Below are 181762 nucleotides of genomic sequence, written 5' to 3' on the forward strand. Positions count from 1 at the left end.
GGGGGGGGGGTCCTTTCCCGGGCCGGGCGTCCGATCGGGCGCCCGGCCCTTTCGCGTCCGGCCTCACCCGTGGTACGGCCGCCGGGCGTCGCCGACTCGGTCACCACCCGGGCCGAGCGGTAACCGAAGGGGTGAAGCCGGTTTCGCGTCATGCCTCACCCACGCCCATCCGACAAAGACGGTTCCACGATCAATTGTCGAAAACGTATTGAATGGTCAAGCGCCCTCGGCGCGCTCCGCACCGTCGGCGCGCCTCCTGTTACGGTGATCGCGATATGGCTGGCCGGCTCGGCGAACGAACACGGCACAGGACGCTCGTATCCGTCGAGTCGAGTGGTGCACGGCGTGACCGAAATGAGCGAAGCGATATGCGTGACAATGTCAAGCCACCCAAAAACGACCTCGTTCCCGGCCCTGACCCGGCGCGGGATCTGAAGGCGGACGATTCCGAGCATCCGGGCTTCGTCGTGTTCGGAGAGGACGGCACGCCCGGCCACAAGGCCTACTACATCCACCTCGCGGCGAAGCCGGGCAAGGAGGGTGAGCTGAGGAAATTCCTGGAGGACATCAACGCCGGGGTCGACGACGAGCCGGGCACCGGACCGTGGTTCGCACTCCGTTTCTCGAAGACCGTGTTCGGCATTTTCGAGGCGTTTCCCGACACGGAGGCCCGCCACACCCACGACATGGGTCCCGGGGGCCGGAACTTCCTGCGCTCCGACCTCCTCGCGGACATGCTCGCCTATCCCGCACGCCTGTATCGTCTCGACGTCATGCACGGCAAGTACAACGTGGTGCTCGGCCATCAGGTCGTGTCGGCCTGACGGGCCGGCGCGAGCGTACGAGCCGCCGGAGAGCCCGCCCGGTGACCGCCGGTGACGATCGGCGCGTCCTCGCCGGGTGACCGGCCGGGCGGAGTGGGCATCCCCGTATGAATCCTCTTCTCGGCCCGGGTCCCGGTCGCCTGCCTGCGGACCGAGGCCGACCGGAGCGGCCACCCGCCGGTGGCGCGGGTCGGCGAGCTCGTGAGCGGAGCGGGCCAGCCAGACCATCATCAGGGCCTCCGTGGCCGTCAGGGCGTTGGCGTAGACGTTCCCCTCGCCGCGAACGCCCAGCCCATCGACCCGAACCCCGCCAGGGAGGCGACGCCGCACAGGACGGTGGCCCGCCGCCAGCGGCCGTCCCGCCACCGCGCCCGCAGGACCAGCACCGTCCAGACCAGGCCCGCCAGGCCGCAGACCAGGGCCACTCCGTCGGGCACGGGCAGGCCGAGGACGTCCAGCACCCCGGCGACGGCGGCGCCCCCGTACGCCAGCACACCCGCGCCCCGCGCGTGGTCGGCATACTCCAGGCCGCGTCCCAGCACCGGCCGGAACCGCACCACGGCCACCAGCATCACCACGGCGCCGAGCGCCGTCACCCACCAGGGCCACGACGGCAGGAGGAAGTAGAACAGCCAGAACGCCAGCGCGGCGTACAGCGCCACCCGCAGCCGTCGCACGTCCCGGCCCGGCTCGGGCGACGGCCCCGCCAACGGCCCGCGCAGGCTCTGCCACAGCGCCCAGGCCCACACCGTGGCGGCCAGGACCAGGACGAGCGCGTTCGGCCACGTCACCGCGACGCCCTCGTCCATCTCCCTGAACAGCGTCAACCGCCACAGCGCGCCGAGGTCGCCGGAGACCGGCGCGGTCACGGCGGCGACCGCCACCGCGACGACGTGCACACTCGTGGCGAGCAGGGCGGGAACGCCGAAACGATGGCGACGCGGCACGTGCCACTTCCTGGGGCGAATGTGAGCGAAAGGCTCACCCTGGCGAGCGGTCGCCACAAAATCGATCAAGCGTCCCGACGGCCAGAACCTTGATCGAACGAAGCCTCCTCCACCGAGGGAGGTTTCCGCTTGTCCAGGAAAGGGCGGCGTGGAAGGGATCTCCGGTCGGCCGGGTAGTGGTGGTCGGTTCGTGGGGTCCGCAGGAGTGTCCTGTGCCGCGCCTGGGAGAGCCGGTACGTGGGTGACCCCGGTTCCTCCCGGCCGGGGCCATGAGGGAGATCGTGACGAACACGTCCTCATGATCTCGCCCCCTCCCGTCCCGCCCGGTGATGGTATGGGAGATCATGGGTGTTCCCCCGTCCGGTTGCCGTACCGAGTGGTCTCATGGCGAACGAGCCGGGACCGGGGGCCCTCGTCGGCCGGGCCGGCCGCCACGCACCGGAGGTTGATCTTGCAGGGAGCACTCGGCGACATCGTCGTCCTCGATCTCTCTCGCGCGCTCGCGGGCCCGCACGCCGCGCAGATGCTCGGTGACCTGGGTGCCCGGGTGATCAAGGTGGAGCATCCCGCGGGGGGTGACGAGTCGCGGGGCTGGGGCCCGCCGTTCGTGGGTCCCGACCATGACATCTCCACGTATTTCCTGGCGGCCAACCGCAACAAGCAGTCGATCGCCGTCGACCTCAAGTCCGCCGGGGGCAGGTCGCTCGTCGAGCGCCTGGTGCGGCAGAGCGACGTGCTGGTGGAGAACTTCCGCACCGGTGTCATGGACCGGCTGGGCTTCTCCGTCGAACGGCTGCACGAGCTCAACCCCCGCCTGGTCATCCTGTCGATCACCGGTTTCGGCCACGACGGCCCGGAGGGCGGCAGGCCCGGTTACGACCAGATCGCGCAGGGCGAGGCGGGGCTGATGAGCCTGACCGGCCCGTCGCCCGAGGAGCCGTACCGGGTGGGCGCCTCGGTCGCCGACCTGCTCGGCGGCATCCACGGCGCGTACGGTGTGGTCGCCGCGCTCTACGAGCGGGAGCGGACCGGGCGGGGCAAGGTCGTGCGGACCTCGTTGCTGGCCGCGGTGACCGGGGTGCACTCCTACCACGGTACGGCCTGGACGGTCGGCGGCCAGGTGTCCCGGGCGGGCGGCAACCACCACGCCTCCATCGCCCCGTACGGCGCCTTCCGCTGTGCCGACGGCATGATCCAGATCGCGGCGGCGAACGACACGCAGTGGCGCAAGGTCGCCGCCCTGCTGGGGCTGGACGCCGACCCGTACGTCGCCAGGTACGCGACCAACAGGGAGAGGTTCACGCATCGGGACGAGCTGATCGCCGACATGGAGCGGACGCTCACCAAGCACGACAGGGCGCACTGGCTCGCCGCGCTCGGCGAGGCCGGGGTGCCCGCCGGGGCCATCAGGTCCCTCGACGAGGTCTACGCCTGGGACCAGACCCGTTCCCAGGGCCTGGTCGTCGAGGTGGACCATCCCGTGCTCGGCACCATCGAGCTGCCGGGGCCGCCGCTCCGCTTCGACGGCGACCCTCCCGCGCGCCATACCGCCCCGCCCGCGCTCGGCGAGCACGACGACGAGGTCCTCGCCTGGCTGGAGGCGCGCGAGCGATGACAGGCACCCCCTCCTTACCCGGCCGGACGCCGCCCGGGGGACTCCACGGCCGGACGGCGTTCCTGGGATTCCACGGTCGGCGGCCGTCCCGGGGACTCCGTGGCTGGACGCCGTTCCTGAAATTCCACGGCCGGATGCCGTCCCGCGGATTTCACGGCCGGACGCCGTTCCAGGGTTTTCACGGCCGGACGCCGTCCCGGGGAGCGCGGGTATGACCCCGGCGCGGCCCGACGCGCGCACGCTGATCGACACCTTCCTCGACCCGGGAACGTGGCGGTCGTGGGACGAGCCGCCCGCCGACCCCGCCGCGCCCGGTTCGGGGTACGCCGAGGAGCTGGCCGCAGTCCGGGCCAAGACGGGGTACGACGAGTCGGTCCTCTCCGGGGAGGGCCTGCTGGACGGGCGCCGGGTGGCGGTAGTCGTGTGCGAGTTCTCCTTCCTGGCCGGTTCGATCGGGGTGGCCGCCGCCGAGCGGCTCACCGCCGCGGTCGAGCGGGCCACCGCCGAGGGGCTCCCGCTGCTCGCCGCCCCCGCCTCGGGCGGGACCCGGATGCAGGAGGGCGCGGTGGCCTTCGTCCAGATGGTGAAGATCACCGCCGCCGTGGCCGCGCACCGAGCCGCGGGCCTGCCGTACGTCGTCTACCTGCGCCACCCCACCACCGGCGGGGTCTTCGCCTCCTGGGGGTCGCTCGGGCACGTCACCGCCGCCGAGCCGGGCGCGCTGATCGGGTTCCTCGGGCCGAGGGTGTTCGAGTCGCTGCACGGCTACCCGTTCCCCGAGGGCGTCCAGGTCTCCGAGAACCTCTTCGCCCACGGCCTGGTCGACGCCGTCGTGTCGGCGGAGGACGCCAGGCGGGTCGCCATCCGGGCGCTCGCCGTGCTGTGCGCCCCCCGCCGGGACCTGGATCCGGGGCCCGAGCCGGACGAGCGGGTCCCGACGGTCCAGGCGTGGGACGCGATCAGCCGCTCCCGCCGCGACGACCGTCCCGGGGTGCGGGCGCTGCTCAAGCTCGGCGCCTCCGACGTCACCCCGCTCAACGGCACCGGCGTGGGCGAGAACGACCCCGGGCTGGTCCTCGCCCTGGCCAGGTTCGGCGCGGCTCCCGCGATCGTGCTCGGCCAGGACCGGCGGCACCAGCGGATCGACGCCCCGCTCGGCCCGGCCGGGCTCAGGGTCGCCAGGCGGGGCATGCGCCTCGCCTCCGAGCTGGGGCTGCCGCTGGTCACCGTGATCGACACCGCCGGGGCCGCGCTGTCCAAGGCGGCCGAGGAGGGCGGCCTGGCGGCGGAGATCGCCCGTTCGGTGGCCGACCTGGTGATGCTCGACGCCCCGACCGTGTGCCTGCTGCTGGGGGAGGGCGCGGGCGGCGCCGCGCTCGCGCTGCTCCCCGCCGACCGGGTGCTGTGCGCCCAGCACGGCTGGCTGTCGCCGCTGTCTCCCGAGGGGGCATCCGCGCTGCTGTACCGGAGTGTCGACTTCGCCCCGGAGATCGCCGCCGCGCAGGGGGTGAGGTCCACCGACCTGCGCAGGGACGGCCTCGTCGACCGGATCATCCCGGAGTTCCCCGACGCCGCCTACGAGCCGGAGGCGTTCTGCGCCCGGGTCGCGCGCACCCTGGAGCACGAGATCGCGGGACTGCTGGGCCAGGCCCCCGCCGGTCGCCTCGCCGCCCGGCTGGCCCGTTACCGGCGGCTCGGCGTGAGCTGAGGGGGTACGGGCCTCCGTGGCCTGTCGGCGGACACCCGGCCCCGGTGTGACCGCCGGTGGACGCCTCGGGGTCTCCGCCGGTCCGGTGGCGACGCCCGGCCCCGGTGTGGCCGCCGGTGGACGCCTCGGGGTCTCCGTGGCCCGTCGGCGGACTCCCGGCCCCCGCGTGGCCGCCGGTGGACGACTCCGGGTCTCCGCGACCCGCCGGTGGACGTCCCCGGGCCCCGCGTGGCCGCCGGCTGTTGACCTGAACTTTGGTTGAGGTCTCATCCTGATGGCCATGACCAATCCGACCGCACCGGTTCTGGCGGGAAGACGGGAGTGGGCCGGCCTCGCCGTGCTGGCGCTGCCCGCCCTCCTCGCCTCCCTCGAACTGACCGTCACGAACCTCGCGCTCCCCGCCATCGGCAGGGACCTGGCGGCGAGCGGCACCCAGCTGCTGTGGATCGTGGACGTCTACGCCTTCCTGCTGGCCGGGTCGCTCATCACCATGGGCGCGCTGGGCGACCGGATCGGCCGCCGCCGGTTGCTGCTGATCGGGGCGGTGGCGTACGGCCTGGCCTCGGTCCTCGCCGCCTACGCGCCCGACGCCGGGAGCCTGATCGTCGCCCGGGGACTGATGGGGGTCGCCGGATCGACGCTGATGCCCTCCACGCTCTCCCTGGCCACGTCCATGTTCGCCGATCCGCGGCAGCGGGCGACGGCCATCGGGATCATCGTCGCCAGCGTCTCGGGAGGTACCGCGATCGGCCCGCTGGTGGGGGGATGGCTGCTCGAACGCTTCTGGTGGGGGTCGGCCTTCCTGCTGGCCGTACCCTTCATGGCGGTGCTGCTGGTCGCGGGCCCGTTGCTGCTGCCGGAGCGCGGGGACTTCACGGCGGGGCGGCTGGACGTCACCGGCGCGCTGCTGTCACTGGGCGCGGTGCTGCCGGTGGTCTACGGGCTCAAGCGGATCGCGGCCGACGGCCCGGAGATGACGTCCGCGGTCGCGGTCGTGACCGGGCTCGCGCTGGCGGCGGCGTTCGTCCGCAGGCAGCGTACGCTGGCCGACCCCCTCGTCGACCTGCGGTTGTTCGCGGGACGGACGTTCAGTGCCGCGGCCGCCACGCTGGCGCTCGGCATCTTCGTGCTGTGGGGGTCCAACTACGCCGTCGCGCAGTACCTGCAGCTGGTGCACGGCCTGTCGCCCCTGGAGGCGGGGCTGTGGACGGCTCCCTCGGCGGCGGGGGTCATCGCGGGCTCCCTCCTGGCCCCCCGGGTCGCGCGGAGGATCTCGCCCTCCACCGTGATCGCCACGGGACTGGCCGTGTCCGCGATCGGCTGTCTCGTGCTCACCCGGACGCGGGGCACGGGCGGGCTCGCCGTCCTCGTGTCCGGGGCCGTCGTCGTCTCCGCGGGTCTGGGGCCGATGATGGCGCTCGCCACCGACCTGGTCGTCGGCTCCGCGCCGCCGCGCCGGGCCGGTGCCGCGGCGGCGATCGCCTCGGTGGCACCCCAGTTCGGCGGCGCGCTCGGCATCGCGGTCCTCGGCAGCGTCATCACCGCCGTCTACCGGAGCCGGATCTCGTCGGCTGAGGTCCCCGAGGCCGCCCGCGACAACCTCAACGCCGCGGTGACGGTCGCGGGGGACCTTCCCGGACGGCTCGCGTCCGGACTCCTCGACACGGCGCGCGCAGCGTTCGTCCAGGGCTTCCACCTGACCTCGGCGATCAGCGCCGTCCTGATGGCGGGTGTCGCCCTGCTGGTGGTGGTCCTGCTCCGGGGGAACGCCAGGCGATGAGGCGTCCCCCGTCGACCGGCGGGCGGGCCCGGATCGGGACTCCCGGCCGGTCGGCGGGTGGGCCTGCCCCGGGGCTCCCGGTCGTTCGGTGGGTCCGCCCCGCGGCTTCCGGGCGGGCCCGGGGGCTCGCCCCGCGAGGGCCGGAGTCACGGCGGGCGTTACGGCTCGGCGCCCTCCGGGGCGAGCGGGACGGGCAGGCGCTCGATCCTGATGGAGAAGACCTCGTCGCGGGGGACGACGACCTCGTAGGCCCCGTGGTCGACCATCCAGTAGCCCAGGGCCTCGGCCTTCATCCCGCTGTGCCCGGTGTAGGCGATGTGCAGGCTCTCCTCGCCGTTCTCCTCGGAGACGTCGAGGACCAGGCACGGCTCCCCGCCGAACGCGCCGACCGTGCGGACCAGCACCAGCCAGTCGAGGTCCTCGCGGGCGACGACGAGCCGCCAGTAGCCGGCGGCCGCCTCGAAGCCCTTCTGGGCCTCCTCGTTGAACAGCACCACCTCGGCGCCGCCGGGCCCGAGGGCGGCGGCGTACGTACGGCCCAGGTAGCGGGCGGCGAATCCCGAGGCCACCGGCTCGATCTCGGCGCTCATGAGGCGGGCCGCCAGCTCAGGCCGTCGTAGAGGCCGAAGAGACGCTCGTCGCCGGGGACCACGTGGATGATCTCGGCTCCTGCGGGGATCGGCATGGGCGTGGTGTGGAACTGAGGCACGACGTGCTCCCGCGAGGTGGTGAAGCCGTTTCCGGTGAAGGGTGGTGAATCGTTCCAGTCACCACCCATGTGCGGGCCGTACGGCACGACGTAGGCGTCCATGTCGCGGGCGAACCAGCGCATCAGGTATATCTCCGGGACCGTCTCCGCCAGCTCCGACCCCTCGAACCCCAGGTCGAGACCGGCGAACAGCTGCGCGGGGGTGGTCAGCCGCGCGCAGTCCTGAACCCGGTAGACGTACCCGGAGATCACGGTGCGTCTGCCGGCCAGATAGGGCACGAGCAGCCGAGGCGGTATGACCTTCTGCATCTGCGTTCTACGCCCAGGTGGCTCACTCACGGTCGGCATTTTACGATCCGCCGACCTGGAGCCGCCGGTGTTCGAGGCATGGCAGGGCATTCCGGGTAGCAATCGTGATCTGCGAGTCGATTTCGCACATCTGTACGGCGGCTATAGGCCCCATATCGGTGCGTACCACCCCCATCGGATCGACCAGCATGCTCCGTCCGATCCCGAAGCCGTCGCGGGCCTCCGGGTTCGGGGCCTGGCCGACGGCCGCGACCCAGGTGGTGTTCTCGATCGCGCGGGCCTTGACGAGAGTGGTCCAGTGTTCCTCCTTCATCGGCCCGGAACCCCACGCGGCGATCACCGCGAACATCTCGGCCCCCAGGTCGACCAGGGCCCGGGTGAGCTCGGGGAAGCGGATGTCGTAGCAGGTGACCAGGCCCACCCGGATCCCGGCCAGCTCCACCACGACCGGGGTGTCGCCCGGCGCGACCAGCTCGGACTCGCGGGCGCCGAAGGAGTCGAACAGGTGGATCTTCCGGTAGGCCGCCTCGATCGAGCCCGAGGGGCCGATGGCGACCGCGGTGTTGCGGACCCGGCCCTCGCCGGGCTCGAAGACGCCCGCGATCACCGACAGGCCGTGCTCCCGCGCCGCCGAGGCCAGCCCGGTGACGAACGGCCCGTCCAGCGGCTGGGCGAGGTCGGTGACGCGTCTGCCGTATCGGGTGAGGGCGGCCTCCGGGAATATCGCCAGCTCGGCGCCGTCCTCGGCGGCCTCGGAGAGGGCGTCGAGGGCACGGCTCAGGTTGGCGGCGGGGTCTTCGGCCACCGGGATCTGGCAGAGGGCGATGCGTGTCACGGGTGTGACCCTATCCGTCTGTTCGGCACTCGTTCCATCCACGTGAGGCTCCGCCACGCCCATTCCAGCGGCCCGTACCTGAACCTGGCGAGCCACGCGCGGCTGAACAGCACCTGGAGCACCAGGGTGGCGGCGGAGAGCGCCACACCGGCGAGCCGGGTCGTGTCCGCGACGAGCAGGGGGACGAAGAGCAGGATGACCGGGGTGCTCACCAGATAGTTCGTCAGCGCCATCCGGCCGAGCGGGGCCAGGACCGCCAGCAGCGGGTCGCGCAGCCGGGTCCGCAGCAGGAGCAGCAGCCCGGTGCAGTAGGCCGTGGCGGCGGCGAGCCCGGCGGCCGGGTAGACGGACGCGTGGAAGAGGACGGGATCCTTGGCGACGCGGACCCAGAGCCAGGTGAGCGTCACGCCCAGCACCGCGCTCGCCACGAACGCCGGTGGCAGCAGCCACTCCGGCGGCGGGCTCTCCATCAGCGCCATGCCCAGCAGGAACAGGCCGGGAACGAGAATGATCCCGCCGCCCTGGTACACCGCCCACGCGGTGAGGGCGACGCCCAGCACCGCCACCGCGGGCCGGGGGAAGAACCAGGCGGGCAGCAGGACCAGCGCCCCGAAGATCGCGTACGGCAGCAGCACCTCGCCCGGGTTGAGGATCTGGTGGACCGCGCCGAGCGCCGCGAGCACCGCCAGCCTGCGCAGCAGCACGGCCCAGGGGTGCCCGGTCCGCGCGGTCGCCGACCTCAGGAAGAGGACGAAGCTCAGCCCGAACAGGAACGAGAAGATCGGGTAGAACCTGCTCTGCAGCAGGTTGTCGACCGCCCAGTCGACCGCGTTGCGATCGGACTCCCTCAGGTGCTCGCGCGTGTGCTGCCAGGTGTTGACCACCATGATCCCGCACACCGCGAAGCCGCGGAGCGCGTCGAGCGCGTGGAGCCGGGCCGCTCCGGCCGGTCGAGCCGGATCGGCCGGATCGATCGGGTCGGCCGGTCGAACCGCTCCGGTCGGCCGAGCCGGTCCGGCCGGATCAGTCGGCCCGGTTGGCCCGGTCGGCTGGGTCGCTCCGGCCGATCCGGCTGGTCCGGTCGGATCGGCGGGTCCGGCCGGATCGGTTGGATCGGTCGGCTGGGTCGGTCGGGTCACAGGAAATAGACGTACCACCCCATAATCCCCTACGCATAGACGACCCCATCGATAAGTCCTGCCAAGTCCCCGAGGTGGGGGCCGCGCCGGTGTCCGGCGCGCCTATGACGGCGATCCGTCGCGGGTGAGGGCCGCGGCGAGCGCGCGACGGTCTCCGTCACCTTTGGCGGTACGCGGGAAGTGGTCAAGGAAGAAGATCTTCTTGGGGATCTCGAAGGCCGTGAGCCGGGTCCGGCAATGCCGTTGCAGGTCGGCCTCGGTGGCGTGCCGGCCGGGCCGGAGGATGACGGCGGAGTTGATCTCTTCGCCATATTTGGCATCGGGTACGGCAAATGTCAGTACGTCCTGGACGGCGGGGTGGGAGAGCAGGGCCGCCTCGACGGCGCGCGGCGAGATCTTCTCGCCCCCACGGTTGATCTGGTCCTTTATCCGCCCGCTGAGGAACAGGTAGCCGTCGGAGTCCAGATGGCCTAGGTCGCCGGTGCGGAACCACCCGTCGGTGGTGAAGGCCGCCGCGGTGGCCCCGTGCCCGTGGAACAGCGGCATGACCAGCAGCGTCGCGTCGTCGGGTCCGAGATGGTACGTGGACAGGATGCCGGTGACGGACGCGGCAGGTTGGCGTGGGTGAGCGGCACGACCTTGGACGCGCCGGTGCTTCCCGTGGTCCGGCGGCCGGGTCGATGACGGCGTTGACGAGCGCCGGGCCACCGGCCCTCAGCGCGGCGGACAGCGCGTGGCCGAGCTCGTCCGGGGTGTCGGCCTGGTAGCCGGTGCCGCCGAACGCGGCGATGAGCCTGTCGTAGCGGCTGGAGCGCAGCAGGCTCGTCGGCGCGGGGTCGGCGGAGTGGGTGTTCACCTCGTCGCCCTTGTAGACGCCGCCGTTGTTGAAGACGACCGTGACGACCGGCAACCGGTAGCGGCAGACGGTCTCGATCTCCATGCCGCTGAACCCGAACGCGCTGTCGCCCTCGATCGCCACCACCGGCCTGCCCGACTCGACGGCCGCGGCGATGGCGTACCCCATGCCGACGCCTATGACCCCCCAGGTGCCGGAGTCGAGCCGGTGCCTCGGCAGGTACATCGGCACGATGTCCCGGCCGGAGTCGAGCGTGTTGGCCCCCTCGTTGACCAGGTAGACGTCACGGTGGTCGTCCAGCACGTCGCGGATCGCGCGCAGCGCGGTCGAGAAGTCCATCGGAACGGCGTCGGCGGTGAGCCTGGCACGCATCTTCGCCACGTTCCGCTCGGTCCGGTCCTCGATCGCGTCCTTCCAGGGGGCCGGTACGGTGATCCGGCCCGGCCGCAGGGCCTCGTTGAACGCGGCCATCGTCGAGGCGATGTCGCCGACCATCGGGGCCTCGATCGGCCGGTTGCTGTCGATCTCCATCGGGTCGACGCCGACCTGGACGAACCTGGCCGTCGCCGACCAGCGCGGCGGCCGCCCGCGCGCGAGCAGCCAGTTCAGCCGGGCGCCGACGAGCATCACCACGTCGGCCTGCCCGAGTGCCAGGGACCTGGCCGCGGCCGCCGACTGGGGATGGTCGTCGGGCAGCAGGCCCTTGGCCATCGACATCGGCGGGTACGGGATGCCGGTGGTCTCGACGAACGACCGGATCGCCTGGTCGGCCCGCGCGTAGGCGGCCCCCTTGCCGAGGACGATCAGCGGGCGCTCCGCGTGCGAGAGCAGGTCCAGGGCCCGCGCGACGGACTCGGGCGCGGGAATCCGCGCGGGCGCCGGATCGACCACCCGTACCATTGATCTGGATCATCGGGAAGCAGTTCGTGGTGGCGTTGGCCAGCGCCACCAGGCCGTTGAGGAAGCCGGGCGCCGACACCGTCAGGCAGATGCCGGGGCGGCCGGTCAGGAACCCGGCCGCCGCCGCGGCGTGGCCGGCGGCCTTTTCCGCTCCCAGAGAGCCTCGGATCAGCGGGATCTCCAGCCGGGCCCGGCCAGGCGATCGGGTCGATCTCGACGGGGCCGCCGTTGCCGGGAGCCGATGTGCGCGGGTCCTGTGCGCCTTGGGCGTTCGCCCTGAGCGCTTGCCTTGAGCGGGCGTCGGCCGGCTGACAGCGCGTCCGGATCGGCGATCCAACGCGTCCGGATCGGCGATCCGTCCGGTGACGGAGAGATCGCCCAACCTCGGGTTCTCTGTCATGTCAAGAGGAACGTCGTGGCGTCATGTCGAGTCACCCCGGCACCGGCCACGTTATACGGGCCCCTGGACGACCCGAGACCGGCCCGGCGCAGGCCTGGCGCGGGTCCGGTGCGGGTTCGGCACAGGTCCGGCGCCGCGCCCGGTTCGCGTGCCATCCGGTTCGCCGGTCCCGTTGATAGGTCCGACCTATCTGGAGGATCCGAACCGGTGCGCCGCGCTCGCCCGGAGGGGAATCCCGCGTCCGGGAACGTTGCAATGAGGTGGCCGGGCGGTGTCTTATCCGAAAAGGTCAGTAATACCTCCTATCTATGACTTGACGTGATTTATCCACCGCTCTAACCTCGCGTTGGTTAATTCAAGTACTGAACTATAACGAGGGGCGTCCGTAACCCGGCCGTCTCACGAGTTCGGTTCGCGGCAGCACCGGTTCGCAGGAGAATCCATGAGACGACGCGGTTTTTCCCGCCTGTTCGCCGTGGCCCTCGTGGCCGTCCTGGCGGCGAGCACGGCCGGTATGACCACCGGTTCGGCCGCCGCGGCGGCCGCCTGGACCGGCACCTGGGCGGTCTCCCCACAGAGCAGCGGCACCACTTTCAACCAGCAGACCATCCGCCAGATCGTGCGTACCAGCATCGGCGGCACGGCGGCGCGGGTCCAGCTGTCGAACGCGTTCGGCAACCAGCCGGTGACCATCGACAACGTGCACGTGGCCCGGCGCACCTCCGACTCCGGCGTCGACCTCGCCACCGACCGGGTGGTGACCTTCGGCGGCCAGCGCTCCGTCACCATCCCCGCCGGGGGGCTGGCGGTCAGCGACTCCATCGCCTTCACCGTCGCCGCCCAGTCGGACATCGCGGTCAGCATCTACCTGCCGCAGCCGACCGGTCCCGCGACCTACCACCAGATGTCGTCCCAGACCAACTACGTCGCCTCGGGCAACGTCGCCGGGAACGCGAGCCTCGCGAACGCCCAGCAGGTCGGCAGCTACTACTTCCTGGCCAACCTGGACGTGCAGAACGCCGCCTCGCAGGGCGCCGTCGTCACGCTGGGCGCCTCGATCACCGACGGCTACGGCTCCAGCTTCAACGCCAACCGGCGCTGGCCCAACCGGCTCGCCTCCCGTCTGATCGACTCCGGCCGCGTGGTCGGGGTGCTCAACCAGGGCATCAGCGGCAACCGGCTGCTGGCCGACGGCGCCGGGCAGAGCGCGATCAACCGCTTCGAGCGCGACGTGCTCTCCCAGCCGGACGTCCGGTGGGTGATCTTCTCCGACGACCCGATCAACGACCTGACGTCGACCTCACCGCCGACCCGCGCGGCGCAGCTCATCGACGGCCTCAAGCAGCTCATCGCCCGCGCCCACCAGCGGAACGTCAAGTTCTTCTGCTCCACGCTGACCCCGTACCGCGGCTGGTCGGCCTGGTCGCAGGACGCGGAGAACCAGCGCGTCGCCTACAACGCGTTCGTCCGCGGCACGGGCAGCGGCTGCGACGGCGTGCTCGACCAGGACGCGGCGCTCAGGGACCCGGCCAACCCCACGATGTTCCTGCCCGCCTACGACACCGGCGACCACCTGCACCCCAACGACGCGGGCCTGCAGGCCGCCGCCAACGCGGTCAACCTCACCTGGTTCGGGACGCCGGGCACGCCGGTCCCGTCGGTGATCGGCCTGCGGGCCAAGGCCAACGGCCGCTACGTCACCGCGGCCAACGGCTCACCGCTGATCGCGAACGGGACGTCCGTCGGGACCGCGCAGCAGTTCGAGCGCGTCGACCTGGGCAACGGCAACGTTGGGCTGCGCGCGAAGCTCAACAACCAGTTCGTGTCCGCCGAGGGGGCCGGGGCACAGGCGCTGATCGCCAACCGCCCCTCGGCCGGTGCCTGGGAGACCTTCCAGATCACCAGCAACCCGGACGGCTCGGTCAGCCTCCGGGCCCAGGTCAACGGTAAGTACGTGTGCGCCGAGGGCGGGGGCGCGCAGCCGCTGATCGCCAACCGCGACGCGGTCGGCCCCTGGGAGCAGTTCGAGATCGTCACCGGCTGACCGCCGGGATCTCGTACCGTCGTCGGCCGATCGCCGATGACCCGGACCGGCGGGGCGACCCGCCGGTCCGAACTTTTCCGCCCCTCCCCGGGTCTCCGGATCCTCGAGTCCCCGGGGCCCTTTGTTCCCGGTTGGTCCCGGGTTCTCCTGGTCTCCCGGTCCCCGCCCGTGAGACCGGGCCCGTCTTCCTACGAAAGTCCATCGCCCCCCGCGAGGGCGCTGTCGTCCTTGGGGTGGGGGTCGGGTTCTTCCGTGGAAGTGTCACCGTCCCGCGCGAAGGCCAGGTAGGCGGGGCGGAGCAGGTCCGGGATCGGGACGCGCCGCGCCGTGAGCGGAGGCGGTTCGAGGGCGCGCAGCAGCAGGTCGGGCGGGCCGGTGGGCGGCGCCGCCCGGTCCCGCAGCCGGGCGGGGGAGGTGCCGGGCTCGTAGAAATCCGCCAGCCGGTCGGCGAACGGCACGTCGGTCACGTCGAGCGGACCCGGCCCCGACCCCGGCCCCGGCCCCGGACCCGCCGCGTCGTCCCCGGCCGCCGGGTCGCCGCCCGTCTGGCGGAGGGCGTCGAGCAGGGCGTCCCTCGCCATGCCCCGCCAGGCGAGGACCAGGAACGGGTCGTCGTCGAACGCCTCGGCCAGCACGTACAGGACGGCCGACAGGTGCTTGCAGGGGAAACCCCAGTCGGGACACGAGCAGTCCATGTCCAGGTCGCGCTGATCGGGGAAGAGTGGCAGCCCGCACTCGCGGAAGACGTCCTCGATCTCCGGAGGCATCTCCCCGGCGAGCAGCTTCGCGCGGTGGAGAGCTTGGGCGGCCAGCGCTCCGGTGAGTGTCCGCCACTGGTCGGCGTCGTAGGCCGTGATCTCGATGCCGACCCGGTAGGGGGTCGTTCTCGACCCCTGGACCCGCGCCGCGACCAGCCCGGGGCCGAGCTCCAGGTCGAGGACCTGGCCCGAGCGCGCGTACGAGCGCCCCCGGCCGAGCCTGCCGCTGTCGCAGACGCGTTCGAGGATGTCGATGAACCGCCGCGACCACCACCGCTCGCCGATCGAGCCCCGCCTGCTGCGCACCCGCATGCCGCCCTCGACCCGGATCGGCCCGGAGGGGTCGTACCACTTTCTCCTGCCCATCGAGCCTCCCTCACCGCCGGTTCGCTCGGCGCTCGCGTTCACGAGACCGCTTCCGCGTTCACTGGACCGCTTCCGCGTTCACTGGACCGCTTCCGCGTTCACGGGACAGACTCCGGGTTCACGAGACGGCCTCCGAACCGAGCCGGAACAGTTCGCGCAGCTGGTCGGTGGACAGGTCGGTGATCCAGTCCTCGCCGGTGCCGACCACGCTCTGGGCCAGGGCCTTCTTGCGCTCGATCATCTCGTCGATCCGCTCCTCCAGCGTGTCAAGGCAGATGAACTTTCTGACCTGGACGTTTCTGGTCTGGCCGATCCGGAAAGCCCGGTCGGTCGCCTGGTCCTCCACCGCCGGGTTCCACCAGCGGTCGAGGTGAATCACGTGGGTGGCGGCGGTCAGGTTCAGGCCGACCCCGGCCGCCTTGAGCGAGAGCAGGAACACCATCGGCTCGTCATCGCCCTGGAAGCGCTCGACCAGCTCGTCGCGCCTGCGTTTGGGCAGCCCGCCGTGCAGCCACAACACCGGCCGGTCCAGATGGGCGGCCAGATACGGCCGCAACAGGGCGCCGAACGCGGCGTACTGGGTGAAGACCAGCGCCTTGTCACCCTCCTCGACGATCTCCTCGGCCAGCTCCTCCAGCCGGGCCAGCTTGCCCGACCGGCCCGCCAGCCGCGAACCGTCCTTCAGCAGCTGAGCCGGGTGGTTACAGACCTGCTTGAGCTTCGTCATGGTCGCCAGCACGTTGCCACGCCGCTCGACGCCCTCGCTGTCGGCGATCTTGGCCATCATGTCCTCGACCACGGCCTGGTAGAGGGTGGCCTGCTCAGGGGTGAGGTTGCACCAGATCTTCATCTCCATCTTGTCCGGCAGGTCGGAGATGATCGAGCGGTCGGTCTTGAGCCTCCGCAGCACGAACGGGCCGGTGGCGCGTCTGAGCGCGGCCGTCGCCACGGTGTCGCCGTCGCGCTCGATCGGCTCCTGGTAGCGCTTCCTGAACCGCCTGGCCGGGCCGAGCAGGCCGGGGTTGCAGAACTCCATGATCGACCAGAGCTCCGCCAGATGGTTCTCCACCGGCGTGCCCGTCAGCGCGAACCTGCTCCTCGCCGGGATCGACCGTACGGCCCGCGCCTGCCCGGCGGCACTGTTCTTGATGGCCTGCGCCTCGTCGCAGACGACCCTCGACCAGGCCAGCTCCGCCAGGGCCTCCCGATCCCGCAGGGCGGTGCCGTACGTGGTGAGCACGAGATCCGCCTCCTCCACCCGCCGGGCCAGCTCCTCCCCGCGCAGCCGGGCGGCGCCGTGGTGCGAGTAGAGGTCCAGGGACGGGGCGAACCTGGCGGCCTCCTTCTGCCAGTTGCCGAGCAGCGACATCGGGCAGACCAGCAGCGTCGCCCCCGGACGCTCTCCCCGTTTCGTCTCGCGCTCGTTGAGCAGCAGGGACAGGGTCTGCGGGGTCTTGCCCAGTCCCATGTCGTCCGCGAGGACACCGCCGAGCCCCACGTCCGACATGAAGGCGAGCCAGGACAGCCCTCGCTCCTGGTACGGCCGGAGCTCGCCGTGGAAACCGGCCGGGGTCGGGATCGGTTCGAGGCGGCGGCCGGCCTCGCCGGACAGCAGGTCGCCGAGCGGGCCGTCGGCGTCCACCGCGACGATCGGCAACTCGTCGTCACCACCGTGGACGACCTCCTGGATCACCTCGCCGACCGTCATCTCGCCCGCCCGGCGCCTCTCGAACGCCTCCAGCGCCGCGCCCAGCTGCCGGTCGTCCAGCTCGACCCACCGGCCCCGTACCCGGACCAGCGGCACCTTGAGCCTGGCCAGCTCGGCCAGCTCCTCCTCGCCGACCGTCTCGTCGCCGATGGCCAGGTCCATCCGGAAGTCCACGAGCTGCCGCATCCCGAACCCCTGATCGGAGGCCGCTCCCGGGCCTGTCTTCCGTGTCTTCCGCGTCTTCCGCGAGCGGGCCGTGAGCTTGAGCCCCAGCTTCGTCGTTCCGGCCCAGGCGGGGAGTTGCACGCCGAACCCGGCCGACCGCAGGAGCGGGGCGGCGTGGCGCAGGAACGCGAACGCGCCCGCCGTGTCGAGGACGAGCTCCGACGGCCGGGGACCGCGCAGCGCCTCCTCCACCTCCGGGTAGAGCCGCGCCGACCGGCCGAGCCCCGCGAGCAGCGTCTCCTCGGGGCGGGCGGGCAGGCCGGGAGCGGTCTCACCGGCCCAGATGAGCGGCGCGGGCAGATACAGGCTCGGGTCCTCCGCCGACTGGACGGCGAACTCCACCCGCCAGGGGGAGCCGTCCTCCCGCCGGCCGGAGACGGGACCGGGGCCGGTTTCCGGTGCGCCCTCGGTGTCGGTGTCGGTGAATGAGTCGGTGCGGGCGTCGGGTTCGGGTTCGGGTTCGGGTTCGGGTTCGGTCAGACGGAAACAGACCCTCACCGGAGCGTCGAGCAGGTGTGCCGACCTGAACCACTCCTGGAGCGGCTCGGCCAGCTCGCTCGCCGTGGCTCGGGTCAGGCCGGGGAGGGTGGCGTCCTCTCCCGTGAGGGCGACCAGCCAGCGGTCCGTGAGGGGTCCGCGGGTCCCCGGCCGGCGCCCGCCGAGCAGGGGTTCGGGGAGCGCTCGCCGTACCGCCGCGTCGGCCAGGCAGGACAGGGCCTCGCCCAGCACCCGGGCGGAGGGCCGCTCCTCGGCGACCGACCGGCAGACGGGGGGCATCGCGGTGGCGAGTTCGCGGAAGCGGGCGGCGTGCGGGCCGGTCGGCACCGGACGCCACCGCGCCGCGTGGCCGTCGCCCTCGGCGACGAGCTGGGGCAGCACCCCGCCACCGCGGACCAGGTCGCGTGCGTACGCCGCGACGGCGGCGAGGTACCGCAGGGAGGCTCCCGGGATCGGCACCCGCCGGGCGTTCCCGGGAAACTCCCCGGAGCGCTCGCGCGGCCGGTGTGCCTCCCCGGGTTCGTACGTCTCCACCGGAGACTCGTCGAGTCCGTGTGTCTCCCCGGGCATCTCGTCGGGTTCGTACGCCTCCGCGGGTAGGTGTGTCATCTCGTCGACGCGGTCGAGCAGGTCCAGGGCCGCGCCGGGCTCGACCAGCAGGGCGGGCACCCGCCAGGAACCGATCCCCGGCTGCCGCGCGGTGACCTCCGCCCCGGACTCGGGGGAGGGCAGCGGGCTCCGTGCCGAGCTCGGCAGGAGCAGGACGAGCTCGTCCGCGACCGCCTTGCCCGCCGCCGACGCGGCGCCGTCTCCCCAGAGCGCCAGACCGTCGAGGACGACCGCGTCCCCGGCCGCGAACGGATGCGGGCGGACTCTCGCCCGCGAGGTGCCGGGAACGGGGTCGGCCGGGTCCTCCGCCCAGAGCGCGAGCCTGCCGTCCACCCAGGCCCCGTGAACCACCAGCACCCTCACGCCCTCCTCGCGTTCAAAGAACCGTAACAGCCGGGGCGCCTCGGGCCGAGGGCCTCGCGCCCGGCCGGGTCAGCCCCCGGCCAGCGCTTTTCTCAGCTTGGGGGCGAGACCCGCCGTGAACGTCCTCGCGTCCTCGCAGCCCTTCCGCCCGAGCGACCAGCAGCCGAGCAGCTCGTGGACCTCCGTGCGGAAGACCCGGCTGAACTGGCTGTAGTACGGGGAGGGCGGGCGCGTCCTGGCCTGCGTCAGCGCGCGCAGCAGCGTGTCGGGCCGCACGCCCTCGGACTCGGGCTCGGCGGTGGGGGAGGGAGTGGATCCGGACCCGGGCTCGGGTTCGGTGGGTCCGGGAGGGGGAGCGGCGGGCGACGGGCCGTCGCAGCCGGGCTCCGCCTTCGCGTAGAGGGCGGAGACCCTGGCCGGGGCGAACCCGCCGCAGTGGTAGAGCAGCCTGGCCGCCTCCTCGCCGGTCAGCGCCGCCACCAGCCGCTGCGCGGCGTCGCGCCGGACGGTGTGCCTGGAGACGGCGAGGTACTGGCCGCCGAGGACGCTCTGCCAGGGCAGCGGTGCCGCGCGGAAGGCGACCCCCTTCGACTTCGACTCCCCGGAGAGCACCTCGTGGGCGTAGGGCCAGTGCCGCAGGAACAGCGCGTGCCGCTCGCGGAAGGCGGTCAGTGACTCCGCCTCCGTGCTGCCGAGGGTCTCCCCGGAGATCACATCGGCCCGCACCGTCTCGATGAGCCGCCCGACGGCCTCCACGCTCCTCTTCTGGTCGATCACCACCTGGCCGTTCGCGTCGACCACGTCCCCGCCGTTGGCCCAGATCGCCTCCAGGGCGTTGACCGTGAGCCCCTCGTACGAGGCGAACTGCCCGGCGAGCCCGAGGACGGCGGGGCCGGGCCCGGCGCGGCGCGCCGTCGCGAGGGCGGTCATGTCCCGCCAGTCCTTCGGCTCCGGCAGGTCGTCGCGGTAGTAGAGGAGCCCCACGTCGGTGTTGAACGGCACCGCGTACTGGACGCCGTTCCAGGCGCCCGCGGACCAGATCTGGGAGAGGAAGTCGTTGGTCCCGCCGTGCGCGGCGGTGTCGATCGGGCGCAGGTAGCCGCCCTCGGCGAACTCGGGGATCCACTGGATGTCGAGGTTGTACACGTCGTAGTGCCCTGCCTTCGACTGGGCGGCCGAGATCATCGCGCTGCGCTGCTCGTCCGCGACCGAGGAGATCGCCACGAAGCACGCCCGGGGCCTGCCCTTGACGCCGTTCCAGACCGCTTCGAGTGCCCGTTCGCGGGTCCCTCCCGAGACGTCGGCGCCGCTGGCGATGCGCAGGACGCAGTCGTCCCTGGGCGGCCCGGGAGGCGGGGTGGGCGTGGCGCTCGCGGTCAGGGAGGGAAGGCAGGCCAGCAGCAACAGGAGAAGGATCACCCCGTGGCCGACCGGCTCCGTCCCGGAGGGCGCGCCCCGCCCGCCCGTCCCACCTGAGCCTGAGCCTGAGCCTGAGGCGGACGGGGAGGACGGGGAGGGGCGGCTCATCGGATACCTCCGGGGTGGAGACCTCGGGCTTCGGGTTCGGGCTTCGGCTTCGGTTCGGGATCGGGCTTTGGATCGGGTTCGAGTTCGGGCTTGGCTCGGCTTTGGGCTCGGGCTCGGGTTCGGGTTCGGGTTCGGGTTCGGGCTTGGCTTCGGGAGAGTGCGGGGGAGAACGTCAGTCGGTGACCGTCCGGAGTTCGGTGAACGCGTCGTCCAGCTTCTGGTCGGGGTCGGTGCTCGCGTCGTAGCAGGACATCAGGCCCCCGTCCCGGAGCTTCGGCAGCGGGGACGTGCCGCAGCCGTGCAGGTCGAAGGAGAGCATCAGCAGGCGGACGTCGCCGTGTTTCCTGAGGTCCTCGGCGGTCAGCCCGCGAGGGTTCCCTCCGTCGGTGAGCAGGAGCACGGCCCTGCGCTCCTCGGGATCACCGGTCTCCGCCATCTGGCCGAGTGCCTTCATGACGACGGGACGCATCAGGGGGTCGGGGCGCGAACCGTCCCGGTAGGCCTTCCGGATGGCGGTGAGCCTGTCGGCGAGGGCCTTTCCCTCGTCGCCGACGGGCCCGGGGGGGACACCGCGGTCGTCGCCGGGGAAGAACGTCATGATTCCCGTGGTCCGCTCACCGCGTTTGGACGTGACGGCGACCTGGGCCACCTGGATCGCCGCCTCCAGCCGCGACCTGCCGTCGTTCACCTTGTTGCGCGCCATCGACCCGGAGACGTCGACCACGACGAGGACGTGGTCGGCGAGCGGGGTCGCCAGCTTGTACAGCAGCTTGGAGACGTCCGGCTTCCAGCCCGCCGCCACCGGCGCGGCGGCCCTCAGCCAGGGCGCCTTCGCCGGCAGCCTCGCGACGTTCAGCCGGCCCTCGGCGTCGCGGAACCCGTAGCGGGGGAGGGCCTCCCGCAGGAAGCCGCAGAACTCCTCGACCGTCCGCTCGACGGCGGGGGGCCGCCTCAGGTCCGGCCACCGCCTGGAGACGCAGGCGTACCGCATGGCGTGGCCGCCCCTCGGGTAGACGGCGGTCAGCTGTGGAGGCCTCTCCCCGGCACTCCCCGGTGCGGCACCCGGCGGGCTCGCACCCGGGACGGCGCAGCCGCCCGACGCGGGGAGCGCGGGGTCGGTGCCCGACAGGGAGACGTTGAGCTCGTGGAACTGCTGCTCGGTCAGGACCATCGCGGACGTGTCGAGGGAGCCCGCGTACCGGCACATCACGTCGCGGACGCTGTCGCCCGGCCGCACCTTCGCGGACAGCCCCTCGGCGGGGCCGGGGGCGGCGGCCGTGGCCATCAGGCCGACGTTGGAGGCGAGCGGATGGGTGCGCACGACCTGCTGCCGGGCGCCCGGCCTGCCGCGCAGCAGGTCGGCCCAGTCGCGGTCTCCCGGTTTCCTGTTGGCCTCGGTGAGCTCCTCGGCGAGCTTCTCCGGCGCGGCGATGACCAGGGGTGAGGTCGCGACGACCGTCCGCTCGCCGAACGCCGGCACGCCGTCCGCGCTCCTGTCCAGGTAGTCGATCTCCTGGAGGGAGTCGGCGATCCACCCGTCGGGCCGGGCGCCCGGGGGCCCGCCGGCCGTCCGGTCCGACGCCCGCCCGGTCGCCGGCTGGACGGGGAACGCCCAGTCGCCCAGCCGGTCGCGCACCTCGTCGGCGCGCAGCCCGCTGACGTTGATGTTCGTCTGCCGGCAGCCCCACCAGTCGACCTTCCCCGCCATGAACTCCCCGGCCGCCCGCTGGATGGCCGGGGAGGTCTCGGCGGACGCCAGGAACGTGATCTCGTCGGGGATCCGGCAGGTGCCCCACGGCTCGTCCTTGGGAACGACGGCCACGACGGCGACGACGGTGACCAGGACACCGGCGGAGAGCAGCCACCAGACGTCCCGGCGCACCCACTGGGAGAACATCCCGAGAAGGCCGTACATTCGCTCAGGAACCGCGCGGCGCAGCCAGGCGGTGCTTTTCAGCAGGTGGCCGGGGAAAATGGTCAGCGCCGTCAGCGCGAGAATCCCGCAGACCAGCGCCACTTTCGAGACCGTGGAAATGGAGAGGGCGAGAAGCACCAGCAGCGTCTGGACGAGGGCGTTGGAGAAAGCGGTCACCATCTGCCACGCGCGCTCCGCCGAACCGGTGGCGTCCGCCGAGGGCGAGGTCTCCGCGGTCTTCTCGCTATCGGCCATCTGTCAGTCGTCTCCGCCGGTGGTCTCCCGAGCTTCGCGTTCACCCTACGTCCGGCCATCACCACCGAGAGAGCGTTTCGGTGATCCACGGGACGGGGTCCCGCCGCCGTGGTGTTTACGGCCGTCCGCATTCACCGAGCCGCGGATGACCGGGGGTGACCGGGGGTGATTCGTCAAACAAATGCGGGTCCGGGTTTTTCGTTCAATGACGTGACGGCACGGGCGACGACCGGATGACGGCTCGCCGTTCGTCTCCGGTGCCTCGATTCACCGGGCGCGTTCCCGGCCGTTTTCCGGACGCCTTCCGGTCGCGTTCCCGCCGGTTTTCCGAGCACCCCGGTGAACGCCTCCCGCGGCCCCCGCCGAGGCGGCGTCCACGACGTGATCCGTGGAGAACGGATGCTTTCGGGAAGAGGCGCCGCGAGGGAGCGGGACTACGCTGGGACGCGTGAGTGATCCTCTGGTGGCGCGGATGCGCGAGTTCGGCACGACCATCTTCGCCGAGATGTCGGCGCTCGCCCTGCGGACCGGCTCGATCAACCTCGGGCAGGGCTTCCCCGACACCGACGGGCCCGCCGCGATGCTGGAGCGCGCGGTGTCGGCGATCCGCGAGGGCTCCAACCAGTACCCGCCGGGGCCGGGGGTGCCCGAGCTGCGCCGGGCCGTCTCCGAGCACCGCAAGGATCACTACGGGCTCGACTACGACCCCGACGGCGAGGTCCTCGTCACCGTCGGCGCGACCGAGGCGATCGCCGCGACGATCCTCGCGCTGTGCGAGCCCGGCGACGAGGTGATCGCCTTCGAGCCGTACTACGACTCCTACGCCGCGGCCGTCGCCCTCGCCGGGGCCGTGCTCCGGCCGGTCACCCTGCGCCCGGTCGAGGACCGCTTCACCTTCGACCCCGCCGAGCTGCGCGCCGCCGCCGGACCGCGCACCCGGGCCGTCCTGGTCAACTCCCCGCACAATCCCACCGGTACCGTCTTCACCCGCGCCGAACTGGACGAGATCGCCCGGCTGTGCCTGGAGCGCGACCTGGTGGCCGTCACCGACGAGGTCTACGAGCACCTCACCTTCGACGGCGTCGAGCACGTGCCGATGGCGACCCTGCCGGGCATGCGCGAGCGCACCGTGATGATCTCCTCCGCGGGCAAGACCTTCTCGGTCACCGGCTGGAAGACGGGCTGGATCTGCGCGCCGCCCGAGCTCGTCAGGGCCGCGCAGACCGTCAAGCAGTTCATCACCTTCACCGCCGCCGCGCCCTGGCAGCTCGCCGTCGCCCACGGCCTGCGCCACGAGCTCGACTGGGTCTCCGCCCTGCGGGCGGACCTGGAGTCCAAGCGTGACCGCCTGACGGCGGGGTTGTCCGCGGCGGGCTTCGAGGTCTACCGCCCCGCGGGCACCTACTTCGTGCAGACCGACATCCGTCCCCTGGGCTTCACCGACGGCCTCGCCCTCACCCGCGAGCTGCCCTCGCTGGCGGGTGTGGTCGCCATCCCGACCCAGGTCTTCTACGCCCGCCCCGAGCGCGGCGGCCACTTCGTCCGCTTCGCCTTCTGCAAGCGGGACGAGGTCATCGACGAGGCCGTGAGCCGCCTGGCCGGTCTCGGCGCGACCGGGGGCGCCGCCTCCTGAGGAACCACGTCCCGGGCCCCTCCCGCCGAGCCGGACGCGCACGAAGGCGTACGCGACGGGAAACACGACCCGCACGCGACGGGAAGCACAGCCCGTACGGAACGGGAGGCGAAGGTCGTACGGGCGCGTCGGCGGGGGTGGTTCGACCGGGCGGGGGGTGATCGGGCATCCTGGGATGGACGCGACTGGCGGCTAGGGGATGGCATCAACCATCGGGGAGCTCGTCGTGGGAGTCGACCGCCTGGGCGCCCACGCCGAGAGGACGCGCATGTCCCAGCCCACACCGAACGGCTCCGGGTCCGAGAACGCCCGGCCCACACCGGACGGTTCCGAGTCCGAGAGCACACCGTCCGCCAGGCTTCTCCCGGGTGGCCCGGTGGCCGAGAGGATTCTCGCCGAGGTGGCCGAACGGGTGGCCGCCCTGACCCGCCGGGGCGTCACCCCGAGCCTGGCGACGGTCCTGGTCGGTGACGACGACGCCAGCGCCGGATACATCCGCATCAAGCAGCGGCAGGCCGCCGAGCTCGGCTTCGCCTCACCGCACGAGCACCTGCCCGCGAGCGCCGGCCAGGCGGACCTGCACGCGGTCATCACCGCCTTCAACGACGACCCGGCGGTGCACGGGCTGCTCGTGCAGCACCCCGTCCCCAAGCACCTCGACTACGACCGGGCCCTGCAGGTCATGGATCCGGACAAGGACGTCGACGGCATGCACCCGCTCAACATCGGGCGGCTGGCGCTGGAGCTCCCCGGCCCGCTGCCGTGCACGCCCGCCGGGATCGAGGCGCTGCTCGCGTTCCACGACATCCCGGTGGCGGGCCGGGAGGTGGTCGTCCTCGGGCGCGGTGCCACCCTGGGCCGTCCCCTGTCGATCCTCCTCGCGCAGAAGCGCCCGACGGCGAACGCCGCCGTCACCGTCGTCCACACCGGGGTGGCCGACTGGCCCCGCTACACGCGGCGCGCCGACGTCCTCGTGGCCGCCGCCGGGGTGCCGGGGATCGTCCAGCCCGAGCACGTCAAGCCCGGCGCGGTCGTCATCGGCGGCGGGGTGCGCTACGAGGGCAGGCGCCTGCTGCCCGACGTCGACGAGTCCTGCGCCCGGGTGGCCGGGGCCATCACCCCCAGGGTCGGCGGGGTCGGGCCGACCACGGTCGCGATGCTGTTCCGCAACGCGATCACGGCGGCCGAGCGCGCCACGGGCTCCCTCGCGGGGGAGGGGCCCCGGTAGCCGCCGGGCCGGACACCCGGAGGAAGCCCGAAGGACGCCTGGAGGAAGCCCGGAGGAAGCCCGTAGGAGGCCCGGGGGACACCCCGCCACGCGAAACGCCGGTCGCCGTGTCGCCGTGTCGCCGACCCGGAATCGATCTCGCTGCGTGTACCTTCTGCTGCGGAGAGTGATGGCCGGGCGTGCTCGCGGGAGCGGTACGCGCGGTGCGGGGTGGATCGGGCCGGGCGAATTCCTCCCGGTGGCGTGCGCCGCTCTCCACCGCCGTGATTCGCAGGAAGGAGAGCATCGACGATGCGACGGAGATTCAGGGTGCTGGCGTCGGCCGCGGCGATCGCGCTCGGTTGCGCGGGGTTCGTCCCCGGCGCGGCGGCCGCCTCGGGTTCGGAGTCCGCGGCCTGGGGCCCCATTCGCAGCCACCAGAACTGGCGCTGTCTGGACGCCGACCTCGGCACCATCGGCCCGAACGGGACGAAGGTACAACTGTGGGGCTGCAACGGCTGGGACAACCAGTCGTGGAGCTACGACGTGTCCAGTCACACGATCCACAGCAAGGAGAACGGCCGCTGTCTGGACGCCGATCTCGGGACCATCAACGCGAACGGGACCAAGGTGCAGCTCTGGGACTGCAACGGCTGGGCCAACCAGAAATGGATCTACGACGCGACGAGCCGCACGATCTACAGCATGTACAACGGGCGCTGCCTGGACGCGGACCTGGGGACCATCAACGCGAACGGGACCAAAGTACAGCTGTGGAACTGCAACGGCTGGGCCAACCAGAAGTGGACGCTCTGACGGCCGCCACTCGCGGGCGGCGGTACGGGCCGTGCCCGCCGTTTCCCCGCGCCGTGGTCTGACCCCGGACGGGGAAGGGGGGCGATCCTCGCGGCACCGCCGCAAGGATCCGCCGAAAGGATCTGCCGGGGCCGTAAGGATCCGCCGGGAGGATCGCCCCCGCCCGGGGCGGGCGGCTCGCGCGAGGCGGGCGTGGCGGGCGGGCGTAAAAGGGCCCGGGGCCGGCCGGAGAGCGGGCCGGCCCCGGGCGGCGCGGGGGTGTTACGGCCTTCCCACGCCGACCGGCGGGGTGGCCGGATCGGTCGTGCCGGCCGGCGGGATGATCGTGCCGGGCGGGGTGGCAGAGCTGGCCGTGACGACGACGGCGTCGGCCGCGGCGACCGGCGGGAGGGCCGGGTCGGCGGTGGCCGCCGGGGTGGCGGACCGCGCCGAGCGCAGGGGGATCTCCTTGATCATCAGGACGGCCACCGAGGCCAGGACGGCGATCGGGACGCCCACCACGAAGACCGCGCCCATCGCCCGGGTGAAGGCCTCCAGGATGATCTCCAGGACCGGCGCGGGGAGGTCGTGGATCGCCTCGGGGGAGCCGAGGCTGGGGACCGCGCCACCGCTCAGCGGCAGGTGCGCCGCCTTCGCCAGGGAGACCAGTTCCGCGGTGAGCCGGTTGGTCAGGATCGCGCCGAAGGCCGCGACGCCCACCGCGCCGCCGAGGGAGCGGAAGAACGACACCCCGGAGGTCGCCGAGGCGAGGTTCGCGCGGGTCACCGCGTTCTGGGCGGCCAGGATCAGGATCTGCATGGAGGCGCCGAGCCCGATGCCGAGCACCGCGTTGTCGAAGCCGACCAGCACCAGCGAACTGTCGACGTGCAGGCGGGAGAGCAGGAACAGTCCGGTCGCGACCAGCAGCATGCCCACGACGGGGAAGATCTTCCACCGCCCCGTACGGCTGACGAACCGGCCGGTCAGGATCGAGGAGGTGAGCAGGCCGAGCACCAGGGGCAGGGTCATCAGGCCCGAACCGGTGGGGCTCATGCCCTTGACGATCTGCAGATACTGCGGCAGGAACATCAGCGCGCCGAACATCGCCGCGCCGACCAGCAGGGAGGCGACGGAGGTGAGCACGAAGGTGCGGTTGCGGAACAGGTGCGGAGGCAGGATCGGATCGGCGGCCTTGCGCTCGGCGACGACCGTGAGGCCGAACAGCGCCAGGCTGAGCGCGCCCAGGCCGTAGGTCCACGCGGAGTTCCACTCGAACTCCTTGCCCCCGAGGGAGAGCAGCAGCATCAGCGCGGTGGTGCCGCCGGTGATGAAGGTCGCCCCCCACCAGTCGACCTTCGTGTCGCGGCGGACGAGCGGCAGTTTCAGCACCTTCTGGATGACGACGAACGCGACCACGGCCAGCGGCACGCAGAACCAGAAGGTCCAGCGCCAGGACATGTTGTCCACGATGAACCCGCCGAGCAGCGGGCCGGCCACCGTCGAGACGCCGAAGACCGCGCCGATGTAACCGGAGTAGCGCCCGCGCTCGCGAGGCTCGACCACGTCGCCGAGGATGATCTGCGGCAGCGCGGCGAGACCGCCGGCGCCGATGCCCTGCAGCGCCCTGGCCGCGATGAGCTGGCCCATGTCCTGGGAGAACCCGGCGGCGATGGAGGACAGCACGAAGACGACCAGCGCGACCTGGAACATGAGCTTGCGGCCGTAGAGGTCGGAGAGCTTGCCCCAGATCGGGGTGGAGGCGGTCATGGTCAGCAGGGTCGCGCTCGCCACCCAGGCGAGCTGCTCCTGACCGCCGAGCGTGCCGACGATGGTCGGCAGCGCGGTCCCCACCACGGACGTCGAGATCATCGACGTCAGCATGGCGAGCATCAGTCCGGCCAGGATCTCCAGCACCTGTCTGTGGGTGAAACCCGGTGCGGCCTCGGCCTGGATCTGTTGTTCGGTCAGCATGACCTTCCCCCAATGCGTGTACAGTACATATGAAGTTAGTAGACGCTTGTTTACTCGTCAAATCTGGAAGGATCCCGTAGGTGGATGAGATACGGCAGCGCGACAGGGAGGGCACCAGGCGGCGCATCCTCGACGCCGCCCGCCGGCTGTTCGCCGACCTCGGGTACGACCAGGTGACGATGCGGACGATCGCCGCGGAGGCGGACGCCAACATCGCGCTGATCAACCGTTACTTCGGCAGCAAGCGGGAGCTGTTCGCCGAGGTGCTCGCGATGCAGGGACGCTTCCCCGGCGTTCTGGAGGGCCCCGAGGAGGAGCTGCCCCGCCGCCTGGCCGAGTACGTCGCCGACCGGCTCCGCTCCGACCAGGGGAGCGTGGTGCTGGCCGCGCTCATCCGGTCCTCCAGCGCCCCGGAGATCCACGAGATCATCCGCGACCGGGTCAGCTCGGCGATCCTGGAGCCCCTCTCGGCGCGGCTCTCCGGCCCCGACGCGGCCTTCCGCGCGACGGTCGCCACCGCGCTCGTCACCGGCACCGGCACGATGCGCCAGCTCTACGGCCCCGACGCCGCCGACGTCCCCGACCACGAGGCCGTGGTCGCCCGCCTCACCGCCGTCTTCGAGGCCTGCCTCGGCGCGTGAGGCACCGCGCCCGCCCCCGCGCATGGTGCGGTACGTCAGGGACGGCTGCCCCAACCTCCCCCGCCCGATGCCCGGACGCCCCTCGCGGCCGTGACCGCGGTCGTGGTCGCGGTCGTGGTCGTGGCTATGGTCGGGAGACGGTCGGGAGACGGCCGGCCCCGGCTCCGGGGCCTTCCGTGATCCCTCCACGATCCCTCCGCGATCACCCGGTCGCCCGCGGCGTGGGAACATGGTCACATGAGCTGGCTGCGCTGCGCCTTTCCCCGTCCGGGGGCGACCACGAGGCTGTTCTGTTTCACGCACGCGGGAGGGTCGGCCACCGCCTACCGCGCGTGGTCCGAGCTGCTGCCCGCGTCCGTCGAGCTGCACGCGACGCAGCTGCCCGGCAGGGCCGACCGGTTCAACGAGCCGCTGCCCGACGACATGGACACGCTGGCCGACGAGGTGACCGGTTCGATGCTGCCGCTGCTGGACCGGCGTTTCGCGCTGTTCGGGCACAGCATGGGGGCGACGCTCGCCTACGAGGTCACGCGCCGCCTGGAGGCCAGGGGGATCGCCCCGGCGCGGCTGTTCGTGTCCGGCGCGAGAGCACCGCACGACCCGCGCGACAGGCCCTCGATCTCGGAGTACGACGACGACCGCTTCGTGGCCGAGATAGCGAAACTCGGCGGCACCGAGGTGGAGATCCTGTCCCACCGGGCGATGCGCGAGATCATCCTGCCCTACGTCCGCGCGGACTTCCGCCTGGTCGAGGCCTACCGCCACCGTCCCGGGCCCCCGCTGCACACCCCGATCTCCGCCTTCGTCAGCGACGCCGACCCGGTGGTCACCCCCGTCCAGGCCAAGTCGTGGGAGGCCCGTACGAGCTCCGACTTCGCCCTGACGGTCTTCCCCGGCGACCACTTCTACCTGCAGCCGCAGCGCGCGGCGGTGGTCGAGGGGATGGCCAGGACGCTCGTGGGCTGAACGGGCAGAGGCCGCTCGCCGCGGCTCCCGGAACGAGGGCAGGGCAAGGAAGAGCACTCTCGCGCTCCCAGGTCCGAGGGGGTGAGGCGGCCGGGGCGTGCACGGCCCGGTCCGCTCGCGACGGGGAGGCGAGGCGGCCGGGGCAGAGGCGGCCGGGGCGGTGGGCATGGGAACGTCCCGATACGGGCTCCGGACGGTAGGAGCCGTACCGCCCCGGGTCATGTCCGCCCCCGCGAGGCTCGCCGAAGCCGGCCGGTTGGCTGGATATGTCGAAGGAAGGGTGCTCCTTGGGCAATGAGTGCCCATGAGGTGGGGCGAGGAGGCCGTTAGCGTCGGCCTGTGGGTGAACGAGTACTGATCGCGCTCGGCGGCAACGCGATGACCGGGCCCGACGGCGGCGCCTCGCCGGGCGACCAGCACCGCGCGGTCGAGCAGGCCATGCGCCACGTCGTCGCGCTCATCGCGGACGGCCACCAGGTCACCCTCACCCACGGCAACGGCCCCCAGGTCGGCAACCTGATCCTGAAGAACCAGCTCGCCGCCCACGTCGTGCCCCCGGTGCCGCTCGACTGGTGCGGGGCGCAGACGCAGGCCACCATCGGCACCCTCATCCTCAACGCGCTCGACGGCCGCGCCGCGGTCGTGGTCACCCGTACGCTCGTCGACCCCGCCGACCCGGCCTTCCACGACCCGGTCAAGCCGATCGGCCGCTACTTCAGCGAGGTGGAGGCGCGCCGCTTCGAGGAGCTCGGCCAGACCTGGCGCCGCTTCGAACGGGGCTGGCGCCGCGTGGTGGCCTCCCCGGAGCCGCTGGAGATCCTCGACGCGCCCGCGGTGGCCGCGCTGGTGGCCGCGGGGTTCACCGTCGTGGCCGCGGGCGGTGGCGGCGTGCCCGTGACCCGCGACGACGAGGGACGGCTGTCCGGGGTCGAGGCCGTGATCGACAAGGACCTGGCCGCCGCCGTGCTCGCCCGTGCCGTACGGGCCACGGTCCTGGTCATCGCGACCGACGTCCCCCAGGCCGTCGTCGGGTTCGGCACGCCCCGGGCCCGGCCCCTGGGCCACGTCACCGCGGCGGAGCTGCGCGTGTTGCACGCCGCCGGGCACTTCGCCGGAGGCAGCATGGGCCCGAAGGTCGAGGCCGCGCTGCGCTTCGTCGAGCAGGGCGGAGACCGGTCGGTGATCACCTCCCTTGAGGACATGGGAGCGGCGCTCACCGGGGAGACCGGCACCGTGGTGCGAAAGTGAACATGACGCGATCGAAAGGTGGCAGGGATGCCCGAACCCATTGAAGTGCGCAAGGTACCCATCGAGAGCGTGACCGACGCCTCAGGGCTGGCGCGGCTCATCGACGACGGGGTGATCGAGGCGCACCGGGTGCTCGCGGTGATCGGCAAGACCGAGGGCAACGGCGGGGTGAACGACTACACCCGCATCCTGGCCGACACCGCCTTCCGCGGGGTGCTCGCGGCCAAGGGACACCCGTCCCCCGAGAGCGTGCCGCTGGTGTGGTCGGGCGGGACCGACGGAGTGCTCAGCCCGCACGCCACGATCTTCGCCACCACCGCGAACGCCGAGCCCGGCGACGAGCCGAGGGTGAGCGTCGGCATCGCGATGAGCGACGTGATCCTGCCCGAGGACATCGGCCGCCCCGCGATGGTGGAGAAGGTCGCCGCCGGAGTCCGCGAGGCGATGAAGCTCGCCGGGATCGACGACCCCGCCGACGTCCACTACGTCCAGACCAAGACCCCGCTGCTCACCCTGTCCACGATCAACGACGCCAAGTCGCGCGGCAAGGACGTGGTCATCGAGGACACCGGCCCGTCGATGGACATCTCCAACTCCACCACCGCGCTCGGCATCGCGGTCGCCCTCGGCGAGATCGAGATGCCCGCCGCCGACCAGATCCACCGCGACCTGTCGCTCTACTCCTCCGTAGCGTCGTGCTCCTCGGGCGTCGAGCTGGACCGGGCCCAGATCGTGGTCGTCGGCAACGTACGGGGCATCGGCGGCCGGTACCGGATCGGCCACTCGGTCATGAAGGACGCGCTGGACGCCGACGGCATCTGGGAGGCGATCCGCTCCAGCGGCATCGAGCTGCCCGAGCGTCCCCACCCGTCCGACCTGGGCGACCGGCTCGTCAACGTCTTCATGAAGTGCGAGGCCGACCCGTCGGGCAGCGTGCGGGGCCGCCGCAACATCATGCTCGACGACTCCGACGTGCACTGGCACCGCCAGATCAAGGCCACCGTGGGCGGCGTCGCGGCCAGCGTCACCGGGGATCCGGCCGTGTTCGTCTCGGTCGCGGCGGTCCACCAGGGACCGAGCGGCGGCGGCCCGGTGGCCGCCATCGCCGACCTCGGCTGACGGGCGGCACCCGCTCCCGGCGCGCCGTCGCGGCATGCCCCGGCCCGGCATGCCCCCGCCCGGCATGCCCGGCCCGGCATGCCCCGCCCGGCACGCCGCGCCGCTGGACGTGACGCGTACGCCCGGACGGGACACGCCAGGCGTACACGTGCCCGGCCCTGCCCCGGCCGCACCCCGACCGCGCCCGGCCGTGTCCCGGCTCGTGCGGTGCGTCCGCGCGAACCGGGGGCCGGGGGCCGCGCCGGGCGGGGCGGTCGTCCCCCCGTCCCGGCCGCGGGTAGGCTCCCGGTTCGTGCCGAGCATTCCGCAGCCCCTGGTCCCCGGCGACGACGGCGCCGCCGACGTCGCCGTGACATCCGCGCTCGCGGCCTTCGCCGAGGGAAGGGCGCAGGCCGGTGAGGTCGTCGCCGCGCTGAGCGGGGCCCGGCTGCTCGTGCCCGTCGTCGCCCTGCTCAAGGAGTCGGAGATCGGCGAGCACGGGCTGCGGCAGGAGAAGGAGAGCGAGATGGCCCTCCCGAAGCTCGTCGGCGCGGACGGCCGCGAGGCGGTGCTCGCCTTCACCGGGACGGAACCGCTGCGGCGCTGGCGCCCCGACGCCAGGCCCATCCAGGCCACGATCCTCCAGGTCTGCCAGGCGGCGGTGCACGAGGACACCGCGGCCGTGGTGCTGGACGTCGCGGGACCGGTGCCCTTCGTGATCGAGGGGGGTCTCCTGCGGGCGCTCGCCGCGGTCGAGTCCGGCACCGTCGACCGGCTGGGGGCCGAGACCCCCGGCGTCACCGTGGCGCGGATGGAAGAGATCGCCGAGCCCCCCAGGCGTCGGCGGTTCGGTTGGCCGCCGCGTGGACGAGGTTGACCGTCAGGATCGCCGGGGCGATCACGGCGACGAACCCGCCGAAGTCGCGCTCGAAGACCAGGGCGAGGATCACCGCCGTCACCCCGTTCTGCTGGGCCAGCCCCAGGTGCACCCGGTCGATCGTCGGCAGGCCGTGGGTGAGCACCAGCGCGGCGACCATCTGCGCGGCGTACGCGGCCAGCCCGAGCAGCACGCCCATGCCCATGTTCGTCCCGCCGACGAGCAGCAGGCCCATCAGGAACGCCGACAGCGCGAACGCCGCGCTCACCGCCCGCCCCAGCCAGCGCGCGTCGGGCAGGCGCAGATAGAGCCCGGCGGTCGCCAGGCCGAGCATGAGCGAGGTCCACGCGGCCGACACGACCGCCCCGGCCGCCGTCACGTAGGTCAGCACCGGCGGGGCGTTCCTGACCAGCCGCCACAGCAGGTAGACGGCGCCCGCGAACAGCACGTTCAACCCCAGGTCGGCGAAGTACGAGGCCGAGAGCCCGCCGCCCCCCGAGCCGCTCACCAGCGCCGCCGCGTACACGGCGAGGATGATCGTCACCGGGTCGTCGAAGGAGGACCACGCCCCGAGGATCGTCTTCGCCCGGTTCGAGAGCCGGCCGTCCCGCATCACCCCGGCGACCGAGAGCGGGTCGATCTGGGCGACGACCACCGCCATGATCAGCGCCCGGGGGTCGCCGGAGACGAGGTAGACGACCCCGGCGATGAACGCGGTCTTGAGCAGCACCCCGACGGTGACGGCGAGCACGATCAGCCGGGAGTGCTCCCTCGCCTCGGCGCGGTCGATCCCGTGCGTGCTGCCGTACAGTCCGATCGCGAGCAGCAGGCTGCTGAACAGCACGTACGCGCTTGAGTGTTCCAGGTTGTTCATACCGCCCAGGTCGGCGGAGAGCCAGCCGAGACCGACGACGACGATCAAGAGCCCGATTCGGGCCACCGTTCACTCCTTGGAATGGATCGCAGGTGTCCCTGGGGTTTGGTGGTGCGTTCCCGCTGGTTGATCGGGGGAAGGGTGAAGTGCCCGCGGATCGTGTCCACGAGATCGGCCATCTTGTCGTCGGAGACGTCGACCTTGCGCTGGTCCAGGGTCACCCCGATGAGATAGCGGGTCTCGTCGATCCAGTAGAAGAACATGGCCCCGCGTTCCACGTCGAGGACCGTGCGGATGAGGACGCCGCCCTCCAGCCTGCGCAACTGCCGGTTGAGCCGCTGGGTGAGCCAGTTGAGCTGGTTGCCCGCCTTGAGATAGATCTTCCTGCGCTCCTCCTGGTCTGTCTCGTGGAAGAAGTGGGCCAGGTCGCCGTCATCCAGCACGTCGGTGTAGAAACGGCACTTCTGGTCGCCGAAGAAGGCCACGAAGTGCAGGTCGTCCTGGTCGACCATGGCGACGCAGCTGGCCAGCGCCTTCTCCACCGAGGGGCCGATGTTCGGCATGGTGCGGATCAGGATCTCCGACTCGCCGAGCACCCTGCGCTTGGTGACGGTGGGCAGCGGGCCCATCCCGGCCTCCAGGTACGGGAGGTAGAGGCCCCGGTGATACTGGACGAGCAGGTAGACGCCGGTGGCGACGGCGAAGGCGCTCACCCCCGCGGTGACCAGCCCGTGCAGCTCGCCGGGCACCCCGCCCCGCCAGAGCACCGGCCCGAACGCCGCCACGAACCCCAGCACCGCCTCGCCCGCCGCGGTGACCGTCAGCGCGACCACCAGCAGCACCGGCAGCCGCGCCCTGATCCGGCCCAGCACGGTGGCGATGAGCGCGAGCCCCACGATCACCAGGACCACGGTGACCGCGCGGGCCACGTCGTACTCCTCGCCCTCGATGTACCACGCGAGGAGTTCGAGCAGCACCGGCAGGAGGACGAGTGACGCGATGACCGCGGGAAGCTTGCTGAAGCGATCCGTGTCCACGCGGTCCGGCCCTCCGGGGGTAGGAATGCCTCCAGCCTCTGTGATCATCGCGGCTCCCGTCAATGACCTACGAGGTCACTTCGGCGCACCTGCCGGAGTGACCGGATCCCCGGCGCGGCGGGGGTTCGCGGATTATGGTCGGCTCCATGAGCCCCCCGGTGACCCTCCTGGTCCTCCCCGCGCTGGCGGCCCTGGCGGGGCTGGCCATCGGTTTCTGGACGCGGCGCGTCGTCGCCCGCCACTCGTGGGCCGAAGGAGCCGAGGTGACCGAGAGGGCAGAGGGGGGCGAAGGGACCGAAGCCGAGGGAGGCGAGGGAGGCGAGGGAATCGACAGAGTCGACAAGGCCGAGAAGGCCGAGAGGGCCGAGGAGACTGAGGGGACCGAGAGGGCAGAAGAGGCCGAGAGGGGCGACGGGACCGGGGGCGAGCGGCGCGGCCCCTGGCCCCCGGCCGGGGCGGTGGAGGGGGTCACCGCGGTGGTGCTCGCCGCTCTCGCGCTGCGGGCGCTGTGGCCGGACGCGGCGGGAGTGCCGGAGACGGGGATCACGCCGGTCGGCAGGGCGGGGGAGTTGCTCGCCTTCGGCTGGCTGGCGGTGGTCGCCGTCGCCCTGTCCTTCGTCGACGCCGCCGTCCACCGGCTGCCCGACAGGCTCACCCTCGCCGCCTACCTGGGAACCGCCGCCCCGCTGGCCGTACCGGCCCTCGCCGACGGCCGCCTCGGGGACCTGCTCGGCGCCGGGCTGGGCGGCCTCGCCCTGGCGGGCTTCTACCTGGTGCTCTTCCTGGTCAACCCGGCGGGCATGGGACTGGGCGACGTCAAGTTCGCGGCGAGCCTGGGCACCGCCCTCGGCTGGCTGGGCTGGGACACCCTGGTCGCCGGGGCCTTCCTCGGACTGCTGGCCGGCGGGCTCTACGGGGCCGTCCTGATGCTCGCGCGCCGCGCGGGCCGCAAGAGCGAGATCCCCTTCGGGCCCTTCATGGCCGTCGGCGCCCTGGCCGCCGTCCTCGCCGGTACCGGCCTCTGACCGGACCGCTCCCCTGAGCGTCCGCCCCCGCCCGGGTTCCGGCCTCCGGTGTGACGTTCACCGCCGGATGTCTCAACCAGTGAACGAAGGCCATTCCAGTGGGCGACACGTGGAAGACTTGTCACCATGTTGCGCTGGTTGACCGCCGGAGAGTCCCACGGCCCCGAGCTCGTCGCGATCCTGGAAGGGCTGCCCGCCGGGGTGGAGGTGACCACGGCACAGCTGGACGAGGCGCTGCGCCGTCGCCGCCTCGGCTACGGCCGCGGGGCGCGGATGAAGTTCGAGCAGGACGTCGTGACCATCGCGGGCGGGGTCCGCCACGGCCGGACGCTCGGCAGCCCGGTGGCCATCCGGGTGGGCAACACCGAGTGGCCCAAGTGGGAGACGGTGATGGCCGCCGACCCCGTCGACCCGGCCGTGCTGGAGGGCCAGGCGCGCAACGCGCCGCGCTCCCGCCCCCGCCCCGGCCACGCCGACCTCGCCGGGATGCAGAAGTACGGCTTCGACGACGCCCGCCCGGTGCTCGACCGGGCCAGCGCCCGCGAGACCGCCGCCCGCGTCGCGCTCGGCCAGGTGGCGCGGAGCTTCCTCAAGCAGGCCCTCGGCGTCGACATCGTCAGCCACGTCGTCTCGATCGGCGGAGCCGTCACCACCCAGGGCGTCGTCCCCGGGCCCGGCGACCTGGAGGCGGTCGACGCCGACCCGGTGCGCTGCGCCGACCCCGAGGGCAGCGCGGCCATGGTCGCCGAGATCGACAAGGCGCACAAGGACGGCGACACCCTGGGCGGCGTCGTCGAGGTGATCGCCTACGGCCTGCCGCCGGGCCTGGGCAGCTACACCCACTGGGACCGCCGCCTCGACGCCCGCCTCGCGGCCGGCCTGATGGGCATCCAGGCGATCAAGGGCGTCGGCGTCGGCGACGGGTTCGAGACGGCCCGCCGCCCCGGTTCCCTCGCCCACGACGAGATCGAGAACACCGCCGACGGCGTACGCCGGATGACCAACCGGGCCGGCGGCGTCGAGGGGGGCATGACCAACGGCGAGCCGCTGCGCGTCAGCGCGGCGATGAAGCCGATCTCCACCATTCCCCGGGCGCTCGCCACCATCGACGTGCTGACCGGCGAGGCCGCCAAGGCCCACCACGAGCGCTCCGACGTGTGCGCGGTCCCGGCGGCCGCGATCGTCGCCGAGGCGATGGTCGCGCTGATCCTGGCCGACGCGGCGATCGAGAAGTTCGGCGGCGACTCCGTCGAGGAGGTCGCCCGCAACCTGTCCGGCTACCTCTCCTCGTTGGTGATCAAGTGAGCGGGCGTCCCGGCGAGGGCGCTCCCGGTTCCCCGGTGATCAGGCCGGCGTCGAAGGAGATCGGATGAGTCCCCGAGCAGTGCTGATCGGTCCCCCCGGATCGGGCAAGTCGACCGTCGGGCAGCTCCTGGCCGCGCGGCTCGGGGTCGCCTTCCGCGACACCGACGCCGACGTGGAGCGCACGGCGGGCAAGCCGGTGAGCGACGTCTTCATCGAGGACGGCGAGGAGCTCTTCCGCGAGCTGGAGGCCGACGCCGTGCGGCGGGCGCTGGCCGAGCACGACGGCGTCCTCTCCCTGGGCGGCGGCGCGATCCTCGCCGAGGCCACCCGCGAGCTGCTGGCCGGACAGCCCGTGGTCTACCTGGAGGTCGGTCTCTCCAACGCCGTCCAGCGGGTCGGCCTCGCGTCGGCGCGACCGCTCCTCGTCCTGAACCCGCGCAGCCAGCTGAAGAAGCTGATGGACGCCCGGCGCCCCGTCTACGAGGGGCTGGCCACGATCGTCGTGAAGACCGACGAGCGCGATCCGGGCCAGATCGTCGACGAGATCGTGGAGGGCCTGAAGCCGTGACGATCTCCAGGATCGAGGTCCCCGGCGAGAGCCCGTACGACGTGGTGGTCGGCACCGGGGTGCTCGGCGAGCTGCCGGGCCTGCTCGGCGCGGGGGTGAGCACCGTCGCGGTGATCCACCCGGAGAGCCTGCCGGAGATCGCCCGCCCGGTCTGCGGCGCGATCGAGGCGGCCGGGTACGAGGTCGTCGCGCTGCCGGTGCCCGACGCCGAGCGCGCCAAGACGGTCGAGGTGGCCGCGGAGCTGTGGTCCGCCTTCGGCCGCGCGGGCCTCACCCGCTCCGACGCCGTGGTCGGCGTCGGCGGGGGAGCAACCACCGACCTGGCGGGGTTCGCCGCCGCCACCTGGCTGCGCGGCGTCAAGGTCGTGCAGGTGCCGACGACCCTGCTCGGCATGGTCGACGCGGCGGTGGGCGGCAAGACCGGCATCAACACCCCCGAGGGCAAGAACCTGGTCGGCTCCTTCCACCCTCCCGCCGGGGTGCTGTGCGACCTGGCGACGCTGGTCTCGGTGCCCCGCGACGACTACGTGGGCGGCCTCGCGGAGATCATCAAGGGCGGTTTCATCGCCGACCCGGAGATTCTCACGCTCATCGAGGACGACCCGGAGGGCGCCAGGCTCCCCGAGGGGCGGCACACCCGGGAGCTGATCGAGCGGAAGATCCAGATCAAGGCCACCGTCGTCGGCGCCGACCTGCGCGAGGGCGGCCTGCGGGAGATCCTCAACTACGGCCACACGCTCGCGCACGCCATCGAGCGCGTCGAGGAGTACCGCATGCGCCACGGCGAGGCCGTCGCGATCGGCATGGTCTACGCGGCCGAGCTGTCCCGCCTGGACGGCAGGATCGGCGCCGACGTCGTGGAGCGGACCAGGTCCATCCTGACCTCGGTCGGGCTGCCGACCGCCTACCGCCGCGAGGCCTGGCCCGAGCTGCGCGACCACATGCGCCTCGACAAGAAGAGCCGCGGCGCCAAGCTGCGCTTCGTCCTCCTGGACGACCTGGCGAAGGTGTCCCCGCTGGTCGACCCGCCGGAGGAGCTCCTGGAGGCCGCCTACCGCGAGGTCGCCCGGTGATTCTCGCGTTCCCGGGCCCGTACGCCTCGGGAAGGGCGGGCCCGCCCGCAGGGTGGGAGCCGGGTCCGGGGCCGGGAATGCCCGCGGTCCGGGAACCGGGTCCGGGTCCGGAGATGCCCGCGGTCCGGAAACCGGGGCGGGGGATGCCCGCGGTCCGAGAACCGGGTCCGGGGCCGGAGATGTCCGCGGTCCGGGAACCGGGGTCGGAAGTGTGCGCGGGACGGAGACCGGGTCCGCGGCCGAAGCCTCGGCGGGGAGCGGTGGGGCGGTGCCGGGTGGCGCGCCGCATGAGTGACGTCGGCCGCGCGGCAGGCGCGCGGTCATCGAGGAGCGGTGAGTGACCCGATGAGACCCGTCTACGTGCTCAACGGCCCCAACCTGGGGCGGCTCGGCACCCGCGAGCCGGATGTCTACGGCGCGGAGACCTTCGCGGACCTGGCCGCGCTCTGCCGGGACACCGGCAGGGAGCTCGGCCTGTCGGTCGACGTGCGGCAGACCGACGACGAGGCCGAGATGCTGGGCTGGCTGCACGAGGCGGCCGACGGCCGGATCCCCGTGGTGCTGAACCCGGCGGCGTTCACCCATTACTCCTACGCGCTGCGCGACGCCATCGCCCAGCGCACCGCGCCCCTGGTCGAGGTGCACATCAGCAACCCGGCCGCCCGCGAGGAGTTCCGGCACACCTCGGTGGTCGCCGCCGTGGCGACCGGCACCATCGCGGGCTTCGGCCTGGGGTCGTACGTGCTGGCCCTGCGGGCCATCGCCGAGACCGCCTCCTGAGCCCGGCACCCGAAACCCGGGCCCGCGTCTTCGAGACCAGGGCACACGCCCCGGGACCGGACTCGCGTTTCCGCGACGGGACCGAGCTCGCGTTTCCGCGACGGGACCGAGCTCGCGTTTCCGCGACGGGACCGAGCTCGCGTTTCCGCGACGGGACCGGATTCGCGTTTCCGCGACCCGATCCGGGCGGGCTCTCGCCCACGGACCCGCGCGGGACATCCCGGCACCGGCATCGGATGTGTCCCGCGCGTGATCGTCGGCCGCCCGGCCGGTGGTCTCAGGAGTCGCTGAGGCGCTTGAGGGCGCTGCGGACCTTCGCCGGGTCGTCGGTGGGCCAGAAGGGCGGCAGGGAGTCGCGCAGGAACCCGGCGTAGCGGGCCGTCGCCAGCCGGGGGTCGAGCACCGCGACCACGCCCTTGTCGTGCTGGCTGCGCAGCAGGCGGCCCGCGCCCTGGGCGAGGAGCAGCGCGGCGTGGGTCGCGGCGACCGACATGAACCCGTTGCCGCCCTTGGCCGCGACGTGGCGCTGCCGGGCGGAGCTGAGCGGGTCGTCGGGGCGCGGGAAGGGGATGCGGTCGATGATGACCAGCCGCAGTGACGGGCCGGGGACGTCGACCCCCTGCCAGAGAGACAGCGTGCCGAACAGGCAGGTCGGCTCGTCCTCGGCGAACTGCTTGACCAGCAGCATCGTGGAGTCGTCACCCTGGCAGAGCAGCGGCACGCTCAGCCGGTCGCGCAGCGCCTCGGTGGCGGCCTTGGCGGCGCGCATCGAGGAGAACAGGCCGAGCGTGCGGCCGCCCGCGGCCTCGATCAGCTCGGTGATCTCCTCAAGGTAGGCCTCGGGCAGGCCGTCGCGGCCCGGCTGGGGCAGGTGCTTGGCGACGTAGAGGATGCCGCTGCGCGGGTGGTCGAAGGGGGAGCCGACGTCGATGCCCTCCCACCCGGCCCCGGCCTTGCCGCCCTTGCGCCGCTTCTTCCCGTCCTTGTCCTCTCCGCCCCCGCCGCCCTCTCCGCTCTCCTTCTCCCGCGTCTCGTCTCCCGCCGCGTTCTTTCCGTTGCCCAGGCCCCACTGGCGGGCCAGGCCGTCGAAGGCGCCGCCCAGGGCGAGCGTGGCCGAGGTCAGGATGACCGTACGGTCGCCGAAGAGCTTGTCGCGGAGCATGCCCGCCACCGTCAGCGGCGCCACCCTCAGCAGGGGCGGGCGCCGGTCGGTGCCCGCCTCCAGCCAGACCACCTCGGCGCGGTCGACCTCCTCGGCGTGGCCGAAGGCGTCGAGCATGCGCTGCGCGGTGTCGTGGACCTCGTCGAGCGAGGTGAAGGCCGCCCTGCGCAGCCCCGCGCCCTCCGGGTCGTCCTTGTCGCCGTTGCGCGGGCCGAGGGCGGTGACGCACGCCCACGCCGCGTCGCGGACCAGGGCGAGCGTCATCCCGAGCACCTGGGGCAGGTCGTCGAGGCGCCCGGCGGGGGCGGCGGCCAGCAGGGCCTTGAGGTCCTCGCCGCTCTCCATGAGCCGGTCGGCGAGGTGCTGCTCGATGAGCTTGCCGACCCGGCGCGCGGCCACCGTGACCATCGTCTCCGACAGCTCGCCGCTGACCACGGAGGTGACGCGGTCGACCAGCTCGTGGGCCTCGTCGACGACGACCACCTCGTGCTCGGGCAGGAGCGGGAAGTCCTCCATCGCGTCGATCGCGAGCAGCGCGTGGTTGGTCACGACCACGTCGGACTCACCGGCGCGGGCGCGGGCCAGCTCGGCGAAGCACTCCATGCCGCTCGGGCAGCGCGTGGCGCCCAGGCACTCCCTGGCGCTGACCGAGAACTGCCGCCAGGCCTGCTCGTTGACGCCGGGGACGAGCTCGTCGCGGTCGCCGGTCTCGGTCTCGTTCGCCCACTCCTGGATGCGCTGGACCATCCGGCCCGTCGCGTTGACCTCCCGGGGGTCGAAGAGCTGGTCCTGCTCCTCGTCGGGCCACCCCGCGCTCGCCTTGTAGCGGCACAGGTAGTTGCGGCGGCCCTTGAGGATCGCGAACGCCGGCTCGTGCGGCAGCCGCGGGGCGAGCGCCTTGGCGAGGCGGGGCAGGTCGCGGTCGACGAGCTGGCGCTGGAGCGCGATGGTGGCCGTGGAGACGACCACGGCGCCCTTGGAGGTCATCGCGTGCCTGATCGAGGGGATCAGGTAGGCGAGCGACTTGCCGGTGCCCGTGCCCGCCTGCACGGCGAGGTGGTCGCCCGACTCGATCGCGTGCTGCACCGCCCTCACCATGGTGATCTGGCCGGGGCGCTCGACCCCGCCCACCGCCTCGACGGCGGTGCTCAGCAAATCCTCAACCGGGGGAATATCCACCTTTGAGGAGACGTCTTCGGATGGGGCGATGGAGTCGGTCGGCACGACAGCCAACCGTACCCGTTCGGCCCGACAGTCGCGGCTGCTCCGGCGAGTCGTGGGGTGGACGCATACCCGTATTCCGGGACCCGGGGTTCACGTCACATGGCAAACTGGCGGGATCACCCGGCTCACCAATCCTCGTAAGGTCAAGGGAAGGGCTACCGCTCTGGTACCGCTGAGGCGGAAGATGGGGACGGAAAGAACTGGTTCGGTAGGGTTTCCCGAGGTCGAGTGGACGAATAAAGGCTGGTTAAAGCAACATGTCTTCCATGTCGGAAGTTGTCCCGTTGCCGTCGTTCGGCGAGGTGTTCTTTGACGAGCGTGGCCAGGAGCGGGTGCTCCGGGTCACCTGGCACGAAGGCACGCTGGTGCTGAGCCTGTGGCGCGGCGAGATGTGCACCGCGAGTTTCCGCATGCCCATGAGCGACGTGGGGCGCCTGGTCGACACCCTTGACGAGGGCTTCGTCGAGGCCGGTGGGCAGTACCCCGACGAGGTGGGCGAGCCCGCGCGCGCCGAGCAGCCCCCGCAGGACGAGCCGCAGGCCTACGGCGAGTATCCGGCCACCGGCGAATACCCGGGCACCGGCCAGTACGCCCGGCCCCGGCCCGAGGACTACGCCCAGCCGCAGCAGTACCCCGACCCAGCGGGCCACGTCCCCTCGCCGCTGGACGAGCCCCGCCAGGTCGCCGCCCTCGGCCCGAACGACGTGCTCGTCGCGCGGGGCGTGACGCCCCCGCCCATGGACCGGTCCGACCGGTCCCAGGACCGGATGCCTCCCGGGTACGGCTCCTCCTCCGACGCCGTGCCGCGCGAGAACATGATCGTGAACGACTCACTGCCCTACGGGCAGCCGCAGCCCGTCGAGCCGCTCGGCACCGGCCCCGTCCCCGGCGAGCCCGCCTACCAGCTGCCCGGCGACCGCTACCCGCCCGCGCAGCCCCCGTACGGCGCCCAGCAGCCCGACCCGTACGCCGCGCCCGTCCAGCAGCCCGACCCCTATGCCGCCCCGCCCGTCTCGCAGCAGCCCGACCCGTACGCCGCCCCGCCCGCGCAGCAGCGGCCCGAGCCCTACGCCGGGCCCGCCGACCGGTTCGGCGGCCGGCTGTCCGACCAGTACGGCGTGCCGCCCCAGGCCCAGCCGCAGTCCCAGCCGCAGTCCCAGCCACAACCCCGGCCCGTCGACCCGTTCGCGCCCCCGGAGAGCCGGCAGAAGCCGGCCGCCCCGTTCACGCCGCGCCCCGACCAGTTCTTCGGCCGGTTCGCCGAGTCCGCCCCGCCCGCCCCGCGGCCGGAGCCCGACCCCTACGGGCAGGGACAGCAGAACTCGACCGACCCCTTCGGGTTCGCCGCCCAGCAGCAGGCCGCCTACGGCAACGCGCAGGCCGACCAGTACGGCGGCGGCTACCCGCCCCCCGCGCAGCCCGATCCCTACGCGTTCGGCGGCCGGCAGCCCCACCAGGCCGGTCACCCGGCCGACCTGCGCGACCTGTACGGCTCGCCGCCCGCGTACCCGCAGCAGGACGTCGACCCGTCCGACCCGCTGGGCCTGCTCGGCCAGGCGGCGCCCGTGGCGCCCGACCAGAGGCTGCCCCGCCCCTACGTCCAGGATCCGCCGCCGCACTCCACCGGCGAGAGGCTCCGCCCCGAGCAGCACTACGACGAGCGGTACGACGACCGCCGCCGCGACGACCGACAGTACGACGAAGGGCGCCAGTACGAGGGCGGGCGCCGCGAGGGCCGCCGCCGCGACGACAGGGGCGACCGCGACTGGTGAGATCCCCCTCAGCGGGGATCTCCGGGAGTTCAGGGATCTCCAGCGCCTCAGGGGTCCCCGGGACCTCAGGAGCTTCCGGGACTTTCCGGGGCTCGGCGCCGCCGTGCCCCGGTCGCGAGCTCGACGCCGGAGGGGATAGCGTGTGGCGTCCGCCGGATACGTGGTCCGGCGCCGTGTGGCGGTCTCGGCCGCCCCGGGCGGTTCGCGAGGCGCGCCGGGGCACGTAGGCTGATCGATCCCTATCGGGCGGGGTGGCGTGGACGAGTCGACGGTGCTGCAGATGCTGGCCGTTTCCGTCGTCGGGATCGCGGTGGCCGCGGTGGCCCGGCGCAGGGGGTGGCCGGCGCCGCTGCTGCTGGTGCTCGCCGGGGCGGCCCTGTCGCCGTTCGTTCCCGTGTACGAGCTCGACCCACAGCTGGTCCTGCTGGTCTTCCTGCCCCCGCTCCTCTACTCGGCGGCGATCGACAGCTCCTACCTGAGGCTCAAGGACTTCCGCAGGCCGGTCGCGCTGCTCTCGGTCGGCCTGGTGCTGTTCACCACGCTGGTCATCGGGTGGGTCACCCACCTGCTCCTGCCGGAGCTGCCGCTCGCCGCCGCGTTCGCGCTGGGCGCGATCGTGGCCCCGCCCGACGCGGTCGCCGCCGTCGCCGTGGCCCGCAGGCTCGGGCTGCCCCGCAAGGTGGTCACCATCCTGGTGGGGGAGAGCCTGTTCAACGACGCCACCGCGCTCACCGCCTACCGGGTGGCCATCGCGGCCGCGGTCGGGCAGGGCATCACCTGGCAGGACGCCGCCCTCGACTTCGCCCGCTCCGCGGCGGGCGGCGTGGTGATGGGCCTCGCGCTCGCCTGGGCGCTGGCCTGGGTGCTGGTCCGGCTGCGCGACGCGCTCGTCGAGAACACCGTCATGCTGCTCATCCCGTTCGCCGTCTACCTGGCGGCCGAGAGCGTGCACGTCTCCGGCGTGATCGTCGTGGTGATCGTCGGCCTCTACATCGGCCACCGCATGCCCAGGGCGGGCTTCGGCACCCGGCTGCTGTCCGACGCGGTCTGGCGGGTCCTCGACTTCTTCCTGGAGACGATCGTCTTCGCGCTGATCGGCCTGCAGATGTGGCCGATCATGCGGGGGCTGGAGTGGGGCGACGGGTGGAGGCTCGCCGGGATGGCGCTCGCGGTCTTCGCCGCCGCGGTGGTCGCCAGGGTGGTCTGGGTCGTGCCCAGCATCTATCTCCCCCGGATCCTGTCGAAGAAGGTCCGCAGGACCGAGACCCACGCGCCGACCTGGCAGAACGTGACCATCGTGAGCTGGGCGGGCATGCGCGGCGTGGTCTCCCTGGCCGCGGCCTTCGCCATCCCGCAGACCTTCCCCGGCCGCGACCTGCTCCTCTTCCTCACCTTCTCGGTGGTGATCGGCACCCTCCTCGTCCAGGGGCTGACGTTCCCGGCGCTGATCCGCAGGCTGAGGGTCTCCAACACGCAGGAGATCTACACCGACAACCTGGCGGAGGCGGCCGCGCAGCAGGCGGCGGCCTCGGCCTCGCTGGCCCGGCTGGACGAACTGGTGGCGGAGGGGGTCGACGAGGTCCACCGGGAGGTCGTCGACCAGCTCAGGTCCCGCGCCGAGCGCCGTACCCTCACCGCCTGGGAGCGCCTGGGCGGCGGCACGGGGCAGGAGGGGGCGGAGACGCCGGGCAACGTCTACCGGCGGCTCCGCCGGGAGATGCTGACGGTGGAGCGCGACGTGTTCGTCCGCCTCCGCGACGAGCGGCGCATCGACGACGAGGTGCTCCGCCGGGTCCTCCACGAGATCGACTTCGAAGAGGCCACCCTGGAGCGCGACTAGCCGATGACGTTGTCCACGTAGCACCAGCGCCAGTCCTCGCCCGGCTCGAACGAGGCGACGACCGGGTCGGAGGTCTGGTGGAAGTGGGCGGTGGCGTGCTTGCCGGGCGACGAGTCGCAGCAGCCGATGTGCCCGCAGGACAGGCACCTGCGCAGGTGGACCCAGCGGCCGCCGTCCGCCAGGCACTCCTCGCACCCCTCGGGCGTGCGCGGCGACGGGTCCTGGGCCTCCAGGATGTGCTCACAGGTCGTCATGGTCTCCCCCTCGTGTGACTACTGATGATCGTACGACCACCGGGGCGTGCCGGATTCCGTCACCCCTCCGCGTCCGCGTTCCGGCACCTCGCCGCGTTCCGGAGCGCGATCAAGTCGGTCGGTAACGAGCGGGTACGGCGGCGCCTGTCGTGGCGGCCCGTTGGGTAGGGTCGGGACATGCGACCCCTTCCGCGACGAATCCCCGTCCTCGCCGCCTCTGCGCTGGCCGCCGCCCTCATCACCACCGGCTGCTCCGAGATCCAGGAGGTGAGCCAGGGCATCGACAAGGCGCAGCAGTGCGTGCAGGCCGCGGGCATCGTCACCGAGACCGCCGCCAAGGTCTCCGGGCTGCTCAACGACCCCGCCGCGATGGAGCAGGCGCTGAACGACGGCGGCGCCAAGCTGGGCGACCTGGCCGACAAGGCGGCCAACACCTCGCTGAAGGAGGCCGCCGAGGGCGTCTCCGGCACCCTGGAGGGCTTCAACGTCACCGACGCCAACAGCGCCGTCGACGCCGCCCAGAAGGTGGCCACCGACTCGGTGCAGTGGGTCCAGCAGCTGACCAACGCCTGCGGCTAGTCCCTGCCGCCACACCGGGGCCGCCACGCTGCGGCCGCCCCGGTGCGGCGCGGTCACCGCGCCGGTCCCGGAGGTGCCCGGCGAGCGCCTCCGGAAATCCCGGGTTCTCTAGGGGAAAAGTGGTTGAAATACCGTTATTCCTATGAAGACCCAGGACAGTTCATGAACTCTCCGGACAACGAGCCAGACCCCCGGTTCACCCTCGCCAACGAACGCACGTACCTGACCTGGTTGAGCACGTCGCTCGCTCTGAGCGCGGGCGGCGTGGCCATGGCCGCCGTCTCCGCCGACGTCTTCGTCCCCTGGATGCGCACCGTGCTCGCGGTGGTCCTGGTGTCGCTGTCCGCCCTGGCGGCCGCGATGGCCTACCCCCGCTGGCGCCGCGTCCAGCGCGCCCTGCGCGACTCCACCCCGCTCCCGCCCCCCGCCCTCGCGCCCCTGTTCGGGTACGGCGTGGCGGCGGTCGCCGTGCTCGCCCTGATCCTCATCCTGCTGTCCCGGTGAGCTCCCGGTGAACAGGCTGTGGGACGCGGGCCTGCAGAGCGAGCGCACCCGCCTCGCCTGGGTCCGCACCACCACCGTATTGGCCGTCACCAGCCTGGCCGGCGCGGGGATCGCCCTGCGCGCCGGTACGCCCGCGCCGGCCGTCCTTCCCTTCGTCCCGGCCGTGTTCTGCGCCGTCCTGCTGCTGACCCAGACGGGCATCCGTTACCGGCGCGCCCAGGAGGCCCTGCACGGGAGCCGTCCCCTCGACAACCGGGCCGACGCCCTCATCGCCTGGCTCGGTACCCTCGCCGCCGTGGCCGGAGCCATCGCCTTCGTTCTGGGAAGGTTCGGAAGCTAAAAAATGCGGCAAGATATCGCAGCATGTCACGCTTCGATGATCTGCCCGGCTACGCGGCGTCGATCGCTCCGCTCATAGACGCGGTCAATCTTGGCGTTCACATCGCGAGCAGGCCCCTCGGCCGGGAGCTCACCGAGCGGTCCGGCCTCCAGACGGACCTGCTGGTCGACCTCCGATTCGTGCTCCCCGCCAGGCCGCTCACCGCAGGGGGGCTGGCCGCCCTCTACCGCTACAACCCCTTCGACCGGTCGGAGATCGACGTACAGATCACCCAGGGCACCCTCGTCGAGGACGGCGGCGCGCTGCGCGCCACCGCGACCGCGCTCTCCTTCATCTCCTCCCTGTACGAGGCGCACGCGGCGGTGACCGGCGAGCTGTGGGCCGCCCAGGCCGACCGGCTGCCCGAGCTGGCGGATCTCGCGGGCAGGCTGCTGGAGGCCGGTGCCGCCGCCGGGGGCGGCGCGGCCTTCGCCCAGGCGTCGCCGCCCCACGAGCCGGCGGGGACCCCGCCGGGCGTGCTGCTGTTCAACCGGCTGGCCGTGCTGCGCTACCACCGCGCCGACGCGCACGCCGGCGCCTGGTCGCGGGAGGGCCTCACCGCGGCCCAGATCATCGCGCTACCCCCGGGGCCCGCCCGCGACCGGATCGAGGTGGAGACGAACCGGCGCGCCGCGCGGCCGTACGAGAGCCTGACCACCCGTGACCGGCAGGCACTCCTGCTGGGCCTGAGCGCCCTCGACCTGCCCTGAGGTCTGCTCCCCGAGGACTGCTTCCTGGGGACTGCTTCCCGAGGTCTGCTTTTCGAGGCCCTGCCCGAGGCGGCCGGGCGGCTCCAGGCGGCTCCGGGCGTCCGGGCGTCCGGTGCCGAGGTGTGGTGCGGCCGGGGTGCCCGGGATGGGTGACGCCCGGGACCCTGGGGCCCCGGGCGTCAGGAGAGTGTTCCCTTCCCCTGGACACTCTCCGTGCGGGTCAGTACCAGTTGCTCGACCGGAAGTGACCCCACGCGCCGCACGGTGACCCGTAGCGGCTCTTGATGTAGTTCAGACCCCAGTGGATCTGCGTGATCGGGTTGTAGCGCCAGTCCCTGCCGCTGCCGCCCATCTTCGAGCCGGGCAGCGCCTGTGGGATGCCGTACGCACCCGATGAGTGGTTGTACGCGCGGTGGTTCCAGTTGCTCTCCCTGGTCCAGAGACTGTCCAGGCAGCGGAACTGGCTGTGCGGCCACGCTCGGCGGGACACGAGACGATAGGCGATCGTCTTGTTCCTGCCCTTGGCGGTCCTCGCGACCGCTTTCACCCTCGGCTTCACCTGGGTGGCCCAGGTGAGGCGGTACACCGTCCTCGCCGTCCCTTTCCTGGACGTCTCGGAGGCGCTGTCAGCCTGCCCCGTCGTCGGTGGACCGACCATCGCCGAGGCGGTGAGCACGGTCATGACGGTGTTGCGCAGAACGCGGTAGCTGTTCACATGGATCCTTGTCCTCGGGCCGCGTGCGGAAGGCGCGGGAGGGCACGTGGTGCCCTCCGGCGTCCGACGATCCGGCGTCCGTGGCTCGGACGGGGAACGTCCGCGTGGTCTCTCCGGCCTGTTTCCGGCATGAGACGCCGCGGCGATCTCTCTAGGCGGCTTTCTAGTACGCGAGAGCGCGCCGGACACCGGATGGGACACGTGAAGGAAAGGTGTTTGCCCGATCTTCGGGATCTACGGGTGATTCGACGAAGAGGTGGTTACGACCGGCGAATCACCCATGCTGGGAGACGGTATGAAAATCACCCTGCCATGGGGTTTCAGGCCACCGCCCGCCGATCAGTACCAGCCCCGCGCCGTGAAGTGCGTCCACGCCCGGCACGGCGAGCCGTAGCGCTGCTTGATGTAGCCGAGCCCCCACCTGATCTGTGTCCTGGGGTTGGTGCGCCAGTCGCGTCCGGCGCTGGCCATCTTGCCTCCGGGCAGCGCCTGCGGGATGCCGTACGCGCCCGACGAGCGGTTGTGGGCGCGGTGGTTCCAGTTGCTCTCCTTGGTCCAGAGCCTGATGAGACAGGTGAACTGGCTTCCGTTCCAGCCGTGCGCGGACACCAGGGGCTTGGCGAGGGCCTGGTTGCCCGGTCTTGCCGAGGACGCCTGGGCGACCGTGGTGGTGCCGAGGGCGAGCACCGAGGTGATCACCAGCACACCGGTACGGCGTAGCGTCGACATGGGACTCCCTGTGCTTCGGGTACGGGGGACGGCCGACACGATGCCCGGCGATTCGGCGGCGGGCCAGTCGACAGCGCCTGTCAGGAGTCCTGTCAAAGATCGGTAAGAGAATGATCAGAGCATTAGTGAGGCGGGCGCCGTCTCACCTGTGGCGTCAGTCACATTTCACTTTTTGGACGGCATAACTCTCAAATGTGACAGGGGGATTAGGGTGCGGCTCATGGGAATCCGTGATATCTCGCTCCACACCCTCTCCGACGCGCCCACCACCCTCGCCGAGCTCGCCGGGGACAAGGCCGTCCTCGTCGTCAACGTCGCTTCCAAATGCGGCCTCACCCCCCAGTACGCGGGTCTCGTCGACCTCCAGCGGACCTACGGCGACCGGGGCCTCACCGTCGTCGGCGTGCCGTGCAACCAGTTCTACGGCCAGGAGCCGGGCACCGCCGAGGAGATCCAGGAATTCTGCTCCACCACCTACGGCGTCGACTTCCCGCTGCTGGCCAAGACCGAGGTCAACGGCGACGACCGGCACCCCCTCTACGACGCGCTGACCGTCACCCCCGACGCCGAGGGTGAGGCCGGTGACGTCAAGTGGAACTTCGAGAAGTTCCTCGTCTCGAAGGACGGGGAGGTGCTGGGCAGGTTCCGGCCGAACGTCGAGCCCGGCGACCCCGCCCTCATCGCGGCGATCGAGAAGTCCCTCTAGCCGCGCAGCTGCCCCTGACGATCAGCTCGGTGGGCAGCAGCACGCCCCGCGGCCTCCTGGCGCCGCCGCGCAGCACCAGCTCGGCGGCGCGGTAGCCGATGTCCCTGGCCGGCTGGGCGATCACCGTCAGCGGCGGTGAGCACAGCTCGGCCCAGGGCACGTCGTCGAACATGATCAGGGACAGGTCCCTGGGGATGCGCAGGTCCAGCTCCCGCGCCGCCAGCACGGCCGCCTCGCCCAGCAGGTTGCCCCCGGCCAGCACGGCGGTCAGGTCCGGCCGGTGCTGGAAGAGCCCGGCGGCGGCGGCGTACGCGGAGTCGCGGCTGCCCCGGGCGACGACGATCAGCTCCTCGTCGACGAGGGGCCCCAGCGCCTGCCTGAAGACCGCCAGGCGCTGCGCCTGACCCGGGCCGCCCAGATAGGCGATGCGCCGGTGCCCCAGCCCCGTCAGATAGTCGACCGCGGTCCCGACCCCCGCGCGGTCGTCGGCCACCACCGCGGGGATGTCGTCGCGCCCGGCCGAGAGCCGGTACGCGAACACCGTGATCACCCCGGCCCGCAGGGTCGGCGCCCAGCTGTCGCCGTCGCCCGAGGGGATGGCGATCACCCGCTCCACGCCCTGCTCCAGCAGCATGCCGATCAGCTCGGCCTCGCGCTCGGGGTCGTCGCCGGTCGCGCCCACGATCACCGGCTCGCCCGCCGAGCGCGCGCAGGCGAGCACGCCGTCGGCCACCCGGCCGTAGAAGGTGTCGGTGATGTCGGGCAGCAGCAGCCCGATCCCGCCCGAGCGCCGCTGGCGCAGGTTGCGCCCGAGCGCGCTGGGCCGGTAGTCGAGCTGGGCGGCGACGGTCAGCACCCGCTCTCTGGTCTCCGGGCTGGCCGAGCCGCCCGACAGGACCCGGGACACCGTGGCGACCCCCACCCCGGCCGCCCCGGCGACGTCCTTGATCGTCGTGCGACGCATGTTCATGGAAACGATTCCATCATGGTTTCCGGGCCGAATCCAGTGCGAAGCGGTGATAACCGCCCTGCTGACAGGCCAGAACCGGGAAGACTCTTGACACGGATGTCCGTTTCCGATGAGATGCATGAAAACGTATCCAATATCGGGTGAACGCGGGGTTGGCCCGAGGCGACAAGGACTTCCATGGCATCCATTGTTCTCAGCAAAGTCGACAAGATCTACGCGGGCGGCGTCAAAGCCGTGAACGGCCTCGACCTTGAGATCAAGGACGGGGAGTTCATGGTGCTGGTCGGGCCGTCCGGGTGTGGCAAGTCCACCGCCCTGCGGATGATCGCCGGGCTTGAGGACATCAGCGGCGGCGAGATCTCCATCGGCGACCGGGTGGTCAACCACCTGCCCCCGAAGGACCGCGACATCGCCATGGTCTTCCAGAACTACGCGCTCTACCCGCACATGACCGTCGAGGAGAACCTCGCCTTCGGCCTGAAGCTCCGCAAGATGCCCAAGGCGGAGATCGCCAAGCGCGTCGGCGAGGCCGCCAAGATGCTCGGCCTCGACCAGTACCTCAAGCGCAAGCCCGCCGCCCTCTCCGGTGGCCAGCGCCAGCGTGTCGCCATGGGCCGCGCCATCGTGCGTGAGCCGCAGGCCTTCCTCATGGACGAGCCGCTGTCCAACCTGGACGCCAAGCTCCGCGTCTCCATGCGGGCCTCCCTCAACACCCTGCACGAGCGCCTGGGCGTGACGACCGTCTACGTCACCCACGACCAGGTCGAGGCCATGACCCTCGGCGACCGCGTCTGCGTGCTGCGCGACGGCCTGCTCCAGCAGGTCGACACCCCGCAGAACCTCTTCGACAAGCCGGTCAACCTGTTCGTCGCGGGCTTCATGGGCTCCCCGTCGATGAACTTCGTCAACGCCGAGCTGGTGCGCGGCGAGGGCGGCGCGGCCGTCGCGTTCGCGGGCTTCAAGCTCCCGGTGCCGACCGAGACCCTCGCCGAGAAGCGCGGCCTCGACCAGTACTTCGGCAAGAAGATCATCCTGGGCATCCGCCCCTCCGACTTCGACGACTCGATCGCCGCCAACGGCTCCTCCTCCGGCTGGGTCCGCCTGCCGGTCCGCGCGGAGGTCACCGAGGAGCTGGGCTCCGAGATCAACGTGTTGTTCCTGATCGACGCCCCGCCGGTCCAGCACCAGGACACCGTGGCCGCCGCCGCCGACGACGGCGAGGAGGACGCGACGCTGCCGCTGGTGGGCGACAAGTCGCTGTGGACCGCCCGGGTCAACTCCCGCAGCCACGTCCGTCCCGGCCAGAACATCGAGCTGATCGTCGACACCCACAACCTGCACTTCTTCGACCCGGTCTCGGGTCTGGCGATCGGTCACGAGGCCAACGCCCACGTCTGATCCACCGCGCTGGTCGCGAGGCTCGCCCCGACCACCACCGCAGGCCGGAAGGGCCCGCGCCACGACCCCCTCCCGTGGCGCGGGCCCTTCCGTCTTCTTCTTTTTCGTCTTCGCCGGCCGGTCTCTCTCGGGGCCTTTCTTCGGAGGCTTTCGCTCAGTGGCCTTTCCCTCAGCGGCCTTTCGCTCAGCGGCGGGCGAGGCGGCGCGAGAACTGGCCGATCAAACCGAGGGGGAGCAGCCTGCCGACCCTGACGATGACCTTGTAGCGCAGGTCGGGGATGCTCACCCGCACGCCCCGCGCCAGGTCGCGCATCGCCTCGCGGACGACGTTGTCGGCCGACAGCCAGAAGAACTCGGGGATGCCCGACTTGTCCATCGAGGCGCGCTCGTGGAACTCGGTGTGCACGAACCCCGGGCACAGGGCCATGACGCGCACGCGGGTCCCGGCCATCTCGATGGCCGTGGCCTGGCTGAAGCTCACCACCCAGGCCTTGGACGCGCTGTAGGAGCCCCGGGTGAAGAACGCCGCCACCGACGCGACATTGATCACCGCGCCCCGGTCACGGTCCCTCATCCCCGGCAGCGCGGCCAGTGTCAGCCGCAGCACCGCCTCGCAGTGCAGCTTGAGCATCCGCAGCTCCTCCTCCGCGGGCACGTCGAGGAAGTGACCCCGGTGGCCGAACCCCGCGTTGTTGACCAGCAGGTCGACCCCCTCGCCGAGCCGCCGCTCCACCGCCTCCAGACCCTCGTCGGTCACCAGGTCGGCGGTGAGCACCTCGCTGCTCACCCCGTACCGCAGGCGCAGTTCCTCGGCGACGGAGACGAGGCGTTTCTCGTCGCGGGCGACCAGGACGAGTGAGAATCCGTCGGCGGCGAGGCGGCGGGCGAAGGCGGCGCCGATGCCGGCCGTCGCCCCCGTGATCAGTGCGGTTGGCATGCCTGCAGTCTAGGGACGACGCGGCCGGGCCAGGGTCGGCGGGGCGGGCCCGCGGCAAACGGCGAACACTCCGGCGACGATGACGCCGCGGCCGGCACCGGTGCCCCCGATTCCGGAACCGTCGGCGCGGCACGATTCGCGGCCATGTCTCCGGCCGGCTCACGCGGGTCGCGTCCGAGGCACTTCACCGATCGTCTCACTGGTCGTCGAAGGAGAGCTCTTCGATCCTCAGGTCGAACAGCTTGGCGAGACGGAAGGCGACCGGCAGGCTCGGGTCGAACTTCCCCGTTTCGATCGCGTTGATCGCCTGTCTTGACACGCTGATGCGTAGAGCCAGGTCGGCCTGCGTCCAGGCGCGTTCGGTCCGGAGGTCCTTGATGAGGTTCTTCATCGATATCCGAGCCTGCCGACGACGACGGCGATCAAGTGGACGACTCCTGGGAGCGCGGGGAGGGCTGCGATGTCGACGTCGTAGGCGACGAGGTCGGCGGCGTCCGCGACGACGTGGGCGAAACCGCCGATCCACCCCACTCCGAGGGCGACCGTCAGCGCATCCTGCACGATCTTCCGCTGCACCTCGTCCTGTCCTCGGAGAAAGCGCGCGAAGGCGACGATCCATCCGATGCCGACGGCGAGGTTGACGGCGACCGCGGCCCAGCTCGCCACCGGTTGCCGCGAATCCCATAGGAGTCCGGGACCGAACTTGGCCAGGGCGAGGGTCGCCACCCAGGCGAATGTCCAGAGTACGAGTCGAACGGTCGTCTCGATCGAGACCCGATAGTCCCCGGTCTCGTTGTGTGCCTGCACGAGGTGCCCTTCCTTCGCCGAGAAGTCAAGTACACCTGACACGGCAGGAGGCGCCTGCCGTGGTGTCAAGTACACCTGACATCGACTGGGCTGGTCGGCCGGCCACCGCGTGCTCCGGATCGGTGTCCAACTCGTCCCGGTGAACAATCGTCGTCAACTCGTTCATGAGTTCCGCCCGAGTGTGACGGTGAGTCCTTCCTCGGCCGCCAGCACCTCACCACCGAACTCCTTCCGGGCGGCGGCCACGGAGGCGGCCCTGTCGTTGCCCGGCCAGAAGTGGGTGAGCATCAACCGGCGTGCGCACGCGCGGCGGGCCCAGTGACCGGCCTCCGTGGAGGTCAGCAGATTGCGGGTGGGGCGGTCGGCCTCGCCGTCGTGGTCGGTGGCCTCGACGATGAACAGGTCGGCGTCGCGCCCGAGTTCGGCGAGCGCGGGAGTCGGGCCGGTGTCGCCGGTGTAGGCCAGGGCGATCCCGTCGGCCTCTACGCGGATGCCGGCGTTGGGCACGTAGTGCGGCAGCGACAATCCGGTGAGGGCGAACGGCCCCACCTGGTGACCGCCGGGCAGCGGATGCACGTCGAAGACCGCGTGGAGGTCGACGTCGGGCTCCAGGCCGCCGATCCGGTCGAGCACGCCCGGCGGGCAGTACAACGGCAGCCGCGGGCCGCCGGGGTCGCCGTAGAACCGCGTCCGGAACAGTCCGTGCAGGTCGATGCAGTGGTCGGGGTGCTCGTGGGTGACGACGACGGCGTCCACCGCGCCGTCCGGCCAGTGCGCGAGCAGCCGCGGCAGCGTGGCGTAGCCCAGATCGAGGAGCAGGCGGTATCCGTCCCAGTCCACCGCGAACCCGCTGCAGGCACGGCCCGGCTCGGGAAACGCACCACAACTGCCGAGAACGGTCACCTGTCGCATCCACACAGGATGGCAGTCTCCAGACGGCCATGGAGGGCTCGGGCATGCGCCCCTCCGCTCCCGTCCGGCAAGCCAGGTGATCGCGACTCGCTCTTCGAGGACCGTCCCGCCGGAGTGGCTGGAGCAGGAGCAGGTGTGAGTCAACCGACCGCGTGGCTCGCGCGGTGGCGGCGGACCGCGTCGCGGTTGGCGCATCGCTGGGAGCAGTAGCGCTGCCGCCCGGTGCGGGAGGTGTCGGCGAAGATCGTGACGCATTCGGTCACGGCGCATCGCCGGAGCCGGTGCATGCCCCGTCCCGCCAGGTGCAGCGCGGTGCCCACGGAGAAAAGCGCGAACAGCACGGAGCCGAGAGGCTTCCGGTCGTCGCGGTAGTGCAGGTGCCAGCCGCCGCCCGCGTGGTCGGTCAGCCGCGGGTAGGCGGCGGACTCCGCCAGCATGCGGTTGACCAGCTCGGCGCGCTCGCGCTCGTCGGCGGCGTCGACGACCTTCTCCCACGCGTCCAGTACGGCGTGGGTGCGGTCCAGGTCCCGCGACGTGACCGGGCGTTCCAGCACGAGCCCGGCGGCGCGGCAGCGGTCCGCGAGCTCCCCGGCGGTCGCCGGGCGCCGGTTGGCCAGGTCCGCGGCCAGGTTCACCGCGTCCTCGCCGTAAGGGTTGAGGTGCATAAGACCATTACATCAGCCTTGTCCGTATGACACACCACACCGATGTACGGCAGGCGTCGGAGGACGACGTCGCGGAACTCGTACGACTGCGGGCGTTGCTGTTCGAGGACCTCGGCGGCGACTTCTTCAACCCCTCGTCGGCGGGCGACGGCTGGCGGGGGGCCCTCGCCGCGGTCCTGAAGGCGAAACTGGCGGAGGACGACGCGTGCGTCCTGGTCGTGGACGGCGACGACGGCCTCGCCGCCTGCGGCATCGGCACCGTCGAGCAGTGGTTTCCCGGCCCGCACTCACCGAACGGCCGCATCGGGCACGTGATCGGAGTGGTCACCGATCCGGCGTACCGGCGGCGTGGTCACAGCCGCGCGATCATGCGGGGCCTGCTCGGCTGGTTCCGGGAACGTGAGGCCGTTCGGGTGGACCTGTACGCCTCTCGTGAGGGCGAGCCGCTCTACCGGGAACTCGGCTTCTTCGACCACCCCGACCCCGCGCTGTGCTGGCGCCCGTGAAGAGTGCCCGGCCGTACCGGGTGATCGGCCGCGCGCCCGTGAAGAGTGCCCGGCCGTACCGGGCGGGCGGCCGCGCGCCCCTGACCGGCCCTGTGGCGCTCCATCCGGATCGGGGAGCCGGATGAGGGGTGGTGAGCCGGCGCGCCGCACGTGGCGGTACCGGTGGGTCGTCCTCGGTGTCGCCACCTTCACCCAGGCCGCCTCGGGCTTCTTCGTGCAGGGCATCGGGGCGATGGGCGTCCACCTGCAACGTGATCTGAGCCTGAACACGGCTCAGCTGGGTCTCCTGCTCTCGGCGGCCCAGCTGGTTCCCCTGGCCGGGTTACTGGTGGCCGGGGAGCTGCTGGACCGCTACGACGAGCGCTGGGTCGTCGGAGCAGGCGCCTGTGTCGTCGCCGTGAGCCTGGGGGCGGGAAGCCTGGCGTCGGGATACGTGTCCCTGCTCCTTGTCCTGCTGGTCGTCGGCGCGGGCTACAGCACCGTTCAGCCCGGTGGCAGCAAGTCGGTGGCGTCCTGGTTTGACGCGTCCCAGCGGGGGCTGGCGATGGGAATCCGCCAGGCGGGCCTGCCGCTGGGCGGCGTACTCGCCGCGGCCGTGCTCCCCGTCCTCGCCGCCGCTCTCGGCTGGCGGGTGACGCTCGTGGCCGGTGCGCTCGTCGCGCTGCTGGGAGCCGTCACCTTCGTGTGCCTCTACCGTCGGCCGCCCGCTCAAAGCCCTGCCCGGGACAGCGCTCCTCGGGACAGCCCTTCTCGGGACAGCGCTCCCCATGACCCGGAGCCGCGCGTCTCGCTCACGTCGTGGTTCGGTGCCCGGCTGCGGATGCTCCGTGAACCGTCCATGACGAAGATCATCTGGTCCGGGATGAGCCTGGTCTCGGTGCACAGCGGCATAGGCGTCCTGACCGTGCTGTATCTCCACGAGGTGACGGCCGTCGAGGCGGGTCCGGCGGCCCTCGTCCTGGTGGCGACCCAGGGGGCGGGTGTTGCCGGCCGCGTCTGTCTGGCGGCCTGGAGCGACCGCGGCGGGTCCGGGCGCTACGTCTGTGTCCTGGCCTGCATGGTCGCCGTGATCGCGGGAATGTCGGCCCTGATGACCCCGCTGGGGCGTTCGCCCGCGGCGGCCTGCCTGTTGTTCGTCTGGCTCGGGTTCTTCGGGATCGGCTGGTACGGCCCGTGGGTCGCCTACCTGGCCGAATCGGCGCCACGGGGCAGGACGGGATTCGCCCTCGGCCTGGCCATGGCCGTCAACCAGGTCGCCGTCGTCCTGGCGCCGCCCGCTCTCGGCCTGCTCAGGGATCTGACCGGCAGCTTCGTACCGGCCTGGGGCCTGCTCTCCGTGATCACCGCCGTCGCCCTGACGGTCACGGCCCGCGGGGGACGTCGGAGCCGCCGCCCGGTCGCTTGACGCGTCGGGGCCGGGCGACGGCGCTGACAAGCCGGGGAGAATGGCCGTACGCGGAAGGGGGAGGGCAGGGCGTACGGGAAACGCCCGGCGCGGCTGGAACCTTCGGGGTGCCGGGCGCGTACAGGTGATCATCTGATGCAGGCGACGAACAACAGGAGGCTGAGAACCGTGCCGATCTCCCCCCGGACAGGACGCCGGACAGGATGGGGCCTGGCCCTGCTGAGCGCGGCGCTGGTCGCCTGCTCCTCCACCGGGACCACCGGGACCACCGGGACCACCGGGTCCGCGTCCGTCCCTCCCTCGGTCTCGCCCACGGTCTCGCGGCCGGAACCCACCGGGGAGACGGGGACGGAGGCCGCCCCGAAGGTCCGCTTCGCCGAGTTCGCCCGGCTCGACATGCCGGTGGCGATGGCCGTGCGCAAGGACGATCCGACGCTCTACATCGCCGAGCAGACGGGACGGCTGCGCGCGGTGCGGGACGGGAAGGTCGCCGAGGCACCCGTCGTCGACCTCTCCAAGGAGATCAGCACGGGCAACGAGCAGGGGCTGCTCGGGGTGGCCTTCCACCCCGGCGGCGACTTCCTCTATCTCGACTGGACCGACCGCGAGGGGCACACCCACCTCACCGAATGGGCCTTCTCCGACGGAGAGGCGACCGGCCGCAGGGACGTGCTGACCCAGCGGCAGCCGTACGCCAACCACAACGGCGGGCAGCTCGCCTTCGGGCCCGACGGGCACCTCTACATCGCCCTCGGCGACGGCGGCAGTGGGGGAGACCCGCAGGGCAACGGCCAGAAGCTGGACACCTGGCTCGGCAAGATCCTCAGGATCGACCCGCGCGGCACCCCGTACGAGGTCCCCCGCGACAACCCGTTCGTCGGCAGGCGGGGCGCCAGGCCGGAGATCTGGTCGTACGGCCTGCGCAACCCCTGGCGGTTCACCTTCGACGCGAGGACCGGCGACATGTGGATCGGCGACGTCGGCCAGAACGCCTGGGAGGAGGTCGATTTCGAGCCGGAGGGCGAGGGCGGCCGCAACTACGGCTGGAACCTGAGGGAGGGCGCCCACCCCTTCGAGGGGGGCGACGGCGAGGGCACGGTCGACCCGGTCATCGAGTATCCGCTGGGCGAGGGCGGCAACTGCTCGGTCATCGCCGGATACGTCTACCGGGGTAAGAAGATCCCCGGCCTGGAGGGGCGGTTCGTCTACGGCGACTTCTGCGCGGGCTGGGTGAAGGCCGCGCCCCCCGGCGGGAAGGGGCGGGGCGACGACCTCGGCACGGTGGAGCGGCTGTCGTCCTTCGGCCAGGACCACGACGGCGAGTTGTACGCGCTCAGCCTGTCGGGTCCCGTCTATCGGGTCGAGGCAGCGCCGTGACCTCGTCCGACGCCGCCCGGCCCCGGCCGGAGCGCACCGTCTTGTCACCATAAACGATCAGAGAACAGTCGGCGATCATTCGGTAAGGAGCGTGAGCCGGGCGGACGGTTTTTCGGTTGGGCAAATATAACGGGTTTTGGAGCCATGTCGTTTGTGTTCAAAAGCGTCTGTTCCTGATCCGACATATGCGCCATGAGGAGCCCGAAATGGCCGGAAAATTCATCCTGTCCGTTCTTCTCGCGGTGGTGGCCGGGAGCAGCACGGCGATCGGAGCGGGCGGGGCGGCGACCGCTGAAGCCGGTTACCGGACATCGGCCGCCGCCCCGTACCCACCGTCCGTCGACTTCGCCTTCGCCGCCGCGCTCCTCGCCGCCGACGCCGAGGACATCCTCGCCGACGCCGAGGGCATCGCCGACGAGGCCGAGGCGGTCTCACGGGCGGCCGAGAACATCGCCACCGCCGTGGAGAACATCGCCGGCGTCGTCGGGGGAGCCAATTTCGGCCCGCAGCGGGCCTCCATCGCCTCGGCGAGGGCGGAGCTCCGCGCCGCGCGGGACGGAGACGCCGGTGCGGCGAGGGTCGCGCCCGCCGCGACGGGGGTCGCGCCCGTCGCCGCGAGGCTCGCCTCCGCGGCGCGGGAGGCCGCCGCCGGAGAGGTTCGCTCCGGTGCCGCGGGCGACGGCTCCTACGCCGCGTCGCTCGCCGCCCAGGCCGAGAAGATCGCCGCCAGGGCCAGGGACATCGCCAGGAGAGCCAGGGAGATCGCTTCCAGGGCCGGGGACATCGCCAGTGAGGCCGGGAGCCTCGCGGTTCTCGCGGCGCCGTTCGACCCCGCCGCCGCGGTGGTGGCCGCCGGCGCCGAGCGGGTGGCCGCCGAGGCCGAGGAGATCGCGAAGGCCGCCGCGAGGCTCGCCTCCGCCGCGGAGTCCCTCGCCATCGCCGCGGGGAGCCTCGCGCGCCTCATCGCCGACGCCGAGGACGACACGGGGGACGGCGACGGCTTCGGCGACGATGACGGTGACGGCTTCGGAGGGTGCGGTGACGGCTGCGGTGACGGCTGCGGGGAGGGCGCCGGGGGGTGCGTGCGCGAGGCCTCGCTGAAGACGGGCGACGGCGGCGGGCTGCCCTTCACCGGAGCGCCCCTGACGACCGTGGCCGCGGTGGGCGGTGGCCTGCTGGTCGTCGGAGCCGTGGGCATCCTGATCTCCGTGCGACGCCGCCGATCCTCCAGTGCCGCCGTCTAACTCGACGCCGCCCCGTCCGGTGCCCTCCGGCCCGGCGACGTCCGATCCGGTGCCCTCCGGCTCGGTGGCGTCGGGCCTGGCGCCGTCCGACCCGGTACCGCCCAGAAGGCGCCGGCGGGTTGTCACGACCTGCCTGCTCGCCGTCGCCGTACCGGCCGGAAGCTGGGCCGCCCACCTCGGGCTGAGCGTGCGCGACCACCTGGAGGCGACCGAGAGCGCGCTGCTCCGGCTGCGCGCGGTGGCGAGCGTGAGCGAGCCGGGCCTCATGGCGGGACCGCTCGCCGAGGCGCGGCGGCACGCGGCCGAGGCGCGGCGGCTCACCGCCGGCGCGGACTGGTCGCTGCTCACCCGGGTCCCGGTGCTGGGGGACGCCGCGACGACCGTCCGGGCGCTGGCCGGGGGGGTCGCGGAGCTGACCGACGTGCTGGACGGCGTCCAGCGGGCCGGTGCGGCGTTCGTCGCGGCGGGCACGTCCTCCCCGGGCGGCCCGGCGCGGCTGCTGGCCGCGGCCGAGAGGTCGGCGCCGGTCCTCGGCGACGCCGTGGCCCGGCTCGCGCGGGTGACCGCTGGCCTGGCGGCCGTCCCGGCGCACACCGGCGTGGACCGGCTGGACCGGGCGCGCGGCACGGCGCTGCGCGAGATCGACCGGCTGCGTGCCGGGCTGGGCGACGCGGCGACCGCCGCCGCGCTGCTCCCCCCGATGCTCGGCGGTGACGGCCCGCGCCGCTACTTCCTGGCCTTCCAGACCAACGCCGAGGCGCGCGGCACCGGCGGGCTGGTGGGAGCCTTCGGCATCCTGAGGGCCGACCGGGGCCGGATCGCCGTCGAGCGGCTGTCCGCCGACACCGGCCTGCTCACGAGTCCCGTGCCCGTCGCCGACCACGGCCGGGAGTTCCTGCGGCGCTACGGGCCGGGGGCGGCCAGGACACTGTCCGTCTCCAACCTCTCGCCGCACTTCCCGTACGCCGCCGCCACCTGGGCCGGGCTGTGGGAGAGGCGGGCCGGTACGCGGCTCGACGGCGCCGTGGCCGTCGACCCGGACGGGCTCGCCCACCTGCTCCGGCTGATCGGCCCGGTCACCCTGCCCGGCGGGGAGAAGGTGACCGGGGAGAACGTCGTCGACCTCACCGAGCGGGCGGCCTACGCCCGCTACACCGACCCGGTGGCGCGCAAACGCTTCCTCCTGGGGATCGCCGGCGCCGTCGGCGAGGCGCTGCCCGGGTCGTCGGCCGACCCCGCGGCGCTGCTGTCCGTGATGGGCCGCATGGCGGGCGAGCGGCGGATCCAGGTCTGGAGCCGCCACGCCGGGGAACAGCGGATCCTGGCCGGCACCCCGATCGGCGGCGTGCTGCCGTCACGGCCGGGACCGTTCGCGGGACTGGTGGTCAACAACTCCGCCGGCGGCAAGCTCGACTACTACCTGAACCGCTCCCTGGACTACGCGCTGGGTCCCTGCCGGGACGGCCTGCGCTCCTCGACCGTGCGGATCCGGCTGGGGAACGACACCCCCGAGGGCGGCCTGCCCTCCTACGTCACCGGGCGGCTCGACCGTTCCCGGCTGCCGCACGCTCCCGGCTCCAACCTGCTGTGGGTGTCGCTGTACGGCGGGGTCGGCGGCCGGATGACCGGGGTCAGGCTCGACGGCGAGCGGACGGCCGTCGTCAGGGGGACGGAGCGCTCCCACCCCGTCTACTCGACGATGCTGGAGCTCGCCCCCGGGCAGTCGAGGTCCCTGGAGTTCGACCTCACCGAGGTCGCCTCGCCGGAGCCGCCGCTGGTGCCCGTCCAGCCGCTCGTCCGGCCGCAGCGAACCCGTGTCACCGAGGACCCGCGAGGTTGCGGTCCCTGATGGGAACGAAGATCGTCCGCCGTACGGTCCGTCGCGCGCGCAGGTGTGAAGGGCGAACGGCGGTGCGCCGTGAGTGATGGTGCACGAGAGCCGATCCACCTTCTCGGCACGAGGGCCTCACCGGAGGACGCCGGGATCACGCGCGGCCTCACGACCGGGGAGGACGTCCTGCCCGGACACGAGGACTGCGGCCCGCGCTGCTGGAGGGACGCGGGGAAGGCGCCGGCGCCCCGGGAGAGTGTCCGCTTCCGTGTCCTGTTCGTGTGCACGGGCAACATCTGCCGTTCCCCGCTCGCCGAGCGGCTGACCCGTTCGGCGCTCGGGCCGTGCCCGGCGCTCCAGGTGATCAGCGCGGGCACCCACGCCCGGCCCGGCCTGGAGATGACGGCGCACGCCCGGCGGACGCTGGTACGGCTCGGCGGGGATCCCGAGGGCTTCGGCGCCCGTCTCCTCGTCCCCGGGCTGGTGGCCGACGCGGACCTGGTGCTCACGGCCACCGGCGGGCACCGCGCGCGGTCGGTGGCCCTGTACCGCGCGGCGGCCGCGCGGGCCTTCACCATCGCCGAGTTCGGCACGCTGGTGAGGGCCGTGCCGCCCGAGCGGATCGTCCGGCACCGCGATCCCGTGCGCAGGGCCCGCGCCCTGGTCGACGAGGCGCGGGCCCTGCGCGGGCTGGTGCGGGTGGACGAGCCCGACATCGCCGACCCCTACGGGAGGTCCCGGCTGGCCTACCGGGCGGCCGGACGGAGCATCGCGAGGGAACTCGCCGCCCCGTTGCGGCTGCTCACACGTTCACGGAATGCCTGACCCCGGACGTGACCGTGGGCGTGACCTCGGACCTCCCCCCGTAGCCATAGCCATAGCCGTAGCCGTAGCCGAGGTACGTGCTGTCCTTGGGCGGGACGAAGTTCAGGACGGTCCCCACCACCCGGGCGTTGACCGACGCCAGCAGTTCCGTGGCGCGGACCATGTGTTCCCGCCGCGTCCTGCCGTGACGGGTGACGAGAAGGGCGCCGTCGCAGAGCGCGCCGAGCGTCGCGGCGTCGGCCATCGGCAGCAGCGGCGGCGCGTCGATGATCACCATGTCGTACGTCTCGGTCAGCCTGGCCAGCACCTCGCGCATCCCGTCCGAGCCGAGCAGCTCGCTCGGGTTCGGCGGGATCTGCCCGCTCGGCAGGACCGACATGCCGGGCTCACCCCAGACCTGGATGACCTCGTTCAGCCGGACCTTGCCGATCAGCACGTCCGTCAGGCCCGTCGTCCCCTCGATGCCGAGGTAGTGGGGGATGGTCGGGTGACGCAGGTCGCCGTCCACCAGGATGACCCGCCATTCGGCCTGGGCCAGGGCTATCGCCAGGTTGGCGGAGACCGAGGACTTCCCCTCGCCCGGCAGGCAGCTGGTGACCACGAGCGACTTCGGCTGCCGGTCGACGCCGATGAACTGCAAATTGGTGCGGAGCGTGCGGAACGCCTCGGACCTGGACGACCGGCCCCGGTTGCGCACGATGAGGGGGTGGCGCCGCGCGTCCCGCTCGTATCCGATGATGCCCAGGACCGAGCTGCCCGACGCCTGCCGCAGTGTCTCCGTCGACTTGACGGTGGTGTCCAGGCGGTCACGGGCGACGATGAAGGCCGTCACCAGGACCAGGGCGATCAGCAGGGCCATCACCAGGTTGACCATCGGCCGGGGACTGACCGGCACCTCGGGGACCTCCGCCCGGTCCACCAGCGTGACCTTCACGATGGGACGGCTGGAGGGAGTGGGCCGCTCGATCTGGTCGATGAGCTCGGCGAAGCGCTCGCCCAGGGCGTTGGCCAGGGTGGCGGCCCGCCGGGGGTCGGGATCGCCGACCGTGGCGCGCAGCAGCACGGTGCCGGGGACGGCCTCCGCGGTGATGTTCTCCTGCAGGCGCTCCACGTCGTCCTTCCCGGTGATCTGGCCGACCACCCGCCGGCTGGAGAGAAGGGTCGCGTACGAGTGCACCCGCTGCGCCGACAGCATCCCCGCCTGGTAGGCGGTGGAGAGGCTTCCCTCCCTGTCGTGGCCCGAGACCAGCATGGAGATCGTCGCGACGTACCTCGGCGGCATGCCGGCCGTGACGGTGGTCGCCACGCCCGCCGCCAGGAACAGCGCCAGGAGGATGAGGGGCCAGTTCCTGCGCACGAACCGCGTGCAGTAGAGAAGTTCCATGTCAGGGCCGCCTTTCGCGGATTTTCTGGACGGGCGCGGGGGAGAGGGCGGGTGCGCCCACGCCTCGCAGCAGGAAGATGAGGACGGCGGCGATCGCGCAGGCCGTGGCCGTCGCGACGAACGGGGAGACGCGGCCCAGGGCCGTCGCCAGGCAGAGGACGCCGGAGAGCGCCGCGATCGCGCCGAGCGCCGCCGCGACCGCGCGGGCCCCCAGGCCGGTACGGCGCAGCCGGTGTGACACGTGGTCGGTGCCGCCCCGCAACGGCGAGTGGCCCGCCAGTACGCGGGAGGCGACGACCACGCAGGTGTCGACGGTCGCCAGGAAGGTCGGCAGGAACAGCCCGGCGACCGTCGCGTCCGGCGGGCGGCCGACGGTCAGGGCGACCGCCGAGCAGGCCAGCGTGAACCCGATGAACAGCGACCCCGAGTCGCCCATGAACACTCTCGCGGGCTCCCAGTTGTACGGCAGGAACCCCAGGCACGCGCAGGTGAGCGCGCACAGGAGCAGCGCGAGCTCCGGGTGGCCCCGCACCAGGGCCGTGACCGCCAGGAGGGCGGCGGTGACGGCGGTGACGGTGCCCAGCGCGCCGTCCATGTTGTCCAGCAGGTTGAAGGAGTTCGTCATCACGACGATCCACGCCACCGTGAGGACGCCGTCCAGCCACGTCCCGGTCACGGTCGCCTGGACACCGGAGAGCACCACCCCGACCGCGACCGTGGCCTCCACCGCCAGCCTGGTGACCGCCGTCAGGGGGGCGATGTCGTCGATCAGGCCGAGGACGGCCACCGCGGCCGCGGCGAGGAGGATCGCGGTGATCTGCGGGTCGGCGAGGCCGAGGACGGCCAGGGCGGGCACGGCGGTGCCCGCCACGATCGCGATGCCGCCGATGTACGGGGTCGGGCGGGCGTGTGCCTTGTGCCCGCCGGGGTCGTCGGTGAGGTCCCAGCGGATCGCGAGACGTCTCAGCGGGACGACGGCCGCGGCGCTGAGCGCGCAGGCCACTCCCGAGGCGAGGGCGATGGTCCCGCTCACGGGGTGAACGCCGCCGGCTCCCCGGAGGCCTCCCTGATGATCTCGGTGAGGATCTCGTCGAGGCTCCGCCGCGGGACCCAGCCGGTGAGCGCGCTGAGCTTCGTGGTGTCGGGGACCCTGCGGACCATGTCCTCGAACCCCCGCTCGTAGGCCTCGGAGTAGGGGATGAGGTCGATGCCCGAGGTTGATCCGGTGAACTCGATGATGAGCTTCGCCAGCTCCATGATGCTCACCTCGCCGCCGGAACCGATGTTGAAGGTCTCGCCGATCGCCGCGTCCTCGTCGAGCAACCTGAGCAGCGCGTCGACGACGTCCGCGACGTGCGCGAAGCAGCGGGTCTGGGTGCCGTCGCCGAACACGGTCAGCGGGACGGCCGAGAGCGCCTGCCGGACGAGGCTCGGGATGACCATGCCGTAGCTCGGGCTCTGCCGAGGGCCCACCGTGTTGAACAGGCGGACGATGATCGTCGGCAGGCCGCGCTCCTTGTGGTAGGCGTTGGCGAGGATCTCGTCGACGGCCTTCGAGGTGCTGTAGGCCCAGCGGACCACGGCGGGACTGCCGAGGACGCGGTCGGCGTCCTCGCGCAGCGCGCCCGAGGAGTTCTTCCCGTAGATCTCGCTCGTGCTGGTGATCAGGATCTTCTTCCGGTACCGGTGCGCGGCCTCGATGACGATCTCCGAACCCCGGATGTTGGTCGTCAGGGACCGCAGCGGCTGCTCGACGATCAGCTTGACGCCGACCGCGGCCGCCAGGTGGACGACGACGTCGCACCGGTGGACCAGCTCGTCGATCATGAGCTCGTCCAGGACCGAACCGTGCACGAAACGCAGGTTCGGGTGCGGCCGGAGGTTCTCCAGCCGTCCCGTCGAGAGATTGTCCAGGGCGACGACGAGGTCGCCGCGGGCGAGCAGGGCGTCGGCCAGGTGCGAGCCGATGAATCCGCTGCCGCCCGTTATCAGATAGCTGGTTGGTGGTGTCTCGCTCACGGGCTTCTCCTCATCGTGTGTTTGGAGAGATCTCTGTCGTCGGCGGGGGGCGGCCGTTCACGCCTGTACGCCGGCCCCCACCTCGACGCTCGCGGCCCGCGCCTCCTCGAACCAGGCCACCGTCGTGCGGAGCCCGTCCTCCAGGGAGACGGGGCGCGCCCCGGGGAACAGCTCGCGCAGCAGGCGGGTGGAGGCCCGGGACTCCCGGACGTCGCCCCTGCGCGGCGGCAGGGAGACCGGCTCCACCACCCGGCCGAGGATCTCGGAGAGGAGGTCCATCAGGTGCCGCAGGGAGACGCGGGTCCCGAAGGCCAGGTTCACCGGCCTGGTGCTCGTCACCCGCCGCGCCGCCGCGTCGGCGAGGACCTCGGTCACCGACCCCACGTAGGTGAAGTCCCGCGCCTGGCCGCCGTCGCCGTGCAGCGGGACCGGCTCGCCCCGCAGCACGGCGGAGACGAACACCGGGATCACGGCCGCGTACGCGTGCCCGGCGCTCTGCAGCGGGCCGTAGACGTTGAAGAAGCGGAACGGCAGCACCGGCAGGTCGTAGCTGTGCGCGTAGGCGAGGGCGTACGCCTCCGCGGCGAGCTTGCCGGCCCCGTACGGGCTGAGCGGCCTGGTGGGCAGGTCCTCGTGCTTGCGGGGTTCGCGATGGTCGCCGTACACCGAGGAGGACGAGGCGAGGATCAGGTGCGGCCTGCCGGCGCGGCAGGCCTCCAGCACGTACAGGGTGCCGGTCGCGTTGACGGCGTGCGAGGTCAGCGGGTCGGCCAGCGACCGGGGCACCGACGGCCGGGCGGCGAGGTGGATCACGTGCGTGACACCGGCCACCAGGTCCGTCAGCAGGTCCCGGTCCAGGACGCTGCCGACCACGACGTCGGCCTCGACGCCGTCGAGGTTGGCGAGGTCCCCGCTGCTCAGGTCGTCCAGCACCGTGATGTTCCCGACGTCGGGCCTGGCCGCCAGCGCCCGGCAGGTGTGCGCGCCGATGAACCCGGCGCCGCCCGTCACCAGCACTCTCATCGGCCGTTCCCCTGGGTGAGCAGGTGACGGCCGCGCGTCTCGCACAGCGCCCGGTAGAGGTTCTCGGTGTCGGCGACGAGGCGGTCGAGGGAGAACGCGTACGCCGTCCAGTCGCGGCCCGCGCCGCCCATCCGGCGGGCGAGGCCGGGATCGGACAGCAGGCGGACGGTGTGCGCCGCCAGTTCCTCCGGGTCGAGGCCCGACAGCAGGCCGGTGTGCCCGTCCCTGACCACCTCGGCGACGCTTCCCACCCGGGTGGAGACCACGGGGGTGCCCGCCATTCCCGCCTCGACGAGCGTGACCGGGGTGCCCTCGTTGTCCGAGGTCAGCAGGACCACGTCGGCGGCGGCGTAGACCGTCTCCACGTCCCCGCGCCAGCCGAGCAGGTGGAAGGAGTCGCGGATGGTCTCGGCGTCCCGCTCGACCTGCCGCCCGAGCTCGCCGCCGCCGCACACGACGAAGTGGCAGCCCGGGATGCGGCCGAGCACGGCGTGCGCCACGGCGACGAACCGGTCCGGCCGCTTCACCTGGGTGAGACGGCCCACGTACGCCACCACGGGCGCGTCCTGCGGGATTCCCAGCGCCGCGCGGGCCGCGCCGCGCTCGGGGACCCGTCTCTGCCGCACGCCGGGCGGGATGACGACGTACTGCCCGGGACGGCCGATCCCCGCCTGGAGCAACTCGTCCCTGACCTGGGCACCCACCGTCACCAGCCGGTCCGACATGGAGGCCAGGACCCGTTCCGAGCCCACGTACAGGCCGCGTCTGACCGGGGAGAAGTAACCGCGCAGGAGGTGACCGTGGAAGACGTGCACCCGGGCCGAGCCGACGCGGGACAGCCGGGCGGCGATCCGCCCCAGCGCGCCGGCCTTGGCCGTGCGGGTGTGGACGATGTCGGGGCGGAACTCCCGCATCGCGCCGACCAGCCAGAGCAGGGCGCGGTAGTCGTCGCCGGGGTTGACGGGGCGGCCGAGACCGGGGACCCGGTGCACCGGTTCCCGCACGTCGTGCAGCAGCAGGTGGTCGCCCTCGTGGCCGTCGACGTGGCCGGTGTAGAGGCGGTGGTCGAACTCCTCGCGGTTCAGCCGCTCGTGGAGTCCCGAGACCTGGGTCGCGGGCCCGCCGACGTTCATCCGCGCGATGATCTCCATGACACGAATCCGGCCGTCTGGCTTCATAGAGGCTCCTTGGGGACAGGCCTGGCTCACGTCGGAGAAACTAGTTCTCCGCCAGATCCGTCCGCCGACACCATCACGAGGATGGCGCGATGTTTTCCCTACTCCCTACCTAAACGTGATCCAGCCGGGACACCTGGGTCTTACCAGCTCTTTCTCCTTTGCCCGCGGATACCTCGAAATTCCCCGGACGGCCCGGTGCGGGGCACGGCCCGCGCGGGGTGGCCCGCGCGGGAGAACGCCGAGATCACCGAACGCAGGTCGGAGAGCCGCGGCAGCAGCTCCGGCACCCCCGTCGCGGTCCTCCTGGCGAACCAGGTGATCTCGGCCGCCGCCATCGCGGCGCAGGAGGCGCTCGCGGCCAGGGCGGCGCCCGCGGCCCCCCAGCGTGGGATGAGGAGGGCGTTCAGCGCCAGGTTCGCCAGGAGGGCGGCGACGGCGACGGCGGTCATGGTCATCGGGCGGCCCAGCCGCACCAGATACTGCTCGACCGGCCGGAGCAGCGACAGGGCGACCACGCCGGGGGCCAGCAGGAGTATCGGCGTCACGCTGCCGGCGAACGCGGTGCCGTAGAGCAGGGGGACGAGCACGGGCGAGGCGGCCGCCAGCGCGCAGGCGGAGACGGCCGACAGCAGCAGGCTGAGCCGCAGGACGCGGACGCTGACGTCCCTCGCGTCGCGCTCGTCCTCGACCGCCTGGCGGGGGAGCGCGACCTGGGCCACAGCGTCGGCGGGCACCCGCGAGAAGGTCAGGAACGCTCCTCCGACGGTGTACAGGCCCACCTCGGCGGGCGAGACGAGGGCGCCCAGCAGGAAGACGTCGGCCGTCAGCAGGAGGTGGAACGCCGCCAGCCCGATGTGGTATCGCGACGACAGGGCGAGCTGGCGGCGGGCGAGTGCCGGTTCCACGCGCATGGAGCGGAGGCCGAGCGGCCGCAGGAGCAGCCAGAAGGGCGCGCTCACGGCGGCCGTCCAGCAGACGACCACCGCCGTGACGGTGAGGTTCCCCGTCGCCGCGAGCGCCAGGATCGGCAGGTTCAGGACGAGCGCGGACGCGACGACCCCCCGGTTGACCAGGTCGTTGCGGGACCGCAGCTGCGCGATCCCGTTGAGGTTGACCGCCGCGACGCCGAACGGCACCGCGAGCAGGGCGACGACGAGCAGATGGGGCGAGGGAAGGGGGACGAACGCGGGCACGACCGCCAGGGTGACCGCGGCGGAGGCGAGCCCGAGGAGCAGGCCGAGGAGCAGGCCGTTGCCCGCCAGGGCGCGGTGCCGGGAGGGGTCCCGCCACAGCGCGATCTGTGACCTGCCGATCGACAGGTTGCCCAGGACGACCGCGATCCCGCCGGTGGTCGCGAGCATCGCGTAGACGCCCCGGCCCTCGGGCTGGAGGGTGCGTGCCATCAGGACGCCCGTCAGCGCCGCCAGGGTCAGCCGCAGGACGTGGCTGGCCATCGTCTGGACGGTCTGGGTGAGGGCCGCGCTCCTGTCCGGGGCCCCGGCCGTCTCCTGGACCGTGGACGTCCTCAGGGTCTTGAGCGTCTTCGGGGTCCTGGCCGTCTTCGGGGGCCTGGGCATCCTCAGGGCCCCGGGCATCCGGCCCCCGCCATGACGGGGCCGTCCGGGACGGCGTGCGCCCGGTGCCAGAGCTCGAACTGCAGCAGCGCCCACAACCGGTCGCCGTGGTCGGCTCCCTCGGCGTGCCGCCGGAGCAGGTCCCGGACCACCTCCTGCCGGAACAGCCCCCTGCCGCGGGCGGCGCCGTCGGTGAGCACGTCGTGGGAGAGCTCCCGCAGCTCGCCCCGGAGCCAGGTGGCGAGCGGCACGCCGAACCCCTGCTTGGGGCGGTGCGTGAGCCGGCCGGGCAGCCAGGGGGCGACCGCCCGCCTGAGCAGCAGCTTGGTCCGCCGGTCGCGGACCTTCAGCGAGTCCGGGAGCCCCGCCGCCCACTCCATCAGGCGATGGTCCAGGAACGGTGAACGGGCCTCCATCGAGTTGGCCATCGTGGTGACGTCCACCTTGACCAGCAGGTCGTACGGGAGGTAGGTGGTCGTGTCGACGTCCAGGACACGGCCGAGGGCGGTCGCCGCGGACGAGTTCCTGAAGGCTCCCTCCAGCAGCCCGTGGCTGTCCACCCCCGCCAGCCGCTCGCGGAGCGCGGGACCGTAGAGCTCGGCCTTCTGACCGGCAGTGAAGCAGGACATCAGGCCGGCGTAGCGCCGCGACGGGGGCTCGGCGGCGAACCGCATGACGCGGCCGAGGTGCCTGCCCCGCGATCCGTACCCGCTCCGCTCGGTGATGAGCGTGCCGGCGCGGGCGGACAGCGCCGCCAGGGCACGGGGCATGACCGGGATCCTGGCCGCCTGGTTCATCAGGGCGTAGCGCCGGTAGCCGCCGAAACACTCGTCGCCGCCGTCGCCGTTGAGCACGACGGTGACGTGCGACCGGCTCAGCCGCGCCACGTAGAAGCCGGGGACGGCCGAGGAGTCGGCGAACGGCTCGTCGAAGTGCCAGGCGAGCAGGGGCAGGACGCCGAGGACGTCGGACGTCACGACGAGTTCGTGGTGGTCGGTGGAGTAGCGCTCGGCGACCAGCCGGGCCTCGGAACGCTCGTCGTAGCGGCTGTCCTCGAAGCCGACGCAGAACGTCTTGACCCGCTCGCGGCTCTGCATGGCCATGGCCGCCACCACGGCGGACGAGTCGACGCCCCCCGAGAGGAACGCCCCGATGGGGCGCTCGCTCACCATGCGGATCCGGGTCGCCTCCAGGATCAGCTCGCGCAGGCGCTCCTCCTCCTCGCGCTCGTCCGTCACCGCTCGCGGGGTGCGGTCCAGCTCCCAGTAGCGGTGCGTGGTGACCCGCCCCCGTTCCCAGACCAGCACGTGGCCCGGGGGAAGCTTGTGCACGCCCTGGTAGATCGACCATGGCGCGGGGACGTAGCGGTAGGTCAGGTAGTGGTGCAGCGCCACGGGGTCGATCTCGCGGCGCATGCCGGGATCCCGGGCCAGCGACTTCAGCTCCGAGCCGAACCAGATCGAGGCGTGGTCGGACCTCCAGTACAGCGGCTTCTTCCCGACCCGGTCGCGGGCCAGGACCAGCCGCCGCCGGTCGCGGTCCCAGACGGCGAAGGCGAACATGCCGCGCAGGTGGTGGACCATGTCGACGCCGTACTCCTCGTAGAGGTGGACGAGGCACTCCGAGTCGCCCGCCGAGCGCAGCCGGTGGCCCCGGCCCGCCAGGTCCCGCCGCAGTTCGGCGAAGTTGTAGATCTCGCCGTTGAAGACCGACACGACCCGGCCGCCCTCGCCGTGGACGGGCTGGTCGCCCGTCGCCACGTCGATGATCGCCAGCCTGCGCATGCCGAGCGCCGCGTACTCGTCCTCGTGGAAGCCTGAGCCGTCGGGGCCCCGGTGCGCGATCACCTCGCACATGTCGCGGACGAGTCCTGGGTCGGGGTGCGACATCGACGCCATCCCGGCTATCCCGCACATCGGGCCCTCCATTGCTCGCTGACACCGGCGGCTCATGGCGCACCGGCGGCACCGGCGGTCATCACCGCCCCACGCCTCGTGTCCTCGTGCGAGCCCGCGCGTCCGGCTCCCGGTCGTTACCGCGATCTCGCCGAGAGTAACCGACCCCGGCCGCTCACGGACGGTTCGCGCCGGGGGGCGTGTCGCGGCGAACTCCAATCTTGGGCAAGGATCACGAAGATCGTTGCTCGCGGGGGAGCGCCGGACGCCTCCCGGCGGCCACGACGTGCGAGCTTGTGAACGAACGTGGTGAACGGCACGACCCCGTGCTCGCCGCAGGCGACCGGCGCGCGTGCTCGTCCACCCGGCGGACGCCCGTGACGGGACGCCGGGAAACCGGCCGCGACGTCACGACCCCGCACTTTCTCTCGCTGAACGGGTGGTCGGATGACCTTTGCGGAAGACGTGACGGCCGACACGGGTACCGGTGACCTCCGGCATCCCGCGTTGCGCTGTCCCCGGTGCGGTGGTTCGCTCCGTGACGGCGACGGCGACGGTGCCGGTGCCGGGCCGCGCCGTGACGGCCCGCCTCCCGGCGGGGCCGGACCGCGTCGCGGTGGCACCCCTCCCGGCGGTGCCGGGCCGCGTCGCCCCGGTCTCCTCCCTGACGGGGCCGAGCTGCGCTGCGCCGGGTGCGGGACGGGCTATCCGGTCGACGACGGCATTCCCCGGTTCGTTCCCCGGGACAACTACGCGGAGGGGTTCGGGTTCCAGTGGAACCGGCATCGGCTGACGCAGCTCGACTCGTACGTCGGCATGCCGATCTCCCGTGACCGGCTGATGGCGGGGAGCGGCTGGTCCGCCGGCGAACTGCGGGGCCGGAGCGTGCTCGAATGCGGCAGCGGGGCGGGACGCTTCACCGAGGTGCTGTGCGAGACCGGTGCCCTCGTGACGTCCTTCGACATCTCCAGCGCGGTCCACGCCAACGCCGCCTCCAACGGCCGCTTCCCCGGCCTGAGACTCGTCCAGGCGAGCGTCTACGATCCGCCGTTCCCCGAGGAGTCCTTCGACTTCCTGCTCTGCCTCGGGGTCGTCCAGCACACCCCGGACCCGGAACGGACGTTCAAGACACTGCTCCGCTACCTGAGACCCGGCGGCCGTTTCTGCGTCGACGTCTACGCGGCGGTGATCGCCTACCCCCACCTGCGGCAGCTGCTCCGCCCCTTCACCCGGCGGATGCCTCCCGCGAGGCTCTACACCCTGGTCGAGAGGGCGGTGCCGCGCCTGCTGCCGCTGTCCATGGCGCTCAGCGCCGTCCCGGGCGTGGGACAGGGGCTCGCGCGGCTGGTGCCGGTGGCCAACCACAGGCACCTGGGGCTGGGGGACGAGGAGACGAGACGGAGCTGGTCGGTGCTGGACACGTTCGACTGGCTGGCCGCGCGGTACGAGAAACCCCAGACCCGGCGGCGGATCAGGGGCTGGACCGAGGATCTGGCCCTGCGCGACGTCTCGATCGGGAGACGGCGCGGGATGTACGTGATCCGCGGCGTCAAATGATCGACCGGCCGGGAGGCGGCGGTCTCCCGGGACCGCCCGGAGCGTCCTCCCACCCGTGTCCGGGGGGCTCCCGCGGGGCCCCGCCGGCACGCCGACCGCGTGGCGGGCCCACGGCGCACGACCTCGACGCGTCTCTGAGGTGATCTCGTTCATGGAGTTCTTCCTCGTCGTCTTCATGGCGACGTTCCTGGTCTTCCTCGCCTACGCCGGCCTGGGGATGGAGCAGGCGAACCGGGCGGTCCCGGTGCTGCTTCTCGCCTTCGCCGTCCGCCTGGTCGTGCACGTCCTGGTGATGCGGCCCGGTCTCATCGAGTACGGCGGCGACAACCGCGTCTATCTGGCCAGGGCCATGGAGGTCGCCGCGTACTGGAGGTACGGGGGTTCCGGGTTCGTCACCTCCGACCAGATCCCCTCCCTCTACTTCATGGAGGTTCCGTGCAACCTCTTCGGGATCGTCGTCTATCTGTGTGACGGGCCGGCCACGCTGGCCTGTACGGCGGTCCTGGCCACCCTGTCCGGCGTGCTGTGCATCGTCATGTACAGGTTCGCGCGGATTCTCGGGGCCGACGAGCGGGCGGCGTTCCGGCTGCTGGTCGTGGTCGCCTTCCTCCCCGCCCTCCTGCTCCACACGTCCGACACGTTCAAGGACGGCATCAACGCGTTCCTCGTCGTCGTCTGCCTGTGGCTCGTGGTCTCCAACGTGCGGCGCTTCGACGTGCGGAAGCTGGTCGCGGTGGTCCCGCTGCTGTGGGCGCTCTGGCACGTGCGGCCGTACATGGTGCTCATGTGCGCGCTGCCCCTGGTGTTCGGGCTCTCCCCGGTGAGGCGGAAGCTGTCCGTCGGCTCCCTGGTCGCGTCGACACTGGTACTGATCCCCATCCTGGTGCTCATCGCGCAGGCGGACGGCGGGGCGTCCTTCTCGGCGCTGCAGGAACAGCTGGACCAGGGCCAGTCGGAGCTGGTCCGCCTGTCCGGCGCGGAGGGCGGCTCCGGGGTGCTGTTCGAGGACGGCGGCGACGCGTGGGGCGCGCTCGTACCGAAGCTGCTCTACACGCTCCTGGCCCCGTTCCCGTGGACGGAGGGCAGCATGGCGCTGCAGCTCGGAAAGGTGGACACGCTCCTGTGGTACTACCTTCTCTACAGCGCGCTGCGTGGGGGCCGCCTGTTGTGGACGCGCAACCGGGCGCTGCTGTTCGTCCTCGTGCTGTTCGTCGTCCCGGGCACGATCGCCTACGCGACGACCATGTCGAACATCGGCCTGATCTTCCGCCAGCGGATGCCGATCATGTTGGTCGTCAGCGTGCTGGCCGCGGTCGCGTGGACCGGGACCGGGCACGTGAGGTCCCGGTCCACGCGACCGCCGGGCGCGCCACGTCCCGCGATCCCGCCACGACACACCGCGGACTCCCGGGTGACGCGGTGACCCCGCCGCCCCGGACGGAGGGGACGCGATGAGGGATCTCCGCGTGTGCGAGGTCGTCAAGACCCTCGACGCGGGGGGCGTCGAGGTGCTCCTCGTCGAGCGGCTGCGGCGTGCTCCCAGGCTGAACAAGGAGTACACGGTCGTGTGCCTCCGCGCGTCGACCGGCGAGCTCGTGGAGCGGCTGCGGGCCTCGGGGATCACGGTCGTCGACCTCAGCCGGAACGCGCTCCCGCTGGCCTACGCCCGCCTCGTCGTAACGGTTCACCGGCTCGCTCCCGACGTGCTCAACGCGCACTCGCCGACCCCCGCCGCGGTGCTCTGGCCGTTCGCCCGGATCACCCGGCGGCGACCGGCCCTGGTGTCGACGGTCCACTACTGCCGCCGGCCGGCCACCGTCCGGTTCGGCCGCCTGACGGCGGCGGCCAGCCTGCTCCTCGACCGGCTCGTCCGGAGGCTCGACGACCGGACGGTCGCGGTCTCGTCGCAGGTGGCGTGCTCCCCCTCCGTCCGGGGAGCACGCCACCTGCTGACCCGGGTGCACGGCGTGGACGTCGTCGAGCAGCGCTCCTGGGCGATGCGCGCGAGTACCGTCAGACGCCAGTTCGACGTGCCGGAAGGGGCGTTCCTGCTGGCCTGCGTCGCCAACTTCCGGCCGGAGAAGAACCACGCGCTGCTGGTCAGGGCCGCCGCCGAGGTCCTCCGCGCACGACCGGACGCGCTCTTCCTCCTGGCCGGGGACGGACCGCTGAGGGAAGAGACCGCCCGGGAGACGGAACGGCTCGGGCTGCGGGACCGGATACGCGTCCTGGGGCCGGTGAGGCAGGCGAGGAGACTGGCGGCGGCGGCCGACCTGCTGGTGCTGAGCTCGCACTACGAGGGGCTTCCCGTGGTCGTCATGGAGGCGCTCGCGGCCGGGGTGCCGGTGGTCTCCACCGAGGTCGGGGGGATACCGGAGCTGGTCTCCCCGGGCTGGAACGGGATCCTGACCGAGCCGGGGTCACCGGAGGCCCTGGCCTCGGGGATCCTCAAGGCGATGGAGCCGGCCACGCATCGCCGGCTGCGGTCCGGGGCCGCCGCCGGCTCCGAGGCCGTCGAGATGGCGGGGACGGCCGAATGGTTCGAGCACCTCTACGAGGAACTGGCGGGGTCGCGCCGCGCCTGAGGTCCGCGTCCGGTGTCCGTGCCCGGTGTCCGCGTCCCGTGCCCGAGGCGCACGCCCGAGGTTCACGGCACCCGTCCCGCGGGCGTCGGGGGACGCGCTCCCCGGACGCCCGGCCGCGAGGTCAGACGCGGTACCCGAAGCCGCGCAGGTGCCCGCCGAGGGAACGGTCGAGCAGCGCGAGCTGCGGCGTGGTGAGGTCGTGCCGGAAGGCCTCGCGCCGGGCGGAGGAGAAGGCGTGACGCGCGAAGCTCCGCTCGAATCCGGGTGTCCAGGCGAGCCCGAGGAAGCCGAGGATCACGTCTGTCTGCTTGCGCGGGTCGGCGAGCAGGTCCTCGTAGCGCACCTGCAGCCACTGGTCCGGCGGAACGGCGGCGCGCGCCAGCTCCGTGGCGTCCATCAGCAGCTTCCAGCCTATTCCCGCGAGATGGACCTGTGAGCGTCCCGCCTCGTCCCACTCCCCGGAGTAGGCCTCGGGCAGGGGGCCGAAGTGCCATCCCGGCGCGCCGAGGTGCCCGCGCCACCACGGCGTCTGCAGCCACGAGCTGGCCACGGCGCGCCCGTCGCGCACGATGTGCACGAAGCGCGCCTCGGGGAACACCTCGTGCAGGAACGCCGCGCGGGGCCACCCCGTGAACTTGTGGACGTAGTGCCCGACCCGTTGCGCGGCCGCCCGGCTCCCGAAGAAGGCCCTCAGCCGTCGTTCCAGCCAGGGGGTGACGTCGGTGGCCGAGAGGTCCCGGAAGGAGTCGACGATCAGTGGCGAGACCTCGCGCCTCAGCGCGCGGTGGGCCTCGCAGGGGCGCAGCCGTTTCTCCGGGAAACGCGCCGGCGCCCATCGGTAGATCCTCCCGCTGATCCGCCTCGCCGAATCCGGGACCCTGGAGAACCGATCGTCCAGGTTGGTCACGAACCCCACGTCGGGATGGCCGGTGAGCACCTCGTGAAGGAGTGTGGAGCCACAACGACCGCTGCCGACGAGAAAGTCGAGCATATTAATTCCCTGTCCAGAGTGGTGCCGGAAACAGCGACTCAGTCCATTGGAACGGGGTGGAGTCTTCGATGTCAACATGCCCGCCGGAGTTGTCGGTTGATGTCGTCTTCGCACGTCGGTGACGTGTGACGCGACCGTCGAAACAAATGTCGAAAACGCTCGTGGTTCAGGTTTGACCGATTATCGGTAATGGCTGAGAACTCCTTCGCGCCGACCTGCCGAATCCACCCAACACAAAACGTCGGCAAAACATCGTGGAATGTGGACGTCCGGGGCCGGCGGCGGTGCTCGCGTTGCCAGACTTGCGCGCATGGCCAGAACGGTGTCCGGCGGCGGTTCCCTCCTGAGCCCGGTCGAGGCGGACGGGGAGCCGCCGGAGACCCGGCGGTCCACGCGAACGTGGAGGACGCCGCCCGCCCTCGCCCGGAGATGGTCACCGGCGGTGTCCGCGATCGCCGTCGTCGTGGCCGTGACCACCTACTACGGGGTGCCGGTCGTGGACACGGCGTTCTTCGGCCTCTACGTCGCGCTGGGTCTGGCGCTTCCCGGCCTGTTGCTGGTCAGGGCCCTCCACCGCGGAACGCGCGGGCTCGCGCTCGCGGAGGAGATCGCGCTGGGTCTGGCGCTCGGCTACGCCGTGGAGGTGCTCGTCTACGTCGCCGCCCGCGCGGCCGGGTGGCCGTCGCTCGTCGTGGCGTGGCCGGTCGCCACCTGTCTGGTCTTCGCCGCCGTTCCCCGGCTGCGCCGGCACTGGAGGGGCGTCCCCCGCCCGGCGCCCGCCTGGTACTCGTGGTCCCTCGCCCTGCTCGTCGCGTACGTGGCCGCCTGGAGCTCCTTCACCTTCTTCAGGACGACCCCCCTCACCTGGCCGGGAGCCGGGGCGTCCCTGTTCGACATGCCGTACCACCTGGCCCTGGTCGGGGAGCTGAGGCACCACGTGCCGCCCACCGTGCCCGTGGTCGCCGGCGAGCCCCTCCTGTACCACTGGTTCGTCTACGCGCACCTCGCGGCGGCGAGCTGGATCACCGGGGTGGAGCCGCTGGTCCTGCTGTTCCGGCTGGGGATGACGCCCGTGCTGGTGGCGTTCGTCGTCCTGGTGGGGGCGATCGGGCATCGCGTCACCGGTTCCCGGGCGGGCGCGCTGCTGGCCGTCGGCGGCGCGGTCCTCGTGGCGGTCCCGAGTCTCTACGCGAACGCGAACGGGCTGTTCACCTGGACGGGCGTCCAGCACTCCGCGTGGGAGAGCCCCACCCAGACGTTCGGGGCCCTGCTGTTCGCCCCCGTCGTGCTGCTCCTCCTCGACCTCCTCGAACGGCGGCGGCGGAGAGCCGGGCACTGGCCGCTGCTGGGCGTCCTCCTCGTGGCGGTGGCGGGGGCCAAGGCCACGTACCTGCCCATGCTCGTCGCCGGGCTGGTCGCGGTGGCCGTGGTCGAGGCGGGGGTACGACGCCGGTCGCCCCGGCCCGCGCTCGCCGCGCTCGCGATGGCGGCCGGGTGCCTGGTCTACGCGCAGTTCGTGCTGTTCGGCGGCGCGAGGCAGGCGACGATCCTCGATCCTCTGTCGCTCATGCGCAGAACCTGGGGGGAGCTGACCGGCCTGGGGGAGAACGCCGTGCCGCCTCCCGCCTCGCTGGTGGGGATCACGCTGCTGTACGCGCTGTGCTGGGCCGTCACGTGGTGCGGGATCGCCGGCCTGCTCCGCCGACGGCGGCTGCTCCTGCGGCCGGGGGTGGTCCTCCTCCTGGGGATCGGCGCGGCGGGCGTCGGCGCGGTGGTCCTGCTCGGGGGTCCCGCGATGAACCAGGGCTACTTCCTGCAGGGGGCCTACCCCTACCTGGCGGTCGCCGCGGCCTACGGCTTCCTCGTCGTCGCGCGCGGGGAACGGGCGTCGGTCCTGGCGGCGGCGTGCGCGGCGGGTGCGGGGGTGGCCGTCGCCCACCTGGTCCGCACGCTGTCCGGTGTCGAGGTCCCGCTGCTCCCGGGGGAGCCGGAGAGCGCCCTGTACCGTCCGTACCTCGTCCTGCTGGTCCTCGCCGCGGCGGTGACCGTCGTGCTGGTCGCGGCGAGGCGCCGCTTTCGCCACTGGGCCCTCGTCATCGCCCTGGTCGCGGGCGTCGGCCCCCTCTCCGCCTGGCACGCCCGCGCCCTGCTGATCGTACGCGGCGGCGGCGAGGGCGGCGTCTACCAGGTGAGCCGCCCGGCGGCGCGGGAGGTCCCGCCCGGCGCGCTCGACGCGGGGCGGTGGCTGCGCGACCACTCGGACCCCGGCGACCTGGTCGCCACGAACGCGCACTGCGCCTGGGGGCGCCGGGAGCCGTGCGACAGCCGTCACTTCTGGCTGTCGGCACTGTCGGAGCGGCGCGTACTCGTCGAGGGATGGGCGTACACCGCGGCGAACCTGGACCGCTGGAGCCCGGGAGAGCCGATGACGGGGCTTCCCTTCTGGGACGGGGAGCGGATCCGGCTGAACGACACGGTCTTCCGGGACCCCTCGGCGGCCTCGGTACGACTTCTCCGGGAACGGTACGGGGTGCGCTGGCTCATCGCCGAGGAGGCCGGGCCGTACCCGGAGCCGGGGCCCGGTGACACCGGGCGCCCCGAAGACACCGAAGAGACCGAAGACACCGAAGAGACCGAAGACACCGGAGGCGCCGGAGGCGCCGGGAACAGCGGATTCGCCGGAGACATCGGGGCTATCGGGGACTTCGCCGATCTCCGGTTCCGTTCCGGGGCCTACGCCGTCTACCGGGTGCCGGACGCCTCGCGGGCACCCTGACACCTTGCCGCCCGCGCGTGCGGCGCGTGGGCGGCGGCCCTCCAGGAAGGAACCTCGGGGGACACCTCGCCCGTGCGGGCGCGGTCCCGGTCACCGCCGCGACCACCCGGATGACCGGAGGACACCCCCGGCACCCTCACGCCGGGCCGTCCGGCAGGCGGTAGACGGCGTAGGCCCCGGAACGGAAGCGCGGCGTCGCGAAGGCCGCGAGCCCGGGAACCGGGCCCCCGCGGTGCTCGTCGGCGAGGAGCCACCTCACGCCGTACCGCTCGCGCAGATCCCGCACGGCCTCGCCGGTGGGCGTCGCGAAGACGGCGTCGTTCAGCGCGATGAGCCGTTCGTCCCAGAACGGGAGCTCCAGCGTGGGCAGCTCCGGACGCCACCGGGCCGTGTTCCTTGAGGTGTAGGTCCATCCCTCGACGAGCACGCGCCGCTCCGACAGCGCGGCCACCCAGAAGTGCCTGCCGTCGCACGGATCCTCCATTCCCCAGCGGCAGTGCGCGTTCGTGGCGACCAGGTCGCCGGGGTCCGAGTGGTCGCGCAGCCAGCGCCCCGCGGCGAGGGCGCCCGCGGGTGGCGCCGCCACGGCCGCCGGCGACGGGACCCGCCCCTCACCGCCGCGCACGACCCACAGGACGCGCGCGTGCACGACGGCGGGCAGGCCGACGACCGCGAGCGCGGTGACGACGAGGGACCAGGCGCGCAGGCGCCCGCTCGTGAAGGTCAGGACGGCCGCCGCCGACAGGATCGCGGCCAGCAGCACGACGTACGGCAGGTAGAGGACGGTGTCGCTCGTCCCCGGCTCCAGGGGGATCCGGACGTCGCACAGCAGGGGGATCAGGTAGGCCGCCGCCAGCCCGGCCCCGGCCGCGCACAGCGTCGCCCGGCGCGACTGCCGGGCCCGCCGCGCCAGGGTGACGATCCCCAGGGCCGTGACGGCCGCCAGGCAGGGGTAGGCGCCGGTCAGGAAGAAGAGCTGGCTGCGGCCGGGATGCCCGAGCAGCAGGGCCGCGCCGGCCCCCGCCGCGCCGATGCCGAGCATGAGGGCAACGCCGGGGCGCACGAGCAGCCGCGGCCGGCTCAGCAGGCCGGAGATCCCGCACCACGTGACGGCCCAGCACAGCAGGAACACCGCCGCCATCCCCAGGGTCGACAGGAATGGGGGATCGATCCCGTCCGCCGCGCCGGTCATCTCCCGCCAGACCGTCCGCACCAGGGAGAAGGGGTCGAAGACGAGCGCCTGCCTCGCGCCGTCGAACAGCACGGACCGCGCGAGGAGGAAGCACGCCGCCGTCATCCCGAACGCGGCGAGCAGGGGCCCGGACGGCCCGCGCCGCCTGGCCGCCCCGGCCGCGGTCACGGCCAGCAGTCCCGCGCCCAGCAGCGGGAGGTACGTGGCCTTGGCCCCCGCCACCGCCAGGAGGAGGACGCCCAGCAGCGGCCAGTGCCCGGCTCTCCGCCGCTGCCGTTCGAGGAGGTCGAGGAGGAGCAGCACGACGGGGGCGAACAGCAGGGCCCCGAACGTCTGGGTGGGGCTCGCCCACGCGAGGTCGGGAACCCCTCCCCAGGTGAAGGCCCCGTTGCTGCCGAGGTAGAGACTCGGTGTCGCCACGAGCACCGTGCCGGCCGCGGTCAGGGCCGCTCCCGTCCAGGAGCCCGTGACCCGCCGCCCGGTCATCCCGGCCAGGACGACGAACGCGGCCAGCATGGGAAGCATGCCCAGCCGGAACAGCAGCACCAGCGGCTCCACCCCGGTCACCCAGCTCGCCGCCGCCAGGTGCGCGTAGACGAACCAGTGGTAGGAGAGGGGTTCGCCGGCGACCATGGGCACGGTGGGCGGCACGTGGTGCCTCAGCTCCCCGACCAGGGCCAGGTGGAAGGGCATGTCGGGGAAGGAGTACCCGAGGGCAGGCCAGGTCAGGGCGTTGAGCCTGAAGAACGACACGGCGCTCCAGGCGAGCAGGTAGGCCGTCAGCAGTGCCAGGAACCAGGACCACCAGGCGGGTGCCCGCTCCCGGCGGGACGGGGCGACCGTCCAGTGCCGGCGCAGCCGGGGGACGGTGAGGAAGAGCGCGCAGGCGCCGATCGGCCAGGCCAGGACGAGCAGCGGTACGCCGAGGGCGCGGGCGCCGATGTAGGCGAAGACCTCCACGGCGTGGCCGAGGGCCAGCCCGAGCGCCAGCTCCTCCGCGAGCGTGCGCCTGCCCCTGTACAGGAGCCGGAGCAGCAGCACGCCGGGAAGTCCCACACCCAGCACGACGTAGAGGCAGAAGAGGATCAGGTCCGGGGCGGAGACGCCGTACAGGGCCGTCACCGCCGCGGTGAGGACCGTCATCGTCGCGGCGGGCGCCCAGCCGCGGAGGCTCCCCGCCCCCCGGGGCGGGGCCGCGGGACCTCGTACGGACGGGAGCCCGCCCGTCTCGTCGTCCCCGGCGGTCATGAGCGGACCCGGCGCGGGAGACCGGTGGGGTGGGGTTTCTGTCATGCGCCCGAGCCTGGTGAAACGAAAGGCGCGGGCGGCACCCGGCGCTCACGCCCGTCGATGTCTTTTCCCGTCCTTGCCCGTGTTTTCACGACCGGCCGGGGCGGGACGCCGCCCCGGCGCCCTGGATCCCGGCCCCCGGTTCCCCGGCCCCCGGTTCCCCGGCCCCTGGCTTCCCGGCCCTCGGGCTCGGGCGCCGCCACGGGCGGGGCGTGCCCGGACGGCCGGAACGGGGTCAGGGGCGATGCGCCCGGACGACGAGGGAGACGCCGGGCAGTGAGCGGACGGGCAGGTATCGCTCGGCCACTATCACGGCGGTCAGGGCCGTGTTCACCAGACGCGGCGTCTCCGTGAGGTCCGAGCCGGAGATGTTCCTCCTGCGCAGGGCGACGACCGGCCGCAGCAGGACGTTCCAGCTCCACAGGCGGTCGACGACCAGGCCCGCGCCCGTCAGCAGGGCGTTCAGCTCCCGCCGCGTGTAGCGGCGGACGTGACCGGACGCCACGTCGTGCGCCGACCACAGCGCCATGTCGCAGGGAACGGTGACCAGCGCCGTTCCCCCCGGCCGGAGCACACGCACCAGCTCGCCCGCGGCCCTGCCGTCCTCCTCGATGTGCTCCAGCACGTCGAACGCCGTGACGAGGTCGAACTCCCCGTCCGGCAGGGGCAGCTCCCGCGCGTCGGCGTGGATCGCCCGCAGGCCGCGCTCCCTGGCGAGCTCCACCGCGGTCTCCGAGGAGTCCGCGACCAACGAGTCCCAGCCGTGCGCGACGAGCACGCGCGTGTTGCCGCCCCCGGCCGCCCCGATGTCGAGCGCCCTGCCGGGCGGGCCGAGCCGGCGCAGCTCGCGGAGCTCGCGGGCGAGGAGGGCGCGCCGCTCGCGGTACCACCAGTGGCGGTCCTCAACCTCGACGGTACGGAGAATTTCCGCGGCCTCCATGTGTCCTCCCAGACGTGTGTCTCGATGTCCTGCCCGTACGCGTCCGCGGGATCCGGGACGCCCGCCGACCGGCACCCACGGGGCCGCGCGGCCGGGCGGTGCGTTCCGGTGGTCAGCGGCCGGGCCGCCGGGCCGGGCGCCACCAGCTCTCGTGGTCGCGGTACCAGCGCACGACGCGCTCCAGCCCGTCGTCGAAGCCCACCCGGGGCTCGTACCCGATCGCCCGGATCTTGCCGCTGTCCACCGAGTAGCGACGGTCGTGCCCCGGCCTGTCCGGCACGGTCTCCACCATGTCCCAGCCCGCGCCGCAGGCCGCCAGCAGCCGCTCGGTGAGCTCCCGGTTGGTCAGCTCGGCCCCGCCGCCGATGTTGTAGACCTCGCCGGGCCGGCCCTTGTCCAGCACGAGCCGGATGCCCTCGCAGTGGTCGTCGACGTGCAGCCACTCGCGGACGTGCTCGCCGTCCCCGTACAGGGGGACGCGGCGCCCGTCGATCAGGTTGGTGACGAAGAGCGGGATGACCTTCTCGGGGTGCTGGTACGGGCCGTAGTTGTTGGCGCAGCGGGTGACCCGCACGTCGAGCCCGTAGGTCTGGTGGTAGGCCCGGCACAGCAGGTCGGCTCCGGCCTTGGCCGCCGAGTAGGGCGAGTTGGGCAGCAGCGGCCGCGACTCGTCCCACGAGCCCGCCGCGATGGACCCGTACACCTCGTCCGTCGACACCTGCACGACCGTGCGCACCCCGGCCTCAAGTGCCGCCTGGAGCAGGCACTGCGTGCCGTGCACGTTGGTGAGGACGAATTCCCCCGGGCCGGTGATCGAGCGGTCGACGTGCGTCTCGGCGGCGAAGTTCAGCACGACGTCCTGGCCGGGCATCAGGCCGGCGAGGAGCCGGGCGTCGGTGATGTCGCCCCTGACGAAGGTGTGCCGGGGATGGTCGGCGACCGGCCCGAGGTTCGCGAGGTTGCCCGCGTACGTGAGCTTGTCCAGCACCGTCACGCGAGCGTCCTCGTAGCCGGGGTGGAGTCCGGACAGCAGCGACCGCACGTAGTGGGAGCCGATGAACCCGGCGCCGCCGGCGACCAAAATCCTCATGCGCGCACCTGGACCCTGCTGTGGTCGCCGATCATGAGCTGGTGGGTGTTGGGTAGTCCCACGGCCCTCGTCACCTCCACGTTCCGGCCGATCAGAGAGTACGTGAGCCCCGAGACGCCCCTGATGACGGAGTCCCCGAGGACGATGCTGTACTCCACCCCGGCCTCCTCCAGCACGCACCCCTCGCCGATCGAGGTGTAGGGGCCGATGTACGAGCCGTCGATCCTGGTGCCGGCGCCGATGACGGCCGGGCCCCGGATCACCGACCGCTCGACGGTCGTGCCCGGCCCGATGTCGACGCGCCCGGTGATCTCGGAGTGCGTGTCCACTGTCCCCCTGACGTCCGGTTCGAGCGCCTCCAGGACCATGCGGTTGCACTCCAGCATGTCCTGCAGCCGCCCGGTGTCCCGCCAGTAGCCGGTGACGAGGTGCGAGTGCACCCGGTGGCCGTTGCGGATGAGCCAGGTGATCGCGTCGGTGATCTCCAGCTCGCCGCGGGCGGAGGGCATGATCGACCGGACCGCCTCGTGGACGACGGGGGAGAAGGTGTAGACGCCGACGATCGCGAGGTCGCTGCGCGGGTGCCGGGGCTTCTCCTCAAGCCCGACGATCTCCCCGTCGGGTCCCAGCTCGGCGACCCCGTAGAACTGGGGTTCGGCGACCTTCGTGAGCAGGAGCTGCGCGTCATGGCCGGCCTCGCGGAAGGCGTCCACCAGGTCGGCTATGCCGCCCAGCAGGAAGTTGTCGCCCAGATACATCACGAACGGCTCGTCGCCCAGGAACTCGCGGGCGATCAGCACGCAGTGGGCCAGGCCGAGCGGTGCCTCCTGCCGGATGTAGGTGACGTCGAGACCGAACCTCGAACCGTCGCCGACGGCCGCCCGGACCTCGGGGCCCGTGTCGCCGACGATGACGCCGACACTCGTGATCCCCGCGTCCCTGATCGCCTCCAGCCCGTAATAGAGGACCGGTTTGTTGGCGACGGGGACGAGCTGTTTCGCGGACGTGTGGGTGAGCGGACGCAGCCTCGTCCCTTTACCACCCGCCAGAACAAGTGCCTTCATCGCTCTATCCCTCCACGAGGAACGCGTGGTCACGGCGGCCGGTCGTCCGTTGAAAGCTATGGGGAGATCCGGCCGGTCGCCGTTCGCCGCCATCGTTTTTACGGAGAACTGCGAAAGACGTTACCGGGGCCGGACGTTCGCGTGTTCCCGGAACGTCCAGGCCCGGTGTATCGCGTAGCTGACCGCCGGGCTGACGGCCAGCAACAGCGCCTGGGCCGCCATGACGGGAAGGTGGAACAGCTCGACCAGCACCGGCAGCCCGGCGAGGGAGGTTCCGAGAAAACCGAGTCCGACCGCGTAGAAGCGCAGGTAGCCGGTGAGCCACGATCGCCCGTGCGCCCGGAAGACGACCAGCCTGTACCACGGATAGACGATCACCACGGTCGTCAGATGAGCCGCCATGACCAGGACAAGATACGGAACCGCATCATCGGCGGCGAGCAATCCCAGGCCCAGGAGAGAGCAATGGAGCAGGGCCGTCGTGGCGCTCGCCACCAGGTATGTGATGCGCTGTCCCCCAAGAGCGGGGATAAAACCTCGCCGCCGGTCATGTGCATGCTTTCCGTGATTAGCCGGATTTTTTACCTGCGCCATGTCATGGCCTTTTTGAGATTGTGTCGAGTAGCGATCAAATGGATTTTATCCTGCTGTAAGAAATAACCGGGGGATTAATGTCCGTGTCGGTGGTCATTCCGTGTTACCGCTCCGCGCGGACCCTGCCGGTGCTGGTGACCAGGCTCATGGCGGTCCTCCGCGAGCTGTCCGTCTCCCACGAGGTGATCCTCGTCGTCGACGGAAGCCCGGACGACACCTGGAGGACGGCCGCCGAGCTCGCGCGGCGCGTCGAGGGCGTGCGCGCGCTTCACCTGTCCCGCAACTACGGCCAGCACAACGCGCTGGTCGCCGGGATCAGGGAGGCGGAGTTCGAGGTCGTCGTGACCATGGACGACGACCTGCAGCACCCGCCGGAGCAGATTCCCCTCCTGCTGGCCGCCCTCGAAGGCGACAGCCTCGACCTCGTGTACGGCGTCCCGCGCCGTGAGGAGCACGGGCTGGTCCGCAGCCTGGCGTCCCGGTCGGTCAAGACCGCCATGGCGGGCGGGCTGGGCATCCGCACCGCCCGGATGATCAGTGCCTTCCGTGCCTTCCGTACGCGCCTGCGCGACGGGTTCGAGGAGCTGTCGGGGCCGCACGCCTCCGTCGACGTGGCCCTGTCGTGGGCCACCACCCGGGTGGGGTCGGTCCGGGTGGACATGAGCGAGCGCGGTCACGGCCGGTCCGGCTACACGCCGGCCCTGCTGCTGCGGCACGCGGTGAACATGCTCCTCGGCTACAGCACGGCTCCGCTCCGCGCCGCCAGCTACCTCGGGTTCCTGGCCGGCGTCGTCGGCCTGCTGCTGGGCGGCGTCGTCCTGTGGCACTTCGCCAACGGCGACACCACGGTGGCGGGGTTCACCACCATCGCGTCGATGGTCACCCTCTTCTCGTCCGCCCAGTTGATGTCCGTCGGTGTGCTCGGCGAGTACGTCGGGCGCATCCACGGGAACGGGATGGGGCGGCCGACCTACGTCGTGCGCGAGCGCGTCGGGACGCCGGAAGCCCTCGGCGTTCCCCGGCAGCCGGGCGGCACTACCGTCGCCGTCCACGCGGGAGTGGGCTCCGGATCAGGTGAACGGTGACGAAGGCCTGGACGGGCTCGAACCCGTACCGCGCCCACGCCCTCTGCCCCCCGGTGTTGTGCGCCTGGGTGGAGGTGACGAGCTCCCGCACGCCCCGGGCCAGGGCGTGCCTCTCGATCGCCGCCAGCAGGTGGGTGTAGAGGCCGTTCCCCCGCGCCCGGGGGGTCACCCCGGCGAGCACGATCTCCATCCGCGGGCCGTCGTACGAGAGCATGGCCAGCGCGAGAACCCCGTCCGGAGGCGCGCCCGGGTCCGGATCCCCGTCCGGAGGCGCGCCGGGATCGGCGTCCCCGTCCGGGCCTCGCCGTCGCATCGCCAGGCACGTTCCCTCGGCGGCCAGCCTCAACGCCCACTCCCGGTATCCCGCCAGCGTCCCGGCGGCGTCGAACAAGGGGTTGGCCAGGTAGTGGTTCCCGTAGGAGGCGAAGAAGTCGGAGATCGACTCCCGCACCACCGCCGGGGTGACCCGTTCCGTCACCTGGAGGTCCTCCGGCGGTTCCGGCGCGCGACCCCGTCCCGCGTGCAGGCGCCAGTACGTCAGCGAGTCCGCGAACACGGCGGTGCGGCCGAGCGCGGTCAGCTCGGCGAACCAGCCGACGTGCTCGGCCGGGTAGCGGAGCACGATGACGTCCGCACTCGACCCCAGCACGGCCTCGCGAACCTCGGTAAAGGGAGAGACGGCCCCCGAGGGAACGGTGAGGCGCTCCACCGCACGGCCGAACCTGGCCGAGTCGAGCGGGGACTCCGCGATGCGCGGGGCCCCGTCTCCCATCACGTCCCGCCAGGCCATCGGTTCACCTCGTGGCTCAGGACGGCGTCGATCACGCGCGTCACGCCGGACGCGCCCAGGTCGGCGAAGAGCGGCAGCCGCACCAGGCGGTCGGCGACGCTCTCGGTGACCGGGCACCCGCCCGGGGCCGTCCGGCCGTACCGCAGACCGGCGGGGGCGGTGTGCAGGGGCTGGTAGTGGAACGCCGCCTGCACGCCCCTGTCGCCGAGGTGGGTGATGAGGGCCCGGCGGCTCGCCAGGTCCGGGAGCAGCAGGTAGTACAGGTGCGCGGGGTGCGCGCACCCGTCGGGGACCGTCGGCAGGGAGACGCCGTTCGCGGCCGCCCACCCGGCCAGGCCCTCGTGGTAGCTCCGCCAGACGGCGAGGCGCCGGGACTGGGTCTCGGCGAACGACTCCAGCTGGGAGGTCAGCTGCGAGGCGAGGATGTCCGACAGCAGGTAGCTGGAGCCGATGTCGACCCACCGGTACTTGTCCACCTGGCCACGGAAGAAGCGGCTGCGGTCGGTGCCCTTCTCCCTGATGACCTCGGCGCGCGCCATCAGGGCGGCGTCGTTGAGCAGCAGCGCGCCGCCCTCCCCGCACTGCACGTTCTTGGTCTCGTGGAAGCTCTGCGCGGCCAGGCCGCCGAACGCGCCCAGCGGACGCCCCCGGTAGGAGCCGCCCAGGCCGTGGGCGTTGTCCTCGACGAGGGGGAGGTCGTACCGGTCGCAGATCTCGCCGATCTCCTCCATCGCGCACGCGACCCCGGCGTAGTGGACGACCACCACGGCCCGCGTGCGGTCGGTGATCGCGGCCTCGATCAGCCTCTCGTCCATGTTGAGGGTGTCGGGCCTGCAGTCGACGAAGACCGGCACCGCGCCGCGCAGGGCGTAGGCGTTCGCCGTCGAGACGAAGGTGAACGACGGCATGATCACCTCGTCGCCCGGCCGGAGGTCGAGCAGGATCGCCGACATCTCCAGGGCGTGCGTGCAGGAGGTGGTCAGCAGGACCTGCCCGGCCCCGGTCATCTCCTTCAGCAGCCCGGCCGCCCGCCTGGTGAACGGCCCGTCACCGGAGGTCGACCCCCGGCGCACGGCCTCCGCGAGGTAGTCGAGCTCGTTCGCGGACAGGTGCGTCCTGTTGAAGGGAATCCGCGCCGGGACGTCCAGGGCGTCCGGGGTGCTCAGGGCGTCCGGGGCGTCCGGGGCCTTCAGGGCGTCCGGGGCGGTGCCGGGAGGAGCCGGGGGCGGGGCGGGATGTCGCGGAAGGACGCGAGGACGCGTGCCGCCCGCCATCAACCGACCCTCTTATTTGATTCAGCGTCGATTTCGCACGTCGAATGCACGGGTGAATGTTACTGATGATCTTACTGATCGTGTGGACCGACATGCGGGCGGACGGGCCTTTTCCGCCGACGACCGGGTGGACTCTGTGGCAGTCCTGAGCTGGGATGATGATTTATGTATTAGGAATATAAGTTATCTGCGTCTTTGGTTGGAGGTGTCGCCGAATATTATGCCTTGGACGGCGCCGGTCGCGGGAGCCTTGTTTTGGTGGGGCCGGGTCGCGACACGCCCGGATTGTCGCTGAATCGGCCCGGCGATGATACCTGCTCCTAAAGTCGGATCGTATTCGCTTTTTTCCGAGGTGGTGGAGGTCCTGCCGTGGGAGAGAAACTGGTCGTGGTCGGTCAGGGGTACGTCGGCCTGCCCCTGGCGATGCGGGCCGTCGCGGCGGGGTTCGACGTGGTGGGCGTCGACGTCGACCGCCGGAGGATCAAGCGGCTCGACGCCGCCGAGTCCTACGTCGAGGACGTCGGCGACGAGACGCTGGCCGCCGCCCACCGCACCGGCCGCTACCTGGCCACCGCCGACTACGCCGCCGCCGAGGGCTTCGACGTCTGCGTGGTGACCGTGCCGACCCCGCTCCGCGAGGGCGTTCCCGATCTGCGCCACATCGGCGCGGCGGGGGAGTCGCTCGCTCCCATGCTGCGGCGCGGCGCCACGGTGGTGCTGGAGTCCACCACCTATCCGGGGACCACGGAGGAATACCTGCAGCCCCTGCTGGAGGAGGGGTCCGGGCTGTGCGCGCCGAGGGACTTCCACCTCGGCTACAGCCCGGAGCGGATCGACCCGGGCAACGAGCGCTGGCGCCTGGAGAACACCCCCAAGGTGGTCTCCGGCATCGACGGGGCGTCCCTGGAGCGGATCAGGGCCTTCTACGCGCGGATCGTGGACGAGGTCGTGCCGGTCTCCTCGCCGAGGGTGGCCGAGCTGTGCAAGCTCCTGGAGAACACCTTCAGGCACGTCAACATCGCCCTGGTGAACGAGCTGTCGATCTTCGCGCAGCAGCTCGGCATCGACGTCTGGGAGGCCGTCGACGCCGCCTCCACCAAGCCGTTCGGCTACATGCGCTTCACCCCGGGGCCCGGCGTCGGCGGGCACTGCCTGCCGATCGACCCGTCGTACCTGTCGTGGAAGGTCAAGCGCAGCCTGGGACACAACTTCCAGTTCGTGGAGCTGGCCAACGACATCAACGACCACATGCCGGACCACGTCGTGCACCGGGTCGGTCTCGCGCTGAACCGGTCGCGCAAGCCCGTCAACGGCAGCCGGGTGCTCGCGCTCGGCCTCGCGTACAAGAAGAACGCCGGAGACTGCCGCGAGTCACCCGCGCTGGACGTGGTCAGGGGCCTTCGCAAGCTGGGCGCGGACGTACGGGCCGCCGACCCGCACGTGGACTGCTTCCTGTTGCCGCAGGGCGTCGAGGTCGTCACCTTCTCGGAACGGGAACTGGCGGCGGCGGACGTGGTGGTGGTCCTCGCCGACCACGACTGCTTCGACTACGAGCTCGTCCAGCGGGCGAGCACCCTCGTCTTCGACACCAGGAACCGCTGCCGGGGCCCCAACGTCGAAAGGCTCTGACCTCTCACGCCGCGAGTGGCCGCCCGGTTCCGCCGGGACGCTCCACACCGCATGGCCGCGATCCGGGGAGGCACGCGACCGGCTGCGTACGCGGGACGTCACGGTCTCGAAGCCGGACGATCGGCCGGTTACGCCGGAGGTCAGGACCTCATGACGCGGGCGATCAGCTCCTCGACCTGGCCGTTGAGCCTGGCGCCCCGGGGCCATCCGGCGTATTGGGTGAGGAAGACGACGATCTCGCGGAGCTCGTCGGGGGTGAGGTCGCCGGTCCGCAGCGCCGCGTCCAGCTGGAGGCCGAGCTCCTCGTGCATGCCCTGTCCGACGAGCAGGCCGACCAGCAGCACGCGCCGGTCGCGGTTCGAGATCCCCTCCCTGGACCACACCTCGGCGAACAGGTTCTCGACGGTCGCCCCGAAGAGGTCCCCGGGCTCGTTCTCGCCCTGGTCCCAGCCGTAGACCCGTTTCATCGAACACCTCCGTGTGGAGCCCCCCGGCAGCCGTTCCCTGGCGGGGACGGCCAGTGGGGTCCCTACCCCGCCTGCCCCCGCCCCTTCCGGCGCCAGGGAAAGATCTTTTTTCCCTAAAGTCATGACATATAGATATATGTCGTACCAGAGATCATCCGACGTTACACGCGCGGGCCCCGATCGGCGGTGATCGGCGACGGACGACGGCGCCCTGCGACGGCGCCCTGCGACGGCGAGCGAGAGGCGGGGAGCGGCGGAGCTGGGGGGCGGGTAGCTGGGAGCGAGAGGTGGGGAGCGGCGGGCGGGAGGCGGGGAGCGGCGGGCGAACCGGAGGCGGGGAGCCGGGGGCGGGAAGCCACGATAATCGGGCTATGCGGTTCGACATCCTCGGTCCCACCCGGATCCGGCTCGACGGCGGGCGCGTGGTCGTCGTGGGCGGGCAGGGGATGCGCGCGCTGCTCGTGATGCTCCTCCTCGACGCGGGGAGGGTGGTGACCACCGAGCGGCTGATCGGCGGACTGTACGGCGACGATCCGCCCGCGAGCGCCGCCAACGCCCTGCAGTCCCAGGTCTCGCGGTTGCGCAGGGCGCTCGGCGTCCAGGAGATGATCGAGTTCCACCCGGCGGGATACCGGCTCGCGGCCGGTGCCGACGCCGTCGACGCCCACCGCTTCGAACGGCTCGCCGCCGAAGGCCGCCGGGCCCTCGCCTCCGGAGAGCACGGCCGGGCCGTCGAGCTGCTGGGCGAGGCCCTCTCCCTGTGGCGCGGGCCCGCGCTCGCCGACGTGGCGGAGTCGCCGTTCGCCCAGGCGCCCTCGGCCAGGCTGGAGAGGCTCAGGCTCGACTGCGTGGAGGACCGCGTCCAGGTGGAGCTGGAGCTGGGACGCCACCGCGAGCTGGTCGCCGAGCTGCAGGAGCTGACCGCGGCCCACCCCTTCAGGGAGCGGCTGTACGGGCAGCTGATGCGCGCCCTGTACGGCTCGGGCAGGCAGGCCGAGGCCCTGGAGGTGTACGAGGGAGCCAGGCGGATCCTCGGCGAGGAGTTCGGTGTGGACCCGTCGGCGGAACTGGCCGCCGTGCACCTGGCGGTGCTCAGGGCCGACCCCGCCCTCACCGGCGCCCCCGGCGGCGTCGTCGGCGTCGTGGCCGACGGTGCCACGCCCGTCAGGTCGGGGTTGTGGGCTCCGCTGACCAGCTTCGTCGGCAGGGAGAGCGAGATGTCCAGGCTCCGCGCGCTGCTCGGCGAGGCGAGGCTGGTCACCTTGGTCGGCCCCGGCGGCGCGGGCAAGACCCGGCTGGCCGGTGAGGTCGCCGCGGGGGAGCGGGGCGACGTGTGCTTCGTGGAACTGGCCCCCGTCCTCGGGGAGGGGGAGGCGGCCCAGGCGGTCCTCGGCGCGCTGGGCGTCCGTGACGCCGGTCTGCTTCCCGCCCCCGGCCGCCCGGTGCCCGCGCCGCTGGCCAGGCTGGTCGCGGTGCTGGCCGACCGTCCCGCGCTGCTCGTCCTGGACAACTGCGAGCACCTGGTCGCGGAGGTCGCCGAACTCGCCGACCGCCTGCTCGCCGCCTGTCCAGGACTGCGCGTCCTGGTCACCAGCAGGGAGGCGCTCGGCATCACCGGGGAGGTGCTCCATCCGGTCGCGCCGCTGCCGGTGCCGAGGTCGGGTACCGCCGCGGGAGAGTCCCTGACCTACCCGGCCGTGCGGCTCTTCGCCGACAGGGCGGCGGCCGTGCGCCCCGGTTTCCGCGTCGACGACGCCAACGTCGAGCAGGTGCTGGGCATCTGCCGGGCCCTGGACGGCCTGCCGCTCGCGCTGGAGCTGGCAGCCGCGCGCCTGCGATCCCTGCCGGTGGCCGAGGTGGCCTCCCGGCTGGACGACCGGTTCCGGCTGCTGTCGCGCGGCAGCCGCACCGCGCTGCCCCGGCACCAGACGCTGCGCGCCGTGGTCGCCTGGAGCTGGGACCTGCTCGACGACGACGAGCGGTCGCTGGCCGGGCGGCTCACCGTCTTCGTGGGCGGCGCGACGCTGGAGGCGGCCGTGCGGGTGTGCGGGCTGCGCGAGGACGAGGCCGTGGACCTGCTGAGCTCACTCGCGGAGAAGTCGCTCGTCGAGCGGGTGGGCGAGCGCTACCGGATGCTGGAGACCATCCGCGCGTACTGCGCGGAACGGCTGGCCGAGACCGGCGAGACCGAGGCGCGCCGCGAGGCGCACGCCGCGTACTACGCGGACCTGGCGGCCACGGCGGACTCCCACCTGCGCGACGCCGGGCAGCTGGAATGGTTGCGGCGGCTGGACGAGGAGCACGACGACCTGCACGCCGCGCTGCGCTGGGCCGTCGACACCGGCAGGACCGCGCGAGGGCTGCGCCTGCTCGCCGGGATCGCCATGTACTGGTGGCTGCGCGGCCGCCGCTCCGAGGGCGCGGCCCTCGCCACCGACCTGCTCGCCGCGATCGGACCCGTACCGGCGGGGAACGCGGCCGGCTCCGTGGAGGGGCCGGGACTCGCACCGGTCGAGGGACCGGCCGGGTTCGTGCCGGCGGGGAGCGCGGTCGGCTCCGTGGCGGGGCCGGGGCACTTCGAGAGGGTGAAGGGACTCGCGCCGGTCGAGGGAATGGAGGAGGAGTACGCCATATGTGTGCTCGTGTCCTCCTCCGGCGAGTCGCGGTCGCCCCGGCATCCCGCCCTGGTGGAGACCATCGTCTCGATCATCCCGCCGCTCGACCGGCCGTACCGGTGGCCGTTCCTGGCCATGCTGTGGCCGATGTTCACCGGCCCGCCCGACCTCCTGCCGGAACCGCCGGGACCCGTCGTCACCGACCCGTGGCTACGGGCGCTCTCCCGTTTCGGTTACGGCTACTTCTACCTGTACGGCGGCGACGCCGCGAGCGCCGAGCACGCCTTCGAGGAGGCGCTGGAGCTGTTCCGCTCCCTCGGGGAGCGCTGGGGGAGCGCGCTCACGCTGGCCGAGCTGGCCGGGCTCGCCGACCTGCGGCGGGACAGGGCCGCGTCGCGCGCGCTGGGTGGCGAGGCGCTTCGCCTGGCGGAGGAGCTCGGGTCGGACGAGGACATCGCGGAACTCGTCTGCCGCGAGGCCGCGGGGATCGTACGCGACGGCGATCTCGCGACCGCCCACGCCGAGTACCTCCGCGCGGCCGGTCACGCCCGCCGGGCGGGTGCCCCCGACGTGATGGCCAAGGTCCATCGCGGCCTCGCCGAGATCGCCAGGCTCCGCGGGGACCTGGACGAGGCGCGCACCATCGCCCTCAGAGCCCTGGAGCTGTGCACGCAGGGGTGGTACACCATCGAGGAGATCCGGTTGCGCATCATCGTCGAGCTCGCCCGGATCGCCGCGTCGGGCGGAGACAACGCCGAGGCGAGGACCTGTTACCTCAGGGCACTGGAACCGGCGCTGCAGCGTTACCCGCCGGTGGCGGGCTCGGTGATCGAGGGCCTGGCGGAGGTCACGCTGGCGGAGGGCGACGCCGAGGGCGCGGCCAGGCTGCTGGGCGCGGCCACGGCCACCACCCTCGGCGGCGCCGCGGCGGGCCCCGACGCCGGCGTCACGGCGGCCGTTCGTGCCCGGACCGGCGACGCCGCGTACGAAAGGGAGTGGCACGCGGGAACCCGGATGTCACGAGGCGAGCTGCTCACGATGCTCACCCCGTGACTGCGTGACCCCGTGACTGCGTGACCCCGTGACCCCGTGACCCCGTGACCCCGTGCCTCTGTGACTGCACGACCGCGTTCTGACGACCCGGCGGTTGGATGGCTCGGCGGTCCGGACGGCCCGAACAGCATCGAGGCCCGACGGCCTAACGCCTCGCCCCGCCTCGCCCTGCCCCGCCTCGACCCGAACCGGCCGGAGTGGAGGCGTGAAGGCGTGAAGGCGTGGAGACGCACGCCCTTGTCACGACGCACGCCCCTCCCGCTGGCGCACGCCCACGTCACGACGCGCGTCAGCGGGAGGTGCGCGGGCCGTCAGCGCCGCCGTTCACGATGACGGGCATGAACGATCATCCCCCGATCACGAGTCGCCGCAGGTGGGCGACCCTCGCCGTCGCCTGCCTGGCGGCGCTGCTCCTGTCCGTCGACGTCACCGTCCTGCACCTCGCCCTTCCCCGGCTGGTCGCGGACCTGGGGCCCTCGTCGACCCAGATCCTCTGGATCGGCGACGCGTACGGCTTCGCGCTCGCCGGGCTGCTGATCACGATGGGCAACGTCGGCGACCGGATCGGCCGCAAGCGGCTGCTCCTCATCGGCGCCGTGGCCTTCGGCGCGGCCTCGGCGGTGACCGCCTACGCCCCCACTCCCGAGCTGCTCATCGCCGCCCGCGCGCTGCTCGGTGTGGCGGGCGCCACGATCATGCCCTCGACGCTGTCGATCATCCGCAACGTCTTCACCGACCCGAAGGAGCGGACCACGGCGGTCGGCCTGTGGAGCGGGATGGGCGCGGCCGGGTTCGCGCTGGGGCCGGTCGTGGGCGGCCTGCTGCTCGACCACTTCTGGTGGGGCTCGGTCTTCCTGATCAACCTGCCGGTGATGCTGCTCATCCTGCTCGCGGGCCTCGTCGTGCTCCCGGAGTCGCGCAACCCCGCCGCCGGGCGAGTGGACCTCGTGAGCGTGCCGCTGTCCATGGCCGGCGTGATCGGTTTGATCTACGCTGTAAAGGAGGCTGCCGCGTACGGGCTCGCCACCAGCGGTGTTCTGGTGCCGGGGGCCATCGGGATCGTCGCGCTGGCGCTGTTCGCCCGGCGGCAGACCCGGCTCGCCGAGCCGCTGATCGACGTCCGCCTCTTCCGGCGCCGGGCCTTCACCGCGTCGGTCGGCGCCAACCTCGTCGCCATCTTCGGCATGTCCGCGCTTTCACTGATCTTCGCCTGGTACTTCCAGCTCGTGCTGGGCTGGTCGCCCCTGCGGGCCGGTCTCGCGGGACTGCCCGGGGGCATGTCGGCGGCGGTCGGCGGGGTCCTGGCGGCGGGGCTGATCACCCGCTGGGGCCGGGCCAGGGTGGTGGCGCTCGGCCTGGCGCTCGCCGCCGCGGCCTTCGCCTGCTACAGCCAGATCGCCCTTGACACCCCTTACCTTTACTTCCTCGCCCCGATGATCGTCTGCGGGGTGGGCATAGGGCTCACGTTCACGGTCACCAACGACACCGTGCTCGCGAGCGTGCCCAGAGAGCGGGCCGGCGCGGCCGCGGCGATCTCCGAGACCTCCTTCGAACTGGGCGGCGCGCTGGGCATCGCCGTCCTGGGCAGCGTCCTCACCGGCGTCTACCGGGGCGAGCTCAGGCTTCCCGCGGGGCTGCCCGGCGAGGTGGCCGTCCCGGTCGGGGAGTCGCTGCCCACCGCCCTGGAGGCGGCCGCGGCGCTCCCCGGCAGGCTGGGGGAGGCCGTCGCCGAGGCGGCGAGGACGGCGTTCGTCACCGGGGTCGAGGTGACCGCGATCACCGCCGCGGTGACGATCGCCGTACTCGCGGTGGTCTCGCTCGTCAGCCTCCGCGGCGTCCCCGACGTGATCCCCGAGGAGCTCCTCGCCGAGCCGCACCGGTGACCCGGTGACCCGTTTCCTGACCGCCGGTTGCCCGGCGTCGCCCCGCCCACCGAGGGGAAAGACTCGCTGAGAGCGCTCTCACTCAAATGTGGCGCCGACGGCGTGGATACGGAGATGTGCCTGGTGGAAGCGGCTGGCGTGCCATGATCCGCCCGCAGGGCTCGTATCCATCCGAGAGAGCGCTCTCGCGAGAGGATTGACTCGGTCGTGTCACAGCGTCAGGATCTGCGCAGTGCGGTCCCGGGAGCCCGCCATGCCCATCGCAGTACCCGACGAACGGATCCTCGATGATCAGACCCTTCGCCCGGCCGGGCGCCCGCCGGAGCGGACTCGCGGTGCTGGCGAGTCTCGCCGTCCTGTCAGCGGGTTCCGCCGGGATTCCGAGCGCGGGCGCCGAGACCTCGGCGGGCGGGCGGCAGCCGGTGGTCGGCAAGCCCGCCCTGGACTCCCGTGGCTGCGCCCGCGTCGAGAGGAAGCTGCCCACCCTCTCCGAGTGGCCCAGGGTCAAGAGCAGGATCGAGAAGGACCGGTCCTACGAGAAGCGGGTGGCGAAGATCCTCGCGGGCATGACGCTCGCCGAGAAGGTCGGTCAGATGACCCAGCCGGAGATCGCCGCGATCACCCCCGCCGAGGTCGGGCAGTACTTCATCGGCTCGGTGCTCAACGGCGGCGGCTCCTGGCCTGGCCGGGACAAGCACGCCACGCGGAAGGCCTGGCTCGACCTCGCCGACGCCTACTGGAACGCCTCCGTCGCCACCCGCGCGAAGATCCCCGTCATCTGGGGCATCGACGCCGTCCACGGCAACAACAACGTCTACGGCACGACGGTCTTCCCGCACAACATCGGGCTGGGCGCCGCGCAGGATCCGTGTCTCGTACGCGACATCGGGGCGGCGACCGCCCGGCAGATGCGCGCCACCGGCCAGGAATGGGCGTTCGCCCCCACCGTCGCCGTCCCCCTCGACGACCGGTGGGGCCGCACGTACGAGGGCTTCTCCGAGGATCCCCGGATCACCCGGGCGTACGGGTACGAGGCCGTCAAGGGACTGCAGGGCAGGCACCCGCGCGGCATCGGCCAGGACGGCGTCATCGCCACCGCGAAGCACTTCATCGGTGACGGCGGCACCATCAAGGGCGTGGACCAGGGCGTCAACCCCGCGTCCGAGGCCGAGATGATCAACGTGCACGGCCAGGGCTACTACGGCGCCCTCGCGGCCGGTGCCCAGAGCGTGATGGTCTCGTTCAACAGCTGGAAGAACGCAGACCTCGGCATCGACGAGGGCAAGCTGCACGGCAGCAAGCGCGCCGTCGACGACATCCTCAAGCGGAAGATGGGCTTCGACGGCATCGTCGTCTCCGACTGGAACGGCGTCGGCCAGGTCGCCGGGTGCACCAACGCGAGCTGCGCCCAGGCGGTCAACGCTGGTGTCGACGTGGTGATGGTGCCCAACGACTGGAAGGCGTTCATCACCAACACGATCGCCCAGGTCGAGAGCGGTGCGATCCCGGTGGCACGCGTCGACGACGCGGTGACGCGCATCCTGCGCGTGAAGCTGCGCGCCGGGGTGCTCGACGGGCCCAGGCCCTCCAGGCGCGCCTTCGCCGGGTCGGCCGGCGCGATGGAGTCGCGCAAGCTCGCCAGGGAGGCGGTGCGCAGGTCGCAGGTCCTGCTCAAGAACAACGGCGGGGTGCTGCCGCTCGCCGCCGACTCCAAGGTCCTCGTGGTCGGCAAGAGCGCCGACAGCCTGCAGAACCAGACCGGCGGGTGGACCCTCACCTGGCAGGGCACCGGCAACGTCAACGCCGACTTCCCCAACGGCACGACGATCCTCGGCGGCCTGCGCGAGACGCTCGGCGAGGCCGACGTCACCTTCAGCGAGACCGGTGACGGCGTCGACCCGTCGGCGTACGACGCGGTCGTCGCGGTGATCGGTGAGACGCCGTACGCCGAGGGCGTCGGCGACCTCGCGCGGCGCACGCTGGAGTCCGCCAGGATCTACCCCGGTGACCTCGCGGTGCTCGACAAGGTCACCGGCAGGGGCGCGCCCGTCGTCACCGTCTACGTCAGCGGCCGGCCCCTCTGGGTCAACAAGGAGCTCAACCGCTCCGACGCGTTCGTCGCCGCGTGGCTGCCCGGCACCGAGGGCGGCGGCGTCGCCGACCTGCTCGTCCGGGGCGAACACCGCGACGGCTACACGGGCAGGCTGCCGTACTCGTGGCCGAAGAGCGCCTGCCAGTCGCCGCTGAACGCGGGAGCCGAGGGCTACGACCCGCTGTTCCCGCTCGGGTACGGCCTGCGTGACGGCCAGAGCGGATCGGTCGGGACGCTCGACGAGACCGCGCCCCCGTTCGGCTGCGGCGAGCAGGGCGGCGGCGGTGAGGCGAGCGAGGAGCTGGAGATCTTCAACCGCACCGACATCGCGCCGTACCGGAGTCTCATCGGCTCCCCCGAGAACTGGGGCGGCACCGAGATCGGCCCCGACGGCCAGGCGGCGCACGCCGAGATCGGCGTGGTGCCGTCCGACGTCAACGTGCAGCAGGACGGCCTGAAGGCGACCTGGACCGGCACCGGTCCCGGTCAGCTCTACCTGCAGAACCCGGCGGGCGGCACGGACCTGCGGGGCTACCTCAACGCGAAGGGGGCGCTGGTCTTCGACACGATCGTCCACCGGCCCCCGGCCGCCAGGACCGTGCTCAGCGTGCACTGCGTCTATCCGTGCTTCTCCGAGGTGGTGGCGACCTCCCTCTTCCAGGGGCTCCCGGCCGGCACCAGGTCCACCGTCAAGATTCCCGTCGCCTGCTTCGCCGCGGGCGGCCTCGACCTGGAGGTGGTCAACACCCCGTTCCTCGTCTACACGGAGGGGGCCTTCTCCGCCTCGTTCGCGAACGTCCGCTGGGTGCCGCAGGCGGCCGACGACCCCGACGCGAAGCAGTGTGAGGACCTGACCTAGGAGTCCGAGGTCGCCGGCAACGCCGCCGTGATCGGCCGGGTTCGCGTGGACGACGGGGCGAATCGGGGGCGCGTGAGTTCGGGACGCTGACCGAACCAGCCCGGCGGGTCGTTTCTCAAGGCCGCCTCGGCGCGGCTGCCTGGATCGCCCCGGACACTCCATCCGCCGACAACGATCGGCTCCGGCTCACTCTTGACGATCGGTGACCTGGTGTAGCCGTTTCAGGGGATGCTGCGGGTGGAGTGTCCTTGATCGCGATCTGGTAACCGGCCGCGCACGGGAGCGACGGTGACGAGCGGCCGATCGTCGCGCGTTTTCAAGAGCGGTACGCACAGGTCCAGGAACCGCGCGCCCGGGGCGACTCGCTCGACTCCATCGGCCGTGACCTCGGCCTGGCCTTCCGGACAGTGCGTCGTTTCGCCTACGCCACGTCCGTCGATGATCTGCCAGCGCCACCACGATCATCAAGAGTGAGCCGGAGCCCATCGTCTCCGCGCGCAACACCGGTGAAGCGCGATCGGAGACGGGCGTTGCCCCATCGGAAGCGTTACCGAGGGCGCGGGTGTCGTCGCGGGAAGAAATACGTGAAAGAGGGCTCGTCGACCTCTGTTCTCCGGCGGAGGTCGAGCGTTCAATGGCATCGGGAATCCAACAGCGGCACTGTGTAACAAGTGAAGCCGGGTTCCCGGAAAGATTTGGTCAAGTTTTCTCAAATTGGGTGAGTCGGGAGAGGAGAGAGTCGCCTGGAAAACGGGCACAACCACCTCGTTAACCCGTAAAGCGGAGGTAAGCCCTGGTGAGAAGATCAAGGGCCGGGTTCGCCGTGGTAGCTGTGGCGGTCGTCTCCGCCATGGTCGGCGGGCTCACGGGATGTGCACGTGCCGAGTTCACCTACGTCCGCCACGACGACGGGCAGACGTACTTCAAGGTTCCGGCGGCCTGGCAGAAGGTCGACCAGGTGGCGCTGGACAAGGCGACCATCGGGGCCGACCCCGAATCGGCCACCGCGCGGCTGCGCAAGCAGCTCATCTGGTCGGCCGCCTACGACGCCCACGCCGAGCCGTCCGCCGACCACCTTCTCGGCTACGGCACCGGAGACGAGCCGTTCGTCTTCGCCCGCATCGCCAAACTCCTTCCCGACGAGCAGGACTCGTTGTCCCTGAACACCATGCGCAACTCCGTCCTGCCCGTCACCGACACGGTGCGCACGGAGTACGCGAAGATCCCCGGTTACCCGTTGCAGGACTTCGAGCTGCTCGCCGACGAGGTGCTCCAGCCGGGGGACGGCCTGCGCGGGGTGCACGTGCGGTTCAACTACGCGATCCAGGGGGCCGGAATCGAGACCTTCGACCTCACCTCCTACCTGGCCGAGGACGGCAAGCAGATCTCCACCCTGCTGATCCGCTGCTCGGCCGCCTGCTACCGGAAGCGCGCCGGGGAATTCGAGAAGATCGCGCAATCGTTCAAGGTCAAGCGGCTCACCGGGTGAGGAGAAGCCCGTCCATGAAGTCACCTCCACCGCCTCCCAACTTCGAAGGACTCCGGGCTCCCGGTTCCGGTCCGACAGATCCGCATCCCGACAAGCGTAAGAAAATGCCGTTCTGGGACCGGATCAAATTCCTGCTCATTCTTACGATCATCTATTTCATTCTGGTATGGAGTGAGATGGCCTCTTATGAGGGCATCATCACGTTCCAGGATGCGATGATCATCACCGCGATCGCGGCGCCGTGGATCTTCTGGCTCCTGGGGGCCGAGTTCCTGCGGCAACTCCACTTCTTCGTCAGCGAGCGTTCCGCCGGATACAACCGGTTCTGGACGCGAAGTGTTTTCGGCGGTTTCGAACGCTGGACCCATCGCCGCTTCTCCGACTGGAACCGTTTCAGGATGGCGCGCGCCATCAAGTGGGTGTTCTGGATCGCGGTGCTCGCCCTCATCCTCGGCGAGGTGCTGGACACCTCTCCGGCACTCGCGCTGTTCCAGGCGCCCGCGCTCCTCTGGCAGGCGCTGCCGTACGTGGCGCAGCTCGCCTTCGCGTTCTTCTTCATCGCCTTCCAGTTCATCGGCCTGTTCTGGCTGCTGTCGCGGGGCGGTGTGGAGACGTACTTCCCCGACGACATCAAGACCCGCTTCACCGACGTCTGGGGCCAGGACCACGTCGTCGAGCGGGTCAAGGAGAACATCGTCTTCCTGGAGAGGCCGGACGCGATCGAGGAGCGCGGCGGCTACGTGCCCAGCGGCCTGCTGCTGTGGGGCCCGCCGGGCACCGGCAAGACCCTGATGGCCGAGGCCGTGGCCGGGGAGACCGGCAAGCCGTACGTGTTCGTCGACCCCGGCGCGTTCGTCAACATGTTCATGGGCATCGGCATCCTGAAGGTGAAGTCGCTGTTCAGGAAGCTCCGCAAGCTCTCGCTGCGGTACGGCGGCGTGATCGTCTTCTTCGACGAGGCCGACTCCCTCGGCAAGCGCGGCTCGCTGGCGCAGCAGGGGCCCAGGGGCGGCCCCGGGTTCTCCCCGCACACCGCCGGATGCCACGGCTTCGGCTACCTCAGCGAGGACACCCGGTGGCTGCTGACCCGCCAGGGCGCGGCCGAGCAGAAGGAGCCCGACACCGGCCGCAGCCGCTTCATGATGGGCGGCATGGGCGGGGGCGGCGGCGACCCGGGCACGCTGCAGGCGCTGCTCACCGAGCTGTCCGGCCTGAAGAAGCCGAGGGGCATCGTCAACCGGCACGTGCGAAGGCTCTTCGGCATGCGGCCCAAGCCGCCGCCGAAGTATCGGATCCTGGTCATGATGGCCACCAACATGCCCAACTCGCTGGACGAGGCGCTGCTGCGGCCGGGCCGCATCGACCGCATCTACAAGGTGGGCTACCCGTCGAAGGCGGGCCGGGTCCGCACCTACCGCGGTTACTTCGACAAGGTCGACCACGAGCTGACCGAGGCGCAGCTGGACAAGCTGGCGACGATCACGCCCTACGCCACCGGCGCCACGATCAAGGACCTGGTGAACGAGTCGCTGATCACCGCGATCCGCGACGGCCGGGAGATCATCACCTGGTCGGACGTGACCCGCGCCAAGCGGCTCAAGCAGCTCGGGCCGCCCGAGGACGTGGAGTACATCGAGCGCGAGCGGCACGCGGTGGCCGTGCACGAGGCCTGCCACGCCGTGGCGGCGTACCGCACCCGCTACCACCTTGAGATCGACATCGCCACGATCGAGAAGGGCGCCGACTATCTCGGCATGGTCGCGAGCATCAAGCCCGAGGACCAGTTCACCCGCTGGAAGTCCGAGCACGAGGCCGACATCATGGTCTCGCTCGCCTCCCTGGCGGGGGAGCGGATGTTCTTCGGCGAGGACAACTCCTCGGGGGTCTCCGGCGACCTGTTCTCCGCGACGTACCTCACCGCGCTGATGGAGGCGCACTGGGGCATGGGCCGCGGGGTGACCTCGGTGCCCGCGCTGCAGGAGCTGGAGATCATGGGCGGCAAGTCGATGCCCAAGCCCGGCGGCGGGGGCATCGGGTTCACCAAAACGCCGGGCGGCGGTCAGCCGCTCGCGCCCGACGTGCTGGGCGAGCGCATCGAGTTCAACCTGGTGGGCCTGCTCGACCGGACCGAGGAGCTGCTGCGCGAGCACCGGCGGGACGTCCTGTGCCTGGCGCACGCGCTGGAGGCGCACAAGACGCTCAACGGCGACGACGTGGTCGCGATCCTGGAACGCAGGCGGGGGCCGCTGATCGACGGCTCCATCTACGTCTCGGACGACTTCTACACCGAGATCGAGGAGTATCACCTGGAGGCGGCGCGGGCGCACCGCGAGCACAGCCACGTGGCGCGCGCCCTGCCCGTCCCGCCGGCGCTGCCCCGGCTCGAACCCGCCGCCGCGGTCATCCACGGCGCGGTGCTCACGGGCAACGGCAACGGTTCCGCGGTGTCGAGTACGGTGCCGAGTACGATTCCGGCCGCTGTGTCCCCGGTGTCCCCGGTGGCCGGGAGCGAACCCGACTTCGTGCCCTGGGGCGACGAGGCCCCGGTGCGCCGCCTGTCACCGGCGCCGCCCCCGCCGCCCGCCGCCCCCGCGAGGCGCGGCGGGAAACTGCGGACGGTGCTGGTGATCGCGGCCAGCCTGGCCGCGCTGGCGGCCTTCACGGCGCTGGGCACCTACGTGCTCAACGGCGGGACGGTCGCGATGGGCCGGACGGGCCCACCGGACTCCGGCACGCTCGCGGTGGTGTTCGTCGCCGTACTGGCGGCGATCGTGGGGGCGGCCATCGTGGCGGCGGTCACCCGGGGGGCGCAGGCGGCCAAGGCCAGGGCCGAGGCCCAGCGGGACAGCGCCGTGGAACGGGCCCAGCTGCTCGCCGCGGCGATGGACCCCGAGGTCGCCATGCGGGTCCTCGGCTACAACGGCAACGACGAACGGCCCCCGCGCTGAGGTCTCCCGGCGAGCGCGGGGCGTCGGGAGACGAGGCGGCGAGGCAGTGACCGGCAACGAGTGAGGGGTGAAGGACGACGAGCACAGCCCGCCGGGCCGGGGCCGAGGGCGGGCTGTGGCCGGAGGTTCCGGGGAGACCGTGAGGCAGGGTCTCCCCGGAGGTCCGTCAGTCGAACTCGCCGTCCTTCACGCCGCCGACGAAGGCGTCCCACTCGCTCCGGGTGAACGCCAGCGACGGGCCGCCCGGATCCTTGGAGTCGCGGACGAGATACAGCTGGTCGGCGTCCGCCTTGTGCCTGGCGACCGCCTGGTCACCTGGGACGACCGCCACCTCCACGCAGTTGCCTCCGTTGGTGCTGCGGCCGCTCTTACGCCACTCGGCGCCTGACAGATCCATCGTGGACCCTCGCACTTTTTCTTCCTTCTACAGCTAGGGGGAGGAAAACCTTCTCGCCATCTGGGCGATGAAGGCTGCCGACGCCTCCTGACTGAGAGCCATCTCGCAGAGACTCTCGAACATGGAGGCGTAGCGGCGGACTTGCTCGGGATCGTCCGGTACGTTCCCGCTCGCGGCCTGCTCCAGGTAGAGCAGGTCGGGAGCCTCGGGTTCGGGGAAGCTGAGCAGGCAGAACTGGCCGTCCATCGCGGGGTGGGCCCCCGCGGAGAACGGGGCGACCCGTATCTCCACGTTGGGCAGCCCGCTGAGATGGACGAGATGCTCCAGCTGCTCCGACATGATGTCGCGACCGCCGATCCGGCGCCGGATCACCGCTTCGTCGAGCACGGCGACAAGGTGGATCGGGTCACCGGGTCCGTGCAGCAACCGCTGGCGCGAGATGCGCACGGAGACCGTCTCCTCGACCTTGGAGGGGGTCTGAGCTACTGAGGTCGCCTCGATCACCGCGCGTGCGTACGGTTCGGTCTGCATCAGGCCGGGGACGACCAGCGGCTCGTACGAGCGCACGAGCGACGCCTCCGCCTCAAGCCCGATGTAGGAGTCGAAGCCGGGTTTCAGGGCCTGACGGTGGGGGTGCCACCAGCCCCGTCTTCTGGCCTCGACGGCCATCTGGATCAGGGAGTCTCGAGCCTCCCCGGTCACGCCGTACACATCGGTGAGGGCCGACACGTCCGAGGGGCGAGGCCGGGACAGGCCCGTCTCGTATCTCCAGACGGTGGTGTCGGTGGAGCCGATCCGCTCGGCCACCTCCACCCTGGTCAGCCCGCTGTCCTTTCGCAGACGGCTCAGCTCAGCCATCAGACGGCGATGACGGGCCGTGGGGCTGCGTCGAGAAGCCACGCATCTACCTCCCTCCGTCCTTTGATAGCAAATCTGCGGAATCCCAACATGAGGTATTGCAGTCCTTGATAGAACAGTTCACCGTGAGTGAGTGTGCCATCTCAGAGGGCGATGTGCATGGAATATGCGTGTCGGAGAGTGAGGTCAACGATGACGACCGGACGGCGGGCCGTCTCACCTCGATCAACGGTGACCCTGAAAGGGGTCCCGGAGTCGGTGTCGATGGCGCGGAGCCGGGTCAGGGAGCTTCTCGGTGAGGGCCACCCCGCGTCCGACGACGTCGTCCTCCTGGTGAGCGAGGTGGTGACGAACTCGGTACTCCACTCCGGTTCCGGAGGGGGCGGCGAGGTCGCGATGACGGTGGCGGTGGGATCGGCCGCGGTGCTGGTCGAGGTCTGCGACGCCGGGTCCGGGGCGTCGGCGCCGCACGTGCGCAACGACCCGGAGGCGGAGGGCGGGCGGGGCATGTTCCTGGTGGACCTGCTCGCCGACGACTGGGGCATCCAGGACGACGTCCCCGAGGGATCCAGGACGCTCTGGTTCGAGGTCGGCTTCTGAATCCGGTCTCGTTCTCACCCCACTTCCGTACGGTCGCGAAACCCAGTTCCCCCAGCCCCCAAAATTTGGGCCTTTGCTAATCAACGCCGCTGTTTGACTCTCGGTGGAGGCACGCGACAAAACCCTAGAGTGCGTGCCTGAGGAGGACGCAGGTGAGACGCCGTCTGATCGTGGTGTTCGCCGCCCTGGCGCTGATGTGTCTCGGTGTGACCGGGGCGGGAGCCTCGGCCGAGCCACAACCGAACAGCCAGTACAAGGTCCAGGGCCCGAGCACCGCCCAGCAGCGAAGCGCGGTGGCCGCCACCGGTGCCGCGATCGACCAGGTCGACCCCGACTCGGTCGTGATCACCGCCAGCGCGGACGAGGTCGCCGAGATCAAGAAGCTCGGCTACGCCGTCACGAAGATCCCCAGGTCGTTATTCCCGACCGGGCCAGAGCAGCGCGCCGACTTCCCGTCGGCGGACTCCGGCTACCACAACTACGCCGAGATGACCGCCGCGGTGAACCAGATCGTCGCCGACCACCCGACGATCGCCCGCAAGATCAGCTACGGCACCTCGTACGAGGGGCGCGACCTGATCGCCGTCAAGATCAGTGACAACGTCGCCACGGACGAGAACGAACCCGAGGTGCTGTTCACCCACCACCAGCACGCCCGCGAGCACCTGACCGTCGAGATGGCGATCTACCTGCTCAACCAGTTCACCGACGGGTACGGCACCGACAGCCGCATAACCAACCTGGTCAACGGCCGCGAGATCTGGATCATGCCGGACCTCAACCCCGACGGCGGCGAGTACGACATCGCCACGGGCTCCTACCGCTCCTGGCGCAAGAACCGCCAGCCCAACTCCGGCTCCTCGGCCGTGGGCACCGACATGAACCGCAACTGGGGCTACAACTGGGGCTGCTGCGGCGGCTCCTCCGGCACCACCTCCAGCGAGACCTACCGGGGTTCGGCGGCCGAGTCGACCCCCGAGGTGAGGGCGGTGGCCAACTGGGTGCGCAGCCGGGTCGTCGGCGGCGTGCAGCAGATCAAGGCGCACATCGACTGGCACACCTACGGCGAGCTGATCCTGTGGCCGTACGGCTACACCTTCAACGACACCGGCCCCGGCCTGACCCAGGACGACCGCGACGCCCACGCGACCCTGGGCCAGAACATGGCCTCCACCAACAACTACACCCCCCAGCAGGCCAGTGACCTCTACATCACCGACGGCACGATCGACGACTGGCTGTGGGGCGTCTACAAGATCTTCAGCTACACCATCGAGATGTACCCGGTCAGCTCCTCGCCGGGCTTCTACCCCCCTGACGAGCAGATCGTCCCGCAGACCACCCGCAACCGGGAGGCCACGCTGCGCTTCCTGGAGTACTCCGACTGCGTCTACCGGATCATCGGCAAGGAGTCGCAGTACTGCGGCACCGGCACCCCGCCGGTGACGGTCTACTCCGACACCTTCGAGACGGCGACCGGCTGGACGGCCAACCCGTCCGGCACCGACACCGCCACGCTCGGCCTGTGGGAGCGCGGCGACCCCGAGGCCACCACCTCCAGCGGCGCCAAGCAGCTCGGCACCACCGTCAGCGGCACCAACGACCTGGTCACCGGCAGGCTCGCGGGCGCCGCCGCGGGCGACTACGACATCGACGGAGGCATCACCAGCATCCGGTCACCGGCCATCACCCTGCCGTCGACCGGGACGCTGAACCTGTCGCTGTCGTGGTATCTGGCGCACGGTTCCAACGCCTCCAACGCCGACTTCTTCCGGGTGAAGGTCGTCGGCTCCACCACCACCCAGGTGTTCCAGCAGCTCGGCGCGGCCTCCAACCGCAACGGTGCCTGGGCCACGGCCACGGCCAACCTCTCCGCCTTCGCGGGGCAGAGCGTCCGCATCCTGATCGAGGCCGGTGACGCCTCGGGCGCCTCCCTGGTCGAGGCCGGGGTCGACGACGTCAAGATCACCCAGCAACCCTGACCCTCCCTCGGGGCGTCTCCACCGGAGGCGCCCCGAGCCCTCCCCGTGTCCCTCCCCTTCGGAAACTCCGAGGTCCTGGGGTCCTGAGGTCCTGAGGGCGTCCGAGTTTCAGGCTCGGCAGATCAGCTCGCCGTGGAGCAGGGACAGCCAGCCGTCCGGCTCCCCGGCCCAGGCCAGCCAGCCCTCCGAGACGCGGCGCAGGTCCTCCTCGGTGGCGGCGCCCGAGGCGAGCGCCTGGCGGGCCAGGTCGGACTTCAGGATCCGCTCGGCCCACATGCCGCCCCACCACGCGCGGTCTTCGGGGGTGGCGAAGCACCAGGTCGAGGAGGTGGCCGAGACGTCGGTGAACCCCGCCGCGCGCGCCCACGACAGCAGCCGCCGTCCCGCGTCGGGCTCGCCGCCGTTGGCCCTCGCCACCCGCTGGTACAGGTCCATCCACTCGTCCAGCCCGGGCGTGCCGGGGAACCAGGTGAACGCGGCGTAGTCGCTGTCGCGCACCGCGACGATCCCGCCCGGCCTGCAGACCCGCCGCATCTCGCGCAGGACCCCGACCGGGTCGCCGACGTGCTGCAGCACCTGGTGGGCGTGAACGACGTCGAAGGTGTCGTCGGGAAACTCCAGCGCGTGCGCGTCCGCCACGGCGAACGCGATGTCGGAGCGCCCGCGCCGCGCCGCCTCCGCGCGGGCCGGCCCCAGCACCTCCTCGGTGATCTCGACCGCGGTGACCGCGCCGGGCGCGATCCGCTCCGCCAGGTCCGCGGTGATGGTGCCCGGCCCGCAGCCCACGTCAAGCAGTGTCATGCCCGGCCTCAGGTGCGGCAGGAGGTGGGCCGCCGAGTTCTCCGCCGTACGCCACCTGTGGGATGTGAGCACGGACTCGTGGTGCCCGTGCGTGTAGACGGCGTCCTTGCCGGTCATGAGGTCCTCCCCGTTCTCGTCACGCTGGTCGACCATAACACGTATCTCATATTTCAAGAAAAATAGTCTCACTATGTGGTCGTAACAGTTTTCGCACCATTACATCGCTTGTTGTGATGAGAGGTCAGGTTCACACTCAGGTCGGATATTCGCCGACACGATGGGGGTGGTCCTCGTGCACGAGGAGTTCAGTGCTCACGAGACCTGGCCGTTGGGATGCGCGCACTGCGGGCACCTGTGGCAGGAGGAATACCTCGTCCGCCACCTGACCGACGGGCACGGGCACGATGTCGTGCTCTGGCTGCGGTCCGGTGTCATGGTCCAGCCGCCCTGGTCGGGGACGAACTGCCCCGCCTGCGGCTGCGACGGCGTCCGCGTCTTCCCCCCGAGCGCGCGGCCCCGCCTCACCGCCGCACCGCTACCGGAGTTCCCCGGGGTGTCCCCGGTGACGGCCTCCGGCATCGGTGTCGGCTTCACACCCGTTCCCGCCGCGGAGTCCGGGTCCTCACCCGCCGGGTCCCGGCCGCGACGCCACACACCGCAGTCCGTCCTGCTGTACGCCCTCCTCGCGGTCGCGTTCGTGCTCTTCACGAGCTTCGAGGTCTTCGAGTACGTGGTGACGCACCACTGAACCGATGATCCCGTGAGGACGTCCGGCACAGACGGCTCCCGGGGGCGTGAGCTCCCGGGAGTCCGTTCCGGGGAGCACGGCCGCCCCGGACGCGATCGCCGGGTCTCCCGGTCGCGACCTCGGCGCCATGGACGTCATGAACGTCATGGACGCCATGGACCTCGGACACACCGGAAGCGTCTTGGGTGTCAGAGGCGTCTTGGGTGTCAGAGGCGTCTTGGGTGTCAGAGGCGGAAGTCCAGGTCGGGGACGATCTCGGCGACGTCCATCTGGGCCTTCTGGAGCCTGCCCGAGTGGTCCCAGTTCATCGCCTGCCAGCGGGTGAACTGGTCGAGGACCCACATCCCCGACTGGCGGCTGCCGTTGCCCGACTTGCCGTTGCCGCCGAAGGGCAGGTGGGCCTCCGCGCCGGAGGTGGAGTTGTTGACGCTGACCATGCCCGCGCCGATGCCCTCGCGGAAGCGGAAGACCGACGCCGGGTCGGTGGTGTAGATGGACGAGGAGAGCCCGTACCCGGGCAGGTTGGCCAGGTCGACGGCCTCGTCCAGCGTGCCGAAGGGCGTCACGCCGACGATGGGGCCGAAGGTCTCCTCCAGGAAGAGCCGGTCGCCGGGGCGGACGCCGTCCACGATCACCGGGTGATAGTAGAGGCCGCCCTCCCCGGTGAAGTCGCCGCGCGGGTTGTCCGGGGTGACGCGGCCGGTGGGACCGGAGACGACCGTGTGGTGCGGCTGGATCCAGCCCAGGTACTCCTCGTAGCGCGAGGCGAACTTCCGGTCGAGCAACGGCCCGCACAGCACGTCCCCCGCGGGGTCGCCGATCGCGGCCCCGGCCACGGCGCGTGCGTACCGGCTGAGGAACTCGTCGTGGACGCTCTCGTGCACGATCACCGTGCCGAGCGACGTGCACCGCTGCCCGGCGGTGCCGAAGCCCGCGAACAGCGCGCCCTCGACGGCGAGGTCGAGGTCGGCGTCGGGCATGACCACCATCGGGTTCTTGCCGCCCAGCTCCAGGCAGGGCGACTGCAGGTGCCGCCCGCACAGCTCGCCGACGCGGCGGCCCACCTCGGTGGACCCGGTGAACCCGACCTTGTGCACCGTGCCCTCGGCCAGCGCCGCCTCCAGCCCCTCGAACGTCGCGGCGCCGTCGGCGAGGACCAGGTTCAGCACCCCGTCGGGCAGCCCGGCCGCGACGAACAGCCGGTGGAGCGCGTGCGCGGAGGCCGCCGCGTACTCGGCGGGCTTCCACACCACCGCGTTGCCGCACAGCAGCGCCGGGACGAGGTACCACGACGGCACCGCGACCGGGAAGTTGCCCGCGGTGATCACCGCGGCCACCCCCACCGGGACCCGGAAGGTGAACAGGTTCTTGTCCGGCATCTCCGAGGGGACCGTCTGCCCGTACAGCCGCCTGCCCTCGCCGAGGAAGAAGTCGCAGGTGTCGACGATCTCGCGCACCTCGCCCAGCGCCTCGGCGTACGGCTTGCCGATCTCGCGGGTGACCAGGCGGGCCAGCTCCTCGGCGTTGGCCTCCACCAGGCGGCCGATCGAGGCGATCACCCGCCCCCGGACGGGCGCGGGGACCCGAGCCCACTCCCGCTGCGCGGTGGCGGCCGTGCGGCACGCGGAGGAGAACGTGCTCGCGTCCGCCAGCCGGACCCGCGCGACCACCTCGTCCACGCGAGCCGGGTTGACCGACTCGTAGGCCGCGCCGTTGGACGTTTCTTTTCCGCCGATGACGGAGACGATCTCGCTGGTCACCTTCGACCTCCCGGTGTGGACCTGTGTCCGCATTCTCCCCGCGCGGGGGGAGGTCGTCACATCGGTGTCACATCGGTGTCACATCGGCGGGGAGGGTGTTCGCGCTGTCCTCCCCGGCGGCCCGTCCGGCATGCCGTCCGTCAGACCATGCGGAAGTCGGCGAAGTCGAAACCGGGGGACACGACGCAGCTCACCAGCACGCCCTCGTCACCGGCGGGGCGGGCGGCCTGCCAGGTGCCGCCGGGCACCAGGGCCTGGAGGACCTGCCCCTCCTCCACCAGCGGTCCGAGGGTCACGGTGCCGGAGGGCTGGCCCTCGTGGCCGCCGAGGAGCAACGTCAGCGGTCCGCCCCGGTGCCAGAACCACACCTCGTCGGAGGTGACCACGTGCGGGCGCGACTCCTCGCCGGGCTCCAGCAGGAAGTGGATCCCGGTGGCGGTGGCCCGGGGGCCGTCGTACCCGGGCGGGGTGAGGTCGACGGATGTCCTCCAGGTCTCGCGGAACCAGCCGCCCTCGGGGTGGGGCAGCAGGTCAAGGGCCTCGGCGAGCGGAGGACGTGAAGGAGTCGTCATCGCACCGATTCTAGGGACCCGGCTCCGGGGGACGTACCGTGGGACGGCCGTTGCGGGCGGGCCCGGATTTGTCGGCGGGGTTGGCTAGGTTCGGGTCCGTGATCGAACGGTGGAACCGGGATCAGGTGCTCGCGCTCGCGCCCGACGCCTCGTCCCAGAAAGCGGCCCGGGGCATCTCCGCCCCCGGCAAGTGGTCGGGGGCCGGGGCCACCGCCGACGCGGTGTGGGGCGAGTGCGCGGGCAGCGGCTCCAAACCCTACCGGGCGTGTGTCGACCTGTCCGAGCCCGCCTACCGGTGCAGCTGCCCCAGCAGGAAGTTCCCCTGCAAACACGCCCTCGGCCTGCTGCTCCTGTGGTCGGCCGACGGTGTCCCCGCCGCCGAGGAGCCCGCCGACTGGGTGGGCGAGTGGCTCGACGGGCGGCGCGGCCGCGCGGCCAGGGCCGTGGAGGCGGGGGCGGCCCGCGCGGCTCGCGCGGCCGGAGCCGCCGAGCCCGGTGCCGCGGACGGACGCAGGGCCGCGCTGCGCGAGGGGCGGGTGACCGCGGGGCTGTCGGATCTGGAGCGCTGGCTCGCCGACCAGGTCAGGCAGGGCATCGCCGGGTCACGGCGCCACGACCAGTGGGACGAACTGGTCAAACGCCTGGTCGACGCCCAGGCGCCCGCCGTCGCGGGCTCGCTGTCCCGCCTCGGCTCCGTGCTGGACGGCGACGACTGGCCCGCCCGCCTGCTCGGCGAGTACGCGCTGCTGCACCTGCTCTGCGTGGCCCACCGGCGTCTTGCCGTCCCGGCCGGTGCCGGAGGTGGTGAGGGTGAGAGTGCCGGTGACTCCGCTGGGGACGCCGGTCACCCGGCGGGAGGCCGGGAGACGCCGGACGAGGGGGTGTTCCGGGACACGGCTCCCGCCGGGCTTCTCGAAAGGGTGCGCGACCGGATCGGTTTCCCGGTGACGAAGGAGGAGGTGCTCGCCCGTGGCGGCGTTCGCGACCTGTGGGACGTGCTGGGACGGCGCGACGAGGAGCACGACCGGCTGATCGCGCGCCGGGTCTGGCTGCGCGGGCGCGCGACGGGCCGGGCGGCCCTGGTGCTCTCGTTCGCCCCGGTCGGGCAGGCCCTCGACGCCTCGCTCGTCACCGGCACGACCATCGACGCCGACCTGGCGTTCTATCCCGGCTCCGCCCCGCTGCGCGCGGTGGTCGCCACCCGTCACGATCCCTCTCGCGGTGCCGCCGTCCAGCCTGACGCCGCTCGTCATGACCCCGTTCCGGGCGATCCCGCCGGGGACGAACGAGCCGGGGACGAACGCGTCGGCGATGACGCCGTCCGGGGCGAACGTGCCGGTGGTGACGTCGTCCGGGAGGAGCGCGCCGGTGATGTCGCTGTTCCGGGCGAACGTGCCGGCGATGACGTCGTCCGGGAGGAGCGCGTCGGCGATGACACCGTCCGTCACCGTGTGGCCCCGGCCGGTCCGCCGCCGGGCCTGACCGTCGAGCAGGCCCTCGACGAGGTGGCCGAGGCCCTGGCCGGTGACCCCTGGCTCGACTCCTGGCCGCTCGTGCTTGAGGGGGTGACTCCCGCGGGGAGCGGTTCGCGGCTCCTGGCCGGGCCTTCCGGCGGGCTGCCGCTCCACCCGTCCGCGGGCACCCCGTGGCGGTTGGTGGCCACCTCGGGGGGCCACCCGCTGACCGTGGCCGCCGAATGGACCCCGAGGGGACTGCGCCCCCTCACGACCTGGGACGAGGAAGGCCGGGTGATCGTCCTGTGAGCACCTCCGCCGAATGGGAGGACCTGGTGTCCACCGCGCTCGTCGGGACCGACCGGCGCCCCCTGCCCGGTCAGGGGGCGAGCGAGGTCGAGCTGCTCGGGCGCGCGGCCGTGCACACGCTGCGGGCGCGCGCGGGGCGGCGGCCCGTCGCCCCGGGCGAGCCTCCGGCCGCCGCACCGCCCGAGGAGCAGCCCGCGGTGTCGCGGGCCGCGGGCGACCGGCTCGCCCGCATCCTCGGCGGCGAGCAGCCGAGACTGCTCGCCGAGTGGCTGGAGACCGCGGCCGCGCGCGGATACCGCCTCTCGCCGCACCTGCTGCCCGAGCTTCTCGACCACGCGGCCAAGGACCGGTCGATCCGCCCGCATCTCGGCGTCCTCGCCGGAAACCGGGGACGCTGGCTGGCCGGGCTGAACCCGGCGTGGGGCTTCCTGCTGGAGGAGGTCACCGGGGTCGCGGGGGTCGCGGGGGTCGTGGGGGTCACAGCCACCGGTTCCGGTTCCGACGGGACCTCCCAGGTCTGGGAGTTCGGCACCTCCGGTGACCGCCGCGTCCACCTGGGGGCGCTGCGGGCGGCCGACCCGGCGAGGGCGAGGGAGCTGCTCGCCGCCACCTGGGAGAAGGAGACCCCCGACGACAGGGCGGCGTTCCTGGAGGTCCTCGGCACCGGGCTCTCACCCGACGACGAGCCGTTCCTGGAGGCCGCGCTCGACGACCGCCGCCGCGAGGTCCGTCACCAGGCCGCCGACCTGCTCACCCGGCTCCCCGGATCGCGCCTGGCCCTGCGCATGGCCGGGCGGGCCGCCCGGTACGTCACCGTCGTCGGCGGCGAGATCCACGTCGATCCGCCGGTGGCCTGCGACAGCGCGATGGAGCGCGACGGCGTCCGGGCCAAGGTGCCCCGGGGGATCGGCGAGCGGAGCTGGTGGCTGCAGCAGACCGTGGCCCGCACCCCGCTCGGCGTCTGGTCCCGGCTGCTCGGACGGCCGCCCCGCGAGCTCGTCCGGATGAAGATCGTCGACTGGGGTCGCGAGGTCATGGCCGGCTGGGTGCGGGCCTCCGTCCTCCAGGGCGACCCGGAGTGGGCGCTGGAGCTCTTCGCCTGGGATCCGCTCGCCGACCTGCTGGCCGCGCTGCCCCGTGACAAGCAGGAGATCGTCGCGGCCGACTTCGTCCGGCGGCACGGCCTGGACGGTCAGCTGATCATGGTTCTCGGCGGGGCCGCGGCCCCCTGGGGGCCCATCCTGGCCACGGCCGTCCTCCAGAAGATCATCGAGGTTTCCGGCACCCAGCCGTGGAACCTCGGGGAGCTGGCCAGGCTCGCCGGCGAACGCGTCGACCCCACCCTGCACGGCATGGCCGGGCGGCTCTCGCCGGAGCCGTCCATCCAGGAGGTCGCCGCCCTCCTGCGTTTCCGTGACGACATGTCGAAGGAGCTCACGTAGTGACAACGGTTCTGCGGGCCCACGCCGAAGACCAGTACGCCGAGGAGCTGGCGATCCTGGCCAAGGGCGACGACCGCACCCGCCCGCCGGGCTGGAAGCTGTCGCCCTGGGCGGTGACCGCCTACATCCTCGGCGACGGTGACCAGATCACCCCCAAGTACATCGGGCCGCGGCGCGTCGTCGAGGTGGCCGTGGCGACGCTCGCCACCGACCGCGCGCTGCTGCTGCTCGGCGTGCCCGGCACCGCGAAGACCTGGCTGTCCGAGCACCTGGCCGCCGCGATCAGCGGTGATTCCACCCTCCTGGTGCAGGGGACGGCCGGCACCGCCGAGGAGGCCGTCCGCTACGGCTGGAACTACGCCAGGCTGCTCGCCGAGGGCCCGTCCATGGAGGCGCTCACGCCGAGCCCGGTGATGCGGGCGATGGCCGAGGGGCGGCTCGCCCGTGTGGAGGAGCTGACCCGCATGCCCTCCGACGTCCAGGACGCGCTGATCACCGTGCTGTCGGAGAAGACGCTGCCGATCCCCGAGCTCAACCGGGAGATCCAGGCCACGCGCGGTTTCAACATCATCGCCACCGCCAACGACCGCGACCGCGGCGTCAACGACCTGTCGAGCGCGCTGCGCCGCCGGTTCAACACCGTTGTGCTGCCGGTCCCCGCCACCGCGGAGGAGGAGGTCGACATCGTCTCCCGGAGGGTCGGCCAGCTCGGCCGCTCCCTGGAGCTGCCCGAGACCCTCACCGGCCTGGAGGAGATCCGCCGCGTCGTCACGGTGTTCAGGGAGCTGCGTGCCGGCGTCACCGAGGACGGCCGCACCAAGGTCAAGTCCCCCAGCGGAACGCTCAGCACCGCCGAGGCCATCTCCGTCCTCACCAACGGCATCGCCCTGGCCGCGCACTTCGGCGACGGGGTGCTGCGCCCCTCCGACGTGGCGGCCGGCATCGTCGGCGCCGTGATCCAGGACCCGGTCTCCGACCGCGTCGTCTGGCGCGAATACCTGGAGACCGTGGTGCGCGAGCGCCAGGACTGGCGCGACTTCTACCGGGCCTGCCGTGACGCGGGCTGAGGCGGCCCCCGGGACGGGCGCGCTCCCGGTCTCTCCGTTCATGGTCCCCGCGTCTCCGGCCCCCGCGTTCTCGGCTCCCGCGTTTCCGGGCTTCGCGCTCGCTGTCCCCGTGTCCTCGGTTCCCGGGCTCCCGGTTCCCGCGTCTCCGGCTCCCGTGCTCGCGGCCCTCGCGCTCCCGGTTACCGCGTCGACGGTGTCGCCGTTGTCGTCGGTGGCGGTTTACCGGCCGGGCGGGGGGCGCGGATGAGCGTCTCCGTGCTGGGCATCCGGCACCACGGGCCGGGGTCGGCGCGGTCCCTGCGCGACGAGCTCGAACGTCTCAAGCCGGACGTCGTGCTCATCGAGGGTCCGCCCGAGGCAGACGAGCTGGTCACGCTCGCCCACGACCCCGATCTCCAGCCGCCGGTCGCGTTGCTCGCCCACGTGCCGGGCGAACCGTCCACGGCCGCGTTCTGGCCGTTCGCGGTGTTCTCGCCCGAGTGGCAGGCGATCCGCCACGCCGTCGCGGCGGGCGTCCCGGTCCGGTTCTGTGACCTGCCGGCCGTGCACAGCCTCGCCTCCCGGCCCGGCGCGAGCGGTCACACCGAACCGGGGGAGACCGGTGACACCGGACCCGCCGGACCCGCGAGACCTCGGGAGGGGGAGGCGCCGGAGGGTGCCGGGGAACGGGGACCGGACGCGAAGGTCCCCGGTTCTCCGGGTGAGACGACCGATGGTGAGAGAGACGACGACACGGACGAGGTCGCCCCGGAGGCCGTACGGATCGATCCGATCGGGGCGCTCGCCCGCGCCGCCGGGTACGACGACCCGGAGCGGTGGTGGGAGGACGCGGTCGAGCACCGTGGCGACACCCCGTTCCACATGATCGCCCAGGCGATGGAGGCCGTCCGCGAGGGGCACGTCGCCGACGAGTACGAGGCACGGCGCGAGGCCTTCATGCGGCGTACGATCCGCAGGGCGGTCAAGGACGGGTTCGAGCGGATCGTCGTGGTCTGCGGCGCCTGGCACGTCCCCGCGCTGGCGGGCACGGCGCGTGAGGGCGCGCCGTGGGGGGCCGGGCTGCCCACCGTGAAGGCCGACGACGCGCTGCTCAGGGGACTGCCCAAGGTCAAGGCCGAGATGACCTGGGTGCCGTGGACGTACGGGAGGCTGGCCGCCTGGAGCGGGTACGGCGCGGGAGTGACCTCCCCGGGCTGGTACCACCACCTGTTCGCCTCCCCCGACCGGCCGGTCGAGCGGTGGCTGACCGGGGCGGCCGGGGTGCTCCGCGAGGAGGACCTGCCGGTCTCCTCCGCGCACGTCATCGAGGCGGTACGGCTCGCGGAGAGCCTGGCCGTGCTCAGGGGACGGCCGCTGGCCGGGCTGGCGGAGGTCACCGAGGCGGTCAGGGCGGTGCTGTGCGAGGGCGACGACCTGCCGGTGGAGCTGATCCAGCGGCGCATGGTCGTGGGGGAGCGGCTCGGCCAGGTGCCCGACGCCACCCCGATGGTTCCTCTCCAGCGCCACCTGCGCGAGGAGCAGCGGAGGGTGAGGCTCAAACCCGAGGCGCTCGACCGGGAGTACGACCTCGACCTGCGCAAACCTCTCGACCTGGAGCGCAGCAGGCTGCTGCACCGGTTGCGCCTGCTCGGTGTCGGCTGGGGCACCCCCCAGGAGAGCCGGGGCAAGGGCACCTTCCGCGAGTCGTGGTCGCTCGCCTGGCGGCCCGAGTTCGACATCGACCTCATCGAGGCGGGCGCGTGGGGCACGACCGTCCCCGCGGCGGCCGCCGCCCGCGTCCGTGACCTCGCCCAGGGGGGAGGGGCGCCCGGACAGGGCACCCGGGGCCGGCCGCCCGGTCCCGGAGGAGGGCCGGGAACGGCCGGTCCGGGAGGAACCGGCCCGGGGGCGCCCGCTCCAGGAGGAAGCGGTCCGGGAGGGAGCGGTCCGGGCGGGGCCGGTGGATCCGGCGGCATGTCCGGTGGTGGTGCGGCCGGTGGCGTCACGCTGGCCGGGCTCACCGGCCTGGTGGAGCGCTGCCTGCTCGCCGACCTGCCGGAGGCGCTGCCGTACGTGCTCGACGCCCTGTCGGAGCGGGCCGCGCTCGACGGTGACGTCACGCACCTGATGGCCGCGCTCCCCGCGATGGTCCGCGCCCAGCGTTACGGCGACGTGCGCGGCACCCCCGCCACCGGCCTGGCCACCATCGTCGAGGCCATGCTCACCAGGATCTGTGTCGGCCTCGGCGGGGCCGTCACGGGTCTCGACGACGACGCCGCCCGCGACCTGATCCGTCACGTCGACGCCGTCCACGCCGCCGTCGCCCTGCTCGACATCGGGCCCGCCCGTCCGGCCGGTCCCCGTGCCCTTGGCGGTTCCGGGGAAAACGACGGCTCCAGAGGGAAAGGCGGCTCCGGGGGGAACGACGGTTCCGGGGAAGGGGGCTTGTCCGAAGGAGCGGGCCCTGAAGCGGCGGGCTCCGAAGAGGCGGGCTCCGGAGGGGCGGGCGCGGACGGTTCGCGAGGGCCGGAAGGAGCGGGCTTCGGAGGAGCTGGCGCGGATGGCTCGCGGGTCTCGGAAGGGGCGGGCGCGGACGGTTCGTGGGGCCCGGGAGGTTCGGCGGGCTCCGGGGAGGAGACGCCGCGGGGGCGGTGGCTGGTGGCGCTGCGCGGGGCCTCCGGGCGCGCCGACCTGCACGGGCTCATCGAGGGGCGGCTCACCAGGATCCTGCTGGACGCCGCCGACCTCGACACGGCCGAGGTGGGACGGCGGATGTCGCGGGCGATGTCGGCGGGGCACCCACCGGCGAGGGCGGCCGCCTGGATCGAGGGGTTCCTGTCCGGGGGCGGCCTGCTGCTCGTGCACGACCCCCGGCTGCTCGGGCTGGTCGACGAGTGGCTCACCGGGCTCGCCCCGGAGACCTTCGTCGACGTGCTGCCCCTGCTCCGCAGGACGTTCGGTGCCTTCGCCGCCCCGGAGCGGCGCTCGATCGGCGCGCGCGTCCGTTCCCTGGGCGCGGGCACCGGCGGTCCGGCACCGGACGCGGAGGACTTCGACGAGGAGCGCGCGGCGGCGGCCGTACGGACCGTGCTGGCGATCCTGGGGCCGACGATCGCGGAGCCGACGATTCCTGGAAGGACGGGCAGTGCCGATGGATGAGAGACTCCGCCGCTGGCGGATGGTCCTGGGCGGGGACGCCGACGGCACCGGGTGCTCGCTCACCGGGACCGACGCCCAGATGGACGGCGCGCTGGCCGCGCTGTACGACGGCGGCGAGGGTTCCGCCGAGCGGAGCGCGGGCCTGGGTGCCTCCGCGCCCAGGGTGGCGCGCTGGCTGGGCGACATCCGCTCCTACTTCCCCTCGACGGTCGTCCAGGTCATGCAGAAGGACGCCGTCGAGCGGCTGAACCTGACCCGGTTGCTGATGGAGCCGGAGATGCTGGACGCGGTCGAGCCGGACGTCCACATGGTCGGCACGCTCCTGTCGCTCAACCGGGTGATGCCCGAGAAGGCGCGCGAGTCGGCCAGGGCGCTGGTGCGCAAGGTCGTCTCCGAGCTGGAGCGGAAACTCGTACAGAAGACGAAGGCCGCCGTGACCGGTGCCCTGGACCGCTCGGCCAGGACCCACCGGCCCAAGCGGGTCGCCGACATCGACTGGGACCGCACGATCCGGGCCAACCTGAAGAACTACCTGCCCGAGCGCAACACGGTGATCCCGTCCAGGCTGGTCGGTTACGGCAGGCGGCGGCGGGCGGTCCAGCGCGAGGTCGTGCTCTGCATCGACCAGAGCGGGTCGATGGCCGCCTCCGTCGTCTACTCCAGCGTCTTCGGCGCGGTGCTCGCCTCGATGAGCTCGCTGAGGACCTCGCTGGTCGTCTTCGACACGGCGGTCGTCGACCTCACCGACCAGCTCCACGACCCGGTGGAGCTGCTGTTCGGCACCCAGCTCGGCGGCGGCACCGACATCAACCGGGCCATCGCCTACAGCCAGGGCCTCATCACCCGCCCCAACGACTCGATCTTCATCCTGATCAGCGACCTCTACGAGGGCGGCGTACGGGAGGAGATGCTCCGCAGGGTCGCCCAGATGACCGCGGCCGGTGTCCAGGTGATCGTGCTGCTCGCGCTCTCCGACGAGGGCGCGCCCTTCTACGACCACGACAACGCCGCGGCGCTCGCGGCGATGGGGGTGCCCGCCTTCGCCTGCACGCCCGACGCCTTCCCCGACCTGATGGCCGCGGCGATCGAGCGCCGGGACATCGGCCAGTGGGCCGAGCGCAGGCTGGAGCGCGCCGCCACCTGATCCCGTCCCGGCGAGGGCGGTAGGGCCACGGGGGCCCGCCCTCGCCGGGACGTCAGGGACCGCGCCGGACCGGGACCGGCCCGAGGCGCGCCCAGGGGTGCGCTCGGTTGCGCTCCGGCGCGCTCCGGTGTGCTCAGGGTGTGACGGCGAGCAGTTGGCTGAGGGAGTCGCGCAGGGGTTCGCTCATCGGGCTCGGCCGGAGCGTGGCCGGGTCGAGCCTGACCTGGACCCGGCGGCCCTCGGCGTGCATGACGGTGTGGTCGGCCGACAGCACGCGGAAGCCGTACACCACGCTGGTGGTGCCCATGTGGTCCAGCCAGAAGTGCACCGCGGCCTCGCCCACGGTGCTGATCGGCACGTGGTACGTGATGGAGAACTCGCGTACGACGAAGAAGATCTCGGCGAAGTGTGGCCGGGCGGGGTCGAAGGGCCAGCCCCGCTCGGCCCAGTAGCCGGACAGGGCTCGTTCGAGAAGCAGGACGTATCGGGCGTTGTGCACGACGCCCATCGCGTCGAGGTCGTCGAAGTGGATCTGGACGGGCTGGACGTGCCCGCTTCGCAGGGTGGTCGTCAAGTCATTCCTCCGGGAGGACGCCGGGATCGGTCGAGAGGGAGCGGAGCCGTTCGAGGACGGCCGTGCGGGCGAACCGGTAGCTGTCCTCGCGTTTGAGCAGGTGGGCGTGGACGACCACGACCGAGCCGAACGCCTCGATCTCGAAGGCGAGCTGGGCGGGGTCGGTGCCGGGCCGCAGGTCGCCCACCTCGACGGCGAGCCCGCTGAGCCGGGCCAGCAGGTTCATCCAGCTGCCGATGGCGTCGGCGATGGCGTCGCGGACCGGGCCGGGACGGTCGTCGAACTCGCCGTCGACGGCGCCGAAGAAGCAGCCGCCGGGCAGCTGTCCCGAGTGGTAGAAGTCGATGCGGCGCTCGTGCAGGGCCCACAGCCTGCGCACCCCGCGGGGGGCACGAAGGGCGGGCTCGATGATGTGCCCGGTCCACTGCCGCTTGGCGTGCTCCACGATCGCCAGTTGAAGTGCTTGTTTGTCAGGCCAATGAGTGAAAAGTCCGGACTTGCTTACGTTGAGCGTCGCGGTCAGCCGGGCGAGCGACAGGCCGTCGAGCCCCTCGACCGAGGCGAGCCGGACGGCGGCGTCGAGCACCGCCTGACGAGTGCGCTCCCCACGCTGGAGCCGTCCGTCGATCATGTCTGGAGACTCTAGCAAACAATATGAACGACCGGTCGTTAATATTTTTCTCGCGCGGCCCGGTTCTCGCGCGGCCCGGTTTTCCGTACGGGCCGGAGGGCCGGTCGCCCTCGGAAGGCGGCGGTGCCCGGGACGCCGCGAACGGGCGGGCCCGTGAGGGGCCGCCCGTTCGCCGGTGGGGGTCAGTGCGCGATCTCCTGCTCGGCCCGCGCCCGCCGGGGGAGGAGGAAGGCGGTCGCGAAGGTGACGGCGAGCAGGCCCACCTCGACCCAGATCGTGAGCAGCATCGCGTCCTCCAGGCTCCGGCCCTGCTTGACCAGGCCGAAGAAGAGCGTCCCGATCGCCGCCGTACCCAGGGCGCCGCCGAGTTGCTGGACGGCGGTGAGGGTGCCGGAGGCCGAGCCGGACTCGTGGGGCTCCACCCCGGCCAGCACGATGTCGAAGAACGGCGCCATGATCAGGCTCATCCCGGCGCCGGTGAGCAGCAGGGCGGGGGCGAGCTGCCAAGGGGTGACGCCCATCCCGGCGATGTTCAGGGTGAGGGCGACCCCCGTGACGCCCCCGGCCATCGCGACCGCGCCGATGTGGATCAGCCTGCGCCCCACCTTCCGCGCCAGTCCCGAGGCGTTGACGAGGGCGAAGCCGACCAGGGTGCCGATGGCGTTCGGCAGGCCCGCGAGCCCCGCCTTCAGGGGGTCGTAGCCCAGGGCGATCTGGGTGTAGAGCCCGAACACCAGGGAGAAGCCGATCATCCCGGAGAAGAAGACGAGACCGGTGAGCAGGCCGCCGGTGAAGGACCGCTTGCGGAACAGGCTCATCACCACCAGCGGGTCGCCGCCCGCGCGCTCCTTGCGGGACTGGTGCAGGCAGAAGAGCGCGAAGACGGGGATCGAGGCGGCCATCAGGGCGAAGGTCCACGCGGGCCAGTCGAGGTCGCGGCCCTGGACCAGGGGGAAGATGAGCAGGAAGGAGGCGGCCGAGACGAGCCCGGTGCCGGTCAGGTCCAGGCGCGAGGCGTGCGAGGGCTTCGACGCGGGCAGGTAGCGGAACGCGCCGAGGAGGGCCATCAGGCCGATCGGCAGGTTGATCAGGAAGATCATGCGCCATCCGGTGCCGAAGAGGTCGCCGTCGACGAGCCAGCCCGCGAGGACGGGGCCCGCCACCGTGGACAGCGCCATGACCGGCCCGAACGCGCCGAACGCGGCGGCCAGCTCCCTGGGCGGGAAGACCTCCTTGATGACGCCGAGGCCCTGCGGCACCATCACCGCCCCGGCCAGGCCCTGCAGCACCCGCGCGCCGATCAGCGTCTCGGGGGAGGTGGCGAGGCCGCACAGCAGCGAGAACAGGGTGAAGCCGAGGGCTCCGGCGATGAACATGCGCCTGCGCCCGTAGAGGTCACCGAGGCGGCCCCCGGTGACGAGGCCGATCGCCATCGCCAGGGTGTACCCGGCGCTGAGCCACTGGATCATGCTCGACGAGCCGCCCAGCTCCTTCTGGATGGACGGCGCCGCGATGATCGTGATCATGGCGTCCATCAGGTCCATCACCTCGGCGGCGAGGACCACGAAGAGGGCGGGCCAGCGCCGGCGGTACGGCTCCGCGCCGGTGGGGGAGGGGCCGGTGTCGACCGTGTTCGTCATGGGGGATCCGATCCGGGAACGTCGATGCCTGAAGAACAGTGTTCGTCAGCTGCGAACACTGTTTTATAAACGAACGCCGTTTGAGTCAAGTACGCCGTTCGCATCATACGAACAGTGTTCGCGGAAAGTACGGTGTTCGCGACCGTGATCCGTCCCGGTATAGGATCGGCGCGTGACCGAGATCCCCGCCCCGCCCTGGCGCAAGACCCGCAAGGTGAGCGCCCCGCGAACCGTCCTGAGCAGGGATCTCGTCGTCGCCACCGGCCTGCGCCTCGTCGACGCCGAGGGGCTGGAGGCGCTGAGCATGCGCCGGGTCGCCCAGGAGCTCGGCACCGGCCCCGCCTCGCTCTACGCCCACGTGGCGAACAAGGAGGAGCTGCTCGACCTGATCTACGACAGGGTCATGAGCGAGATCCGGGTGCCCGAGCCCGAGCCGGAGCGCTGGCTGGGGCAGATCAGGGAGCTCGCCCTCGACGCCTACCGGGTGTTCGCCTCCCACGCCGACATCGCCAGGGTCGGCCTCGCCACCATCCCGACCGGGTCCAACGCGCTGCGGGTGGCCGAGGGGCAGCTGGCCATCATGCTCGCGGGGGGCGTGCCGCCCAAGATCGCCGCCCTGATGCTCGACCGTCTCGGCCTGTACGTCTGCTCGGACGCCTACGAGAACTCCCTGTACATCAACCGCCAGCGCGAGAGCGGCGTGGAGCCGGAGATCTTCATGAGCGACTTCTTCGGCCAGATCGGTGCCTTCTACCGCGGCCTGCCCGCCGACCGGTTCCCCAACATCGTCGCCCAGGTCGACAACCTGATGGACGGCGACGGGACGGACCGGTTCGAGTTCGGGCTCGACCTGCTCCTGCGGGGCCTGGCCTCCCACGTCCTGGACGCCGGTCCTACGACCAAGGGCTGATCCGAAAGCCCGATGCGTGCCACCGCGCGCCGGCCGTACCTTCGACCCATGACAACCGTGATGACCGACGAGCCTCCTGCCGGGATATTCGCCCGGAGTCACCGCGCGCTGACGGTCGGGATGGTGGCCCTCATCTCGCTGGCCGCCTTCGAGTACCTCGCGGTGGCCACCGCGATGCCGGTCGTGGCCGACGAGCTGGACGGTCACGCGCTGTACGGGCTGGCGTTCAGCGGGGCGCTGGCGGCCGGGGTGATCGCGACGGTGCTGGGCGGGTGGTGGGGCGACCGCGGGGGGCCGGTCGCGCCGCTCTGGACCGGGGTGGCGGTCTTCGCCGCCGGGCTGGTCGTCGCCGGGGTGGCGCCGACGATGGACGTGTTCGTCGCGGGCCGGTTCGTCCAGGGCTTCGGCGCGGGAATCCTGCAGGTCTCGATGTACGTGCTGGTCTCGCGGTCCTATCCGGCGGAGCTCCATCCCCGGGTGTTCTCGATCTTCGCGACCGCCTGGGTGGTGCCCTCGATGGTGGGGCCCGCGATCACCGGCGTCGTGGTGGAGAACGCGGGCTGGCGCTGGGTCTTCATCGGCGTGACGGCGATCCTCCTCCCGGCCGGGCTGCTGCTCTGGCGCGGGCTGGTCTCCGCGCCCATGACGAAGCCGGTGCCGGAGCCGGTATCGGCAGCGGGGGCGGGCGCGGAGGCTGTGCCGGGGGTGACGCCGGTGCCGGAGCGGTCGCCCGGCGTACGATCCTCGATCGCGCGCAGGCTGGGCTGGGCACTGCTCGTCGCGGCCGGAGCGGCGCTCATGCAGTACGGCGCGTCGGCACTCACCCAGCCCGCCGGTACGGCGTCCGGCACCGGGTTCGTCCTGCTCGCCGCCGGTCTGGCCATGCTGGTCGCGGCGCTGCCCCGGCTGCTCCCCCCGGGGACCCTGCGCGCGGCCCGCGGCCTGCCCTCGGTGATCTCCCTGCGCGGGATCGCGGCGGGCGCGGCCATCGGCGGCGAGGCGTTCCTGCCGCTGATGCTCAACGAGGAACGCGGCCTGTCGCTGACCATGGCCGGGCTCACCCTGACCGGCGGCGCGCTGAGCTGGTCGTTCGGCTCCTGGGTGGTGGGCCGGTGGCGGTTCGACCGGGTCCTGGTGCTGCGCTCGGGCTCGGTGCTGATCGCCGTGGGCCTCGCGCTGATGGGCCTCACCGTCTTCGCCGCCGTCCCGGTCGCCACCGCCTTCCTCGGCGAGATGGCCCTGGGGCTCGGCATGGGCATCGTGTACCCGACGCTGTCGGTGCTCATCCTGGAGCTGTCGCCCCCGGGTGAGGAGGGGGAGAACAGCGCGTCGCTCGGTGTCGCCGAGTCGGTCTACACGGTCGTCGCGGTGGCGATCACCGGAGCGCTGCTGGCGGCCCTCGGCGCCTCCGTCGTCGTATACGTGCTCTGCTTCGCGCTGGCGGCGCTGATGGCGGCCACCGGAGCCCTGGTCGCCGGCCGCGTCCTTCCCCGGGGCTGACCTCGGGCTGGCGTCGGGCTGGGACCTCGGGCTGACCTGGGGCTGACGTCGGGCTGGGACCTCGGGCCGGCTCGGGCGGGCCTGGGCTGACCCCGGAGCTGGATCCTCCCCGTTCTTCCACTCCTCCGACGCTCAAGCCCTTCGAGCCGGAAAGGCCGGAAAGGCCGGGAGCACCGGAAATACCGGAAGCCCGGAAGCCCCGGACCGCGTTCCCCCTCCGCGCCGGAGGTGTTCACCGGCCACCGTGGCACCATGGGAAGAACGCCGTTCTTCGCGGTGTTGAGGGGGGAGTCCCGCCTTCGGGCGGGATTCGCGTTTCCAGAGCCCGGGTCCTCCGAGCCTGGGAAGTCGTCGGAGCCCGGGGTCCTCCGGGCTCGGAGAGGTCCGAGGGGGGTCCATGCCGCGCGTCCGTGAGCTTGAGGTGTTCCGGCTGATCCTGCCGTACGGCAGGCGGCCGGAGAGCATCCTCGTCCGGCTCACCGACTACGGGGGCATGACCGGGTGGGGAGAGGTCGTCGACGCCGACCCCAAGACCTGGGTCGCGCTGGAGGAAGGGCTCGGGCAGGCGCTGATCGGCGTCGACTGGGAGCATCCCGACGAGCTGGGAGTCGTTCCGGGCGGGTCCGCCGCCGACATGGCCTGCTGGGACCTGTGGACGAAGATGCGCGGGGTGCCGCTGGCCCACGCGCTCGGCGGCACCCGCACCTCCCTCATGGCCACCGTCAGGATCGGCGCCGACCGCAACCTGGAGAGCCTCGTCGCGCGGGTGAACCGGCACGTCTGCGCCGGGTACGCCCACGTCACCCTGGACGTCCACCCCGGCTGGGACATCGAGCCGCTGCGCGCCGTCCGCCAGGCGTACCCCGCGCTGGGCATCGGCGTGGACGCCCGCGGCGCCTACACCGACATCGACGCCCTTGAGGCGCTGGACGCCTACACGCTCTCCGTCATCGAACGCCCCTTCACCGGTGTCGCGAGCCTCGGCGACCACGCCGACCTGCAGGAGCGCGTCGCCGCCCCGGTGCTGCTCGAAGTGGCCTCGGCCGCCGAGCTGGACGAGGCGATCACCGCGAGGGCGGGCCGGGCGCTGCTGCTCCGTCCCGCGACCCTGGGCTCCCTGCGCGAGGTGCGGCGGGTGCACGACCGAGCGGTACGCGCCGGATGGGAGATCGCCTGCGCCGGGGGTACGGGCACCGGGCTGGCCCGCGCGGCCACCGTCGCCGCGGCGAGCCTGCCCGGCTGCGGCCTGCCCTGCGACGTGGCCGCGCCGCCGCGCAGCGCGCAGATCGTCGACCCGCCGGTCGGCGCCTCGGGGGGAGTGGTGGCCGTGCCGCTCACCCAGGCGGGCCTCGGCCACCGCATCGACGAGGACCGGGTCCGCCGCCTGTCCAGGGAGTCGTACTCGGTCTAGCCGCACCGCGGCCTGTGCGAGGGCCGTACCCGGTCAGCCGTATCGGCGGCGGAGGCCGGACGGCCGCCTGCCCGCCGCGATGACGGGTGGCGCGCACCGCGGGCGGGGAGACGGCGCGACACCGTCCGGTGGGGCCGCGCCGTGGAGGTCAGCAGCCGTCCGTGATGCCCTTGGGAGCGCTGGGATCCGCCGTCCGGGGGCTCGCGGTGGCCCTGGGTGTGGCCTTGGGTGTGGCCCTGGGTGTGGCCTTGGGTGTGGCTTTGGGGGTGACGCCGGGGGCCGCGGTCGCGGTGAGGGGGCGCCGGGTGACGGCCGAGGCGCGCAGGGCCTTGGCGGTGACCGTGCGGATCTTGCTCCAGTCGGGGTAGCCGGTGTTGATCAGCGGCGGGACGAACTGGACGCTGGTCACCTTCGCGTTCTTCACCTTCAGCGCCAGCGGGACCAGGTGCTCCAGCATCGGGCGCGGGATGTCGGTCCGCAGCAGCTCCTTGGTGGCCAGCGCGACCTGGTTGAACCGGGACAGCACGGTCGCCGGATCCGACTGGGAGAGCAGGGCGCCCAGCACGCAGCGCTGGCGTCCCATCCGGGTGTAGTCGTCGCTGTTGGTGCGCGAGCGGGCGAACCACATCGCGTCGGCGCCGCGCAGCTTGCGGGTCCCGGCCCTGACCAGGCCCTCGTCGTACTTGCCGAAGACCACGTCCTGGGGAACAGTCAGCGTCACGCCCCCGATCGCGTCGATCAGCCGGGCGAAGCCCCACATGTTGACCAGGGCGTACCAGTCGATCTTCAGGCCCAGCGTGTAGCCGACCGTGTCGATGAGCGTCTTGGTGCCCTGGCCCTTGCGGCCCCCGAAGATCTCCGGGTGCGAGTCGGCGTACTCCCAGACCGCGAAGAGCAGGTCCTCGCGCGAGCCGTCGGGGTTGGCCGGGAGCCGGAACCCGGTGGGGAAGCGCCTCGCCATGGGGGAGCCGGGGACGAAACGGACGTTCTCCAGATTGCGCGGCAGGCTCAGCAGCACGGTGTTGCCGGTTTTGACGTCCACGCTGGCCACGTTGATGCTGTCGGTCCGCACGCCCACCCGGTGGGTGTCGGCGTCGCCGCCGAGCAGCAGGATGTTCACCCGGTTGCGGCCCGTCCACGGGTCGTCCTCGTCGCCCCCGCCCGTGCCGCTCGCGGGGCGCGGGGTGGACGGGGCGCTGAAGACGTCGTCCAGTGCCGCCTGCGAGACCGCCGCGTACTGCCCGACCAGGCCGAACGGCAGGAGCACGGCCACCGCGAGCGTTCCCGCCACACCTCCGGCGAGCGCCTGTGCCGTACCGGGCAGCGTGCCGGGGTTCATCACCACGAACGAGTGCACGATGAGCGCGAACCAGGCGACGCCGAGCACGAGGGAGACCGCGACCGTGACGCCGGTCAGCTCGGAGGAGGCGATCAGCCGCCCGGCGAGGGCGGCGAGGTCGGAGGTGAGCCCGACCCAGAGCAGGGCCAGCAGCAGCGCCGTGTACGCGCACAGGAGCGCCAGCCCCGTCCTGCGCCATCCGGCGCGCAGGTGCGCGGCGCCCGGGGCGATGGCGGCCAGTGCCGTCCAGCCGATGACCGCGCCGACGCCGGGCGGCTTTGATCTGTCCCGCAATTGCTCCCCGTTTCCTCGCGCTTGACCGCCGCAGGGAGATGGTAGGCGGGCGAAACCAGGCCGCGGGCGACAAGTTGGTGAACAACTCGGGAAGCTAATACGCCTATATCGCATCATTTCTACAGCAATAAGGATCGATCACGGGTCTCGTCGAGATCGAGCCGAGCTCGGATCGCGGCGTCGCCACGGCGATCCCCGGCCGGACGCACCGGCTCGACCTCGCGGCGAGTGCCACGGCTTTTCCGGAGGAACGCTCCCGTGGTCTCCTCCGCGAGGTGCTCGTCGTCTTCCCCGGGGGGCCCAGTAGTCGGACAATCCGTACGAACTACCCTGACCGTCATGCCCGACGTTCTCGGTCCCGACTACGAGCTCACCGTCCTGCCGATGGCCGACGACGACGAGGGCGCGGTGGTGGCCTCGCTGGTGCGGCGGCGTGCCGCCGAGCCCGCCCGCGGAGCCGTGCTCTACCTGCACGGCTTCACCGACTATTTCTTCCAGACCCACCTGGCCGACCACTTCGTCGCCAGGGGCTTCGACTTCTACGGGCTCGACCTGCGCAAGTACGGCCGCTCGCTGCTGCCGCACCAGACCCGCGGGTTCGTGCGCAGCGTCACCGAGTACTTCCCGGAGATCGACGAGGCGGTACGGATCATCCGCGAGCGCGACGGGCACGAGTACGTCGTCCTCAACGCCCACTCCACCGGGGGCCTGGTCGCCCCGCTCTGGGCCGACCGGGTCCGCGGCCGGGGGCTGGTCCAGGCGCTGGTGCTCAACAGCCCCTTCCTCGACCTCAACGTCCCCGCCCCGGTGCGCGCCGCCGCCGACCTGCTGCGGGGACAGCTGTCCAGGCTGCCCACCCGCGCCGTCCTGCCCATGGTGACCGCCACCGCGTACGGCACGAGCCTGCACCGCAGCCACCACGGCGAATGGGACTTCGACCTGGAGTGGAAGCCCATCGGCGGGTTCCCGATCCACGCGGCCTGGATCGGGGCGATCCGCCGGGCGCAGCGCAGGCTGCACGACGGCCTCCGGGTGGACGTGCCGGTTCTGGTGCTCTGCGCGGAGAAGGGCCTGCGGCTGCGCGCCTTCGTACCCGAGGCCCAGGAGGCCGACGTCGTGCTCGACCCCGGGCGGATCGCCCGCTGGTCGACCAGCATCGGCTCGCACGTGACGTGCGTCCGGGTGCCGGGCGGCATGCACGACCTGGTGCTGTCACCCGAGCCGGTCCGCGAGCGCGTCTTCGCCGAGATGGACCGCTGGCTCGACGGCTGCCCCTGACCGGTCCGCCGGAGGCGAACCCCGCGACGCCTCCGGCCCATCCCGGCGCCGAGCGGTCACGGGCGTCAAGCGTGTACGAGCGTCGAGTGTGCGGGCGCCGAGCGGTCGCGGGCACGGGAAACGCTCGCCGGTGAGAAGCGGTCGTGAAAGCAGAACGCCCCATCGGTTGAGTAGAGGGCGTGACTGCCAAAGTGACACGTCTGGTCGGCCGAGCCGATCCGCCGGGGGAGATCGGCGACGCGGCCCTGCTTGAGCTGTCGCGCCGCAGTCCCGAACGGTTCGGTGAGATCTACGACCGGTACTTCCGCGAGATCCACGGCTACCTGGGCAGGCGGCTCGACCAGCAGGTCGCCGACGACCTCGCCGCCGAGGTGTTCCTCACGGCGTTCAGGAAGCGTGAGCGGTTCGATCCCGGGCGCGGTGAGGTACGCCCCTGGCTGTACGGCATCGCCACCAACCTGATCGGGCTGCACCGCCGCACCGAGGCCCGGAGGCTCACGGCGCTGCGGCGCAGTGCCGCGGCGCAGCCCAGCGCGGAACACGGTCACGAGGAACGTGTGGCGACCCGCGTCGACGCGGTGAACGCCCAGGAGCGGCTCGCGGGGGAGCTGCTGGCCCTGTCCGACGGAGACAGGGACGTGCTGATGCTGAGCGCGCTGGGCGAGCTGAGCCACGAAGAGGTGTCCAAGGCGCTCGGCATCCCGTACGGCACCGTCGGATCCCGGTTGTCGCGGGCGCGCAGGAAGCTTCGTGCCGCCCTGGGCGGCGTCAACCCTCTGAACGGAGGTTCCAATGGATGATTACCAGGCGGTGCGGGAGCTGTTGCCCGTGCCGCCCCTCTCGCCCGAGGTGGAACGGGCGGGACGTGAGCGGCTGAACGCCGCGTTCGCCGGGAAGCGGGCGCGGTGGCCCCGCCGGGGTGCCAGGTGGGGCGCGCTGGGACTCGGGCTGGCGGGTGTGGCGGCGGCGGTCCTGGTCGTCACCTCCGCGGCACCTCCGGACCCGCCCGCCAAGCGGGACGTGGTCGCCGCGCAGGACGGCAAGCGGTTCCTGCTGGCCGCCGCCACCTCGATGGCCTCCGTACCCGACGACGGCGCCTGGTGGGGAAGCACGCTGGTCAGGGGCGAGGAGTTCCGCGCCCCCGGCGGTGGCTACACGCTGCGGCAGACCCGGTTGGAGGAGAACTGGATCCCCGCCGATCCGGAGACGCGTACCTGGTACCGCCGGACGCATCTCGGGGTCAAGCCCGCGACGTCCCAGGACGAGGAGGCATGGCGCGCGGACGGGTCACCGGCCTCGTGGACCTACGAGGGGAACGCCCCGGGGAAACTGTCGCCGATCGGCGAGCCGCCGGGCGTCGTACGGGCGGCGGCGCCGGGTGAGCCGGACACGTTCTCGAGCGAGGACTGGGACTTCCGCGTCGTGATGGCGGGCAGGCCGCTGACCAAACTGGACGAGCTGCCCGACACCCCCGAGGGCCTGCGGGAACTCCTCAAGGGCCCCGACGACCGGTCGACCGTCGACAACGTCGTCCGCCTGCTCTTCTTCGCGCCGGTGACGAGCGAGACCAGGGCCGCCGCCTACCGGTTGCTGGCCTCGACGCCCGAGACGGGGGCCGCCGGACAGGTCACCGACGCGCTGGGCCGCACCGGGCAGGCGATCGAGTACCGCTCCGGCGAGTTCCCCGTGAAGCCGTACGCCGGTGAGACGCGGACGCGGCTGGTGTTCGACCCGGGGAGCGGAGCGCCCCTCTCCCTTGAGACCCGCTCCGTGGCGGACGGCATGCTCCTGGATTTCATCGCCGTCCGGGAAAGCCACTGGGCCGACGACAACCCACTGAAGGAGAAGAAATGAGATATCCGGTGACCGTACTGGCTGGCCTGCTCCTCACCGGTCCGCTCGCGGCCCCCGCAGGAGCCGCCACGCCGCCCGAGGGCGACTACTGGCGCGTCGAGGTGGTTCAGACCAGGGACCACCCGCGTCCGGTCGGCAGCGGCTACCGCGTGACGGAGCGGTCGGTCGTCGTCGACTGGCAGACCCCCGAGGGCAGCAAGAAATGGGGCGCTTATCGCGATTTGGGAGCCCATCCCGCGAGCGAGAAGGACAGGGCCGCCTGGAAGGCCGACGGGTCGCCGGCCTCGTGGACCTATCGCACGGAGGGCATGAAGGTCTCCCTGTCCACCAAGCCCGGCAAGGGGCGTGTGACGCGGGTGAAGAACTGGTCCAACGGCTTCCGCCTGTTCGGGGAGGGAGAGTTCGTCACCTATCAGCAGCTGCAGTCGCTGCCCGCCGATCCCGCCGCTCTGCGGGCGTACATGGTCAAGGACGTGAGGGCCTGGATCGACAAGGCCGCGGAGGAGGCCAAGACCACCTCTCCGAAATCCACGATCGACGACTGGACGGCCAACCTGGATCGGTACGTGGCCGAGTACGCGACCAGGCTGCTCTACGAGAACCCGGTGCCGTTCGAGGTCAGGTCCGCCGCCTACCGGGTGTTGAGGACCACCAAGGGCGTCAAGGACCTCGGCCGTGCCAAGGACCCGCTGAACCGCTCCGGCCAGAGGTTCGCCCTGCCGCCCTTCGTACGGAAGGACCTGAAGGGCTGGTCGCTTGAGGAGCGGTTCGTCGTGGACACCACCACGATGACGCTGCTGGCCCACTACGTCGACTCCGGCGACAAGGGCAAGAGCAGGGTCGACTACTACAAGGTCGGCTGGACCGACGACAGGCCCGCCATCCCGGCCGCCGGCTGACCCGGCGTTCCGGACGCCGTCCCGGCCGGTCCCGACGCCCGCCATCTCCCAAGGGGCCTTCGCGATCCCGAGGCCCGCACGGCACCGGGATCGCGTCGCGGGAGAGAACCACGCGAACACCGCCCACCGGGGGAGGGGTTCGCCGAACAGTCCATCGAGGGGAACACGTGAGAACCGTACGAAGAACGACGAGCCTGCTGGCCATGGCCATGCTGGCGGCGGCACTGGCGGGACCGCAGGCGGCGGGGGCCGCGAGCGGACCCGCGCCGGTGAGCCCGGCCTCCCCGGCGGCCTCCCCGCCAGGCTCCCCAGCGGCTTCCCCGGCGGCCTCCGCGCCGGTCACCGTCACGCTGATCACCGGTGACCGGGTGACGGTGACCGGCTCCGGAGCCGTCCTGGTGGAACGGGGCGAGGGCCGGGCCGGCGTCTCCTTCACCACCGACGAGCGGGACGGGCGGCTGCGGGTCTTCCCCAGTGACGCGTTCGCGCCGCTGCGCGAGGGCCGCCTCGACCCCCGGCTGTTCGACGTGAGCGCGCTCATCGAGTTCGGCTACGACGATCGCCGGGGCGACCTGCCGCTCATCGTCACCGGCCGGGGGGCGGGCGCGCGGAACGCGCTGCGCTCGGAGATGACCGCGAGCGGTGCCACGGTGACGCGGGACCTGGCCGCCGTGGACGGGGTGGCCGTACGGGCGCCGCGAAAGGAGCGCGCCCGGTTCTGGAACGAGGCGGTGAGCGGCGCCCGCTCCGGCGGCGTGGCGAGGACGACGAGGACGACGAGGGCGACGAGGGCGACGAAGATATGGCTGGACGGCCTGCGCAAGCCGTCGCTGGACGTCAGCGTCGCGCAGATCGGCGCGCCCGCCGCCTGGGAGAACGGTCACACCGGCAGCGGTGTGAAGGTCGCGGTGCTCGACACCGGCGTGGACGCCGCCCACCCCGACCTGGCCGACCGGATGGGCGCGCAGGCGAACTTCACCGCCGAGCCCGGCACCGGCGACCCGGTCGGGCACGGCACCCACGTGGCCTCCACCATCGCCGGCAGCGGCGCCGCCTCCGGCGGCAGGTACAAGGGGGTCGCCCCCGGCGCGCGGATCCTCAACGGCCGGGTCTGCGAGAGCGCCTGGTGCGAGGAGTCGGCGATCCTGGCGGGCATGCAGTGGGCCGGAGAGCAGGGTGCCCAGGTGGCGAACATGAGCCTGGGCGGATCGGACGCTCCCGGGACCGACCCGCTGGAACTGGCGGTGGCCACGGTCACCGAACGCTACGGCACGCTCTTCGTGGTCGCCGCGGGCAACGACGGCACCGAGCGGTCGGTGGGCTCGCCGGCCAGCGCGGACGCGGCCCTCGCGGTCGGGGCCGTCACCCGGTCCGAGGCGCTGGCGGAGTTCTCCAGCCGAGGGCCGCGCGTCGGCGACTCCGCGCTCAAGCCGGAGATCACCGCACCGGGGGTCGAGATCACCGCCGCGCGCTCCGAGGACTCGACGGGCAGCGGCTCCTACACCGCCAAGTCGGGCACCTCGATGGCCACCCCGCACGTGGCGGGCGCGGCGGCGATCCTGGCCGCCCAGCACCCCGGCTGGACGCCCGGCACGCTGAAGGCGGCGCTGATGGGGTCGGCACGCCCCAACCCGGCACTGGGAGTCTTCGAGCAGGGCGCGGGCCGGGTCGACGTGGCGCGGGCCACGACGCAGTCGGTGACCGCCGAACCGGGCGGGGTGAGCTTCGGCCTGCGGAGGTGGCCGCACGGAGACGACGCCCCGATCACCAGGAAGGTCACCTACCACAACCCGGGCACCTCGCCGGTGAACCTCGCGCTGTCCGTCGAGGGCCAGGACGGGGACGGGACGTTCACGGTGAGCCCGGCGACCGTCACGGTGCCCGCGGGCGGCCGGGCCGACGTCTCGGTCACCGCCACCACCGGCACCCGGACCCCGGAAGGCGGGGCCGGCGGCCACCTCGTCGCCACCGGCGACGACGACCTGCGGGTCGGCACCCCGCTCGCGGTGGAGAACGAGGCCGAGAGCCACGACCTCACCCTCAGACACACCGCCCGCGACGGCAGGCCGTCCGCCGGCCATTTCACCGTCCTCCAAAGGACCGACGACCCGAACCAGCAGCCGTTCTACCTTGAGGGGAACGACGAGGTCGTCACCTTGCGGCTGCCGAAGGGCCAATGGGAGGTGAAGAGCAGCCTCCTCGACGCGAGCCAGGGGAACAAACACGTCACCCATCTGATCCACCCGGGCCTGGACCTGACCGGGGACCAGACCCTGGAACTGGACGCCCGGCTGGGCCGGCCGCTCTCGGTCACCGTGCCGAACGCCGCCGCCGTGCAGCTCGGGGCCCAGATGACTTATACGACTCCTTCCCCCCAGGGAATGAAGACCACCGGCTTCATAACCGACCGGTTCGAGAACATGGCGGCCGCGCAGCTCGGACCCGGCCGGACCTACGACGGAGTGATCACCAAGGTCGCCGGGCTGTGGGCGCAGGCCGACGCGGACGGCGGCACCGAGAACAGCCCCCGCACCTACGATCTCGCGTGGTTCCACAAGGGCGGAATGGTCACCGGGTTCCGGCGCGACGTCGTCCAGCGTGACCTCGCCACCCTCCACACCGACTACGCCGCCCACCTGACCGGCGCCCACGGCAGGGCCGCCAGTGGCGCCCGGCCCGCCGGCCCGCCGCTTCGCGTCTACCTGATGGCCACCAGGATCACCACGCCGTCGGTCTCCACGCACCACGTCAACACCGACACGGGGGCGCGCTGGCTGCGCTACTTCGCCGAGTCCGGTCCCGAAGGGGGGCAGACCCAGTCCGAGTCGCCGTTCACGGGCTACACCCCCGGCCGCGCCTACCGGGAGTCGTGGAACCGGGGCGTCTTCGGCCCCGCCCTGTCCCCGGCCGGTGAGGATCCCCCATCCCTGTTCCGTACCGGCGACACGATCCTGGCGTACGTCCCGCCGTACGGCGACGGGGCCGGGCGGGTCGGCTGGGCGGTGACCACCAGGGCGCGCACCGCCCTCTACCGCGACGGCTCTCTGGTCGGCGAGCAGCCCTCGACATCGGGGGAGTTCGCCGTCCCCGCCGGCGCGGCGGGCTACCGGCTGGTCACGGAGTCCGAGCGGGGCGCCCCGGCCACCCTGTCCACCCGCACCTCCACCGCCTGGACCTTCCGCTCGGAACACGCCGGGGACGACGTGGAGCGGCCCCTGCCGATCTCCGTCGTCCGGTTCTCCCCGCCGCTGGACGCGCACAACACCGCACCGGGCGGCGTGTCGTACAGCGTGCCGGTCACCGTGCGGCGGCAGGCGGGGTCCGCTGGCGGGAAGCCGCGTGACCTCGCCGTCGAGGTCTCCTACGACGACGGCGCCACCTGGAGCCGGGCGAAGGTCCACAAGGGCGAGGTGACCCTGCGGCACCCCGCCGCCGGGGGCTTCGCGTCCCTGAGGGCCACGTCCACCGACACCGCGGGCAACACCGTCGAGCAGACCGTGATCCGCGCCTACCGGATCGCCCCGGCGAACTGAGGCGGACTGACCGGGGACACGCCCCGCGCGGCCCGGCCGGAAGACCTTTCCGGCCCGGCCGTCCTCGGTGACGGTGTGGCTCACCGGGGACGGCGCGGCTCACCAGGGGAACGAGAACAGGCCGTAGTAGGCCGCGGCCACCAGCAGCAGGCCGGTGCTGCCCAGCACCCCGGCGATCGCGAAGCTCTGCGGGCGGGAGGGCTCCCAGCCCTCCCGCAGCCCCGACACGACTGCCGCCACGCCCGTGACCTCCTGCAGCAGCATCAGCAGCGCCAGGATCCTGATGACCAGCCACCCGGCGAGCACCGCGGGCCACGCACCGGCCTGGTTGACCGAGAACAGCACGAGCAGCGTGATGAACGCCACCACCGAGACGAGCAGCCCGACCCCGGTCCACGCCATCCGGCGGAACCGCCGCCGGATCGGTGGCCAGATCAGGACACCGGCCTCCGCGATCGCCGCCCGGCCGCGCAGCCGGGCGGCCATCTCCGCCACCGGCCCGACCACGTAACCGACCACGGCCAGGCAGAGCGTCAGGCCGATCACCGTGCCCCCGGCGTACCAGGGGGCGGCGGGCACGTCGCTCGCCTCCAGGCGCTGGACCGGCGTGGCACCGGCGATGTGCACCGGCGGCGTGGCCGTGCCCGGCAGGCCGAGCACCCAGTTGGCCAGCGTCCGCAGGTAGTCGGGGACGAGGGGGCCGCCGTGGAAGCGCATGCCGTGGTCGGCGCGGTCGAGGTAGCGGATCGTGTAGGCGCCGTTGCCGCCCTCGGCGAGCGCGCCGGTCAGCGCCTTGCTGCTCTCCACGAACGGGATCGAGGGATCACGCGTGCCGTACAGGGCCAGGACCGGCTGCCGCATCTCGCGCAGCGCGGGCAGGCCGTCGTAGCGCAGGAAGTCCGCGTCCACGGCGCCGATCGCGCGGATGAGCAGCTCGCGCACCCCGCTGGGCGCGTACAGCCGCTGGAGCTGCTCGCCCAGCGCCCACGTCACCTGCCGCATGGGGGAGACGTTGGGGGCCGACACCAGCACGGTGAACCCGACGGCGCCGCTCTCGTTGGCGGCGAGGGGCACCACCCAGCTGCCCTCGCTCACCCCCCAGAGACCGATCCTGGCCGGGTCGACGTCGTCGCGCGAGCGCAGCTCCTCCACGACGCGCAGGGTGTCGCGGGCGAGCAGGCCGAAGTCGCGCTTCATGAAGTCGTAGCCCACGGTCCGCTTGTCGTAGACGAGGGTGACGATCCCGGTCCTGGCCAGCCACTCGGCCTGGGTCGTGAACTCGCCCCGCACCCCGGGACCCGCCCCCTGTACGAAGACCAGCGCCGGGTGCCGTCCCGGGGTCGTCGGCGCGCGGATCGTCGCCCCCAGCGGCGTGCCGTCCTCGGCGGTGACGGTGATGTCCCGCGTGGTGATCCGCCTGTCCGAGGGGACGTACCGGAGCTCGGACGGCGGCTGGGGAGGGAGAGTCTGGAAGACCGGATCGACGTGCAGGGGGGTCGGGTCGAACGGCGGCGGCAGGGTGTAGCCGACCGTCGCGAGAACCACCAGGATCAGGCCGGAGGCGACGCTCAGGACACCGCGGCCCACCTGGACACTGACGCGATCCCCGATGGTCACTCGCCTCCGCGGTCGTCGTCGGTCCGGTATCTTGCCCTACGATCTTCAAGCGTACTCACCACCGGAAGCCCCGGCCAGAGCGGGGGATTCGCGTGACGCGAGTGGCCACATTTGTCGCTGAGTCCTGTTAGCTTCGTGCGACATGCGGGTGTTGCACACATCGGACTGGCACCTGGGCCGCTCGTTCCACCGGGAGAGTCTCCTGGCCGCCCAGGGCGTCTTCGTCGACCACCTGATCGAGACGGTCAGGTCGGAGCGGATCGACGTGGTCGCGGTCTCCGGTGACGTCTACGACCGGGCGCTGCCCTCGGTCGACGCGGTCGACCTGTGCAACCAGGCGCTGCGCCGCCTGGTGGACGCCCGGGTGCGCACCGTGCTGATCAGCGGCAACCACGACTCGGCCCGCCGCCTCGGCTTCGGCGCCGACCTCATCGACGCGGCGGGCGTCCACCTGCGCACCGACCCGGCGCGGGTCGGCGAGCCGGTCGTCGTCGGCGACGTCGCCTTCTACGGCATCCCCTACCTGGAGCCCGAGCTGGTACGCGTCCCCTGGGAGCTGCCCGAGCGCACCCACACCGCCGCGATCGGGCACGCCATGTCCCTGGTCCGCGCCGACCTCGCGCGGCGCGGCCCCCGCTCGGTGGTCCTCGCCCACGCGTTCGTGACCGGGGGGCAGGGCAGCGACAGCGAGCGCGACATCAGCGTGGGAGGCGTCGCGCACGTCCCGGTGCGCGCCTTCGACGGCGTCGACTACGTGGCGCTCGGCCACCTGCACGGCCGCCAGCGGATGAGCGAGACCGCCCGCTACTCCGGCTCCCCGATCGCCTACTCCTTCTCCGAGGCCGGACAGACGAAGGGCTCCTGGGTGGTCGACCTCGGTCCCGGCGGCTACGAGGGCGCCGAGTTCGTCGAGGCCCCGGTGCCCCGGCCGGTCAGCCGCCTCACCGGCCGCATCGACGACCTGCTGACCGCGCCCGAGCACGCCCGTCACGAGGAGCACTGGCTCCAGGTGACGCTCGTCGACCGGATCCGGCCCAAGGGCGCGATGGAGCGGCTGCGGGCCCGCTTCCCACACACGCTCGCCCTGTCCTTCGAGCCCGAGGGCGGGGTCCACGAGACCGTGACCCGCGCCAGGGCGGCCGGGCGGCCCGAGATCGACGTCGCCCTCGACTTCGTCCGCGAGGTGCGCGGCGAGGCCGCCGATCCCGCCGAGACCCGGCTGCTGCGGGAGGCCGTGGAGTTCTCCCGGATGAAGGAGGCGAGGGCGTAGATGCGTCCGCACCGTCTGTGGATCACCGCTTTCGGTTCCTTCCCCGGCGAGGAGCAGGTCGACTTCGACGCCCTCGCCGAGGCGGGGCTGTTCCTCATCCACGGCCCCACCGGCGCGGGCAAGACCACCGTGCTCGACGCGCTCTGCTACGCCCTGTACGGCAGGGTGCCCGGCAGGCGCGACAGCGCCAAGAGCCTGCGCTGCGACCACGCGCCCCCGGGCCGGGGGCCCAGCGTGGCGCTGGAGGTCACGGTCAGGGGCCGCAGGCTGAAGATCACCCGGTCACCGGCCTGGCAGCGTCCCAAGCTCAGGGGCACCGGCACGACCAGGGAGAACGAGAAGGCCCTGCTCCAGGAGCTCGCGCCCTCCGGGGAGTGGGTGGGGCTGACGACCAGGGTCGACGAGGCGGGGGAGTTCGTCGGCACCCTGCTCGGCATGAACGCCGAGCAGTTCCTCCAGGTCGCGATGCTGCCCCAGGGAGACTTCGCCAAGTTCCTGCGCGCCGACGGCGAGGATCGCCGCAGGGTCCTGGAGCGCCTGTTCTCGGTGAAGATCTACGCCACCGCCGAGTCCTGGCTCGCCGAGCAGCGCACCGAGGCGTACCGCGAGCAGCAGACCCTCCGCAAGGAGGTCGACTTCGCCGTCAAACGCCTGGAGGAGGCCGCGGGCCCCGCCCTCCTGACCGCGCTGACCGACCTCTCCGGGTCGCGGGCCTCCATGGAGCAGACGGACTCCGTGAAGCCTGTGGAGTCCGTCGAGGACGACCCGCTGGGGTGGGCCCACGCGCTTGAGGACCTCGCGCGCCTGGAGGCCGCGCGGCTGGGCGGGGAGGGAGCCGAGGGCGAGGCCGCCGTACGGCGGGCGCGCGAGAGCCTGGAACGCGGCGCCGCGCTGGCCGACCGCCGACGGCGGCACGCCGAGGCGCTGACCAGGAGCCGGGCACTGGAGGAGACGGCCGAGGAGCGAGCCGACCTGGAGACCATCCTGGAGGAGGCCGCGGCCGCCGACCGGGTGCTGCCGCTGATCCAGGGCGCCGAGCAGCGCGCCGAGGCCGCGTCCAAGTCCCACCACCTCGCCGCCGACGCCGTCGCCCGCGCCCTCCCCCTCCTAGGTGCTCCCCCCGGCCGGTGGGACGCCGCCCGCGACCGCGCCTCTCGCGACGGCGCCGGTGACGGTACGGCACGCGCGGCCTACGGCGACGACGCTCATGACCACACGGATGCCGACGCCCGTGACGGTGTCCATGGCGATGTCCACGACGATGTCCGTGACCACACGGATGCAGGTGCGGATCGCCGTCACGCCGTGCTCGGCCATCTGGCCGCGCTGGAGCGCGACCGCCAGAGCGAGATCACCCGGCTGGGCGAGCTGCGCGCGGAGGAGTCGCGCCTGGCGGGAATCGTCCGGGAGCGGGAGAGGACCGCTCGCGAGATCGTCGAGCTGGCCGCCGCGCAGGCGGAGGCCGACGCCCGCCTGAAGGTCCTGCCCGGTATCCGCCGGGAGCTGGACGAACGTCTCACCGCCGCCCGCCTGGACGCGGCCCGCGTCCCCGCCGCCGGGTCGGCGGTGGAGGACGCCGCCACCCGTCTCAGGGCGGCCGAGCACCGCGACCGCCTCGCCGCCGACCTGTCCACCGCCCGCACCGGCCTCGCCAGCAGCCTGGCCGCCCTCCCCCGGGAGGTCCGTGAGACCCTCCACGGCGGGACGCGCGACGACTTCCCCGCCGAGGCCCGTGACGTTCCCGCCGAGACCCGTGACTTCCCCGCCGAGGCCCGTGAGGATTTCGACGCCGGGGAGGTCCGCGAGCTCCTCACCGCCACGGAGAGGGAGTGCGGGCGGGAGCTGGCCGGTCTGGAGGGGCTGCGGGTCGAGGAGGCCCGGCTGGCCGAGCTCGAAGGGCTGATCGCCGCGCTCGACGCCGAGCTCCCGGAGGTGGTCCGGCGGGAGACCGAGGTCCGCGAGATCCTGGAGGGGCTGCCCGCCGCGTCGGCGGAGGCGTCCGCCCGGCTCGGCGAGGCGAGGGCCGCCGCCGCGGCGATCCCGGCCGCGCGGGCGAGCGCCGAGACCGCCACCGCGGTGCTCGCCGCGGCACGGCGCCGCGAGATACTCCGCGTCGAGCTGGAGTCCGCGCGCGCCGCGCAGACCGAGGCCACCGACTTCGCCCAGACGCTCCGCGACCGGCACCTGGACATCCGGCAGTCCAGGATCGACGGCATGGCCGCGGAACTCGCCGCCGAACTCGCCCCCGGCCACCCCTGCGCGGTCTGCGGCTCACCCGACCACCCCGCCCCCGCCGCCCCGGCCGACCGGGCGCCCACCGCCGATGACGAGCGCGCCGCCCAGGGCGCCTACGAGGCGGCCATGGAACGACGCCAGGCCGCGGGAACCACCGTCACGGCACTGGTCTCCCGCCTCGACGAGGCCCTCGCCGTCGCGGGAGACGTGACCGGGGAGGAGGCCGGGGAGACCCTCGCCGAGGCGGGCCGGAGGCTGGAGGCGCTGACCTCCGCCGCGGGCGCGGAGGAGGACCTCGCCGCCGAGGTGGAACGGATCGCCGCCGAGCTGGACGGCGCGAGGACCCGGGCCGCGGAGATCGCCCGGCGGCTCACCGAGGGCCACGCCCGCCGTACGGGCTGGCAGGCCGAGCGCGAGCGCCTCACCGCCCGCCTGGACGTCGCCCGGGGCACCGACCCCACGGTGCGGGCCCGCCGCGACCGCCTGGCGCGGGAGGCCGCGCACCTGTCCGCCGCGCTCGCCGCCGCGACCCGCGCCATCGAGGCCGCCGCGGCCCACCGCGAGGCGAGCGACCGGACCGACCTGGCCGTACGGGACGCCGCGGGCGAGCTCACCGAGGCGGAGCGGGCACTGGCCGCGCTCCGCGAGTCTGCGGGGGCCGAGCCGGCGCTGGCGGCCGAGGCCGGGCGGATCGCCGCCGAGTCCGAGCGGCTCGGGGGGCGCTCGCGCGAGCTCGCCGTCGGGCTCGCCTCCCGCCGTACGGACGCCGAAAGGCTCGGCGCCGACGCCGAGCGGCTGGCCGGGCGCCTCGACGAGGCGCGCGGCCAGGATCCGACGCTGGCCGCGAGGCTGGAGCGGCTGGCCGACGAGGCGGAGCTGCTGCGGGAGGCCGTCGAGGCGGTCAGGGACGAGCGGGTCACCGCCGCCGAGCTCGTGACGGCCCGCGACCGGGCGCTGGGCGCCGTCGTCGAGGCGGGCTTCCTCGGGCTCGACGACGCCCGCGCCGCCGTCCGCTCCCCCGCCGAACGGGAGGAGAAGGCGGCCCGGCTCCGCGAGCTCGCCCAGGAGGGCGCCGCGGTCGCCGCGATGCTCGCGGACCCCGAGCTGGTCGCCGCCGCGGCCGAGCCGGAGCCCGACCTCGCGGGGCTGCGCGACGCGCGGGACGCGGCCGACGCCGCCCACGCCCGCCTGCTGTCCGAGCGGGACCGGGGCGAGGCCCGGCTGGCCCGGCTGGCCGCGCTCCGCACCGAGCTCGCCGCCTGCCTGCGACGCTGGGAGCCCGCCGAGGAGCGGCACCGGCTCACCGAAGGGCTAGCCGCCCTGACCGGCGGAAACTCCACGGACAACCGGTGGAGGATGCGGCTGTCGTCCTACGTGCTCGGCGAGCGCCTCGGCCAGGTGGTCGACTCGGCCAACGAGCGGCTCGACCACATGTCGGGCGGGCGTTACCTCCTGGAGCACAACCGCGACCGCTCCGCCGGAGACCGGAGCAGGTCCGGCGGCGGGCTCGGCCTGCACATCCTCGACAGCTGGACCGGCGTGGGCCGCGACCCGGCGACCCTCTCCGGCGGCGAGAGCTTCATCACCTCGCTCGCCCTCGCCCTCGGCCTGGCCGACGTGGTCAGCGCCGAGGCCGGGGGAGTGGACATCGGCACGCTCTTCGTCGACGAGGGCTTCGGCACCCTGGACGAGGACACCCTCGACGGGGTGCTCGACATCCTCGACGGCCTGCGCGACGGCGGCCGGGCGGTCGGCATCGTCAGCCACGTCGCCGAGCTGCGCACCCGGGTGCCCGCCCAGCTGCACATCCGCAAGGAACGCCGGGGCTCGACCGTCCGCCAGTGACCCGCCCGCCTCAGGCGCTTCGAGGGCGAAGGCGCCGTCGAACGCGTCGTGCTCCCGGCCACCCCGGTGGCCATCGAGTACCGGCTCACGGACAAGGGCCGCGTCCTGCCGGATCGTCGAAGCAGGCCCGGTGCGTCTACCTGCGCCGATCCGCGGTGCCGGACGTCTCGGTGGAACGACGGGTGGCCACGAGCGCGGCCAGATCCGGTGCGAGCCGAAGTTCCGCGGCATCCAGCCCGGGGTGGTCGAGCCAGTGCGTCCGCGCCCGGTCGACAGCGCCGTCGAATCGCGGCGGCCAGTGCCGGGCCGGGGTCAGGTCGTCGATGACCAGCGTGCCTCCCGGCGTGAGCAGCCTGTGCGGATCAGCCGGCTTCTCACCGCTCTTGCCCTGGCCCCCTCCATCGAGCACGAGCAGGTCGTACGGCCCGTCCCGGTAGATCTCCCGCCAGTCACCACAGATCACCGAGACCCGTGGATGATCGAGGAAGACCTGGGCCGCCAGGGACGCTCGATGTGCGTCCTGTTCGACGCTGACCAGACGGGCCTCCGGCCGGGCGCCCGAGGCCAGCCATGCCAGGCCCACTCCGCACCCGGTGCCGGTCTCCCCGATCACGTCGGCGCCGGCCGCCAGGGCGTACAGCAGCCGCCCCTGCTCGGGACGGCAGGAAGGAGCGAAGCCCGCCCGCCGGGCTGTTTCGAGCGCACGCCCGACCAGTGGAGGTAATCCCGTGAGATCGGCGTACGCCGCCGTACCGCCAACCGACATCGCTCCAGGCTAAGGCGATCGACGGCGTGGATCCACGGGGCGGGTCCCTGATCTTCGCCGACTCCGTGTGCCTTCGCAGGCTCGTTGACGGCAGGCCGATCAGAGAAAAGCCGTCACGTCGGCTCGGGCGGGGGCGGTTCGGTCGTCGGCTCGGGCGGTGCCTCGGTGACGAGATCAGGCGGTGCCTCCACCTGAACCGAGGCCGCCGGCTCGGGAGGGGGAGAACCCGCCGGGCTGTCCGGCAGGGCGACGAGGAGGAGGGTCAGGAGCCCCAGGAGCACCAGGCCGGCCCCGCCGGCCCCGACCACCGCCGCTTTCCTTCCGCGAGATCTTCGGTAGTGACCCGCTACCGCGATCAGTCTGCCGTCGCGCAACCTGCGCACGTAAGGTCTGACCCAGTGTTCTTCGCCCACTTCCGAACGGTATACAGCCGCCATGGCGACGGCTAGCCTGACCGGACCTCACTCATCGCGGGGAGCCGTCCGCCGCGTGATCGACTTCGGTGGCGGGGCCCGCACCGGCCAGGCGGGTTTCCGTCCGGCCCCAGGTGGCCCGGCGCCAGAGCCATTCCAGCGGGCCCTGGCGGTGGCGGCGCAGCCAGAGCGTGGACACCAGCCACTGGGGGACGAGGATGGCCCCCGCGATCAGGAGCACCGTCGCCGACGTCCAGCCGTCCGGAGAGCCGCCGACGAGGCGGGCGGTCAGCAGGACGAGGACCGTGGCCGACAGGTAGTTGGTCAGCGCCATCCGTCCCAGCGGCGCGAAAACCTTCTCCAGCGCGGCCCGGAGCGGCGTTCTGAGCAGGAGCAGCAGGCCGCACACGTAGACGCCCGCGATCAGCAACCCGGCGAGGCCGAACCAGGTGTTGAAGTACGGTTCGCCGATCCGCGTTTCGGTCTGCAGCCACGTGGCGGGGATCGCCCCCACCGCGAAGACGAGGCCCAGCCCGGCCGGAACCCAGGTGGATCGGCCGATCCGGTCGATCACCCCGTACCGGGTGAGCGCCGAGCCCAGCAGGAACAGGCCGGGCACCAGCGGCAGGCCGTTGCTGCCGAGGATCAGCGGCAGCGCGACGAGGACGGCGGCGAGCCCCGCGACGGCCCGGCGCGGCAGCCAGGTCGAGGGCAGCAGCACCACCAGGCCGACGACCGCGTAGATGGTGAGAATGTCGCCTCGCCACAGCAGGAACATGTGGGCCAGGCCCACGGCGAGCAGCACCAGGAGGCGGCGCAGCAGGAGCACTCGCGGGCGGGGGGCGCGCTCCGTGGCGGAGCGCAGCAGCAGCGAGAACCCGACGCCGAACAGCAGGGAGAAGATCGGGAAGAAGCGCTGGTCGACGAACAGTCCCAGCCAGGCCAGCCCGTCGTCCTCCGGGCCCACCCCCACCACGGCCCGGGTGACCTGTTCGGTGTGGAGCATGTGGGCGATCGGCTTGACGTTGGCGAGCAGGATTCCGCACAGGGCGAACCCGCGCAGCACGTCGAGCGCGACGACACGTGGCCGGCCGGAGAAGGTCGTCGTGGGATGTCCCGGCCCGGCGGCTTCCGGTGCCGGGGGGAGCGTCTCATGTGGCATGGGACCTCATCCTGCGGACCCCGGCCCGCCCCCACATCGGCGGAAAGCAGGGAGGGAACAGTACTTTCGGCCGGTACAGGCCGGTGGGGCGCCTCGCCTAGCCTGGACGCCGTGCGTGTTCCCCATCGGTCCGAGGTGGCGACCGGCGTCGGGCTCGGCGCCGTGTTCGCGGTGGCCGTGGCCTTCCAGGCGTACCAGGTCGCGGACAGCTGGGGCGCCGAGCACTGGCCGTTCGGCGCGGCGGTCGCCGCCTGGGTGTGCGCGCTCGCCCTGGTGCGCCGCCGTAGCCCGCTGTGGACCGCCGTCGCCGGTCTGACCGTGGCCGCGCTCGCCGTCCTCGTCACCCGCCTCGTCCACCTGCCCGCCGAACCCAGCCCCGCCGCGTCCCTGGGGCTCGCGGTGCTCGTCGGCTCCGCGGTCAGGACGCTGCCCGTCCGTACGGCCCGCGCGGTGGCCGTCGCGGGACTGGCCGTGGTGGCGGGCGCCGTCCTCGCCAGCCCCGGCTCGGCCGTGCCGGTGGTGAGCGGCCTGCTCTGGCTCACCGGCCTGGGGGCCGGGGCCGGCCTCCGGCTGCTCGCCCTCAGACGCCGTACCGTGGCCGAGGGGGTACGGCGCGCCGAACGCCTTGAGCTGGCCAGGGAGCTGCACGACGTCGTCGCCCACCACATCACCAGCATCGTGCTCCAGGCCCAGGCCGCCCGGCTCGTCACCGCCAGGCACCCGGAGAGGACGGCCGGATCCCTCGCCGGCATCGAGACCGCGGGCTCGGAGGCCCTGGCGGCCACCCGCCACGTGGTCGGCCTCCTGCGCGACGCCGTTCCCGTCATCGAGGGCCGTGAACGGCTCGGCGAGCTGATCGAGGGCTTCGGGAGCCACGGCCGCCGGGCTCACCTGCGGATGGACGCCGACCCGGCCGGCTGGCCGCCCCAGGTGAGCGGCACCGTGTACCGGGTCGTGCGGGAGGCGCTGACCAACGTCTCCCGGCACGCCCCGAACGCCCGCGAGGTCACCGTCCGCGTCACCCAGCACGAGAGGGCCGTCACGGTCGAGGTCGAGGACGACGCCCCCCGGACGCCCGCCCGCCGCTACCGCCGTTCCGGGTACGGCCTCACCGGATACGGCCTCGCTGGATACGGTCTCATCGGGATGCGCGAACGCCTCGAAGCCCTCGGCGGCACCCTGACCGTCGGCCCCCGCCCCGGCTCCGGCTGGTCCGTCCACGCCACCATCCCCATCACCTCCACTACCTCCACCGGCGAGCACCGATGACCATCCGGGTGCTGCTGGCCGACGACCAGGCGATGATCCGGGCCAGTCTGCGGATCATCCTTGAGGACCAGCCCGACATCACCGTGGTCGCCGAGGCGGGCGACGGCGTCGAGGCGATCGAGCAGGCCCGCAGGACGCGCCCGGACGTGTGCCTGGTGGACGTCCAGATGCCCCGCCTCGACGGGATCGAGGTCGCCCGCGCGCTGGCCGGGGCACCGACCAGGGTGGTCATGGTCACCACGTTCGACCTGGACGAGTACGTCCACGGCGCGCTGCGCTGCGGCGCGGCCGGATTCGTGCTGAAGGACGCGGGTCCCGTCCTGCTGGTCGAGGCCGTGCGGGCCGCGTACACGGGGGACGCGCTCATCTCGCCGTCCATCACGCTGCGGCTGCTGCGCCACCTCACCGGCCGCGGAGCCCGGCCCGGAGTCGGGCTCGGGGCCCGCGTACCCGCGCAGCCCCTGAGCGCGCGGGAGACCGAGATCGTCCAGGCGATCGGCAGGGGACGCACCAACCAGGAGATCGCCGACCAGCTGTTCATCTCGGTGAGCACGGTCAAGGGATACGTGTCGGGCATCATGGCCAAGCTCGGCCTGCGCAACCGGGTCGAGATCGTGGCCTGGGCGTGGGAGAGCGGGCCGCCCGGAGGACGATCCGGTAACCGGTAGGCATCGGATCCGGCGATACCGGCGACATGCGGGATCAATCATCGGGTAGGCATGGCCCATGTCTTCTTCGCGGTACGAGCGGTACGAAGGGTGGTCGCTGGCCGGGCGGTACCGCCTCGTGGCCGGGCTGGGCAGGGGCGGCATGGCGACGGTGTGGCGCGCCCATGACGAGCTCCTCCACCGTGAGGTCGCGGTCAAGGAGGTCACGATCCCGGACCACCTGGCCGGGCCGGAGCGCGAGGTCCTGCTGGAGCGCACCATGCGGGAGGCGCGCCTCGCCGCGCGGCTGAACCACCCCAACATCGCCGCGGTGTACGACGTGGTGCGGGCCGACGACCGCCTGTGGATCGTGATGCAGCTCGTACGCTCACGCAACCTCGCCGAGGTGATCGCCGAGGAGGGGCCGCTGCCCGCGCCCGCCATCGCGCGCGTCGGGCTGGAGGTGCTGTCGGCGCTGGAGGCCGCCCACGCGGCCGGGGTCATGCACCGCGACGTCAAACCCGCCAACATCCTGCTCACCGGCGACGGGCACGCGATCCTGACCGACTTCGGGCTGGCCACCGCCGTCGACGAGGACGTGTCGCTCACCAGTACGGGAATGGTGGTGGGCACGCCCGCCTACATCGCCCCCGAGCGCGCCGGTGGCGTCGCGTCGAGTGCCGCGAGCGACCTGTGGTCCTTCGGGGCCACCCTGTACGCCGCCGCGGAGGGCCGCTCCGCGTTCGGGCGCAGCACCGCGCTGGCCACCCTCGCCGCCGTGCTGACGGCCGACCCCGAGCCGTTCAGGTACGCCGGGCCCCTGGCGCCCGTCATCACCGGCCTGCTCGACAAGGATCCCGCCCGGCGCACCGACGCCGTCCGAGCCCGGAGACAGCTGGGGGAGGTGGCCACGCTGTGGGAACGGGACACGGACAGCACCGAGGCGCCCTTCCCCGCCGTCCGCGTCGCGCCCCCGGCCACCGGCCGGAGTCCCGCCGGACGCTCCTGGCACTCCGGAGCCGGTCGGCGTTCCACGGATCACCACCTTCACGCGGACATCGGTCGTTATTCCACCGGTCACCACCTTCAGGCGGACGCCGACCGGCGTTCCACCGGGGAGGCCGGGCCCGCCCTGGCGCGTCAGCGGAACGCCGGGCGCCGGCGCCTGTCAGCGGGTGTCGCGGCCCTGACCGTCGGCGTTCTCGTAGCCGTCGCCGTCACTGTCGCCGCCGAATGGCGAAGCGGCGGGTCCGGCGGGCCTGAGCGGGTCGCCCCCTCCGAGGTCGCTCCCGTCACGGCGCCACAGCCCACCCGTACCCCCGGGACGCGGCAGGTGCTCGACGAGGAGAGCCCTACCGCCACGCCTCACCGTGGTGGGAGGACCCACGCCGCCCCCAGGGCGGCGGCCACCGGATTCCCCGAGACCGGATCCTCCGAGACCGGTACGTCCGGAACCGGCGCGAAAGAGGCCAAGCCAAACTCCAACAAGGACAAGACCAAGAAATACAAGCCGACGCAGAACGGCAACGGCAACGGGCACGGGCACGGGAACGGGAAGAAGAACTAGCCGCAGACGCGCCCTTCGCGGCCATGGTCGGCCATGGTCCCTGACCTCACCGATCCGGCGGGACGCCACGGCGTGGGGGTCTCGACCGGATGACCAGGGCCTCGACACCCGCTTTCGGAGAGCTCGGAGGCGGCCGTGAATACGGGCCTCGACGAGGTCAGGTGATTGTTCCAGCGTGAGGGGCGCCCACCCCCCTGCGATTTTTGGACCGTTCCATGGGGACTCAGGTGACCCTCGACGACGCCGACCACGGTGAGGACCAGTCCCGCGAAGCGTGGTTTCTGCGCGAGGGAGGTGGGATCTCGGAAAAGCGCAACATCGCCACCTACGTGGAGGTGGGCTCCAAGGTGGTGAACGATGTGCGCGTCAACCTCGGCCACTCGGAACACCTGCTGATCGAGGATCTGGACGAGGGCATCAGGAAGCTCATCGCCGACGAGGTCTATCCCGGCAGGTACGTCATCGACTGGATCTACACCGAGCGCCCCGCCTGCCCGGAGCACGACTACGCGTTCCCCCCGAAGCGGCACGACGCGTTCGCCAAGGAGCTGCGGAGGCACGCCATTCACAAGGAGGGAGAGGAGAAGGCGCGCTGACGGCTCCTGCCCGGGAGAAGGCGTGGGTGGTGTGCGCCCGGGAGACGTCCTCGGACCGGAGCCGGGGGCCGGACCCCGAGCCCGCGAGGGGCCCGGCCTCGACGGCTCGGAGCGGTCAGCCGAAGGTGCCGTTCTTGACGCCGTCGATGAAGGTGGTCCATTCGGTGGCGGTGAAGACGAGTGCGGGGCCGGTGGTGTCCTTGCTGTCGCGGACGGCGCGGCGTCCGCCGGACAGTCCGGCGACCTCGACGCACTCGCCGCCGTTGCTCCCCGAGCGGGTGGACTTGACCCACGTCGCCTCTGCCAGTTCCCGGTTCAGGTCCATCTCTTGGTCGTCTCCTTGATCAGCTTCAGTGACTCGCGCTGGGACAGCGCCTCGACGCGGATCGCCTCGTATCGCAATGCTAGAGCGGCGACCTCGTCGGGGCGATCGGTTACCTGGCCCGCACCGGCCGACTCGATGTAGGCCGCGTTGACCACGCCCCTGCGCGCGTGGGCGATGACGAAGCCACCGTTGATGCCGGTCGTCGTGCGGGCGTCGAGGGGAAGGATCTGGATCGCGACGTCGGGGCGCTCGCCCGCCTCGGCGAGGTGGCGGAGCTGCGCGGCCATCACGTCGTCCGCGCCGACGGGACGGAGCAGGACGCCCTCGTCGATGACCGCCCAGAGCATGGGACGGTTCGCCCGGTCGAGGATGGCCTGGCGCTCCATCCGGGCCGAGACGTACTCCTCCAGCTGCTCGGGGGTGATGCGGGGCTCGCCGCGCAGGATGGCCTCGGCGTAGTCGCGGGTCTGGAGCAGGCCCGTGACGACGAGGGGGTGCCAGGCCCGCAGGGTCTCGGCCTCGCGCTCGATCTCGATCCAGGGCCTGAACCAGTCGGGCAGCTGGCTGCCCACGTGGCTGACGAGATCCCACAGGTTCGTCAGGGCGCCGTCGAGCCTCAGGACCTTGTCGATCTTCTCGGTCATCTCCCGGGGAGCCTTCCGATGGGTGAGCTCCACCATGCTCACCAGGCTGACCGACCACCCGATGCGGTCGGCCAGTTCCTTTTGGCTGAGACCTGCCTCTTTGCGACGCCTGCGGAATTCCGCGGCGAAGTATTCCTTTGGGGAGACGGTGGAGCTGATGCCCGGGGGGATGGTCATTTCTGTCCTCTCGTGAACACACACCCGGCTCCTGTGCATACACGCCCGGCTCCACATAACCGTGTAGTGACCGTGCGTTCGGAGTCACTACCGACAGTAGTGGTTGTTTGGGATTCTTGGAATACCCGGTCGGTGGTTATCGGGACTCGGGTCAATGAGGCGAGAAAGCCCGGAGGGCGAAAGGGCGTTCACCATGCAAACGGCCAGAAGGCTGGGGGAGCTCTTCCTGCGGAGAGAACCTGAATCAGTTTCACGTGCACGCGCGATGGTGCGCGAACTCCTCGGTCCCGATCACCCCGCCTACGAGCGGGTGCGGCTGGCCGTCTCCGAGATCACCACGAACGCCGTCGAGCACTCCACCCCGGGCCCGGTGGGTGACCTGGTGATGGTCGTCCTGAAGATGGTCAACGACTTCATATACGTGGAGGTCACCGACCCCGGCTCCGCGTCGAGCAAGCCACACCTGCGGGTCGGCTCCTCCCCGGACGCGGAGGACGGGCGAGGGCTGTTCATCGTCGACGAACTGTCGGCGGGAAACTGGGGCGTCCGCGACTTCGGGGCGGTTGGCCGTACGGTGTGGTGCGCCATTCCGGCCGAGCCCACGGCTCCCGTGGAAGAGGCCGCCATTCTCGCCGTACGGCCGGAATAGCGGGCACTGTGGCCCGCGATATGTGGCAATTGGCAAAAAACCCGATCCCCACACTCCACAAGCGCGCTGTGTATGTCTTACGTGTCTTCGCCACTGTCCGTGTAAAGGCAGAACGGGTGCCCGGCGGGGTCGAGGAGGACCCGGACATCGTCCTGCGGCTGGTACGCGGCGAGCGTCGCGCCCGTCTCGATCGCGTGGTCGACCGCGCTGTAAAGGTTGCCGACCTCCAGGTCGAGGTGCATCATCATCTGCTGTGAGCCGTCAGCGTTCGGCCAGACCGGCCGTACGTAGTCCGGGGACGTCTGGAAGCCCAGGTAGGTGCGCCCGTCGGCCGGTGCGACCGTGGCCCAGCCCGGCTCGTCCTTGGTGATCTTCCAGTCGAGAAGGCGCGCGTAGAACCGCGCGAGTTCCTGTGCGTCGGGTGCGTCGAGTACCACACCCCAGTAGTGAGAGTCCGTTCGTCCGCGCATGGCTGCGCCCCTGCCCCGAAAGCCGCTCGGATCACGCGCGGCACGGGCACCCTTCGGGGCGTCGCTTCTCTTCCTCCATGCCCACGACATCGCGGGCCAGGTGAAGAAGGTGTGCCCTTCGCGGGGCGTGCGGGCAGGACGGTCGTCGCTCTCCTGGACACTGCAGGTATGCATGACGAGAACTCCCGGTCAGGGGATCACACCGCTCGGACGGGATCCGGCGGTGAGGGGGACCCACGGTCAGAGGGTCGCGCCACCCAGGCGGGACCCGGCCGCGAGGGTCATCCCCTGCCGGGGTCCGGCTGTGAGGACTACGCCTTCCCCGTCCCGGCACAGTCCCGCGAACGGCCGGTGGACGACGACCACGAGACGACGTCGTTGCGGCTGCCGTTCAAGGCTCCGCTGTGTCCCGGCAACCTGTTCGGGCATCTCGCCGCGACCGCCGTGCCCGGGGTGGAGGAGTGGCGCGACGGCGCGTACCGCCGCACGTTGCGCCTGCTGTACGGCCACGGCGTCGTCACCCTGTGGCCGATGCCCGACCACGTGGGCTGCCGCCTGACCCTCAGCGACAGCCGTGACCTCCCCACCGCGATCGGCCGGTGCCGGAACCTGCTCGACCTCGACGCCGACCCCGTCGCCATGGGAGACCGGCTCCGCGCCGACCCGGTGCTCGCGCCCTTCGTGGACGAGCACCCCGGCCGCCGGGTGCCCCGCACCGTCGACGCGTCCGAGCTGGCCGTACGCGCGGTGCTCGGGCAGCAGGTGTCCACCGCGGCCGCCCGCACCCATGCCGCCCGGCTGGTCGTCGCCCACGGCGAGCCGATCACGGACCCCGACGGAGGCCTCACCCATCTCTTCCCCACCCCTGAGGCGCTGGCCTCGCTGGACCCGGCGAAGCTCGCCCTTCCCCGGACGCGCCGCGCGACGCTCACCGGCCTGATCACCGCCCTGGCGGACGACGAGATCGACCTCGGGCCCGGAGGCGACCGGCAACGAGCCCGCGCCCAGCTCCTGGCGCTTCCCGGACTCGGACCCTGGACCGTCGAGACCATCGCGATGCGCGCCCTCGGCGACCCCGACGCCTTCCTGCCCACCGACCTCGGAGTCCGCGTCGCCGCCCGCGACCTCGGCCTTCCCGTCACCCCCGCGGCGCTCACCCGCCACGCCGACGCCTGGCGACCCTGGCGCGCCTACGCCGTCCAGTATCTCTGGGCCACCGGAGAGCACCCCGTCAACCGGCTACCTGAGGTCCCGTAGACGCCGACCCCCACCGGCGCCTACGGGACCGCGCATCACCAGGCGACGGGGAACGCCGACAGGCCGTACACGACGTTGAACGAGCGGAACTCCGGCTCGCCCGCCTCGCGCAGCCCCGGGAAGCGTTCGAACAGGGCGGAGAACGCGATGCGCATCTCCATCCGGGCCAGCGGCGCCCCGATGCAGTGGTGCGCGCCGTAACCGAACGCGACGTGGGCCAGGTCGGGCCGTTCGATGTCGAACCGGTCCGGGTTCTCGGTCAGCGCCGGGTCACGGTTGGCGGCCGGGAGCGAGACCACCACGATGTCGCCCTTCGCGATCGGCACCCCGGAGATCTCGGTGTCGGCCATGGCCATCTTGGTGGCGCCCTGATGGATGATCGTCAGCCAGCGCAGCAGTTCCTCGACCACGCCGCCGACCTTGGCCGGGTCCTCGCGGAACAGGTCGAGCTGCTCGGGGTGGCGCAGCAGCGCCAGCGTACCCAGGCTGATCATGTTGGCCGTCGTCTCGTGCCCGGCCAGCAGCAGCAACCCGCCGATGCCGACCAGCTCGTCGTTCGACAGGTCGTCACCGTGCTCGCGGACCAGCATGCCGATCAGGTCCTCACCCGGTTCGGCCCGTGCCTGCCCGACCAGCCCGGCCATGTAGGTGCTCAACCCCACCTGCGCCTTCCCGCGCTCCTCGGCCGCGCGGTTGAAGTCGAGGAGCGTGGCGCTGAGGGCCTGGAAGTCGTCCCGGTCCTCGTAGGGCACCCCGAGCAGTTCGCAGATGACCAGCGACGGGATCGGGGTGGCGAACTGCGAGACGAGATCGACCGGCGCGCCGGTACGTTCCATCGCGTCCAGATGGTCGGCGACGATCTCGCGGACCCGGGGCTCCAGGCGGCGGATGCGGCGCATCGTGAACTCGGGGGTGAGCATGCGGCGCAACCGGGTGTGGTCGGGCGGGTCCATCAGCAGCAGCGCGCCCGCGCGGAGACGCTTGTTCTGCTCCTCGCTCATGGGCGGAAGGTTGACGCCGCTGGCGTAGCTGAACAGCTCGGCGTTCCTGAGCACGTCGCGCACGTCGTCGTACCGGGTGACCAGCCAGGCCTGCGCGCCGTAGGGCGTGGAGACACGTTGCAGGCCGGGCTGTTCGCGGACGACGGCGAGCTCGGGATCGGGGTCGAACTCCTGGCGGCGCATATGAAGGGGCAACATGTCGTCTCCTGAGGGAATCGGGGCTACCCCACAAGATCTCGCCAATGGAACGATCATGCAATCCCGGCCGGCCGGGCCGCCGACGGCGTTCTTCCCGGCCACGATGTGACCTGTCCACGTCACCGAGCTCGCCGAAGCGATCTGACAGGTGGCAGGTAGTCGGCGGGCCCGCACCCTCCTCGCCGTACCGCGTGTCGTGCTCCGTCACCGGATCGGACATGCGGGCCGGCCCGAGTGATGAGTTGTCGCGCCCGGACCCGTCATACCTACGACGGGACACGACGAGGCGGAAGGATGACGTGATGAGTGCGGACACGCGGCTGGAGGAGCTGGGCGTGAGCGGGCTGGACAAGGGTCGGCCGGACGAGGGCGGGCTGGGCGAGGGCGGCCTGGGTGTGAGCGGGCTGGGCGAGGTCGACGAGCCGGCGTTCTCGGGGCTGGCGGAGCGGCACCGGCGGGAGCTGCACGTGCACTGCTACCGGATGCTCGGGTCGTTCGAGGACGCCGAGGACACCGTGCAGGAGACGTTCCTCCGTGCCTGGCGGCGGCGGGAGACCTTCGAGGGGCGGTCGACGTTCCGGGCCTGGCTGTACCGGATCGCCACCAACGCCTGCCTGGACCTGCTCGCCAAGTGCCGCCCGGAGCCCGCGACCGGCGGCGAGGTGCCGTGGCTGCAGCCCTACCCGGACCGGCTGCTCGACGAGCTGCCCGCGGGGGACGCGGACGAGCCGGAGACCGTCGCCGTCGCGCGGGAGACGATCGAGCTGGCGTACCTGGTCGCGGTCCAGCACCTCGCGCCGCGCCCGAGGGCCGTGCTGATCCTGCGGGACGTGCTCGGCTGGCCGGCGAGGGACGTCGCGGAACTCCTCGGGGACTCCGTCAACTCCGTGAACAGCGCGCTGCAGCGGGCCCGCGCCGGCATGCGGGAGCACCTGCCCGCCGAGCGGCAGGACTGGACCGGTGGCGAGGAGGACGCCGGGACGCGCGAGCTGGTGCGCCGCTACACCGACGCCAGCGTGGCCACGGACGTCGACGGGCTCGCCGCACTGCTGAGGGAAGACGTCCGCTGCTCGATGCCGCCCACGCCGGGCCTGCACGTCGGCCGCGACACGGTGGTGAACGACTGGGTCGAGAACGGCTTCGAGAGCATGGAACGGCTGCGCGCCGTCCCCACCTCCGTGAACCGGCAGCCCGCCGTCGCCTTCTACCTCTGGCGGAAGCCGGAGGGCGCGTACCTGCCGCTGAGCATCGACGTCCTGCGCGTCACCGGCGGGGCGATCACCGAGATCGTCGCGTTCCACGACGACCGGTTCCCGCGGCTCGGGCTGCCGGAGCGCCTTCCGGCGGACGGCACGGAGTAGTCCCGTGCGGACGCTCGCCCTGCGAGGTGGCGCGCGTGTCGCGGTGGTCGCGGCCGAGTGGCGCGACGCGTTCGGCGTCGTCACCCGCGGGCGGGTGCAGCTGGAGCTGCGCGACGGCGAGCCCGGCCCGGTCCTCGGACGCGACGCCGGGTTCTGGCTCCGCGGCACCGGCGTCCGCGCCCTGCGCAACCCCGGCCGCCGTACGGCGAGGGTGCGCATCGTCACCCCCGGGGCCAGGACCGTCACCCGCCGGTCAACACACCCTTACACCGGTCACCGAACGATGGAGGATGACATGAACGGCATGAACGACACCGAGGTCGTCGCGGGCCCGGCACCGGGCCGGAGCAGCCGCACCCCTCGACTCCTCGGGCTCGCCGGCATCGGCTTCGCCGCCGCGCTCGCGGCGATGGCGGCCACCACCCTCGCCGCCGCGCTCGCCCAGGCCGCCGGCGTCGACTTCGAGGTCCCCGACGGCGGCGAGACGATCCCGTTGCCCGGGTTCGCCGTGGTGACCGGCTTCTTCTCGGTCGTGGGCGTCGTCATCGCCGTCGCCCTTCTTCGCTGGAGCGCTCGCCCCGCCAGGCGATTCGTGTGGACGGCGGTGTCGCTGACCGCGATCTCGCTGGTCCCGCCTTTCCTCGTCGGGGCGAACACCGCCACCGTCGTCGCCCTCCTCGGGCTTCACCTCGTCCCCGCGGCGGTGATGATCCCCACCCTGGCGCGGAGCCTTCGCGCCAGGACCGATTGACGATCCCGCGACGGGACAACGCGCGGCGCGGGGGCGCGCGCACCAACCCGGCACCCGGCGCTGCCATCCTCCACGCCAGGTTCCCACTCCTGGTCGGCTCGAAAGCCGAGTCGCGTTTGCGAAGCGGCACAGGCCACCTCGCGGGATGAAGGCGGTGCCGTTCGTCGGCACGGGCACATATGGAAAAGACATCTTGTGCAAGAGTTCTTGTGTATCTAGGCTGGGTCAATGCCCGATCCTTCAAAGCGCGAGGTGCGCGACTCGAAGGTGCTCGCCGCGATGTCCCATCCGCTGCGCCGACGCCTGCTCGACATCCTGCGGGTGGACGGCCCGGCGACGGCGTCGATGCTCGCCGGTACGACCGGGCAGGCCGTCGGCAACATCAGCCACCACCTGAAGGTCCTCGCCACCAGTGACCTCGTCGAGGAGGTGCCCGAGCTCGCACGCGACCGCCGGGAACGCTGGTGGCGCAGGTCACCGGCCGTACTGGCCTGGTCCCCGTCGGACTTCCCCGACGATCCCGTCGCGATGGCCGCGGAGTCGCTGGTGCTCGACAGGCAGACGGCGCTGGCCAGGCAGTGGTTCGCCGAGCGCGACGGCTATCCCGAGCCGTGGCGGCGAGCGGCGTTCACCACCGATCACTGGGCGCGCCTGTCGGTCGCCGAGCTCGCGGACCTGGAGGAACGGATCCTCGCCCTGCTGACCTCGCTGAGCGACCGGGAGGTCCCCGACGACGGCCAGGAGCGCGAGCCCGTCTTCCTGACCGTACGCGCGGTTCCCGGACGGCCGTGACCACCGCGCGGGTCGCGCGAGCCGGACCGCTGCGGACGCGCGACTTCCGGCTGCTGTGGGCCGGTGAGACGACCAGCATGCTCGGCGGCTCCGTGGCCGCCGTGGCGATACCGCTGGTCGCCGTGGTGACCCTGCGGGCGAGCACGTTCACCGTCGGGCTGCTGACCGCGGCGGCCTGGCTGCCGTGGCTGCTGGTCGGACTGCCCGCCGGCGCGTGGGTGGACCGGCTGCCGAAACGGCCCGTCATGCTGGTGTGCGACACCGTCTCGATGGTGGTGTTCGCGAGCGTGCCGATCGCGGCCTGGCTCGGCGTGCTCACGATGACGCATCTGCTCGTGGTGGCTACGGCGGGCGGGGTGGCGAGGGTGTTCTTCAGCCTCGCCTACCGGGCGTACCTCCCGATCCTGGTCGAGGGCGAACGGCTGCTGGAGGCCAACACCAGGCTCCAGGGCAGCGAATCGGCCGCGCGGATCGCCGGCCCGGGACTCGCCGGGTTGCTCGCGCAGGCGTTCGGCGCGGTGAGCGGGGTGCTGGCGGACGCCGTCAGCTTCGGTGTCGCCGCGCTGTTCCTGCGCTCCGTGCGCGCCCGGGAGGTGCGTAGCGGCGGCATCGCCGAACGGCGGCTGCTCGCCGAGATCCGCGACGGCCTGCGGTTCGTGGCGGGCGACCCTTATCTGCGTACGCTCACCGTCTTCAGCGCGATCTCGAACATCGCGTTGATGGGTTACCAGTCGATCCAGGTGGTGTTTCTCACCCGGGATCTGGGCGCGGGCGCTGGGCAGGTGGGCGCCGTGCTGGCGCTGGCCGGGGCGGGCGGACTGGTCGGCGCGATGCTGGCCGGCCGTATCGCCACCCGGTTCGGGACCGCCCGGGGGTTCCTGCTGTGTGAGGCGTTCGCCGTTCCGATGCTGCTGCTCGGGCCGAGCGGCAGCGGCGGCACCGGCATGGCGGTCTTCGCCGTCGCGGGCTTCGGCATCGGAGCGGGCATCGTCGCCTCGAACATCCTGACCAGCACCTTCCGCCAGCGGTACTGCCCGAGGGACCTGTTCGGCCGGATCACCGCGAGCACCTCGGTGCTGAACTACGGCGCGATCCCCCTCGGAGGGCTGCTCGGCGGCACGCTGGGTGAGGTGCTCGGCGTCCGCGAGACACTCTCCCTGATGGCCGCCGTCCAGCTCTGCTCGATCACCGTCCTGCTGCTCGGCCCGATCCGCCGCCTGCGCGACCTGCCCACCCTCCCACGCGTACGGCCCTGAACATCTGTCCCGTACCGGCGGGGCCTCGGACGTCGGCTCACCTGCTCACCGCGGTGGCCAGGGCGCGCACCCGTTCGGCGTGCAGGTCGTGGCCGATGACGACCGGCGGCTCGTTGTACGGCATGGCGTCGGAGGAGCGGCGCAGCTTGACGTACTGCCCGCAGGCGTCGACGGCGTAGGGCTCCATGTCGTCCTGGAGCGCGCCGATCACCGTGATCCCGTACGTCTCGCCGATCCGGCGGAACAGCGCCACCGCCTCCCTGCGGTGCTCCTTGCCGAGGTTGCGGCCCAGCTCGTCGAGGACCAGGCACAGGTGGCTGCCGCCCGAGGACGCGATCGCCGCCGCGCAGACCAGTTTCACGGCCTTCTCGTCCATCAGCGCGGTGTTGGCCCGCCGGTTGTACGGCACGAACCCCTGCCCCTCGCCCCGGCGCCACTTGGGCGTCACCCGCCACGCCCAGCGCTGCTCGGGGTCGGCGGGCGCGGGCGGGACGGGGAACTCCAGCGTCGCGCCGTAACCGCCGTAGGAGGTGTCGAGCTTGTCGAACTCCTCGGCCACCCGGGTCAGCCGCGCCCTGATCGCGGCGGTCAGCGCGGCCCGGTGCACGGCGGTGGACTGGGCCGCCTCCTCGGCGCCCCTGGCGGCGGCCGTCAGGTCGCGCTGCCGGGTGACGATCTGCGTCTCGATCTGGCGGCGCCGGTGCCGCTCGTACTCCTCCTGACCGCGCAGGTAGGACGCGAGCGCCGAGCACACGCCGGGGAACGTCGCCTGCTCGCGGGCGGTGCGCCCGGCACCGGGCGCGGTGCGTTCCCTGACCAGGAAACGCAGCTCCTCGGGCATCTCCTCGTCCTCGCCGGGGAAGGTGTCGCGCAGCGCCTCGTCCAGGCGGCGCTCGGCAGCCCGCCACCACTCCTCGGAGGTCAGCGGGCGCTCCTGCTCGTCCAGGGCGCCCAGCCACTCCCGGGCCCCGTCGACGGTGCCGCCCCAGTCACCGGCCAGCGCGTCCAGCCCGAGCGCGTCGCGGTCGGCGGCGATCCTCGCCGCCTGCTCTGCGGCCTGGTCGCGATCGGACTCGTGCCGGGCCCTGCGGCCCTCCAGACGCTCGATCTCCATGCTTCTCGTACGGGCCCGGAAGTCCAGGCCGCTCGCCCGGCGCTCGGCCTCGTCCACCTTCGGCGCGATCCCGGCCAGCGCCTCGGACAGCTCGGTGAGCGCGCTCCGCCGCCCGGCCAGCCGGCGCTCGATGTCGGCCAGCTGCACGGACGCCTTCGCCCCCTCAAGCCTCCTGCCCGCCTCGGCCACGGTGTCCTCCGCGGCCCGTACGACGGCCGCCGCGCTCTCCTGGGTGTCACGTGCCCGGTGCAGACGCTGCTCGGCCGCCTTGATACGGGCCTCCCTGCCGGTGACCGCGACCTCGAACGATCCCACGACGGTGACCCCCGCCGCGCTGACCAGCACCGATCCGGGCAGCGTGCCCAGGGCCCGCGACGCGGCCTCCAGGTCGGCCGCGTCGACGATCACCGCGTGCTCGTGCGGCCACCCTCGGGCTCCCAGCGCGGCCTGGCCGCCTTGTCGTGGCGCGGCCTCGTCGTCGCGGGCCTGCTCGGCGACGTCGATCGCGTCGAGCAGGCCGGTCGCCCCGACACCCGCCTCGGCGAGCGCGTTGAGCTGGGCCGCCGCCGGGCCGCCCTCGGCGTCGTCCAGCGCGGCCTTCGCCCCCTCGGCCTCCCGGTCGGCCACGCCGAGCGCCTTCAGCGCCTCGTTCAGCCGCGTCCTCGCCTCGGCCAGCTCGGCACCCGCCGTCGCCACGTCGCGCCCGTCGGCCAGACGGCGCTGCTCCTCAAGGCCGGGAATCCAGCCGCGCAGCTCGTCGACCGAGTTCTCCGCCACCGCCCGGTCGGCGTCCAGCTTCGCCGCGCGTGCCTGCAGGGTCGTCAGCTCCCTGCGCGCCTCGGCCAGCCCGCGCTCCAGGGTGTCGTCCTTGAGCGTGGCGATCTCGGCCCTGACCTCGGCGATCGCCCCCGTGGCACGGTCGCCCGCCGCGCGGGCCCGCTCCAGCTCGGCCGCGAGCGCGTCGTCCCGCTGCCCGGCGTCGGCCAGCCTGCGCGCCAGCCGCCCCCGCCAGCAGCGCAGCGCGTCGGCCAGCCGGACGCGGGCCCGGTCACGCCTGTCGAAGGTCTCCAGGAGCGTACGCGACTCGCCCTCGAACTCTTTCAGCAGCTCCATGGCCCGCGTCGCCCGAACCCGTCTGGCGTGCTCGTCGCGACGGGCCTCCCGCTCCTGGTCGAGCTCGGAGTCCAGGCCGGTCAGCGCGGCGATCGCCTCGAAGACCCGTTCGGGGGAGATCTCGTTGAGGGGCTGGGAGAGCAGGTTGGTGGCGACCTTGCTCCGTACCGAGGTCGACAGGAACGACACGCACCTGACGCGGTCGCCGTACAGGAACCTGGTCAGGTCGCGCGCCACCACGTCGCGGCGTCCCGCCGAGCGGGGCAGCGCCGCCCACAGCTCGTCGGCCCGCGCCACCCGCTCCGCCTCCGAGGCCGCCACCGCCAGGTGCACCCCCTGGATCCACCTGATCTCCAGGTGCGGTGCCTCCTGGTTGACCCGCAACCACACGGTCACCGCGTCGTCCATGGAGGGGTGGTGCGGGGAGGCGGGGTCCGGAGAGGTCGTGTCCCCGGAAGTCGTGTCTGAGGAGGCAGGGTTCGAGGGGGCCGTGTCCGAGGGGCCGCCCGGAGAGTCGCCGTTCGCGGGGGCGGTGCTCGCGAGGCCGGTGTCCACAGGGGCGGTGCTCTCGGAGCCGGTGGTCGCGAAACCGCCGCTCGCGGGGCGGGTGTGTGCGGGGCCTGTGGAGACGGGACCCGTGTGCGTGGGGGCGGCCGGTGCGAAGACGCCGACGATGTAGCCGTGGTCGGCGCTGGCCCACGTCCGGCCGCCTCCGCCCGCCGCGAGCTCGGCGTTGAACAGCAGCTCCGCGACGGATTTCGCCCCCGAGGCGAAACGCCACTGCTCGTCCCCGAGCAGCGCGGTGATCATCGCGATGAACGACGACTTGCCCGCGCCGTTGGAATCCTTCGGCCCCGCGCCCGCGACCACGATCAGCGTGCCCGGCACGGTCGGCACCGGGTGGGTCGAGAGCCGGGAGATGTTGACCGGCTGCACGGCGATCAGCACCCGGTCGCCCACCACGTTCTCGCTCGGGGCGGTGACGCGGGTCGCCTCCACGGGGACCAGGGCCGCCTGCGTCCCCCCCGGGTTCTCGGTGGTCTCGGAGTCCCTGGTGTTTCCGCTCCTGGCGCTCTCCGCCCGGACGTTCCCGGTGCGAGCGGCTCCCCCGACCTCGGCGGGGGAGGCCTTCCCGGCCCCGGGTGTGCCGGTACGGGTCTTCCTGGCCTTGGCTCCGGTTGTGCCTGTGTGCTTCTCCCCAGCCCCAGCCCCAGCCCCGGTTGTGCTCGTGTGGTTCTCCCCGGCCCCGGCCACGCCGGTGCGGTTCTCCGTGGCCTTGGCCCGGCTCCCGCGCGAGCTCTTCGCGGCCTGGTTCCGCTGGTCGGTCAACCCCGTCGGTCCTTTCTTCCGTCCTGCTTCCGGTGCCCGGAGCACCGGGTCTCCGGCATCCCGTCCAGGGCCCGGCCCATCGTGAGGCGCCGGGTCTGATTCGTCGTGAGCGACGGCCTCCTCTTGGCCGCTCGCCGCCGGGGTCCCCGGCGTCCCGTCGTCGTGAGGGGCGGTCTTTCCCGGCCCGCTCACCGCCGACCGGCCCGTACGGCCGCCGCCAGCGGGGTGTGCGGTCCCGCCGCGAGGATCAGCTCCTCCTGCAGGCGGCGTCTGGCCTGCGGGGTCAGCCGGTGGAACTGCGGCCCCGGCACGTAACCCCCGGCCTCCTCGCCCGCCTTCACCTGGGTCACCAGACCCGCGTGGCGCAGGACGCGCAGCGCGGCGTCCAGCTCGCCGATCGGCAGCCTGGTGTGCCGCCGAAGCTCGTCGACCTGGGCCGGGAACGGCGAGAGCCAGCTGTCGGCGGGCAGCAGGCCGTCGGCCCGAGGGATCGCCACCGAGTGGATCAGCACGAGCACCAGAACCGCCCGCTCGGACTCCCCCAGAGCCGAACCCACTCCTGAGCCCATCCCCGAGGTCGCGCCCGTGCCCACTCCCGAGGCCGCATCAGTGCCCACTCCTGAGCCCATCCCCGAGGTCGCACTCGCCCCCATTCCCGAAGCCGTACCCGCGACCGCTTCCGGGCCCGCTTTCGAGCTCGACCCCGAGGTCGTACCCGTCCCCGGGACGACCGTTTCCGCTCCCGGTGTCGAGCCCGAGACCGGTCCGGGGAGCGTGTCTCCTCCCGCGAGGGTCTCGGCCGCGTAGCCCGAGGTCCACGTGTCGCGATCGTGGACGAGAACCCGGCCCCGGCGCTCCAGCATCTCGGTGAGCGCGCGGCGCAGCACCGGGTCGCGCAGCGCGGGAAAACGGGCCTCGTGCACCGGCTCGGCCGCGTGCTCCACCGCCATGAAGGCCGCCACGAGCTCGGCCCTGCGCCGCTCGTCGAACGGGCCGAGCAGATCCTCGTCCACCTCCTCGGGAACCGTGACACCGGCCCCCGCCTCCGCGTCGTCGAAGGCGCCCTCGGCGACCGGCAGCACCTCCAGGCCGCCGGGAACCTCCTCACCGGAGGGCAGGCGGCGCATCAGCTCCCGCAACTGGGCGTGCGACGCGGCGGGCCAGGAGGCGCACCGGGGGCCGAGCCGTACGAGACCGCCGGTGACCTCCAGCCAGGCCGAGTCGTGCAGGCGGCGCAGCGCGCCGACCGCCCAGTTGCGCATGAGGTCGTCGCCGCGCCCGATCAGCGCCCGGTACGTCGACAGCACGTCGTCCACCGTGGCCGTGCCGCCGGGCCAGGGGTCGGCGGACAGGTCGGTCCAGCAGCACCGCAGCGCCGCGGCCAGCACCCGCCTGGTCTCCCCGGATCGTTCCACCGCCATCGGCGCGACCTGGTATTCCTCCAGGAGCGACGGGGTCGCCCCGTCGGGCCAGACCGGCAACGCCACGCCCGTACCGTCGCCGCGTCCCAGCCGGGCCATCCCCGCGGGAGCCGCCTCCCCGGCCGCGAGCGGGAGAGGACCGCCCGCCCTGGCGCGGACGTGCGCCGTCGCCTGCTCGTACGTCACTCCCGCCGCGACCGCGCGCTCGTGCGCGGAGGCCGTCGCGGCCGGTGTGTGTCGCGGATCAGCCGGCACCGCCGGTCCTTTCGAGGTGGCCGTGGGAGAGCCAGGCGGGCTCGCCGCCGGGGTCGGCGGTGAGGCCGTCGGACCAGCGCAGCCGGTACGGGGAGTCGGGACGCAGGTCGGCGGAGACGAGGTCGGCCAGCAGGCGGCGGGCGGAGACCCACTCTCCGTCGGCGGTGAGCAGCTCCTCCAGCCGCGCGGTGGAACGCCCGGCGAGCGCGGCCTCGGCCACGGCGGTCAGGTGGTCGAGCCCGTCGGTGCCGGGGGTGTGGGTGTCGGCGGGACCGGGGTCGGGCAGGGCGGAGCGCGGGGGAGTGGGCTGGGCGGGTGCCGGGCGGGGGCTCTCGTCCACGGCCCTGACGATCGCCGCCGGGTCGTGCCAGGGGGCGGGGGCGTCGAAGACGAACCCGTCGAGCACCGAGGCGAGGCGCTCCCTGCTCGCGGTCTGCGCGAAGGTGCGCCAGGTCTCCGCGGGGAGCAGCGTCAGGTTCCTCGTCGTGCCCGCGGAGTCGGCCAGGCGCCCGGCGGCGCGGCGCGAGGCGTCGCTGTAGGAGTAGATCGCGGCGCGCAGCTCGGTGCAGGTGCGGTCGAGGTCGGGCCAGCGGGTGAGGATGGTGCCGTGCAGGCTCTGCGCCCGCCGGGCGATCTCCTCGGTGCCCCACAGCTTCGGTGCCTGCTCGCGCAGCTCCTCGATGGTGCCGCCGGTCAGCGTGATCAGCTCCAGCGCCCACAGGCGGAAGGCGCGCGACAGGTTCTGCGCGCTGGCGCGGGCCTCCTCCATCGTCGTGCGGGGGTCGGCCACGTTGAGGTCTTCGAGCGCGAGCAGGCGGTGCATCTCCGACTGGCCGCCGTCGTCCATCATCCGGCGGATGAACATCAGCCCCACCACGCTGGTGAACGACGCGCGGTAGCGGAGCTGGTTGGGCTTGGGGAACACCTCGCGGATCGCGCCGAGACCGCGCAGGACCCGGAGCCGGTTCTCGAACCGGTCGAGCGGGTAGGCCCGGCAGACGTGGCGCATCTGCTCGTGGGTCAGCCACTCCTCGCCCGCCTCGGCGAACGCCGCGAACAGCGTCTCGGCGATGTCGACCAGCGCCGGGTCGTCCACCACCGCGCCGCTGTCGCGGGCGAGCGCCGCGAACATGCGGCGGTAGGTCGAGAGCACGGCCTCCTCGGTGAGGGCCGAGTCGAGCGTGATCTCGTGGTTCGTCTCTGGCACGCGCCCTACCGTAAGGCTTGCGCCCGACAATCCTGACCCGGACCGCCGGGAAGCGCCCGTACGCCACGACAGGGCCGAGGCCGCGGGCCAGGGAGGACAAGGGTTCCACCGCGTACGGGGCCGCTCCGCGAGGTCGCCGGGAGGCGGGGCGCGGACGGATCGAAGGCGGACCGGGACAGGCCGAGATAGGCCAAGAGAGGCCGGGAAGCGCGGGGGTGCCGGGGCTTACCGGGGAACGCGATGGGGACCGGCCGGGAAGCGTTATGGGAGCGTGCCCACGATTCTCCGACAACTATTCGCAACATTTAAGACAGATCGCAACATCCGACGTACTGTCGGAGCACCAACCCCCCCGCGGTGACAAAGGTGATGGAGATGGCGACCTCCACAGCACGCATCGACGAGGCCAAAGGCATTCTCGCCGCCAGGCTCAGGGCGCTCCGCGCCGACGCCGGGCTGACAGGGCGAGCGCTGGCGGCGAAGACCGGCCTGGACCACACCAAGATCTCCAAGATCGAGAACGCGGTCCAGATGCCCAACCAGGCGGACATCCGTACGTGGTGCGAGGCCTGCGACGCGGACGAGCAGGTGGTCGACCTCATCGCGGCCGCCCAGAACATCGACGCGATGTACACCGACTGGCGCCGCCTGGAGGAGAGCGGCCTCGGCCACGTCCAGCGCTCCTTCCAGCCGCTGTACGACAAGACCCACCAGTTCCGCGTCTGGCAGCATTCGGCCGTCCCGGGCCTGCTCCAGACCGGTGACTACGCCCGGGGCCACCTGCGCGCCATCATCGACTTCCGCGGCATCCCCGACGACATCGAGGCCGCGGTCGCGGCGAGGCTGAAACAGCAGGAGATCCTGCGCAACGGGAGCAAGCGGTTCGCGTTCGTCGTCGGGGAGCAGGCGCTCCGCATGCCGCTGGTCGGCCCGGAGCAGATGGCCGCCCAGCTCGACCGGCTGGCGGAGCTGACCTCCGGCACCGCGAACGTGTCCTTCGGCATCGTCTCCGCGACGATCAGGCCGCCGCTCATGCCGCCGGAGAACTTCTGGATATACGACGCCAACCGGGTCCGCGTCGACACCGTGCCCGGCCAGATCCAGCACAAGGCCCCGAGTGACGTGGTCGTGTACGAGAAGGCGTTCCGGGCGCTGAGCGGTGCCGCGGCGTACGGGAAGGAGGCCCGCGACATGCTGCGGGCCGCGGCCGGAGAGTTCCGCGCGAAGTGACGCCCCGAGAGGTATGACGCCCTCAGAAGGCCCCGGTGGGCCCTGAGGGGCCCTGAGGGACGGGGCTCCCGAGAAACGTCGCGAGGGGCTTCGCGCGGAGGGAGGCTCCGGGAGGCGATGCTCCACGTGGTTTCCGGGAAGCGATGCTCCGCGCGGAGTAGAGTCCCGGAAGGCTCTGCGGGGAGAGGCTCCCGGCGAAGCGGCGGTTCGTGAAAGGGGCGCTTCGCGAGGAGTGAACGCGCAACATCACGCAACATCGTTGAGGCGGGCACCCGGCGATCCTTACCCTCGCCAGCGTGACCGTTGATCACAGAACCCCCGAAGACCTCGCGCCTCCTCCCGCCGAACTCCGGGCCCGTGAACTGGCGGCCCTGCTGGCCCGATCCCACAACATCCCGGCGGACGTCCATCGCCTGCCGTCCGGAAAGATCGTCATCTCCGTCTACTACGGCCTGGTCGCCCGCCTGGACGACGCGTGCCGCTTCTGGTGGATCGTCCCGGTCTCCGCGGACCGGGACAGACCGCTGTGGACGAGCGCCGCCACCCCGGTCGCGGCGGCGATCCGGATAGCCGGCCACTACCGGGAACTGCGCACCCGCCCGCTGATCCACCTGATACACGGCGGTTACCTGCTGACCGACGTCCTGATGGAACACCACGAGGCCGCTGCCCCGATTTGACCGCTCTCACCAATTCCGTCCCCAACTCAATGCACTCGCCGAGCCTGTCGTAGTTCGATGTCTCCCACCACGATCGCCCCGGTTACGCACCGCATCCGGAGCCACCTCCCCGGAGCCCGCCCCCGGCATCCGGCGAACACGAGGCCGGTCACTCCGGAGGGAGGGCCGCGCGACCCGTCGTGACCGGCATTCGCGGCCGATTCGGCCGCTTCGCACGGGTCGCGTGCACCTTTCGCGAAGGTGTCCGCCGATCATCAGCCCTCATCGGGTGCGCGGTGAAGTCTCCGACCTGCGCGAATCACGGCTCAATGCCCCGTGTTTCGTGTTTAACTCGGACTTGCGGTAGTCACCCGACTTCCTTGGGTAGTGTCCCCGGGCCAGATGAGAGTGCGCGGTGCAGCAAGGGGGAGACGATTCATGATCAGCGTCCTGATCGCCGAGGACATGCATCTCGTCCGAGGGGCCATGGTCGCCCTGCTCTCCACGGAGAGTGACATCAAGGTCGTCGCCGAGGTCGGTCACGGCGACGAGGTGGTCCGCTCCTGCCTGCTCCACCGGCCGGACGTCGCGCTCATCGACATCGGCCTGCCCGGCACCGACGGTCTCACCGCGACGGCGGAGTTGCACCGCAGGCTTCCCGAGTGCGGGACGGTGATCCTGACCGGCCTCGCGGCCCCGGCCGCGCTGTGCCGGGCGCTGGACGCCGGAGCGCGTGGCTTCGTCGTCAAGGACGCCCCCGCGGGCCAGCTCGCGGGCTGCGTACGCCGGGTGGCCGCCGGTGAGCGGGTCGTCGACCCCGAGCTGGCCGTCGCCGCCCTCAACGCGAAGAGAAACCCGCTCACCGCCCGCGAGCTGGAGGTCCTGGAGGCCGCGGCCGAGGGAGCACCGGTCGGAGAGATCGCCGACCGCCTCTGCCTGTCCGGTGGCACGGTACGCAACTACCTGGCGCGGATCCTCAGCAAGGTCGACGCCCGCACGCGCGTCGAGGCGGTCAGGATCGCGAGGGAGGCGGGCTGGCTGTGGTCCCACGACCTGCCCGAACCGATCCTGAGCCGCTACCGCTCGCTCAACTGACCGCCCGCCCCTCCCCGCGCACCCCGGTCCCGCCCTACGCTCGACGGGTACGACGACCTCGCCGAGCCCCGGCCTGGCCGAAACGGGCCGCGCCAGGTCGAGGCAGGTCGAGGCAGGTCGAGATGGAAAGGGGCGGAAAGGGGCGGAAAGGGGCGGAGAGAGGCGGAGAGAGGCGGCGACACGATCGTGCATGCCCCCGGCGTACCCCCGGTGCTCGCCGACCCGCCGCGAGGTGTCGCGGTGCTGCGCCTGCGCGGGCACGACGTCGCGCGGTACGTGTGGCGGCCCGACCTCCCCCTGTCCGTGTCGCCGAGGCCCTATCTGCATCCGGTACGCACACTGGCCGGGGTCACCGTCACTGACGCCGCCCCCGACTCGCACCCCTACCAGTCCGGGATCGGCGTCGTCTTCCCCGAGCTCGACGGACGCAACTTCTGGGAGGCCGTACCTTCGTCGCGGGCCACGGCCCGGCCTGGCTGGACGACCACGGCACCCAGCACCACCGGCGCTGGCTGCGCCGCACGAGCACCGAACCGGCCCACACCCCGCACTGGACCGGGGCGCCCGGCAGGCGACGCTGCTGCGGGAGCGACGCTCGATCACCTGCCGGACACTGAACGAGACCGCCTGGGCGCTCGGCGTCCGGACCCGGCTCACCAACGCCGCCGAACGGCCGCTGACGTTTCGCAGCCCGGCCGCGCTGGGCCGCACCGGCGCCGGGCACGTCACGGTGCACCCCGGCGGCGAGCCCTGCCCGTGCGGCTCGCGCGGCTGCCTGCAGGCGTACGCGAGCCTCCCGGCGATCCTCGGCGACGAACCCGCGCCCCCTGGCACCACCCCCGACGTCGCCGTCACCGGCCGGGCCGAGACCGGCGACCCCGCCACGCTCGCCGCGCTCGACGGCGCCGGCACCACGCTGGGCCTCGCCCTGGCCGGCACGCTCAACATCCTCGACATAGACACCGTCCTGCTGGGCGGCAGCTTCTCCCTCCTGTCGTCCTGGCTCACCACGAACATCAGGGCGGAGATCGACCGGCGCGTCCTCGGCGCCGCGTGGGCGCCCATCACGATCCGGCCCGCCCTGCTCGGCCCGGACGCCGCCGTCATCGGCGCCGCCCTGACCTCCATCGACCGGGTCAGGCAGCACCCGGCCACCTGGCTCGCCCGGCCGTCCAGGTCCCGGCACGCCTCGCCGGTCTCGCCGGTCTCGTCGGCCTTGGAGTTCTAGGAGTTCTAGGAGTTCTAGGAGCTCTGGAACCGAACACCCGTTCGGGGTCCCCGCTAGGCGGCGGCGTCGACGAGGGCCTGGAGCAGGCGCCGCGGGTCCTCGGCCAGCCGGTTGCACACGTACAGCCACCACTCGGTGCCGAAGACGACGTACTCACGGGTGGGGTGGCCGCGTTCGGCCATCGCGGTGAGGCGGTCGGGGCCGAGGCCCAGGAGGGTCTCGAACTCCCACGGGGCGTCGGCACGGCCCGCCCCGCCGAGATGGCGGTCGACGCGGTGGATCAGGTCCCAGTCGTGGGTCGCGAACGAGCACAGGTGTCCCGAGTCGGCAAGCGACTCGGCGTGACGCAGGTAGGCGGCGGGCAGCGCGGCGTCCTCGCGCGCGTACGCGACGCTCTCCGGCTCCAGGAAGGCGCCCTTGACCAGGCGGATCCGGCCCGGCAGGGCGAGAAGCCCCCGCAGGTCCTCACCGGTGCGGTGCAGCCTCGCCTGGACGGTGACTCCGACGTGGTCGAACCGTTCGCACAGCCTCCGGTGCACCGACAGGACCGCGTCGGTGCGGTCGGAGCCCTCCGCCGAGATGATCATTTCCCGGCCGGTGCCGGCGGTCGCCCGGGCGATACGAGTGGCGTTCTCAAGGGCGAGTTCCTCGTCGATCGCGAGGCCGATGTGCGAGAGGTCGAGGGAGACGGAGCAGCGCTGCGGGAGCAGGCGGGCGGCGTCGACGAACACGGCCGTCTCCGCCAGCGCCCGCTCCGGGTCACGGCAGCTCTCTCCCATGTACTCGACGTTCGCGCGGTGGCCGCCCGCGTGGATCTCCGCTACGCGTTCCAGCGCGTCCGCGAGGGTCTCGCCTGCCACGAAGCGCCGGGCCACCCGCCGGGCGAGGGGGCCCAGCACGGGGTCCGCGGGCACCCGCCACTTGAGCTCCTCGTCGAGCGCGAGCGTGCGCAGGACCTGGGCCGCCCGGGTGGGGACGTCGGTACCGGTGAGCTGAACGGTGGTCATCGCGCGCCTAGCTGTCGAGGGTGAGGGAATCGCCGAAGCGGGCCGTGTCGACCGGCCCGACGCCAGCTTTCCAGCGGCCTGCCAGCCCAGAAAGTGGCAGAAATGCCTAATATGATGAAATTCCTGCCACTCACCGTGCCGGGCCCGTACCGTCACCAGGAGGTCTCCCATGCTGCGCGACGTCGCCGTCCTCGCCCTCGACGGCGGGCACGCCTTCGAGCTCGGGGTGTTCTGCGAGGTCTTCGGCATCGATCGCAGCGACGACGGCCTGCCCGTCTACGACTTCGCGGTGGTCTCCGTCACGGGGAGGAGCGTGCGCACCAGGCACGGCTTCCACCTTGAGACCCCGCACGGGCTGGAGCGGCTGGAGTCGGCGGACCTCATCGGCGTCCCGGCCTCCGACCCTGACGTACGGCAGCCGGAGGAGCTGTTCGAGGCACTGCGGGCCGCCGTGCGGCGCGGGGCCCGGGTGCTCAGCATCTGCTCCGGCGCCTTCCTGCTCGGGGAGGCCGGACTGCTGGACGGCCGCCGCTGCACCACCCACTGGCGCCACGGCGAGGAGCTCGCCCGCCGCTACCCGCTCACCCGGGTGGAGCCGGACGTCCTCTACGTCGACGAGGATCCCGTCATCACCGGCGCCGGAACCGCCGCCGGGATCGACGCCTGCCTGCACCTGGTCCGCAAGGAACACGGCGGCGCCGTCGCAGGCGACATCGCCCGGCGCATGGTGGCGCCCCCGTACCGCGACGGCGGCCAGACCCAGTACGTCAGGCGCCCGGACCCCGAGCAGGGCACCGGGCACCTCGCGTCCCTGCTGGTCTGGCTGGAGGAGAACCTCCACGAGGAACTGACCGTGGAGAGGATGGCCCGGCGGGCCAACATGTCACCGCGTACCTTCGCCCGCCGCTTCAACCAGGAGATCGGCACCACGCCGCTCCAGTGGCTCACCGGCCGGCGCGTCCTGCTGGCCCAGCGTCATCTGGAGAACACCGACGAGCCGGTCACCCTCGTCGCCGAACGGGCCGGATTCGGGTCGGTAGCCACCTTGCGTCACCATTTCGCCCGCTGCCTGGGCACCACACCGCACGCCTACCGGCGCGCCTTCCGCGGCCCGCGCGCGGGCTCGGGCGGCGGTCACCTCACCTGACCGCCAGGCGGGCGGCACGTACGCGAGCCGCCCGACGCCGAACCCGGGTCCCGCGGAGGTGAGCCGCCGGTTCTCAGGGCGTGACACGGGAAGCGCTTTTCGAGGTGTGAGCCATGGGAAGCACGTCGGCGACGCGTTCAACGCCCGCACAGGAAAACATTCCCGGCACTCACCGTGGACGACTCCAGAAAACCATTCTCGATAATTAAAAGGGGTTTTCCCGCCGTGAACGCCCGTGTTCCGGACATCGGGACCCGGGCGTTCACGGCGGGAAACCGATCAGAGGTGTGTGCCGGATTTGCCGGCGAACATCCAGCGGTTGCTCGACAGGGCGTCGTTCGGCTCGGGGAGCGGGCCGCGACCGTGGTGGCGGGCGAAGTCGAAGGGGGTGTGGACCGTGACGGACCAGCCCCGCTCCCTCAGGTGGCCGACGGAGTCGGGACGCGGCTCCCTGTCGAACAGGGCGAGCAGGTCGACGCCGATCTGCTGCCTGGCCGCGGCGTAGATGGGGCTGGCGCGGACCTCCGGGGTCTCCGGCCCGAGCTTGACCTCGAAGGTCAGGGTGCTTCCGTCGGCGCTCAGCCGGTCGACGGTGTCGACGAGCCGCCGCTCGGCGGCCGGTGGGAGATAGAGCAGCAGGCCCTCGGCCAGCCACGCGGTCGGCACGTCCGGGTCGAAGCCCCTGCCCAGCAACGCCCGGGCCCAGTCGTCGCGCAGATCGATCGCGATCGGGCGGCGGGTGGCCGCGGGGACGGTGGCGAGACCGTCGAGCACGTGGTGCTTGAACTCCAGGACGCCGTCGCGGTCGATCTCGTAGACGACCAGGTCCGGCGGCCAGCCGAGCCGGAAGGCCCGCGTGTCGAGGCCCGCGCCGAGCAGCACGACCTGCCGGGCGCCCGCGCGGACCGCGCGGGTGAGGGAGTCGTCGAGGACGCGGGTACGCAGGCCGAAATAGCGTCCCAGCCTGCCCCACAGGGGGTTCGCGTCCCCGCCGGGCACCTCCGCCGGACGGACCGGCCAGGTCGCGGACACCCTGGCGGTGCGTACGAAGTGCTCGGCGTAGGCGTCGCCGGCCAGGGCGTCGGGCCGATGGGTCTCGATCGCCCGCGCGGCGGCGACCATGAGAGCGGTCAGGCCGACGCCGTCCTCGACACCCGGCACGGGCCCTCCCCTCCGGTCGAGGTGCCGCCGGCACCCGGTGAAGGTGGGCTCCCCGGCGGGGGTGACACCTCGACTGGTTCCACGTGCGCCCCTTACACCGAGGACGAGGAAGACGAAGAAGACGAAGAAGGCCGGATGTTTCGGGCCGCCGGGATTCCGGTCAGACCAGCCCGTCGACCAGGTGGTCACCCGCGATCCCGGTCTTCTCCGGGTGGTAGTAGTCCTTGATGCCGGCGATCCAGACCGAGACCGTGATCCGGTCGTCCTGCGACGGCCCGAACGCCTCGAAGAGCGCGTCGATGTTCGCGCGCTCGAAGCCGATGGCCGTCATGAGCGCCACGAAGACGCCCCGCTCGATGAGCCCGTCGCCGTCCGGGTCGCCCAGCGCGGCCAGCGCCTCGGCGAAGTCGGTGATCGCCGCGTCGAAGCGCTCCGGGGAGAGGACGCACGCGGCGTACTCCTCGAAGCTGACCCGGCCGTCGTGGTCGGCGTCCAGGTCGGCGACGAGAGCCGTCCAGTAGTGCCGGAAAGCGGCCAGCATGGCGGCCTTGGCGGCGTCGTCGGAATCGACGGCCACCGCGACGACGCGGGTCGCCATGAGCTCGAAGTCCTCGGCCTCAAGATAGCCGGTGCCGTCCACGTCGAACAGGGTGAAAATCAGCTTCACCCGATCGATGGCTGCTATCCGCATATTCCATTGCCTTTCTTTGGCCGCCGCTCGGAATGGTGGATGGAATCGTGGCGTCAACTGTACATGATCATGCCGAGTCACGACTCGTGCACCCGCGGTGCGGTCGGCGGAAAGGTGGCCGGTCATGGCCGATGGAATTAATGCGGCCGGACATTGAACGGCGTAATCGTTCGTGCCGTTGAGGGGGCGCCGTCCGGTGGCGAGCGCGGAGAGGTTGGACGGGCGCGCCGAAAGGGCTACGCTACTCATCGTCCATCGCAGAGAAAAACAAACGTCTACCGGTCAATTGTATCACGAGGAGTGAGATTGTCAAACGAGGCGCTGCGTGAGGAGCAGGAGTACGTGTCGGTGCTGTACGGACGGCTCGACGAACTCCGCGAACACGTCACCGGACGGCTGGCGCGGGTGCTCGCGACACCCGGCGGCACCGCCCAGGCGCGCGTCGAGAGGGACGCCGCCCACGCCGCCTACGCCGAACGCCTCGCCAGGCTCGACGCGGCTGAGCGGGGCCTGTGTTTCGGGCGGCTCGACATGCTCGACGGCGAGCGCCGCCACATCGGCAGGATGGGCATGCTCGACGATGCCGACGACACGAATCCGCTGCTCATCGACTGGCGGGCACCGGCCGCCCGCCCGTTCTACCTCGCCACCGCGGTCACGCCGGAGGGCGTCCGGCTGCGCCGGCACGTCAAGGACCGGGCTCGCACGGTGACCGAGATCCACGACGAGTTTCTCGACCTCGAATCCGCGGCGGGCGCCGGGCACGAGGGTCTGGCGGGCGAGGCCGCCCTGCTCGCCGCCCTGAACGCAGGCCGGACCGGCCGGATGACCGACATCGTCCAGACGATCCAGGCCGAGCAGGATCGCGTCATCCGGTCCGGGCACACCGGGGTGCTCGTCGTGCAGGGCGGGCCGGGGACGGGGAAGACCGCGGTGGCGCTGCACCGCGCGGCCTACCTGCTCTACACCCGCCGCCGGCAGCTGGCGCGGCGGGTCGTGCTGGTGATCGGGCCGAACGCCGCGTTCCTGCGCTACATCGGGAACGTGCTTCCCGCGCTGGGCGAGACGAGCGTGCTCCTGTCGACCGTCGGCGGACTGTACCCCGGGGTGACCGCGGAACGCGAGGAGCCGCCCGGGACCACCGAGGTGAAGGGGCGGGCGGCGATGGCCGAGGTGGTCGCCGCCGCCGTACGCGACCGCGAGTGGGTGCCGGAGGACCACCTCGACGTGGAGTACGAGGGACAGACGCTGCGTCTGGACCGGCGGACCTGCGAGCGGGCGCGCGACATGGCACGAGACTCCCCGTCCCCGCACAACCCGGCCAGGCCGATCGTGGTCGGTGAGATCAGCAGGGCCCTCGCCGAGCGGTACGCCGAACGCGTCGGCACCGATCCCTACGACGGCGAGCGCCTGCTGGACGACGACCAGGTGGAGGACATCCGCCGGGAGATGCTCACCGACGAGGTGGTCCTGGCCGCACTCGACGAGCTCTGGCCGGATCTGACGCCGCAGCGGCTGCTCACGGATCTGTTCGGCTCCCGGGATCGCGTCGCCTCCGCGACGCCGGGGTTCACCCCCGAGGACCGGGCGCTGCTGCTGCGGGAGCCCGGCGGCGGCTGGTCGCTCGCCGACGTGCCGCTGCTGGACGAGGCGGCCGAGCTGCTCGGCGAGGACACCCGGGCGGAGCGGTGGCGGAGGGAGCACGAACGGCGCGAGCGGGTCTCCTACGCGCAGGGGGTGCTGGACGTCGCGATGGGCTCGCGGGCCACCGACCTGGAGGACGACCAGGAGGCCGAGATCCTCACGGTCAACGACCTGGTCGACGCGGACACACTCGCCGAGCGGCACCGGGAGACGGATCACCGCACCTCGGCCGAGCGCGCGGCGGCCGACCGGACATGGACGTTCGGGCACGTGATCGTCGACGAGGCGCAGGAGCTGTCGGAGATGGCCTGGCGGCTGCTGATGCGCAGATGCCCGGCCAGGTCGATGACCGTCGTCGGCGACCCGGCGCAGAGCGGCGACCCGGCGGGCACCCTGTCGTGGGAACGGGTGCTCGACCCCTACGTCAAGGGACGCTGGCGGCTTGAGCACCTCACCCGGAACTACCGGGTGCCGGCCGAGATCATGGCCGTCGCCGCCGGCGTGCTGGCGGAGATCGACGCCGACCTCGAAGCACCCGTCTCGGTACGGGAGAGCGGCGTCGAGCCCTGGGGGCTTCGCGTGCCGCCCGGGGAGCTCACCGACCGGCTGGTCGAGATCGTCGCGACCGAGGCGGCCGGGCTGACCGGTCGGCGGCTGGCGGTCATCACGCCGGACTCGCTGCTGGAGCCGCTCGGCTCCGCGGTCGCGGCGGGCGTGCCGGAGGCGTCGGTCGGCGAGGACCCGGGCGCGCCACGCCCCGTCGTCGTGCTGAACGTCGGGCAGGCCAAGGGCCTGGAGTTCGACGAGGTGCTGGTGGTCGAGCCGGGCCTGATCGTCTCCGAGTCGCCGCGCGGGCTCAACAACCTGTACGTCGCCCTGACCCGCGCCACCCAGCGGCTGGGCGTGCTGCGCACCACGGGTCTCCCGCCGTCGACGGCCACGTCGCGTGCGCCGGCCGCGTGGCCGTTCGCGGAAGACTGAAGACCGAGGCGTCCCACGAGCGCGCCGGCGGTCCCGGTTTCACGTGCGGAGCTCCAGGCCGGTGTGGGCGGCGAGGAAGGCGAGCATGTCCGCCGCGAGGTCGACGGCGCGGCTCGCCGAGCGGGAGCCGTGGCCGACGTCGCCCTCGTGGCGCAGCAGGATCGGCCGCGGGCCCGACGTCGCCGCCTGCAGCGCCGCGCACATCTTGCGCGCGTGCATGGGGTCGACGCGGGAGTCGCCGCCGAACGTGGTCAGCAGCGTCGCCGGGTAGCCGACGCCGTCGGTGACCCGGTGGTAGGGGGAGTAGCCCAGCAGCCAGCCCAGCTGCTCGGGGTCGTCGGCCGAACCGTACTCCGAACGCCACGACGGGCCGAGCCCCGACCTCTCGTACCTGACCATGTCGAGCAGCGGCGCCGAGCAGACGGCGGCGGCGAACAGGTCGGGGCGCTGCGTCAGCGCGGCGCCCACCAGCAGCCCACCGTTCGACTCGCCGCACGCGCCCAGCCGGTCGGGGGTGGTCCAGCCGTCCGCGACGAGCTTCTCGGCCGCCGCCGCGAAGTCGTCGAAGACGTTCTGCTTGCGCTCCAGCATGCCGTCGCGGTGCCAGGCCGCGCCCTCCTCGCCGCCGCCGCGCAGCTGGGCGAGGGCGAAGACCCCGCCCGCCTCGACCCAGGGCAGGATGTAGCTGGAGTACGACGGCGTGAGCGAGAGCCCGAACCCGCCGTAGCCGTACAGGATCGTGGGCCTGGGGCCCGAGCCGGGCCGGGCCAGCACGACCATCCGCACCGGTGTGCCGTCCGCCGAGGCGAAGACCAGCTGCCTGGCCTCCAGCTCCGGCACCTCCACGGCGCCGGGCGCGGCGCTCCACGGCGACGTCAGCCCGGTGCGCGTGTCGTAGCGGTGCACCCCGGCGGGCGTGACGCTGTCGGTGTAGGTGAACCAGACCTCGTGGCCGCCCTCGGGGCGGGTGGTCAGCCCCCCGGCCGAACCGAGGCCGGGCAGCGGCACCGAACCGCGCCGCCGCCCGGTCGCGAGGTCGTGGACGCTGATCTCGCCGACCGCGTGCCGGGTCCAGCCGACGAGGAGCTCCTGCCCGGCGATCGCGAACTCGCCGATCACCGCCTCCGGGTCCTCGTCGACCAGGCCGATCCAGTGCTCGGGGCCCGGCCGCGCCGGGTCGGCCACGCACAGCCGTCCCCGCGGCGCGTCCAGGGTGGTGAGCAGGTACAGGCGACCGTCGCGGCCGACGGCGGGCGCCGTCACCGCGCCCGCCCCCCGCTGGATCACCCGCAGGCCGGGACGTTCGGGGGAGGAGGACGACAGGTCGGCGATCCAGAGGTCGTTGCCGTCGCCCGCCATCGCCGAGACCGTCAGCCAGCGCCCGTTGTAACTGATCCCCAGCCCGTACGAGCGCTCCTCACCCATGATCACGGCGTCGTTCTCGGCCGGGGCGCCGAGCCGGTGCAGGCGGACCTGGCGGGAGCGGACGTAGAAGAACGCCTTCCCGTCGGGCAGCCACGCCACGGGCGCGTACCGGCAGCGGTCGATCGGGCCGTCCACCACCCGGCGGGTGGCGACGTCCATGACCCGCAGCTCCGACCGCTCGTCGCCGCTCCTGGACAGCTGGTACGCCAGCAGCCTGCCGTCCAGGTCGGGCTGCCAGTGGTCGAGCGTGGTCAGCCCGCTCGGGTCGAGCTCCATCGGGTCGATCAGCGTCTCCTCCACCCCGTCGGGGCCGGTGCGGTAGAGGACCGCGTGCTCCTGCGAGGCCGTGCGGCGCAGGAAGAACCGGCCGCCGCCGCGCCACATCGGCGTGCCGACGGACCCGGCGCCGGTCAGCGCCGCCACCCGCGACCGCCACCGGTCACGTCCCGGCAGCGTGGCCGCGTGCCCGCGCCACAGCTCCTCCTGGGCCGCCGCCCAGCTCCGCGTCTCCGGGCTGTCCGGATCCTCCAGCCACCGGTACGGGTCGGGCACGGCGTGGCCGTGGAGGCGGTCGACGACCGGTCGCCGCTCGGCGGGAGGATAGATCATCGGTTTTCTCCGGGGTGAGGACCTTGGGCTCGGACTCTGGACGGGAAACGCGGTGCGGACGTCACGGCACCGATTTCCGGGCGCTCAGCGGGTTCCACCGTCACGGCACCAGCTCCTGCGCGCTCGACGGGTCCCACTGCCCGGCCAGGTCGGCGTAGAGCGGGGAGGCGGCGAGCATCTCCTCGTGCGTGCCCAGCCGGACGCTGGTCCCGTCCATGACGAGGACCCGCCGGGCCCGCAGGGCGGAGCTCAGCCGGTGGGCGATGATGAGGAGCGTGCCGCCCCGGCGGGCGAACGCCTCCTCGGCGCGGGCCTCGGCCGCCGGGTCCAGGTGACACGTCGCCTCGTCGAGGATCACCAGCCGGGCCGGGGCGAGGTAGGCGCGGGCCAGGGCGACCAGCTGCCGTTCGGCGGGCGACAGCATCCCGGAGTCGATCTCGGCGGAGTGGCCGCCCAGCCGCGCCACCAGGCTCGCCAGGCCGACCGCGTCCACCGCGTCGTCCACCGCCTCCCGCGAGGCGTCGGCCAGGTACGTCAGGTTCTCCAGCAGGGAGCCCCGGAAGACGTACGCCTCCTGCGGGATCAGCACCCGGTCGGCGGGGTCGAGCCGGTCGGCGGGCACCCCGCGCACCAGGACCCGGCCCGCCCCAGGCGCGAGCACCCCGGTCAGGAGCGCGGCGAGGGTGGACTTGCCGATGCCGCTGGGGCCCACGACCGCGATGTGGTCCCCTTCCGGGATCGACAGGTCCAGGCCGTCGATCACCGGTTCCGCGTGCGGGCCGTACGCGAACGTCACGCCGCGCAGCTCGGCCGCCTCGTTCGTGTCCCGTGCCGTGAGCCGCCCGAGCGCTCGTACGGGCGGGTCGCCGTCGCGCAGCAGCCGGCCGAGCGCCACCCGCAGCCGGACCCCGTTGATGCCCAGCCCCTCCACGAGGTTGCCGAGCGCGGGCGTCAGCGACTGCGTGACGTAGGCCAGGGCGCCCAGGATCACCCCGGCGCCCGCGCCCTCGCCCACCAGCCAGGGGGTCGCGGCCAGCACCAGCAGGACCGGCAGCCAGCCGCCCACCGCCAGCGACAGCGTGCGCAGCGCGGTCACCCGTGCCAGCGACCGGGCCGCGCGGGCCTGTTCCGCCACCCGCAGGCCGACGTCGTCCGCCATCCGCTCCTCGGCCCGGCAGGCGGTGATGTCGCGCAGCCCGCCCACCATGGTGGCGAGCGCCTCGGCGGTGCGCTCGTCGGCCAGGATGAAGTCCCGCTGCCGCCTGGCCAGGGCGCGCAGCGACAGCAGGAAGACGACGAGGCCCGCGACGAAGGGGGGCAGCACCAGCGCGAGCACCTCGGGCACGAGGGTCGCCAGCCCGAGCATGACGCTCACCACGGTGAACGCGAACGACCTGACCACCGTGATGACCGAGGCGAAGGCGTCGCGGGCCAGCTCGACCTGCAGGTTGGAGCGGGCCACCGCCGCAGTCCCCGGCCCCCGTCCCGACCTGACCGAGTGGCGCAGCGCGTCGTCGACGACGTGCGCGAGCAGTTCCTCGCGGAACGGCTCCACGATCGAGGCGACGGCCATCACCACCTGCCGCGCGCCGACCGCGGCGAGCAGCCACGCGCCGCCGAGCAGGGCGAGCCAGGCGAACCCGGTCGCGGGACGTCCCGCGCCGAAGCCGTCGTCGATCGCCCGCGCGATGGCCAGGCCGATGACCAGCGAGGGCGCCGTCTCCGCGACGGACCAGCCCGCGAGCCTGACCAGCTGGTACGGATCCCTCCTGAGCGCCCGCCGGAGGGGCCTGTCGACGACGTGCCTGTCCGGAGGGTTCACGACCCGCCCGCCCCGAAGGAGGTGTCCGCCCGGAACGCCGGGGAGGACGTGCCGGTCTGGAAGACGGCGCGGTAGGCCGGGTCGGCCCAGAGCGCGCGATGGCCGCCGCACGCGCGTACCCGGCCGTCGTCCAGCCAGATCACCCGGTCGGCCGCCGCCGCGGTCGCCACCCGGTGGGTCACGATCAGGCGCGTGCGGTCGCGCAGCTCCCTGGAGAGCGCGCGGGCGACCTGGCGCTCGGTGACGGTGTCCAGGCTGGAGGTGGCGTCGTCCAGGATGAGCAGGCGCCACCCCTGCGCGAAGGCGCGGGCCAGGCCGAGCCGCTGCCGCTCACCGCCGGACATCGGCGCCTCCTCAAGCGGTGTGTCGTACCCCAGGGGAAGCCGCCGGACGAAGGTGTCGGCGCGGGCCGCCCGCGCCGCCGCCCGCACGACCTCGCCCCTCCCGTCCGCCCGGCCGTCCCGGTCGTGGTCGCCGGGCCCGGTGCCGGTACGGGGGCCGCGACGGCCGTGGCGGCCGGTGCCGGCGGCGGGAGCGTCGAGTCCCAGGGCGACGGCGGCGCCGACGGTGTCGCCGAGCAGCGCCGGGCGCTCGAAGGCGTACCCGACGGCGTGGCGCAGCGACTCGCGGGAGAGGTCGGGCAGCGGCACGCCGTCGAGGAGGACCGTGCCGTGCAGGGGGTCCAGCAGCCGTCCGGCGACGGCGGCGAGCAGGGACTTGCCCGCGCCCGAGCGGCCGACCACGGCCACCGCCTGCCCGCCGGGGATGACGAGATCGACGTCGCGCAGGCCGCCCGCGTCGACGCCGCGAAGCTCAAGCGTGCCGGGACCCGCGGGCAGCGGGCGCGTACCGTAGGCCCGCGGGCTCTCGGAGGTCAGCTCCTCCACCCTCGCCGCGGCGGCCCGCGCCCTGGCCAGGCGGCTGACGTAGCCCAGCGCCGAGCCGAGACCGGCGCCGAGCACGACGTAGCGGGCGGCGGCGTACAGCTCCCCGGCCGTGAGGTCGCCGGCGGCCAGGCGCAGCCCGCCCACCCCGAGCACGGCCACCTCCAGCAGCGGGACCACCGCTCCCGCCTGCACACCGGCACGCGCGTTGGCCCGCCACATGTCCATGGCGTGCCCGCGCAGCCTGGGCAGGGCGGTGAGCACCCGCGCGCGCTCCCGGTCGGCGGTACCGGCAGCGGCGATCGTACGGGCCCCGGCGAGGGCGTCGACCAGGCGGGCGGCGATGTCGCTCTGCGCCGCCTGGTAGTCGCCCGCTATGGAGGTGCTCACGCTGAGGAAGGCCCGCAGGACGAGCGCGATGAGGACGAGCCCGGCGACCAGCGTCACGGTCAGCAGCGGGTCGATGAGGGTGAGGGCCACCACGCCTCCCGCGGTGGGGATGACCAGCGCGGCCCCGGTGACGATCGACTCGGGGGCGCGCCCGATCTCCTCGGTGTTCAGGCCCATCCGGGTGACCAGGTCTCCCTCGGGGAACCTTCGGGTGATCACCGGCCCGACACCGAGCACGTTCCGTACGACCCGGTTCCTGAGCCAGGCCGAGGACCGCGCGCCGCTCGACCCGGCGGCCCAGACGCCGAGGGTGTCGCAGACCACGGTCAGGATCACGGCGGCGGCGCAGGCGGCGAGCCAGGTCGCCGCGCCGGTGCCGCCGGGCGTACCTGGCGTACCGGGTGCGCCGGTCGTACCGGCCACGAGCTCGTCGACCGTCCTGCCCAGCACGAACGGGAGCGCGAGCTGCGCGAACGCGCCCAGGACGGAGGCGACCGCGAGGACGGTCAGCCAGGGTCCGCTACGCCGCACGGTGTCGGCCACCAGCCGGTCCGCTGCCCGCACGTTGGCTCCTCCTCGGACTTCCCGAACTTCCCCGACTTCGCGAACTTTCCGACTTTCCGTACTTTCTGGCTTTCCGTACTTCGCTGGCTCCGCGAAGCGCCCCGGCGTCCTGAGCGGCTTCGACGTCGCGGACCCCCGGAACGGGAGTGCCCGGGACGGCCGCCGTCGCTGGCCGTCCCGGGCACGGGGTCCCACTAGTGGCAGAGGA

143 protein-coding genes, 4 pseudogenes and 1 riboswitch are annotated in these 181762 nt (G+C 72.5%); of the genes and pseudogenes, 80 read left to right on the top strand and 67 right to left on the bottom strand.

Annotation, left to right across the window (positions count from 1 at the left end):
* Positions 1 to 368: 368 nt before the first annotated feature.
* On the top strand, positions 369 to 824 hold the full coding sequence (locus ACSC1Q_RS31730; protein ID WP_436762374.1) for a putative quinol monooxygenase: 456 nt from the start codon (positions 369 to 371) through the stop codon (positions 822 to 824).
* 248 nt (positions 825 to 1072) lie between these two features.
* On the opposite strand, the gene ACSC1Q_RS31735 is transcribed toward ACSC1Q_RS31730, so the two are convergent.
* On the bottom strand, positions 1073 to 1771 hold the full coding sequence (locus ACSC1Q_RS31735) for a hypothetical protein (RefSeq protein ID WP_436762375.1): 699 nt from the start codon (positions 1769 to 1771) through the stop codon (positions 1073 to 1075).
* Between the two features lie 451 nt (positions 1772 to 2222).
* Here ACSC1Q_RS31735 and ACSC1Q_RS31740 point away from each other — a divergent pair, with 451 nt between their 5' ends.
* From ACSC1Q_RS31740 to ACSC1Q_RS31750, 3 genes are all read left to right on the top strand, one after another.
* A complete protein-coding gene (locus tag ACSC1Q_RS31740) occupies positions 2223 to 3386 on the top strand; it encodes a CaiB/BaiF CoA transferase family protein (RefSeq protein WP_436762376.1) in 1164 nt (387 codons plus the stop codon).
* A 211-nt stretch (positions 3387 to 3597) separates the two neighbouring features.
* Entirely contained in the window at positions 3598 to 5094 is a 1497-nt protein-coding gene (locus ACSC1Q_RS31745) for a carboxyl transferase domain-containing protein (RefSeq protein ID WP_436762377.1), read from the top strand.
* A gap of 280 nt (positions 5095 to 5374) precedes the next feature.
* Entirely contained in the window at positions 5375 to 6874 is a 1500-nt protein-coding gene (locus ACSC1Q_RS31750) for an MFS transporter (protein WP_436762378.1), read from the top strand.
* Positions 6875 to 7032: 158 nt separating this feature from the next.
* Here the strand turns inward: ACSC1Q_RS31750 and ACSC1Q_RS31755 are convergent, their stop codons facing one another.
* The 7 genes and pseudogenes from ACSC1Q_RS31755 to ACSC1Q_RS31785 form a co-directional block, all read right to left on the bottom strand.
* Complete coding sequence (locus tag ACSC1Q_RS31755) at positions 7033 to 7464, bottom strand: hypothetical protein (protein ID WP_436762379.1); 432 nt, start codon at positions 7462 to 7464, stop codon at positions 7033 to 7035.
* Positions 7461 to 7922 carry a hypothetical protein gene (locus ACSC1Q_RS31760; protein ID WP_436762380.1) on the bottom strand — a complete coding sequence of 154 codons (462 nt, stop codon included), beginning with the start codon at positions 7920 to 7922 and terminating at the stop codon, positions 7461 to 7463. The genes ACSC1Q_RS31755 and ACSC1Q_RS31760 overlap by 4 nt, the downstream gene beginning before the upstream one ends.
* A gap of 10 nt (positions 7923 to 7932) precedes the next feature.
* Positions 7933 to 8727, bottom strand: a complete 795-nt coding sequence (locus tag ACSC1Q_RS31765) for a carbon-nitrogen hydrolase family protein (RefSeq protein ID WP_436762381.1) — start codon at positions 8725 to 8727, stop codon at positions 7933 to 7935.
* Positions 8724 to 9614: a DUF418 domain-containing protein gene (locus ACSC1Q_RS31770; protein ID WP_436762382.1), complete on the bottom strand. Its 891-nt coding sequence runs from the start codon at positions 9612 to 9614 to the stop codon at positions 8724 to 8726. The genes ACSC1Q_RS31765 and ACSC1Q_RS31770 overlap by 4 nt, the downstream gene beginning before the upstream one ends.
* A 354-nt stretch (positions 9615 to 9968) precedes the next feature.
* Entirely contained in the window at positions 9969 to 10412 is a 444-nt protein-coding gene (locus ACSC1Q_RS31775) for an AMP-binding enzyme (protein ID WP_436762383.1), read from the bottom strand.
* 127 nt (positions 10413 to 10539) lie between these two features.
* A pseudogene (gene oxc / locus ACSC1Q_RS31780) lies at positions 10540 to 11622 on the bottom strand (oxalyl-CoA decarboxylase); the annotation flags it as partial.
* 43 nt (positions 11623 to 11665) lie between these two features.
* Positions 11666 to 12022: pseudogene (locus ACSC1Q_RS31785) on the bottom strand (thiamine pyrophosphate-binding protein); the annotation flags it as partial.
* A 442-nt stretch (positions 12023 to 12464) separates the two neighbouring features.
* On the opposite strand from ACSC1Q_RS31785, the gene ACSC1Q_RS31790 reads away from it, so the two are divergent.
* On the top strand, positions 12465 to 14066 hold the full coding sequence (locus ACSC1Q_RS31790; RefSeq protein ID WP_436762384.1) for a GDSL-type esterase/lipase family protein: 1602 nt from the start codon (positions 12465 to 12467) through the stop codon (positions 14064 to 14066).
* A gap of 188 nt (positions 14067 to 14254) precedes the next feature.
* Here the strand turns inward: ACSC1Q_RS31790 and ACSC1Q_RS31795 are convergent, their stop codons facing one another.
* From ACSC1Q_RS31795 to ACSC1Q_RS31810, 4 genes are all read right to left on the bottom strand, one after another.
* Positions 14255 to 15190 (bottom strand): SWIM zinc finger family protein, encoded by a 936-nt coding sequence (locus tag ACSC1Q_RS31795; RefSeq protein WP_436762385.1) that lies wholly within the window; start codon positions 15188 to 15190, stop codon positions 14255 to 14257.
* 118 nt (positions 15191 to 15308) lie between these two features.
* Positions 15309 to 18587, bottom strand: a complete 3279-nt coding sequence (locus ACSC1Q_RS31800; RefSeq protein WP_436762386.1) for a DEAD/DEAH box helicase — start codon at positions 18585 to 18587, stop codon at positions 15309 to 15311.
* Between the two features lie 75 nt (positions 18588 to 18662).
* The gene (locus ACSC1Q_RS31805; protein WP_436762387.1) at positions 18663 to 20012 is read right to left on the bottom strand and encodes an extracellular solute-binding protein; all 1350 of its coding nucleotides are present in this window, start codon (positions 20010 to 20012) and stop codon (positions 18663 to 18665) included.
* 280 nt (positions 20013 to 20292) lie between these two features.
* The gene (locus tag ACSC1Q_RS31810; protein WP_436762388.1) at positions 20293 to 22290 is read right to left on the bottom strand and encodes a substrate-binding domain-containing protein; all 1998 of its coding nucleotides are present in this window, start codon (positions 22288 to 22290) and stop codon (positions 20293 to 20295) included.
* A 448-nt stretch (positions 22291 to 22738) separates the two neighbouring features.
* Here ACSC1Q_RS31810 and ACSC1Q_RS31815 point away from each other — a divergent pair, with 448 nt between their 5' ends.
* The 3 genes from ACSC1Q_RS31815 (at position 22739) to ACSC1Q_RS31825 (ending at position 25946) form a co-directional block, all read left to right on the top strand.
* Complete coding sequence (locus tag ACSC1Q_RS31815) at positions 22739 to 23923, top strand: pyridoxal phosphate-dependent aminotransferase (protein ID WP_436762389.1); 1185 nt, start codon at positions 22739 to 22741, stop codon at positions 23921 to 23923.
* Between the two features lie 171 nt (positions 23924 to 24094).
* A riboswitch (ZMP/ZTP riboswitch) is annotated at positions 24095 to 24177 on the top strand.
* A complete protein-coding gene (locus ACSC1Q_RS31820) occupies positions 24150 to 25151 on the top strand; it encodes a bifunctional 5,10-methylenetetrahydrofolate dehydrogenase/5,10-methenyltetrahydrofolate cyclohydrolase (protein WP_436762390.1) in 1002 nt (333 codons plus the stop codon). Its footprint overlaps the riboswitch before it by 28 nt.
* Before the next feature lie 291 nt (positions 25152 to 25442).
* The gene (locus ACSC1Q_RS31825) at positions 25443 to 25946 is read left to right on the top strand and encodes a ricin-type beta-trefoil lectin domain protein (RefSeq protein ID WP_436762391.1); all 504 of its coding nucleotides are present in this window, start codon (positions 25443 to 25445) and stop codon (positions 25944 to 25946) included.
* Between the two features lie 261 nt (positions 25947 to 26207).
* On the opposite strand, the gene ACSC1Q_RS31830 is transcribed toward ACSC1Q_RS31825, so the two are convergent.
* Complete coding sequence (locus ACSC1Q_RS31830) at positions 26208 to 27896, bottom strand: MDR family MFS transporter (protein WP_436762392.1); 1689 nt, start codon at positions 27894 to 27896, stop codon at positions 26208 to 26210.
* An 80-nt stretch (positions 27897 to 27976) separates the two neighbouring features.
* Between ACSC1Q_RS31830 and ACSC1Q_RS31835 the strand changes: the two genes are divergently transcribed.
* The 5 genes from ACSC1Q_RS31835 (at position 27977) to ACSC1Q_RS31855 (ending at position 32726) form a co-directional block, all read left to right on the top strand.
* Positions 27977 to 28537 (top strand): TetR/AcrR family transcriptional regulator, encoded by a 561-nt coding sequence (locus tag ACSC1Q_RS31835; protein WP_436762393.1) that lies wholly within the window; start codon positions 27977 to 27979, stop codon positions 28535 to 28537.
* A gap of 237 nt (positions 28538 to 28774) precedes the next feature.
* Complete coding sequence (locus ACSC1Q_RS31840) at positions 28775 to 29503, top strand: thioesterase II family protein (protein ID WP_436762394.1); 729 nt, start codon at positions 28775 to 28777, stop codon at positions 29501 to 29503.
* Positions 29504 to 29842: 339 nt separating this feature from the next.
* On the top strand, positions 29843 to 30751 hold the full coding sequence (locus ACSC1Q_RS31845) for a carbamate kinase (protein WP_436762395.1): 909 nt from the start codon (positions 29843 to 29845) through the stop codon (positions 30749 to 30751).
* A gap of 27 nt (positions 30752 to 30778) precedes the next feature.
* The gene (gene bar / locus ACSC1Q_RS31850; protein ID WP_344922465.1) at positions 30779 to 31870 is read left to right on the top strand and encodes a barbiturase; all 1092 of its coding nucleotides are present in this window, start codon (positions 30779 to 30781) and stop codon (positions 31868 to 31870) included.
* A 292-nt stretch (positions 31871 to 32162) separates the two neighbouring features.
* On the top strand, positions 32163 to 32726 hold the full coding sequence (locus ACSC1Q_RS31855; RefSeq protein ID WP_436762396.1) for an SseB family protein: 564 nt from the start codon (positions 32163 to 32165) through the stop codon (positions 32724 to 32726).
* On the opposite strand, the gene ACSC1Q_RS31860 is transcribed toward ACSC1Q_RS31855, so the two are convergent.
* On the bottom strand, positions 32647 to 33666 hold the full coding sequence (locus ACSC1Q_RS31860) for a cation:proton antiporter (RefSeq protein WP_436762397.1): 1020 nt from the start codon (positions 33664 to 33666) through the stop codon (positions 32647 to 32649). The two genes, ACSC1Q_RS31855 and ACSC1Q_RS31860, sit on opposite strands and share 80 nt — an antisense overlap.
* Positions 33645 to 34637, bottom strand: a complete 993-nt coding sequence (locus ACSC1Q_RS31865; protein WP_436762398.1) for a hypothetical protein — start codon at positions 34635 to 34637, stop codon at positions 33645 to 33647. The genes ACSC1Q_RS31860 and ACSC1Q_RS31865 overlap by 22 nt, the downstream gene beginning before the upstream one ends.
* 146 nt (positions 34638 to 34783) lie before the next feature.
* On the opposite strand from ACSC1Q_RS31865, the gene ACSC1Q_RS31870 reads away from it, so the two are divergent.
* From ACSC1Q_RS31870 to aroQ, 5 genes are all read left to right on the top strand, one after another.
* Positions 34784 to 35662 carry a prepilin peptidase gene (locus ACSC1Q_RS31870; RefSeq protein WP_436762399.1) on the top strand — a complete coding sequence of 293 codons (879 nt, stop codon included), beginning with the start codon at positions 34784 to 34786 and terminating at the stop codon, positions 35660 to 35662.
* Between the two features lie 126 nt (positions 35663 to 35788).
* Positions 35789 to 36967 (top strand): chorismate synthase, encoded by a 1179-nt coding sequence (gene aroC, locus ACSC1Q_RS31875; protein WP_436762400.1) that lies wholly within the window; start codon positions 35789 to 35791, stop codon positions 36965 to 36967.
* Between the two features lie 64 nt (positions 36968 to 37031).
* On the top strand, positions 37032 to 37535 hold the full coding sequence (locus ACSC1Q_RS31880; protein ID WP_436762401.1) for a shikimate kinase: 504 nt from the start codon (positions 37032 to 37034) through the stop codon (positions 37533 to 37535).
* Positions 37532 to 38608 carry a 3-dehydroquinate synthase gene (aroB, locus tag ACSC1Q_RS31885; protein ID WP_436762402.1) on the top strand — a complete coding sequence of 359 codons (1077 nt, stop codon included), beginning with the start codon at positions 37532 to 37534 and terminating at the stop codon, positions 38606 to 38608. The genes ACSC1Q_RS31880 and aroB overlap by 4 nt, the downstream gene beginning before the upstream one ends.
* 345 nt (positions 38609 to 38953) lie before the next feature.
* A complete protein-coding gene (aroQ, locus tag ACSC1Q_RS31890; RefSeq protein ID WP_436762403.1) occupies positions 38954 to 39388 on the top strand; it encodes a type II 3-dehydroquinate dehydratase in 435 nt (144 codons plus the stop codon).
* Between the two features lie 277 nt (positions 39389 to 39665).
* Here aroQ and ACSC1Q_RS31895 read toward each other — a convergent pair whose 3' ends face one another.
* A complete protein-coding gene (locus tag ACSC1Q_RS31895) occupies positions 39666 to 41774 on the bottom strand; it encodes an ATP-dependent DNA helicase (RefSeq protein ID WP_436762404.1) in 2109 nt (702 codons plus the stop codon).
* A 266-nt stretch (positions 41775 to 42040) separates the two neighbouring features.
* Here ACSC1Q_RS31895 and ACSC1Q_RS31900 point away from each other — a divergent pair, with 266 nt between their 5' ends.
* Positions 42041 to 43546, top strand: coding sequence for a hypothetical protein (locus tag ACSC1Q_RS31900; RefSeq protein WP_436762405.1), 1506 nt, complete (start codon positions 42041 to 42043; stop codon positions 43544 to 43546).
* A 256-nt stretch (positions 43547 to 43802) separates the two neighbouring features.
* Positions 43803 to 45386 (top strand): Na+/H+ antiporter, encoded by a 1584-nt coding sequence (locus ACSC1Q_RS31905; protein ID WP_436762406.1) that lies wholly within the window; start codon positions 43803 to 43805, stop codon positions 45384 to 45386.
* Here the strand turns inward: ACSC1Q_RS31905 and ACSC1Q_RS31910 are convergent.
* The gene (locus tag ACSC1Q_RS31910; RefSeq protein ID WP_350970398.1) at positions 45383 to 45640 is read right to left on the bottom strand and encodes a ubiquitin carboxyl-terminal hydrolase 14; all 258 of its coding nucleotides are present in this window, start codon (positions 45638 to 45640) and stop codon (positions 45383 to 45385) included. The two genes, ACSC1Q_RS31905 and ACSC1Q_RS31910, sit on opposite strands and share 4 nt — an antisense overlap.
* A gap of 177 nt (positions 45641 to 45817) precedes the next feature.
* Here ACSC1Q_RS31910 and ACSC1Q_RS31915 point away from each other — a divergent pair, with 177 nt between their 5' ends.
* From ACSC1Q_RS31915 to ACSC1Q_RS31930, 4 genes are all read left to right on the top strand, one after another.
* Positions 45818 to 46219: a DUF8711 family protein gene (locus ACSC1Q_RS31915; RefSeq protein WP_436762407.1), complete on the top strand. Its 402-nt coding sequence runs from the start codon at positions 45818 to 45820 to the stop codon at positions 46217 to 46219.
* Between the two features lie 162 nt (positions 46220 to 46381).
* Positions 46382 to 46723: a YidH family protein gene (locus ACSC1Q_RS31920; protein WP_436762408.1), complete on the top strand. Its 342-nt coding sequence runs from the start codon at positions 46382 to 46384 to the stop codon at positions 46721 to 46723.
* Positions 46724 to 46730: 7 nt separating this feature from the next.
* Positions 46731 to 47063: a DUF202 domain-containing protein gene (locus ACSC1Q_RS31925; protein WP_436762409.1), complete on the top strand. Its 333-nt coding sequence runs from the start codon at positions 46731 to 46733 to the stop codon at positions 47061 to 47063.
* 23 nt (positions 47064 to 47086) lie between these two features.
* Positions 47087 to 47812, top strand: coding sequence for a hypothetical protein (locus tag ACSC1Q_RS31930; protein WP_436762410.1), 726 nt, complete (start codon positions 47087 to 47089; stop codon positions 47810 to 47812).
* A 220-nt stretch (positions 47813 to 48032) separates the two neighbouring features.
* On the opposite strand, the gene ACSC1Q_RS31935 is transcribed toward ACSC1Q_RS31930, so the two are convergent.
* Both ACSC1Q_RS31935 and ACSC1Q_RS31940 read right to left on the bottom strand, forming a co-directional pair.
* Positions 48033 to 48527 (bottom strand): aggregation-promoting factor C-terminal-like domain-containing protein, encoded by a 495-nt coding sequence (locus ACSC1Q_RS31935; RefSeq protein ID WP_436762411.1) that lies wholly within the window; start codon positions 48525 to 48527, stop codon positions 48033 to 48035.
* 339 nt (positions 48528 to 48866) lie between these two features.
* On the bottom strand, positions 48867 to 49256 hold the full coding sequence (locus tag ACSC1Q_RS31940; protein ID WP_436762412.1) for an aggregation-promoting factor C-terminal-like domain-containing protein: 390 nt from the start codon (positions 49254 to 49256) through the stop codon (positions 48867 to 48869).
* Positions 49257 to 49476: 220 nt separating this feature from the next.
* Between ACSC1Q_RS31940 and ACSC1Q_RS31945 the strand changes: the two genes are divergently transcribed.
* On the top strand, positions 49477 to 49962 hold the full coding sequence (locus ACSC1Q_RS31945; protein WP_436762413.1) for a glutathione peroxidase: 486 nt from the start codon (positions 49477 to 49479) through the stop codon (positions 49960 to 49962).
* Here ACSC1Q_RS31945 and ACSC1Q_RS31950 read toward each other — a convergent pair.
* Positions 49934 to 50932, bottom strand: a complete 999-nt coding sequence (locus ACSC1Q_RS31950; RefSeq protein ID WP_436762414.1) for a LacI family DNA-binding transcriptional regulator — start codon at positions 50930 to 50932, stop codon at positions 49934 to 49936. The two genes, ACSC1Q_RS31945 and ACSC1Q_RS31950, sit on opposite strands and share 29 nt — an antisense overlap.
* A gap of 177 nt (positions 50933 to 51109) precedes the next feature.
* Here ACSC1Q_RS31950 and ACSC1Q_RS31955 point away from each other — a divergent pair, with 177 nt between their 5' ends.
* Positions 51110 to 52330, top strand: a complete 1221-nt coding sequence (locus ACSC1Q_RS31955; RefSeq protein ID WP_436762415.1) for an ABC transporter ATP-binding protein — start codon at positions 51110 to 51112, stop codon at positions 52328 to 52330.
* 184 nt (positions 52331 to 52514) lie between these two features.
* On the opposite strand, the gene ACSC1Q_RS31960 is transcribed toward ACSC1Q_RS31955, so the two are convergent.
* The 5 genes from ACSC1Q_RS31960 to ACSC1Q_RS31980 all read right to left on the bottom strand — a co-directional run bounded on the left by ACSC1Q_RS31960 (position 52515) and on the right by ACSC1Q_RS31980 (position 55651).
* Positions 52515 to 53267: an SDR family NAD(P)-dependent oxidoreductase gene (locus ACSC1Q_RS31960; protein ID WP_436762416.1), complete on the bottom strand. Its 753-nt coding sequence runs from the start codon at positions 53265 to 53267 to the stop codon at positions 52515 to 52517.
* Positions 53268 to 53463: 196 nt separating this feature from the next.
* The gene (locus tag ACSC1Q_RS31965) at positions 53464 to 53658 is read right to left on the bottom strand and encodes a helix-turn-helix transcriptional regulator (RefSeq protein ID WP_436762417.1); all 195 of its coding nucleotides are present in this window, start codon (positions 53656 to 53658) and stop codon (positions 53464 to 53466) included.
* Positions 53655 to 54074 carry a hypothetical protein gene (locus ACSC1Q_RS31970; protein WP_436762418.1) on the bottom strand — a complete coding sequence of 140 codons (420 nt, stop codon included), beginning with the start codon at positions 54072 to 54074 and terminating at the stop codon, positions 53655 to 53657. Before ACSC1Q_RS31970 ends, ACSC1Q_RS31965 begins: the two co-directional genes overlap by 4 nt.
* 162 nt (positions 54075 to 54236) lie before the next feature.
* Positions 54237 to 54986, bottom strand: a complete 750-nt coding sequence (locus ACSC1Q_RS31975) for an MBL fold metallo-hydrolase (protein ID WP_436762419.1) — start codon at positions 54984 to 54986, stop codon at positions 54237 to 54239.
* A gap of 140 nt (positions 54987 to 55126) precedes the next feature.
* Complete coding sequence (locus ACSC1Q_RS31980; RefSeq protein ID WP_436762420.1) at positions 55127 to 55651, bottom strand: CGNR zinc finger domain-containing protein; 525 nt, start codon at positions 55649 to 55651, stop codon at positions 55127 to 55129.
* Between the two features lie 26 nt (positions 55652 to 55677).
* Between ACSC1Q_RS31980 and ACSC1Q_RS31985 the strand changes: the two genes are divergently transcribed.
* From ACSC1Q_RS31985 to ACSC1Q_RS32010, 6 genes are all read left to right on the top strand, one after another.
* The gene (locus tag ACSC1Q_RS31985; protein WP_436762421.1) at positions 55678 to 56157 is read left to right on the top strand and encodes a GNAT family N-acetyltransferase; all 480 of its coding nucleotides are present in this window, start codon (positions 55678 to 55680) and stop codon (positions 56155 to 56157) included.
* A gap of 121 nt (positions 56158 to 56278) precedes the next feature.
* Positions 56279 to 57562 carry an MFS transporter gene (locus tag ACSC1Q_RS31990; RefSeq protein WP_436762422.1) on the top strand — a complete coding sequence of 428 codons (1284 nt, stop codon included), beginning with the start codon at positions 56279 to 56281 and terminating at the stop codon, positions 57560 to 57562.
* 135 nt (positions 57563 to 57697) lie between these two features.
* Positions 57698 to 58939, top strand: coding sequence for a PQQ-dependent sugar dehydrogenase (locus ACSC1Q_RS31995; RefSeq protein ID WP_436762423.1), 1242 nt, complete (start codon positions 57698 to 57700; stop codon positions 58937 to 58939).
* A gap of 206 nt (positions 58940 to 59145) precedes the next feature.
* Positions 59146 to 60183, top strand: coding sequence for a hypothetical protein (locus tag ACSC1Q_RS32000; protein WP_436762424.1), 1038 nt, complete (start codon positions 59146 to 59148; stop codon positions 60181 to 60183).
* 64 nt (positions 60184 to 60247) lie between these two features.
* The gene (locus tag ACSC1Q_RS32005; RefSeq protein ID WP_436762425.1) at positions 60248 to 62032 is read left to right on the top strand and encodes a DUF4012 domain-containing protein; all 1785 of its coding nucleotides are present in this window, start codon (positions 60248 to 60250) and stop codon (positions 62030 to 62032) included.
* A gap of 69 nt (positions 62033 to 62101) precedes the next feature.
* The gene (locus ACSC1Q_RS32010; protein WP_436762426.1) at positions 62102 to 62839 is read left to right on the top strand and encodes an arsenate reductase/protein-tyrosine-phosphatase family protein; all 738 of its coding nucleotides are present in this window, start codon (positions 62102 to 62104) and stop codon (positions 62837 to 62839) included.
* Here ACSC1Q_RS32010 and ACSC1Q_RS32015 read toward each other — a convergent pair.
* From ACSC1Q_RS32015 to asnB, 7 genes are all read right to left on the bottom strand, one after another.
* The gene (locus ACSC1Q_RS32015; protein WP_436762427.1) at positions 62817 to 64223 is read right to left on the bottom strand and encodes a tyrosine-protein kinase domain-containing protein; all 1407 of its coding nucleotides are present in this window, start codon (positions 64221 to 64223) and stop codon (positions 62817 to 62819) included. The genes ACSC1Q_RS32010 and ACSC1Q_RS32015 overlap by 23 nt on opposite strands.
* A 1-nt stretch (position 64224) precedes the next feature.
* Complete coding sequence (locus ACSC1Q_RS32020) at positions 64225 to 65256, bottom strand: glycosyltransferase family 4 protein (protein WP_436762428.1); 1032 nt, start codon at positions 65254 to 65256, stop codon at positions 64225 to 64227.
* Positions 65253 to 66242 carry an NAD-dependent epimerase/dehydratase family protein gene (locus ACSC1Q_RS32025; RefSeq protein WP_436762429.1) on the bottom strand — a complete coding sequence of 330 codons (990 nt, stop codon included), beginning with the start codon at positions 66240 to 66242 and terminating at the stop codon, positions 65253 to 65255. Before ACSC1Q_RS32025 ends, ACSC1Q_RS32020 begins: the two co-directional genes overlap by 4 nt.
* Positions 66243 to 66299: 57 nt before the next feature.
* Positions 66300 to 67265: an NAD-dependent epimerase/dehydratase family protein gene (locus tag ACSC1Q_RS32030; protein WP_436762430.1), complete on the bottom strand. Its 966-nt coding sequence runs from the start codon at positions 67263 to 67265 to the stop codon at positions 66300 to 66302.
* The gene (locus tag ACSC1Q_RS32035) at positions 67262 to 68443 is read right to left on the bottom strand and encodes a glycosyltransferase (protein ID WP_436762431.1); all 1182 of its coding nucleotides are present in this window, start codon (positions 68441 to 68443) and stop codon (positions 67262 to 67264) included. Before ACSC1Q_RS32035 ends, ACSC1Q_RS32030 begins: the two co-directional genes overlap by 4 nt.
* A gap of 140 nt (positions 68444 to 68583) precedes the next feature.
* The gene (locus ACSC1Q_RS32040; RefSeq protein ID WP_436762432.1) at positions 68584 to 70038 is read right to left on the bottom strand and encodes a lipopolysaccharide biosynthesis protein; all 1455 of its coding nucleotides are present in this window, start codon (positions 70036 to 70038) and stop codon (positions 68584 to 68586) included.
* Complete coding sequence (gene asnB, locus ACSC1Q_RS32045) at positions 70023 to 71969, bottom strand: asparagine synthase (glutamine-hydrolyzing) (protein ID WP_436762433.1); 1947 nt, start codon at positions 71967 to 71969, stop codon at positions 70023 to 70025. The genes ACSC1Q_RS32040 and asnB overlap by 16 nt, the downstream gene beginning before the upstream one ends.
* A 390-nt stretch (positions 71970 to 72359) precedes the next feature.
* On the opposite strand from asnB, the gene ACSC1Q_RS32050 reads away from it, so the two are divergent.
* The 3 genes from ACSC1Q_RS32050 to ACSC1Q_RS32060 all read left to right on the top strand — a co-directional run bounded on the left by ACSC1Q_RS32050 (position 72360) and on the right by ACSC1Q_RS32060 (position 76054).
* Positions 72360 to 73469, top strand: coding sequence for a methyltransferase domain-containing protein (locus tag ACSC1Q_RS32050; protein ID WP_436762434.1), 1110 nt, complete (start codon positions 72360 to 72362; stop codon positions 73467 to 73469).
* Positions 73470 to 73620: 151 nt separating this feature from the next.
* Positions 73621 to 74892, top strand: coding sequence for a hypothetical protein (locus ACSC1Q_RS32055; RefSeq protein WP_436762435.1), 1272 nt, complete (start codon positions 73621 to 73623; stop codon positions 74890 to 74892).
* A 28-nt stretch (positions 74893 to 74920) separates the two neighbouring features.
* Positions 74921 to 76054: a glycosyltransferase gene (locus tag ACSC1Q_RS32060; protein WP_436762436.1), complete on the top strand. Its 1134-nt coding sequence runs from the start codon at positions 74921 to 74923 to the stop codon at positions 76052 to 76054.
* Positions 76055 to 76175: 121 nt separating this feature from the next.
* On the opposite strand, the gene ACSC1Q_RS32065 is transcribed toward ACSC1Q_RS32060, so the two are convergent.
* Positions 76176 to 77045 (bottom strand): sulfotransferase family protein, encoded by an 870-nt coding sequence (locus ACSC1Q_RS32065; protein ID WP_436762437.1) that lies wholly within the window; start codon positions 77043 to 77045, stop codon positions 76176 to 76178.
* 310 nt (positions 77046 to 77355) lie between these two features.
* Between ACSC1Q_RS32065 and ACSC1Q_RS32070 the strand changes: the two genes are divergently transcribed.
* Positions 77356 to 79821 carry a hypothetical protein gene (locus ACSC1Q_RS32070; RefSeq protein ID WP_436762438.1) on the top strand — a complete coding sequence of 822 codons (2466 nt, stop codon included), beginning with the start codon at positions 77356 to 77358 and terminating at the stop codon, positions 79819 to 79821.
* Between the two features lie 136 nt (positions 79822 to 79957).
* On the opposite strand, the gene ACSC1Q_RS32075 is transcribed toward ACSC1Q_RS32070, so the two are convergent.
* The 5 genes from ACSC1Q_RS32075 to ACSC1Q_RS32095 all read right to left on the bottom strand — a co-directional run bounded on the left by ACSC1Q_RS32075 (position 79958) and on the right by ACSC1Q_RS32095 (position 85892).
* Positions 79958 to 82306: a hypothetical protein gene (locus ACSC1Q_RS32075; protein ID WP_436762439.1), complete on the bottom strand. Its 2349-nt coding sequence runs from the start codon at positions 82304 to 82306 to the stop codon at positions 79958 to 79960.
* Positions 82307 to 82538: 232 nt separating this feature from the next.
* On the bottom strand, positions 82539 to 83243 hold the full coding sequence (locus ACSC1Q_RS32080; RefSeq protein ID WP_436762440.1) for a class I SAM-dependent methyltransferase: 705 nt from the start codon (positions 83241 to 83243) through the stop codon (positions 82539 to 82541).
* A gap of 112 nt (positions 83244 to 83355) precedes the next feature.
* The gene (gene rfbB / locus ACSC1Q_RS32085) at positions 83356 to 84333 is read right to left on the bottom strand and encodes a dTDP-glucose 4,6-dehydratase (RefSeq protein WP_436762441.1); all 978 of its coding nucleotides are present in this window, start codon (positions 84331 to 84333) and stop codon (positions 83356 to 83358) included.
* Positions 84330 to 85397 carry a glucose-1-phosphate thymidylyltransferase gene (locus ACSC1Q_RS32090; protein ID WP_436762442.1) on the bottom strand — a complete coding sequence of 356 codons (1068 nt, stop codon included), beginning with the start codon at positions 85395 to 85397 and terminating at the stop codon, positions 84330 to 84332. Before ACSC1Q_RS32090 ends, rfbB begins: the two co-directional genes overlap by 4 nt.
* Before the next feature lie 120 nt (positions 85398 to 85517).
* A complete protein-coding gene (locus ACSC1Q_RS32095) occupies positions 85518 to 85892 on the bottom strand; it encodes a GtrA family protein (protein WP_436762443.1) in 375 nt (124 codons plus the stop codon).
* Here ACSC1Q_RS32095 and ACSC1Q_RS32100 point away from each other — a divergent pair.
* Together ACSC1Q_RS32100 and ACSC1Q_RS32105 are read left to right on the top strand one after the other, a co-directional pair.
* On the top strand, positions 85788 to 86057 hold the full coding sequence (locus ACSC1Q_RS32100; protein WP_436762514.1) for a hypothetical protein: 270 nt from the start codon (positions 85788 to 85790) through the stop codon (positions 86055 to 86057). The two genes, ACSC1Q_RS32095 and ACSC1Q_RS32100, sit on opposite strands and share 105 nt — an antisense overlap.
* Positions 86058 to 86068: 11 nt before the next feature.
* Positions 86069 to 87076 carry a glycosyltransferase family 2 protein gene (locus ACSC1Q_RS32105; RefSeq protein ID WP_436762444.1) on the top strand — a complete coding sequence of 336 codons (1008 nt, stop codon included), beginning with the start codon at positions 86069 to 86071 and terminating at the stop codon, positions 87074 to 87076.
* On the opposite strand, the gene ACSC1Q_RS32110 is transcribed toward ACSC1Q_RS32105, so the two are convergent.
* Positions 87027 to 87866: a GNAT family N-acetyltransferase gene (locus tag ACSC1Q_RS32110; RefSeq protein WP_436762445.1), complete on the bottom strand. Its 840-nt coding sequence runs from the start codon at positions 87864 to 87866 to the stop codon at positions 87027 to 87029. The two genes, ACSC1Q_RS32105 and ACSC1Q_RS32110, sit on opposite strands and share 50 nt — an antisense overlap.
* Positions 87848 to 89140 carry a dTDP-4-amino-4,6-dideoxygalactose transaminase gene (gene rffA, locus ACSC1Q_RS32115; protein WP_436762446.1) on the bottom strand — a complete coding sequence of 431 codons (1293 nt, stop codon included), beginning with the start codon at positions 89138 to 89140 and terminating at the stop codon, positions 87848 to 87850. Before rffA ends, ACSC1Q_RS32110 begins: the two co-directional genes overlap by 19 nt.
* Positions 89141 to 89509: 369 nt before the next feature.
* Between rffA and ACSC1Q_RS32120 the strand changes: the two genes are divergently transcribed.
* Entirely contained in the window at positions 89510 to 90769 is a 1260-nt protein-coding gene (locus ACSC1Q_RS32120) for a nucleotide sugar dehydrogenase (RefSeq protein ID WP_436762447.1), read from the top strand.
* 140 nt (positions 90770 to 90909) lie between these two features.
* On the opposite strand, the gene ACSC1Q_RS32125 is transcribed toward ACSC1Q_RS32120, so the two are convergent.
* Positions 90910 to 91236: a carboxymuconolactone decarboxylase family protein gene (locus tag ACSC1Q_RS32125; protein WP_436762448.1), complete on the bottom strand. Its 327-nt coding sequence runs from the start codon at positions 91234 to 91236 to the stop codon at positions 90910 to 90912.
* 371 nt (positions 91237 to 91607) lie between these two features.
* Here ACSC1Q_RS32125 and ACSC1Q_RS32130 point away from each other — a divergent pair, with 371 nt between their 5' ends.
* From ACSC1Q_RS32130 to ACSC1Q_RS32150, 5 genes are all read left to right on the top strand, one after another.
* On the top strand, positions 91608 to 94904 hold the full coding sequence (locus ACSC1Q_RS32130; RefSeq protein WP_436762449.1) for an AfsR/SARP family transcriptional regulator: 3297 nt from the start codon (positions 91608 to 91610) through the stop codon (positions 94902 to 94904).
* 338 nt (positions 94905 to 95242) lie between these two features.
* The gene (locus ACSC1Q_RS32135) at positions 95243 to 96787 is read left to right on the top strand and encodes an MFS transporter (protein WP_436762450.1); all 1545 of its coding nucleotides are present in this window, start codon (positions 95243 to 95245) and stop codon (positions 96785 to 96787) included.
* A gap of 287 nt (positions 96788 to 97074) precedes the next feature.
* Complete coding sequence (locus ACSC1Q_RS32140) at positions 97075 to 99738, top strand: glycoside hydrolase family 3 N-terminal domain-containing protein (protein WP_436762451.1); 2664 nt, start codon at positions 97075 to 97077, stop codon at positions 99736 to 99738.
* 796 nt (positions 99739 to 100534) lie between these two features.
* Complete coding sequence (locus ACSC1Q_RS32145; RefSeq protein ID WP_436762452.1) at positions 100535 to 101227, top strand: hypothetical protein; 693 nt, start codon at positions 100535 to 100537, stop codon at positions 101225 to 101227.
* 176 nt (positions 101228 to 101403) lie between these two features.
* Complete coding sequence (locus ACSC1Q_RS32150; RefSeq protein WP_436762453.1) at positions 101404 to 104175, top strand: AAA family ATPase; 2772 nt, start codon at positions 101404 to 101406, stop codon at positions 104173 to 104175.
* A 166-nt stretch (positions 104176 to 104341) separates the two neighbouring features.
* On the opposite strand, the gene ACSC1Q_RS32155 is transcribed toward ACSC1Q_RS32150, so the two are convergent.
* Together ACSC1Q_RS32155 and ACSC1Q_RS32160 are read right to left on the bottom strand one after the other, a co-directional pair.
* Positions 104342 to 104572, bottom strand: coding sequence for a DUF397 domain-containing protein (locus tag ACSC1Q_RS32155; RefSeq protein ID WP_436762454.1), 231 nt, complete (start codon positions 104570 to 104572; stop codon positions 104342 to 104344).
* Between the two features lie 33 nt (positions 104573 to 104605).
* Positions 104606 to 105430 carry a helix-turn-helix domain-containing protein gene (locus tag ACSC1Q_RS32160; protein WP_436762455.1) on the bottom strand — a complete coding sequence of 275 codons (825 nt, stop codon included), beginning with the start codon at positions 105428 to 105430 and terminating at the stop codon, positions 104606 to 104608.
* Positions 105431 to 105661: 231 nt separating this feature from the next.
* Here ACSC1Q_RS32160 and ACSC1Q_RS32165 point away from each other — a divergent pair, with 231 nt between their 5' ends.
* Positions 105662 to 106030 (top strand): ATP-binding protein, encoded by a 369-nt coding sequence (locus ACSC1Q_RS32165; protein WP_436762456.1) that lies wholly within the window; start codon positions 105662 to 105664, stop codon positions 106028 to 106030.
* Between the two features lie 152 nt (positions 106031 to 106182).
* Positions 106183 to 108012: a M14 family metallopeptidase gene (locus ACSC1Q_RS32170; protein ID WP_436762457.1), complete on the top strand. Its 1830-nt coding sequence runs from the start codon at positions 106183 to 106185 to the stop codon at positions 108010 to 108012.
* 108 nt (positions 108013 to 108120) lie between these two features.
* On the opposite strand, the gene ACSC1Q_RS32175 is transcribed toward ACSC1Q_RS32170, so the two are convergent.
* Positions 108121 to 108966: a class I SAM-dependent methyltransferase gene (locus ACSC1Q_RS32175; protein ID WP_436762458.1), complete on the bottom strand. Its 846-nt coding sequence runs from the start codon at positions 108964 to 108966 to the stop codon at positions 108121 to 108123.
* 124 nt (positions 108967 to 109090) lie between these two features.
* Here ACSC1Q_RS32175 and ACSC1Q_RS32180 point away from each other — a divergent pair, with 124 nt between their 5' ends.
* Entirely contained in the window at positions 109091 to 109561 is a 471-nt protein-coding gene (locus tag ACSC1Q_RS32180) for a hypothetical protein (protein WP_436762459.1), read from the top strand.
* A 224-nt stretch (positions 109562 to 109785) separates the two neighbouring features.
* Here ACSC1Q_RS32180 and ACSC1Q_RS32185 read toward each other — a convergent pair whose 3' ends face one another.
* Together ACSC1Q_RS32185 and ACSC1Q_RS32190 are read right to left on the bottom strand one after the other, a co-directional pair.
* A complete protein-coding gene (locus ACSC1Q_RS32185) occupies positions 109786 to 111321 on the bottom strand; it encodes an aldehyde dehydrogenase family protein (RefSeq protein ID WP_436762460.1) in 1536 nt (511 codons plus the stop codon).
* A gap of 140 nt (positions 111322 to 111461) precedes the next feature.
* Positions 111462 to 111893, bottom strand: coding sequence for a cupin domain-containing protein (locus ACSC1Q_RS32190; RefSeq protein ID WP_436762461.1), 432 nt, complete (start codon positions 111891 to 111893; stop codon positions 111462 to 111464).
* 98 nt (positions 111894 to 111991) lie between these two features.
* Here ACSC1Q_RS32190 and ACSC1Q_RS32195 point away from each other — a divergent pair, with 98 nt between their 5' ends.
* The 5 genes from ACSC1Q_RS32195 (at position 111992) to ACSC1Q_RS32215 (ending at position 120447) form a co-directional block, all read left to right on the top strand.
* Entirely contained in the window at positions 111992 to 113656 is a 1665-nt protein-coding gene (locus ACSC1Q_RS32195) for an SWIM zinc finger family protein (RefSeq protein ID WP_436762462.1), read from the top strand.
* Positions 113653 to 115098: a DUF5691 domain-containing protein gene (locus tag ACSC1Q_RS32200; RefSeq protein WP_436762463.1), complete on the top strand. Its 1446-nt coding sequence runs from the start codon at positions 113653 to 113655 to the stop codon at positions 115096 to 115098. Before ACSC1Q_RS32195 ends, ACSC1Q_RS32200 begins: the two co-directional genes overlap by 4 nt.
* Positions 115098 to 116165 carry an ATP-binding protein gene (locus tag ACSC1Q_RS32205; RefSeq protein ID WP_436762464.1) on the top strand — a complete coding sequence of 356 codons (1068 nt, stop codon included), beginning with the start codon at positions 115098 to 115100 and terminating at the stop codon, positions 116163 to 116165. Before ACSC1Q_RS32200 ends, ACSC1Q_RS32205 begins: the two co-directional genes overlap by 1 nt.
* 243 nt (positions 116166 to 116408) lie before the next feature.
* Positions 116409 to 119303 (top strand): DUF5682 family protein, encoded by a 2895-nt coding sequence (locus tag ACSC1Q_RS32210; protein WP_436762465.1) that lies wholly within the window; start codon positions 116409 to 116411, stop codon positions 119301 to 119303.
* Positions 119296 to 120447 (top strand): VWA domain-containing protein, encoded by a 1152-nt coding sequence (locus ACSC1Q_RS32215; protein ID WP_436762466.1) that lies wholly within the window; start codon positions 119296 to 119298, stop codon positions 120445 to 120447. Before ACSC1Q_RS32210 ends, ACSC1Q_RS32215 begins: the two co-directional genes overlap by 8 nt.
* 133 nt (positions 120448 to 120580) lie before the next feature.
* On the opposite strand, the gene ACSC1Q_RS32220 is transcribed toward ACSC1Q_RS32215, so the two are convergent.
* From ACSC1Q_RS32220 to ACSC1Q_RS32230, 3 genes are all read right to left on the bottom strand, one after another.
* Complete coding sequence (locus tag ACSC1Q_RS32220) at positions 120581 to 121021, bottom strand: acyl-CoA thioesterase (RefSeq protein ID WP_436762467.1); 441 nt, start codon at positions 121019 to 121021, stop codon at positions 120581 to 120583.
* Between the two features lies 1 nt (position 121022).
* Positions 121023 to 121652, bottom strand: coding sequence for a TetR/AcrR family transcriptional regulator (locus tag ACSC1Q_RS32225; RefSeq protein WP_436762468.1), 630 nt, complete (start codon positions 121650 to 121652; stop codon positions 121023 to 121025).
* A 182-nt stretch (positions 121653 to 121834) separates the two neighbouring features.
* Positions 121835 to 123292 (bottom strand): MFS transporter, encoded by a 1458-nt coding sequence (locus ACSC1Q_RS32230; RefSeq protein WP_436762469.1) that lies wholly within the window; start codon positions 123290 to 123292, stop codon positions 121835 to 121837.
* Between the two features lie 172 nt (positions 123293 to 123464).
* On the opposite strand from ACSC1Q_RS32230, the gene ACSC1Q_RS32235 reads away from it, so the two are divergent.
* The 3 genes from ACSC1Q_RS32235 to ACSC1Q_RS32245 all read left to right on the top strand — a co-directional run bounded on the left by ACSC1Q_RS32235 (position 123465) and on the right by ACSC1Q_RS32245 (position 127113).
* Positions 123465 to 124202: a TetR/AcrR family transcriptional regulator C-terminal domain-containing protein gene (locus ACSC1Q_RS32235; protein WP_436762470.1), complete on the top strand. Its 738-nt coding sequence runs from the start codon at positions 123465 to 123467 to the stop codon at positions 124200 to 124202.
* Between the two features lie 48 nt (positions 124203 to 124250).
* Positions 124251 to 125702 (top strand): MFS transporter, encoded by a 1452-nt coding sequence (locus tag ACSC1Q_RS32240; protein ID WP_436762471.1) that lies wholly within the window; start codon positions 124251 to 124253, stop codon positions 125700 to 125702.
* 397 nt (positions 125703 to 126099) lie between these two features.
* Positions 126100 to 127113, top strand: coding sequence for an enolase C-terminal domain-like protein (locus ACSC1Q_RS32245; protein WP_436762472.1), 1014 nt, complete (start codon positions 126100 to 126102; stop codon positions 127111 to 127113).
* Positions 127114 to 127261: 148 nt separating this feature from the next.
* On the opposite strand, the gene ACSC1Q_RS32250 is transcribed toward ACSC1Q_RS32245, so the two are convergent.
* A complete protein-coding gene (locus tag ACSC1Q_RS32250) occupies positions 127262 to 128746 on the bottom strand; it encodes an LCP family protein (protein WP_436762473.1) in 1485 nt (494 codons plus the stop codon).
* Between the two features lie 339 nt (positions 128747 to 129085).
* Here ACSC1Q_RS32250 and ACSC1Q_RS32255 point away from each other — a divergent pair, with 339 nt between their 5' ends.
* The 5 genes from ACSC1Q_RS32255 to ACSC1Q_RS32275 all read left to right on the top strand — a co-directional run bounded on the left by ACSC1Q_RS32255 (position 129086) and on the right by ACSC1Q_RS32275 (position 136310).
* Positions 129086 to 130024, top strand: coding sequence for an alpha/beta hydrolase (locus ACSC1Q_RS32255; protein WP_436762474.1), 939 nt, complete (start codon positions 129086 to 129088; stop codon positions 130022 to 130024).
* Positions 130025 to 130203: 179 nt separating this feature from the next.
* Positions 130204 to 130824, top strand: coding sequence for an RNA polymerase sigma factor (locus ACSC1Q_RS32260; protein WP_436762475.1), 621 nt, complete (start codon positions 130204 to 130206; stop codon positions 130822 to 130824).
* On the top strand, positions 130817 to 131878 hold the full coding sequence (locus ACSC1Q_RS32265; RefSeq protein ID WP_436762476.1) for a CU044_5270 family protein: 1062 nt from the start codon (positions 130817 to 130819) through the stop codon (positions 131876 to 131878). The genes ACSC1Q_RS32260 and ACSC1Q_RS32265 overlap by 8 nt, the downstream gene beginning before the upstream one ends.
* Positions 131875 to 132777 (top strand): hypothetical protein, encoded by a 903-nt coding sequence (locus ACSC1Q_RS32270; protein WP_436762477.1) that lies wholly within the window; start codon positions 131875 to 131877, stop codon positions 132775 to 132777. Before ACSC1Q_RS32265 ends, ACSC1Q_RS32270 begins: the two co-directional genes overlap by 4 nt.
* 167 nt (positions 132778 to 132944) lie before the next feature.
* Positions 132945 to 136310: a S8 family serine peptidase gene (locus ACSC1Q_RS32275; RefSeq protein ID WP_436762478.1), complete on the top strand. Its 3366-nt coding sequence runs from the start codon at positions 132945 to 132947 to the stop codon at positions 136308 to 136310.
* 99 nt (positions 136311 to 136409) lie between these two features.
* On the opposite strand, the gene ACSC1Q_RS32280 is transcribed toward ACSC1Q_RS32275, so the two are convergent.
* The gene (locus tag ACSC1Q_RS32280) at positions 136410 to 137927 is read right to left on the bottom strand and encodes an alpha/beta hydrolase family protein (RefSeq protein ID WP_436762479.1); all 1518 of its coding nucleotides are present in this window, start codon (positions 137925 to 137927) and stop codon (positions 136410 to 136412) included.
* Positions 137928 to 138069: 142 nt separating this feature from the next.
* On the opposite strand from ACSC1Q_RS32280, the gene ACSC1Q_RS32285 reads away from it, so the two are divergent.
* The 3 genes and pseudogenes from ACSC1Q_RS32285 to ACSC1Q_RS32295 all read left to right on the top strand — a co-directional run.
* Positions 138070 to 139197 (top strand): exonuclease SbcCD subunit D, encoded by a 1128-nt coding sequence (locus ACSC1Q_RS32285; protein ID WP_436762480.1) that lies wholly within the window; start codon positions 138070 to 138072, stop codon positions 139195 to 139197.
* A complete protein-coding gene (locus tag ACSC1Q_RS32290) occupies positions 139198 to 143277 on the top strand; it encodes an AAA family ATPase (RefSeq protein WP_436762481.1) in 4080 nt (1359 codons plus the stop codon).
* A gap of 15 nt (positions 143278 to 143292) precedes the next feature.
* Positions 143293 to 143373: pseudogene (locus ACSC1Q_RS32295) on the top strand (hypothetical protein); the annotation flags it as partial.
* Positions 143374 to 143413: 40 nt separating this feature from the next.
* On the opposite strand, the gene ACSC1Q_RS32300 reads toward ACSC1Q_RS32295, so the two are convergent.
* The 3 genes from ACSC1Q_RS32300 to ACSC1Q_RS32310 all read right to left on the bottom strand — a co-directional run bounded on the left by ACSC1Q_RS32300 (position 143414) and on the right by ACSC1Q_RS32310 (position 145618).
* Positions 143414 to 144043, bottom strand: coding sequence for an O-methyltransferase (locus tag ACSC1Q_RS32300; protein ID WP_436762482.1), 630 nt, complete (start codon positions 144041 to 144043; stop codon positions 143414 to 143416).
* 113 nt (positions 144044 to 144156) lie between these two features.
* Positions 144157 to 144351, bottom strand: coding sequence for a hypothetical protein (locus ACSC1Q_RS32305; protein WP_436762483.1), 195 nt, complete (start codon positions 144349 to 144351; stop codon positions 144157 to 144159).
* A 157-nt stretch (positions 144352 to 144508) separates the two neighbouring features.
* The gene (locus tag ACSC1Q_RS32310; RefSeq protein WP_436762484.1) at positions 144509 to 145618 is read right to left on the bottom strand and encodes a DUF418 domain-containing protein; all 1110 of its coding nucleotides are present in this window, start codon (positions 145616 to 145618) and stop codon (positions 144509 to 144511) included.
* 111 nt (positions 145619 to 145729) lie between these two features.
* Between ACSC1Q_RS32310 and ACSC1Q_RS32315 the strand changes: the two genes are divergently transcribed.
* From ACSC1Q_RS32315 to ACSC1Q_RS32330, 4 genes are all read left to right on the top strand, one after another.
* Positions 145730 to 146887 (top strand): sensor histidine kinase, encoded by a 1158-nt coding sequence (locus ACSC1Q_RS32315; RefSeq protein WP_436762485.1) that lies wholly within the window; start codon positions 145730 to 145732, stop codon positions 146885 to 146887.
* Positions 146884 to 147555 carry a response regulator gene (locus ACSC1Q_RS32320; protein ID WP_436762486.1) on the top strand — a complete coding sequence of 224 codons (672 nt, stop codon included), beginning with the start codon at positions 146884 to 146886 and terminating at the stop codon, positions 147553 to 147555. Before ACSC1Q_RS32315 ends, ACSC1Q_RS32320 begins: the two co-directional genes overlap by 4 nt.
* Before the next feature lie 58 nt (positions 147556 to 147613).
* Positions 147614 to 149101: a serine/threonine-protein kinase gene (locus ACSC1Q_RS32325; RefSeq protein ID WP_436762487.1), complete on the top strand. Its 1488-nt coding sequence runs from the start codon at positions 147614 to 147616 to the stop codon at positions 149099 to 149101.
* 215 nt (positions 149102 to 149316) lie between these two features.
* On the top strand, positions 149317 to 149697 hold the full coding sequence (locus ACSC1Q_RS32330; RefSeq protein ID WP_436762488.1) for a hypothetical protein: 381 nt from the start codon (positions 149317 to 149319) through the stop codon (positions 149695 to 149697).
* A 115-nt stretch (positions 149698 to 149812) separates the two neighbouring features.
* Here ACSC1Q_RS32330 and ACSC1Q_RS32335 read toward each other — a convergent pair whose 3' ends face one another.
* Both ACSC1Q_RS32335 and ACSC1Q_RS32340 read right to left on the bottom strand, forming a co-directional pair.
* The gene (locus ACSC1Q_RS32335; protein WP_436762489.1) at positions 149813 to 150022 is read right to left on the bottom strand and encodes a DUF397 domain-containing protein; all 210 of its coding nucleotides are present in this window, start codon (positions 150020 to 150022) and stop codon (positions 149813 to 149815) included.
* Entirely contained in the window at positions 150013 to 150843 is an 831-nt protein-coding gene (locus tag ACSC1Q_RS32340) for a helix-turn-helix domain-containing protein (protein ID WP_436762490.1), read from the bottom strand. Before ACSC1Q_RS32340 ends, ACSC1Q_RS32335 begins: the two co-directional genes overlap by 10 nt.
* Positions 150844 to 151036: 193 nt before the next feature.
* On the opposite strand from ACSC1Q_RS32340, the gene ACSC1Q_RS32345 reads away from it, so the two are divergent.
* Complete coding sequence (locus ACSC1Q_RS32345; RefSeq protein WP_436762491.1) at positions 151037 to 151492, top strand: ATP-binding protein; 456 nt, start codon at positions 151037 to 151039, stop codon at positions 151490 to 151492.
* Positions 151493 to 151569: 77 nt separating this feature from the next.
* On the opposite strand, the gene ACSC1Q_RS32350 is transcribed toward ACSC1Q_RS32345, so the two are convergent.
* Complete coding sequence (locus tag ACSC1Q_RS32350; RefSeq protein WP_436762492.1) at positions 151570 to 151962, bottom strand: VOC family protein; 393 nt, start codon at positions 151960 to 151962, stop codon at positions 151570 to 151572.
* 351 nt (positions 151963 to 152313) lie between these two features.
* Here ACSC1Q_RS32350 and ACSC1Q_RS32355 point away from each other — a divergent pair, with 351 nt between their 5' ends.
* Entirely contained in the window at positions 152314 to 153219 is a 906-nt protein-coding gene (locus tag ACSC1Q_RS32355; protein ID WP_436762493.1) for a DNA-3-methyladenine glycosylase family protein, read from the top strand.
* 35 nt (positions 153220 to 153254) lie between these two features.
* Here the strand turns inward: ACSC1Q_RS32355 and ACSC1Q_RS32360 are convergent, their stop codons facing one another.
* A complete protein-coding gene (locus ACSC1Q_RS32360; RefSeq protein WP_436762494.1) occupies positions 153255 to 154418 on the bottom strand; it encodes a cytochrome P450 in 1164 nt (387 codons plus the stop codon).
* 302 nt (positions 154419 to 154720) lie between these two features.
* Here ACSC1Q_RS32360 and ACSC1Q_RS32365 point away from each other — a divergent pair, with 302 nt between their 5' ends.
* The 4 genes from ACSC1Q_RS32365 to ACSC1Q_RS32380 all read left to right on the top strand — a co-directional run bounded on the left by ACSC1Q_RS32365 (position 154721) and on the right by ACSC1Q_RS32380 (position 158578).
* Positions 154721 to 155779 carry an RNA polymerase subunit sigma-70 gene (locus ACSC1Q_RS32365; protein ID WP_436762495.1) on the top strand — a complete coding sequence of 353 codons (1059 nt, stop codon included), beginning with the start codon at positions 154721 to 154723 and terminating at the stop codon, positions 155777 to 155779.
* Positions 155780 to 155783: 4 nt separating this feature from the next.
* Positions 155784 to 156530, top strand: a complete 747-nt coding sequence (locus tag ACSC1Q_RS32370) for a DUF6069 family protein (RefSeq protein WP_436762496.1) — start codon at positions 155784 to 155786, stop codon at positions 156528 to 156530.
* Between the two features lie 228 nt (positions 156531 to 156758).
* Complete coding sequence (locus ACSC1Q_RS32375) at positions 156759 to 157322, top strand: helix-turn-helix domain-containing protein (RefSeq protein WP_436762497.1); 564 nt, start codon at positions 156759 to 156761, stop codon at positions 157320 to 157322.
* The gene (locus ACSC1Q_RS32380; protein ID WP_436762498.1) at positions 157319 to 158578 is read left to right on the top strand and encodes an MFS transporter; all 1260 of its coding nucleotides are present in this window, start codon (positions 157319 to 157321) and stop codon (positions 158576 to 158578) included. Before ACSC1Q_RS32375 ends, ACSC1Q_RS32380 begins: the two co-directional genes overlap by 4 nt.
* A 37-nt stretch (positions 158579 to 158615) precedes the next feature.
* Here ACSC1Q_RS32380 and ACSC1Q_RS32385 read toward each other — a convergent pair whose 3' ends face one another.
* The 3 genes from ACSC1Q_RS32385 to ACSC1Q_RS32395 form a co-directional block, all read right to left on the bottom strand.
* Positions 158616 to 162134, bottom strand: a complete 3519-nt coding sequence (locus ACSC1Q_RS32385) for a coiled-coil domain-containing protein (RefSeq protein WP_436762499.1) — start codon at positions 162132 to 162134, stop codon at positions 158616 to 158618.
* A gap of 188 nt (positions 162135 to 162322) precedes the next feature.
* Positions 162323 to 163810 (bottom strand): hypothetical protein, encoded by a 1488-nt coding sequence (locus tag ACSC1Q_RS32390; RefSeq protein ID WP_436762500.1) that lies wholly within the window; start codon positions 163808 to 163810, stop codon positions 162323 to 162325.
* Positions 163800 to 165017 carry a hypothetical protein gene (locus tag ACSC1Q_RS32395; RefSeq protein ID WP_436762501.1) on the bottom strand — a complete coding sequence of 406 codons (1218 nt, stop codon included), beginning with the start codon at positions 165015 to 165017 and terminating at the stop codon, positions 163800 to 163802. The genes ACSC1Q_RS32390 and ACSC1Q_RS32395 overlap by 11 nt, the downstream gene beginning before the upstream one ends.
* A 375-nt stretch (positions 165018 to 165392) precedes the next feature.
* Between ACSC1Q_RS32395 and ACSC1Q_RS32400 the strand changes: the two genes are divergently transcribed.
* The 5 genes and pseudogenes from ACSC1Q_RS32400 (at position 165393) to ACSC1Q_RS32420 (ending at position 169229) form a co-directional block, all read left to right on the top strand.
* The gene (locus ACSC1Q_RS32400) at positions 165393 to 166247 is read left to right on the top strand and encodes a helix-turn-helix domain-containing protein (RefSeq protein WP_436762502.1); all 855 of its coding nucleotides are present in this window, start codon (positions 165393 to 165395) and stop codon (positions 166245 to 166247) included.
* A gap of 296 nt (positions 166248 to 166543) precedes the next feature.
* A complete protein-coding gene (locus ACSC1Q_RS32405; RefSeq protein WP_436762503.1) occupies positions 166544 to 166927 on the top strand; it encodes a hypothetical protein in 384 nt (127 codons plus the stop codon).
* Between the two features lie 417 nt (positions 166928 to 167344).
* Entirely contained in the window at positions 167345 to 168001 is a 657-nt protein-coding gene (locus ACSC1Q_RS32410; RefSeq protein ID WP_436762504.1) for a response regulator transcription factor, read from the top strand.
* A gap of 240 nt (positions 168002 to 168241) precedes the next feature.
* Positions 168242 to 168436: pseudogene (locus ACSC1Q_RS32415) on the top strand (DUF6807 family protein); the annotation flags it as partial.
* A 265-nt stretch (positions 168437 to 168701) separates the two neighbouring features.
* Positions 168702 to 169229: an ROK family protein gene (locus ACSC1Q_RS32420; RefSeq protein ID WP_436762513.1), complete on the top strand. Its 528-nt coding sequence runs from the start codon at positions 168702 to 168704 to the stop codon at positions 169227 to 169229.
* A gap of 53 nt (positions 169230 to 169282) precedes the next feature.
* On the opposite strand, the gene ACSC1Q_RS32425 is transcribed toward ACSC1Q_RS32420, so the two are convergent.
* A complete protein-coding gene (locus ACSC1Q_RS32425) occupies positions 169283 to 170236 on the bottom strand; it encodes a proline dehydrogenase family protein (protein WP_436762505.1) in 954 nt (317 codons plus the stop codon).
* Between the two features lie 169 nt (positions 170237 to 170405).
* Between ACSC1Q_RS32425 and ACSC1Q_RS32430 the strand changes: the two genes are divergently transcribed.
* Positions 170406 to 171383, top strand: a complete 978-nt coding sequence (locus ACSC1Q_RS32430; RefSeq protein WP_436762506.1) for a helix-turn-helix domain-containing protein — start codon at positions 170406 to 170408, stop codon at positions 171381 to 171383.
* A gap of 279 nt (positions 171384 to 171662) precedes the next feature.
* On the opposite strand, the gene ACSC1Q_RS32435 is transcribed toward ACSC1Q_RS32430, so the two are convergent.
* Together ACSC1Q_RS32435 and ACSC1Q_RS32440 are read right to left on the bottom strand one after the other, a co-directional pair.
* Positions 171663 to 172544, bottom strand: coding sequence for a class I SAM-dependent methyltransferase (locus ACSC1Q_RS32435; protein WP_436762507.1), 882 nt, complete (start codon positions 172542 to 172544; stop codon positions 171663 to 171665).
* Positions 172545 to 172704: 160 nt separating this feature from the next.
* Positions 172705 to 173211 carry an EF-hand domain-containing protein gene (locus tag ACSC1Q_RS32440; RefSeq protein ID WP_436762508.1) on the bottom strand — a complete coding sequence of 169 codons (507 nt, stop codon included), beginning with the start codon at positions 173209 to 173211 and terminating at the stop codon, positions 172705 to 172707.
* A gap of 324 nt (positions 173212 to 173535) precedes the next feature.
* Between ACSC1Q_RS32440 and ACSC1Q_RS32445 the strand changes: the two genes are divergently transcribed.
* Positions 173536 to 175860, top strand: coding sequence for a HelD family protein (locus ACSC1Q_RS32445; RefSeq protein ID WP_436762509.1), 2325 nt, complete (start codon positions 173536 to 173538; stop codon positions 175858 to 175860).
* Positions 175861 to 175899: 39 nt separating this feature from the next.
* Here ACSC1Q_RS32445 and ACSC1Q_RS32450 read toward each other — a convergent pair whose 3' ends face one another.
* The 3 genes from ACSC1Q_RS32450 to ACSC1Q_RS32460 form a co-directional block, all read right to left on the bottom strand.
* Positions 175900 to 177894, bottom strand: coding sequence for a prolyl oligopeptidase family serine peptidase (locus tag ACSC1Q_RS32450; RefSeq protein ID WP_436762510.1), 1995 nt, complete (start codon positions 177892 to 177894; stop codon positions 175900 to 175902).
* A 100-nt stretch (positions 177895 to 177994) separates the two neighbouring features.
* Positions 177995 to 179716, bottom strand: coding sequence for an ATP-binding cassette domain-containing protein (locus ACSC1Q_RS32455; RefSeq protein ID WP_436762511.1), 1722 nt, complete (start codon positions 179714 to 179716; stop codon positions 177995 to 177997).
* The gene (locus ACSC1Q_RS32460; protein WP_436762512.1) at positions 179713 to 181554 is read right to left on the bottom strand and encodes an ABC transporter ATP-binding protein; all 1842 of its coding nucleotides are present in this window, start codon (positions 181552 to 181554) and stop codon (positions 179713 to 179715) included. The genes ACSC1Q_RS32455 and ACSC1Q_RS32460 overlap by 4 nt, the downstream gene beginning before the upstream one ends.
* Positions 181555 to 181762: the final 208 nt, after the last annotated feature.

Source organism: Streptosporangium heterodermiicola (assembly GCF_051390675.1).
Classification (GTDB): Bacteria; Actinomycetota; Actinomycetes; order Streptosporangiales; family Streptosporangiaceae; genus Streptosporangium.

Excerpts from the sequence above, each read along its gene's own strand:
- ACSC1Q_RS31730 (WP_436762374.1), top strand. The coding sequence starts at position 369 with ATGCGTGACAATGTCAAGCCACCCAAAAACGACCTCGTTCCCGGCCCT.
- ACSC1Q_RS31745 (WP_436762377.1), top strand. The coding sequence starts at position 3,598 with ATGACCCCGGCGCGGCCCGACGCGCGCACGCTGATCGACACCTTCCTC.
- ACSC1Q_RS31750 (WP_436762378.1), top strand. The coding sequence starts at position 5,375 with ATGACCAATCCGACCGCACCGGTTCTGGCGGGAAGACGGGAGTGGGCC.
- ACSC1Q_RS31755 (WP_436762379.1), bottom strand. The coding sequence starts at position 7,464 with ATGAGCGCCGAGATCGAGCCGGTGGCCTCGGGATTCGCCGCCCGCTAC.
- ACSC1Q_RS31770 (WP_436762382.1), bottom strand. The coding sequence starts at position 9,614 with ATGGTGGTCAACACCTGGCAGCACACGCGCGAGCACCTGAGGGAGTCC.
- ACSC1Q_RS31775 (WP_436762383.1), bottom strand. The coding sequence starts at position 10,412 with ATGCCGCTGTTCCACGGGCACGGGGCCACCGCGGCGGCCTTCACCACC.
- ACSC1Q_RS31790 (WP_436762384.1), top strand. The coding sequence starts at position 12,465 with ATGAGACGACGCGGTTTTTCCCGCCTGTTCGCCGTGGCCCTCGTGGCC.
- ACSC1Q_RS31795 (WP_436762385.1), bottom strand. The coding sequence starts at position 15,190 with ATGGGCAGGAGAAAGTGGTACGACCCCTCCGGGCCGATCCGGGTCGAG.
- ACSC1Q_RS31810 (WP_436762388.1), bottom strand. The coding sequence starts at position 22,290 with ATGGCCGATAGCGAGAAGACCGCGGAGACCTCGCCCTCGGCGGACGCC.
- ACSC1Q_RS31825 (WP_436762391.1), top strand. The coding sequence starts at position 25,443 with ATGCGACGGAGATTCAGGGTGCTGGCGTCGGCCGCGGCGATCGCGCTC.
- ACSC1Q_RS31830 (WP_436762392.1), bottom strand. The coding sequence starts at position 27,896 with ATGCTGACCGAACAACAGATCCAGGCCGAGGCCGCACCGGGTTTCACC.
- ACSC1Q_RS31840 (WP_436762394.1), top strand. The coding sequence starts at position 28,775 with ATGAGCTGGCTGCGCTGCGCCTTTCCCCGTCCGGGGGCGACCACGAGG.
- bar (WP_344922465.1), top strand. The coding sequence starts at position 30,779 with ATGCCCGAACCCATTGAAGTGCGCAAGGTACCCATCGAGAGCGTGACC.
- ACSC1Q_RS31870 (WP_436762399.1), top strand. The coding sequence starts at position 34,784 with ATGAGCCCCCCGGTGACCCTCCTGGTCCTCCCCGCGCTGGCGGCCCTG.
- aroC (WP_436762400.1), top strand. The coding sequence starts at position 35,789 with ATGTTGCGCTGGTTGACCGCCGGAGAGTCCCACGGCCCCGAGCTCGTC.
- ACSC1Q_RS31880 (WP_436762401.1), top strand. The coding sequence starts at position 37,032 with ATGAGTCCCCGAGCAGTGCTGATCGGTCCCCCCGGATCGGGCAAGTCG.
- aroQ (WP_436762403.1), top strand. The coding sequence starts at position 38,954 with ATGAGACCCGTCTACGTGCTCAACGGCCCCAACCTGGGGCGGCTCGGC.
- ACSC1Q_RS31900 (WP_436762405.1), top strand. The coding sequence starts at position 42,041 with ATGTCGGAAGTTGTCCCGTTGCCGTCGTTCGGCGAGGTGTTCTTTGAC.
- ACSC1Q_RS31910 (WP_350970398.1), bottom strand. The coding sequence starts at position 45,640 with ATGACGACCTGTGAGCACATCCTGGAGGCCCAGGACCCGTCGCCGCGC.
- ACSC1Q_RS31915 (WP_436762407.1), top strand. The coding sequence starts at position 45,818 with ATGCGACCCCTTCCGCGACGAATCCCCGTCCTCGCCGCCTCTGCGCTG.
- ACSC1Q_RS31920 (WP_436762408.1), top strand. The coding sequence starts at position 46,382 with ATGAACTCTCCGGACAACGAGCCAGACCCCCGGTTCACCCTCGCCAAC.
- ACSC1Q_RS31930 (WP_436762410.1), top strand. The coding sequence starts at position 47,087 with ATGTCACGCTTCGATGATCTGCCCGGCTACGCGGCGTCGATCGCTCCG.
- ACSC1Q_RS31940 (WP_436762412.1), bottom strand. The coding sequence starts at position 49,256 with ATGTCGACGCTACGCCGTACCGGTGTGCTGGTGATCACCTCGGTGCTC.
- ACSC1Q_RS31945 (WP_436762413.1), top strand. The coding sequence starts at position 49,477 with ATGGGAATCCGTGATATCTCGCTCCACACCCTCTCCGACGCGCCCACC.
- ACSC1Q_RS31950 (WP_436762414.1), bottom strand. The coding sequence starts at position 50,932 with ATGAACATGCGTCGCACGACGATCAAGGACGTCGCCGGGGCGGCCGGG.
- ACSC1Q_RS31955 (WP_436762415.1), top strand. The coding sequence starts at position 51,110 with ATGGCATCCATTGTTCTCAGCAAAGTCGACAAGATCTACGCGGGCGGC.
- ACSC1Q_RS31960 (WP_436762416.1), bottom strand. The coding sequence starts at position 53,267 with ATGCCAACCGCACTGATCACGGGGGCGACGGCCGGCATCGGCGCCGCC.
- ACSC1Q_RS31965 (WP_436762417.1), bottom strand. The coding sequence starts at position 53,658 with ATGAAGAACCTCATCAAGGACCTCCGGACCGAACGCGCCTGGACGCAG.
- ACSC1Q_RS31975 (WP_436762419.1), bottom strand. The coding sequence starts at position 54,986 with ATGCGACAGGTGACCGTTCTCGGCAGTTGTGGTGCGTTTCCCGAGCCG.
- ACSC1Q_RS31980 (WP_436762420.1), bottom strand. The coding sequence starts at position 55,651 with ATGCACCTCAACCCTTACGGCGAGGACGCGGTGAACCTGGCCGCGGAC.
- ACSC1Q_RS31985 (WP_436762421.1), top strand. The coding sequence starts at position 55,678 with ATGACACACCACACCGATGTACGGCAGGCGTCGGAGGACGACGTCGCG.
- ACSC1Q_RS31990 (WP_436762422.1), top strand. The coding sequence starts at position 56,279 with ATGAGGGGTGGTGAGCCGGCGCGCCGCACGTGGCGGTACCGGTGGGTC.
- ACSC1Q_RS31995 (WP_436762423.1), top strand. The coding sequence starts at position 57,698 with ATGCAGGCGACGAACAACAGGAGGCTGAGAACCGTGCCGATCTCCCCC.
- ACSC1Q_RS32000 (WP_436762424.1), top strand. The coding sequence starts at position 59,146 with ATGGCCGGAAAATTCATCCTGTCCGTTCTTCTCGCGGTGGTGGCCGGG.
- ACSC1Q_RS32015 (WP_436762427.1), bottom strand. The coding sequence starts at position 64,223 with ATGGAACTTCTCTACTGCACGCGGTTCGTGCGCAGGAACTGGCCCCTC.
- ACSC1Q_RS32030 (WP_436762430.1), bottom strand. The coding sequence starts at position 67,265 with ATGAGAGTGCTGGTGACGGGCGGCGCCGGGTTCATCGGCGCGCACACC.
- ACSC1Q_RS32035 (WP_436762431.1), bottom strand. The coding sequence starts at position 68,443 with ATGAAGCCAGACGGCCGGATTCGTGTCATGGAGATCATCGCGCGGATG.
- ACSC1Q_RS32040 (WP_436762432.1), bottom strand. The coding sequence starts at position 70,038 with ATGCCCGGGGCCCTGAGGATGCCCAGGCCCCCGAAGACGGCCAGGACC.
- asnB (WP_436762433.1), bottom strand. The coding sequence starts at position 71,969 with ATGAGCCGCCGGTGTCAGCGAGCAATGGAGGGCCCGATGTGCGGGATA.
- ACSC1Q_RS32050 (WP_436762434.1), top strand. The coding sequence starts at position 72,360 with ATGACCTTTGCGGAAGACGTGACGGCCGACACGGGTACCGGTGACCTC.
- ACSC1Q_RS32055 (WP_436762435.1), top strand. The coding sequence starts at position 73,621 with ATGGAGTTCTTCCTCGTCGTCTTCATGGCGACGTTCCTGGTCTTCCTC.
- ACSC1Q_RS32060 (WP_436762436.1), top strand. The coding sequence starts at position 74,921 with ATGAGGGATCTCCGCGTGTGCGAGGTCGTCAAGACCCTCGACGCGGGG.
- ACSC1Q_RS32065 (WP_436762437.1), bottom strand. The coding sequence starts at position 77,045 with ATGCTCGACTTTCTCGTCGGCAGCGGTCGTTGTGGCTCCACACTCCTT.
- ACSC1Q_RS32070 (WP_436762438.1), top strand. The coding sequence starts at position 77,356 with ATGGCCAGAACGGTGTCCGGCGGCGGTTCCCTCCTGAGCCCGGTCGAG.
- ACSC1Q_RS32075 (WP_436762439.1), bottom strand. The coding sequence starts at position 82,306 with ATGACAGAAACCCCACCCCACCGGTCTCCCGCGCCGGGTCCGCTCATG.
- ACSC1Q_RS32080 (WP_436762440.1), bottom strand. The coding sequence starts at position 83,243 with ATGGAGGCCGCGGAAATTCTCCGTACCGTCGAGGTTGAGGACCGCCAC.
- rfbB (WP_436762441.1), bottom strand. The coding sequence starts at position 84,333 with ATGAGGATTTTGGTCGCCGGCGGCGCCGGGTTCATCGGCTCCCACTAC.
- ACSC1Q_RS32090 (WP_436762442.1), bottom strand. The coding sequence starts at position 85,397 with ATGAAGGCACTTGTTCTGGCGGGTGGTAAAGGGACGAGGCTGCGTCCG.
- ACSC1Q_RS32100 (WP_436762514.1), top strand. The coding sequence starts at position 85,788 with ATGAGCCGCCATGACCAGGACAAGATACGGAACCGCATCATCGGCGGC.
- ACSC1Q_RS32105 (WP_436762444.1), top strand. The coding sequence starts at position 86,069 with ATGTCCGTGTCGGTGGTCATTCCGTGTTACCGCTCCGCGCGGACCCTG.
- ACSC1Q_RS32110 (WP_436762445.1), bottom strand. The coding sequence starts at position 87,866 with ATGGCCTGGCGGGACGTGATGGGAGACGGGGCCCCGCGCATCGCGGAG.
- rffA (WP_436762446.1), bottom strand. The coding sequence starts at position 89,140 with ATGGCGGGCGGCACGCGTCCTCGCGTCCTTCCGCGACATCCCGCCCCG.
- ACSC1Q_RS32125 (WP_436762448.1), bottom strand. The coding sequence starts at position 91,236 with ATGAAACGGGTCTACGGCTGGGACCAGGGCGAGAACGAGCCCGGGGAC.
- ACSC1Q_RS32130 (WP_436762449.1), top strand. The coding sequence starts at position 91,608 with ATGCGGTTCGACATCCTCGGTCCCACCCGGATCCGGCTCGACGGCGGG.
- ACSC1Q_RS32135 (WP_436762450.1), top strand. The coding sequence starts at position 95,243 with ATGAACGATCATCCCCCGATCACGAGTCGCCGCAGGTGGGCGACCCTC.
- ACSC1Q_RS32140 (WP_436762451.1), top strand. The coding sequence starts at position 97,075 with ATGATCAGACCCTTCGCCCGGCCGGGCGCCCGCCGGAGCGGACTCGCG.
- ACSC1Q_RS32150 (WP_436762453.1), top strand. The coding sequence starts at position 101,404 with ATGGCCTCTTATGAGGGCATCATCACGTTCCAGGATGCGATGATCATC.
- ACSC1Q_RS32155 (WP_436762454.1), bottom strand. The coding sequence starts at position 104,572 with ATGGATCTGTCAGGCGCCGAGTGGCGTAAGAGCGGCCGCAGCACCAAC.
- ACSC1Q_RS32160 (WP_436762455.1), bottom strand. The coding sequence starts at position 105,430 with ATGGCTGAGCTGAGCCGTCTGCGAAAGGACAGCGGGCTGACCAGGGTG.
- ACSC1Q_RS32175 (WP_436762458.1), bottom strand. The coding sequence starts at position 108,966 with ATGGTCGACCAGCGTGACGAGAACGGGGAGGACCTCATGACCGGCAAG.
- ACSC1Q_RS32180 (WP_436762459.1), top strand. The coding sequence starts at position 109,091 with ATGGGGGTGGTCCTCGTGCACGAGGAGTTCAGTGCTCACGAGACCTGG.
- ACSC1Q_RS32190 (WP_436762461.1), bottom strand. The coding sequence starts at position 111,893 with ATGACGACTCCTTCACGTCCTCCGCTCGCCGAGGCCCTTGACCTGCTG.
- ACSC1Q_RS32210 (WP_436762465.1), top strand. The coding sequence starts at position 116,409 with ATGAGCGTCTCCGTGCTGGGCATCCGGCACCACGGGCCGGGGTCGGCG.
- ACSC1Q_RS32215 (WP_436762466.1), top strand. The coding sequence starts at position 119,296 with ATGGATGAGAGACTCCGCCGCTGGCGGATGGTCCTGGGCGGGGACGCC.
- ACSC1Q_RS32225 (WP_436762468.1), bottom strand. The coding sequence starts at position 121,652 with ATGATCGACGGACGGCTCCAGCGTGGGGAGCGCACTCGTCAGGCGGTG.
- ACSC1Q_RS32230 (WP_436762469.1), bottom strand. The coding sequence starts at position 123,292 with ATGACGAACACGGTCGACACCGGCCCCTCCCCCACCGGCGCGGAGCCG.
- ACSC1Q_RS32240 (WP_436762471.1), top strand. The coding sequence starts at position 124,251 with ATGACAACCGTGATGACCGACGAGCCTCCTGCCGGGATATTCGCCCGG.
- ACSC1Q_RS32245 (WP_436762472.1), top strand. The coding sequence starts at position 126,100 with ATGCCGCGCGTCCGTGAGCTTGAGGTGTTCCGGCTGATCCTGCCGTAC.
- ACSC1Q_RS32255 (WP_436762474.1), top strand. The coding sequence starts at position 129,086 with ATGCCCGACGTTCTCGGTCCCGACTACGAGCTCACCGTCCTGCCGATG.
- ACSC1Q_RS32265 (WP_436762476.1), top strand. The coding sequence starts at position 130,817 with ATGGATGATTACCAGGCGGTGCGGGAGCTGTTGCCCGTGCCGCCCCTC.
- ACSC1Q_RS32270 (WP_436762477.1), top strand. The coding sequence starts at position 131,875 with ATGAGATATCCGGTGACCGTACTGGCTGGCCTGCTCCTCACCGGTCCG.
- ACSC1Q_RS32285 (WP_436762480.1), top strand. The coding sequence starts at position 138,070 with ATGCGGGTGTTGCACACATCGGACTGGCACCTGGGCCGCTCGTTCCAC.
- ACSC1Q_RS32290 (WP_436762481.1), top strand. The coding sequence starts at position 139,198 with ATGCGTCCGCACCGTCTGTGGATCACCGCTTTCGGTTCCTTCCCCGGC.
- ACSC1Q_RS32300 (WP_436762482.1), bottom strand. The coding sequence starts at position 144,043 with ATGTCGGTTGGCGGTACGGCGGCGTACGCCGATCTCACGGGATTACCT.
- ACSC1Q_RS32310 (WP_436762484.1), bottom strand. The coding sequence starts at position 145,618 with ATGCCACATGAGACGCTCCCCCCGGCACCGGAAGCCGCCGGGCCGGGA.
- ACSC1Q_RS32320 (WP_436762486.1), top strand. The coding sequence starts at position 146,884 with ATGACCATCCGGGTGCTGCTGGCCGACGACCAGGCGATGATCCGGGCC.
- ACSC1Q_RS32325 (WP_436762487.1), top strand. The coding sequence starts at position 147,614 with ATGTCTTCTTCGCGGTACGAGCGGTACGAAGGGTGGTCGCTGGCCGGG.
- ACSC1Q_RS32330 (WP_436762488.1), top strand. The coding sequence starts at position 149,317 with ATGGGGACTCAGGTGACCCTCGACGACGCCGACCACGGTGAGGACCAG.
- ACSC1Q_RS32335 (WP_436762489.1), bottom strand. The coding sequence starts at position 150,022 with ATGGACCTGAACCGGGAACTGGCAGAGGCGACGTGGGTCAAGTCCACC.
- ACSC1Q_RS32340 (WP_436762490.1), bottom strand. The coding sequence starts at position 150,843 with ATGACCATCCCCCCGGGCATCAGCTCCACCGTCTCCCCAAAGGAATAC.
- ACSC1Q_RS32345 (WP_436762491.1), top strand. The coding sequence starts at position 151,037 with ATGCAAACGGCCAGAAGGCTGGGGGAGCTCTTCCTGCGGAGAGAACCT.
- ACSC1Q_RS32350 (WP_436762492.1), bottom strand. The coding sequence starts at position 151,962 with ATGCGCGGACGAACGGACTCTCACTACTGGGGTGTGGTACTCGACGCA.
- ACSC1Q_RS32360 (WP_436762494.1), bottom strand. The coding sequence starts at position 154,418 with ATGTTGCCCCTTCATATGCGCCGCCAGGAGTTCGACCCCGATCCCGAG.
- ACSC1Q_RS32365 (WP_436762495.1), top strand. The coding sequence starts at position 154,721 with ATGAGTGCGGACACGCGGCTGGAGGAGCTGGGCGTGAGCGGGCTGGAC.
- ACSC1Q_RS32375 (WP_436762497.1), top strand. The coding sequence starts at position 156,759 with ATGCCCGATCCTTCAAAGCGCGAGGTGCGCGACTCGAAGGTGCTCGCC.
- ACSC1Q_RS32400 (WP_436762502.1), top strand. The coding sequence starts at position 165,393 with ATGGCGACCTCCACAGCACGCATCGACGAGGCCAAAGGCATTCTCGCC.
- ACSC1Q_RS32410 (WP_436762504.1), top strand. The coding sequence starts at position 167,345 with ATGATCAGCGTCCTGATCGCCGAGGACATGCATCTCGTCCGAGGGGCC.
- ACSC1Q_RS32425 (WP_436762505.1), bottom strand. The coding sequence starts at position 170,236 with ATGACCACCGTTCAGCTCACCGGTACCGACGTCCCCACCCGGGCGGCC.
- ACSC1Q_RS32430 (WP_436762506.1), top strand. The coding sequence starts at position 170,406 with ATGCTGCGCGACGTCGCCGTCCTCGCCCTCGACGGCGGGCACGCCTTC.
- ACSC1Q_RS32450 (WP_436762510.1), bottom strand. The coding sequence starts at position 177,894 with ATGATCTATCCTCCCGCCGAGCGGCGACCGGTCGTCGACCGCCTCCAC.